Source organism: Flagellimonas marinaquae, assembly GCF_023716465.1.
GTDB lineage: Bacteria > Bacteroidota > Bacteroidia > Flavobacteriales > Flavobacteriaceae > Flagellimonas > Flagellimonas alginolytica.
Genome location: NZ_CP092415.1, coordinates 2,233,945 through 2,464,630, shown reverse-complemented (window position 1 = coordinate 2,464,630; position 230,686 = coordinate 2,233,945). Strand labels below are relative to the sequence as shown.

196 protein-coding genes, 4 tRNA genes and 2 riboswitches (2 of these 202 running past the window's edge) are annotated in these 230,686 nt (G+C 41.5%); of the genes, 67 read left to right on the top strand and 133 right to left on the bottom strand.

The annotated features are described in order from the left end of the window. Both MJO53_RS11020 and MJO53_RS11015 read left to right on the top strand, forming a co-directional pair. A protein-coding gene (locus tag MJO53_RS11020) for a TonB-dependent receptor (RefSeq protein WP_252079110.1) crosses the window boundary here: on the top strand, positions 1 to 1,446 show its 3' portion. Its footprint begins 903 nt before the window's first position; the window shows 1,446 of its 2,349 coding nt (coding positions 904-2,349); its start codon lies beyond the left edge, outside the window; its stop codon occupies positions 1,444 to 1,446. 8 nt (positions 1,447 to 1,454) lie between these two features. Next, the gene (locus tag MJO53_RS11015; RefSeq protein ID WP_252079109.1) at positions 1,455 to 1,937 is read left to right on the top strand and encodes a thioredoxin family protein; all 483 of its coding nucleotides are present in this window, start codon (positions 1,455 to 1,457) and stop codon (positions 1,935 to 1,937) included. A gap of 187 nt (positions 1,938 to 2,124) precedes the next feature. Here MJO53_RS11015 and MJO53_RS11010 read toward each other — a convergent pair whose 3' ends face one another. The 4 genes from MJO53_RS11010 to MJO53_RS10995 all read right to left on the bottom strand — a co-directional run bounded on the left by MJO53_RS11010 (position 2,125) and on the right by MJO53_RS10995 (position 11,273). Continuing rightward, positions 2,125 to 5,202, bottom strand: coding sequence for a WD40/YVTN/BNR-like repeat-containing protein (locus MJO53_RS11010; RefSeq protein WP_252079108.1), 3,078 nt, complete (start codon positions 5,200 to 5,202; stop codon positions 2,125 to 2,127). A 26-nt stretch (positions 5,203 to 5,228) separates the two neighbouring features. Then, entirely contained in the window at positions 5,229 to 6,641 is a 1,413-nt protein-coding gene (locus tag MJO53_RS11005) for a RagB/SusD family nutrient uptake outer membrane protein (protein WP_224835273.1), read from the bottom strand. A gap of 48 nt (positions 6,642 to 6,689) precedes the next feature. Further along, on the bottom strand, positions 6,690 to 9,845 hold the full coding sequence (locus MJO53_RS11000; protein WP_252079107.1) for a TonB-dependent receptor: 3,156 nt from the start codon (positions 9,843 to 9,845) through the stop codon (positions 6,690 to 6,692). A gap of 279 nt (positions 9,846 to 10,124) precedes the next feature. Then, positions 10,125 to 11,273: a FecR family protein gene (locus MJO53_RS10995; RefSeq protein ID WP_252079106.1), complete on the bottom strand. Its 1,149-nt coding sequence runs from the start codon at positions 11,271 to 11,273 to the stop codon at positions 10,125 to 10,127. A gap of 117 nt (positions 11,274 to 11,390) precedes the next feature. Between MJO53_RS10995 and MJO53_RS10990 the strand changes: the two genes are divergently transcribed. Further along, complete coding sequence (locus MJO53_RS10990) at positions 11,391 to 11,963, top strand: sigma-70 family RNA polymerase sigma factor (protein WP_224835276.1); 573 nt, start codon at positions 11,391 to 11,393, stop codon at positions 11,961 to 11,963. A gap of 17 nt (positions 11,964 to 11,980) precedes the next feature. Here the strand turns inward: MJO53_RS10990 and MJO53_RS10985 are convergent, their stop codons facing one another. From MJO53_RS10985 to MJO53_RS10965, 5 genes are read right to left on the bottom strand one after another with little or no spacing between them, the layout of a single operon-like run. Continuing rightward, positions 11,981 to 13,225 carry a hypothetical protein gene (locus tag MJO53_RS10985; protein WP_252079105.1) on the bottom strand — a complete coding sequence of 415 codons (1,245 nt, stop codon included), beginning with the start codon at positions 13,223 to 13,225 and terminating at the stop codon, positions 11,981 to 11,983. Positions 13,226 to 13,230: 5 nt separating this feature from the next. Next, a complete protein-coding gene (locus MJO53_RS10980; RefSeq protein WP_252079104.1) occupies positions 13,231 to 14,409 on the bottom strand; it encodes a hypothetical protein in 1,179 nt (392 codons plus the stop codon). A 3-nt stretch (positions 14,410 to 14,412) separates the two neighbouring features. Beyond that, on the bottom strand, positions 14,413 to 15,447 hold the full coding sequence (locus MJO53_RS10975; RefSeq protein ID WP_252079103.1) for a hypothetical protein: 1,035 nt from the start codon (positions 15,445 to 15,447) through the stop codon (positions 14,413 to 14,415). A 3-nt stretch (positions 15,448 to 15,450) separates the two neighbouring features. Beyond that, a complete protein-coding gene (locus tag MJO53_RS10970) occupies positions 15,451 to 16,473 on the bottom strand; it encodes a hypothetical protein (protein ID WP_252079102.1) in 1,023 nt (340 codons plus the stop codon). Between the two features lie 3 nt (positions 16,474 to 16,476). Beyond that, positions 16,477 to 17,013 carry a hypothetical protein gene (locus MJO53_RS10965; RefSeq protein WP_224835281.1) on the bottom strand — a complete coding sequence of 179 codons (537 nt, stop codon included), beginning with the start codon at positions 17,011 to 17,013 and terminating at the stop codon, positions 16,477 to 16,479. A gap of 187 nt (positions 17,014 to 17,200) precedes the next feature. Here MJO53_RS10965 and MJO53_RS10960 point away from each other — a divergent pair, with 187 nt between their 5' ends. Continuing rightward, complete coding sequence (locus MJO53_RS10960; protein ID WP_252079101.1) at positions 17,201 to 18,997, top strand: tetratricopeptide repeat-containing sensor histidine kinase; 1,797 nt, start codon at positions 17,201 to 17,203, stop codon at positions 18,995 to 18,997. Positions 18,998 to 19,003: 6 nt separating this feature from the next. Continuing rightward, positions 19,004 to 19,747 carry a LytR/AlgR family response regulator transcription factor gene (locus tag MJO53_RS10955; protein ID WP_224835283.1) on the top strand — a complete coding sequence of 248 codons (744 nt, stop codon included), beginning with the start codon at positions 19,004 to 19,006 and terminating at the stop codon, positions 19,745 to 19,747. 122 nt (positions 19,748 to 19,869) lie between these two features. Here MJO53_RS10955 and MJO53_RS10950 read toward each other — a convergent pair whose 3' ends face one another. The 8 genes from MJO53_RS10950 to MJO53_RS10915 all read right to left on the bottom strand — a co-directional run bounded on the left by MJO53_RS10950 (position 19,870) and on the right by MJO53_RS10915 (position 30,611). Next, positions 19,870 to 20,364, bottom strand: a complete 495-nt coding sequence (locus MJO53_RS10950) for a hypothetical protein (RefSeq protein ID WP_224835284.1) — start codon at positions 20,362 to 20,364, stop codon at positions 19,870 to 19,872. A gap of 100 nt (positions 20,365 to 20,464) precedes the next feature. After that, on the bottom strand, positions 20,465 to 20,860 hold the full coding sequence (locus tag MJO53_RS10945) for a hypothetical protein (protein ID WP_252079100.1): 396 nt from the start codon (positions 20,858 to 20,860) through the stop codon (positions 20,465 to 20,467). A 69-nt stretch (positions 20,861 to 20,929) separates the two neighbouring features. Continuing rightward, complete coding sequence (locus MJO53_RS10940) at positions 20,930 to 21,373, bottom strand: hypothetical protein (RefSeq protein ID WP_224835286.1); 444 nt, start codon at positions 21,371 to 21,373, stop codon at positions 20,930 to 20,932. A gap of 326 nt (positions 21,374 to 21,699) precedes the next feature. Beyond that, a complete protein-coding gene (locus MJO53_RS10935; protein ID WP_252079099.1) occupies positions 21,700 to 23,271 on the bottom strand; it encodes an N-acyl-D-amino-acid deacylase family protein in 1,572 nt (523 codons plus the stop codon). Positions 23,272 to 23,362: 91 nt separating this feature from the next. Further along, positions 23,363 to 24,694 carry a fibronectin type III domain-containing protein gene (locus MJO53_RS10930; RefSeq protein WP_252079098.1) on the bottom strand — a complete coding sequence of 444 codons (1,332 nt, stop codon included), beginning with the start codon at positions 24,692 to 24,694 and terminating at the stop codon, positions 23,363 to 23,365. Between the two features lie 32 nt (positions 24,695 to 24,726). After that, on the bottom strand, positions 24,727 to 25,890 hold the full coding sequence (locus MJO53_RS10925) for a hypothetical protein (RefSeq protein WP_224835289.1): 1,164 nt from the start codon (positions 25,888 to 25,890) through the stop codon (positions 24,727 to 24,729). A 17-nt stretch (positions 25,891 to 25,907) separates the two neighbouring features. After that, on the bottom strand, positions 25,908 to 27,512 hold the full coding sequence (locus MJO53_RS10920) for a SusD/RagB family nutrient-binding outer membrane lipoprotein (protein ID WP_252079097.1): 1,605 nt from the start codon (positions 27,510 to 27,512) through the stop codon (positions 25,908 to 25,910). 21 nt (positions 27,513 to 27,533) lie between these two features. Continuing rightward, complete coding sequence (locus MJO53_RS10915) at positions 27,534 to 30,611, bottom strand: SusC/RagA family TonB-linked outer membrane protein (RefSeq protein ID WP_252079096.1); 3,078 nt, start codon at positions 30,609 to 30,611, stop codon at positions 27,534 to 27,536. A gap of 305 nt (positions 30,612 to 30,916) precedes the next feature. Between MJO53_RS10915 and MJO53_RS10910 the strand changes: the two genes are divergently transcribed. Beyond that, entirely contained in the window at positions 30,917 to 32,389 is a 1,473-nt protein-coding gene (locus tag MJO53_RS10910) for a PLP-dependent aminotransferase family protein (protein ID WP_252079095.1), read from the top strand. 17 nt (positions 32,390 to 32,406) lie between these two features. Here the strand turns inward: MJO53_RS10910 and MJO53_RS10905 are convergent, their stop codons facing one another. The 6 genes from MJO53_RS10905 to MJO53_RS10880 all read right to left on the bottom strand — a co-directional run bounded on the left by MJO53_RS10905 (position 32,407) and on the right by MJO53_RS10880 (position 36,734). Continuing rightward, the gene (locus tag MJO53_RS10905; RefSeq protein ID WP_252079094.1) at positions 32,407 to 33,018 is read right to left on the bottom strand and encodes a hypothetical protein; all 612 of its coding nucleotides are present in this window, start codon (positions 33,016 to 33,018) and stop codon (positions 32,407 to 32,409) included. A 169-nt stretch (positions 33,019 to 33,187) separates the two neighbouring features. After that, positions 33,188 to 33,463 carry an ATP-dependent Clp protease adaptor ClpS gene (locus MJO53_RS10900; RefSeq protein WP_224835294.1) on the bottom strand — a complete coding sequence of 92 codons (276 nt, stop codon included), beginning with the start codon at positions 33,461 to 33,463 and terminating at the stop codon, positions 33,188 to 33,190. A 22-nt stretch (positions 33,464 to 33,485) separates the two neighbouring features. Next, positions 33,486 to 34,322 (bottom strand): 50S ribosomal protein L11 methyltransferase, encoded by an 837-nt coding sequence (gene prmA, locus MJO53_RS10895; RefSeq protein ID WP_252081244.1) that lies wholly within the window; start codon positions 34,320 to 34,322, stop codon positions 33,486 to 33,488. A gap of 1 nt (position 34,323) precedes the next feature. Further along, complete coding sequence (gene tpiA / locus MJO53_RS10890; RefSeq protein ID WP_224835295.1) at positions 34,324 to 35,073, bottom strand: triose-phosphate isomerase; 750 nt, start codon at positions 35,071 to 35,073, stop codon at positions 34,324 to 34,326. 27 nt (positions 35,074 to 35,100) lie between these two features. Continuing rightward, positions 35,101 to 36,195 (bottom strand): BT_3928 family protein, encoded by a 1,095-nt coding sequence (locus tag MJO53_RS10885; protein ID WP_252079093.1) that lies wholly within the window; start codon positions 36,193 to 36,195, stop codon positions 35,101 to 35,103. Then, a complete protein-coding gene (locus MJO53_RS10880) occupies positions 36,192 to 36,734 on the bottom strand; it encodes a DUF1599 domain-containing protein (RefSeq protein ID WP_252079092.1) in 543 nt (180 codons plus the stop codon). Before MJO53_RS10880 ends, MJO53_RS10885 begins: the two co-directional genes overlap by 4 nt. A 96-nt stretch (positions 36,735 to 36,830) precedes the next feature. Between MJO53_RS10880 and folP the strand changes: the two genes are divergently transcribed. The 3 genes from folP to MJO53_RS10865 are packed head-to-tail and all read left to right on the top strand — an operon-like array spanning position 36,831 to position 39,279. Then, complete coding sequence (gene folP, locus MJO53_RS10875; RefSeq protein ID WP_252079091.1) at positions 36,831 to 37,664, top strand: dihydropteroate synthase; 834 nt, start codon at positions 36,831 to 36,833, stop codon at positions 37,662 to 37,664. A gap of 44 nt (positions 37,665 to 37,708) precedes the next feature. After that, entirely contained in the window at positions 37,709 to 38,497 is a 789-nt protein-coding gene (cdaA, locus tag MJO53_RS10870; protein WP_252079090.1) for a diadenylate cyclase CdaA, read from the top strand. Next, positions 38,494 to 39,279, top strand: a complete 786-nt coding sequence (locus MJO53_RS10865; RefSeq protein WP_252079089.1) for a DUF3667 domain-containing protein — start codon at positions 38,494 to 38,496, stop codon at positions 39,277 to 39,279. The genes cdaA and MJO53_RS10865 overlap by 4 nt, the downstream gene beginning before the upstream one ends. On the opposite strand, the gene MJO53_RS10860 is transcribed toward MJO53_RS10865, so the two are convergent. Together MJO53_RS10860 and truA are read right to left on the bottom strand one after the other, a co-directional pair. After that, positions 39,280 to 41,052 carry an ABC transporter ATP-binding protein gene (locus MJO53_RS10860; protein ID WP_224835301.1) on the bottom strand — a complete coding sequence of 591 codons (1,773 nt, stop codon included), beginning with the start codon at positions 41,050 to 41,052 and terminating at the stop codon, positions 39,280 to 39,282. Then, complete coding sequence (truA, locus tag MJO53_RS10855; protein ID WP_252079088.1) at positions 41,052 to 41,792, bottom strand: tRNA pseudouridine(38-40) synthase TruA; 741 nt, start codon at positions 41,790 to 41,792, stop codon at positions 41,052 to 41,054. The genes MJO53_RS10860 and truA overlap by 1 nt, the downstream gene beginning before the upstream one ends. Before the next feature lie 88 nt (positions 41,793 to 41,880). Between truA and MJO53_RS10850 the strand changes: the two genes are divergently transcribed. Next, a complete protein-coding gene (locus MJO53_RS10850; protein WP_224835303.1) occupies positions 41,881 to 42,375 on the top strand; it encodes a metallophosphoesterase family protein in 495 nt (164 codons plus the stop codon). Positions 42,376 to 42,440: 65 nt separating this feature from the next. On the opposite strand, the gene MJO53_RS10845 is transcribed toward MJO53_RS10850, so the two are convergent. Next, positions 42,441 to 42,851, bottom strand: coding sequence for a DUF4293 domain-containing protein (locus MJO53_RS10845; RefSeq protein ID WP_224835304.1), 411 nt, complete (start codon positions 42,849 to 42,851; stop codon positions 42,441 to 42,443). 193 nt (positions 42,852 to 43,044) lie between these two features. Here MJO53_RS10845 and rho point away from each other — a divergent pair, with 193 nt between their 5' ends. The 4 genes from rho to MJO53_RS10825 all read left to right on the top strand — a co-directional run bounded on the left by rho (position 43,045) and on the right by MJO53_RS10825 (position 46,940). Beyond that, entirely contained in the window at positions 43,045 to 44,661 is a 1,617-nt protein-coding gene (gene rho / locus MJO53_RS10840) for a transcription termination factor Rho (RefSeq protein WP_252079087.1), read from the top strand. 130 nt (positions 44,662 to 44,791) lie between these two features. Then, positions 44,792 to 45,460, top strand: coding sequence for a hypothetical protein (locus MJO53_RS10835; RefSeq protein WP_252079086.1), 669 nt, complete (start codon positions 44,792 to 44,794; stop codon positions 45,458 to 45,460). 78 nt (positions 45,461 to 45,538) lie between these two features. Further along, a complete protein-coding gene (locus MJO53_RS10830; protein ID WP_252079085.1) occupies positions 45,539 to 46,162 on the top strand; it encodes a hypothetical protein in 624 nt (207 codons plus the stop codon). Between the two features lie 91 nt (positions 46,163 to 46,253). Continuing rightward, positions 46,254 to 46,940, top strand: coding sequence for a hypothetical protein (locus tag MJO53_RS10825; protein WP_252079084.1), 687 nt, complete (start codon positions 46,254 to 46,256; stop codon positions 46,938 to 46,940). Positions 46,941 to 47,002: 62 nt separating this feature from the next. Here MJO53_RS10825 and rpsT read toward each other — a convergent pair whose 3' ends face one another. From rpsT to proS, 4 genes are all read right to left on the bottom strand, one after another. After that, positions 47,003 to 47,254, bottom strand: coding sequence for a 30S ribosomal protein S20 (rpsT, locus tag MJO53_RS10820; RefSeq protein ID WP_207069686.1), 252 nt, complete (start codon positions 47,252 to 47,254; stop codon positions 47,003 to 47,005). Between the two features lie 35 nt (positions 47,255 to 47,289). After that, positions 47,290 to 47,361: transfer RNA gene (locus MJO53_RS10815), tRNA-Glu, on the bottom strand. 55 nt (positions 47,362 to 47,416) lie between these two features. Continuing rightward, positions 47,417 to 47,488, bottom strand: a tRNA-Glu gene (locus MJO53_RS10810). An 81-nt stretch (positions 47,489 to 47,569) separates the two neighbouring features. Continuing rightward, on the bottom strand, positions 47,570 to 49,045 hold the full coding sequence (gene proS, locus MJO53_RS10805) for a proline--tRNA ligase (protein ID WP_252079083.1): 1,476 nt from the start codon (positions 49,043 to 49,045) through the stop codon (positions 47,570 to 47,572). Between the two features lie 95 nt (positions 49,046 to 49,140). Between proS and MJO53_RS10800 the strand changes: the two genes are divergently transcribed. Together MJO53_RS10800 and MJO53_RS10795 are read left to right on the top strand one after the other, a co-directional pair. Further along, positions 49,141 to 50,442, top strand: coding sequence for a hypothetical protein (locus MJO53_RS10800; RefSeq protein ID WP_252079082.1), 1,302 nt, complete (start codon positions 49,141 to 49,143; stop codon positions 50,440 to 50,442). Between the two features lie 36 nt (positions 50,443 to 50,478). After that, positions 50,479 to 51,981, top strand: a complete 1,503-nt coding sequence (locus MJO53_RS10795; RefSeq protein WP_252079081.1) for an OmpP1/FadL family transporter — start codon at positions 50,479 to 50,481, stop codon at positions 51,979 to 51,981. A 50-nt stretch (positions 51,982 to 52,031) separates the two neighbouring features. Here the strand turns inward: MJO53_RS10795 and MJO53_RS10790 are convergent, their stop codons facing one another. Next, entirely contained in the window at positions 52,032 to 53,477 is a 1,446-nt protein-coding gene (locus tag MJO53_RS10790) for a T9SS type B sorting domain-containing protein (protein WP_252079080.1), read from the bottom strand. Positions 53,478 to 53,593: 116 nt separating this feature from the next. Then, positions 53,594 to 55,396, bottom strand: coding sequence for a T9SS type B sorting domain-containing protein (locus tag MJO53_RS10785; protein ID WP_252079079.1), 1,803 nt, complete (start codon positions 55,394 to 55,396; stop codon positions 53,594 to 53,596). Between the two features lie 133 nt (positions 55,397 to 55,529). On the opposite strand from MJO53_RS10785, the gene folE reads away from it, so the two are divergent. Further along, entirely contained in the window at positions 55,530 to 56,213 is a 684-nt protein-coding gene (gene folE / locus MJO53_RS10780; protein ID WP_224835314.1) for a GTP cyclohydrolase I FolE, read from the top strand. A gap of 13 nt (positions 56,214 to 56,226) precedes the next feature. Further along, positions 56,227 to 57,708 (top strand): cysteine--tRNA ligase, encoded by a 1,482-nt coding sequence (gene cysS, locus MJO53_RS10775; protein WP_252079078.1) that lies wholly within the window; start codon positions 56,227 to 56,229, stop codon positions 57,706 to 57,708. Here the strand turns inward: cysS and MJO53_RS10770 are convergent. After that, entirely contained in the window at positions 57,705 to 58,613 is a 909-nt protein-coding gene (locus MJO53_RS10770; RefSeq protein WP_224835316.1) for an AraC family transcriptional regulator, read from the bottom strand. The two genes, cysS and MJO53_RS10770, sit on opposite strands and share 4 nt — an antisense overlap. A 211-nt stretch (positions 58,614 to 58,824) precedes the next feature. Here MJO53_RS10770 and MJO53_RS10765 point away from each other — a divergent pair, with 211 nt between their 5' ends. The 7 genes from MJO53_RS10765 (at position 58,825) to MJO53_RS10735 (ending at position 64,356) form a co-directional block, all read left to right on the top strand. Next, entirely contained in the window at positions 58,825 to 60,348 is a 1,524-nt protein-coding gene (locus MJO53_RS10765) for an aldehyde dehydrogenase family protein (RefSeq protein ID WP_252079077.1), read from the top strand. A 1-nt stretch (position 60,349) separates the two neighbouring features. Next, positions 60,350 to 60,736 carry a DUF779 domain-containing protein gene (locus MJO53_RS10760; protein WP_252079076.1) on the top strand — a complete coding sequence of 129 codons (387 nt, stop codon included), beginning with the start codon at positions 60,350 to 60,352 and terminating at the stop codon, positions 60,734 to 60,736. A gap of 63 nt (positions 60,737 to 60,799) precedes the next feature. Next, positions 60,800 to 61,021 (top strand): membrane protein insertion efficiency factor YidD, encoded by a 222-nt coding sequence (gene yidD, locus MJO53_RS10755; protein WP_224835319.1) that lies wholly within the window; start codon positions 60,800 to 60,802, stop codon positions 61,019 to 61,021. A 67-nt stretch (positions 61,022 to 61,088) separates the two neighbouring features. Beyond that, on the top strand, positions 61,089 to 62,051 hold the full coding sequence (gene lgt / locus MJO53_RS10750) for a prolipoprotein diacylglyceryl transferase (RefSeq protein ID WP_224835320.1): 963 nt from the start codon (positions 61,089 to 61,091) through the stop codon (positions 62,049 to 62,051). 4 nt (positions 62,052 to 62,055) lie between these two features. Further along, a complete protein-coding gene (locus tag MJO53_RS10745) occupies positions 62,056 to 62,541 on the top strand; it encodes a DUF192 domain-containing protein (protein ID WP_252079075.1) in 486 nt (161 codons plus the stop codon). After that, positions 62,542 to 63,066, top strand: a complete 525-nt coding sequence (locus MJO53_RS10740; protein WP_224835322.1) for a GNAT family N-acetyltransferase — start codon at positions 62,542 to 62,544, stop codon at positions 63,064 to 63,066. 30 nt (positions 63,067 to 63,096) lie between these two features. After that, on the top strand, positions 63,097 to 64,356 hold the full coding sequence (locus tag MJO53_RS10735) for an ATP-binding cassette domain-containing protein (protein ID WP_252079074.1): 1,260 nt from the start codon (positions 63,097 to 63,099) through the stop codon (positions 64,354 to 64,356). A gap of 133 nt (positions 64,357 to 64,489) precedes the next feature. Here MJO53_RS10735 and secDF read toward each other — a convergent pair whose 3' ends face one another. Continuing rightward, positions 64,490 to 67,459 (bottom strand): protein translocase subunit SecDF, encoded by a 2,970-nt coding sequence (gene secDF, locus MJO53_RS10730; protein ID WP_252079073.1) that lies wholly within the window; start codon positions 67,457 to 67,459, stop codon positions 64,490 to 64,492. A 221-nt stretch (positions 67,460 to 67,680) separates the two neighbouring features. Beyond that, a complete protein-coding gene (mdh, locus tag MJO53_RS10725) occupies positions 67,681 to 68,607 on the bottom strand; it encodes a malate dehydrogenase (RefSeq protein ID WP_224835325.1) in 927 nt (308 codons plus the stop codon). A 243-nt stretch (positions 68,608 to 68,850) separates the two neighbouring features. Here mdh and MJO53_RS10720 point away from each other — a divergent pair, with 243 nt between their 5' ends. Beyond that, positions 68,851 to 69,222, top strand: coding sequence for a hypothetical protein (locus MJO53_RS10720; protein WP_224835326.1), 372 nt, complete (start codon positions 68,851 to 68,853; stop codon positions 69,220 to 69,222). An 81-nt stretch (positions 69,223 to 69,303) separates the two neighbouring features. On the opposite strand, the gene MJO53_RS10715 is transcribed toward MJO53_RS10720, so the two are convergent. From MJO53_RS10715 to asnB, 3 genes are all read right to left on the bottom strand, one after another. Further along, positions 69,304 to 70,314, bottom strand: a complete 1,011-nt coding sequence (locus tag MJO53_RS10715; protein ID WP_252079072.1) for a DUF6588 family protein — start codon at positions 70,312 to 70,314, stop codon at positions 69,304 to 69,306. 73 nt (positions 70,315 to 70,387) lie between these two features. Then, positions 70,388 to 72,328, bottom strand: a complete 1,941-nt coding sequence (gyrB, locus tag MJO53_RS10710; protein WP_224835328.1) for a DNA topoisomerase (ATP-hydrolyzing) subunit B — start codon at positions 72,326 to 72,328, stop codon at positions 70,388 to 70,390. 254 nt (positions 72,329 to 72,582) lie between these two features. Beyond that, the gene (gene asnB, locus MJO53_RS10705) at positions 72,583 to 74,253 is read right to left on the bottom strand and encodes an asparagine synthase B (protein ID WP_224835329.1); all 1,671 of its coding nucleotides are present in this window, start codon (positions 74,251 to 74,253) and stop codon (positions 72,583 to 72,585) included. A 241-nt stretch (positions 74,254 to 74,494) separates the two neighbouring features. Here asnB and MJO53_RS10700 point away from each other — a divergent pair, with 241 nt between their 5' ends. After that, entirely contained in the window at positions 74,495 to 75,028 is a 534-nt protein-coding gene (locus MJO53_RS10700; protein WP_224835330.1) for a DUF2911 domain-containing protein, read from the top strand. 118 nt (positions 75,029 to 75,146) lie between these two features. Here the strand turns inward: MJO53_RS10700 and MJO53_RS10695 are convergent, their stop codons facing one another. From MJO53_RS10695 to MJO53_RS10680, 4 genes are all read right to left on the bottom strand, one after another. Continuing rightward, positions 75,147 to 76,766, bottom strand: coding sequence for an amidohydrolase (locus MJO53_RS10695; RefSeq protein WP_252079071.1), 1,620 nt, complete (start codon positions 76,764 to 76,766; stop codon positions 75,147 to 75,149). Between the two features lie 42 nt (positions 76,767 to 76,808). After that, the gene (locus MJO53_RS10690; RefSeq protein ID WP_252079070.1) at positions 76,809 to 77,858 is read right to left on the bottom strand and encodes an OmpA family protein; all 1,050 of its coding nucleotides are present in this window, start codon (positions 77,856 to 77,858) and stop codon (positions 76,809 to 76,811) included. A 147-nt stretch (positions 77,859 to 78,005) separates the two neighbouring features. Next, the gene (locus MJO53_RS10685) at positions 78,006 to 79,757 is read right to left on the bottom strand and encodes a TonB-dependent receptor (RefSeq protein ID WP_252079069.1); all 1,752 of its coding nucleotides are present in this window, start codon (positions 79,755 to 79,757) and stop codon (positions 78,006 to 78,008) included. Between the two features lie 12 nt (positions 79,758 to 79,769). After that, complete coding sequence (locus MJO53_RS10680; protein ID WP_252079068.1) at positions 79,770 to 82,793, bottom strand: tetratricopeptide repeat protein; 3,024 nt, start codon at positions 82,791 to 82,793, stop codon at positions 79,770 to 79,772. A gap of 147 nt (positions 82,794 to 82,940) precedes the next feature. Between MJO53_RS10680 and MJO53_RS10675 the strand changes: the two genes are divergently transcribed. Both MJO53_RS10675 and ppgK read left to right on the top strand, forming a co-directional pair. Then, positions 82,941 to 83,624 (top strand): cell division ATP-binding protein FtsE, encoded by a 684-nt coding sequence (locus MJO53_RS10675; RefSeq protein ID WP_224835335.1) that lies wholly within the window; start codon positions 82,941 to 82,943, stop codon positions 83,622 to 83,624. A gap of 95 nt (positions 83,625 to 83,719) precedes the next feature. Beyond that, on the top strand, positions 83,720 to 84,481 hold the full coding sequence (gene ppgK / locus MJO53_RS10670) for a polyphosphate--glucose phosphotransferase (protein ID WP_252079067.1): 762 nt from the start codon (positions 83,720 to 83,722) through the stop codon (positions 84,479 to 84,481). A gap of 7 nt (positions 84,482 to 84,488) precedes the next feature. On the opposite strand, the gene MJO53_RS10665 is transcribed toward ppgK, so the two are convergent. The 6 genes from MJO53_RS10665 to MJO53_RS10640 all read right to left on the bottom strand — a co-directional run bounded on the left by MJO53_RS10665 (position 84,489) and on the right by MJO53_RS10640 (position 90,219). Next, positions 84,489 to 85,385: an outer membrane lipoprotein-sorting protein gene (locus MJO53_RS10665; protein ID WP_252079066.1), complete on the bottom strand. Its 897-nt coding sequence runs from the start codon at positions 85,383 to 85,385 to the stop codon at positions 84,489 to 84,491. Positions 85,386 to 85,485: 100 nt separating this feature from the next. Then, entirely contained in the window at positions 85,486 to 86,160 is a 675-nt protein-coding gene (locus tag MJO53_RS10660) for a head GIN domain-containing protein (RefSeq protein ID WP_224835338.1), read from the bottom strand. A gap of 134 nt (positions 86,161 to 86,294) precedes the next feature. Continuing rightward, positions 86,295 to 87,377, bottom strand: a complete 1,083-nt coding sequence (locus MJO53_RS10655) for a bifunctional 3-deoxy-7-phosphoheptulonate synthase/chorismate mutase type II (protein ID WP_224835339.1) — start codon at positions 87,375 to 87,377, stop codon at positions 86,295 to 86,297. An 8-nt stretch (positions 87,378 to 87,385) separates the two neighbouring features. After that, positions 87,386 to 88,246 (bottom strand): prephenate dehydrogenase, encoded by an 861-nt coding sequence (locus MJO53_RS10650; protein ID WP_252079065.1) that lies wholly within the window; start codon positions 88,244 to 88,246, stop codon positions 87,386 to 87,388. A 3-nt stretch (positions 88,247 to 88,249) separates the two neighbouring features. Beyond that, positions 88,250 to 89,392 carry a pyridoxal phosphate-dependent aminotransferase gene (locus MJO53_RS10645; protein ID WP_224835341.1) on the bottom strand — a complete coding sequence of 381 codons (1,143 nt, stop codon included), beginning with the start codon at positions 89,390 to 89,392 and terminating at the stop codon, positions 88,250 to 88,252. Beyond that, positions 89,389 to 90,219: a prephenate dehydratase gene (locus MJO53_RS10640; RefSeq protein ID WP_224835342.1), complete on the bottom strand. Its 831-nt coding sequence runs from the start codon at positions 90,217 to 90,219 to the stop codon at positions 89,389 to 89,391. Before MJO53_RS10640 ends, MJO53_RS10645 begins: the two co-directional genes overlap by 4 nt. Positions 90,220 to 90,597: 378 nt before the next feature. Between MJO53_RS10640 and gldA the strand changes: the two genes are divergently transcribed. Together gldA and MJO53_RS10630 are read left to right on the top strand one after the other, a co-directional pair. Then, the gene (gene gldA / locus MJO53_RS10635; RefSeq protein WP_252079064.1) at positions 90,598 to 91,491 is read left to right on the top strand and encodes a gliding motility-associated ABC transporter ATP-binding subunit GldA; all 894 of its coding nucleotides are present in this window, start codon (positions 90,598 to 90,600) and stop codon (positions 91,489 to 91,491) included. A 96-nt stretch (positions 91,492 to 91,587) separates the two neighbouring features. After that, complete coding sequence (locus MJO53_RS10630) at positions 91,588 to 93,039, top strand: pyridoxal phosphate-dependent decarboxylase family protein (protein WP_252079063.1); 1,452 nt, start codon at positions 91,588 to 91,590, stop codon at positions 93,037 to 93,039. Here MJO53_RS10630 and MJO53_RS10625 read toward each other — a convergent pair. The 25 genes from MJO53_RS10625 to MJO53_RS10505 all read right to left on the bottom strand — a co-directional run bounded on the left by MJO53_RS10625 (position 93,036) and on the right by MJO53_RS10505 (position 125,266). Continuing rightward, a complete protein-coding gene (locus MJO53_RS10625; protein ID WP_252079062.1) occupies positions 93,036 to 94,118 on the bottom strand; it encodes a serine hydrolase domain-containing protein in 1,083 nt (360 codons plus the stop codon). The two genes, MJO53_RS10630 and MJO53_RS10625, sit on opposite strands and share 4 nt — an antisense overlap. A gap of 61 nt (positions 94,119 to 94,179) precedes the next feature. Then, on the bottom strand, positions 94,180 to 94,839 hold the full coding sequence (locus MJO53_RS10620) for a head GIN domain-containing protein (protein ID WP_252079061.1): 660 nt from the start codon (positions 94,837 to 94,839) through the stop codon (positions 94,180 to 94,182). 158 nt (positions 94,840 to 94,997) lie between these two features. Next, positions 94,998 to 96,098, bottom strand: coding sequence for an acyloxyacyl hydrolase (locus MJO53_RS10615; protein ID WP_252079060.1), 1,101 nt, complete (start codon positions 96,096 to 96,098; stop codon positions 94,998 to 95,000). A 20-nt stretch (positions 96,099 to 96,118) separates the two neighbouring features. Then, positions 96,119 to 97,072 (bottom strand): methylenetetrahydrofolate reductase [NAD(P)H], encoded by a 954-nt coding sequence (metF, locus tag MJO53_RS10610; protein ID WP_252079059.1) that lies wholly within the window; start codon positions 97,070 to 97,072, stop codon positions 96,119 to 96,121. Between the two features lie 83 nt (positions 97,073 to 97,155). Next, positions 97,156 to 97,509: a four helix bundle protein gene (locus MJO53_RS10605; protein WP_252079058.1), complete on the bottom strand. Its 354-nt coding sequence runs from the start codon at positions 97,507 to 97,509 to the stop codon at positions 97,156 to 97,158. A 13-nt stretch (positions 97,510 to 97,522) separates the two neighbouring features. After that, a complete protein-coding gene (gene metH, locus MJO53_RS10600) occupies positions 97,523 to 100,219 on the bottom strand; it encodes a methionine synthase (protein WP_224835349.1) in 2,697 nt (898 codons plus the stop codon). A gap of 19 nt (positions 100,220 to 100,238) precedes the next feature. After that, complete coding sequence (locus MJO53_RS10595) at positions 100,239 to 101,246, bottom strand: homocysteine S-methyltransferase family protein (RefSeq protein WP_252079057.1); 1,008 nt, start codon at positions 101,244 to 101,246, stop codon at positions 100,239 to 100,241. A 102-nt stretch (positions 101,247 to 101,348) separates the two neighbouring features. Next, positions 101,349 to 101,456, bottom strand: a riboswitch (SAM riboswitch). Between the two features lie 145 nt (positions 101,457 to 101,601). Beyond that, entirely contained in the window at positions 101,602 to 102,363 is a 762-nt protein-coding gene (locus tag MJO53_RS10590; RefSeq protein WP_224835351.1) for an SDR family NAD(P)-dependent oxidoreductase, read from the bottom strand. 82 nt (positions 102,364 to 102,445) lie between these two features. Next, positions 102,446 to 103,354 carry a helix-turn-helix domain-containing protein gene (locus MJO53_RS10585; protein WP_252079056.1) on the bottom strand — a complete coding sequence of 303 codons (909 nt, stop codon included), beginning with the start codon at positions 103,352 to 103,354 and terminating at the stop codon, positions 102,446 to 102,448. Positions 103,355 to 103,455: 101 nt separating this feature from the next. Further along, positions 103,456 to 104,517 (bottom strand): NAD(P)/FAD-dependent oxidoreductase, encoded by a 1,062-nt coding sequence (locus MJO53_RS10580; protein ID WP_252081243.1) that lies wholly within the window; start codon positions 104,515 to 104,517, stop codon positions 103,456 to 103,458. Between the two features lie 71 nt (positions 104,518 to 104,588). After that, complete coding sequence (gene cobA / locus MJO53_RS10575) at positions 104,589 to 105,365, bottom strand: uroporphyrinogen-III C-methyltransferase (RefSeq protein ID WP_252079055.1); 777 nt, start codon at positions 105,363 to 105,365, stop codon at positions 104,589 to 104,591. Next, on the bottom strand, positions 105,358 to 107,448 hold the full coding sequence (locus tag MJO53_RS10570) for a HEPN domain-containing protein (protein WP_252079054.1): 2,091 nt from the start codon (positions 107,446 to 107,448) through the stop codon (positions 105,358 to 105,360). The genes cobA and MJO53_RS10570 overlap by 8 nt, the downstream gene beginning before the upstream one ends. Before the next feature lie 74 nt (positions 107,449 to 107,522). Further along, entirely contained in the window at positions 107,523 to 108,770 is a 1,248-nt protein-coding gene (locus MJO53_RS10565; RefSeq protein ID WP_252079053.1) for a sulfate adenylyltransferase subunit 1, read from the bottom strand. A gap of 10 nt (positions 108,771 to 108,780) precedes the next feature. Next, positions 108,781 to 109,722, bottom strand: coding sequence for a sulfate adenylyltransferase subunit CysD (cysD, locus tag MJO53_RS10560; RefSeq protein ID WP_420485542.1), 942 nt, complete (start codon positions 109,720 to 109,722; stop codon positions 108,781 to 108,783). Between the two features lie 64 nt (positions 109,723 to 109,786). Further along, complete coding sequence (locus MJO53_RS10555) at positions 109,787 to 110,410, bottom strand: phosphoadenosine phosphosulfate reductase family protein (protein ID WP_252079052.1); 624 nt, start codon at positions 110,408 to 110,410, stop codon at positions 109,787 to 109,789. Between the two features lie 8 nt (positions 110,411 to 110,418). Beyond that, positions 110,419 to 110,682, bottom strand: a complete 264-nt coding sequence (locus tag MJO53_RS10550) for a DUF2061 domain-containing protein (protein ID WP_224835358.1) — start codon at positions 110,680 to 110,682, stop codon at positions 110,419 to 110,421. Positions 110,683 to 110,858: 176 nt separating this feature from the next. Beyond that, entirely contained in the window at positions 110,859 to 111,266 is a 408-nt protein-coding gene (locus tag MJO53_RS10545) for an RrF2 family transcriptional regulator (RefSeq protein WP_224835359.1), read from the bottom strand. 60 nt (positions 111,267 to 111,326) lie between these two features. Then, the gene (locus tag MJO53_RS10540) at positions 111,327 to 112,487 is read right to left on the bottom strand and encodes a trans-sulfuration enzyme family protein (protein WP_252079051.1); all 1,161 of its coding nucleotides are present in this window, start codon (positions 112,485 to 112,487) and stop codon (positions 111,327 to 111,329) included. Positions 112,488 to 112,618: 131 nt separating this feature from the next. After that, positions 112,619 to 112,933, bottom strand: a complete 315-nt coding sequence (locus MJO53_RS10535) for a GIY-YIG nuclease family protein (protein ID WP_224835361.1) — start codon at positions 112,931 to 112,933, stop codon at positions 112,619 to 112,621. 214 nt (positions 112,934 to 113,147) lie between these two features. After that, positions 113,148 to 116,528: a bifunctional aspartate kinase/homoserine dehydrogenase I gene (gene thrA / locus MJO53_RS10530; protein ID WP_252079050.1), complete on the bottom strand. Its 3,381-nt coding sequence runs from the start codon at positions 116,526 to 116,528 to the stop codon at positions 113,148 to 113,150. 24 nt (positions 116,529 to 116,552) lie between these two features. After that, complete coding sequence (locus MJO53_RS10525; RefSeq protein ID WP_252079049.1) at positions 116,553 to 117,830, bottom strand: O-acetylhomoserine aminocarboxypropyltransferase/cysteine synthase family protein; 1,278 nt, start codon at positions 117,828 to 117,830, stop codon at positions 116,553 to 116,555. A gap of 114 nt (positions 117,831 to 117,944) precedes the next feature. Beyond that, a riboswitch (SAM riboswitch) is annotated at positions 117,945 to 118,052 on the bottom strand. 113 nt (positions 118,053 to 118,165) lie between these two features. Continuing rightward, positions 118,166 to 120,100 (bottom strand): CocE/NonD family hydrolase, encoded by a 1,935-nt coding sequence (locus tag MJO53_RS10520; RefSeq protein ID WP_252079048.1) that lies wholly within the window; start codon positions 120,098 to 120,100, stop codon positions 118,166 to 118,168. A 103-nt stretch (positions 120,101 to 120,203) separates the two neighbouring features. Beyond that, positions 120,204 to 121,457, bottom strand: a complete 1,254-nt coding sequence (gene metK / locus MJO53_RS10515; protein ID WP_252079047.1) for a methionine adenosyltransferase — start codon at positions 121,455 to 121,457, stop codon at positions 120,204 to 120,206. A 211-nt stretch (positions 121,458 to 121,668) separates the two neighbouring features. Next, positions 121,669 to 124,347, bottom strand: coding sequence for a carboxypeptidase-like regulatory domain-containing protein (locus MJO53_RS10510; protein WP_252079046.1), 2,679 nt, complete (start codon positions 124,345 to 124,347; stop codon positions 121,669 to 121,671). Positions 124,348 to 124,363: 16 nt separating this feature from the next. Beyond that, a complete protein-coding gene (locus MJO53_RS10505; RefSeq protein ID WP_252079045.1) occupies positions 124,364 to 125,266 on the bottom strand; it encodes a GLPGLI family protein in 903 nt (300 codons plus the stop codon). A 189-nt stretch (positions 125,267 to 125,455) separates the two neighbouring features. Here MJO53_RS10505 and MJO53_RS10500 point away from each other — a divergent pair, with 189 nt between their 5' ends. Beyond that, positions 125,456 to 126,073 (top strand): deoxynucleoside kinase, encoded by a 618-nt coding sequence (locus MJO53_RS10500; RefSeq protein WP_224835368.1) that lies wholly within the window; start codon positions 125,456 to 125,458, stop codon positions 126,071 to 126,073. A gap of 232 nt (positions 126,074 to 126,305) precedes the next feature. Beyond that, on the top strand, positions 126,306 to 127,025 hold the full coding sequence (locus MJO53_RS10495) for an energy transducer TonB (protein ID WP_252079044.1): 720 nt from the start codon (positions 126,306 to 126,308) through the stop codon (positions 127,023 to 127,025). Between the two features lie 181 nt (positions 127,026 to 127,206). Here the strand turns inward: MJO53_RS10495 and MJO53_RS10490 are convergent, their stop codons facing one another. The 4 genes from MJO53_RS10490 to MJO53_RS10475 all read right to left on the bottom strand — a co-directional run bounded on the left by MJO53_RS10490 (position 127,207) and on the right by MJO53_RS10475 (position 133,963). Next, complete coding sequence (locus tag MJO53_RS10490; RefSeq protein WP_252079043.1) at positions 127,207 to 129,609, bottom strand: sodium-translocating pyrophosphatase; 2,403 nt, start codon at positions 129,607 to 129,609, stop codon at positions 127,207 to 127,209. Positions 129,610 to 129,725: 116 nt separating this feature from the next. Beyond that, complete coding sequence (locus MJO53_RS10485; RefSeq protein ID WP_224835371.1) at positions 129,726 to 130,253, bottom strand: inorganic diphosphatase; 528 nt, start codon at positions 130,251 to 130,253, stop codon at positions 129,726 to 129,728. Between the two features lie 76 nt (positions 130,254 to 130,329). After that, positions 130,330 to 132,825 (bottom strand): DUF5686 family protein, encoded by a 2,496-nt coding sequence (locus MJO53_RS10480; RefSeq protein ID WP_252079042.1) that lies wholly within the window; start codon positions 132,823 to 132,825, stop codon positions 130,330 to 130,332. Positions 132,826 to 132,982: 157 nt separating this feature from the next. After that, on the bottom strand, positions 132,983 to 133,963 hold the full coding sequence (locus MJO53_RS10475) for a pyruvate dehydrogenase complex E1 component subunit beta (RefSeq protein ID WP_224835373.1): 981 nt from the start codon (positions 133,961 to 133,963) through the stop codon (positions 132,983 to 132,985). Positions 133,964 to 134,130: 167 nt separating this feature from the next. Here MJO53_RS10475 and MJO53_RS10470 point away from each other — a divergent pair, with 167 nt between their 5' ends. The 8 genes from MJO53_RS10470 (at position 134,131) to MJO53_RS10435 (ending at position 140,621) form a co-directional block, all read left to right on the top strand. Next, positions 134,131 to 134,877, top strand: a complete 747-nt coding sequence (locus MJO53_RS10470; protein WP_252079041.1) for an electron transfer flavoprotein subunit beta/FixA family protein — start codon at positions 134,131 to 134,133, stop codon at positions 134,875 to 134,877. Between the two features lie 13 nt (positions 134,878 to 134,890). Beyond that, positions 134,891 to 135,859 carry an electron transfer flavoprotein subunit alpha/FixB family protein gene (locus MJO53_RS10465; protein WP_252079040.1) on the top strand — a complete coding sequence of 323 codons (969 nt, stop codon included), beginning with the start codon at positions 134,891 to 134,893 and terminating at the stop codon, positions 135,857 to 135,859. Between the two features lie 89 nt (positions 135,860 to 135,948). Beyond that, positions 135,949 to 136,578 (top strand): bifunctional nuclease family protein, encoded by a 630-nt coding sequence (locus MJO53_RS10460; RefSeq protein ID WP_224835376.1) that lies wholly within the window; start codon positions 135,949 to 135,951, stop codon positions 136,576 to 136,578. A 7-nt stretch (positions 136,579 to 136,585) separates the two neighbouring features. Continuing rightward, on the top strand, positions 136,586 to 138,046 hold the full coding sequence (locus MJO53_RS10455; protein ID WP_252079039.1) for a NupC/NupG family nucleoside CNT transporter: 1,461 nt from the start codon (positions 136,586 to 136,588) through the stop codon (positions 138,044 to 138,046). Then, positions 138,047 to 138,259, top strand: a complete 213-nt coding sequence (locus MJO53_RS10450; RefSeq protein WP_252081241.1) for a four helix bundle protein — start codon at positions 138,047 to 138,049, stop codon at positions 138,257 to 138,259. A gap of 201 nt (positions 138,260 to 138,460) precedes the next feature. Further along, positions 138,461 to 139,285 (top strand): thymidylate synthase, encoded by an 825-nt coding sequence (locus MJO53_RS10445; protein WP_224835378.1) that lies wholly within the window; start codon positions 138,461 to 138,463, stop codon positions 139,283 to 139,285. Between the two features lie 11 nt (positions 139,286 to 139,296). Beyond that, on the top strand, positions 139,297 to 139,932 hold the full coding sequence (locus MJO53_RS10440) for a chloramphenicol acetyltransferase (protein ID WP_224835379.1): 636 nt from the start codon (positions 139,297 to 139,299) through the stop codon (positions 139,930 to 139,932). A 266-nt stretch (positions 139,933 to 140,198) separates the two neighbouring features. Then, complete coding sequence (locus MJO53_RS10435; protein ID WP_252079038.1) at positions 140,199 to 140,621, top strand: Dabb family protein; 423 nt, start codon at positions 140,199 to 140,201, stop codon at positions 140,619 to 140,621. Positions 140,622 to 140,776: 155 nt separating this feature from the next. Here MJO53_RS10435 and MJO53_RS10430 read toward each other — a convergent pair whose 3' ends face one another. Both MJO53_RS10430 and MJO53_RS10425 read right to left on the bottom strand, forming a co-directional pair. Further along, a complete protein-coding gene (locus tag MJO53_RS10430) occupies positions 140,777 to 141,073 on the bottom strand; it encodes an isoamylase early set domain-containing protein (RefSeq protein ID WP_224835381.1) in 297 nt (98 codons plus the stop codon). A gap of 149 nt (positions 141,074 to 141,222) precedes the next feature. Beyond that, the gene (locus MJO53_RS10425; protein WP_252079037.1) at positions 141,223 to 142,308 is read right to left on the bottom strand and encodes an aminotransferase class V-fold PLP-dependent enzyme; all 1,086 of its coding nucleotides are present in this window, start codon (positions 142,306 to 142,308) and stop codon (positions 141,223 to 141,225) included. A 54-nt stretch (positions 142,309 to 142,362) separates the two neighbouring features. Here MJO53_RS10425 and MJO53_RS10420 point away from each other — a divergent pair, with 54 nt between their 5' ends. Beyond that, positions 142,363 to 142,755, top strand: a complete 393-nt coding sequence (locus tag MJO53_RS10420; protein WP_224835383.1) for a 2TM domain-containing protein — start codon at positions 142,363 to 142,365, stop codon at positions 142,753 to 142,755. Further along, a complete protein-coding gene (locus tag MJO53_RS10415) occupies positions 142,752 to 143,243 on the top strand; it encodes a dihydrofolate reductase (RefSeq protein WP_252079036.1) in 492 nt (163 codons plus the stop codon). Before MJO53_RS10420 ends, MJO53_RS10415 begins: the two co-directional genes overlap by 4 nt. Positions 143,244 to 143,246: 3 nt before the next feature. Here MJO53_RS10415 and murI read toward each other — a convergent pair whose 3' ends face one another. The 8 genes from murI to MJO53_RS10375 all read right to left on the bottom strand — a co-directional run bounded on the left by murI (position 143,247) and on the right by MJO53_RS10375 (position 151,303). After that, entirely contained in the window at positions 143,247 to 144,026 is a 780-nt protein-coding gene (gene murI / locus MJO53_RS10410) for a glutamate racemase (protein WP_252079035.1), read from the bottom strand. An 84-nt stretch (positions 144,027 to 144,110) separates the two neighbouring features. Further along, complete coding sequence (locus MJO53_RS10405; protein WP_224835386.1) at positions 144,111 to 144,620, bottom strand: OmpH family outer membrane protein; 510 nt, start codon at positions 144,618 to 144,620, stop codon at positions 144,111 to 144,113. Positions 144,621 to 144,670: 50 nt separating this feature from the next. Next, positions 144,671 to 145,492 (bottom strand): OmpH family outer membrane protein, encoded by an 822-nt coding sequence (locus MJO53_RS10400; protein ID WP_224835387.1) that lies wholly within the window; start codon positions 145,490 to 145,492, stop codon positions 144,671 to 144,673. A gap of 98 nt (positions 145,493 to 145,590) precedes the next feature. Beyond that, complete coding sequence (locus MJO53_RS10395) at positions 145,591 to 148,254, bottom strand: BamA/OMP85 family outer membrane protein (protein ID WP_252079034.1); 2,664 nt, start codon at positions 148,252 to 148,254, stop codon at positions 145,591 to 145,593. Continuing rightward, positions 148,226 to 148,966, bottom strand: a complete 741-nt coding sequence (locus tag MJO53_RS10390) for an isoprenyl transferase (RefSeq protein WP_224835389.1) — start codon at positions 148,964 to 148,966, stop codon at positions 148,226 to 148,228. Before MJO53_RS10390 ends, MJO53_RS10395 begins: the two co-directional genes overlap by 29 nt. A gap of 1 nt (position 148,967) precedes the next feature. Then, on the bottom strand, positions 148,968 to 149,651 hold the full coding sequence (locus MJO53_RS10385; protein ID WP_224835390.1) for a DUF6089 family protein: 684 nt from the start codon (positions 149,649 to 149,651) through the stop codon (positions 148,968 to 148,970). 112 nt (positions 149,652 to 149,763) lie between these two features. Further along, positions 149,764 to 150,645, bottom strand: coding sequence for an NAD kinase (locus MJO53_RS10380; protein ID WP_224835391.1), 882 nt, complete (start codon positions 150,643 to 150,645; stop codon positions 149,764 to 149,766). Between the two features lies 1 nt (position 150,646). Beyond that, a complete protein-coding gene (locus MJO53_RS10375; protein ID WP_252079033.1) occupies positions 150,647 to 151,303 on the bottom strand; it encodes a CBS domain-containing protein in 657 nt (218 codons plus the stop codon). 86 nt (positions 151,304 to 151,389) lie between these two features. On the opposite strand from MJO53_RS10375, the gene MJO53_RS10370 reads away from it, so the two are divergent. From MJO53_RS10370 to clpX, 7 genes are all read left to right on the top strand, one after another. Next, a complete protein-coding gene (locus MJO53_RS10370) occupies positions 151,390 to 152,106 on the top strand; it encodes a pyridoxine 5'-phosphate synthase (protein ID WP_252079032.1) in 717 nt (238 codons plus the stop codon). Then, positions 152,106 to 152,876 carry an alpha/beta fold hydrolase gene (locus MJO53_RS10365; RefSeq protein WP_252079031.1) on the top strand — a complete coding sequence of 257 codons (771 nt, stop codon included), beginning with the start codon at positions 152,106 to 152,108 and terminating at the stop codon, positions 152,874 to 152,876. Before MJO53_RS10370 ends, MJO53_RS10365 begins: the two co-directional genes overlap by 1 nt. Positions 152,877 to 153,013: 137 nt before the next feature. Next, positions 153,014 to 154,513: a G-D-S-L family lipolytic protein gene (locus MJO53_RS10360; protein ID WP_252079030.1), complete on the top strand. Its 1,500-nt coding sequence runs from the start codon at positions 153,014 to 153,016 to the stop codon at positions 154,511 to 154,513. A 72-nt stretch (positions 154,514 to 154,585) separates the two neighbouring features. Next, positions 154,586 to 154,930 carry a phage holin family protein gene (locus MJO53_RS10355; RefSeq protein WP_252079029.1) on the top strand — a complete coding sequence of 115 codons (345 nt, stop codon included), beginning with the start codon at positions 154,586 to 154,588 and terminating at the stop codon, positions 154,928 to 154,930. Positions 154,931 to 155,029: 99 nt separating this feature from the next. Next, on the top strand, positions 155,030 to 156,352 hold the full coding sequence (tig, locus tag MJO53_RS10350; protein WP_224835397.1) for a trigger factor: 1,323 nt from the start codon (positions 155,030 to 155,032) through the stop codon (positions 156,350 to 156,352). A 90-nt stretch (positions 156,353 to 156,442) separates the two neighbouring features. Next, entirely contained in the window at positions 156,443 to 157,120 is a 678-nt protein-coding gene (gene clpP / locus MJO53_RS10345) for an ATP-dependent Clp endopeptidase proteolytic subunit ClpP (RefSeq protein WP_224835398.1), read from the top strand. A gap of 86 nt (positions 157,121 to 157,206) precedes the next feature. After that, a complete protein-coding gene (gene clpX, locus MJO53_RS10340; RefSeq protein ID WP_252079028.1) occupies positions 157,207 to 158,442 on the top strand; it encodes an ATP-dependent Clp protease ATP-binding subunit ClpX in 1,236 nt (411 codons plus the stop codon). On the opposite strand, the gene MJO53_RS10335 is transcribed toward clpX, so the two are convergent. Together MJO53_RS10335 and MJO53_RS10330 are read right to left on the bottom strand one after the other, a co-directional pair. Next, a complete protein-coding gene (locus tag MJO53_RS10335) occupies positions 158,439 to 158,978 on the bottom strand; it encodes a hypothetical protein (RefSeq protein WP_224835400.1) in 540 nt (179 codons plus the stop codon). The genes clpX and MJO53_RS10335 overlap by 4 nt on opposite strands. Positions 158,979 to 159,150: 172 nt before the next feature. Continuing rightward, a complete protein-coding gene (locus MJO53_RS10330) occupies positions 159,151 to 160,665 on the bottom strand; it encodes a GH3 auxin-responsive promoter family protein (RefSeq protein WP_252079027.1) in 1,515 nt (504 codons plus the stop codon). Positions 160,666 to 160,763: 98 nt separating this feature from the next. Between MJO53_RS10330 and MJO53_RS10325 the strand changes: the two genes are divergently transcribed. After that, positions 160,764 to 161,558, top strand: a complete 795-nt coding sequence (locus tag MJO53_RS10325; RefSeq protein ID WP_224835402.1) for a DUF2797 domain-containing protein — start codon at positions 160,764 to 160,766, stop codon at positions 161,556 to 161,558. Positions 161,559 to 161,573: 15 nt separating this feature from the next. Next, a complete protein-coding gene (locus MJO53_RS10320) occupies positions 161,574 to 162,341 on the top strand; it encodes a DUF6090 family protein (protein ID WP_252079026.1) in 768 nt (255 codons plus the stop codon). A gap of 31 nt (positions 162,342 to 162,372) precedes the next feature. Here MJO53_RS10320 and MJO53_RS10315 read toward each other — a convergent pair whose 3' ends face one another. From MJO53_RS10315 to sppA, 3 genes are read right to left on the bottom strand one after another with little or no spacing between them, the layout of a single operon-like run. After that, on the bottom strand, positions 162,373 to 165,066 hold the full coding sequence (locus MJO53_RS10315; RefSeq protein WP_252079025.1) for an AsmA-like C-terminal region-containing protein: 2,694 nt from the start codon (positions 165,064 to 165,066) through the stop codon (positions 162,373 to 162,375). A 35-nt stretch (positions 165,067 to 165,101) separates the two neighbouring features. Next, a complete protein-coding gene (locus tag MJO53_RS10310) occupies positions 165,102 to 165,809 on the bottom strand; it encodes a queuosine precursor transporter (RefSeq protein ID WP_224835405.1) in 708 nt (235 codons plus the stop codon). A gap of 35 nt (positions 165,810 to 165,844) precedes the next feature. Next, positions 165,845 to 167,605, bottom strand: a complete 1,761-nt coding sequence (gene sppA, locus MJO53_RS10305; RefSeq protein WP_252079024.1) for a signal peptide peptidase SppA — start codon at positions 167,603 to 167,605, stop codon at positions 165,845 to 165,847. A 69-nt stretch (positions 167,606 to 167,674) separates the two neighbouring features. On the opposite strand from sppA, the gene folK reads away from it, so the two are divergent. Continuing rightward, positions 167,675 to 168,817, top strand: a complete 1,143-nt coding sequence (folK, locus tag MJO53_RS10300) for a 2-amino-4-hydroxy-6-hydroxymethyldihydropteridine diphosphokinase (RefSeq protein ID WP_252079023.1) — start codon at positions 167,675 to 167,677, stop codon at positions 168,815 to 168,817. Positions 168,818 to 168,930: 113 nt separating this feature from the next. On the opposite strand, the gene MJO53_RS10295 is transcribed toward folK, so the two are convergent. Then, positions 168,931 to 169,470 carry an RNA methyltransferase gene (locus MJO53_RS10295; RefSeq protein WP_224835408.1) on the bottom strand — a complete coding sequence of 180 codons (540 nt, stop codon included), beginning with the start codon at positions 169,468 to 169,470 and terminating at the stop codon, positions 168,931 to 168,933. 147 nt (positions 169,471 to 169,617) lie between these two features. On the opposite strand from MJO53_RS10295, the gene mutS reads away from it, so the two are divergent. The 6 genes from mutS (at position 169,618) to MJO53_RS10270 (ending at position 174,813) form a co-directional block, all read left to right on the top strand. Continuing rightward, positions 169,618 to 172,200: a DNA mismatch repair protein MutS gene (mutS, locus tag MJO53_RS10290; RefSeq protein WP_252081240.1), complete on the top strand. Its 2,583-nt coding sequence runs from the start codon at positions 169,618 to 169,620 to the stop codon at positions 172,198 to 172,200. Between the two features lie 74 nt (positions 172,201 to 172,274). Beyond that, a tRNA-Gly gene (locus tag MJO53_RS10285) sits at positions 172,275 to 172,347 on the top strand. A 56-nt stretch (positions 172,348 to 172,403) separates the two neighbouring features. Then, positions 172,404 to 172,488: transfer RNA gene (locus MJO53_RS10280), tRNA-Leu, on the top strand. Between the two features lie 319 nt (positions 172,489 to 172,807). Then, entirely contained in the window at positions 172,808 to 173,008 is a 201-nt protein-coding gene (locus MJO53_RS16990) for a helix-turn-helix domain-containing protein (RefSeq protein WP_108244864.1), read from the top strand. 3 nt (positions 173,009 to 173,011) lie between these two features. Continuing rightward, positions 173,012 to 173,416, top strand: coding sequence for a hypothetical protein (locus MJO53_RS10275; protein WP_252079022.1), 405 nt, complete (start codon positions 173,012 to 173,014; stop codon positions 173,414 to 173,416). A gap of 167 nt (positions 173,417 to 173,583) precedes the next feature. Continuing rightward, positions 173,584 to 174,813 carry a hypothetical protein gene (locus MJO53_RS10270; protein ID WP_252079021.1) on the top strand — a complete coding sequence of 410 codons (1,230 nt, stop codon included), beginning with the start codon at positions 173,584 to 173,586 and terminating at the stop codon, positions 174,811 to 174,813. 289 nt (positions 174,814 to 175,102) lie between these two features. Here the strand turns inward: MJO53_RS10270 and MJO53_RS10265 are convergent, their stop codons facing one another. The 3 genes from MJO53_RS10265 to MJO53_RS10255 form a co-directional block, all read right to left on the bottom strand. Next, the gene (locus MJO53_RS10265) at positions 175,103 to 175,420 is read right to left on the bottom strand and encodes a hypothetical protein (protein ID WP_252079020.1); all 318 of its coding nucleotides are present in this window, start codon (positions 175,418 to 175,420) and stop codon (positions 175,103 to 175,105) included. Between the two features lie 290 nt (positions 175,421 to 175,710). After that, complete coding sequence (locus tag MJO53_RS10260; RefSeq protein ID WP_252079019.1) at positions 175,711 to 175,956, bottom strand: helix-turn-helix domain-containing protein; 246 nt, start codon at positions 175,954 to 175,956, stop codon at positions 175,711 to 175,713. A gap of 21 nt (positions 175,957 to 175,977) precedes the next feature. Then, complete coding sequence (locus MJO53_RS10255) at positions 175,978 to 177,477, bottom strand: P-loop NTPase fold protein (RefSeq protein WP_252079018.1); 1,500 nt, start codon at positions 177,475 to 177,477, stop codon at positions 175,978 to 175,980. 173 nt (positions 177,478 to 177,650) lie between these two features. Here MJO53_RS10255 and MJO53_RS10250 point away from each other — a divergent pair, with 173 nt between their 5' ends. Further along, positions 177,651 to 179,096, top strand: a complete 1,446-nt coding sequence (locus tag MJO53_RS10250; RefSeq protein ID WP_252079017.1) for a DUF4041 domain-containing protein — start codon at positions 177,651 to 177,653, stop codon at positions 179,094 to 179,096. 13 nt (positions 179,097 to 179,109) lie between these two features. Here the strand turns inward: MJO53_RS10250 and MJO53_RS10245 are convergent, their stop codons facing one another. The 6 genes from MJO53_RS10245 to MJO53_RS10225 form a co-directional block, all read right to left on the bottom strand. Beyond that, complete coding sequence (locus MJO53_RS10245; RefSeq protein ID WP_252079016.1) at positions 179,110 to 179,631, bottom strand: hypothetical protein; 522 nt, start codon at positions 179,629 to 179,631, stop codon at positions 179,110 to 179,112. Continuing rightward, positions 179,628 to 179,837, bottom strand: a complete 210-nt coding sequence (locus MJO53_RS10240; protein ID WP_252079015.1) for a hypothetical protein — start codon at positions 179,835 to 179,837, stop codon at positions 179,628 to 179,630. The genes MJO53_RS10245 and MJO53_RS10240 overlap by 4 nt, the downstream gene beginning before the upstream one ends. Positions 179,838 to 179,862: 25 nt before the next feature. Beyond that, positions 179,863 to 180,348, bottom strand: coding sequence for a hypothetical protein (locus MJO53_RS10235; protein WP_252079014.1), 486 nt, complete (start codon positions 180,346 to 180,348; stop codon positions 179,863 to 179,865). Between the two features lie 12 nt (positions 180,349 to 180,360). Further along, the gene (locus MJO53_RS10230; protein ID WP_252079013.1) at positions 180,361 to 180,783 is read right to left on the bottom strand and encodes a hypothetical protein; all 423 of its coding nucleotides are present in this window, start codon (positions 180,781 to 180,783) and stop codon (positions 180,361 to 180,363) included. A gap of 196 nt (positions 180,784 to 180,979) precedes the next feature. Further along, positions 180,980 to 181,114: a hypothetical protein gene (locus MJO53_RS16955; protein ID WP_286037764.1), complete on the bottom strand. Its 135-nt coding sequence runs from the start codon at positions 181,112 to 181,114 to the stop codon at positions 180,980 to 180,982. Positions 181,115 to 181,132: 18 nt separating this feature from the next. After that, the gene (locus MJO53_RS10225; RefSeq protein ID WP_252079012.1) at positions 181,133 to 182,248 is read right to left on the bottom strand and encodes a tyrosine-type recombinase/integrase; all 1,116 of its coding nucleotides are present in this window, start codon (positions 182,246 to 182,248) and stop codon (positions 181,133 to 181,135) included. A gap of 531 nt (positions 182,249 to 182,779) precedes the next feature. Here MJO53_RS10225 and MJO53_RS10220 point away from each other — a divergent pair. Then, positions 182,780 to 183,547, top strand: a complete 768-nt coding sequence (locus MJO53_RS10220; protein WP_252079011.1) for a collagen-like protein — start codon at positions 182,780 to 182,782, stop codon at positions 183,545 to 183,547. 66 nt (positions 183,548 to 183,613) lie between these two features. On the opposite strand, the gene MJO53_RS10215 is transcribed toward MJO53_RS10220, so the two are convergent. Both MJO53_RS10215 and MJO53_RS10210 read right to left on the bottom strand, forming a co-directional pair. Beyond that, positions 183,614 to 184,324 (bottom strand): gluconate 2-dehydrogenase subunit 3 family protein, encoded by a 711-nt coding sequence (locus tag MJO53_RS10215; protein ID WP_224835410.1) that lies wholly within the window; start codon positions 184,322 to 184,324, stop codon positions 183,614 to 183,616. A gap of 4 nt (positions 184,325 to 184,328) precedes the next feature. Next, on the bottom strand, positions 184,329 to 186,053 hold the full coding sequence (locus MJO53_RS10210) for a GMC oxidoreductase (RefSeq protein ID WP_252079010.1): 1,725 nt from the start codon (positions 186,051 to 186,053) through the stop codon (positions 184,329 to 184,331). Between the two features lie 230 nt (positions 186,054 to 186,283). On the opposite strand from MJO53_RS10210, the gene MJO53_RS10205 reads away from it, so the two are divergent. Then, positions 186,284 to 187,528 (top strand): NRAMP family divalent metal transporter, encoded by a 1,245-nt coding sequence (locus MJO53_RS10205; protein WP_252079009.1) that lies wholly within the window; start codon positions 186,284 to 186,286, stop codon positions 187,526 to 187,528. A 1-nt stretch (position 187,529) separates the two neighbouring features. On the opposite strand, the gene MJO53_RS10200 is transcribed toward MJO53_RS10205, so the two are convergent. The 7 genes from MJO53_RS10200 to MJO53_RS10170 all read right to left on the bottom strand — a co-directional run bounded on the left by MJO53_RS10200 (position 187,530) and on the right by MJO53_RS10170 (position 199,583). Further along, positions 187,530 to 189,473 (bottom strand): OmpA family protein, encoded by a 1,944-nt coding sequence (locus MJO53_RS10200; protein WP_252079008.1) that lies wholly within the window; start codon positions 189,471 to 189,473, stop codon positions 187,530 to 187,532. A gap of 1 nt (position 189,474) precedes the next feature. Next, positions 189,475 to 190,467 (bottom strand): type IX secretion system membrane protein PorP/SprF, encoded by a 993-nt coding sequence (locus tag MJO53_RS10195; RefSeq protein WP_252079007.1) that lies wholly within the window; start codon positions 190,465 to 190,467, stop codon positions 189,475 to 189,477. An 8-nt stretch (positions 190,468 to 190,475) separates the two neighbouring features. After that, positions 190,476 to 194,921 (bottom strand): gliding motility-associated C-terminal domain-containing protein, encoded by a 4,446-nt coding sequence (locus MJO53_RS10190; RefSeq protein WP_252079006.1) that lies wholly within the window; start codon positions 194,919 to 194,921, stop codon positions 190,476 to 190,478. Between the two features lie 130 nt (positions 194,922 to 195,051). Next, positions 195,052 to 195,936 (bottom strand): ACP S-malonyltransferase, encoded by an 885-nt coding sequence (gene fabD / locus MJO53_RS10185; protein ID WP_224835416.1) that lies wholly within the window; start codon positions 195,934 to 195,936, stop codon positions 195,052 to 195,054. A gap of 127 nt (positions 195,937 to 196,063) precedes the next feature. Then, complete coding sequence (locus MJO53_RS10180) at positions 196,064 to 196,579, bottom strand: gamma carbonic anhydrase family protein (protein ID WP_252079005.1); 516 nt, start codon at positions 196,577 to 196,579, stop codon at positions 196,064 to 196,066. Between the two features lie 59 nt (positions 196,580 to 196,638). Beyond that, the gene (locus MJO53_RS10175) at positions 196,639 to 197,370 is read right to left on the bottom strand and encodes a LytR/AlgR family response regulator transcription factor (RefSeq protein ID WP_252079004.1); all 732 of its coding nucleotides are present in this window, start codon (positions 197,368 to 197,370) and stop codon (positions 196,639 to 196,641) included. Next, positions 197,370 to 199,583 carry a tetratricopeptide repeat-containing sensor histidine kinase gene (locus MJO53_RS10170; protein WP_252079003.1) on the bottom strand — a complete coding sequence of 738 codons (2,214 nt, stop codon included), beginning with the start codon at positions 199,581 to 199,583 and terminating at the stop codon, positions 197,370 to 197,372. Before MJO53_RS10170 ends, MJO53_RS10175 begins: the two co-directional genes overlap by 1 nt. Positions 199,584 to 199,781: 198 nt before the next feature. Between MJO53_RS10170 and MJO53_RS10165 the strand changes: the two genes are divergently transcribed. Beyond that, the gene (locus tag MJO53_RS10165) at positions 199,782 to 200,954 is read left to right on the top strand and encodes a vWA domain-containing protein (RefSeq protein WP_252079002.1); all 1,173 of its coding nucleotides are present in this window, start codon (positions 199,782 to 199,784) and stop codon (positions 200,952 to 200,954) included. An 86-nt stretch (positions 200,955 to 201,040) separates the two neighbouring features. Here the strand turns inward: MJO53_RS10165 and MJO53_RS10160 are convergent, their stop codons facing one another. Beyond that, on the bottom strand, positions 201,041 to 202,036 hold the full coding sequence (locus MJO53_RS10160) for a type IX secretion system membrane protein PorP/SprF (protein ID WP_224835421.1): 996 nt from the start codon (positions 202,034 to 202,036) through the stop codon (positions 201,041 to 201,043). Positions 202,037 to 202,161: 125 nt separating this feature from the next. Between MJO53_RS10160 and MJO53_RS10155 the strand changes: the two genes are divergently transcribed. From MJO53_RS10155 to MJO53_RS10140, 4 genes are all read left to right on the top strand, one after another. Beyond that, positions 202,162 to 203,058, top strand: coding sequence for a NifU family protein (locus tag MJO53_RS10155; RefSeq protein WP_224835657.1), 897 nt, complete (start codon positions 202,162 to 202,164; stop codon positions 203,056 to 203,058). Between the two features lie 71 nt (positions 203,059 to 203,129). Then, a complete protein-coding gene (locus MJO53_RS10150; RefSeq protein ID WP_224835422.1) occupies positions 203,130 to 203,330 on the top strand; it encodes a dodecin family protein in 201 nt (66 codons plus the stop codon). A 136-nt stretch (positions 203,331 to 203,466) separates the two neighbouring features. Then, positions 203,467 to 205,512, top strand: coding sequence for a thioredoxin domain-containing protein (locus tag MJO53_RS10145; protein WP_313791013.1), 2,046 nt, complete (start codon positions 203,467 to 203,469; stop codon positions 205,510 to 205,512). Positions 205,513 to 205,583: 71 nt separating this feature from the next. After that, positions 205,584 to 206,411, top strand: coding sequence for a mechanosensitive ion channel family protein (locus MJO53_RS10140; RefSeq protein WP_224835424.1), 828 nt, complete (start codon positions 205,584 to 205,586; stop codon positions 206,409 to 206,411). On the opposite strand, the gene tsaB is transcribed toward MJO53_RS10140, so the two are convergent. The 21 genes from tsaB to sprA all read right to left on the bottom strand — a co-directional run. Next, positions 206,412 to 207,095 carry a tRNA (adenosine(37)-N6)-threonylcarbamoyltransferase complex dimerization subunit type 1 TsaB gene (gene tsaB / locus MJO53_RS10135; protein WP_252079000.1) on the bottom strand — a complete coding sequence of 228 codons (684 nt, stop codon included), beginning with the start codon at positions 207,093 to 207,095 and terminating at the stop codon, positions 206,412 to 206,414. Positions 207,096 to 207,111: 16 nt separating this feature from the next. Next, entirely contained in the window at positions 207,112 to 208,461 is a 1,350-nt protein-coding gene (locus MJO53_RS10130; RefSeq protein ID WP_224835426.1) for a TolC family protein, read from the bottom strand. A gap of 43 nt (positions 208,462 to 208,504) precedes the next feature. Further along, complete coding sequence (locus MJO53_RS10125) at positions 208,505 to 209,623, bottom strand: efflux RND transporter periplasmic adaptor subunit (protein ID WP_224835427.1); 1,119 nt, start codon at positions 209,621 to 209,623, stop codon at positions 208,505 to 208,507. A 37-nt stretch (positions 209,624 to 209,660) separates the two neighbouring features. After that, positions 209,661 to 210,860, bottom strand: coding sequence for an ABC transporter permease (locus MJO53_RS10120; protein WP_262902805.1), 1,200 nt, complete (start codon positions 210,858 to 210,860; stop codon positions 209,661 to 209,663). A 59-nt stretch (positions 210,861 to 210,919) separates the two neighbouring features. Beyond that, positions 210,920 to 212,149 carry an ABC transporter permease gene (locus MJO53_RS10115; RefSeq protein ID WP_252078999.1) on the bottom strand — a complete coding sequence of 410 codons (1,230 nt, stop codon included), beginning with the start codon at positions 212,147 to 212,149 and terminating at the stop codon, positions 210,920 to 210,922. Beyond that, positions 212,142 to 212,843: an ABC transporter ATP-binding protein gene (locus tag MJO53_RS10110; protein WP_224835430.1), complete on the bottom strand. Its 702-nt coding sequence runs from the start codon at positions 212,841 to 212,843 to the stop codon at positions 212,142 to 212,144. Before MJO53_RS10110 ends, MJO53_RS10115 begins: the two co-directional genes overlap by 8 nt. 108 nt (positions 212,844 to 212,951) lie before the next feature. Then, positions 212,952 to 214,052 (bottom strand): efflux RND transporter periplasmic adaptor subunit, encoded by a 1,101-nt coding sequence (locus tag MJO53_RS10105; RefSeq protein WP_252078998.1) that lies wholly within the window; start codon positions 214,050 to 214,052, stop codon positions 212,952 to 212,954. A 35-nt stretch (positions 214,053 to 214,087) separates the two neighbouring features. Next, entirely contained in the window at positions 214,088 to 215,344 is a 1,257-nt protein-coding gene (locus tag MJO53_RS10100; RefSeq protein WP_224835432.1) for an ABC transporter permease, read from the bottom strand. A 14-nt stretch (positions 215,345 to 215,358) separates the two neighbouring features. Then, positions 215,359 to 216,603 carry an ABC transporter permease gene (locus MJO53_RS10095; protein ID WP_252078997.1) on the bottom strand — a complete coding sequence of 415 codons (1,245 nt, stop codon included), beginning with the start codon at positions 216,601 to 216,603 and terminating at the stop codon, positions 215,359 to 215,361. Positions 216,604 to 216,707: 104 nt separating this feature from the next. After that, on the bottom strand, positions 216,708 to 216,920 hold the full coding sequence (locus MJO53_RS10090; protein WP_224835434.1) for a hypothetical protein: 213 nt from the start codon (positions 216,918 to 216,920) through the stop codon (positions 216,708 to 216,710). Positions 216,921 to 216,927: 7 nt separating this feature from the next. Further along, positions 216,928 to 217,464, bottom strand: coding sequence for a DUF420 domain-containing protein (locus MJO53_RS10085; RefSeq protein WP_224835435.1), 537 nt, complete (start codon positions 217,462 to 217,464; stop codon positions 216,928 to 216,930). Beyond that, positions 217,461 to 218,204, bottom strand: a complete 744-nt coding sequence (locus MJO53_RS10080) for an SCO family protein (RefSeq protein WP_252078996.1) — start codon at positions 218,202 to 218,204, stop codon at positions 217,461 to 217,463. The genes MJO53_RS10085 and MJO53_RS10080 overlap by 4 nt, the downstream gene beginning before the upstream one ends. Continuing rightward, complete coding sequence (locus tag MJO53_RS10075; protein ID WP_252078995.1) at positions 218,185 to 218,817, bottom strand: hypothetical protein; 633 nt, start codon at positions 218,815 to 218,817, stop codon at positions 218,185 to 218,187. Before MJO53_RS10075 ends, MJO53_RS10080 begins: the two co-directional genes overlap by 20 nt. A gap of 78 nt (positions 218,818 to 218,895) precedes the next feature. Continuing rightward, positions 218,896 to 219,279, bottom strand: a complete 384-nt coding sequence (locus tag MJO53_RS10070; protein ID WP_224835438.1) for a cytochrome C oxidase subunit IV family protein — start codon at positions 219,277 to 219,279, stop codon at positions 218,896 to 218,898. A 15-nt stretch (positions 219,280 to 219,294) separates the two neighbouring features. After that, positions 219,295 to 220,269: a cytochrome c oxidase subunit 3 gene (locus MJO53_RS10065; protein WP_252078994.1), complete on the bottom strand. Its 975-nt coding sequence runs from the start codon at positions 220,267 to 220,269 to the stop codon at positions 219,295 to 219,297. A gap of 92 nt (positions 220,270 to 220,361) precedes the next feature. Next, the gene (locus MJO53_RS10060) at positions 220,362 to 220,943 is read right to left on the bottom strand and encodes a cytochrome c oxidase subunit 3 (protein ID WP_224835440.1); all 582 of its coding nucleotides are present in this window, start codon (positions 220,941 to 220,943) and stop codon (positions 220,362 to 220,364) included. 1 nt (position 220,944) lies between these two features. Beyond that, positions 220,945 to 221,847, bottom strand: coding sequence for a heme o synthase (cyoE, locus tag MJO53_RS10055; protein ID WP_252078993.1), 903 nt, complete (start codon positions 221,845 to 221,847; stop codon positions 220,945 to 220,947). Between the two features lie 159 nt (positions 221,848 to 222,006). Further along, complete coding sequence (locus tag MJO53_RS10050) at positions 222,007 to 222,711, bottom strand: energy transducer TonB (RefSeq protein WP_224835442.1); 705 nt, start codon at positions 222,709 to 222,711, stop codon at positions 222,007 to 222,009. A gap of 63 nt (positions 222,712 to 222,774) precedes the next feature. Next, complete coding sequence (locus tag MJO53_RS10045; RefSeq protein WP_252078992.1) at positions 222,775 to 223,125, bottom strand: VanZ family protein; 351 nt, start codon at positions 223,123 to 223,125, stop codon at positions 222,775 to 222,777. Positions 223,126 to 223,174: 49 nt separating this feature from the next. Then, positions 223,175 to 223,555, bottom strand: coding sequence for a glycine cleavage system protein GcvH (gcvH, locus tag MJO53_RS10040; RefSeq protein WP_224835444.1), 381 nt, complete (start codon positions 223,553 to 223,555; stop codon positions 223,175 to 223,177). Between the two features lie 91 nt (positions 223,556 to 223,646). Beyond that, a protein-coding gene (gene sprA, locus MJO53_RS10035) for a cell surface protein SprA (protein ID WP_252078991.1) crosses the window boundary here: on the bottom strand, positions 223,647 to 230,686 show its 3' portion. 64 nt of this gene lie beyond the right edge of the window; 7,040 of the gene's 7,104 nt are visible here — the last part of the coding sequence; its start codon lies beyond the right edge, outside the window; it ends in the stop codon at positions 223,647 to 223,649.

Genomic DNA, 230,686 nt, shown 5'->3' with positions numbered 1-230,686 from the left:
TTTTACAGACCAAGTGACCTAAGCAGGATTTCCATCAACTTAAATGCCATAAAAGAATTTAGACGAGGAGGTAACCGGCTGGATTTGGCCCCACAGTTTACCGATATCACAGAACAGTTAGACCACGATACTTTTATAGGCGGTACAGAATATGAAATAAACAGTAAGAATCGCTCCAATAAGTTCCAAGTTTACACTTCGGCATCGTACACCAACCGAAAGAGCTACTACGGAGGTCTAGGGGGTGGACGAACACGTCAAGATAGTACCTTGGCGAACAATGCCTACGGTACCACCAAGGACCTTGCTTGGGTTAATGGCATACAATACACCAAAATCTTTAAAAACGGTGATGTGCTAACGACCGGATCGGAATACATCCATAGCAACACAGAAGATGGCATACCTGGATACAATAGACGTGTAGATCAAAGTGTAAATTCATTGGGGGCCTATGCACAATACGAATGGAAACCTACCGAAAAGTTCACTGCCTTGTTGGGAGCTCGATTGGATAACATAAAGGTTGATGGTCTTTATACCATTGGTAATATTTCCAGAGATGTGGATATTAGTCAAACCGTTCTTTCCCCAAGGTTGACCATATCCTATCTTTTAACGGATGAATTGCGTTTTCGCGGAGGGTACGCCCGAGGCTTTAGGGCACCTCAGGCATTTAACGAGGACCTTCATATTTCCAGTGTGGGCGGCGAGCCATTGTTTGTTATTCTGTCGGATGACCTGGAAACCGAATATTCCAATGCCTATACAGCTTCATTAAATTATTCCAAAACCAAGGGTCTACTGCAATTCGATGCCCTACTCGAAGGATTTTACACCACCATACAAGATCCGTTTACAACAGTGAGTACAGGCGCCACGCTTGCCAATGGTTCTATTTTGGAAGAAGTTCGAAATGGTTCTGGGGCAAAAGTATATGGCTCCAATTTTGAATTGGGGCTTTCGCCGGACCCTAAGTGGCGGTTTCAGTTGGGCGGCACATTGCAACAATCTAAATATAATAATACTCAAATTCTTTTTGAAAGTGATGGCACCCTTGGAGAAACCGACATCATCATAGATGAGTTTGTCCGAAACCCTAATCTATATGGCTACGCGAATACCTCTTGGATTCCGAATACAGCTTTTAATATAGACCTTACCGGGACCTATACAGGTAGAATGACCGTTCCCTTGGTCATCAGTGATACTGGATTTTTACAGTTAAATGAAGTGGATGCCTTTTTTGACCTCAATATTAAATTGGAAAGTCACTGGGATTTTAACGATGATTTTATGATCACCCTCTTTGGAGGTGTCAAAAATATTTTTGACAGTTATCAGAACGATTTTGATTCGGGACCGACCCGTGACTCGGACTATGTCTATGGACCCGCTGCCCCAAGATCCGTATTTGCAGGAATCAAAATTGGAAAGTTACATTAACATATAGTATGATAGTTAAAACATGGCTCGGAATATGTTCTTTACTGTTACTGTCTCAAAACATAACAGCACAAAAAAGCGATCAAATCAACTGGATAACATTTGGCCAGTTAGAAGATTCGTTGGCCGTAAACCCTAAAAAAGTCTTCGTCGATTTCTATGCCGAATGGTGTGCCTATTGTAAAAAGATGGATAAAGTTGCTTTTCGGGACAAGGAGATAATCACCAAATTGAACAGTGAGTATTATGCCGTAAAAATGAATGCAGAGAGTACCGACACCATTACTTTTGCGGGAGAGACATTTATGAACAAGCAAGTTGGTTTGGAAAGAGCACCTATACATGAAATCCCAATTCTTCTTGCTTCAAGAACAAATTACCCTTTTTCGCTTCCCGCCATAATTATTTTTAATACTAAATTCGAAGTTACCCATCGTTATTTTGAGTATTTGTCGCCGCAAAAAATGAAGTATATCCTGCGCATTCACTGAATCACGTTTATAAACTATACTACAATAACCAGTCTATAGAACCCCCATTACCAACCTTGAAAAAAAAATGATCCCCCTAAAATTAGGGGGATCGTTACGATTGAAGTTTTGGGTCAATCGATAAACAAGAGGTCAAAACTTAACACCTTACGTATAAGGTTTTGGATTGTTGTTTAGCTAATTCATTTTAACCCTTGATTTTCTTCGCCATTTTTTTCTCCAAATTCAACGCATTCAGTTCGTCCAATAATTTTGCCAGTTCTTGACTCAGTTCTTCGTAAACTTGGTAGGCACCATTGGTAGGCTTTGATTCTGCGCTATCCACTATTAAACTAAGGCTGGCCAACTTGTTGTTCAATTTTATAGGATAGTTTAAAGGGTCCTGATTACTTTCATTTTTGACCTGATACAATTCACTTTCTATGGCATCCAATTTTTTTAATGTGGATTTTCTGATATCGTCCCCCATTTCCTTTTTGTATTTTCGGATGGCGATAACAGCTTCGTTGGCCTCGCTTAATTTGTTCCTTAAATTCATTAAAAGGTCAAATTGCTTTTTAAGATCGGCCGAACTCACGTTCTTCACCCTTGGATCCATTTTCACTTCAAATTCTTTGGTCTCACTTTTGCCATCTGCGGTTATCCTTACCTGATATTTTCCAGGAAGGGCCATTGGACCTCTTTTAGGGCGTGCAGACCACAGGATCATTTTATCGAAAACAGTGGCGCCTGGATAACGAAGGTCCCAGTTAAAGGTGTTCAGCCCCATGTGAGTAGTGGGCACATCCTTATCTTTTTTCTTCTTGCCTTCTTCTTCCTCGTTCTTATCCTTCTCTTCGGTTGCCATTTCCTCGGTAGGATCTTTGGGGGCAAACTTTCTGATTACATTTCCAGATCCATCCAAAATCTCGATGGTTACCTCATTGGCCTCTTTATCCAAATAGTACTGAAAAACAGCATCTTGCACTCGTCTTACTGAATAATACGGGGTGTACACATGCAGATCTTTCTGTAAAATATCTTCTTTGTACTCACGTATCGGGGATATATCATCCAAAATCCACATAGATCTACCATGGGTTGCAATAGCAATGTCCTTTTCGGTAACGACTAGATCGCGCACAGCTACATCGGGTAGGTTCAACTGGAACGATTTCCAATTTTCCCCCGCATCAAAAGACACATACATTCCGTGTTCGGTACCTGCATAAAGCAATCCGGGCACTTGTATATCTTCTCGAACGGCATGTACATAATGACCTTCTGCAATACCATTGATGATCTTGGTCCAAGTGGCACCGTAATCGGTAGTTTTGTAGATATATGGGGCACGGTCGTTCATTTGATACCTTTTTATGGCCACATAAGCTGTACCCGCATGATGCCTTGAAGCATCGATAATACTGATTCTTGAGTGTTTCGGCACATCGGGAGGTGTTATATTTTCCCAAGATTTACCATGGTTTCGGGTAATGTGCAACATTCCATCATCTGAGCCTGCCCAAATAGTATTCACATCATGGTACGAAGGTGCCAATGCATAAACAGTGGCATATAATTCGGGACCACTCATATCCAGGGTAACGACCCCTCCGCTTTCCCCCATGGTCTCCGGGTCGGCATAAGTTAAGTCTGGACTGATTTTTTCCCAGGATTGCCCACGATCGTTGGAGACCCATACGTGTTGGGAAGTTACGTAAAGTCTATCCGAATCCAGTGGGGAAAATACTATAGGATAGGTCCAATGTACACGCTCGGGCAAAGTTTCTGCCGGTTCACCCATAAAATAACGTGGATATGGCTCAATTCTCCTACTTTCTCCTGTTCTCCTATTATAGCGGGTAAGTACTCCGGAATAACTGCCGGCATAGAAAACATCCAGGTCTTCCGGGTCTTGGGTTATATATCCGCTCTCACCTCCACCAACGGCATAATGGGGCGTGGATTTTTTTAAAGTGTTTGTTCTTGCCGTTAAAAAGTTCCACCCTTCGCTCGGGACAGCAATGGTACTATTGTCTTGTTGGGCACCTGCCACAAAATATGGAAAATCGTTCGTCGCAGTAATATGGTAAAGTTGAGCGGTCGGAAAATTTTCATCTGTCCAGGTTTTACCGCCATTTACCGAAATAGTTCCTCCTCCATCGTTGGCCTGTGCCATACGCATTGGATTGTTAGGGTCTATCCATAGATCATGGTTGTCGCCATGTGGCACTTTAATCTCTGTATCGAACTTTTCTCCACCGTCGGTGGATTTCCAGAAATTTACGTTGAGAACATAAACAACATCCTTGTCCTTTGGATCTGCATAAATACGTGTATAGTAAAATGCCCGCTGACGCAATTTTCGTTCGTTGTTGGTCTGTTTCCAAGTTTTCCCCCCATCATCGGAACGAAAAACACCGCCGTTATTGGCTTCGATTATGGCCCAAACACGGTTGGAATCTACCGGGGATACAGTTACCCCTATTTTACCGATCGGAGCTTCTGGCATTCCTGGTAAATTGCTCAGCTCTTCCCAGCTTTCACCTCCATCGGTGGATTTAAACAGGGCAGATGCTCCACCACCTCCCCACATTTTCCACGGGGTTCTGTATACTTCCCAGATAGAAGCGTAAATCGTATTTGGATCGGAAGGATCCAAGATCAAATCGGCCGCACCTGCTTTTGGGCCCTTGTACAGGATTTTTTTCCAGGTGTCCCCTCCATCTGTGGTTTTAAACACACCTCTTTCTTCGTTTGGACCAAAAGGATGCCCCAAAACTGCTGCATATACAATATCGGGGTTGGTCGGGTGGATCCGTATCCTCGAAATGGTCTGCGAATCTTTTAAACCGGCATGTACCCAGGTTTTTCCCGCATCGGTGGATTTGTAAACACCATCACCCTGCATAATGTTGCCTCTAAACTCTGACTCTCCCGTACCAATGTATACGATATCCGGGTCACTATCGGCCACATCCACCGCGCCTACAGAGGACGAATTGATCTGTCCGTCGGTAACTGGGTCCCATGTGTTACCTCCATCGGTGGTTTTCCAAAGTCCTCCGCCGGTAGCACCAAAATAGTATTCGTTCTGTCGGTCCGCGTGACCTGCAATACCAATGGAACGTCCGCCACGGTATGGCCCTGCTACGCGATATTCCATGGATTTAAAAAGTGTAGTGTCCAAAGGTTTGTTCTGCGCCTGTACATCTGTACTCAAAAGTGAGATACAGAAGCCCAAACCACTTAGTGCAATATGTTTTATCTTTTTAAAGTGTTTCATAATTGTTGTTTTATTGGTTGGATAAATTAGCGATACGCTTCGTTTTGCTCGAGATTTGGATTTGCATCGAGTTCAAATCTTGGGATTGGAAAAACTGCCCTTCCGATTTCTGGAATGCTTACTGCCGGCCCATTGTTTCTGTTGATATTTTGAAGTACATCCATAATCTGTCCTGTTCGGGTCAAATCAAAGAAACGGTGTCCCTCGAAGGCAAACTCCAGTTTTCTTTCTTGCCAGATTAGCTCTAAAACTTCCTGTTTAGTTGCTGGGGTAACTGCAATGGCATCAATACCTGCTCTAGTTCTAACCTCGTTCAAATCGTCGATTGCCCCATCAAGGTCATCGGTCTGGGCCAAGGCCTCTGCCCTATTTAGATACATTTCGGAAATACGGATGATATGGATGTTATCCAGTCCGCCTGCTTTTTGATATTTGATTTGAAAATTGCCGTTGGACTCGGAAAATCCAAATAACTGTCCGCGAACATCCATTGGATCGGATGAAGCCTCCAAATAAAATTCCTGGTGCGAAGTTAAATCCCCACGGCCGCCATTGGGATTGTACCAGTTTCGGATGCCACTTTGATCGGTCGTGTTAAAATCGAGTTCAAAAACCGATTCCTGGTTGGATTTGGTGACAAATATGTCCAAAAAATTTGGGTTCAGTGTGTACTTAGGGTCAGCAATTACATCTGTTGAATAATCGATTACGTCTTCGTAGTATCCTAAATACAGATACAATCTAGAAATTAATGCCCGTGCCGCTCCTTTGGATGCCACTGTTTTGTCGTTGGTATCCGGCAACAGCTCTATAGCGTTCAACAAATCTTCTTCTACTGCCAAATAGGAATCCAGCAGTGCGGGCCTTTCTGGATAGGTGATCTCCTCGATAGATCCCGTTGCCTCTCTTATTACTGGCATACCCATGGTCCCTACCACCCCGGGAACACCTCCGTACACCCGGTTCAAGTCGAACAAGGCCAACGCTCTAATAAAGTATGCTGCGCCCAATTTTGCATCCTTGCTTTCGTCGGTGATATTATCCAATTCTGCAACTTTTTTGAGCACATTGTTGGCAATATTAATGGCAGAATTGGCTCTTTTATAAAAATTATCGTTCTCGGTATTCCCCGCGGCCGATACTTCGTAAGTGTCCATTTCACGATAAAAATCCCAAGTTCCAATACTTTGGGCTATATCGGACGATACATCTCCCATGATCAGGAAATTGTCACCGTAGTAGTCCGAGCTTTGCAATTCGTTGTACATACCGTTTACCGCAGCACGGGCACTGGTCTCATCAGTAACCACTGAAGCTTCCTCCACTTGATTTTCAGGTGTCCTCTCCAGTATATCATCGCATGCGGTGGTTATCAACAATCCGAGCACGGTGGTATATCTCAGGAAAGTCTTCACGTTTATATTTATGGTCTTATACATTGGTTTATTTTTTTTTAAGTTTTTCACTCCTATTTCTTTGTTCTTCAATTAAAAACTTAGGTTGATACCTGCCATGATCGTCATTGGGGAAGGAGTGGTAAAAAACTCAACTCCTTGGGTCAATGATGTATCTGCAGTTGCAGTCACTTCCGGATCTAATCCCGAATAATTTGTAATGGTCACAATATTCTGACCTGAAACATATACTCTTGCCGTTGACATTTTTAAAGATTCCGTGATCGAAGATGGCAAAGTATAACCCAATGATATGTTTTTTAATCTTAAATAGGAACCGTCTTCCACAAATCGAGATGGTCTAAGATCCGATGCATAATTGGCCGCAGACATTCTTGGTACATCCGTAATATCGCCCGGCTGTTGCCATCTGGCCAATTGCGAAGTCGTGTAGTTGGTACCCCTACTACCGCCATGTTCCATAAAAAAGCGTGTAAAGTTCAATTGCTCGTTTCCGTAGGAGAATTGCCAGAAAAAGCTAAGATCTATTCCCTTGTACTTCAAAGTATTGGTAAGTCCGCCAAAAAAGTCCGGGTTGGCATCCCCAACAATATATCGGTCGGAGCTGGTAGAAAACTCCCCATCCCCATCATAATCTTCAAAAATGGCATCACCTGTCTGTGGATCTACGCCCAATTGTTTGTGCATGTAGTAGGAATACATCGGTGCACCTTCTTCATATCGGAACAAATCCCTGTTGTACACATTGAAAGGAGCTGCCAGATCTAAAATCTTATTTCTATTCCCGGAAATATTTCCATTGATGTACCAAGTCAAATCATTATCCGTTGGGAATACTTCCACACCCAGACCTATTTCCACACCTTGGTTTTGGATCGCTCCCGAATTTTGGATCACCGACTCAAATCCGGATGTAGTTGGCACAGGTACTTCCAACAATAGATCTTCGGTCTTTTTATAATAATAGCCGGCCGTAAAGTTGACTCTGTTATCGAACATGGTCATATCCATACTGATATCCGTCTGCTTTGTAGTTTCCCACTTGAGCGAAGGATTTTCCAATTGTAGAGGACGTACGCCTGGCTCAGAGGTGTATGCAGCTCCTTCCCAAAGACCGACCGAATTAAAATCGGTAATTCCACTTTGGTTACCCGTGATACCGTAGCCCACCATAAACTTTAGGTTGTTCAAAAACTTTACGTCCTGTAAAAATTTTTCTTTGGATATGACCCATCCCAAACCTACCGCCGGGAAAATTCCCCAACGATTGTCCTTTCCAAATCGAGATGAGGCATCGCCCCTTAAGTTTAATGTGACCAAATATTTTTGATCAAAATTATAATTGACCCTCGAAAATATGGAGGCCAATCCATAGCTCGTGCTTCCTGAACTGGCATCTAAAATAGCTGCTGAGCTTATTTGTCTAAAATCGTTGGTAGGAAAACCGGTCCCACTCGAAAAACCATATCTTCTGATCGACTTTTGAACGGAATTACCCACCAAAATATTAAATGCATTTTTTTCCAAATTAAACTGATAACTCAAAACATTTTCCTGAATCCAGTTATAATCATCTAGGGTATATAAATCTGCACTTCCCTGTACGGCACTACCCGCATTTGTATTGGTATTAAGGTATTCCGTTTCCCTATTATTGGTATAATCCGCACTAAATGAAGATTTTAACCTCAACCCGGGCAAAAAGGTATATTCGGCAAAAACGGTACCTAGAAATCTTCCTGTTTCCATTTGGATATCCACATCGTTGATCGTTGCCAAAGGGTGGTCAATGGTAGGGATCCGATTATAGTTGCCATCTGCATCCAACACCTCCATATTTGAAGGGTAAAAGTGCGAACCGGCAAAGGCTCCGGCAATATTGTCGCTATTGGGCACTATATCCCGATTGGAACGGGAGTATAGCATACTTGTTCCCATATTTAGTTTGGAATTTACCCTAAAATCCATGTTCACCCTTCCTGAGAAACGCTCAAAACCAGAGTTTTTGATCAATCCCTCTTGCGAATAGTTGTTGGCCGAAACAAAGTATCTTGCTTTTTCTCCTCCTCCTTTCACGGAAAGATCTATGTTTCGAATGGGAGCTCCATCGTTCACCACCAAATCGTTCCAATTGGTATTAACGGCGTTGGCCGGATCGGCATAGGGCTCTGGACGGCCATTGTTACGGGCACTCTCATTCATAAGAGTTTCGAACTGTTGGCCTGTTACCAATGATGGTTTCTTTACATAACTCTGTACACCTCCATAAACTCCAATACTGACCACGGCCTTGTCCCGCGTACCTTTTTTAGTAGTAATGAGTACCACTCCGTTTGCCGCCCTGGAACCATAAATTGCAGTAGCAGAAGCATCTTTTAAGATATCTATGGATTCAATATCGGCAGGGTTTATATCTGCAATTGGGCTAACCGTTGCTCCACCGACATCGTTTTGGGAAAGGTTTCCACTTTGGATTGGAATTCCGTCCACTACATAGAGTGGATCACTGGACCCACTTATGGAAGAGGAACCACGGACCCTAACAAAAACACCTCCTCCTGGATCGCCCGAGTTGGTGGAAACAAATACTCCGGGAGCACGCCCTTGCAAAAGTTGATCTGAGCTAGCTACCGGTAGGTTTTCAATTTCCTCTGCCTTAACCGACGAAACATTACTGGTCAAAGTTTCACGGTTCTGCTCACCATAGGCAACTACCACTACTTCGCTCAACTGCTCCGAATCTTCCACCATGGTTATAGTAAGGTTGCTTTGGTCGTTTACCGGCACTTCCAACGGTTTAAATCCTAAATAGGTTACTGCCAAAACTGCCCCCGGAGCAACGGTCAATGAAAACTTACCATCAAAATCGGTTTGTGTTCCGTTTGAGGTACCTTTTTCCACCACATTTGCTCCCGGCAACGGCATTCCATTATTATCGGAAACAACCCCACTGATTTGGTTTTGTTCGCTCTCAATGTCCTCTTTGGGCATCGCTTTTTTAGCCGTAGGCGGATCCGCAGCTATATTTACAATTATCTGACGACCTTGAATGGCATAGGACAATTTTGTGTTTTTAAATACGGTGTTCAATACATCCGTAATGTCACCATTCTCTATCTTTAAGGTTACTTTTTGATCTAAAGAAATAATACCACTTTCATACAAAAAACGGTAGGTAGTCAACGATTCTATCTTTTTGAATACTTGTTCCACCGTCACATTTTTCATGTGCAGATTTAGTGGGACTTCGGATGACCGATCGTTTGCCTGAAGCTGAAAAAGACTCAGCGCCAAGAAAAAGGTTAACAGATTAAGCTTGGACCTTTTGACCGTTGATTGGTCTGGCCTAATAATCCTAGTTGGGGTTTTTTCCATGTTATTTGAGTTTGAAGTTAGTTATTAGTAAAGCCAATTGGTTTTTTGGCCCAACACTGGTTGGACTAATTGGCCTGGTTTCTTATGGTTGTATAGGAATTCGTATTTGCTTCGGGAACTATCAGGTGTTTTTTATTCTATTTGTATGGTTTTGCCATCTATTTGGTAATTGTAGCCCAGTATATTCTTCATTGATCGAAGCACATCATCTATGGTTTCAATCTCCACACTGAATCTGGCGTTCAACACTTTATTATTTAAATCGGTGTTTTTGTTTTCGATACTTACATTGTACCTGCGCTCGAGCATGGTGAGTATTTCATTAAAAGGAGTGTCCCTAAAAACCAGTTCACCTCCTATCCAACTTGTATAAAGGTCTACATCCACTTCGGACATGCGAGAAGAAAGTGTTGTTTTGTTCCAAGACCCCTTGGTGCCGGGGGTCAGTATCATATCCCCTTCATCGGTTTCCGAGTTTCTCATGGCCACCTGCCCTTCAACAAGTACTGTTTGTATTTCTGGGTTCTCTGGATACGAACTCACATTAAACTGTGTACCCAATACTTCCACGGTTACTTTATCGGAATGCACCAAAAACGGATGGGCCTTATCCGAGGTTACATCAAAATAGGCCTCTCCTTTTATAAATACCTCTCTATTTTTTCCTTTGATAAAATTTATTGGATATGTAATGGTCGTTCCTGAATTAAGATGAACCAAGGTACCGTCGGACAACTCAAGTTCGAACACTTGTCCATATGGAATCTTTAATTCGTTGTATTCCAATTTTTTGATACTGGACTGTGATACGTACTTGATCCTGTTCCCTTTTTGTTCGGCGATGAGCTCCCCGGTTGAAGAGCGGATCTGGCCATTGCCGTCCTCATCAATAATCCGAACATCGTGATCGGCTCCTTTTAAGGTCACCACTTCCCCATTGACCGGCTGCTCGGGCAGTTCTGGAGATTTAACTATTTTAAAGATAATTGTTGCCCCTAACAGCACAATGGCCACTGCGGCATACTTTAGAACATTTTTCCACAAGGGCACTACCCGTGTTTGTACTCCATTTTTCTTTTGCAGTCTTTTTTGGAATCGTGTCCATTCTTCATCGATGTTGAGCGAATGTGTTTCCTCCAAATAACTTTCCACCAATCCCTCCGCATGTAATTTCTGTACCAACTCCTTTTCTTCGGGAGTCAAGTCTTTCAGCAATTCCTGATCAATAACATCCGAGGATTTAATCCGGTGCAATAATTGTCTTAGTCTTGATTTTTCCACAACTGTGTTTTTCTAATTATAAGTAGGGACAGTGTTACAATAGGGTGACAGTTGCTTGTTAAATTTTAACTTTTTTCTAAAAAAACATGGTTGTAAGACAATTTTTTTACACATTTAATGAGCAATTACTATTTTTATGAAGGTTTTTCTAATCTCAAAATACCTGTAACCCCAATAGTGAAAGAAAAATTGAATAGTGACAACGTGGATATAGAACTTCAATTCAAAGAAAATTATGAGTTGTTGCTGATAACATCCTACACTATTCTTAAGGATAAAAATATTGCCTGCGACATTGTTCAAGATTTTTTTGAATACTACATCAACAAAAATGAATCCATTGCGCTAAAAGTATCTTTCCAAGCGTATGCAGTGCGTGCTGTAAAAAACATGAGCTATACTTTTTTACGAAAAACCAGTCAAGAAAGAGCTCTACTTCAAAATCTTCCAAAAGAAACAGAAGTAATCGACCATCCGGCCATGGAAGTTGACCCACGGGAACTTAATCTTTCTAGGCTAATGGAATCTTTGCCTCCAAAAAGAAAAAAGATCTTTGAAGCTTCGGTGATCAATGGCCATAGCTATGCTGAGATCGCAGAGGCCAATGGCATATCTGTAAACACGGTAAAAACCCAGATAAAGCGAGCCTATGCCTTTATGCGAGCCACCGTAAAGACTTTCCTTTTTTGAACAAAATTGGCCTACTGTTAGTTAGGCCCTTTATAAATTAGGTCTTGCAAATCAATTTCCCCAATTTTCTGGGTAAGCTCTGCATTAGAGTACAGCTCCATTGCCGGCTCTAAGAAATGATAGCTGTAACGAGCTCCATAAACGAAAGGGTTGTCCGTTTGAAAATCTTTAAAAACCGACCTTACTTTCATGGTAAGCTGTAGGAGTACGCTTTTATCATTGATCAGGGCCTCGGCCTTTTCCGGGGCTATCTTAAAGAGGACATACCCATTTATATACTCCACTTGGCTCGTTTTATTGGCAATCTCTTGCCCATACGGTGTCTGGGGCAAAAATTCAGAAAAATAATCCAAAGAAGACACCTTGATCGATTTGCTTCTTAAAGGTAATTGAATCCAGAATCCACCTTTGTCAAAATCATATTGCCCGTGAAACTTTATATCATGCACCAACTGAAAATCTTCGGTCCCGTTCGAAAAAAAGGCTTCGCTCCATTTTAAAATGGTGTCCAAATACTTGTCCACAAACGAAACATACCTTTCGTTCTCGGTAAAATCATCGGCCTGGTGACCGCCCCATTTACGAACAAACGGACTTTTTCCGTCGCCGCTCCAATCGTTCATAAAATATTCCCTTTTTAAGGCATCGGTACCCATATCAAAAGCAAACTCTTTTAATACTTTTTGCGCCAGACTGGATTTCGCCTCTTGTTCTATGATCTTTCCTTTGGTCTGTTGGGTAAGGGCCGTTTTATCCATCGCCTTAAAATGCTCTTTTAACATATGGATACGTACCAAATGGGCAAAACCCGTATAGCCCAAGCCCGTGAGGTTTCTTTTGTCCGCCGCCTCCTTTGAAAGATCTACCTGTTTGGGGTTGTCCCGCTTCATGTAAAAATCCACCGCCCCAAATCGGGGAAGTCCCTTGTGTTTTTGAATCACTATATCCTTAAAGGCAGGATCCGGAGATTTGTACACCAAATAATCCGATTCGTTATACGTGGTTTTTGATTGCTCTACGGCCTTGGGGGATGCCGATTTATCTTGATCGTTTTTGACCGTTACAGGACCTTTAGCGTCTCCAGCTGTCTTTGTGCCACTCTTATTTTCGGTAAAAACAACATCTATCCCATTGTTTGCCTTTTTGAGCAATTTTTCTTCTGCTTGTTGTTTCAGCTTTTTAAAAAATTGGGCATTGGTCTTGGGCGATATGGTAAACACTAGCCCCGCCATGATCAACATATATACCCGATTGTTGCCCATTTTGATTATTGTTTAAGGTTTGCACTATTTATATCCACCTCGCCCATTTTATCGGTAAGTGCCACATCTTTGTAAAATTCAATGATCGGACTCTCCAGTTCGTATTCCCAATTTACAGAGGTCATATTATAGGGTTTGGGGTTTACCCGAACCTTGAACACCACAAAAACCGGTGACCTTGGAATTAATTTGTAGTTCTTGGCCTTTTGGGCATCTATGGGCAAGAATATTTTTTTGCGTTGGTGCCTTATTGCTTTCTCGTTCTCGGTGTAGGGTATAAAATTGGAATGATGTAGTATGAAATCCCCTCCTATGGAAAATAGATTCCCTATCCAATAGCCTTTTTCTTTAAAATCATATTTTTCGGCCACCAGACCCTTTGCCACATAATACGCAACGTCGCTGCCATCGGCATAGAAGGTCTTACTCCAATCTTTTAGAGTGTCGAAATAATTCTTCACAAAACCGGTATAACTGCGGTTCTGGGCAAACTCGTTGTTACCCATGCCCCCCCAATAGGAAACGTTGATCCGCTCTCCTGACGGATTATAGAAATTACAGGGCGATGCTGCTGCGGAATCACAAAAATAGTCTTTCAATTTATCGTCGGATAGCGTTTCCCCTGCCAGGATCCTTACCTGATTCTGGGCAAATTCCGAATTCCTTTTACTCAGGTCTCCTGTTGAGTTTTGATTTTTTGTAAGCTTTACACGGTCCATATCTTTGAACGTTTCCTCTAAAAACCGCATCTCCAAAATAGCCTTATAGGCCTTATTGGTAATCAGTTTGTGTGTATTTCTCTTGAAATGTAGCGCTCCATATCTTGGCAAACCCTTGTGGGATTGAATAACTATATCTCGAAAATCTTTGGATGGGGCCGAGAACCGCAATACTTCCTGATCTTGATTCTGGCCAGTATTTTTTACATTGACCGGCTTTGCCTGGTCAGCAGGATTGTTGGACCCAACCTTGGGTGGAGATTTTACAACAGGGCCGGTTGAAGCAGTATTGTTTTCCCCGTTTAAAAATTTATCCGTTTTGGAGTTTGCCGTTTCTACAACCTTATCCTCTATGCTTTTTTTTAATTTCTTAAAAAATTGGGCATTCGCAGAAATAGGCTTCAAAAAGACCATTGCCCCGAACAAGATCAATAGAATCGTTTGTGTGTTTTTGGTTCTCATCATTTGTTATCTGATTTTGGTCACCATCGTATTAATATCAATTTCGTCAACCTTATTGGTCAAGCTGTCATCCGAATAGATTTCAATTATCGGGGAGTTCAATGTAAATGTGGTTTTTAGCTGGTCTGCCCTATAACTTTCTAGTCCGTTCAACTTTCCGGTCACATTGAACACCAAATGTATCTGCTGTACTTTTTCCGAAAAGGTTTCGGCTTTCTCAGGCGACATTTTTAATAATATGGAGGCACCGTTGGGGTGCATTAATTTTCTTTCTGCTGAATTGCCAGGCTGCAATCCATACCACTTTAACAAAAATCCTTGATTGTAAAATTGATGTGTTATCAACCAAAACCCTCCGGCTTTAAAATCATATTTCCCCAGATGGGTCCTGGTCACATAGTAACCATTAAGTGTATTGTCTGGGAGCAACGTACTTCCCCATTTTACGATCACGGGTAAATCGTTCTTGGCAAAAGAGGTGTAGGCCCTTAGTTGCTGAAACTCGGTGGCTCCCCTCCCACCCCATGGCCTTATGTTCCTTGGCTCGTTGTAATATCCTTCTTGCGGAAATCTCGATGTACAATCCGAATCTTCTTTTTGATTACAGAAATAGCTCATTGCGTGTTCATTGGTGCTGAGCGCATTAGCAAGAAGCAAAGTATGTTGCTGGGCGGTATGGGACATTTTATCTTTTTCGAACATCGTATTGGTTCGCTCTGTAAAATAATCCGTGTCCATAGCCGCAAACATCTCTTCTTTAAACCTAATCTTTAAAAGTTCCGCAAAAGCATGTCTACTGGCATTGTTGTGACTGAATCGCTTGTCGATATCCACATACGTTGCATCACTCGGCTTTACGTAACTGCCATCCGATTTTAAATAATACTCATCTTGCACCCCAAAACGCAATTTGTCGTTATGCGTCTGTAGCGACAGATCTATAAAATTGGGTGAAGGGGCTTTGTAGACCTTCTCTTTTCCTTGCCCACAAACTGAAAACAGCCCTGAAAATGCGATGAATATAAATAGTATTTGTTTCATAAATCAATGAGTTAGATCGGCAAGGGACAATGTTTTTAAGTGTTGTGTCAGTGCCTCGTCGGTATAAATTTCCAAATCGGCGTTTTCGTGCGAATATGTAAATTCTAAGGGTTCAGAAGCAGCCACCATAGGTTTGTTCGCCCATTTTACCTTTATTTTTTTCACGGCATACAAACGTCTTGTCCCTTCTTTCTGAAATTGCTCTGCCATTTGTTCATCTATCTGAAGTAAAAATTTGATGGCCATCCTCTTATCAACCGCGTTTCGGAGCGCTAACTCGAAAGGTTTCACGGGTTCGAACTCCACCTTGTTCAAGAGGCCCTGCTTCATCGGAAAAATGTTATTTAGCTTTAGAAGGTGATATACGGTATATCCTTTTTTATCAAAATCATAAGTACCGCCAATATTCAGTATAGATACATGGTAAACAACCAACTCATCGTTCTTCATAACAGTTTTGCTCCAATCCAAAAGTGGGTCTAAACAGTTATCGACAAAAGACGTATAGTTGCGAAGAATTTCAAATTCATTTTTGCCCTGTCCGGCATTCTTACACTCTTCTGCCAAGCATAGATCTGGAGCCACCCGACGCCGTAAAAACCGTTGTAGAAAGGCCGAATTCGCATCTTTTTCGGACATATTAGAGGTCATTGTGGTCAACCGCTCCCGATCCAGGTCTTTCATAAACGGTTGTAGATACTTTAGACCGACCAATAAGGCAAAATTGCTCTTGCCCGAAGAAACGGTCTTACTTTTCTGCATGCCATTAGGGTCGCCGGCACCACGAACCGGTCTGCCTCCCCGTATTCCCTGTCTTTGTCCGGTAGCCTGTCCCCGATACATGTTCAAAGCCCCGAAACGCAGCAAGCCCTTATGTGTTTGCAATGTTATGGAAACAAATTTGTCAGAAGGCGCTTGGAGCACGACCAGTTCTTTATCACTTGTAAATTGTGCTCTGCCGACCAGAATTCCCAAAAAACAGAAAACGATGTATAAAATTGATCTTGCCATAATTTTATCCTTCATATTTTAATCCCAAGTAATGGTTCCGTCCAAGGTCAAAATCACATTGGTATCGGTATTGATTACCGTTGTTTCCTCTAAAGTAATGGTTTTCGCCTCAAAATCAACCTCATACCCGTCACCACAAGCAATAAAAAAGTTTTGATAGGGAGAAGTGCAGGCATGCCTATATTCTTCACCATCTTTTACTATGGTCATGGATATACTTTTGTCTATATTTGGTGAACCTCCAGTGGAGAAATCTGCAGCTACGATTACAAACCCGTTTTGGTCATTTTCATAGACGAGCTCGTTATCAACAACCGCTATGTTTTCCGACATCAGGATTACCGATTTATTGGTACCCGACAACGCAACATTGCCAACTTCCAAATTACCGACCGTCAAGCTTGTTCCCAGTACCTGCGTTTCATTTCCTGACAAACGTATGGTCCCTTGTGCTGTGGTCAGTGTGTCCTCATTATCGTCTTCGTTGTTGTTATCGCAACTAAAAAGCAAAAAAAACATGGCAGATAACAAGCAGTACATAGTTTTAAATTTCATATAGTTGATGGTTTATGTATATAGCAATCTCTAAACTATATTTTTAAAACGAAGTACACCACCTTGATTTATTCTACGTGCCCATTTAATACCGTACCGTACCCGATGGGTAGATATCCGCAATACCCACTTTATGGTTATTTTTTTGGACAAAAGGATTAAATTTGGAAGCAACCAACCTCTCAACATGCGCCCAACCATACCAAATAGTCTTTGTTTTTGTTTGCTTTTTCTTCTTGTTTTTAATGTCCGGTCACAAGAAAAAACCCTAGACTCCTTAAAGGTCGAGTTGCGGAACCACACCCTACAAGACACCGTTAGAGCAAGCCTATTGATCCGTACCGTTTCTGAAATGACGTATTCTGACCCGAATGAGGCCTTTCCTTTAATTGATGAATCGATTTCGATTTCTAGAAATGAAAAATGGACGAAGGGCGAAGCCTTGGGATTACGGCAAAAAGGCAACCTCTATTACGTATTGGGAGACAACCTAAATGCTTTGGACGCTTATCAAAAAGCAGTGCTTCTGAGCAAGAAAATATCGGACAAACCCCTTGAGTCCAGCTTATTGAGCAACATAGGCAATATACATGCAGATCTAAAAGAGTATGATCGCGCTCTGGAAAATTATCGTGCTTACCTTAATACTGCCCGGGAATTGGGCAGTCGACCTGATGAAATTAAGGCACTTTCCAACATAGCCATTGTGTACAACGACTCCGAAAACTTTGAAGAAGGAATTTCGTATTTGGAAAAAGCATTGGAACTGGCCAAACTAGAGAACAATGATCTATTTGTGGCCGCCATTACCAACAACCTGGCGTTGGCCCAAAAAAAAGCAGGTGCCCACGAAAAGGCCTTGGTAAACTACCAAAAGGCCGCAGACTTGGCCCAACAAATCGGCAACAAATACATCGAAGCCTCTGCACTGAACAGTATTGGAGAAATCAACGCGCTACTGCAAAATTTTTCAGTTGCCGAGACCAATGCCGATCGCGCCCTTTCCATTTCCAAGGAAATCGGGGCCGTGGAGTGGCAAGCAGATTCGTGGAAAGTCCTTAGCAGTGCTTTTGAAAACAAAGGCAAATTGGCCGAGGCACTTTATGCTTACAAGGAATATATTACACTAAGGGACAGCGTGTTGAGCGAAGAAAAAAAATCGGAACTGACCCGAAAGGAAATGCAGTTCAAAATGGAGCGTCAACAGGCCATAGCCCAAGAAGAAATAAAAAGAGAACGTTTGGTGAAGAATGGTTATTTGATCGGCACATTGGTGCTCTTGATCATAAGCGCCTTGGGATATGTTTTTTACAAACGTAGGCGAGATGCCTTGGAAAAAAAGAAAATAGCCGAGTTTAATGCCAAAGTGGCCGAGACGGAGCTAAAGGCCCTGCGCTCTCAGATGAATCCCCATTTTATATTCAACTCGCTAAATTCGATAAGCGATTTTATTGCACGAAAAGACATCAAACAAGCGGATGATTATCTGGTAAAATTTTCCAAGCTGACCAGATCTATCCTTGAAAACTCGGAAAAAAAATGGATTCCTTTGGAGGAAGATCTAGAACTGATGGAACTTTACATACAGTTGGAAGCTTTGCGTTTGGAAGAGAAACTCACCTATACCATCACCATTGACGAGTCCATTGAAACCGACAATACTTTGATACCACCTTTTATTTTACAACCATTTATAGAGAATAGTATTTGGCATGGCATCGCTCCAAAAAACGGGCTTGGGCAAATAGACCTTTCCATTAAAAAAGCTGAAGACATGCTTGTTTGTTCCGTGGACGATAATGGTGTAGGACGATTAAAAAATCATGGCCAAACGCACAAGAACAACTCATTTGGGTTAAAAATTACAAAGAATAGAATAGATATTATCAACCATTTAAAAAATACCAAAGGATCACTTAAATTGTTTGATAAAAACGAAGGGGTCCGTGTAGAGATCAGACTTCCGTATGAAGCCCAATTTTAATTCCTTATGCTAAAAGCAATAATAGTAGACGATGAACAACATTGCATAAACCGACTGGACGGTTTACTCCAAGAGTATGGAAACGATGTAAATGTTTTGGCACGATGCCATTCCATTAAGGAGGCAAAATCAGAAATAGAACGTGAATCCCCCGATATTTTATTTTTGGATGTTCAATTGGGGAACAACACCGGATTCGACCTACTTTCACAATTGTCCCAAATCGATTTTGAAGTAATCTTCACCACATCTTATGACAACTATGCATTAAAGGCTTTTAAATTTTCGGCATTGGATTATCTCTTAAAACCTATCGACAAAACAGATTTTATCCAATCGCTTCAAAAACTACGACAACAAAACAACTTAAAGGAAACATCAAAAAAGATTGATGTCCTTTTCCATAACTTTAAAGATACCAACGATTCCTCAAAACGGATAGCAATCCCAACCATTGAGGGTTTTACTATGGTGGACACCGGTAACATTGTACGATTGCAGTCCGATGCCAACTACACGCATATTTACACCGCTACCCAAAAAAAGATTACGGCATCCAAGACCATTAAATTTTTTGAGGAGCTTTTGGAAGGACAAAATTTTTTCCGGGTACACAAATCCCATTTGGTACATCTTAAATTCATAGAATCCTACAATAAAGGGAAGGGCGGATACTTAACCCTGTCCGACGGCAATAAAATTGAGGTCGCCGTACGAAGAAAAGAAGCTTTGCTCAAACGGTTAATGTAATTTCAAATCCGATGGTTCTCCCGATTAAGTATCAAATAACGAATCACAAGATCAGTTAAGGCCCATCAACAAAAAAGCCCCCAGAAAATTCCAGAGGCCTTAAAAATAAGATCACAGTTTGATCAATGGGCATAAAACTCCATCGCTTCTTTGGTAATACCATGCCATTTTTTGGCAAGTTGAAGTTCCCCGTTCAGTTGTAAATATTCGTCTGCATTATAAAGCTCAAAACTGATCGGTGCAGCACTTTTGTCCTTGGAGTAAAAAACAAGTTCTATTCTTTCCAAAATTTCCTCGGTTTTCTTGTTCACCCTAACACGTTGCTTTGCCTCATTCACCTCGCATTTAAGTAGTGTATTTACAGGCACTGTCTTTTCCACAATCTTATCTTTGGTTTCCTTATAAAACAAAATATAGTTTTTGGCGCTGGATATGCCTAACGCCATTTTACGTCCATAATCCACGTTGGCAACGTCGGACCCGAGTGATGCAGCTATATTCTTTAATTTATCCAGAAGTTCTTTTTGTTTTCTCTTTTTTCCTTTTGCCATGAGTACAAATGGCATAGCGGAAAGGGCTATAACTACAACCCCAATACTAATTGTTCCTAATTCCATTTTTTGATTTTTTAAATAAAATAATGTAACCCAGCACGTATGTGAGGGCTTAAATAGATGTGTATGACACAATCCATGTCACGGAAAAATCAAAAAGATTTCAAAAAAAGAAATGGAAAGGATAAAGTAAATTGGCCTTGTTCTTATTAATGAGGCCATTTGGTGATTTTATTGGAAGCGCATCTAGATGAGAAACCATCGGATGCAATAGACCATGTAAACCTGCGACAATGTGACTATCTGTACCTAAATGTTGATTGTTCTCCGAAGCACTGTTAATATAATCGGAATAAACAGCGGGCAATGTGTGCTGGAAGCCATCGGACGTATCCTCCAATTGGTACCATTGTTGACTTAGTGCCTTTGGAGATCCATGGACCGAATGGAGTGATGAATACCCCAATGCCATCGCCCAAGCATACACTGCCAACAATGCAACAAAAACATATGATTTTCGCCCTTTTACCAATTTTAAATACATTGATTCAATCAGCAAAAGTATAATAATTTGTTATGCCAACATTATTTTACAATGAAAGAAAAACAAATACTTCTAAATCAGAATTCAATAGGTAAGCGTGTTGTACCCTTTGGCCTGCAACTGCAAGATTCGGACGGACCATGTGGGGACCGGAACAAGACCTTCGATAATCTGCTCTTTGGTAACATTTTGTTTTTTCATGGCAACACTGCAAAGGCTTACGCGCACCTTTGACCTATATTTTTGAAAAAAGACCTCCAATTCCGATCCCTTTACCAATTTTGCCACAATTTTACCTTTTACCACAATTTCGTAGTCGGTTATTTCCACCCCATTTTCCACCAAAAAATCGTACATGCTCAAAGCTCCTTTAAAATGTCGCTCGTCACTTACGCCGATAGCGAACTGGGTCGTATTTTTTAAATCGTTTACCGTTTCGGCATCCAATTGGGACTGCCCGATCGCTTTTTGATTGGATAAACTAAAAAAAGCAATAAAGAGAATCAGTGTAAGGAATATTTTTTTCATGATCTTTTTGGTTTTAGTTGGATGGCTACGAGGGCAAATCAGTTCGCCCATCAATACAATTGCTCTTAGATCTCTTTGGATAAGACAAGACCAATTTAACAAAAAACAATGGCTTGCTTAAATTAATATACCCGAATTCACATTTTTAGCGATTTGATTCGGAAATTAAAGGCAATTATCCGTAAAGTTCAATAAGTCCTAAATTGAAATATTGATAAAGATCAAAAAAAACTAAGTTAGAACCAACCGCATCTGCCTTATGGGAATTTTTAAACCAAATTTTTCAAACAGGCATTAAGCCTTAGAAAGAATTAGACACCTTTTTCTTATTTTTTCCTAAGAACCGTACCATTTTTTTGTCCTATATATTTTCCTTCATCAATGGCAATCTTCCCGTTGATGATACTATATTTTAACCCTTCGGCCAATTTAAAAGCATCTTCATAAGTAGCTTTATCCATAAAAGTAGCGGGGTCGAAAATAATGATATCTGCAAAATACCCCTCCAACAACTTACCCCGATTAGGGATCCGAAGAATATCTGCGGTTACTGCACTGCTTCGGTTAATGAAGGCTGCTGTAGTTAATACACTATCCTGCTTAACATAGGTATTATATTTTCTTGGAAACGAACCATACTTTCTCGGGTGTCCCGAACCGCCATCCGAACCAGTTACCACCCATGGCTCATCCATAAAATTTGCAATGTCATACCTGGTCATATTAAAGGAGGCGATCTTTGCATAACCGTCCTCCAAGATTTTAAAGACGGTTTCTTCTGGAGGCATATTATGAATCTCGGATATTTCCTCAAGATTTTTACCTTCATACAGTTTGTTGGGCGACTGAACGATCAATAAGGTTTTTGGCCCTCCCCTTCTTGCGATATTAATTTTGGTTTCTTCCAATATCTTAGTTCTTTGCCCAGTGGTATTAATACGAACAACCAACGAATCCCTACCCCCACTTTCTGCCCAGCGTGGTACTACTGCAGCTTGAAGTCCAGTAGCCGATGCGTTATATGGATATTGATTTGCGGTTACCTGAATTCCCTTTTTTTGTGCAGCTTCAATAATGGTAATAATGGAATCACTTTGTTTCCATACATCTACTCCCAAACATTTAATGTGCGAAATATGTACGGGCAAACCCGCTTTTTCTCCGATTTCTATGGTTTCTTTTATTGCGGGGATCAATCCTATGGAGTATGTGCTTTCGTCTCTCAAATGTGTATCATAAACACCTTTTGTTTCGGCAACGACTTCTGCCAATGCTATTATTTCATCGGTATCGGAATAACTTCCCGGGGCATAGAACAATCCGGTGGACATACCAAAGGCCCCTGCATCCATTTCTGCTCGGATTACCTTTTGCATTTTTGTTATTTCTTGCTGTGTTGCCTTACGGTCGCTGGATCCTACTACCATTTTCCTTACCGTGCCATGCCCTACAAACACTGCTACATTGGTACCGACCCCATGCTCTTCGCATTTGGCAGCATATTTTACGAATGGATATGGGCTACTACCATCGTTGCCCACTACTACCGTTGTTACGCCTTGAAAAAGAAACGGTTTATTGTCCGACAAATTTTCGTTTACCAAATCGTTGGTTGCATGTGTATGAGGATCAATAAAGCCCGGTGATACTGTCAATCCTGCGGCATTAATTATTTTTGAAGCGTTTATTTGAACTTTGCCCGCACTGCCAACATAAACGATTTTATCTTCTTTAACGGCTATATCCACTATACTCGGAACGGTATCCATCCCATTGTACACGGTTCCGTTTTTAATTAGTATATCGGCTTTAATTGCAGGGTGGGTACAGGCTGCAACAAATAGCAATGTGAGCACTGCACCGACACAAAACACCTTATATTTAATCTTTACACCCAATTGATCAGAGTTTCATTAGTTGCCTCATCATCCATAAATATAGGTGAAACCTAACAAAGTCATAGTTTCAATTGTCATTGAACCTATCATTTTAAAACACTTTGCCCAATGCATTACTGATTTTAATCCACCCAGACTCATCTTGCCGAAGTTTTGAGCGCTCTTGCTCTATATGCACAAATCTACCTGTTGTTCCTGTTGCCGGCACACTGCAAGGAGATGCCGAACCGTTTATATATCTGCCTTGGGTATTATCGAACGCTGCATATCGTGTCCAATTTAGATCGATGTGCGGAATTTTAAAGGTCAAGGTATTATCTTCTTCAAGAAGGGCATCCCTAAGCATAACCACATAATCTTTTGCTGGTGTTTTATTGGTTCCATTACTTAAAATAACGTAAGGGTCGGTCGGCTCCTTACCAAATCCATGAAGTTGAACAAAAACACTGGAAGGAAGTGCATTAAACAGATTTTCGGTTGTGACCTGAAATGTAGTATTGGTATTGTGTGGAACATCCGATATCCTATATGCCCCAAAATATGAGCTACAAGATTTGGTTGTGCCATCGCATGTAGAGGAACCTTCTTGATCACATCGGTGGGCCCCGCTTAAAAACAATGCCCTAGCTACGTTCCTTCTAAAGGCGAATGCTGCCTGGTATCCAGTTTTTTGATCGTGCAATACGTGAGGAGCAGCCAAAACCAAGTCTTTTCGTTTTGGGGTCTTGCTAAAAACATAAGTCCCCCAGTAGTTCTGTCTTTCTTGATATTCCTTTATAATATAGTAAACTTGATTCGGAGAGGAATAAATATCCGTAAACTCCACTATCTGATAATTTAGATACACGGCTTCATCAACAGCTTTGGTGATGTCTTCATCCAAAATAGCATCTATAATGGAGTCCCATTGATCCAATTCGTTGTCCGTGGGGACTTTGTATTTCTTGGCCGATATACCCGGCACAATATCCAGCAAATCCCTTAAGTAATCCTCCAAGTTACCGGAGGCAAACTGCAGTTCCGCCACAAGGGGGTCGGATGTATGCACATTGATAGGGTCGCTGAGTTTAGATGAGTTTCCTGCTTCATCGGTAGCCAGTACTTGAAAAGTATAATCGGTTCCTGGTACCAGATCATCCAAATAATAAGATGGCTTGCCCGACCCCACTAAAAATTCACCGTTTTGATACAAGGAGTAATTCTTTACGTTTACATTATCTTCTGCGGGGTTCCAATACAAAAATAATGTCCGTTGTGTAATATTTTCGGCCTTTAAACCTACTGGTATGGTAGGGGGGTCCAGATCTACAGCTGTTTCAGTATTTTCTTTATCCTCGGATGAGCAAGAGATAGCTCCCAACAATAGCCATAAAAAACTGATGATTGTTTGCGAACAACTTCTTCTTTTTATTATTAAATCCATAACTTTTAATTTAAGTCTCCAATTAATGAGGTTTAGTCTTCAGCTTCATAAACAATGATATTATCCAAATCGAACGATTCTGCCGTGGCTCCTGATTGTATTTGAACAACCAATTGATACGAGCGAATTCCTTTTTGAAACCCGCTGTTTACCTCCATCCATTGGCCAGCTACGGCCTCTACATCATCGTTATAGATATTTATTAGTTCCAAAACCTCATCGCCATTGTCTGTGGTGATATTTGCATAGGCGTGGATACCGTCCAAGTCCTCCCAACTAGTGTCCCCAAAGAAAACTTCAAAAGAGATTCCCGAGTTGTTTTGCCCTTCGGGAACATGTACCGTATCAAAAGTTATTCTCAGAGCGCCATCAGCGTCTTCCGAATGGAATCCCTGCACTCCATCCGGATATTCTTCGTAATCCTCGAATAAAGACATTACTCCTATGCGTTCTTCTGAAAAGCCAAGGCTACTGGTACTGATATTGGGAATGGCCAAATACTCGGTATCGAAGCCTAACTCATTATCTGGTCCGGACCCTTGCGCTACATAATCCACGTAGGGCGGACTTGGTCCATTGATCAGGTCGAGTGTTTCATCGTTTGTACCATTTCTATTGTAAACATCTTCATCTCCTGCTACGGCAGGTTCTTCGAAAGAAGTTCCTCTGATCTTTACACCAGGCGGCTGATAGAACCCAATGGTAAATTCCATTGCATTGTTATGTTCAGATTGCTTTAACCGGTCTGTGGTTTGTCCACCTTGGTTGATATAATTAAAATCAAAATCCGGCGACCTTCCATTAAAGGTTCCTGTTGGGGTCACAACAGTTGCTACAAACGTTATTCTATCCGTTAGCTCTACTTCGGTTTCTTCTACTTGTAAAGCTTCAAGTACATCGGAGAGATCAAATGTTAGGGTATATGGAAAACTACTTATCTCGATATAATCTTCTATGACCGCTTCGCCATCTTTGTACAATACATCCAAGGTATAGCTTGATGCATTCTGATTCGGGTCTTGCAACGTCGCCGTAAACACTTCCGAGTCAACCTTTAAAATATTAAAACTAAGGTTCGGTGCTTCTACAAATGTGATATAACCACCCTTGAATGCAATATCCTCGAGAGTATTGTTCTCATTATCGCAGGATAGAGCCAACACCAATGCAACAATCCAAAGTACTTTTCTATACATATTGACAAGTTTTCTAGTTATTTTATGAACCCTTCTGGGTTGGTATCCCAAAAAACCCTATCTGTATTCAGCTTTTGGGTTAATGAGGAGTTTATCTCTACCGCCCGTGCCGAATAAGGAAAGCTTCGTGGGAATGTTGGGTTATCGTTATCTATGGGGACTTGAATATTAGAAGGGTATCCTGTTCTTCTATATGCGTTGTAGGATTCCATCGAATTTCCGAAGGCTGCCAAATAATACTCCGTTATAATTATATCGAGTTTTTGTTCGTTGGTGGCCACATTGTTAAAATTGAAAAGAACCTCATCAATATATGCTTCTACTTCTTCATCCGTGGACTCAAAGTCCGAATCTACTTCTCCGAAAGAGAGAACTTTGTCCATAGAATCCTGTATTGCTTCCCTTAATAGTTTCTCCGGGTCTTCGCCCGTACTCAGCATTAATGCTGCCTCTGCCCTTAAAAACTTTACAAAGGAAGATGTTAAAAGGGGTAAAATACCCGCTCCATCCAAATGTGTAGAGGTTTTTGGGGCGGATACAAACTGGTCCTCATCAAATGTTCCACCTCCGGGATACAAACCATATACTGTTCTTTCCTCATTATCTCCAAAGCCAGTACGACTTTCTCCATGGTCCAGTCCTCGGTAAAAATCCCCGATATAACAATAATCCACATTGGACTCTTGCAAACACGTTGAATAGGGCACTATACTGAACGGACTGGAATCGGACTGCCTATACAAATAGTAACGTAGCCGTGGGTCCGCAACGCTTTTGGAATCTTTGAGCATAAACATAAAATAGTTGCCCATGTATTGTCCAAAATTGCTCACATACCCTCTACGGAAATAACGATGGCGACTTTCTGGCTCCTCCACAGTGGAAAAGGTGTATTGGAAATCTTCAGTTTCTGAATCTATCAAATCTTTTTCCAACAGTTCATTAATTGCCAATGCAATATCTGATACCCCAATTTCAGAACTCGCCAATCGGGTCTGCACCAAAATCTTGAGCTTAAAAGAATTGGCAAAAGCTATCCATTTATCCTTATCGCTATCATAGAACAAATCTGTAGAAAAGTTGAAGGTGGAGTTCTCAATATCCAATATGGCCCGATCAATATCATTCAGGACTTTTTTATAAATATCTATACCGCTTTCCAATCCTGGGTTCGGGTATTCGGATGGGACAACCGCCTCAGTGTAAGGTATTGCCCCCATATAGTCCACCATAGTTATGGTAAGGTATCCCAAAAGCAATTTATTGATGGCGTTATGGAATAATAAGGTTTCATCCTTTTCTGCCAAAGCTTCTATGGTCTTGGAATTGTTCAGGGCCTCAAAATAGCTTTCCCATTCAGTATCCAATACTGTTACGGAGACCAAATCACCATAGGTATCGGTCATTGCTTCATAACGCATAAGATCGTCCGTATTTAATATCATAAGTCCCATTAGGGATTGAAATTGATATTGGATTTCGTTCAAGAGATATTCAGGGTCCGCACTTTTCGGGGTAAGGAAATTAGGGTTGTCCTGTAAGTCAAAATCAGAAACTTCACACCCTAGCAACGCTATGGATATCAATGCTATTCTACCAAAATATTCTATTGTTCTTCGCATGTGGTTTAAATTATTTTTGAATTAGAAGGACACTGATACATTAAAGGCAAACCTTTTTGTTGATGGGACGGTGCTATCCCCATCCAGACCATCACTTTCCGGGTCGTAATTGATATATTTTGGAAAATTGGGGGCCACATACCATAAGTTTCGTGCCGAAAGGGTAAGGTCCATTCTTTTGAACGGCAATCTGTCAGCTTTTTTTGGTTTCAACGTGTAGCCTACCGCCACTTCCCTAAGTCTAAAGATCGACGTGTCCCACATGGCAAGATCGTTAGCATTGTAATAGTTGGAATAACCCAATCTTCCGCTATTTAATTGAATATTATTGGGAATTTGATTTCCATTGGCATCCAATAATGGTTCGCCTGTAACATCGTCCGCCAAAAAACCAGGCAACACAAATGCCCCTTCTCTATCCTCGGTTTCCTTTGCCACGCCACGTTCAAGCATATTTTTTACCGCTGTGGAGTAAATTTCGCCCCCATGGCGGTATTCGATTTGAGCACTGATCGAAAAACTCCCGATACCAAAGCTATTTATATTGGTAAGTCTCCAATCTGGATTGGGATCTCCAATAACTTTGTTGGGCAGGCCAATATCGTTACTGGTAATTACTTCACCTACTCTGGTCGCCGAGCCATTGCCATTGATCAGTAGGTTTCCATCCTCATCCCTTAAGGCATAGTCCCCTTTTATAACACCAAAAGGCTCGCCTTCCACGGCAAATCTATCTTCACGGAGATTTATATCCGCTCCGGTTGGCGTGGTTTCACGAACCATGGATTCGTCCGCAGTGACTATGTTCCTGAAATTCCAACGAAATTTATCCCCTCGAAAAATATCGACACCTAGATCAACCTCGATTCCTTCACTATCTATCCTTCCTAAGTTTATAAACTGATCATCGTATCCAGTGGCGGGGGCCACCGGCGACTCTACAATCTGGTCTTCCGATACGCGTTGATAAACGGACACCTCTAAAGATGCTCTATTGTGAAACAGTTTGGATTCTATACCAAACTCAATTTCTTTATGCAGTTCTGGTTTTAAATTTAGATTGGCGTAGCGGGTACTATATCTATTGGTTACCGGATAGGTTCCGTCGGGAGCGGCAAACCTCAAGGGATCAATAATCAATGTACTTCGCGTTCTATATGGCGCGGGATACCCTGATGATGTTGCATACGCTCCCCTAAGCTTAAGGTAATTAAGTGTGTTTCCTCCAAAATTAAACGCACTGGTCGGAATAAACGATAAGGATGCCCCTGGGTAGAAAAGTGATCGGTTATCTTTTTCTACCGTACTGCCCCAATCGTTTCTACCAGATATTGTGGCATACAAATAACTCTTGTACGCAAATTGAAATTGACCAAAGGTGCCAGCCAAATTCTCGTTGGTACGGCTGTAGCTGGATTCCGTTACGGTAAAATTACTCGGTCTTAAAAATCCATATACAATTTGACCATCCGAGTTTGATGAATTTCCTACGAATCGCGTTATTTGGCTGTTGAGCCCTATCTGTGCTTCCAGACTCAAGTTTTTGATCAATTCCTTATTAAACCCGAGTATAGCAGTTTGATTTACAATTACCTCCTTACTATCCCCTATATTGAGATATCCTTGCTGATACACATCATCATACCCGCCTTTATTGGAAAAATCGAAGCCCGTATAGCTATCTGAATCAAAACCTGCGCGGTATGTAACATTCAGCGAGTTGGAGAGCTGATAATTTGCGGTTACATTTCCAAAAACACGGACTTTATCATCATAATTCCCGGAATTGTTTAGAATCCAAAGTGGATTGGTATCGTTACGGTAATAGACAGACTCCCCTGTCAAAGGGTTCTGATAGGGCAACTCTGTTAAATCTATCCATCGGGGCAAATAGAACACCAGATTAAAAATATCCTCATCATTGATCAAATTTACCTTTCTGGTCGAATACCCAATATTTGCGGAAACATCCAGTTTTTCACCAAGCTGGGCCTTTCCTCCCAAGCTCAAATTAAAACGCTTTAAATCGTTGTGGTCAATTATTCCAGACTCATCGGTATATCCGGCCGATAAGTTAAAGCCCACTTTTTCTTTGGAAGTTGAAAAGGTCAAGGAATGATTTGTTCCTATTCCCATTCTAAAAATATTCTTCACGTTATCCGGTTTTGGGCCTATTTTGATCATTTTGTCCGCATACTCAGGAAAAATATCGCCCATATTGGCATAAGGGTGCGGTACTGGGTCCATTTCCGAAAAAGCCGGTCCAAAGTTTGAAAATATCGTTGCGCCAAATTGTACCCCTTCCAGTCCGTTGGAATATGTGTTTTGGTATTTTGGCAATTGGGACACCATATTGGTGTACACCGAGGTGGCATAAGTTACCGTTGTGCTAGCTTCGCCTATTTTTGCCGAACCACTCTTGGTCTGAATCAAGATGACCCCGTTTCTTCCTTCGCTACCATATAGCACAGCAGCATTGAACCCTTTTAAGATGCTTATATTTTCGATATCGTTTGGATCTAGATCCCTTAAAAGTCCATTGAACGGAACATCGTTTACCACTATCAAAGGTGCGTTAGAACCAGTCAACGAAATATTTCCCCGAATTCGAATTGTGGAAGATGAGCCTGTTTGACCATCGGCCGGGGTTATCGCTACACCAGCGACCTTACCTTGTAGAGTACGCGCCAAATCCGCTTCGGGCCTTTTTTCTACTTCTTCTGATTTTACATTGGCAATGGCATAACCAAGTGCTTTTTTGGACTTTTTAATTCCCTGGGCGGTCACTACTACTTCGTCCAAAAGCTCTGTACTTTCCACCAATAGCACATTGATCTCATTTTGATTGCCCACAACGACTTCCTGTGCTGTGAACCCTATGTAGCTAAATTCCAAAACATCTGCTCCGTTTTGAACAGTAATTGTGTATTCCCCATCAAAATTGGTGGTAGTTCCTACACTGGTACCTTTTACAACAACACTGGCACCGGGCAATGGCCCAGAGGCATCACTTACCTTTCCATTGATCTGTCGTTGTGCGTTTATAGTGAAAGAAAATAGTAAAAGCAGACACAGGCATATATTTTGGTTTATGGGCATTGGTAAGTAGGTTTAAACGTGATTAGATTGGTCTTGATGTTTGTAAAAAACAGGTTCGGGATACTGAGGCCGAAGTCTGATATTGATCCAGCAAGTATGAAAGCTTAAACTATCAAATTCAAAAAAGAAGCTTGTCCAACCGTTCAAGCCAGGTGTAAAAACCACTTCGCTATAGCACTTGAACAACAAAGCTCTACTTGTAGGATTTGGGAACTGCATTGTAAACCTTTTGTTAAAAAACTGAAAATTAAAGGATAAACCACTACCTTCCGCATACCAATCATATTTGATTTAGCATACCAATTATGCACTTTAACATTAAAGGCCTTTTAGAAAGAAATGGCTTTTTTTTGGATGCAAATCAACCTCAAATTTATGTCAACCTCTACACGGCGTTCAGAAAAGCTATATTGAACCGCTCCCTCGAGAACGGTACCAAACTGCCCCCTTCCAGGGTTCTGGCAATGGACCTTGGCATATCCCGAAGCACCGTCTTAAAAGCCATTGACCTATTGTTGGTGGAGAATTATATTACATCCAAAAGAGGTTCTGGATATTATGTTCGAGCAACTGAAGACAAAAAAATAAGGCTCAATATTTCCGCTCTCGACCATAAAGGTGGCCACCCAAAGCTATCCAAACAAGGAATAGCTTTTTCGGAAAACAATCTTTGGGCCGGACAAGATTCCATAAAAGAGGTCGCTTTTAGGCCGGGATTACCTCCTTTGGATATTTTCCCCGTCCAAATTTGGAAAAAGCTCATCGACGACTATTGGAAACGTATTACTCCTTCTGAGTTATCCTACAGTGATACGAAGGGCCTACATTGTCTAAGAGAGAATATTTCCCAATACTTAAAAGTATATAGGAACATTAATTGTTCGCCCGATCGAATAATCGTTACCACTGGATCATTACATTCCCTTTTTTTGGTCTCGAGCATTCTCCTTGAAAAAAATGACAATATTGTGGTTGAAAACCCAATGTACCCAATGGCCCATAGTCTTTTCAAAAACTTGGGCGCCGTGATACAACCCGCTCCGGTAGATGATGAAGGAATCAATCTAAAAGGCATTAATTGCACAAACCCGAAATTTGTTTACACCACACCATCCTGCCAGTACCCAACTGGTGTAAAAATGAGCATGTCCAGAAGATTCCAATTGTTAAATTGGGCAACAGTGAATGAAACCTATATCATTGAAGATGATTATAACCACGAATTCAGTAATTGGAAAAAGCCATTGGGGTCGTTGTTTGGAATGGATTTACAGGAGAGAGTGGTCTATTTGGGCACGTTCAATAAATTGATACACCCATCCCTGCGGTTGGGCTACATAATTCTACCTGAACAACTGATCGGTCCTGTAAGCGGCCTGTACCAGCAGTCCAGCAGGTTCGTACCAAGACAAGACCAGAAAGCCATGAGCGCTTTTATCCAAAAAGATTATTTAAACAAACACCTAAGAAAGGTAATCGACACGGCCCAACAGAGAAAAGAATATTTTGTAGAACAATTCAATACCATTTTAGGAGATTGGTTCCAGCTAGAAACGTCCTGTTTGGGGCTCCACTTGATCGCTCATATCAAAAAAAAACAGAGCGACCTATATATAGAACAGAAGTTAATGGACCAAAACATTCGTGTACATGCATTGAGCAGATATTATATTTTACCAAATGATGCCAATGGGCTGGTTATGGGGTTTTGCTCGGTAAACCAAAAACAAATCAAGGAAACCATACGTAAGATTGGCGAGATTATGGGCCAATTGTAATATGCTCTCGGATTTTTTTAATCTTTTAGATTTTTAAGTGAATCCAGTTGCTGCTTTGTCAGTTCCAGTTGATTCTTGAGCTTTTGATTTTCCAAAATACTCTGTTCCTTCAATTGATTGATCTTACGTTCAAATTCATCGGCAGGCACGTATTCCGGACGCAAAAAAACCTCGGAAAAAATACTGATTATCGTAAACAAAAAACTGATTGCCAACGCAGAGACCAAACCGATAAGCAACGCTTTTTCCCTTTTGGAGGTTGATGTTTTCTTCTTGAGCAGTTTTCTCTCATCTTTGGTGAGCTTTGGAGTGTTCGATAAATGTCCCAAAAATGTGTCCCATTTTTCCTCCTCTTTTACATAAAGATTCATAAACCCTCCTTCGTCCAAAAAATCTTGGGTGTTAGGCGTTGAAGCCAACATAAACATATCCATTCCATTGCCTCCCATAACATCCAGTAAAGTGGAATCGTAATTCAGGATTTCCTGTACCAACCTCTGTACATATTCCAAACTATAATGTGGTCGTAAAAATTCGTCGTAAAGCGTGTGGATTTGAAAATAGTCGTTTCGGTCCAAAGCATATTCCAAAAAACGATCCTTTAGTTCTGCCTTAAAAAATTCACTCATTTTTAAAAATGGGCGTTATTGGGTTGGTTATGGTTGTTTAGGCTAAAAATTAAAGAAGTGGGACGGCAAAAAGTTCTAGGTCAAGGTAAAGAATTCATGAAATTATTGCTTAATCAGATTCTTTTAAAACAATTAAAATAGTAATACTAAAAAGGGTAAAACAGGTCTATCACAAAATCTCTGCGCTCAAACCTGCCTGCAAAAGTTTGCTGCATCTGGGCTCTAAATAGGAATATTCACCCGTTTTAACCGTACATTTTCCTTTATAATGAACAATTATGGAGCATTGCTCCGCTTGCTCGGGTGTATGCTCGCACACATTGATAAGGGTTTCGATAACATGGTCGAAAGTATTCACGTCATCATTAAAAAGTACGATCTCGTGCTCCTTCACCGTTTCTTCTTCTAGAAGGACATCTTCCAATTCCTTTTCCCTAGTGCCCATAATACTTGAGGTTTATGCTATTCTAATTTACATATTTTGCTGCAATCCAATTGTTCTTCTCCAGATTTTTTTCAAATTCCAAACCATGTGCCGCACATTTTGAAGATATTGCATCTAAATCTTCTAAATAAAAACCACTTAAAAAAAGCGTACCTTCTTTTGCTAAACAATCTGCGTATATCGGAATGTCCTCCAATAAAATATTTCTATTGATGTTGGCCAAAATAACATCATATTTTTTATCCTTGAGCAAATTGCTATCTCCTTGATAGGTTTTGATTTCGGGACAATTGTTTCGTTCCACATTTTCTTGGGTATTCAGATAGCACCATTCATCTATATCTATGGCATCCACATCCGTAGCACCGCGTTTTTTTGCCAAAATAGCCAACACACCGGTACCGCACCCCATATCCAAAACCGATTTACCCTCAAAATCGTTTACGAGGATATGCTCGAGCATCATATGGGTAGTTTCATGATGTCCCGTACCAAAACTCATTTTTGGCTCGATCACTATATCGTATTCTACCTTAGCTGGGTCGTGAAAAGGTGCCCGAACCATACATTGGTCACCGACCTTAATGGGGTGAAAATTCTTTTCCCATTCGGCATTCCAGTTTTGCTGCTCAATTTCCTTGCTGGTCCAACTTATCTTAAAATTTGGGTTTTGGGAAACGAACAGTTCACTTAGCATGCCCCCCTTCCATTCCGACTTTAAAATATAGGCCAACAGCCCTGTTTCGTTTTCCACAAAGCTTTCAAAACCCAATTCTCCCAACTCCGCAATCAAAATATCTGTTGCGGGCTGGGGCGGGTCGATCTTAAAATCGTATTCGAGGTATACCAAGTGCCAAATTTTAAATAGCCTTAATTATTTCGGAAAAATCTGTAGCTTTTAAAGATGCGCCACCGATCAAACCTCCATCCACATCGGGCTTGGAGAAAATTTCCGATGCATTTGCCGGTTTTACGCTTCCACCATATAGTATGGAAACATCTTCCGCAATGGAGGAATTAAACCCATCTGCTATAGTTTTTCTAATAAAAGCGTGCATTTCCTGTGCTTGTTCCGGACTCGCGGTCTCGCCAGTACCAATGGCCCAAACAGGCTCGTAGGCAAGCACAATTTTGCTCCATGCGCTGGCATCTAAATCAAAAAGGGCATTTTTTAACTGGTTTTCCACTACGGTAAAATGCTTGTCGGATTTTCTATCCTCCAATTCTTCTCCAAAACAGAAGATTACCTTAAGTCCTTTTTCTACGGCCGTTCTTACCTTTTTGGACAAAAGCGCATCATCTTCCCCAAAATAGGCTCGCCTTTCGGAATGACCGATGATTACCGTGTCCACACCGAGGGCAAGTAGCATATCGGCAGAAATCTCGCCGGTGTATGCACCATTTTCGGCAAAGTGCATATTCTGTGCTGCGACCTGTATTTTTGAATCTTGCAATGCTTCCTTTGCTGCTTGAAGGTTTACAAAAGTGGGCGCTACTATGATATCTGCATCGGTATCGGGTAATTTAGCGGAAAGCTCGGCCAACAATTCTTCTGTTTCCTGAAGATTCTTGTTCATTTTCCAGTTTCCTGCCACTATTTTTGTTCTCATTTTCTCTGGTTTTTCTCAGTTTTATATTTAGAAAGTAAGTTCTTCAAAATCATTGTAATGTGCCTTTTGCCGAATAGTCCCCTTGTTCAACACCAAGATGCCCGGATTGGAACGTACTATGGTCTTTAAGGTAGTTTCATCCGTAAAGTAGAACTCAAAGTCCAAGCCGTAGGATTTTATCAATTTTTCGGCCGTATCACTACTGGACGCTGACATTCCTATTACTTTGTAGCCTTTACGCTTTGCTTCGGCAGTAACTTTGGCCACCTGCTCAAAGGCCTCGTAATCGCTTTTTGCCATATCATAGGCTATAACCATTACCAATTTCTCCTCTTCAAGTAATTCTGCCGCATAATCCTGTCCTTCTTGCTCAATGGTAAAATCGTGTATTGGCGGCTCGTATCCAGCTTGGATCTCGGTGGTCTCCACATCGATAAATTCACCATCAACGGATGGATAATCTCCTTCGGTCACAATTACTTTTTCTTCCCCGTTGACCTTAAATCGCCATGCATATTCGTAAACTGGCTTAGGTGCATTTTCTGGAACGGACATTCCTTCTTGTATGTTCGCACCGATTTTGTAGGGTCTAAAATCCACCGAGGGCAAATGGGCCAACACATGGTTGGCGAACAACATACATGCCAAAAGGGCAACTCCCCCAATAATCCAATTTACTTTGGAACTGAACATGGGTGTAATATATTTTTTACCAAAGAAAAGTACTAGAACAAACACCAACAGAATCACATCTTTGGTAAAGGATTCCCATGGTGTAAGTTTAACTGCATCTCCAAAGCATCCGCAATCCGTTACTTTATTAAAATACGCGGAGTAAAATGTAAGGAATGTGAAGAAAACAATCATTAGCAAAAGACTCCAAACAGTGAATTTTGGTTTAAACCCGATCAATAACAAGATCCCTAGAATTACCTCTGCAATCACCACAAAAATGGAAATTTCCAAGGCCAGAGGTGTAAAAAAGGTAAGATCTAGCACACTCGGGCTAAAATATTCCTCCAATTTAAAAGAGAAACCCATGGGGTCGTTGAGCTTGATGAGTCCACTTATAATGAACAATATGCCCACAAAAATTCTTGATATCCAAACCAAATATTTCATTCTTCTTCTTTTAAATGAATCAATGCAAAAACCGCATAATTAACCATATCCTGATAGTTGGCATCCACGCCTTCGCTTACCAAGGTCGTACCTTGGTTGTCTTCAATTTGTTTTACGCGCAACAATTTTTGTAAAATCAGATCCGTCAACGAACTTACCCTCATATCCCTCCAAGCTTCGCCATAATCGTGGTTCTTGTTTTCCATCAATTTTTTGGTGATGGCAACTTCCGCATCGTAGAGCTCAATGGCTTCATCTGCGGTAATATCGGGTTGTTCCACCACTCCTTTCTTAAGTTGGATCAAGGCCATAATGGAATAATTGATAATTCCAATGAACTCTGAATATTCGCCCTCGTCCACTTTCCGTACGTCATTTTGCTGTAGACTTCGGATACGTTGTGCCTTAATAAAAATCTGATCTGTTAAGGATGGTAACCTCAGGATTCTCCAAGCTGTGCCATAATCCTTAGCCTTTTTTAAAAACAATTCCCGGCAGGTTTGTATCACCGCATCGTATTGTTGGGAAGTATGCTGCATGTATTGTTGCTAATTTGCGTAAATTTCGTCCAACTTGTTTGTGCCAAAAAAGCACATTGCCAAAGATAATGAAACCCAACTAAGCAGATATTTTTTATGACGATAAACTGCAAAGGTGAATTAATAGACCTATCATCTCCCAAAGTAATGGGAATTCTTAATCTTACACCAGACTCGTTTTTTGATGGTGGAAAGTACAAAGATGAAACGTCCATACTATCGCAGGTCGATTATATGTTGAGCCATGGAGCCGCCTTTATAGATATGGGCGCCTATAGTTCAAGACCAGGTGCCGAGCACGTACCCGAAGATGAAGAATTAAAAAGATTGATTCCCATTATGGATCTTATCCTGAAAAAGTTTCCAGATACTTTAATATCAGTGGACACATTTCGGAGCAAGGTGGCATCGACAAGTATTGAGCACGGAGCAGCCTTGATCAACGATATTTCTGCGGGAAATTTGGATAAGAAGATGTTTGATACGGTTGCCAAGCATCAGGTCCCTTATATTATGATGCACATGAAAGGAACTCCACAATCCATGCAGAAAGAAGCTGCTTACGAGGACTTGATCAATGACCTTAGATTTTATTTCTCTGAAAAAGTAAAAGAAAGCTCCGGCAAAAAAATCAACGATATTATTCTAGATCCAGGATTTGGTTTTGCAAAGACCACGGCCCAGAACTATACTCTTTTAAACCATTTAGACATGTTCCAAACTTTTGGTTTGCCCATTTTGATCGGTTTGAGCAGAAAATCAATGATTTATAAAATTTTGGAATCATCCCCGAAAGAAGCATTGAACGGAACAACGGCCTTGCACACCATTGCCCTTTTAAAAGGCGCAAACATTATTCGTGCCCATGATGTAAAAGAAGCATCGGAATGTATTAAACTTGTGAAAGCTCTAAAAGAGAATGCCCTCTGATTTGATGTTCTCCTAATTTTGCTAATTTTACAAAAACGCTGCGGTTGGATTTTTTAAACTTTCTCGAATTTAAGATTACCGATGTCATCGACATAGTCCTGGTCGCCGCATTGCTCTATTATATTTACAAGCTGGTCAAGGGAACCGTGGCCATCAATATTTTTATTGGAATTGTTATTGTCTGGGCACTTTGGAAACTTACCGAACTACTCCAAATGAAGATGATCAGCAGCATGGTGGGCGGGTTTATGAACATTGGCCTGATTGCATTGATCATAGTTTTTCAGCAAGAGATCAGGAAATTTCTGTTAATGATCGGCTCTACTAACTTTGCTTCCAAAAGAAACATTTTTAAACATTTTAAGTTCCTAAAACAGGAAGCTATTTCCACCAATACAGATGTAGATGCCATAATAAGTGCCTGCGAACGTATGGGAACTTCCAAAACGGGAGCTTTGATCGTTATTGAGCGCAACAATTCTTTGGATTTTATAAAATCCACTGGCGACGCCATGAACATTAAGGTTACCCAACCCATTTTAGAAAGCATCTTCTTTAAAAATAGTCCGTTGCATGATGGCGCCATCGTGGTCCAGGACAATTTTATTACGGCAACCCGGGTAATTCTACCTGTCTCCAACGACCGTAATATTCCATTAAGATTTGGCTTACGGCACAGGGCCGCTGTGGGCATTACCGAAAAAACAGATGCACTCTCCCTTGTCGTGAGCGAAGAAACCGGTTCAATTTCATATATAAAAAATGGTGAGTTTATACCATTTAAAGGTAGGGAAGAATTGGTTAAGCGAATTAATAAGGACTTGGAACAATGACCTGCAAAAATTGTGAAGCAAGACTTCGAACCGATTTTTTGTATTGTCCGGCATGTGGCGCAAAAGTGGTTCGCAACAGAATTACCATTAAAAATCTTTGGGTTGATTTTTTAGAAAGATATTTTAATCTCGACAACACTTTTATAAAAACCTTTATCCATTTGTTCAGTAAACCCGAAGTGGTCATCGAGGGTTATTTGCAGGGGATTCGCAGAAAATATCTAAATCCCATCAGCTATGTTGGTATTGCATTGACACTTTCTGGATTGCTCATGTTTATTATGTCCAAATCTTTGGATAGTATAGATTTTGGTTTTTTGGAATCGGAGGCCCAATCGGTTTACCAAGAAAAGTTAATGGGTTTTATTTCGGATTATCAAGCTTTGATATTCATCCTTTACATTCCATTAACGGCGATATCAGGTTGGTTATGTTTTGATGAGAAGAAGTACAATTTTGCAGAGCGCATCATTATTTTTACTTATGCACTTGCCCATTATAGTCTTCTCTTTTTTATACCTTCTCTACCCATTCTCCTTTTTGCTCCGGAAATCTATATGTCATTTTCATTGGTAAGTGTTTTGGTAATGATGGTTTATGCTGGATATGTAATAGTAAGAATCAGCAACTCCGAAGGAGTTTCCCTTATCGCAAGACTACTCTTGTTCTATATGATTTTTGGAATTCTCTATTTCCTGAGTTCACTGCTTATACCGATCATCATGCTTTTGATCGGAGAAATAAGTTTACAAGATTTAGTACCACCTCCTCCCCAAAACTGATTACGCCACTTCCTCGGCCAAGAATTGGGCATTGTACAGGTCGTTGTAGTAACCGCCTTTCTCCAGAAGTTCTTTGTGAGTACCGGTTTCTATGATTTTACCAGCATCCATCACTATGATCTTATCCGCCTTTTTAATAGTTGCCAAACGGTGGGCAATTATAATTGATGTTCTGCCTTCGGTAATCTTGTCGGTGGCCTGTTGGATCAACTGCTCGGAATACGTATCCACGGAAGAAGTAGCTTCATCTAAAATAAGAATACTGGGATTGCTCACGTAAGCGCGTAAAAATGCGATCAATTGACGTTGCCCACTGGAGAGCATGGTTCCTCGCTCTTTCACGTTGTATTGGTAACCGCCCGGTAAACTGGAAATAAACTCGTGTACCCCGATCTGCTTGGCGGCAGCTTCTATTTCTTCCGTAGAGATATTTTCATCACGAAGCGAAATATTGTGTGCTATGGTATCGGCAAACAGGAAAACGTCTTGTAACACAATTGCGATATGGGAACGGAGCGACTTCAAAGTATAGTCGTCCAAGCATACGCCATCCACCATAATTTTACCTGAATTTATCTCATAGAATCGGTTGAGCAAATTTATGATTGTAGATTTTCCTGCTCCTGTGGCCCCCACAATGGCCACAGTTTCACCTGCTTTTACGTTGAACGATATACCATGAAGGACTTCTTCATCCGGCACATAACCAAAATGTACATCTTTAAACTCGATATCTCCCTTTACGCTTTGCTTTTCTACCGTACCGTTGTCGTCGATATGGCTATCGGTATCCAAAATTTTAAACACCCTATTCGCAGCCACCATTCCCATTTGCAGGGTATTGAATTTATCCGCAATCTGACGCAGTGGACGGAACAAAAGATCCATCAAGAAAAAGAAAGCTACGATGGCCCCTTTATTGTCGAGCCCTACATTTTCGATATTCTGTATTACACCAAAATATACCACCAAACCAATACCAATTGAATTGGATATTTCGGCCACAGGAAAAAATATGGAGTTGTACCATACTGTTTTCAACCATGCATTCTGGTGTTTTTCGTTGATGACCCTGAACTTTTCCTTTTCTATTTCCTCTCGGTTAAAGAGCTGTACGATCTTCATTCCGGCTATCCGCTCCTGAACAAAGGAGTTTAGGTTGGATACTTGGGCGCGCACTTCGATAAAGGCCACCTTCATTGCCTGCTGAAAAAGACGCGTAGCCACTAAAATTACGGGAAGAATGGCAAACACGATCAAGGCAAGTTTCCAATTGATCACCACCATGATCACGGCCGCGGACAACATTTTTAAGGCATCGGCGACGATCATAAAAAATCCTTGGCTAAAAATTTCCCCTATTCGCTGCATATCGGCTACGGCCCGAGTGACCAAAACGCCGATCGATGAATTATCAAAATAGGTCATTTTAAAGCTGGTCATCTTTTCAAAAAGATTGATCCGTATGTCTTTTATAACGGATTCGCCCAACAAATTTGCATAATAGTTGAACAACAATTGGGTGGTTACCTGACCCAGTAAAAACACCAGCATTAACAGCACATGGTTAAGCAATTGGGCCGCATCTTTGCTCTCCAATGATTGATTGATGATATTTTTGACCAACAACGGGATTCCGATAGCAAACGCTGCCGAGAGTATGGCTACTACCGCAACCAACCAAAAAATACCCCGATAAGGTCTTGTTCTTGAAAAAACACGCTTGAACAATCTAAAATCGAACGCTTTTCCTATTTCCTCTTTTTTGCTCATCAAAAAATATCTTTTGGATAGATAACCTTGGTCAAATATAACCCTTTTGCAGGGACGGACACGCCAGCCTCGCTCCTATCTTTACTTGCTATGATTCGGTGCATGTCTTCACTTTTGATTTTCTTCAACCCAACATCCAGCAAGGTACCAACCACGGCCCGAACCATATTTCTCAAAAAACGGTCTGCAGTAATGGTAAACACCCATTTGTCCGCGCGAACTTCCCAGTAAGCCTGGCGCACATCACAATTAAACGTTTTTACATCGGTATTGGATTTGGAAAAGCATTCAAAATCAGTGTACTCCAAGAGCATTTTTGCCGCCTCGTTCATGGCGGGTAAATCCAATGGATGCTTCACCCAATGGGCGTAATCAAAAAGAAAAGGGTCTTTTTCCCGTACCAGCCAATACTCGTAAGTGCGTTCAATGGCATCGAACCGGGCATGGGCGCCATCAACAACGGTTCTAATTTCTTGTACTGCAATATCATCTGGCAAAAAGGCATTTAGCCTGTATGCCAAATCCTTTTTATCTTCAATCGAATCAAAATCAAAATGACAGAACATTTGTTTGGCATGGACACCTGCATCGGTTCTGCCAGCACCAACCACATCAATTTTGTCACGAAGCAAGGTGCTTAACGCTTTCTCCAACACTTTTTGTACGGTTATGGCGTTCGGTTGGTTTTGCCAACCGTGATATGCTTTTCCGAAATATGAAAATTGGATGAAGTATCTCAATGGAATCCCTTACTTTTAGGTCGGTAAAGATAATTCAATCCTACCCAACACGAATCCGACCCTATTTTTTTAGCATATTTTTAGCGTTATGACCAAGATTTTATTGCTTTCCGATACCCACGGACACATGGATAGATCCATTTTAAAGTATGCTGCGCAGGCCGATGAAATCTGGCATGCCGGAGATATTGGAAGTCTATCCGTAACCGACCAATTGGAAGCTTTGAAACCTGTTCGAGGGGTACATGGCAATATTGACGACCATGTAATACAGAAGGAATTTCCGGAAAATAATAGATTTATGTGCGAAGGCGTGGATGTTTGGATCACACACATTGGGGGCTACCCCAACAAATATAATGTGCGGGTTCGTGAAGAGATCAAGGCCAATCCCCCAAAACTTTTTATCTGCGGACATTCCCATATCTTAAAAGTGATGCATGATAAAAAACTAGGCCTATTGCACATGAACCCCGGAGCCTGTGGCAAACATGGGTTCCATCAAGTACGTACCATGTTGCGATTTGTGATCGATGGCGACAAAATATCGGACCTGGAGGTTGTAGAGTTGGGAAAGCGCTGACCAAAACATAAAAACCCCGGCCTAAGCCAGGGTTTTTTCGCACTAATACTACTAAGATGTTAGGTTCAACGTAAGCGATCAACAGATTTTACAAGATCTTCATCCTTTTTGATAGCCCTGTTGGCCAGGACAAGAAAAACGATAGAAAATACAGGAATCAGCATCCCAATACCCTTCTCAGAAACCACAGTTTCTCCGGATAAACTTAGCGATCGATAAACGAAAAATCCTAGTAAAAAAAGATTCAATATCATATTCAATCTGTTTACCACAAATTGATTTTGTCGCTTTTTGTACAATAAAATCGAAACCACGGAAAGTACGGCGGCCACATAAAAAACAAGGCTAACAAGCACTTGGTCCTGGGCATATACCTCTTTTCCGTCTACTTCGACCCATAGATTCAGAAAAAACGGAAGTATTCCCGAAATAAGGCCTACAATCAGTAAATATAACGTTTGTATCCGCTGAATCATTGTTGAATTTGCTTTCCAAATGCAAAAATAGAAGTCTTTTTTGATAAATAAGGCCTAATTCTTCAAAATTTATTTGTAATATTGTTGCGTTATTAGCAAGCACCTACCTCGGAATTCTTTCTCCAGTAGCATTCAAAAATAACTTTACTTCTAATATTTAGCATCACACAAGTTTAACATATTCCATTACTTAATGTTCGAGATTTCAGATCTAAAAGCTAAAAAGCTTCCTGAGTTGCAAGAAATTGCAAAGGATCTTAATGTTCCCAAATTCAAATCGTTAAAAAAATTGGACCTGGTCTACCAAATTCTGGACGTACAGGCCTCCAACCCAAAAGCGGTTGCAGAAACCGTTGCTGCGAACAAAGACGAGAAACCAGCGCCAGAGCCCAAACCAAAAAGAACAAGAACTCCCCGACCTAAAACTACCGACACCAAAAGCAAAGAGGGAGAAACCACGGAAAAAGCCCCACAGAAAAGAGAGCCCAAGAGTTCCAACGACAACGCCAAAGGAAAAAATCAAGGGCAAGGGCAACCTCAAAAAAAGGACAACACCCCTCAACAAAACGAGGGCGGCCAGCAAAAAAATCAAAATAACAGAAGGACCAAACAACATAACAAAGGCCATCACGATAAAAAGAACAGCAATTTCGATAAGGATTTAAAAAACAGGTACAAAGAACCTGAATATGAGTTCGATAGCATTATCGAGAGTGAAGGGGTCCTGGACATTATGCAGGATGGCTACGGGTTCCTAAGGTCTTCGGATTACAACTACCTGTCATCACCGGATGATATTTATGTTTCCCAATCACAAATTCGATTGTTCGGACTTAAGTCCGGGGATACTGTTCTCGGGAACATAAGACCGCCAAAGGAAGGTGAAAAATATTTCCCCTTGATCAAAGTGAACAAAATAAATGGACTCGACCCCCAAGTGGTTCGTGACAGGGTAGCTTTTGAGCACCTTACCCCATTGTTCCCTCAGGAAAAGTTCAATTTAGCCGAAAAACAAAGTACACTTTCCACAAGAATCATGGATTTGTTCTCTCCTATTGGAAAAGGACAAAGGGGAATGATCGTTTCCCAACCCAAAACAGGTAAGACCATGTTGTTGAAAGATATTGCCAACGCAATCGCAGCCAACCACCCAGAGGTTTACCAAATCATTCTTTTGATCGATGAACGCCCAGAAGAGGTTACAGATATGCAACGCAATGTGCGAGGTGAAGTAGTTGCTTCTACTTTTGACAAAGAAGCCACAGAGCACGTAAGGGTTGCAAACATTGTTCTGGACAAAGCAAAAAGATTGGTGGAATGCGGCCACGATGTGGTAATCCTGTTGGATTCCATTACCCGTTTGGCCCGTGCCTACAACACCGTACAGCCAGCTTCCGGTAAAGTATTGAGTGGTGGTGTGGATGCCAATGCACTGCACAAGCCGAAACGTTTCTTCGGTGCGGCACGTAATATTGAAAATGGCGGGTCCCTTTCCATTATCGCCACAGCCCTAACGGAGACCGGCTCTAAAATGGACGAGGTGATTTTTGAAGAGTTCAAGGGTACTGGCAACATGGAACTTCAGTTGGATAGAAGAATATCCAACAGAAGAATTTTCCCTGCTATCGACCTAATTTCTTCATCTACTCGAAGAGATGACCTATTATTGGATGAAAATACCATTCAACGCATGTGGATAATGCGAAAATATCTTGCGGACATGAACCCGGTTGAAGCTATGGAGTTTATGGAGCAGCGCATTAAACAAACAAAAAACAATGAAGAATTTTTACTTACCATGAGTGAGTAAAAACATACAGTACTTTACAAAATAAGATTATAAGCCCTTCAATATTTTGAAGGGCTTTTTTTGACCCGTTTTGTAGAAAAGGCATATCTTTATTTCGGTTTCCTCAAAACTGAACATTAAATACTTAACTATGAAAAACAACAAAAGAGCCCTCCTTGCTATTTTTGGGGCCAGCTTACTATTTTTGGCCTCCTGCCAACAGGGCAACAAAAAAGAAGAATCGACCGAACCTGCCAATCCTACCGCAGAACAAACCGAACCTGTTCCAACGCCAAAAGGCATAATCTCCTTAAAGGAATCCAAATCACTTTACGACAATTACACGAAAAACAGAGTGGACATGATCGAAGAGTTCGAAGCGGAGAGAGAGCCCGAAAAAGAATTCGATGCCGCACGCTTCACCTCCTTTACATACGCCGATATGAAAAATTATATGGCTTACGTAGAGCAAGAAGCCAAAGAGGCAGGGGTAGAAGTTGCTTCTTTAAGACTATACTTTGCCAATTACCCCAATAAACCCGATTTTCCCGACGGACAAAAGGTGGTCCACCCAAGACAAAACTCTATTTTTATTGTTCCCACCACTATTATTGATGGGGAAGAGCTCGGGTTTTACATTGATGCTGAAGGAAAAGCAAAACCTATTAAAAACGTGGTGGGCAGTTCCGAAGACCAAGGAAACGACGAAGGGAACACTGCCAAGGCCAGTATGATTCCCACTCTTTTTCAGGATGACGGAACGAGCTTAAACTTAAACCATGGCAACTCTGGTCCTCCGCCATATACCGATTTTCAATAGTGCATGATGTTTGAAAGCTTTTTTAGCCTGGATTTTCTTTTAAAACAGTTTTATATTCCGCTTTATCTTATAACGTGGATGATATCACTATGGCGCTACAAAAGTTTTTTTGACACTGCCCTAAAACATTTACCGATACTCATCATTTATACTTTTTTCACCGAAGTATTGGGATATTTTATCAAGTATAATGATGAGTATCAATTTTTTTCCGATGGGAGATACAATTGGCACAACGTAATAATTTATAATATCTACCAAGTAGTGTTCTTCGTTTTTTTCCTTCAGGTATACAAAAAAGTAATCAAGAGCAAGAAGGTTAAAAAGCAGATTCGCTACTTGAACATTGTTTGCGTTCTTTCCTATACAATCAATGCAATCGCCTATAATCCCCTGCACAACCAAACCACCTATGCCCACATTATTGGGTCTCTGATTTTACTTTATGTATTAGTTATCTATTTTAGGGAAAAGTACTTGGAGGAATCACCTTACCCTCTTAAATTCAATTTGATGTTTTGGCTAAGTTCCGGCTTGACCATATTTTACACTTTCTTCCCAATAATATCGATGATCTATCTACTAAAACTCAATATTGGTGTACAAATATATTTTAGACCTATACTTCTCACTGCGATAGCCTTGATGTACGGTTTGATCATTATTGGATTGATCGCCGGTAAAAGAAAAGCGTTCCGATAAACTACATCGTCATCAATCAATAAAGCACAAAGATTTATATTCCTTATTTTAGCTCTTTTAAAAACCTTGACACTTAGCCTGTTGCCCACACATGGAGGAGCTATTCACTTTTTTGCGCGAACATTACATCCTCCCATTTTATCTTATAGTTTGGCTAGTGGCCATGGCAAGATACCGTACTTATTTTGATACTCAATTAAAATATTACCCCATATACCTGATGTACACATTTATGACAGAAATATTGGGATATTTTATCAAGTTCCACGAAGAGTTTCAAATAGTGAGCAATAACGATTACGATTGGTACAACGTAATAATCTACAACATATATCTCACCCTATCCTATTTGTTCTTTTATTATATCTATTGGAAAACGGTAAAAGAAGAAAAACACAAAAAATGGATACGTTATGGAGCAGGCATCAGCTTAACCGGATATGCCATCAGTCTTTTTTTTCAGAACCCTTTTTATTCCGACCTTTACTATGCCGACCTATTGGCTTCGTGGGTACTTTTGTTTAGTATTTGGCTATACCTTAAAGAAAAGAAGGCAGAAATAAGTCCTTATCCATTAAGATATAACCTATTGTTTTGGACAAGTGCAGGGTTGGCCGTTTTTCAACTTTTCTTTCCCTACCTTATAATTATTGGTTACGAGGCTCCCAATATTTGGATAACATATAATTTTAGGGAAGTCCTCAAAATTCTTATTTTGATAATGTACGGTTCGTTTTTAATCGGGGTCCTGATTCACCGTAGAAGGGCATTTAGATAAAAATAAGCCCAAACAAAAACGCCTCCCGATGGGAGGCGCTGATATTATAATACAATCAAGATTTACATAGCTGCAACCTTGGTCATCAATTTGCTTTTAAGGTTTGCCGCCTTATTATTATGAATGATGTTTTTCTTTGCCAATTTATCTATCATTCCAACAACAGTGGGCAACAAAGCTTCAGCAGCTTTTTTATCTTCTTCGTTACGTAATTTTTTGATGGCGTTACGCACAGTTTTGTGCTGATACCTATTACGCAAACGCACTGCTTCGTTTCTTCTGATTCTCTTTAATGCTGACTTATGGTTTGCCATTGCTAAAAATTAATTCTTTCTTAATCCTTTTTTTGTAGCCCGTAGGGGAATCGAACCCCTGTTACCAGGATGAAAACCTGGCGTCCTAACCCCTAGACGAACGGGCCATTGATTTCAATACTATCCGGGACAACCCAAATATACAGGTTTCAACAACCTTTGTAGCCCGTAGGGGAATCGAACCCCTGTTACCAGGATGAAAACCTGGCGTCCTAACCCCTAGACGAACGGGCCATTATGTTTGCATAATTGCGGATGCAAAAATACAACTATTTTTAAGTCTTGCAACAGTAATTTTGTTTTTTTGACATCTGTTTAATAGGCCTTTGCAAACAACACCCTCCGAACAGAAGGTTTTCCTGTTACCATACAGCTACCTTCCTCCTTTTCCGCATTCAATGGGATACAGCGAATGGTGGCCTTGGTCTCCTCTTTTATCTTATCCTCCGTCTCTGTGGTACCATCCCAATGGGCCGAAACAAATCCGCCCTTTTCCTCGATTATTTTTTTAAACTCATCGTAAGAATCTACTTGGGTTATATGTTCTTTGCGGTAATCCAAAGCTTTCTTGAAAATGTTTTCCTGAATATCGCCCATTAAAGAGACTACCTTATCCACAACCTCTTCGGCTTTTACGATTTCCTTGGTCAAGGTATCCCGTCTCGCAACCTCAAAAGTACCATTGGCAAGGTCCCGTTGGCCCACGGCTAAACGAACAGGCACACCCTTAAGCTCATATTCATTGAATTTAAAGCCTGGTTTATGGGTATCGCGAGTGTCATACTTAACGGTAATCCCCCTATCCCTTAACTCTTTCACCAATGGCTCAACTTTTTCTGAAATGGCATCCAACTGATCTAACCCTTTATAGATCGGAACAATTACTACCTGGATCGGTGCCAATTTAGGGGGCAACACCAAACCATTGTCATCGCTATGCGTCATTACCAAGGCTCCCATCAATCTGGTGGAAACACCCCATGAGGTTGCCCAGACATATTCTTGTTTTCCTTCTTTGTTTGCGAACTTCACATCAAAAGCTTTTGCGAAATTCTGTCCTAAAAAGTGAGAAGTGCCGGCCTGTAGAGCTTTACCATCCTGCATTAGAGCCTCTATACAAAAAGTCTCTTCTGCTCCCGCAAAACGTTCGCTTTCCGTTTTTGTGCCCTTGATCACAGGAACACCCATGTATTTTTCGGCAAACTCGGCATACACGTCCATCATAAGCTCAGCCTCCTCCATAGCCTCTTCTCTTGTTGCATGAGCCGTATGTCCCTCTTGCCATAAAAATTCGGCAGTCCGTAAAAAAAGGCGCGTTCTCATTTCCCAACGAACCACATTTGCCCATTGGTTCACCTTTAACGGAAGATCTCTATACGATTGAATCCATCTGCGGTACGTATCCCAGATAATGGTTTCCGAAGTTGGCCTTACGATCAGCTCTTCTTCCAGTTTTGCATCCTCGTCCACCACAATGCCACTGCCATCCTCGGCATTCTTTAGCCGATAATGGGTCACCACGGCACACTCCTTGGCAAAACCTTCCACATGGCTCGCTTCCTTACTTAAGTAAGACTTGGGTATAAACAACGGAAAGTAAGCATTCTCGTGCCCTGTCTCCTTGAACATTTTGTCCAGTTGGCCCTGCATTTTTTCCCATATGGCATAACCATAGGGCTTAATTACCATACATCCCCGAACTCCTGAGTTTTCGGCCAAATCTGACTTCACAACCAGTTCGTTGTACCATTTGGAATAATCCTCTTCTCTTCTTGTTAAATTTTTACCCATCTGTTGTAGTTTGGCACAAAACTTGTGCCTTTAAGTCTTGAAATGATTGGGTAAAACTAATTATTTTTAGTATGTTCAACAATAAAAATTGCGCCATGTTAAAGTCTTTACTCCACAATAAATTGAGAACGCCCTCCATATTGATGGTAACTGCCATCCTTATGGCATCGTGCGGCTCCTACCAACAAGCATCTTATTATGATGATGGAATCTATTCCACCAACGATCGTGTAGTTGGGGTAGAAAAGAAAAATGCCGAAGCTATGCGGATTGAAGAGCAGGAAAATAATATGTATGGGGATTATTTTGGCCAAAAGGCAAACGAATATGGCGAAATATTGGATGACGAAGTTTTCACCGATATCGATAGTTACTCAAGTCAAGTTCGAAATGACTCGATTCCTTATGGTGAACAAACCGATTATTTCGCGTACAACAATAACTATAACGGCAACCCTGGGTGGGGAGACAATCCAACAAGCATCTCTATAAACGTTTACGATAACAGCTGGGGCTGGGGAGGCTATTACGGCTGGAACGATCCTTGGTTATGGAATGCCGGATGGGCATGGAGCACTGGCTGGGGCTGGGGCTGGAACAACCCTTGGAGATGGAACCGCTGGGGCTGGGCAGGCTACGGTTGGGGCTGGAATGCTGGTTGGGGCTGGGGCTACCCATATAATGGCTGGGGCTGGGCAGGTTACGGCTGGGGCGGCTACTATGGCCGCTACTGGAACAACCCGTATAACAGAGGGTACTACGGCAGAAATTATGCCTATATGTCCGTAAGAAGAGGATATAGTTCACGCATTCCCGGCACTACCCTATCATCTAGAACTAATGCCTATGCCAGTAGATACAGAAGCAATAGTGGCCGTTCCAATGCAACGGTTTCCCGAAACAGCAATTTGGCCAATAGAAGCTCTCGTGGATATAGCAATCGTTCCAATGTAAGACGCTCTGTAAGTGCGGATGCCGTGGCCAGAAACCAAAACTATAGAACAAGCAGAAGTACACGGACCTCTCCCAATTACAATAGAAGCTCAAGAAATTATCCTTCTTATGGAACATCGCCTTCCACACGCAGTAGTAGGAGTTACAACAGAAGCAGCTCATCTTCTTCGAGAAGCTACAGGAACCCTAGTGGAACATCAAGAAGCTACCAATCAAGAAGTTCTGCTCCCAGCAGAAATTACAGTCGCTCCTCCAGTAGGTCCAGCTCCAGGAGTTACCGCAGCAGCGGTTCCTCCAGCAGCAGATCTAGTGGAAGTTACAGAAGTTCACGCGGCAGCTCAAGAAGTTCTGGCGTAAGTAGATCTTCCGGTTCGTCAAGGTCTTCGGGAGCATCTCGTTCTTCAGGTGGAAGTAGAGGTGGCAGAGGTGGCGGAAGACCATAATTCCACAAACGGCATAAAAAAACTAAAACATAAAAAATGAAAAGAATCTCAACTTTCATAATGGTATTGGCTTGCACTTTCGCAAGTGCTCAGACCATCGACGATGTATTGCGCTACAGTTCCGAAAACCTTCAGGGAACTGCAAGGTTCCAAGCCATGGGCGGCGCATTTGGTGCTTTGGGAGGCGACTTGTCCGCCCTAAATATCAATCCTGCCGGTTCGGCCGTGTTCAATTTTAGTGAAATTGCCATCACAGGGTCCAACTATCATACCAATAACGATGCACTTTACGGAAACAGCGTAACCAATACAACATCCAACTCTTTGGATTTTAATCAGGTCGGTGGCGTATTTGTTTTTAATTCATCCAACGATGGTCCTTGGAAGAAAATTGCGCTGGCATTCAACTATGATTTGGTGAATAACTTTGACAATGAATTCGTTGCGGCCGGAAACACTTCCGTCGGAATTGACAATTATTTCCTCAATTTTGCACAAGGAGAGCCATTGGGGCCATTGCGAACCCAACAAGGGGAATTTATCGAAGAGGCTTATTTGGATATTGGCTCTAGTTTGGGCTATTCCGCGCAACAAGCGTTTCTTGGTTTTCAGGCCGGATTAATAGAACCCGTTGATGATGATGACCAAAACACAGCTTATTTTTCCAATGCCCAATACGGAAGCGTAAACCAGAGATTTATCCAAAACACATCGGGCTACAATAGCAAGTTCACCTTGAATTTTGCCAGTCAATACGAGGAGAGCCTTTACATAGGGGCCACGCTGAATTTTCACAATGTATTGTACGACAGGGTCACCTATTTGGATGAAAGTGGGTACGATGCCGAATCCCCGATTCAGTTTGCCTCTTTTGACAATTTATTGCACACCGAGGGACACGGCTTCTCCTTTAGCGTGGGCGCCATAGCCAAATTGAACCAATCCATTAGGGTGGGCGGTAGTTACCAATCACCAACATGGTATAGACTAACGGATGATACATCCCAACGCATCAACACTAATTTGGCGGTTTCCGATATCGACTTCATCAATTTTGGCATTGTTAACCTATATGATGAATACAGAATCAAAACACCCGAAAAGTATACCGGTAGTATTGCCCTTGTATTTGGACAAGAAGGACTGATCAGCTTGGATTATTCGTACCAAGATATGTCCAAGGCCGAACTTAGACCCACATCCGACCCTAGTTTTGGCGCTGAGAACGATTTTATAGCCAGCACGCTGGGTGCTGTAAATTCGTATCGACTTGGTGGCGAATACAGGATACAGGAAGTAAGCCTTAGAGCTGGATACCGGTTTGAAGAAAGCCCTTATGAGGATGGTGATTTTATTGGTGACCTAAATGGGTTCTCCGCAGGAATTGGTTACAGTTTTGGTCCCAACCGACTGGATTTGGCCTTTAGTAGAACCGAACAAGATGTAAATTCATATTTATTTGATGGCGGCATCGATAGCGCAACCTTTATAGAAAGGGTCAACACCAATATATCCCTGGGCTACACCTTAAAATTTTAGAATACAATACGAAGATGATATTCAATGGCCGGAAGAAATTCCGGCTTTTTTTATCGCACCAATGAAAAGTGTCGGCGAACCGAGGTAGCCACCAATACACCCTCGTCGTCGCGTTCATAATCCAAACGGAACCAATAATCGGAAGAGGGCATAACACGACCATTAAATGTTCCGTCCCAACCGATATTTACATCTATTTGTTTTAATAGTTTACCATAACGGTCAAAAATATAAACCACCGGATTCACCAACTCCTCAACACCGTAAACATTCCAGTTATCGTGAACCCCATCGCTATTGGGCGTAAAAAATTTAGGATAACCGACCACTAAAAACTCAATAGGATCGGTTATACCACATCCGTTTTTATCGTTGATCACCACGGTATTTATCCCGGGAGGCACATCGTAGAACAAGGGGTCGTCCTGAAACTCTCCACCGTTAATGGCATATTCGTAATTACCATCGCCCACGGGCACAATCTCGATATTGTAGGGGTCAGTTTGATCACTGTTTACCAAATCGTCGATTACCCGGACCTCATCCAATTCGGGCGTTCCGTAAAAGGTAATCAAGATGTCGTCGGTCAAAGGGTTACCAAAAGGCCATTCGATCTCAACATAATATCTTCCTGAATTAGGACTTGAAACCACCAACTCGGCACCAAAAGAACCTGTCCCTGGCAAAGTAGCATCAATAATTCCATCATCCTCATAGTCCACACTCCATTCTACTGAAGTGATATTGGAACCCGCCGGCGAGTTTAAAGCAGACAAGGTGATATCCGGGTCACCCTCGCAAGCAACAATATCGAACCCTAAAAACTGGTCACGAAGTGTACAATCCAAAGCGCTGTTCTGATCAGCATCTACCGAAGACCCTGTAAACGTAAGGATAAAATCTTCTGGCTCGTCATCAAAATTGGTGTTGTAGTTGTTAATGTACAAATAGTAAATTTCCCCAGCAGTCACATTTAACCATTCGTCGTAGGTGTTTTGACTGGACTTTACAAAGGGAGCTCCCTCCCGGCCATCCACAGGGTTAACTCCAATTCCGGTAAAACCTGTGTCGTTGTATTCGTAATTGCAGCGAATCGGCTGGGCGCTGCCATCCCCTATTATGGTACAAAAATTATCATTGGATGTTTCATCAAATGGCCCATATAGTGCAAAATCCCATTCCGCCGTTATAGGGCCTCCGGGATTAACGGGCAATGCCTCAATATCAAACCCTATTTGACCGTCCGTTCCAGCCCTAAATACGAACCAGCCCGTATTGTTTTCTATATTGGCAGAACTTACGCTACCTTTTTCCAAACATCCTGTTTGGGTAATCACTTCCGGGTCAAAATCGTCGATATCCCCACCTCCATCGGTGGTCCCCAAGATAGGCGCGTCGGCGCAAACAGGAATTGCAGTTCTACAATCTGGCGAGTTTTGCGCACTTGTCGCTTGAAATAGAAAAAAACAGCAGACAGCGCTGAAAAGGGCTTTCATAGAATTTTGGGGCTAAAGGTTATTCTATTTATAACCTGTATAACTCCTTAACTCATCGTTTTAGTATGTTTTTATCCGAAAAATTTGCAGTTAATCGATGAAAGGGACGTTTACCGTTATCTTCTCAAAGAAAAGTGACTTTGTAAATACTTGGCATAGGTTCTGTTCCCACCCTCGTCTATATAAGATAATTTAAACCAATAATCGGTAGAGGGAAGTGGTTTCCCATTTAAGCTGCCATCCCATCCAGGGTCGAACTCCGTCATCTGTTTTATAAGTTTTCCATAACGATCAAATATGGTGACTATTGGAGAATTTAAAGTAGAAAGCCCCTCTATTTGCCATGTTTCGTTCAAAACATCCCCATTGGGAGAAAAAATGGGCATAAACCCAACAACGACAATATCTTCTTGAACCTCGCCGCAACCATGGGGATCTCGCATGGTAACTCTGTGAACACCTGGAGCTACGGCTGTAAAAAGGTTGCTTTCCTGAAACTCTCCACCATCCATACTAAACTCGTAGGCCCCAGAAGTTTCTGTATTGATGGTTACCGTGTTGTTTACGCTCATATCCTCGATGTCGATACTGGAAATTGCCGGCAAATTGGATATGGTTACAGACACGGTACGGACAGTTTCGCATACAACTCCATTGGATTCATTGCTCACCGTGAGCGTATATTCCCCTTCTTCCGAAACCAGAATGGACGGTGTTTGTTCGCCGGATTCCCACTCGTAGCTATAGTTGGGGTCCGGTGTTGTTTCCCCTATTTCTAAAACGCCTACCGATTCACAAATCACCACTTGCTGGTCAAAGGTTAAAACCGGGGTCTCAATGGAATTCAAAATAAAACTTTGACTGGCATCGTAACAATCCGGGTTGGACAAAGATGTGGTCCTAACAAAGATCGTTTCTGTACCACCTATGGGCATGTAATCCTTATCCAACGCATCGACCCCTGCGACGGCGTCTTGTTGGGAGGCATGATAGCTCACCATGACACTTTGGGGGTCCATGTCACCCAGCGCTTCGGAATTCTTTGCGTTCAGATCAAAGATCATATCAAAATCATAACAAACAGACTCATCTTCGAGCGTGCTCGTCACCGGAACTTGGTTGAAGCCAACCTGAACATCACTTATTTCACTTCCGCTAGGCGTTGAAACCACTACGCGATACTGACCCGAAACTTGTGGACTGTAAACTGAGCTCACCTGACCTGTAATCAATTGAAATCCACTGCCCGTATCCATGTACCACTCATATCCCAGGGCTCCGGAGGTAGTAGCATCCAAGATAATATTCTCGCCCTCACATGCGGTTATGGGTGGACCCAGAAGGTTACTAACAATGGAACAGTCCAATGCAGTATTCGGATGATTCTCCCAAATATCACCAGTAAACTGTATGGAAAAGCCAGAATTTACATTGCTAAAATTATTAATGAACAAATAATAATCTTCACCAGCCTGCACCTGAACCCAATCTTCAAAATGTACCGAATCCAAATCACCAGTTGGATCTTCCCCTACTCCAATAAAACTGGCTCCCTCACTATTGTCAAAAAAGTTGCACCGAATGGGTTCGCCCAAATCATTGCAGTCGGTAGCTCGATAAAGTGCAAAATCCCAATCTTCGTTGCTATTATGGCCAATATTAAACCCCAACTGACCTGCCTCTGCGGTCCTGAACCGGTACCAGGATGAGTTGGATTCAATGGCACCAGTAGTTGTTTGCTCCAAACACCCACTAGAGGTCGCACCGTAAAAATCGTCGGAACCAAAACCATTGGTACCTCCATTGATAGGAGTATTGTTACAAATGGGAATGGCATCCGTACAATCTTGGGCCACCTGTGCCAGAGCACCTTGGCAAAATAAGAACAGAAGTAAAGTCTTTGAAATCGATTTCAACATAAAACACTGTGGGTTTGCGCATTATAAAAGTACCATGGCATAGGTCTTAACAATAATTTATGTTGTCAAACCCTTGATACCAGATGTTAAATCGTTCATTAATGTATATCTTTGCTCTCTTTAAGCAACAGCTATGAAACTTGAGCAAACTTTGGAAGAACAACACGACGAAAGAGGTGAGGACCATGTAGGGTCTGCATCTACCGACACACCCATGAGAGAAGATGCTTTTGTATTGAGCGATGAAGAAAAAATCGAGAGAATACAGAACAATGTAAGGGAAATTATGCTTACGCTCGGACTTGATCTGGATGACGATAGTTTGAAAGGAACACCAAAACGCGTGGCAAAAATGTACGTACAGGAAATCTTCGGAGGATTGCACCCTGATAGAAAACCAAAATCGTCCACGTTTGACAATAAATACAAGTACGGTGAAATGTTGGTGGAAAAAAACATTGTGGTCTATTCCACTTGCGAACACCATCTGCTACCCATTGTAGGAAGGGCACATATTGCCTATATTTCCAATGGTACCGTTGTTGGTCTCTCCAAAATGAACCGTATTGTGGATTATTTTGCCAAACGGCCCCAGGTTCAAGAACGTATGAACATCCAAATTGTAAAGGAACTTCAGAAAGTATTGGGCACCGAAGATGTTGCTTGTGTTATCGACGCAAAACACCTTTGTGTCAACTCCCGTGGAATCCGCGATATAGAAAGCAGCACGGTAACCGCGGAATATGGCGGAAAGTTTAAAGAAGAAGCCACACGAAGAGAGTTCCTGGATTACATTAAACTAGAAACCGAATTTTAATCCTAAAAGATTAATGCAACTTTATAAACACCAACCAGTACGAATCCATAATTCACTTACCGGAAAAAAAGACCTGTTCGAACCCATAAACGAAGGCCACGTAGGCATGTATGTTTGCGGTCCTACCGTATACAGTAACGTGCACTTGGGCAACTGCCGCACGTTTATGTCGTTCGATATGATCTTTAGGTACTTCAAACATTTGGGATATAAAGTGCGTTACGTTCGAAACATCACCGATGCCGGACACTTGGAAAACGATGCTGACGAAGGTGAGGATAAAATTGCAAAAAAGGCCAAACTGGAGCAGATTGAACCCATGGAAGTGGTGCAGCGCTACACCGTGGATTTCCATAACACCCTGCAGCAATTCAACCTTTTACCACCCAGTATTGAGCCAACGGCCACAGGTCATATTATTGAACAAATAGAGATCATTAAAGAGATCCTTGAAAAAGGATTTGCCTACGAAGCAAATGGCTCTGTATATTTTGATGTGGTCAAGTTCAACCAAGATCACGATTACGGAAAATTAAGTGGTAGAAAGTTGGAGGATATGATTACCAACACTCGAGAGCTTACCGCCCAGGACGAAAAAAGAAACCCTCAGGATTTTGCCCTCTGGAAAAAAGCGGAACCCCAGCACATCATGCGCTGGCCATCCCCTTGGGGAGATGGTTTTCCAGGATGGCACTTGGAGTGTACTGCCATGAGCACCAAATATCTGGGCGAAACCTTCGATATTCACGGCGGAGGAATGGACCTTAAATTCCCCCACCACGAGTGCGAGATCGCACAAGCAGAGGCCAGTACGGGTAAATCCCCTGTAAACTACTGGATGCACGCCAATATGTTGACCCTGAACGGCAGAAAAATGTCCAAATCCACGGACAACAACATCTACCCTGCCGAAATTTTTAGCGGCGACAATAATATTTTAAGCAAGCCCTACACCCCTGCAGTGGTTCGCTTCTTTATGATGCAAGCCCATTATACCAGCATTTTAGATCTTAGTGACGAAGCATTACAGGCATCTGAAAAAGGGTACAACCGTTTGATGGATGCTTTGGACGGAATCGATAAACTCAAAACCGCAGACAAAACAGAGTTTGATGTGGCTACTTGGAAGCAGAAATGCTACGATGCCATGAACGACGACTTCAACACGCCAATTTTAATTGCACAGTTGTTCGAGGCCGTAAAGCATATCAACTTGATCAAAGAGGACAAGGAAACCATTTCTGCTGAAGACAAAGAGTTGCTTTCCAGTTCACTTAAAGCCTTTGTTTACGATGTGCTCGGTATCGAAAATCAATCCATGACCAAAGATGATTCCAATACACTAAATGGTGTTATGGAATTATTGATTGATATTAGAAATGAAGCACGGGCCAAAAAGGACTTTGCTACTTCCGACAAAATCAGGGACCAATTGGTTGAGTTGGGCATCCAAATCAAAGATGGTAAGGACGGGACCACTTTCAGCGTAAATTAATGCTTGATAAATTTTGATTGGTACTCCCCTGGCGAAACGTGTATTTTTCGCTTGAACAAACGGTTGAAATACGAGCGGTTTTCAAACCCACATTCCAAATAAATCTCCTTTATTTTCCTATCGGGATCTTTTAAGAGATTGATGGCCATTTTTATGCGCTCGCTGTTAATGTAATCAATCGGGGTTACTCCTAATTCTTCTTTAAAAGTCTTATGGAAATGCGATTCGCTCATACAGGCTTTTTTGCTCAGATCACTTACGGACAAAGGTTCGTGCAAGTGCTGGGAGATAAATTCGATTACATAGGCCAACCGATTGTTAGAACTTATTTTAGAGGCATTTTGCATGTATTTTTCCCGCGTATTGCCCTGTAAAATTCGAATAATCAATTCCTGAAGCATGTTGTCCACAAAATAGTCTTTGGACGGATGGTTCTCGGTGAACAAGTACAATAATCGCTGAATAATACCATAAATACTGGCATCGTTGGTAAAGTGGTAGTTGTAATCCATCAAAACCCATTCAGTTCCATCGTGTTTCGGCATTACTTCGTTCATTAAATTGATGACTTTGTTTATTTTTTCATCGGAAATGGCCATGGCCAAGCAACGTGTCGGATTCTCTTCGTTTGCTTCTGGAAAATCAATGCACATAACTTCATTGGAGGGAAGAATCAAGGACTCACCCGGCAGGAAATTAAATGACTTCTTATCCCTGAGATGCATTACCTTTTTCCCTATCAGCATAGAGGCGAGCACAGGTTGATCAAACTGAAGGAATACTTTTTCTGCTTGCAGATGCGTCTCAAAAACATGCATTGAAGCATTATTCAAAGTATAGGAGGTTTGGTTCTCGACCAAATATTCCAGCTTTCTTTCTTTAAAGAATTTATCCGGTAAATGCATATAAAATACTCACTTCTTAAGAAATTATATAAATACTTAATAAATATAAAAATTATGATACTGTTTTTTGTTAAAAGTATAAAAACAAAGAGAATTGGTCATGTCATTAATAGTATACGTCAGATATACGGGGTTCAAAATCAATACTTTTAGAATCAGCCACTTGAGCAAAGTGCGCAACACATAAAAATTAATTTTAACAACAAGTATTATGAGCAATGTACAAACTACGGAACGTAGTGTTTTGGAAAAACCTAAGTTCAAAGATCAGTATGAAAATTACATCGGCGGAAAATGGACCCCACCGACAAAAGGGGAATATTTTGACAATATTTCTCCTGTCGATGGGAATGCATTCACCAAAATTGCGCGGTCTACGGCAGAGGATGTAGACAAAGCTATCGATGCAGCGTGGGCGGCAGCACCAGAATGGAATAACTCTTCCGCAACCTACCGCAGCAACTTATTGTTAAAGATTGCCGACGTTATGGAAAACAATCTCGAGGCTTTGGCCCGTGCCGAAACCTGGGACAATGGCAAAGCCTTGCGCGAGACACGTGCCGCGGACATGCCATTAGCGGTTGACCACTTCAGGTATTTTGCGGGAGTAATTCGCGCAGAAGAAGGTTCCGTAAGTGAGTTGGATTCCAACACCGTGTCCATGAACGTTTTGGAGCCTCTAGGTGTGGTCGGGCAAATCATCCCATGGAACTTCCCTATCCTGATGGCCGCATGGAAATTGGCCCCCGCATTGGCCGCTGGGAACTGTGTAGTACTTAAGCCTGCAGAGCAAACACCCGTTGGAATCCTTATTTTGATGGAACTTATAGAGGATATTCTACCCGCAGGCGTACTTAACATTGTAAATGGATTTGGCTTGGAAGCAGGAAAACCATTAGCTTCCAGTCCACGCATAAAAAAAATCGCGTTTACGGGAGAAACCACTACTGGGCAATTGATCATGCAATATGCGTCCAAGAACATTATTCCCGTGACCTTGGAGTTGGGCGGTAAATCCCCGAACGTTTTCTTCGAAAGCATTATGGATGCGGATGATGAGTTCTTCGATAAATGTTTGGAAGGCGCTGTAATGTTTGCCTTGAACCAAGGGGAGGTCTGTACCTGCCCATCCAGAATATTGGTTCAGGAAAGCATTTATGACAAATTCATTGAGCGAGTTATAGAGCGTACCAAAGCCATCAAACTTGGCCATCCGTTGGATCCAACCACCATGATGGGCGCACAAGCATCGAATGATCAGTTCGAGAAAATCATGAACTACATCCAAATAGGTAAAGAAGAAGGATGCGAAGTTCTGGCAGGAGGTGACGCTGCTTATAACGAAGGCCTGGAAGGTGGGTATTACATTCAACCCACTATTTTGAAAGGAAACAACAAAATGCGCGTATTCCAAGAAGAAATTTTTGGTCCCGTGGTCTGTGTCACCACTTTTAAAGATGAAGCAGAAGCACTGGAAATCGCCAACGACACCCTTTATGGATTGGGAGCGGGAGTTTGGACACGCGATATGCACCAAGCCTATAAAATCTCCAGACAGATACAAGCTGGCAGGGTTTGGGTAAACTGCTATCACAACTACCCTGCACATGCACCGTTTGGAGGATACAAAAAGTCAGGAATCGGAAGAGAAAATCATAAAATGATGCTCAGCCACTATACTCAGACCAAAAATATGCTGATTTCCTACGATAAGAACAAATTAGGCTTTTTCTAGGATGGAAAACTTGATTAAACGTGTGTTGGTTTCGGACCATGCCATAAAAATAATTGATCAATTAAGGGAACGCCACGATGAACTGATGTTCCATCAAAGTGGAGGTTGTTGTGATGGTTCCTCTCCCATGTGCTTTCCAAAAGGTGAGTTGATGCTGAATGAGAACGATGTGAAGTTGGGCACCATCCACGGCTGTGATTTTTTTATGAGTAAGGACCAGTTCGAATACTGGAAACACACACAGCTCACGGTCGATGTGACCACGGGACGTGGTGCCAGTTTTAGCCTGGAAATTCCGTTGGGACTCCGTTTTGTCATCAAATCACGATTGTACACGGATGGGGAACGAGAACATTTGGCGCCCGTACAACCCGCAGAAGAAGTGTAGCATAAGCCCCGACAAATTCGGGGCTTTTTCATACCTTGTCCTTGGATTCACCCGGAAGATAATATGAAGAAAATTTTGATAGCGCCATTTGTTTTGTTGGTAAGGTTTTACCAACTTTTTATATCCCCCATGTTTCCTTCCACATGCCGCTATTCCCCCACTTGTTCACAATACACCTTGGAAGCCTTAAAAAAGCACGGACTCTTTAAAGGCGGATGGCTTTCTATTAAACGTATAGCCAGTTGCCACCCCTGGGGAGGAAGCGGATATGATCCTGTCCCTTAAAAAATTGCGCTTTAATTAACACCCTGCAACCGTTCAAAGTAGTTATATTAGTCCAAAATTTATTTCAATGTACTTTCTAGGATTTGACTGGAACCCTGAAGGAACTCTTTTTAAACTGGGTTTTCTACAGATAAAATATTACAATTTGCTATGGATTGCCGCCTTCATACTAGGCTGGTTCATCATGAAGAAAATCTTCTTGAACGAAAAGAAGTCCATGGAAAAACTGGATTCCCTTTTTATTTATACCGTGGTATCCATAATGCTCGGAGCACGATTGGGGCACGTATTTTTTTACGATTGGGACTACTATAAAGATCATTTGGCAGAAATCCTTTTACCTATCCACGAAAACGCGAACAGTTCGCTCTTCGGTATCATCAATGGGTACGAGTTTACCGGCTTTACAGGCTTGGCCAGTCATGGAGCTACTATCGCTGCCATTATCGGTATTTGGTTGTATACTCGTAAATGGAAAGACATTAAAATGCTTTGGCTATTGGATAGGTTGGTAGTTCCCTCTGCAATCGGTGCCGCATTTGTAAGGTTCGGTAATTTTTTCAATTCCGAGATCAATGGAAAAAAAGTGGATGAAGCCTATTTCCTAGCAACTCGTTTTATCCGTGATTCGGACGATATGCCTGCATATCAAGCGATGGCACTCACCAAAGAAAAAACACCGAACGCAGCCTACAAAGCCATTCAGCACAACCCGGAGTTCTCTGAAGTTTTACAGTCCATACCATTTCGCCATCCCGCCCAATTGTACGAGGCCATTTGTTACATTTTCGTATTCGTGGTTCTATACCTGCTCTACTGGAAAACAGATTGGAAAAACAAACCAGGCTTCCTTTTTGGTTTGTTTATGGTTCTTTTGTTCGTGGTAAGGTTCTTTGTGGAATTCTACAAAAAAAGCCAAGGCGGTTTCGAAGATACCCTCGGCATGCTTTCCACTGGGCAATGGCTCAGTATCCCCATGATTTTGATCGGTGTATTTTTTATGGTAAAACCAGCACCTGTAGAACCTTAGCGACATGGCAAATTTTGGAAAAATAATAGTATTCACGGTTGTTTTGATTCTGGTATCGTGCAAGAGCGAATCCAAACAAGCCATTAAAACACAAACGGTTTCCTTTACAAAAGAAGGAGAGCTAACCATTCTTTCTGAGGAATCAGAAGCCATAAAGGCTAGTTTTGAAATCGAGATTGCCGAATCGGAATACGAGACCCAAACTGGGTTAATGTACCGAAAATCCATGAAAGAGAATCGAGGAATGCTATTTATTCAGCCCACAGAATCCTTGCAGTACTTTTACATGAAGAACACAGAAATTCCCTTGGATATAATTTACATTGATTCAGGAATGAAGATCGTGAGCTTTCAGAAAAACGCCCAACCGTTCAATGAAGATACCTTACCATCCAATATCCCTGCAAGATATGTATTTGAAATTAACGCAGGGCTTTCGGATAAATTGGGACTACAAGTTGGTGATAGTATTTCATTTACACGTGATTAAATGTCTAAATACCTACTGGACAACCAAACATCCGACCGACTGCTTTATCGTAAGTTGACCGATTCGGATTTCGAAGATTGGCTCCCTTTCTACAACGACCCAAGATCCACACAATACTGGGACGGTCTGCCCAAAGATCCCGTAGAAGCTTGCAAAGCACAGTTCGAACGGGTATTTGAACGCTATCAAAACGATTTAGGTGGCATGAACGCCCTAATTTTAAAAGAATCCGGAAAACTGATCGGTATTTGCGGACTCCTAGTTCAAACTGTGGACAATGTAAAGGAACTGGAAATTGGCTATTCCGTTCTACCCAATTATTGGCTTAAGGGTCTTGCATCTGAAGCTGCCCGAAAATGTAAGGCCTTTGCGTTTGAAAACAATTTTTCGGATTCCCTGATCTCCATTATCCATGTGGACAACATACCCTCCCAAAAAGTCGCAATAAACAATGGTATGTACTTGGACAAAACAACAGTCTACAAGAACAATCCCGTACATATTTTTAGAGTTAAGCGAGGATAATCGTAATTTTAAGGCAATACCAATTGCCTCATGAAGCTACACAAAAGCTACACTATCCTTACGCAGAACAATTCCAATACCAAACAATTGGTTCAAAATCTATTGAAGAACGATCCAATTGATGGGCTGCTCGAACTACAGAACTTAAAAGGTTTGCTTTTCTCAAAGTCAGAAATTGACCGTTATATGGACGAAGAGGAACGCCACGATATTAAAATTTTGACCAAGGACAGCGAACAGCCGTTAAAAACCATGAGCAGTGGAGAGCAAAAAAAAGCGCTACTTACCTATCTGCTTCAAAAAGACCTGGATTTTTTAATCTTGATAAATCCATTCGATAATTTGGACACTGACACACAAGCCAAATTAAAAGAAGAACTTGTAAATATTTCATCAAACAAAATTTTGGTACAATTGGTCAGTAGATTGGATGATATTTTGCCCAACACTTCCGATTTTTTTAAACTTGATGGAAATACGCTACACCACTATTGTTCATCCGATGAGTTTTGGACGCAAAACAAAATGGAACCCATACCTTTTAATGGCACCATTCCTCCATCTTTGTCACAAGTCAAAATTGACCATAAGGAACTGGTAAGTTTTAAGAAGGTTTCGGTCAGCTTTAATGGCCGCCAAGTACTGAACAATATAGATTGGACCATAAACAAAGGAGAGTTTTGGCAATTGAAAGGTCCGAATGGAAGCGGAAAGTCCACACTATTGTCCATGATCACAGGGGACAGCCATAAAGGTTACGGCCAAGATTTGACCATTTTTGGCCTACAAAAGGGCAAGGGTGAAAGTGTTTGGGACCTCAAACAAAACATCGGCTATTACACTCCGGTAATCACCAATACATTTAAAGGATACCACAGTCTGGAAAATATGATCATTTCTGGCCTGCACGATTCCATAGGACTGTATGTACAACCAACCGACCGTGAAAAAAATTTGGCCGAACAATGGCTACAACTACTCAATTTGGAAACTCGAAAAAATGAGTATTTCAAAGATCTAACAATTGGTGAAAGCCGATTACTTATGATGGCACGGGCCATGATAAAACACCCTCCTTTGTTAATTTTGGACGAACCTACTGCTGGACTTGACGATAAGAGCGCCAATCTTTTTGTTGCCCTGGTGAACAAGGTGGCCAAAGAAAGCGACACTGCCATAGTTTTTGTCTCACATAGAGAAGAACCTCAGTTACATCCAGAACACATCTTTGAACTACAACCATCCGAAATGGGATCGACGGGTAAACCATCACAAAAAATTCATAAATAGATTGGCGCACGGTGCATTTTTTTACAAAAACCACTGATTTGATCACTGATTGTATTTATTCAGGATAGTTCACAAAAAAAGACCCTCTAAAAAGAGGGTCTTTAATATAAAGTGTAATATAAAAAACGAAAAACTACGATTCGGTTGCTTCAGCAACTTTGTTCTTTAATGAATCGAACATCACCGGTGTTGCGATAAATACAGATGAATATGTACCTACGATTACACCAATGATCATCGCGAACATAAATCCTCTTAGGCTCTCGCCTCCAAAAATAAAGATAGCCAACAACACGATCAATGTGGTAAGCGAGGTGTTCAAGGTTCGGCTCAATGTACTGTTCAATGCCAAGTTAATGTGCTCTCCGCCCTTCCAGCCTTTTAGACCAGTTACTTCACGAATACGGTCGAATACTACCACCGTATCGTTCAGGGAATAACCAATTACGGTTAGGATGGCCGCAATAAAGGCTTGGTCAATTTCCATGTTGAACGGCATTATACTACCTGTAAGGGAGAATATACCCAAAACGATCATAACATCGTGGAATACCGCTACCACAGCCCCTAAAGAGAACTGCCATTTTCTAAACCTGAAAAGAATATAAAGGAATACTACCGCCAAGGAACCGATAATGGCCAAGAAAGCGTTTTTCTTGATATCATCCGCGATGGTAGGCCCAACCTTAACAGATTGAAGGATACCGATAGATTTTTCGGAAGCACCAACGGTAAAATCTTCAAAAGAAGTTCCGTCTGGCAAATATTTTTGTAGCGATGTGTACAGCTTATCCTGGATCTCCGTATCTATCTCCACTCCTTCTTGATCCACTTTGTATGGTGTGGTCACTTTTATCTGATTGGCATCACCAAAAGTTTTCACATTGGTACCACTACCGAATACCGTATTAAGTTCGGATGCAATCTCTGAAGGGTTCACAGCTTTCTCAAAACGGATTTGATAAGAACGTCCTCCTATAAAATCAACCCCTTGGTTAAGTCCATTGGTAAACAACGAGAAAACACTCACCGCTACCAAAATGGCGGATACCACATAGGCGATCTTTCGTTTGGACAAGAAGTTGATATCCAAATTGGTAAACAGGTTCTTTGTGATACCTGTACTGAAATCGAGGCGCCTTCCTTTTTTGCTCGTGTAGGCCTCGATCATTAATCGAGTAACAAAAATGGCCGTGAACAAGGAAGTAACAATACCGATCATCAAGGTCGTGGCAAAACCTTTAATTGGTCCTGAACCAAAAACAAAAAGAATGATCGCGGTAAGACCTGTAGTAATATTGGCATCCAAAATAGAGGACAAAGCGTTTCCAAAACCATCGGCTATGGCTTGTGCCTTTCCTTTTCCTCGCGCCAACTCTTCTTTAACCCTTTCAAAAATAAGTACGTTGGCATCTACCGACATACCTATAGTCAGTACAATACCCGCAATACCTGGCAATGTCAATACAGCGCCAAGGCTGGTCAGCACACCAAAAATCAACAAAATATTGAATACCAAAGCGATATCCGCAAACACTCCTGCCCTACCGTAGTAGAATATCATCCAAAGCAATACGAACGCCATGGCGATCATAAAGGACATAAATCCACTATCGATAGCTTCTTGACCCAAAGATGGGCCTACCACTTCTGACTGGATAATATCCGCAGAAGCAGGAAGTTTACCCGCACGCAAAACGTTGGCAATATCTTTGGTCTCGTTTACAGTAAATGTTCCCGTAATCTCCGAACGCCCACCAGAAATTGGCCCCGAAGAAACCCCAGGTGCAGTGTACACTTTGTTATCCAATACAATGGCAATACCTGTTTGGTTGTTGTAGGCATCCCCCGTTAATTCTTCCCATTCTTTGGCACCACGAGTATTCATCGTCATGCTAACGGCCGGTTTATTGAACTGATCAAAGGTATCCTGAGCATCGGAAACAACATCTCCGCTAATCCTTGGTGTACCTTCTCGGTTGGATTTCAAAGCATACAAGTCAACTATTTCCGCATCTTGCGAAGGTCTTTCCCAAAGGAATTTGGTAAACTGAACATCATTCGGCAATAGCCTTTTAATTGCAGGCATTCTTAAATACCCGCCAATTTCTGCGGTATCGGCCACCAAGGCTCTTGCTATGGCGTGACTCCCTGGATCGGCTGGAATCAATTTACCCAAAATCGGATTGGCATCCTGTGACATATCCAACGAGTCTTGAGCTACATCGGATAGCAGGGAATCAATTTCCGATTCCGGTTTTGAGATTTCGTCCTCGGTAGATGTTTTCGGCTCCAAAATCTCTTTTAAACGTTCGTTGGCATTAACCAAAAACGTTGCAATACTTTGGTTGCTCTGTGGATAGGTTTCCCAAAATTCCAACTGTGCCGTACTGGACAACAATTCCTGGGCACGGGCAATATCCTTGGCCCCTGGAAGTTCCACTAAAATTCTTCCCGAGTTACCTTCTCTTTGAATATTGGGCTGTGTTACCCCAAAACCATCGATACGCTCTCGCAAAACTTCGAACGCAGAAACTATGGATTCATCAATCTTTCTTCTGATGATGGGTTTTACCTCATCATCGGACATTTGAAAATTAATATCATCGCTCAGTCCTTTATTGGCAAAAATGTCCGGTGAGGCCAGTTTGGTATCTCCTTTGATATTGTCAAAAGCTTCGAAAAACAGTTCCAAATAGGTGTTGTCACTATTTTTTGATGCTTCGTCGGCATCTGCCAAGGCTTTGTTGAACACAGGGTTCTTGGTGTTGTTGGCCAAGCCTTTCAAAATATCCTTAACGGAAATCTGAAGGGTAACGTTGATACCTCCTTTAAGGTCCAATCCTTTGTTCAACTCTTTTGTTTTGGCATCCGCGTAGCTCGTATACCCCAAAACAGTATTATCACTGATGGAATCCAAGTACGATGCCTCTAAAGCTTCGCGCTTTGCAACATAATCTTCCTCAGCCTCCGAAATTTGGCCAATTGCGTAAGCCTCAGCATCTTTCTCCAACTTATTAGTGATGAAAGTATAAGATAACTGATAGATGCTCACCAAGCCAAAAAGGATCGCGAAAAGCCTTATAAGTCCTTTATTCTGCATTGATTGTTAATTTTTTAGAAGTTTTCTTAAACAGCGTGCAAATATATCATTTCCGATAAGATTTGACAATAGAATTTGATGTAATTGCAATTACTGTTAATAGTTACGGTATAAAATTAAAAATGTCATCCCGGACAAACCTAGAAATTTCCATTTAATTTGATGGTAATTTTCTTTTGGTCGATGCCCAAAATGACACTTTAACCGATAGATTTTTAAATCTAAACCTCTAGCAGTCCGTTGGTCTTTTTTACACCTTCGGCACTTTCCTGCATTTTGGCCTTTTCGGCATCGGACAATTCTATCTCTACAATTTTCTCGATACCATTTTTACCTAGGATTACCGGCACCCCTATACAAATATCGTTTAGTCCGTACTCACCTTCCAACAGTGATGAGCAAGGGAACATTTTCTTTTGATCACATGCAATGGCCTGGACCAAGCTGGAAACGGCAGCACCTGGGGCATACCAAGCACTTGTACCCAACAATCCGGTCAAAGTAGCACCTCCAACTTTGGTTTCTTCCACAACCCAGTTCATTTTTTCTTCGGATAGGAACTCGGAAACTTTTACACTGTTTCTTGTAGCATGGCCGATCAAGGGCACCATTCCTTTATCGCTGTGCCCGCCGATCACCATACCATCCACATCTGAAATAGGTGCTTCCAAGGCTTGGGCCAATCTATATTTGAAACGGGCACTGTCCAAAGCTCCACCCATTCCTATAATTCTATTTTTAGGAAGTCCTGTTGCTTTGTGCACCAAATAGGTCATCGTATCCATTGGGTTGCTCACTACAATAATAGTTACGTTAGGGGAGTGCTCCAAAAGGCTTGTGGCCACTGTTTTCACAATGCCGGCATTAATACCTATCAACTCTTCACGCGTCATACCAGGTTTACGAGGAATTCCCGAAGTGATCACTGCAATGTCGCTATTGGCAGTCTTACCATAATCGCTGGTAGACCCGGTAATTTTGGTATCAAATCCGTTCAATGATGCCGTTTGCATCAAATCCATGGCCTTACCTTCGGCATACCCTTCTTTGATGTCCAATAAAACTACTTCCGATGCAAAATTTTTCATTGCTATGTACTCAGCGCAACTTGCTCCAACTGCGCCTGCTCCTACTACGGTAACTTTCATTTGTATAGATTTAAATTTTAGTCCTCAAAAATAAGGCATTTAGGGCAGATAAAAACTGACATTTACCAGTTTTAGACCATCAATTCCGGTAAAAACAACAAAGTTGACATGGATTTAACGATGCCTAGATCACTCTTGAGCAGCATAAGAGTTGTGCAATAAAATATTTTATCCGTTTTATACAATAGATTCTTACAAACCTACGTTCTTATAGTCCCAAATTTAACGTAACCTACTTGACCTATGAAAAAGCTCTTTTCATTGTTGTCCATTCTTGGCATTATAGCCATAAGCAACTGTACCAGTGTTCCGGACAACCACGATCCCATTCTGGGTATCTGGGCAAAAACTGCATCTTCAACTATTGAAGGAAAAAATTCGAACACGATCCGTGAAGAGTGGATTTTTAACGATGTCTATCTAGGAAGATACCAGAGATACACCAACTCCCAATTAGATTTTTACACCGATTTTAAATGGTCGCAAGAAAATGGCGCCTATTCCATTATTTATGGCGACCCACAGGTTACCGATATAACCGTTAGTTTGGAAAAAGCAAAAACCCCCGAAGTATTAACCTTGGATAATGGCTCGGTCTTCGCCACCAGGGAATGACGTGAAGACTACATATATGAAAATAGTAGGCCCCGGAAACGGGGCCTTCTTTATTTTTGATCGGTAATTTTTGATTCTCTCTTACCTAAATCCAAAATTCACTCCAAAGGTAAATGTGCTGAACTCGGAGAAATTATATTCTGCATTCAACCTAAAAAATCCCAGTTTAAGTTTGGTACCCAAATTAGCAGATACTCCGCTTGCATCTTGCGATACCGTAAAAGGGTCTACCACTGTTTCTGAAAAGAAAGGCCCGTTGGCCTCGTAAGTACCAAGCACATCGATATCCGAGTTCCCTGTGATATATCCAATCCCTCCATAAAAATTAATTACCGGGATATTTTTAGTGGAGACCACGGCGCTAAAATTCCATGTTCTGAAAGAAGCATCGATTCGTTGATCACTTCCGCTGATAAAATCAGAATCGGAAAAATCGTATTCCCCATTTAAATTGGTATAGCCAATTACCGCAGAAATAGCAACGGGCAATACTTTATCGGCAGGCAATATTTTGGTAAAATCATATTGCAATCCGGCCCCGAACAATCCAATCTTGGCATCGTCGTCAAATTTGATCTTTGGCAAAAAACGAGCTTTTACTTCCAACCCCTTGATCAAACCTACACTGGCCTGTAGATACCCCGATGGTATAAAATTGAGGTTTTCAGCAGAAAGACCTGTGGGCAGCTCAAAACTCTCTCTGAAGATACCACTTTCATCTTCCACAAAAACTTCTACTCCCTCAATATCCCCTAACGCAGTAGACACCATTCTGGCCTGACCCGGGTTTTGTACAAAATCCAAGTTATCGTAATCGGCAGGATCCAATAAAAATGCTTTTTTATCGTCCTTGTTTTTAAATCCGGTCATGTTTCCTATAATGGAAATCTCAAATCCACCCAAGGGCTTGGCATCTGCCGTATTGTACCATCCATTGGAGATGCTGTAAATAGCTCCTTCCGAGACCGGGGACAAATAAGCGTTGGCAAATCGCTCGGCATCCGCAACTCCCGAAACAAATATATCGTTGAGATCCTGGGACTTGCCCATGGTCACAGTAACTAGTGCAAGCGCTAAAATTAGTCTTTTCATAATATTGAAGTTTTACCCAAAACTAAAAAACTCGCCCTGCTGGGGCGAGTTTTTGTTGTGAAATGCCTGAATTCTATACATCTATATTCGCATAGACGGCATTTTTCTCAATAAATTCACGTCTCGGTGGCACTTCGTCACCCATTAGCATTGAGAATATACGATCGGACTCTGTTGCATTGTCAATACTAACTTGACGTAAGGTTCTGAATTCCGGGTTCATTGTGGTGTCCCAAAGTTGCTCGGCGTTCATCTCACCAAGACCTTTATATCGCTGGATACCTGCTCCCCCTCCCATTTCTGCATTGATCTGATCACGCTCCTTATCATTCCATGCGTAACGTTTTTTAGATCCTTTTTTTACCAAATATAGAGGTGGTGTTGCGATGTAGACATGGCCACCCTCGATCAACTCCCTCATATATCGGAAGAAGAAAGTTAAAATCAGGGTTTCAATATGGCTACCATCGACATCCGCATCACACATGATCACCACTTTATGATATCGCAGTTTATCCAAATTGAGGGCCTTACTATCTTCTTCGGTTCCGATGGTAACTCCCAAAGCAGTGTAAATATTCTTTATTTCCTCGTTTTCAAAAACCTTGTGCTGCATGGCTTTTTCCACATTCAGGATTTTACCTCTCAATGGGAGAATGGCCTGGAAGTTTCTATCCCTACCTTGTTTGGCTGTTCCACCTGCAGAATCCCCCTCTACCAAAAACACTTCGCACTTGGTAGGATCTTGCTCCGAACAGTCGGATAGTTTCCCTGGCAACCCTCCTACACTCATAGGGTTCTTGCGCTGTACCATTTCTCTGGCCTTTGCCGCGGCATGTCTGGCCTGTGCAGCAAGTTTTACTTTTTCAACGATTTGTTTGGCATCATCCGGGTTTTCCTCCAAATAATCGGTCAGCATTTCGGATACGGCCTGACTCACTGCACTGGTAACCTCTCGGTTACCCAATTTAGTCTTTGTCTGCCCTTCGAATTGCGGTTCTGCCACTTTCACCGAAACGATTGCCGTCAGTCCTTCGCGGAAATCATCACCAGAGATTTCAAATTTCAACTTATCCAGCATGCCGGAATTATCGGCATACTTTTTAAGGGTCGATGTTAAACCTCTTCTAAAACCTGAAAGATGTGTTCCTCCTTCATGGGTATTGATATTGTTTACATAGGAATGAAGGTTTTCGGTGTATCCCGTATTATAGATCATAGCTACTTCCACCGGAATTCCGTTCTTCTCTCCTTCCATGGAGATTACCTTTTGGATCAAGGGCTCTCGAGTACCGTCCAAAAACTTGATAAATTCCTTGAGGCCTTCCTCGGAATGGAAAGTTTCGGAAACGAATTCTCCTTTTTCGTCCTTATTGCGCTTGTCGGTTAGCGTTATGGTCACTCCTTTATTCAGGTATGCGAGTTCCCTCATTCTATTGGCAAGGGTCTCATAACTGTATTCTGTGGTTTGGGTGAATATGGTATTGTCCGGAACAAAGGTTACTATGGTACCAGTCTCATTGCTTTCGCCTACACTTTTTACAGGGTACAACGTTTTTCCTCTTTCATATTCCTGCTCCCAAATTTTTCCATCTCGGTAAACAGTGGCCTTTAAATGGGACGATAGAGCGTTCACACAAGACACACCCACTCCGTGCAATCCACCGGAAACTTTATAGGAGTCCTTATCGAATTTACCCCCTGCCCCGATCTTCGTCATTACTACCTCCAAAGCGGAAACACCTTCTTTTTTGTGCAGGTCCACGGGGATACCCCTTCCGTTATCCTGGGTAGTGATAGAGTTGTCTTCGTTAATAATTACATCTATCGTATCGCAATGGCCCGCCATGGCTTCATCAATGGAGTTGTCCACCACCTCATAAACCAAATGGTGCAATCCTCTGACCCCAACATCTCCAATATACATGGAAGGTCTCATACGTACGTGCTCCATCCCCTCCAGGGCCTGGATACTATCCGCGGAGTATTGTTTCTTGTTAGCTTCTTCGCTCATATATATTCAGTATTTGCCTCAAAAATTCAAATCTTACAAATATAAACAATACCCTGTGGAAATGGCCAAAAACACCCCTCTCAAGCCCCTAAGTTATCAACAAAGTGTGTGGAAAACAGCCTCTTTTTATTGCTTGTACCCTAACATGGTCCGAACAACTAAAAAGCCCCTCGGGAAAGGGGCTTTCTGACTAATTAAAAAATGAAACATGTTAGATTAACTGCTTCATATCGTTTGGTTGGTTTAAACAGGGGTTATTTTACATATGCATCGGTATGAACCTTAGCCACAGCTCTTCCCGATGGGTCGTTCATGTTCTTGAATGCCTCGTCCCACTCCAGGGCAATTTTGGTACTACATGCCACTGATGGTTCTTGCGGCACGCTCATAGCCGCCGCATCGGAAGGGAAATGACTTTCAAAAATTGAACGGTAATAATACTCTTCTTTAGATGTAGGGGTCTGAATTGGAAACTTAAAATGGGCATTTTTTAGTTGCTCATCCGAAATCTCCTCTTCCACTAAAGCTTTTAAGGTATCTATCCAGCTGTACCCGACTCCATCGGAAAATTGTTCTTTTTGCCTCCAGGCCACGCTTTCGGGCAAATAATCCTCAAATGCTTTGCGAACTACCCATTTCTCCATGCGTTCGCCGTTGATCATTTTATCTTTTGGATTTATGCTCATGGCCACATCCATAAACTCTTTGTCCAAAAAGGGCACACGCCCCTCAATACCCCAGGCCGCCAAGGATTTATTGGCCCTAAGGCAGTCGTACATGTGAAGCTTGTCCAGTTTTCTTACTGTTTCTTCATGAAAATCCTTTGGACTAGGGGCCTTATGGAAGTATAAATATCCGCCGAACAATTCGTCCGCTCCTTCACCCGAAAGGACCATTTTAATTCCCATGGATTTGATCACCCTGGCCATTAAATACATTGGAGTCGAAGCTCTTATGGTTGTAATATCGTATGTTTCGAGGTTATAAACAACGTCCTTTATGGCATCCAGCCCTTCTTGGATGGTAAATTTGATCTCGTGATGGACCGTTCCAATATGGTCGGCCACCTTTTGGGCCGCCGCCAAATCAGGAGAACCCTCCAAGCCTACCGAAAAAGAGTGCAATTGTGGCCACCAAGCATCGGCCGTGTCCCCGGACTCGATTCTTTTTTGGGAATATTTTTTTGCAATGGCCGATGTTACCGATGAATCCAATCCACCGGACAATAGTACGCCATAAGGCACATCGGACATTAATTGACGGTGTACCGCAGCTTCCAATGCATCTTTGATTTTTGCAATGCTGGTCTCGTTTTCCTTAACTGCATCATATTCCATCCAATCCCGTTTGTACCAGCGTACAAATTCACCGTTAGAACTGTGCATATAGTGACCAGGGGGAAAAAGTTGGATTTTGGAACAAGTGCCTTCCAAAGCTTTCAACTCGGAAGCCACGTAGAACGTTCCGTTTTTGTCCCAACCTATGTACAACGGAATAATTCCCATATGGTCGCGGGCGATGAAATACTCGTCTTTTTCCGAGTCGTATATGGCAAAACCAAATATACCGTTCATTTCATCAACAAAATCCACTCCCTTTTCCTGATATAGGGCCAAAATAACCTCACAATCGGATTGTGTACGGAACTCATATTTCCCCTCGAACCGTTTTCTTAATTCCTGATGATTATAAATTTCACCATTGGCTGCCAATACCAATTTACCATCGGCACTGATCAACGGCTGCTTTCCCGAAGCCGGATCAACAATAGCCAATCGCTCATGGGCCAAAATTGCCTTATCATCGGCATAAATACCACTCCAATCCGGCCCTCTATGTCTCACTTTTTTAGACATTTCCAATAGTTGGGGCCTTAGTACTTCCGTACTTTCCTTCACATCAAATGCGCAAACAATACCACACATAATTTATTATATTTAATAACAATTTTAAAACAAATATGAACTTTAATATTATTTAATAAAACTATTATTAGATATTTAATTATATTTTATAATTTTAAATCATCTTACTGTTTCATATTGAAACAATATGCGCTTTTAAATCATTTTTATCCAATGCTTTGTAAGGTCGCTTAATTTTCCCGTCTGTATATTTGAAAAAACTATTAATCAACTCCTGAAAAACGGAAATTAAATCGCAATCATGAAGAATTTAACAGTATTAGTATTGATGTTTTGTGCCAGTTTAGTGTTTTCTACGGATGCCGTGGCCCAAAAGTTTAGTGGACTCGACAAAAGTCCTGCGGATATTGCCTATTATCCAGCAAGCTCTAGAGAAAATGATAAATCTGCGCGCATTATTTACAGTCGTCCACAATTGAAGGGACGTAGCATGGCCGAATTGGCCCCTGCCGGAAAAGTTTGGAGAACCGGAGCCAACGAAGCTACGGAAATAACTTTTTACAAAGATGCCACTATTGGCGGCAAAACGATCAAGGCAGGTTCTTATGCATTGTTCACTATTCCGGGTGATAGCGAATGGACCGTTATCTTGAACAGCAACCTACACCAATGGGGCGCTTATTCTTATGATAGTGACGGTGATGTGGTACGTGCCACTGCTGCAGTTTCTTCGGATAGCGAAGAATTGGAAGCCTTCTCCGTTGCTTTTGACGACGATGGAAATATGGTTATGGGATGGGGAACTACCAGAGTCTCTTTACCGATCAGCTATTAATACATGGTCGTTCTAAAAATACGAAAGCCCCTTAATAAGGGGCTTTTTTATTGTTCTTTTGCAACAAAACCTATTATAGATTGGTTTCCTCGCTTAGTTTAAATCAACAAAGGGGGCATTATTTCTTCTGAACACCACCCAAGAACACATGTTCTGCAGTTATATTGGGAATATCTTCGGATGGGATTATCATAACATCATCGCTCAGAACCACAAAGTCTGCAAATTTTCCCGCTTCAATACTCCCTTTTTCTTCTTCCTCAAAATTGGAATAGGCCGCCCAAATGGTCATCCCCTTTAAAGTTTCCTCTCTGCTCAAGGCATTTTCCATCTGAAAACCACCTTCAGGGTATTGTGCTACATCTTGGCGGGCGACCGCCGCATAAAAGGTTAAGAACGGATTTACCTGCTCCACTGGGAAATCGGTTCCCAAGGCAACCAGTCCTGCTTTGTTCAACAGGTCTTTATATGCGTAAGCTCCTTTTATCCGTTCTTTGCCTAAACGATCTTCTGCCCAATACATATCACTTGTGGCATGTGTTGGCTGTACGGATGGAATGATTCCCTTTTCAAAATAGTTAAAATCGGATGGCGAAATTACCTGCGCGTGTTCCACTTTCCATCTGCGGTCCGTTCTACCTTTTAGTGCTTTTTCGTAGGCCCTTAGCACCACAATATTGGCAGAATCGCCAATTGCATGGGTGTTCATCTGATAATCGGTTTCCGCAATGCGATGAGCCAGTGCTTCTATTTGGTCCACGGGTGTTACCATAGCACCAAAATGGCCAGGCTTATCGGAATAATGATCTCTTAGGGCCGCACCTCGCGAACCAAGGGCCCCATCGCCATATACCTTTACGGAACGTACATTTAATTGATTGGTTTTGATGATTCCCTTTTCCAAAAAGTAATCCAAATTTTCTGGATAATTGGAGATCATTGCATATACCCTAATGGATAATTCACCTGCTTGCTGTAGGCTATCGATCAACTCAACTATCTCCCTCGGAAGACCTGCATCGTTCACGGTAGTGAGGCCATAATCCAAAGAAATAGCTTCTGCATCCTTAAGCGCCTGTATATTTTGTGCCAAACTTGCTTTGGGAATCACTTGATCTATCAATCCCATGGGGTTGTCCACCAATACACCGGTGATTTTACCATTTTCCTTTACAATTTCCCCACCTTCGGTTTTTGTTTCAGCAGTAATTCCGGCCATATCCAAGGCTTTTTGATTGACCAAATAGGCATGACCATCCACGCGCTCCAAAGCCACTGGCGTGTCCGGAAACAATTCATCCAGTTTATCCTTGGTAGGAAACTCTTTGACCTCCCAATCGTTTTGATCCCAACCTCTACCACGAATAAAATTGGATGGGCGTTCCTTTTGGAAGGCCACCACCCTTTCCATCACCTCTTCATAACTTTCCGTGCCGACCAAATCGACCACTTGTTGATTTTGCCCCAATCCGTAAAAATGGCAGTGTGCATCTATAAGTCCCGGAACTATGGTTTTACCTTGGGCATCAAAACTGTTTTGGGCAGTATATTTTTTGTTGATTTCGTCCGTATCCCCGACTTCTACAAACTTTCCGTCTTTTATCGCAATGCCCGTCGCTTTGGAAAAATCCTCATCTACCGTATAAATATTGGCATTGGATACAATTAGGTCCACTTGTTCCTTGGTATGGCAAGAAATAATGAACAATGTGGAGAGCAGTAAAACGTACTTTTTCATTTTGGATGGTTTCTTCCAAAAATAGAAAAAGTGATTGAAATTTTAGGGATTGTCATCCTCGAACTCTGTCATAACAAACTCTACTCTTCTATTTTTCCTCCGTGCTTCTTCGGTCAGAGTAGTATCCAATGGTTTACTGTCACCATATCCTTGATAGGAAATCCGGTTTTTGTGCAACCCTAAAGTTATAAGGTAATTGGCGACCGAACTTGCCCTCTCGCGACTGAGCACATTGTTATATTCTGAGGAACCCAGATCATCCGTATGGCCACTGATAGCTACTTTTAAATCCGGGTTTTGCTGCAAGTAATTATAAACATCCCGGAGACTTTGTTTTGCCTTGGGTTGCAAGTCGAACCTATCAAAATTAAAATTTACATGATTTAAAACGTACACTTCGTTGGTCTTGTATTCCGGTCCTAAATAGACCAAAGAAATATCGTCCAAATAGTAATAGGCATAACCTTCCTTATTATTTGAAGGGTCTTTGCTATCGATATATGCGGTACCTGCGTTACTTTTAAAATTTCCCAGGATCAAATGATTCTCAAATCCTTTGGCTACCAAATCAAAACTTAACTCCATCCACTGTTGTTTATCCTGATAATAATTTGATACTGGAAATTGTTTGATATGGGTAGTTTGTGCGGAAGTGGCGATCAATTGACTTTGAGACAGTTCTTTTTTGGTATAAATAGATAAGGGTCTATCGGATAAAACGGCGCCCATATCCATAACAGCACCATCCGATTTTTCGGATAGGCTCAAAAATAAGGTCAACCTGTACCGACTACCTTTTTGCAGGGTTTCGGTCAACGGCACTTGTATATATTCACGATAATCCTTTGGAGCAAACAAGTAGAGGCCGGCATATGCTGCACCCTCATAAGGCTCTTGTTTACCTTTAAAGTTCATGGGAACACCCAACTTGGTTCTACTACATTGATTAAAATAATCGGTTGTTCCCAAAGTCGGAGCGCTCCAGTAAGCAGCATCCCTATTTAGATTACTCATTTTAACAGGACAGGAAGAATATTCTTCGAAACCTCCATTATGAACCAAATTTTGACCAATTCCAAAGAAGGAATTCATCAAAAAAAGGCATAGAAGTCTTTTAAATATTGGTCTTGGCTCCATTATTTTCCTCAAAATAAGAAAGGTCAACTATGGGTACATCAACAAGTTGACCAAAAATAATGAACGGTATTTTCAATAATTTATTGCGTAAAATCCTACAAACTAGAAATCAAACTTATAGGAGACCCCTGCCAACGCTTGGAATCCCTGCACTCTAAAATTGGCCCATCGTTGGTAATTGTTATTTGCTATATTCGAAGCTTTTAAAAAGATGGAGAGCTGATCATTGAAACGATAGCCAAGGTGCGCATTGGCATCAAAAAACGAATCCAAGGTAATTGGCGAATAGGAAATGGTCGGTGGCACATTATCGGTTAGTGCAATTGAGGTCAAAGCATCTCTCTCGCCCACAAAGAACAGATTGGCGCCCATATACCATTGGTCGGTGATCTGGTAGTCCAAAAACAGGGATCCTTTTATCGATGGCAAGTTCCAGGCCGGATTATCCGTTTCCGTATCGTAATCGTAGAATTCTGCGTTTACCCCTAAAGAAAAATTTCGATTTACATCTACATTTATTTCACCAAAAACACCCAATGTTTTTACATCATCATAAAAAACCTGAAAAGAATTACCGTAGTAATAGCTCTTTTCATCCATTCTGGAAGTATTGACTGTATTTTGATAAAAAAGCGGCTTTCTATTTTCCGCCATGTAGGATCCTTTAAGATTATAACCGATATTGGAGGTTAGCTGGCCCTTAAGTCCCAAATACCCTTCGTATTGCTGGTCGGTGGGCATAATGTCCAACGTTGGCGACACATACGGATTTTCATTCACAAAATCGTAATAGGAGTTTTGCCTTAGCTCTCCTTCTATTCCGCCATACGCAATTACATTTTCTTCCAATAATCTGTACGAAGCGGTTACGGCAGGATAGATGTAAAAATTGTTCTCGCTGTTTTCCAAATCCAGACCATAAACTATGTTGGCCCCCAGGTTCAAAGTAAGGTCATCCCTCAAAATCAAAAGACTTGGGGTCACACCAGCCTGTAAATGGCTATATTTTTTTTCTCCTGTATTCTCGAGTTCCGTTATGGTGCCATTTTTAAAATTGCCCCCAACATAATCCACTTTGGCAGCGACGGTAATCAATTCCTCGGTTATGGGAAGTTCAAAAGTTGGGTTGATCACCGCACGGTTCTCCGCTGATTCGGTTGCATCCCAAAAACGCCTCAACAATACATTTCCACTTTTAAAAGGAGAATCCTCCATATTAAAATGGGCCTTGGCCTGGGCATTAAAATAATTTTGCGTCTCGTCGATTGCATTGATTTCATCTTCACTGAACAATTCACTCTGGATGCCGTACCAGTTATATAATTGATGTTGCAAGCCAATACTTGCGCCCCAATCCAAATAGCGATCTTTTTTGGCATAGGAAGCGTTGAGCTTGGTGTTGTAAAAATCGGTATCCAAAGGTGTGGAATCCAAGTCACCTCTTGATGAATTGTGGGTTAAACCAAAATCCAAAAGGTCTTCGCCCCGATTAAATTCACGGCTGGTATAAAAATCGACCAGGGCATTGTTATAATTGCCCAATCCCACCGAGGCATATGAATTGTACAAGGTGGGCGGTGGTGTTTTTTCAACTCCCGAAGCCTTGCCCTTTGCTGGGGTAAATGTCGATGCCACAGGGACTGAAAATATGCTGTAATTGATTTTCTTCTTTTGCAGCACAATGGAATCGTTCAAACTCGGAGACGATTTGATCTTGAAGGCATCCGAAACGGTAGGGGAATACGGTTTCACCACCGTTACCGTTTCTGTACCAATGTTATCCTCTTCTTGGGCGATAACTGATCCGCAAAGGCTCAAAAATAGTAATGAAAATATATAGGTTCTCTTCTGCATGTTGTGTCTCGTTTAATTTTGGTTGGGATCCACGGATGAATTGCTCTCTGCCTCTTTGGCCTTAATGGTGGCCAACTCAATTTCTGCATCGGCAACGATTTCCTCAAATTCGGCAAAATTGGAAATAACGCTTTCCAAAATATAGGTGGCCTGGAAGGCATCTCCCAAATTGTAGAAGTTCTTCGCCATGATTACCAAACCTTTTCCCGCCCATTCTTTATACGCCGCATAATCTTTGGCCAATTTTTGAACGGAAGTGTTGGAAGCCTCAAAATTTCCCTCTTTATTTTTAAAATACGCATCATAGTACCAAGCTTCGGCAGCGAGCTCTCCAGATGCAATTTGCTTTACCTCTTGGTAGGCAGATTTGGCTAAACTTTCGTTATCCGTTGCAATAGCCGAACGGGCGATCATGATCTGCGCATCACTTTTTATACGATCATCTATTTTGGAGGCGCTAAGTACCTTCTCGGCGTAGGCGATGGTCTGTGCATAATCCTTTTGACCGTAAAAACCTTTCATCAAATTGGACTGGGCAAAGGTTTTGTTCTCTGAAATATCGGCCGTGTTTTCCAATCTTTTTAAATAAGGGATAGCACTGTTGTAATCCTGCTTATCCACATAAATCTCACAAACACGTGTCAAGGCCTGCTCGGTATACTCCCCATTGCCTCCATCAGCAACAGCCTTGTATTTTGACAGGGCCTTATCTTTTTCTCCATCAGCAAAATATAGTTGCGCCAAGGCAAAATTGGCGTTTTGCGCATGGAGTCCGTTAGGGAATTCGTTCAAATAATCTTCATAGCCACGGATTGCTGCTGCGGTTTTACCTTCAATTTGTTTTCGCTCTGCGGATTCAAAACTGGCATTGTCTAACTCGGTATCGGTTACTTCAACAAAATCCAAACTTCTGGCCCAGGCTGCGTATTCGCTTACTCGACCTTCGTCCACATACACCAATTTAGCTGTGGCCACCGCTTGTTTGGCTTCTGGGGTTTTCGGGTACTTTTGAACTACTTCTTTTAACTTGCTCAATGCTTGGTCGTTTCTATTGGAATTGTAGTACACCAGCCCAGATCGGAGCAGTCCTCGAGGGGCAAACTTACTCCCGGAATATTCGGCCACAATCCTATCGTAAGTCTGAAGTCCTAAACTTTCTTGGTTATTGTTGATGTAAGAATTACCCAATTCAAACAAGGCATCATCACGCAATGATGATGTTGGGAACATCCTCAAAAATGCGTTCAAGCCTTCAATTTTTGCAGCATTGTTACCTAAAAATCCATCGCAAAGTGTTTTTTGAAATGCAGCATAGTCACGCTCTGGCCCGTTCATTTTGGATGATGTGTCGTAAGCTTTTTTGGCCAATTGGTATTTGCTGTTTACAAAGTAACTGTCGCCCAATCTTAGATAACCATCATTCTTTCTTTGATCATCAATGGCATTGGAGCTCACTACGTTTTGAAAATAGGATATAGCGTTGTTGTAATCTTTTAGTTTGAAGTACGAGTAGCCTAAATTATAATCCAACTGCTCGTATTCTGAAAGTGATTTGGCTGCTGGCGAGTTCTGGAACCGCACAAAATCCACCAAAGCTTCCTCAAAACGGTTCATTCGGTAGGCCGATTCCGCTTTCCAATATAAAGCACGGGCTTCAAAGTTTGCGTTGTCTGCACTTTTCAGGGATTTATCGAATCTTTCCCAAGCCCCTTCATAATCACCATCAATAAAAACTTCCACTCCTCGGTAGTAGGCGACTTTCTGATAGGTTTCCTTACTAGCATAGTTCTGGTTCTCCTCCAAAAGTTGCATGGCACCTTCAAAATTTCGGGAGGTGATATAGGAATCCACCAAAAGCTCCTGAATTTCCATTTGATGCTCATCCTTTGGGTATTTTTCCAAGTACGTGGTCAACACTTGGGGAACAGGTTCGTAAGCATTACCGATTTCGTAGCTCAAGCGAGCATAGTTCAACCAAGCATCTTTTTGAATTTCTGGACTAAACTCCATCTGCGAAGCATTTCTAAATGCATTCAAGGCTTCGGATTTTTTATCCAATTTTAAATAGCACTCTGCCAAATGGTAGTATGCATTTTGGGAAACAGCATTGCTGCCCCCTATAATTTTATTGAATTGCTGAATTGCTTTTTGATAATCACCGAGCTTGTAATGACTATATCCAAGCAAATAGAAATCGGTATTGTTCCATTTGCCACGTTTGCCCTTGTATTCCTCCAAATAAGGAACTGCCTCGGCGTATTGTTCTAAATTAAAATAGCTTTCACCAATGATCTTATTCAATTCCGAAACTTCTTGACGATTGGATTTGGGCAGTTGTTTTTTGGCCAACGCAATGGCTTCTTCAAACTTGCCCAATTTAAAATTCAAATCGGCCTGATAATAGGTCAACTTTTCATCGAGTAGTTCCGGGTCTTGGATTTGGTCGAAACGAGCGCTGGCCGAATTGTAATCATCTTGCTCGTAAGCGATATACCCCAAATAATATTTGGCTTGTGAACCATATTTTTGGGAGGTGGTAACCTTGTTCAAATAACGTTCGGCCTCCTGCGGACGCTTGGATGCGTACAATGCGTAGCCATTGTTGAAGTTAAAGCGGTCGCGCTCCGAATAGGGCATGGAGTTTTCATCCACTTTTTTGTACCATTTTAACGCATAGGGGTATTTTCCCGTTTCAAAATAGTAGTCGGCCACATCCAAAAAAGCAGAATTCCTTTTGGTGGACGTGGGATAACGTTCCACAAAATCCTCCATCATTTTATCCGCTCCTCGCTGATTCAGTCGAATGGCGGCATTAGCGGCATAATAGGCGCTATTGGCTTCGGTTTCCCCATCCTTAGTGTTGGCTTTGACAGACTCAAAAATATTTTGCGCTGCTTGGTACTGCTCATTGTTGTAGAGCGCCAAGGCATCTTGATACGCTTTATTCTCGTGAGTGTGGATCTTGGTTTCCTGCGCGGAAAGCACAAAAAAAGTTCCCATAAAAATGGGAATTAATAGGAGATTTTTTCGATTCATAGTGTTCTACGCTCTTCTCGATTGACTTTACTCATAACGTCAAAATTAAGGCCAAAGTATGTCAACACCTAAAAGTTCTAACATTTGGTTATACAATAATGATGAATAATTATAGAACTTAGTACCTTTATTCCATAAAGTGATGTTATGTCCGAGACCATAGTAAAATTAAAAGACGCCGCTGTTTTCCAAAATGAGAACCTAGTGCTCAACCACATAGACCTGGAGGTAAAAAAAGGTGAATTCGTTTACGTGATCGGTAAAACAGGCAGTGGAAAAAGTAGTTTTATGAAAACGCTCTATGCCGATCTCCCCTTAAGGCAAGGGAGCGGTAATGTTGTAGATTTCGACCTAAAAACTATGCGGGAAAGGGAAATCCCTTTTTTACGAAGAAAATTGGGCATTGTTTTTCAGGATTTTAAATTGCTACCAGATAGAAATGTAAACAACAACCTTAAATTTGTTCTTAAGGCCACCGGTTGGACCGACCCAAAAAAAATGGATGACAAAATAGGTGAAGTCTTGGACAAGGTCGGTATGAAAACCAAAGGTTTTAAATTCCCCCACGAACTATCGGGTGGAGAGCAACAGCGGATTGCCATTGCCCGTGCCCTTTTGAACGATCCTGAACTTATTTTGGCAGACGAGCCCACGGGCAACCTTGACCCTCAGACCAGCGTAGAGGTGATGAAGGTATTGCAGGATATTAACCAAAATGGACGTACCATTATAATGGCTACCCACGATTACGCCCTTATCTTAAAATATCCGCACAAAACATTGAAGTGCGATGGCAGCAAGGTTTTTGAAGTAATCCAAAAGGCGATTTAGCAAGACGTATTACACTGTAAGCCATTCATTTACAAAACATTTGCCTGATCACCGAAAGTTTTTGTTACTTTGCCTAAACAAATTTCGCTTCCTATATGGAAATTCTTGGTATTGATATAGGCGGATCGGGCATTAAAGGTGCCTTGGTGAACGCCGAAACTGGGGAAATGTTAACAGAACGCTTCCGAATCCCAACTCCAAAATCAAAAAAACCAGAGGACATGGCCAAAGTAGTGGCCAAAATTGTGAAGCACTTCAATTACGAAGGACCCGTTGGCTGCGGCTTCCCTTCCATTGTTAAAAATGGGGTCTGCATGTCTCCCGGAAATCTCCATAAAAGTTGGGTAGGCGTTAATATTGATGAACTTTTCACCGAATACACCAATCATGAATTTACCGTACTTAACGATGCCGACGCCGCAGGTTACGCATCCATGAACTATGGCGTGGGAAAAGGAAAAAATGGGTTGGTGATCATGATCACCATTGGCACCGGACTGGGAAGCGGCGCCTTTTACAATGGGGTCTTGATCCCAAATTTTGAATTGGGCCAAATTCCATATAAGAAATACAAAAAAATAGAATCTTGGGCAGCCGCTTCCGCCAAAGAACGAGAGGATCTTAGCTATGAGAAATGGAGCAAACGGTTCAATAAATTTTTAAAATATGTAGAACTGATCGTTTCACCGGATCTTATTATTGTGGGTGGTGGAACTTCCAAAAAATGGGGAGAATTCAGTCACAATATCAAGATTGAAACAAAAGTGGTAAAAGCAGAACTTATGAACCATGCCGGTATTATTGGGGCGGCCGTGGCATGTTTAAGGGAACAACACCACGGACACTTGCACCAATAAATACGTACTACAATTTTTCTGCCCCATCCGGTGCATCAAAAAAGTTGGACGGCAGTCCTGATTTGAACTCCATCTCGGAAATTTCTATTTTGGTAATATATTCACCAGGTTTTCCATTTACTGTCCAATGTGTTTTCAGTTCACTTGGAAGCAATACACCATTGACATTTACCAATTCCCCGACTTCCATAAATTTTTCTGGATTATGTCCGCCATCCTTAAAATATTCCGGGTACGAAACAATGTAACGTGTTGCAGTGAGAAGGTAGGTCTCTGCATCAAAATGTAGGATATAATAATCGTCCGGTGCATCTCCGGTGCCAGGATCATAGGTTACTTTTACCACCTTGTTCTTTTTACCCTTATAAGTGGTATCCGGGAGCAATTCCAAATTAACCCCTTCTCCATCCTCCACGAACGGATGTCCCATTAAATAAAGTGGTGTAAGTGCCCAAAATTTAACATCATAATTAAATGCTGTGGAATCCTCGGCCTTTATCCAGGCTTCTTTTCCTGTGAACCCGAATTTGGCATCAGGATTTTCGATACTATTGTGCACAACCCTATTGTTCCAAACATCCACCACTTCGTAACTATCACGCGGGGTTTTACCATCCAACGGCTGATATTTAAAGCGCATTCCCAATGGTCCGTTTGTATACCAAGTATCCAATCCTCCATGAGCTTTCATAGCAGCCCAAACTACTTTACCTGCTTCTGAAGTAGCTAAGCGTTCTTCAGCTTTTCTCACTCTATTGTTGATCCAACTTTCTGGAACGGCAACTGTATTTTCAACTTTTTCTTTTGTAGTGATCTCAATCTCGGAATCGGGATTCTGCTTTACCTGTTCCTTGCAAGAAACGACAAATAAAATTGACGCTGCTGCCAAAATGGTCTTGTTCATGATATTTTCTTTAGGTTTTAATCATAATCAGTCGGAAGTCGACAAGAACCTTTCAAAAATTCACGTATTTTTTTGAGTTTGATGCGGCACCAAACAGTCTTTATTCTTTAATATGGACCCTGCCCCCTACAAATGTTCTCTTATTCACCGTTGTCGGATTTCCATACACGTAGACATCTCCTCCGGCCTTTACATTGATTTCCACCAATTCCGAAGCAAAAACATCGGCTTCGCCACCAGCTGAAATTTTTACATCCGTTGTTGCGGTGCGCAGTTCCCTACCTTCAAAAATACCTCCGGTATTGAGCACAACGGTTTGGTTTTTGGCAAGTCCAGAGGCTTTAACAATACCGCCTGTCACCGCTCGGATCTCTGCATAATCTACATCCATCCCAATATGGATCATGGCGCCTTCCTGGGCCCTTAGCTCTATTTTACTTTTGTTCACCAACTCGTTACAGGTAATTCTGGCACCCTCGTTCCCATCTATAACATCCAAGTTGGTGTAGTAGACTTCGATCATTGTATCCTCTCCCTGGAATTTTTTATCCAATTGCATACGCAGTTTAAGAACCCCATTTTTGTTGGTCCATTTAATATCGTCCACGTTCCAGCCTTTGATCATAATTTTGTTCTCGTCGGATTGGATCAAATTGACCTCGATCAAATCAAAAACTTTGATTTTGTTGAATTCCCCAACCTCCGTGTCTATAATTCTTTGCGATAACATGATCAATGGAAGCAATAAAAATCCTAATGTGTATATTTTTTTCATGATAGAGTGTTTTTACTTTGGAAAGATGATCACTTAGGAGGTTTGTTACAGTTTGAAACAAAAAAACTATTTACGGCACTGGATATTATGGCCGTAAATAGTTCTTAAATGAATCTGACTGTTAAAAAATCAGCTTATGACTTGATTATTTTTTCTTGGTGGTTAATGGATTCTTGATGGATTGCCTTGAACATTCTTAATACGAATTCCTCGCTCAATCCCCTTTGTTCGCCCTCCAAGATCATATTGCCCAGGATTGCGTTCCAACGATTGCTTTGGAGTACGGCAACGTTCTTCTGCTTTTTGAGCTCACCGATTCCGTCCGACACTTTCATCCTTTTGCCCAAAAGATCGATCAACTGATTGTCCAGGACATCTATTTGCGCTCTTAGGTTGGTCAAATTGCTCATGTACTCTGCTTCTTCATCGGTTTCTTTTCTAATTCGCAGATCCTTCATGATCTGGACCAAGGTTTTTGGGGTTACCTGTTGTGCGGCATCACTCCATGCGTTGTCCGGGTCATAATGTGTTTCTATCATCAACCCATCAAAATTCAAATCCAATGCAGTCTGCGACACATCAAAAACCATATCCCTTTTTCCTGTAATGTGGCTTGGATCGTTTACGATGGGTAAATCCGGGAACCTTGTTTGTAGTTCAATGGCCAGCTGCCACTCCGGTATGTTACGGTATTTGGTTTTTTCGTAAGTGGAAAAACCTCTATGGATCACACCTAATTTTTTAATGTTGGCAGAATATAAACGCTCCACGGCACCTAACCAAAGTGAAAGATCTGGATTTACCGGGTTTTTTACCAACACAACTTTATCGGTACCTTCGAGCGCATCTGCAATCTCTTGGACAATAAATGGACTTACGGTAGAACGTGCCCCTATCCACAACATATCGATATCGTGCTCCAAGGCTAGATCAACATGTGCTCTGTTGGCAACTTCGGTGGCGGTTTTAAGTCCGGTCTCTTCTTTTACCTTTTGCAACCATTTTAGTCCTATGGCTCCTACTCCTTCAAAATTACCAGGACGAGTTCGTGGTTTCCAGATTCCGGCACGGTAATAGCTCACATCGGTATCTTTTAGATCATGGGCAATTTTTAGCACCTGTTCTTCGGTTTCGGCACTGCAGGGACCTGCAACTACCAATGGATGACCTAAATTCATATCATCCAACCATTTTCTCATTTCCTTTTTGTTTTCCATAATACGTTCTATTTTTTTGTAAGTGGTATTCCTTTTAGTATTTGTTTTATTTTATTGGTATTACTCATTTCTTGGTGGACATTCTTAAAATCGTTGTCCAATATCAATTGCTTAAAGGTGATTAGGTTTTGAATATACTCTTCAAGGGTTTCGACCACATTATCTTTGTTCTGTTCAAAAATAGGCGTCCACATATCCGGGGAACTTTTTGCCAAACGGACCGTGCTTTCAAAACCACTGCCTGCCATGTCAAAAATATCGCGTTCGTTCCTTTCTTTATCGATAACCGTTTTCCCTAACATAAAAGAACTAATGTGTGATAAATGGGATACATAGGCGATATGTTTGTCGTGCGCTCTGGGATTCATGTACCGAATGCGCATGCCTATTTCCTGAAAAATGGCCAAAGCCCTTTCCTGAAGTTTAAACGCTGTTTTTTCTACTTCACATATGATCATTGTTTTGCCGGTATACAGACCTTCGAATGCAGCAGTCGGACCGGAGAACTCCGTTCCCGCAATGGGGTGACAGGCCATAAAATTTCTTCTCTTGGGGTGATCGGCAACCTGTTCGCAAATCGATTGTTTGGTGGAACCTGCGTCCATTACCACGGTTTCTTCTCCCGAGGCATCCAAAATTTTTGGAAGCTCGGCCATTAAAACATCGACAGGAATGCCCACGAATACCATATCGGCGGTCTGTAGGTCCGTGTACCCTCCTTTTTTGTCGATAATACGCAGTTGCAGGGCCTCATCTAAATGGGCCTCGCTTTTATCCACTCCGATTATTTCGGCTTCCGGGTGCAGCCTTTTTACATCCTTCGCAAAGGACCCCCCTATTAAACCAACACCTATAATGACTATTTTCATAATCTAAAATCTTTGGATCGCTTCTTTGATCTTTTCTTCTTTTACACAAAGTGAAAAACGAATATAGCCCTCGCCATTACTTCCAAAAATGGTTCCCGGGGCTATAAAAATATCTCTGCTGTACAATATTTCATCTATAAATTGTTCTGATGGGGGTGACCCAGCTGGAAGCTTGCTCCACACAAACATACCGACCGCGTTCTCGTCGTAGGAGCATCCTAATTTGTCCACCAATCTAAACATAAGCTCCCGTCTTTTGGTATAGACTGTGTCCAAAGCCTCGAACCACTCCGGCCCGCTTTGCAAGGCTGCGATGGCTCCTTTTTGAATGCCATAGAACATCCCGGAATCCATATTGCTCTTTACCTTTAGCACTGCATTTATGTGCTCCGCATTGCCCAATACCATGCCCACTCGCCATCCTGCCATATTAAAGGTCTTGCTGAGACTGTTCAGTTCCAAAGTGCATTCTTTTGCCCCATCAATGGACAAAATACTGGTCGGGTTACTGGAAAGCACAAAACTGTACGGGTTATCGTTCACCAATAGAATTTGGTTCTTTTTCGCAAAATCCACTAACATTTTAAGCTGTTCTACGGTGGCCGTTGCACCAGTTGGCATATGAGGATAGCTTACCCACATTAACTTTACCTTGGACAGGTCTTTTGTAGCTAGCTCGTCCAAATCCGGAAACCAACCGTTTTTTTCGGATAAATTGTACTGTATAGGAACAGCGCCTACTAAACTGGTCACAGCCGCATATGTCGGGTATCCCGGATTGGGGATCAAAGCCTCGTCGCCATTGTTTAAAAAAGCCATGCTAATGTGCATAATGCCTTCCTTGGAACCCATCAATGGTAAAATATCCGTGTTCGGATCTACGTTTACATCGAATTTTTGATGGTAGAAGTCTGCAATCGCTTCCCTTAGTTTTGGCAGTCCCTGATAGCTCTGGTACTGGTGTGCCCCTGCTTCTATTATGGAATCCCTTAGTGTTTCCAACACTTGTGGCGAGGGTGCCAAATCGGGGCTGCCGATCCCCATATTTATAATGGGTCTTCCTTGTGCGATTAGCCCACGGACTTCTCTTAATTTTGTAGAGAAATAGTATTCCTTTACGCTATTTAACCTATCTGCAGTTATCATAGGATCAATGCATTTTTGTATTCGCCCAAAACCCGAAAATCCTCTGCCATAATCTCCAGCAAAGATTTAGTTTTGGAAAATTGTTCATAACTCTCAAAAGTGACATCAACAAAGAAGGCATACTTCCAAGGGGTCTTTATTACCGGCAAGGATTGAATTTTGGTAAGGTTCATGTTACAATCGCTCATCACGTTCAATACAGTGGCCAAACTCCCCCGTTTATGATCGGTAATGAATCTTAAAGAAGCCTTGTTTATTTCTTCCTCTGGCAACACCTTGTTCTGCTTTTTAAGGATTATAAAACGTGTTGAGTTATTTACAATAGTTTGGATGTTATCAGCAATAATATCCAATCCGTACAATTCTGCCGCCATTTTGGGAGCAATTGCAGCTATATTAGCCAACTTACCTTCTTTTATTCTTTTTGCGGTTTCCGCAGTATCCACACTTTCAACAAGTTTTATCTGCGGATGGGCCTTAAAAAACTCTTTGCACTGCAACAATGCCATTGGATGCGAATGCACCTCGCGGATATCATCAAATGTTTTTCCTTTTAAAACCATTAGGTTATGATGAATGTTAAGGTAATGCTCTCCAATAATATGGATGTTATTGTGGTACACCAGATTATAGTTGGGGATTATAGATCCTGCAATAGAATTTTCTATCGCCATAATACCTTTGTCCGCAATGCCCAACAATAAACTATCCACTACGGCATCAAAGGAATTGCATTCCAATAACTCAATATTACTTCCAAAAAAATCTTTGGCTACTTGATGGTGGTTGGACCCCTTTATTCCCTGTATGGCTATTTTTAAACCCATGGCAAAAAAAAAGCCCCGATGCTATCGGGACTTTATGAATTAGTTATACTTTAAACGTATCTAGAATAGTCCCGTTCCTCTTTGAAAAAAGAAGTAAAAATAAAAACGGTTCCAGAAATACGTGTTTGTCATCTCTTTGTTAATTGTCGGCTAATTTAGGCATTCAATCCTAAACACTACTCCAATCCCATATTTTTTTTGATATTTTTTAAAAAGTTGATTCTCATTGAACATTATCTTACAGAAAATCGATTTTTTTTTCAAATTCACATTTTGATAGTTTTTTAAAGGATCGTAACAGGCCAATTATCCTTGCCCTTACTTGTAGTGAACAAAACCTATAAAAGTGTATTTTTGAAAGCAATTAAACTAGTACAAATGTCCATTACCGTTAAGAACATCACCAAAACCTTTGGAACCCAAAAAGCATTGAACAATGTTTCGTTCACCATCAACAAGGGTGAAGTTGTTGGGTTTTTAGGCCCAAATGGTGCCGGCAAGTCCACCATGATGAGGATCTTGACCACCTATTACAAAGCGGACAATGGAGAAGCATCGGTAAACGGTTTTGATGTACTCGCCGCAGAAAAAAAAGTTCAAAAAAGTATAGGCTACCTACCAGAACACAATCCCTTATATCTGGAGATGTACGTAAGAGAATATTTATCGTTCAATGCCGATGTGTACAAAGTGGACAGGTCCAAAATAAACCAGGTAATCGAGCAAACGGGTTTGACCCCCGAGGCCCACAAAAAAATTGGACAGTTATCCAAAGGATACCGTCAACGTGTAGGACTTGCAGCCGCCTTGTTGCACGACCCAGAAGTTTTGATACTAGATGAACCCACGACCGGCCTTGATCCAAATCAATTGATCGAAATCCGAAAATTGATACGTGAAATCAGTAAAGAAAAGACCATTTTACTTTCCACTCATATTATGAAAGAAGTGGAAGCCGTATGTGATCGTGTGATCATCATCAACAAAGGAGAATTGGTGGCCGATAAAAAATTGGAGGAACTTCGCGAAGCCGAGGAGCAAATTATCGAAGTTGAATTTGACTACCGGGTAGAAGAGCAGTTGCTACAACAAATGCCAAACGTGTCCAACGTAAAAAACACCGGTGGCTTTGTCTACGAAATCACTTTTACAACATCTAAGGATATGCGGCCCGCTGTTTTCGATTTTGCACACGACAATTCACTAAAAACGTTACAACTTAGCAGAAAAAACAAAAACTTGGAAAGTCTCTTTACAGAACTTACATCTTAATTCCTTTTGCCCTGATTCGTGTTGACTCTCTCCTGAAAGGAAGCTGAAAACCGTTCCAAATATGGTACTTTTGCAGTTCAGAAGAAATAGAGCCCAATGAAAAAGAATACTGCCAAATTGGAACTATCCAAAGAAGAGATGAAAAGCTATGGTTATCAAATTGTTGATGCCATTGTTGAGCATCATTCCACACAACACCAGAAGCTACCGGTCGCACTTGGTTCAAGGAAAGAAATGGATTCCTTGTTTTTGGAGGAAGCTCCCGAACAAGGTTCGGAACCGACCCAAGTGTTGGACTTTGTTCTGGAAAAGGTTATGACCAATAGTGCGAATATGGCACACCCCAAATCCTTTTCTTTTGTTCCAGGACCAAGTAACTATATTAGTGTAATGGCAGATGCCCTAGCAACGGGCTATAATATTTTTTCTGGCGGGTGGGCCGCTAGCCCAGCTGCTGCGGAATTGGAAATAGTTACCATTCAATGGTTGTTGAAGATTTTTGGTTTCCCCAAGAAAAAAGGGGGCGGTATTTTTACCAGTGGTGGCTCTATGGCCAACTTGACTGCGGTGGTTACTGCCCGTCGCATTAAATGTGGCGATGATTTTTCAAAGGCTGTCATCTATCTATCTGACCAAGCCCATTCTTCCAACATTAAGGCCATTCGGGTATTAGGATTTAAAAAGGAACAGATTCGAATTATCCCTACAGATAGTGAACTAAAGTTCTCGGTAAACAAACTCAAAAATTGTATTGCAAAGGATAGATTGGAGGGATTGCATCCTTTTTGTTTAATAGCAACTGCAGGAACTACAAACACAGGTACGGTAGATCCTTTGGTAGAGCTGGGCAAAATCTGCAAAAAAGAAAACATTTGGTACCACATTGATGGGGCGTATGGAGGAGCAGCTATTCTATCCAAAAAAGGTAAATTGGCCATGAAAGGCATTGAAAAAGCGAATTCTTTGACCGTGGACCCCCACAAATGGTTTTTTCAACCTTATGAAATGGGATGTCTTTTGGTACGAAACCACAAAAACCTAAGCAACACCTTTACGGAAAAACCAGAATATTTAAGGGATATCGAGGGGAACACCTCCGAAATCAATTTTTATGACCATGGTATTCAACTGACCCGAAGGTTCCGTGCCCTAAAGTTTTACATGTCTTTAAAAACCTTTGGTTTAAAAGAGTTCCGGGATGCTATTTCCTATAATATTGATTTGGCGGAAGAAGTAGAGACCATGCTCAGGGGCAGCAAAAGTTGGGAAGTGGTTTTCCCGGCAACCTTAGCGGTCATCAATTTTAGGTACAACCCCATCAATAAAAATTATTCGGAGAAAGAATTGGACAAAATCAACCAATACATTTCCGAAAAAGTGGTTGGATCTAGAAAGGCGCTTTTGGTCACCACTATTTTAAACGGTCAAATTGTGCTCCGTATGTGCTTGATCAACCCAAGAACTTCTATGGAAGATGTAACGGAAACTTTTGATCTTTGTAAAAAATACGCCTTGGAAATTGAAGAGGAACTGGAAAGCAAAATCTAAACGTTATCTTTTAAAAAACAATCAATTGCCTCATCTAATACAGGCTGCACCTTTGGGTCTGTACAATTGATGAGGATGGAAATCACTTTTTCCTGCTCTGGATAGATGTAAAGGTTGGTATAAGCTCCAACACTACTGCCTATATGTCCCACAAAATACCTATCCTTTGCATCTTGACTTACCTGAAATCCCAGACCGTAGTAAGTAGGTTTGCCATTGATCAATTCCGAAGTCAACAATTGGTCATACGTTGCATCACTCAGTAATTCGCGTTTTAAAATGGCTCTACCTAACCGTGCTACATCTTTAGAGGTCGACAAATATCCACCTCCTGCCAATTTATATTGATTGTTTACCTCAACAGATTGTTTAAAACACATAGATCGTTTGGTATAGAAATGCGCATGGTTTTCCATTTTTTTTAAACCGGCCCCATAATTCGGGGAAAATGTGCCATGCAATCCCAAAGGCTTCAAAATATGTTCCTCAACATATCTTTCAAACGGCACTCCACTTGCCTCTTGCATGGCAAGGGAGAGAAGAACAAAATCAAAACTATTATATAAATAGCCAGTTCCAGGTTTAAACACCAACGGATCGTTTTTGAACATGTTGATCCCGTCTTTAATGGAAAAATCTTGGTTTAATGCATATTCTTTACCGCGATAACCGCGTATTCCGGCGGTGTGCGAAGCCAATTGCCTTAGTGTAAAACCAAAACGTTTTTTGGGGTAATATGGCACGCAGGTATAAATGGATTCATCCAAATTGATTATCCTATCTTCTACCATTTTTCCTAAGGCCAAACCCGTAATGCATTTGGAAATACTTGCAATACGAAAAACTGTTTGCTTTGGGTCGACAAAGATTTTCTTGTCAAGATTAGAAAATCCATACCCTTTTTGAAGCACAGTTTCATCTTTATCCAAAAAAGTCACGGCCAATCCCGGAACTTTTTTCTCTGCGACCAGATTATGAAAAAGCGCATCGACCTTTTCCAGTCCTTGCAACCCATCTAAAGATTTAACCTTTGGAAATGGTGAGAAATAACTTTTAATATGTGCGAACAGATTCCCCAAGAATTCGGTTTGAGTCCCGAAATTAACCAGAAATATTAAAGTTAATGGAGATTATTGATTCTTAATCTTGGAAAATCAATCTACCATTGAAGATTTCCTCTACGTCAACCTCAGGCGGAGTGTTCACACTGATTACATCCCCTGTTCCACTAATTACTCCGCTTATACTTTGCTGCGGATTCACAAAAACATCGTTGGAACCTCTATGGTTTAAGTTAACATTTTCGGACACCAGTAGTTGGGCCTCTATCCTTGAATCCCCTGCTGCGATATTTACATTTAGGTTTTCGGTTTCGCCACGAAGCTTAAAATAAGCAATGCCGTTTACTGTAATTCTAACCGTAGATGACTTTAATTCTATATCAAAAGAACCATCTGTAGTCTCGGTTTCCGGGTTATTAAAACTTTCGGCAATTAAACTTAAACTAGGATATTCCAAAACCCCATCACTCGAAATCAACAGTCCTGTGCTACTCCTTATTTCGGTCAAATTCGGAGAAGTAATGTACACGGTTGTCAAACCATAATCGCGGACATAGTTACAGCTATTTTCATTTCTAAGAACTAAACGGTCCTCTTCCACAATGGCGGTAACTTCATTTCGCAAATATTCCCCAGTTTCTATTTCCACCGATTGTACATTGCCTTGTTTTAGCACCACATTAAGGTTTTCAAAAACAGTGATCTTGGCAAATTCGGGAAGATCGATCTGTTCACGCACCAGGTCACCAGCATTTTGAAAACAATCGGGAACATTTTCGCCATTGCAAGAAATCAGAATTAGAAAAAATACCAAATAAAAACGCCTCTCGATTGCTCTCGAGGTGACATTAATTATTCTTTCACATCTTCTAAATTCTAACATCTCTAATCTCAATACTATAGTCTAATTCCTATTCCAAATTCTACGGCTTCCGCTTTTGCCCCATGCGATTTTAGGGTAACCGCTCCAAAAATCCTCTTCCCAAAATAGCGTTTCATACCAATCCTATTGTAGATTTTCCCCTCAAAATCGAACGGGTAGTACACATAATATCCCAATTGGGCAACAACACTCATCTTATTCACAAAAAGTTCATGACCTATAAATACCCCTACCCGCTTATAATCGGCATCAGGGTCAACATCCAATTCTGGGAACGATATGGATTGATAACGAATCAACTCCTTTAAAAAATTGGAAAAGAAAATATCGGTTCCCAGTTGTATAGCGCTTCGTTTTCCCAAACGTTTATCGGCATAGGCCGAAACAATGGCAAAGCCATAACGACCCATGTTTATTACGTCACTTTCATTAGCTCCAGCCCGAAACACTAAGTTATATCGAACAGGCTCCGATATTTCCCCAGTTGATTCTGGTTTTAGATACTTATAAGTAGTTTCATGATCTAAATTATACGTCAAGCCAATATTAAAGGCAAACGTATTGGTAGAAGTATTGGGCGCCTTAAAATTGGCATTGGAATAATGGATAAAAGACAACCCAGCATTCACTCCCAAACCGGCGAAGAGGTTTTCTTTATGATAGTTGAGCATCAACAAGGTACTGCTCAAAATATGGCTTCCGTAGGCATTGTTCCTGAAATTTTCATCTTTATCGTACGGGTTGGCATTGTAAGCCAATCCCTGAGCAACTCTCAATTGAACATTTCTTTTCAGAAAGTAAAAATTGTAATGTCCGTAAAGTCCAAAATGATCACCAAGGGTTGGATTGTTCGTATTTTGATAAACAAAGGTGTAGCCTGTATCTGGATAACCAAAATCCGCTTCCCATTCTTTTTGTCCGTAGGTTTTTCTACTTATTCCAAGAATTACACCTGCCGGATGATTGGTGATCAAGTGCGAAATATCCGGGTTATGGAGCAATATGGAGCCGTAAAACTGATTCGCATCCAACACGAATTTTTTTGGATCTTCATCGGATTGGGAAATCCCTAAAAATGAAGTCAACAATAGAATTAGGCCAAGTAGGTACCTCATGGATAGCTAAAGTAGGAAAATTAAAAAAGTTCCTTGGCAATTGCCTTTATATTATCTGATTTTCCCATGGAATAGTAGTGTAACACGGGTACTCCGGACTCCTTTAATTCTTTTGATTGCTGAATTGCCCACTCCACACCAACTTGTCGTACTTCTTGGTTGGTTTTACAGGCCTCTACGGCATCTATAAGATCTTGTGGTATGTCCACTCTAAAAACTTGGGGCAACAATTGTAAATGTCTTTTAACCGCTATGGGTTTGATTCCAGGAATAATCGGCACTTCAATACCCATTTCGCGGGCAGCCTTAACAAAGGCAAAGAATTTTTGATTGTCAAAAAACATCTGGGTCACCACATAATCCGCTCCCAAATCCACTTTTTCCTTCAAACGTTTTAAATCGGATTGCAAAGAGGGTGCTTCCATATGCTTTTCGGGGTAACCTGCCACACCTATGCAGAAGTCTCCACAATCATTGGATTCAATGGAATCGTGCAAATAGTTTCCTTGGTTCACATCATAAATCTGTTTTACCAATTCGGAAGCATATTGGTGCCCGCCCTTGGTAGGTATAAAATATTTTTCCTCTTTACGGGCATCACCACGAAGCGCCATCACGTTCTCTATCTCTAAATATTGACAGTCCACCAACAAATATTCGGTTTCCTCCTTGGTAAACCCACCACACAGCACATGTGGAACCGTATCCACATCGTATTTATGTTTTAATGAAGCACATATACCTAAGGTACCGGGACGCGTTCGTGTCAACTTTTTGTCCAGCAAGCCATTTTTCTCTTTGTACACATACTCTTCTCTGGAGGTGGTCACATCTATAAAGGGTGGCTTGAACTCCATTAAAGGGTCAATATTTTTATAGAGTTCTTGAATACTCTTCCCTTTTACGGGTGGAACGATTTCAAAACTGAAAAGCGTTTCTCCGTTTGCTTTATTTATGTGGTCGGTAATTTTCATTTTACGGTTATCCGTTAATCGTTATTAGTTGATGGTTGATGGTTGATGGTTGATGGTTGATGGTTGATGGTTGATGGTAAAAATTAGAGAGATCCATAATAACTTATAAAACCATTTAACAACTTTTTGCAAAGTACTATTTGACTCAAAATTAAATCCAATTCCTTTTGACTTAAATATTCTTGATCAAATGACAAAAACAATTGTGTCTCCAACTCATATAATGAACCTCTTGCAATGTATAAAAATCGAATGGTATCATTTGGAGTTTTTCTACCACATCCTTCTGCAATATTTGAAGGTATCGAACAACTACATCTTCTTATTTGATTGGTCAGGCCATATATTTCTTCCTTTGGAAATACTTTGGTCAAGTCATAAACCAACTTAACCAATTCACGCGATTCTTTCCAAACATCCAATTCGATATATTCCATTAACCAAAAACTGTTAACTATCAACAATATTAGGTGCCAGCCACTTTTGGGCCTCTTCCAGTTTTATATTTTTTCGTTCAGCAAAATCCTGAACCTGATCTTGTTTAATTTTTCCCAATCCAAAATATTTGGCCTCTGGGTGTCCAAAATAATAGCCACTTACACTGGCAGCCGGCCACATGGCCAAACTATCGGTCAATTTCACGCCTATTTTCTCTTCCACCTTCATCATATCCCAAATTGTCAGTTTTTCCAAATGGTCGGGACAGGCTGGATAGCCCGGTGCAGGTCGAATACCTCGGTATTTTTCTTTAATCAGAGCGTCGTTATCCAGATTCTCATCCACTGCATAGCCCCAATGTTTGGTCCGAACCTCCTTGTGCAAATATTCAGCAAAAGCTTCAGCCAACCTATCTGCCAGAGCTTTGATCATAATGGAATTGTAATCATCGTGATTCTTTTCAAACTCAGTGGCCAATTCTTGGGTTCCAAATCCTGTGCTCACACAAAAACAACCTATATAATCCTGAATTCCCGAATCTTTTGGGGCGATAAAATCTGCTAATCCGATATTTGGAACAGTTTCGCGCTTTTTTAATTGTTGACGCAGCGTTCTAAAGACAAAGGTTTCACCATCCTTGTCTACTTCAATATCATCTTCATCAATTTGATTGGCTGGAAATAACCCAAAGATAGCTTTGCCTTTCAACAGTTTCTCGTCCAAAACTTGTTTTAAAAGTTCTTTGGCATCCTTAAAAAGCTCCTTGGCCTGTTCCCCTACCACCTCATCGTTCAAAATATCAGGATATTTTCCATGGAGATCCCAACTTCGGAAGAATGGAGACCAATCGATGAATTCCTCCAATTTAGTCAAATCGAAATCTTCCAACACTTGAACACCCAATTGGTTCGGTTTTTTAATATCTGATGGATTCCATTCGATTTGCAATTTGTTTTTTCGAGCATCTTCCAACGTCAAATATTCCTTGTGCTTGGAACGATTCAAAAACTTATCGCGAAAACTCTCGTAATCCAGTTTGATGGATTTTTTATACTTCACCGAAGTCTCCTCCTGAAGCAAATCACCCACCACGGTTACGGCTCTGGAAGCATCGTTCACATGCACCACAGAATGACTGTATTGCGGGTCGATTTTTACAGCAGTGTGAGCTTTGCTGGTTGTGGCGCCACCAATCAAAAGGGGCACTTCAAAGTTTTGGCGTTCCATTTCCTTGGCCAAAAACACCATTTCATCCAAAGATGGGGTTATCAAACCGCTCAAACCGATAATATCCACTTGTTCTTCCTTGGCCTTATTGATGATTTTTTCAGGAGGTACCATCACCCCCATATCTACAATCTCGTAATTATTACAGGCCAGCACCACACTCACAATATTCTTCCCGATATCGTGCACATCGCCTTTAACCGTAGCCATCAAAATTTTACCTGCTGCTTTGGCATCTTTATCTTTGGAAGCTTCAATATAAGGGGTTAGATAGGCCACAGCCTTTTTCATTACCCTAGCAGACTTAACCACCTGTGGCAAGAACATTTTTCCACTACCGAACAAATCACCAACCACATTCATACCTGTCATCAAGTTGCCCTCGATGACTTCCAAAGGTTTGGTTGCTTGCTGACGAGCTTCTTCTACATCTTCTACGATATATTGATCTATTCCCTTGACCAATGCACGGGTAATCCTATCTTGCAGCGGTTCTTCCCGCCAAGACAGATCCACCTTGCTTTCTTTGGCTTTACCTACAACGGTTTCGGCAAACTCCAAGAGTCTTTCGGTAGCATCATCACGCCTATCCAAAAGCACATCCTCCACATATTCCAAAAGATCTTTAGGGATATCATCGTAAACCTCCAACATGGTAGGGTTCACGATGCCTATATTCATTCCGGCTTTTATGGCATGGAACAAAAAGGCAGAATTAATAGCCTCACGGACCGGGTTATTGCCCCGAAATGAAAAAGACACATTGCTTACCCCTCCACTAACACTGCAATAGGGCAAGTTTTCCCTAACCCAACGAGTGGCTTCAATAAAGTCAACTGCATTTTTCCTGTGTTCTTCCATTCCTGTGGCCACGGGAAAAATATTGAGATCGAAAATGATGTCTTCCGGTGGGAAATTGACCTTGTTGACCAACACATCATAGGATCGTTTGGCAATTTCAATTCGTCGTTCAAAATTATCTGCCTGTCCAACTTCGTCAAAAGCCATCACGATTACAGCTGCTCCATAACGTTTTATCAACTTGGCGTGGCGGATAAATTCTTCTTCTCCTTCTTTTAGACTAATGGAGTTTACTACACATTTTCCTTGTACCACTTGCAGACCCGCTTCGATGATTTCCCATTTGGAACTATCAATCATAATGGGAACGCGGGCAATATCCGGTTCGGAAACTATCAGATTCAGGAATCTGACCATGGCTTCCTTTCCATCAATCAGACCATCATCCATGTTAATGTCTATAATCTGGGCACCACCTTCCACTTGATCACGCGCAACATCTAAGGCTTCGTCGTATTTTTCTTCCTTTATCAACCGTAAAAAACGCTTGGAACCTGCCACATTGGTCCGTTCTCCCACATTGATAAAATTACTGTCGGGGGTTACCACCAATGGTTCAAGGCCACTCAGGCGTAAAAAGCGTTGTTCGTTGTTCGTTGTTCGTTGTTCGTTTATTTCCATCGCTATATTTCCAACAACATTAACAAATTACGGTTAACGATAGTGACCTTGGCTCATAATCCTTTACTACAGCGGCAATGGCCTTGATATGTTCCGGAGTGGTTCCACAACATCCACCTACGATATTTACCAACCCTTTTTCTACGTATTCTTTTATTTGTGCGGCCATTTGCTCTGGTGTTTCATCGTATTCACCAAAGGCATTGGGCAACCCCGCATTGGGGTGTGCAGAAACCGCAAATTCGGATTTGGCGGAAACCACCTCTAAATGAGGTACCAATTGTTTGGCTCCCAGCGCGCAGTTGAACCCTACCGATAAAATCGGGATATGTGAAATGGAAATCAAGAAGGCTTCGGCAGTCTGACCGGACAATGTTCTGCCCGAAGCATCGGTAATGGTACCACTGACCATCACGGGAACTTCTATATTCCGCTCATCTTTTACTTCCTCAATGGCAAAAAGAGCTGCCTTGGCATTCAGTGTATCAAAAATGGTTTCCACCAGTAAAATATCCACACCGCCATCGAGCAGCGCCTCAACTTGTTGTTTGTATGCAATTCGAAGTTCATCAAAGGATATGGCACGAAATCCTGGGTCATTCACATCGGGCGACATACTGGCTGTCTTATTGGTCGGGCCAATACTTCCCGCTACTAACCTTGGTTTGTTTGGGTTTTTATCAGTGAATTCATCGGCCACTTCCTTTGCAAGCTTGGCCGATTCATAATTGAGTTCGTATACCAATTCTTCCATACCATAATCTGCCATAGCTATGGTTGTTCCCGAGAAGGTATTGGTTTCCAAAATATCAGCGCCAGCTTGTAAAAAGCTGCGATGTACTTCTTTTACCGCTTCAGGTTGGGTTAGAGATAGTAGATCATTGTTGCCTTGTAGGTCACTTGTCCAATCTTTGAAACGTTCGCCCCTAAAATCCTCCTCCTTGAATTTATAGCGTTGTAGCATGGTACCCATGGCTCCATCCAACACTAAAATCCGTTTCTTCAATATATCTTCAATTTTTTCCATAATACAATTTCCTTTTAAAAAGGATATAGTGAGATCAAGAGAAGTGTGTGGAACCGATGTTGTATTTGTCCGTTATCCTTCCCCTTACCGTTTAGATTTCCTAAAATATCTTGATTTTTTTCAAGATGAGGGTAGAATGTAGCACCTTCTCGAGGTCGAGGGTTGCTAAGGCTTCACAGGGTCCAATCCCTCCACCTTTCTTGATAACACTTTCAATTTATAAATGAACTGAACTACAAAGAAACGGCTCTCCTCATTGAAAAGCAAAAAAAGCCCCTGAATATTTAGAAAACATACCATTAAAAAAACGGGCTGATCGAACAACCCGTTCCTTTTTTAATCACGTTATGTTAATTTACAGCAGCATTCCCCCGGATACTTCGATACGCTGCCCATTGATCCATTTGGCTTCTTCAGTGCATAAAAATGCAACCACGCCTCCAACATCGTCCGGGACTCCTACTCGACCCAATGCCGTAATATTGGTTATGGCCGTTCTTTTTCCTTCATCATTTTTATTGGATCCACCACCAAAATCGGTCTCAATGGCCCCAGGTGCTACCACATTTGCCCTTATTCTTCGGCCTGCCAATTCTTTCGCCTGGTATCTTGTCAAGGTCTCAACTGCTGCTTTCAAGGAACCGTACACCGAAAATCCGGGAAATGAAAAACGGGTCAATCCACTCGAAATGTTCACAATAGCACCTCCATCTGATAGTATGGGCAACAATTTTTGGGTTAGAAAAAAGACTCCTTTAAAGTGGACATTCACCAAAACATCGAACTGATCTTCGGTAGTCTCGAGTATAGGAGTATTGATTCCTATTCCTGCATTATTTATTAAAAAATTAATCGTTGATGCTTCAAAATAGCTGTTCAACACTCTTTTTGTTTCACCCACAAAGGCATCAAAACTTTGATTGTCCGCCACATCCAGCTGGAGTGCATATGCTTTTTGACCATTTTTTTCAATTTGGTTTACCGTTTTATCAGCTTCTTTTTTATTGCTATGGTATGTCAACAGAACATGGAATCCTTTTTTAGACAATTTGATGGCCATATCCTCGCCAAGTCCGCGGCTTCCTCCTGTTACCAATGCTATTTTTGCTTTGTTCATTTTACTTGATTTTTGATTATGAACAAAAGTAACCCCAACAGCCGAAGTTTGCTTGCGAGTATCAAACTGTTATTTGCAAAAATCAAACTTTGAGGGCCGACCTAAATTTTAAAGGGGAAAGTTGTGCGTGTTTTTTAAAAAAGTTGGAAAAATGTGCTACTTCTTCAAACCCAAGACTAAATGCGATTTCAGAAATGGTCCAATCGGTGTTATTGAGCAAGATCTTGGCTTCCTCAAAAATTCTGGAATGAATAATAGTGGTAGTGGTGAGGCCTGTGGTCTCCTTTAAAACCTTGTTTAAATGATTGGCGTGCACGGCCAATTGTGCGGCATAATCGTTGGCCGTTTTGAGCATCAATCGTTGAACCCTCGAATTTATAGGAAACTGTCGCTCGAGCAATTCAACAAACATATCCGTAATACGGGTAGAGGCATTATGACTGTTTTCTGTTGGGAGTTTTGGTTGGAGTTTTTGCCCTATGTGCAGCAATTCAATAATATAGGCACGAATCAAATCGAATTTAAAGGGATAATCGGAAGACAATTCGCTATCCATTTTTTGAAAAAGCAGTTCCAAGTCGGCGTATTCTTGATTGGAAATTGTTAGGATAGGATAACTTCCCGGTTGAAATAACGGGAACTTTTCTAAAATAACCCCACTCTTATCTTTAGATAAAAAATTTTCGGTGAAGACACAAAAATACCCCGCCTGTTCCCCTTCCTTTGGCAGATAGTGATATGGGATTTTGGGCGATGCGAACAACAGCGCCTTATCATTTATTTGAATTACCTTATCGGCATATTCCGCCCTGTTCTTACCACTGATCAAGCTTATTTTAAAATAAGAACGGCGATCATATCGCATTTCTCCCTTGTTCAACTTTGTGCGGTACTCGTTAATATTGAACACATTAAAATGTCCAATGTCCTTGCCGATACCCTCGGGAATGGGCAATTGGAGTTTTCCATAAAAGTCCTCAAGCGTGAACATTTCGGCCTTTTTTTTTGTAAAATTCAAATATAACCTAAAAACAAAAACACCCTCCAAAATTGCTTCTGAAAGGGTGCCCCTGCTTCTAAAAACTAAATTATCTAGTTGATACTCTGTACCACTTCTTTTTTGGCTTCTTTTTTGGTACCATCAAATCCTTGAACACCACCCACCGTGGTATACTTCATTACAAATCGCTTATCTGGATTAATGATTTGATAGGCAAATTGGCACATCACGGCAGCTTCGTGGAAGCCCGACAAAATCAATTTAAGTTTCCCAGGATAGGTATTTACATCGCCAATGGCAAATACGCCGGGAATATTGGTCTGGTAATCTTTTGCATTGTTTACTTTGATGGCATTCTTTTCGATTTCCAATCCCCAGTTACCGATAGGCCCCAGTTTTGGCGACAATCCAAAAAGCGGGATAAAATAATCGGTTTCTACGTAAGCATCTTCCTTTGCTTGATCATTATATTTTATTACGACGGCATGCAATTCGTCCTTCCCATGAATTTCTTTTACCTCAGCTTCGGTATATAGTCGAATCTTGCCCAATTTGGCCAACTCCCGCGCTTTTTCCACCGAATCCAGAGCCCCACGGAATTCGTTTCTACGGTGTACCAAAGATACCTCGGAGGCTACATCGGCCAGAAATATGGCCCAGTCCAAAGCTGAATCACCACCACCAGAAATCACTACTTTTTTATCACGGAATTGCTCTGGGTCCTTAATCATGTACTCCACACCCCTACTTTCGAACAATCCGATATTGGCGATCAAAGGTTTTCTAGGTTCAAAAGAACCTAACCCCCCTGCAATAACCACCACTGGAGCTTGATGTTGTGTTCCTTTACTTGTAGTCACGATAAAGGATCCATCCTCTTGCTTTTCCAAAGTTTCAGCTCGCTCACCCAACGTAAAACCAGGCTCGAACGGCTTTATTTGCTCCATAAGATTATCCACCAAGGTACCCGCCAAAATTTCTGGATAGGCTGGAATATCGTAAATCGGTTTTTTAGGATAGATCTCGGAACATTGGCCTCCCGGTTGTGCCAATGCATCAATTAAATAACATTTTAGCTTTAACAATCCTGCTTCAAAAACAGTGAACAAACCCGTTGGTCCCGCCCCGATTATAATGATATCTGTTTTGATCATACTACTACTTTTTAATTCGTCCTTAAAGCCCCTTCGACTCCGCTCTGGGTCATAAAGTGCTGACATTTGATTTAATTTTTCTCTAGCAATTTTTCTCCCTTAATTTGATACTCTTCTTGAATATCCAATATTTTTTGACGGTGATTCACCACTTCTCCGATTACAATGATCGCTGGATTGGATAACTGCTGCCCCCTTGCCTTGTTCTCAATAGAGGCAACAGTTGCTATTCCAACCCTTTCGTGATTTGTTGTGCCATTTTGGATAATGGCCACTGGTGTATTTTCTTTTCCTTCTTTTTTGAAGAGTTCCATAATCTCCCCCAGTTTGGACATCCCCATAAGTATGATGACCGTGGCGTTGGATTTTGCGGCCAAAGCCACATCGTTGGACAGTTTATGTTCTTTGGTGGTTCCTGTAATGACCCAAAAGCTTTCGGCGGCGCCTCTCTTGGTCACAGGAATATGTTGTGATGCCGGTACGGATACCGAAGATGATATTCCCGGCACAACTGCAACCTCGATTCCATACTGAGCGGCATGTTCCATTTCTTCTGCCCCACGGCCAAAAACAAATGGGTCCCCTCCTTTTAACCGCACTACATGCAGCCCTAGGTTTGCTCGTTGCACGATCAAATCATTGATTTGCTCTTGTTGATAAGCATAACATCCTTTGCGCTTTCCCACAAATATTTGCTCGGCCTGATCGGTATACTCCAATAACTCCGTGGACACCAATGCATCATACAACACAACGTCTGCACTTTGTAAGGCCTTGATGCCTTTTAGGGTAATCAACTCCACATCTCCCGGGCCTGCGCCAACTACGGTCAACTTTCCTTTACGCATGTTCCAATTCCAATTTTCTGAACGTTTCCAAACGTTTCAGCACTGTTTTGGCATCTTCCAAATAGCTTTTTGCAAATGCTTCGGATGGTTCGTTCTTGTTTAATTGAAGGGCCACTTTATCAAAACCTCCCTCAAAGGCTATTTTTCCTGTTTCCACATACAGTCTATCAAAATCCTTGATGATGCTCGCATGGGTATTGGTCTTTACTTTTTCGGCCGTCAACAATGCCTTCGCAGAATTCACAATGGATTGGTAGGAGTAATAAATACTTGCCGCCCATTTTCTTTCTTTGATGGCCTCTTCGGCATTTTCAATCTTCTCTTGGCTTTCAAAGAACAATGTGGCCACAAGGTCAACAATGACTCCCGCACATTCCCCGATTCCAATCTCCTTTTTATATTTTTCCTCGTTGCCCCAATCGATAAAATCGTCTTGGGTCAAATTATCCACATCCGTCAACGGTTTAAGGAAATCATAGAAATAATGTTGTCCTTTAGCTTCATAATAATCGGTAAAAGAAGTTCCATTTCCGTTGGCTTCGAAGTCATCCAAAATAAGACGCAAAGCCTGCGGCCCTCTTTTACTTGGAATCTTAGCGACTTTGTCGGCAAATCTTGCTTTTCCATCACCATAATTTCCTCCGCCCAATAAAACTTGAAGTGCGGGTGCCACCAATTTATCCTTGGTTCTAACGGACATTCCTTGGAACCCAATATGTGCCATGTTATGCTGACCACAAGCGTTCATACATCCACTGATCTTGATAACCACATCTGGATTTTTGATGTATTGAGGATATTCAGCTTTGATTACTCTTTCCAACTCATCGGCAATTCCCGTGCTACTGGCAATACCCAAATTACAGGTATCGGTTCCCGGACATGCCGTGATATCCAATGCTTTGTTATAGCCAGCTTCGGCAAAGCCAAGTTTATTCAATTCTTGGTAAAAGAATGGCACCAATTCCTCTTTTACATATGGAACCAATATGTTTTGTCTTAGGGACAAACGAATCTCCCCTGCTGCATAATTCTGCACCAATCTGGCCAGTTTACGCGCCTTGTCCGTGTAGAAATCTCCCAATAGCACTTTAATCCCGATAGCCACATAACCTTCTTGTTTTTGAGGCACCAAGTTGGTGGATTTCCACTCTTCAAACGCATTTTGGTCTTCAATTATAACTTCTGGAGTTTCAACCTCAGCGATATTTACTTTTGGATACTCCTCAAAATTGATGGGATAGGTTTGATGTGGAATTGCGGTCTGTTCTTCTTCCAGCAATTGTTTAAAACCATCCAGACCGATATCCTTCAGCAAAAATTTCATCCGGGCTTTTGCTCTACTTTTTCGCTCTCCGTATCTATCGAACACACGGATTACACCTTCCATCAACGGAATAATTTGATCCGTAGGCAAAAAGCTGTAGAGTTCATCGGCATGGCGTGGTTGAGAACCTAATCCGCCTGCCAACATTACTTTAAATCCTCTTTCACCATCTTTTTCTTTGGCGATAAAACCAAGATCGTGCATATAGGACAGTCCTGTATCTGCATCACTGGCAGAGAAAGAAACTTTGAATTTTCTTCCCATTTCCTGCCCGATCGGATTTCTTAAGAAATATTCGAAAACTGCTTGGGCATAGGGGGAAACATCAAAAGGTTCATCTACATCGATTCCTGCAGTTTCACTAGCAGTTACGTTGCGAACGGTATTTCCACAAGCTTCCCGAATGGTTACTTCATCCTTCTCCAGTTGCGCCCAAAGCTCTGGAGTGCGTTCCAAGTCCACATAATGAATCTGGATATCTTGACGAGTAGTGATATGCAATCGTCCTCTGGAGTACTCATCGGAAACATCTGCAATCCGCAACAACTGATTTGAGGTCACCTTTCCGTAAGGCAACTTAATCCGGATCATTTGTACCCCAGGCTGGCGTTGACCATAAATACCTCGAGCCAACCGAAGGCTTCGGAATTTTTCCTCGTCAATATTGCCTCCATTGAACTGGTTGATTTTTTTTTCCAGATCAATGATGTCCTTTTCCACTACCGGGTTTTCTATTTCTGTTCTAAAGCTTTGCATTTCCTATTTATCCTATCTTTTTTGTAGATTTATATTAAAAAAATATACTTCTTCTTTCCTTGGGCAAGAAGATGCTATTCAATAAACCCTACACCTGCTGTATTATTTGTTCGGCTATCGATTAAAATAAATGAGCCATTTGTGCGGTGATTTTTGAACTTATCATAAAAAATGGGTTTGTTGAGCCTGAAGCGTACTTTGGCAATGTCGTTCATTTGCAAAGCAGAAACATTTTCCTCTATCCCTGAATAGTCCGGATTGATTTTATGCTCTATGGCATCCACTTTGGCCAGCACTTTATTTACCCCATGTTGTAGTACATATTTTCCTCCGGGAATAAAACTGGCACCATCCATCCACGATATGGTTGCCGTTAATTGCTTGTCCACGGTAGGCAAGTCACCTACCTTGACCAACATATCGCCCCTGCTAACATTTACCTCATCTTCCAAAGTAATGGTTACTGAAGAGCGTCGTGGCGCAGTTTGGTACTTTTTATCATAAAAATAAATATCCTTTATTGTAGAACGAGTCATGGATGGCAACACTATTACTTCGTCCCCAACACTGAGTTCTCCACCATACACTTTCCCAGCAAATCCACGGAAATCGTGGAAATCGTCTGTTTTTGGACGGATTACATATTGTACAGGAAAACGAGGTGTACCTGTATTATAAATATCTTTTTGGTCCAGTTCTTCCAAGTGTTCCAACAGAGTTTGGCCTTTGTACCAAGACATATGCTCTGAACGATTTACCACATTATCCCCTTTTAATGCGCTGACTGGGATAAAGGTGATGGTCTGGTCTTGATATTCCCGTTTTTTCATCAACTCCTCAAAGTCAGCTTTGATGTTGTTGTACCTCTCCTCTGAGAAATCTACCAGGTCCATTTTGTTTATGGCCACGATCACGTCTTTTATCCTTAATAGGTTATTGATAAAAAAGTGGCGATGTGTTTGCTCGATCACCCCTTTACGTGCATCAATTAAAATAATGGATGCTTGGGATGTTGATGCTCCTGTAACCATATTGCGTGTGTATTCGACATGCCCAGGTGTATCGGCAATAATATAACTCTTGGATGGTGTTGAAAAGTAAATATGGGCCACATCGATAGTGATTCCCTGCTCCCTCTCGGCTACCAATCCATCGGTTGCCAGTGAAAAATCGAGATAATCGTACCCTTTTTGTTTGCTAGTACGTTCTATGGCCTCTAATTTATCGTCGGTCATGGATTTTGTGTCGTACAACAATCTTCCGATCAAGGTACTTTTACCATCGTCCACACTACCTGCTGTTGCTAATTTTAAAACTTCCATTTGTTGCTTCTTAAAAGTATCCTTGTTGTTTTCGTTTTTCCATGGCTGCTTCGGAACGTTTGTCATCAATCCGAGCGCCCCGTTCAGAAATTCTGGAGTCCCTGATTTCGGCTACTACCTTATCAATGGTATCGGCATATGATTCCACTGCGGCCGTACAGCTCATATCGCCAACGGTTCTAAAACGCACCATTCTTTCCTCTACTTGTTCGTCTTCAGCGCGAAAAACGACTTCGTCTTCTGCGGACCAAATCAATCCATCACGCAAGAAGGTATTTCGCTTATGGGCAAAATAGATCGATGGTATCTCGATGTTCTCCTTTTGGATGTAGCTCCAAACGTCCAACTCTGTCCAGTTGCTTATTGGAAATACCCGTACATTCTGACCTATTTCGATTTCTCCATTAAGCATATCGAACAGTTCTGGACGTTGATTCTTTTCGTCCCACTGACCAAAATCGTCTCGAACCGAAAAAATACGCTCCTTGGCCCGTGCCTTTTCTTCATCTCTTCTTGCTCCACCAATACAGGCATCGAACTTAAACTCCTCGATTGCATCCAACAAAGTTGTGGTCTGGAGCATATTCCTACTGGCGTACTTACCAGTTTCCTCCACTACTTTTCCTTCATCAATGGAATCTTGGACATTGCGAACTATAAGTTCCACTCCAAGTTCTTCTACTAACTTATCCCTGAACTCAATGGTTTCGGGAAAGTTGTGCCCTGTATCTATATGCATTAATGGGAAGGGAATTTTGGCAGGCCAAAACGCTTTTTGTGCCAAACGCACCAACGTTATCGAGTCTTTTCCTCCGGAGAACAGTAGTACAGGTTTTTCAAACTGTGCCGCTACCTCCCTAATAATGTAAATTGCTTCATGTTCCAAAGCGTTTGCGCTTGGTCTTTCGTCACCTATCAAAGTGTCTGATTTTTTAATTGGTTCTGTTAGTATGCTCAAGGCTATGTGTTTTTATCAAATTACCTTCTACCATAGGTAAGGCAATAGTTTATATTATTTAGGTATGCAAACCACATTCTCGGTTTTCCAATACTTTTGTCGGGTCAAAATATTTATGCTCGTTGGGCAATCCATGTTTTTGTAAATAAGCATCTAACTGGGTATCGCTCCAATGATAAAAAGGACTCACCTTTAAAACTCCATCTTTGCTCAAACTCAACACATCCAAAGAATCTCTATGTGCAGTTTGACCTTTACGAAGATTGGTGAACCAAACATCGGGTCTATGTTCTTCCATAGCTCTTCTGAACGGCTCCAACTTTACCTGCTCCGTAAATATGGCATGCTTTGGATCGTCTATATGTGGAATCCCCATTACAGCATCTCGATGGGATGATGTTTGTTTTGGAACATATAATTTAATGTTCAATTCCAATCTTGAAATTAACTCTTCTGCATGTTTATAGGTTTGAGGGGTATTGTAGCCCGTGTCGCACCATATTACAGGTATGGAGTTATCTACTTTTGTTGTTGCATGCAGGATGGCAACCTCGTAAGGTCTAAAGTTCGTAGTTACAACGGGAGTTTTACCGTGCTGTATTGCCCAAGAAATGATTTCTTCTGGAGAAATACCCTTAAACTGTTTATTTAAATTCTGGATTTCTTGTTGGTTCAATGCCATAACATTTTTTATTTACCCCATTTGATGGAGTTCCAAATTCTTTCATGAAAAAAGTACAGTATCATTTTGGTAACGAGCTCCACCAAACCTATTGAAAAGGCCAAACTCAAGGTACCGGTAACCAACCACGATATAATAATGGTGTCCAAAGTCCCTACAACTCTCCAGCTAATGGATTTTGCAATACTTCTTTTTGGACTCTCTGAAGTTATATCCTTTGAGTAGGTATTTTGTTCCTTACCGCTTTTAACTATCAATTGGTCAGTAATCATGCTAATTATTTTTTACCCTATCGATTTAATAGGGTTTTCAAAAGTAAAATTATTTTTCGTAACGAAACACAAAATTTATACTAAATTTAGTTTTACCCTATAGTTTTAGTAGATTATTGAAGATGTGATGATAAAAATGAACAGAATTGAACCTATTCAACTATATTTTTTGAATTTTAAAGTAAATCTGCCAAGGTATTGTTTCGGTAAACGTCCAAAGCACTATCCCTTACCTGAAGCATTAACTTGTGCACAGAACATTCGTCTTCATTTGGACAGTCTTCACATTTTTCGTAGAAATTGAGGCTAACGCATGGAACCATGGCTATAGGACCTTCCAGCACCCTCATTACAGTGGTCATTGGAATATCCTTGGGTTCTTTTATAAGGTAGTACCCTCCTCCCTTTCCTTTTTTGGAACCCAAAAATCCGTTCCTTCGAAGGGTCAACAAAATACTTTCCAGAAATTTTTGGGAAATATTTTCATGCTTGGCAATTTCAGCAATCTGTACCGGCTGTCTATCATCTACCTTTGCAAGATAGGTAAGTGCTTTTAGTCCGTATTTTGTCTTCTTGGAGAGCATCGTACGAATATAACGAAATTAAACAATCCGTTCCCTAGAAGAATACTATCAAAAAAAACCTTACCCCAAGGCCTGTTCAATATCCGAAATAATATCATCAATATGCTCAAGGCCTACGGATACCCGGACCATGCCATCCGATATACCAACGGCATTACGTTCTTCGGTGGTAAGCTTGCTGTGCGTTGTTGAAGCAGGGTGGGTTACTATACTTCGCGAATCGCCCAAGTTGGCCGAAAGGGACAACAATCGAATTCCATTAAAGAATTCCCTGCCTGCTTCCAGACCGCCCTTGACCCCGAAAGCAACAACACACCCGCCTGCTTTCATCTGCTTTTTGGCAATTTCGTGGTTGGGGTGTGATTTTAAAAAAGGGTATTTGACCCATTCAATTTTTTTATGACCTTCGAGATAGGTGGCCAATTTCAGAGCATTCTCACAATGTCTATCAACCCGAACAGCCAAGGTTTCCAAGCTTCGTGACAATACCCAAGCATTGAAGGGAGACAATGCTGGCCCTGTAATCCTTGAAAACCGATATACTTTGTCCATTAAATCACCATTGCCAACGGTGATTCCGGCCAGTACCCTGCCCTGCCCGTCCATTAACTTGGTCCCGGAGTGGATGACCAAGTCGGCCCCGAACTTTATGGGTTGCTGTAAATATGGGGTCGCAAAACAATTGTCCACAATAAATATAAGTCCATGTGCTTTGGCGATCTTTCCCAAAACGGCCAGATCTAAAACATCCACCCCAGGATTGGTCGGGGTTTCCGCATATAGGATTTTTGTATTAGGTTTGATCAACCCTTCGATTTGAGATACATCGTTGGCATCAAAATAACTGGTTTCGATATTCCATTTTGGGAAAAATTGGGTAAACAAACTATGCGTAGATCCAAAAATACTCTTGGAAGATATAATATGATCTCCGGCATTTAACAAGGCTGCCAAGGTGGAAAAAACGGCCGACATACCCGAAGCATAGGCGAAGCCGCTTTCCGCCCCCTCCATTTGGCAAACTTTTTCAATCAATTCCGATGAATTGGGATTGGAATATCTGGAGTAAATATTCCGTTCCTTTTCTTCGGCAAAAGAGGCCCGCATATCCTCTGCATCTTCAAAAACAAAGCTGGAGGTCATATAAATGGGACTGGAATGCTCCAAATTTTGACTACGCTCTATTTGGGTGCGAATCGCTTCTGTTTCAAATTTTTTCATCTTTATCCCTTTTTATTTTGTGGCTTCGACTACTTTGTTCAAACCCTTCCATGACAATCAAATGTGACTTCGACTACGCTCAGTCACCAAAAACATTCTAACTTGGGTAGCTGAGCGGAGTCGAAGCTACTTCATTTTTCTTCTTTATAATATTTAAAGTTCGTTTCGTTTTTACATTCAGATAAATAAGGCAAAACCTCAAACTCGCCATTAATAAGAGCTTCTTTCTTTGGTCGTGACCACCCTTGAATTTGCTTTTCACGTTCAAAAGCCATTGCAATACTCAAATACTCTTCAGCATACAATAATTTAACAGGCAATCTTTTCTTGGTGTGATTGGCTCCTTTTCCATCTTGATGCTCTCGCAAACGCTTGTCCAAATCAACAGTGCTTCCGGTGTAATAGCTACCATCCGAACATTGTAATATATATACGTAACCTTTCACGAGCAAACTATTGTGTCTTCGACTAGGTTCAGACACCTAATTATAAATTCTATTTTAAGTAAACACCTCACTCAGTTACCCAATTAAATTAAAAACTGGTAGTTGATCTTAGTCAAAACTACACCATCAAAACCCTAAACGAACAAACTATTGTGACTTCGACTACGCTCAGCCAACAGAGATTTTAAAGTACAGTAGTTGAGCGTATTCGAAGTTATATCTTTTCCGCTATTCTTAAAATATCACCAAATACACCTCTTGCCGTAACAGCAGCTCCTGCTCCCGCTCCTTGAATCACAAGTGGGTGCTCTCCGTAAGACTCCGTATAAATTTCAATGATCGAATCGGAGCCCTTTACCTGGCCCAATGCACTCTCTTTGGGCACAGAGACGAGTTTTACATCCAGGACTCCTTTGTCCTGTTGTAAATCTCCATGCAAATCCCCAACATATCGCAATACATGGCCTTGTTTCTGGTCCTTCTTTATCTTTTCAAAAACAGTGTCCATCTTTTCAATTTGTTCCATAAAATTCTTAAAAACCAAGACTTCAAGCTCTTTTGGAATTAAATTTTGCACTTCAATATCCGCGAACTCGTTCTGAAGGTCCAACTCTCTGGCCAAAATCAAAAGTTTTCTTCCTACATCGTTCCCGGACAGGTCTTCCCTAGGATCAGGTTCTGTAAACCCATTTTCCATAGCTTCCTTTACAATTTCGGAAAAAGTGACATCTTTCTCGGAAAATGTATTAAAAATATAACTCAACGACCCTGAAAACACCCCCTTAATCCGAGTAATATTCTCACCGGAAAGATGCAGTAGTTTAATTGTATCGATAAGTGGAAGCCCTGCACCCACATTGGTTTCGTACAGGTATTGTTTTTGATTTTGATCTAAACACTTTCGTATGGATTTATATTGATCAAAGCTCAAGGTATTTGCAATCTTGTTGGATGACACCAGATCAAAACCATGCTCGATCAAGGTTTCATATTTTTCCACAAATGTTTTGCTTGCGGTATTATCAACTGCAATCAAATTCTCTAAATGATGTTTTTTGGCAAAAGTGATTATATCTTCGGCAGAATAAGGCTGTCCCTCAGTTTCCAAACGCTCTTTCCAATCGGCACCAATACCCGAAGCATCCAATAGTACTTTTGTTGAATTGGACACTGCAAATATTTTTAAATCGATACTTTTTCTGTCCTCGATCGTATTTTTTGAATCCAAAATCTGATGGATCAATGTTCCCCCCACATTGCCATGACCGAACAAGGCCAAATTGATTTTCTTCGCAATACCGAAAATTTGCCCATGGATCACGTTTATGGCTTTGTGCAGATCGGTTTTCTTCATCACCATGCTCACATTTTTTCCTGTCACCGTGTTGTTGAACAGTAAGGGTGTGATTTGGTTTTTGACCAAGGCATTGAAGGGTTTATGAAAACTGCTCAAGTCCATACCCACAATAGAAATAACGGAAACATCCTTCACCACGGATATTTTATTGATATCCTGCGATGAATAGTCCGTCTCAAATTCCTGATCGAGTACTTTTTTTGCCTTATCCGCCTTGGAGACATCCACTACCAAACCAATACCTCTTTCCGATGATCCTTGGGAAACAATTCCAACGGAGATATCGTTTTGGCCAAGGGCCCTGAAAATACGCATATCCACACCTACTTTACCGAGCAACCCCCTACCCTCAAGATTGATAAGGGCCATATTATCCAACACGGAAAGGGACTTTATGCCACCACGACCAGTTTTTGGACCGATCAAGGTACCCTCGTTATCATCATTGAAAGTATTGCAGATACGCAATGGGATGTTTTTTTCGATCAAGGGGATAATCGTCTTTGCATGCAAAATGGTGGCACCAAAATTGGCGAGTTCATTGGCCTCACTGTAAGAAATCATATCGATTAACCTAGCATCTTTCACCAAATCGGGATTGGCGGTAAAAATACCATCAACATGGGTGTAATTGATCAACTCGCTTGCATCCAAAAAATTGGCCAACAGAGCTGCTGAATAATTTGTTCCATTTCTTCCCAAAGTAGTGGTTGCACCATTCTTATTGGAGGCTATAAACCCGGTTACCACGGGTACGGTGCCCGAATCCAGCTCATGGAAGTACCGTAGCACATTTTCTTTGGACAGCCCTTCATCTACCTCGGCATTGCTAAAACTATCGTCGGTTTTTATGAGTTGTCTGGAGTCGAGCAATGTAGCCTTTACCCCGTTTGCCTGCAAGGCAGCAGTAACATATTTTCCAGATATCAATTCACCGAAGGACAGTATTTCATCCTTGGTTTTTAGACTGTAATCACCTGTTAATGACACCCCGCTCAATATTTTTTCGATTGCGGACAGTTCTTCGGTTATGTCCACACCATCAAAATTATTTTTTTGGTATTCGGCAAACTTCTTCAAATCTTTTTGGAAGTCTTCCCCATTGACCGCTTTTTCCAATAGGTTCTCCAATTGGTCCGTTGCCTTACCGCGCGCAGAAACTACTACTGCAAAATGTTCTTGCTCATCATATCTTTTACCGATAATATTCAAAACACGTTCAATTCCTTCGCCGTTTGCCAAAGATTTTCCACCAAATTTTAAAATTTTGATGCGTTCTGTACTCTTCTGAAATACGGTGGACAACAATTTCTCCAATTGTTCAAACTCCATCAAAAAGGCATCGTGCCCATGTACGGATTGTACTTCGCCATAAGTAACATTGGTATTGGCCTGTGCCAATCGCTTAAATGTTTCCTTATTTTCTTCGGCAGTAAAGAACAAATCGGAGTTTACCCCGATTATATGAATCTTGGTATCGCTTTCCTGCAAGGCGTTAAATGCTTCCTCTCCATCTCTGGTTATATCGATGGATTTGAGCAATTGGTTCATTAATTTATAGGCAGAAAGCTGAAAACGCTCTTGTAACTTTTTGCCGTGATGCATCAACCAAGATTCTACATTAAATATTTGAAGCTCTTCGTTGGTACTTCTTTTAAACCTTTCTTTAAATGATTCCGGGGTACGGTAGCACAACATCGCATGCATACGTGCATCGTGCACCGGTTGTTTGGAGTTGACCAAAAATTGCTCCTGAATCTGACAATTGGCAATCAACCAATCCGTGGATTTCCAATCGGAGGCCACAGGGATCAAATGCTCGGTTATCTTTGGGTCAATAGCAGTCATTTCCCATGCAATTCCTCCTCCCAACGAGCCTCCGATTATGGCAAACAATTTTTCGATTTCCAAGGCCCGAAGTCCCCATAAAAATATTCTAGCAATATCCCCGGCAACAAAGTCCTTATAGTTTTCAATAATAAAACCATCAAAACCATTTCCCGGTATGTTAAATGACAGAATGGTGTACTTTTTTGTATCGATACATTTTCCATCCCCGATCAAATCGGACCACCAGCCATCTTCTCCGGCAACGTTCGAATTACCTGTCAAGGCATGGTTCACAAGAATGATCGGTGCCGAATGCAATGGCTTTCCGAACAACTGATACGACAGTTCAATTTCTTGTGTATGACCGGATAAGGTCGTGTATTCCTTTATCTCTATTTTATGCAACATGCGTGCTTGCCAATTTCAAAATGTTTAACCAATAGCTGCAAAACCAGCTTCCAAATCGTTTTTTAAATCTTCAATGTCTTCCAGACCTACAGAAAGTCTGATCAAATCTTGAGTAACGCCCGCGCTTACCTGCTGTTCTTCATCCAATTGTTGGTGCGTTGTACTTGCCGGGTGAATTATAAGCGACTTTGTATCACCAATATTAGCAAGCAAAGAGAATACTTTGGTCGCATCGGTTAGTTTTTTTGCCGCTTCGAACCCTCCTTTTACTCCAAATGTTACAATTCCGCTTTGTCCTTTTGGCAAATATTCCTGTGCCAAATCGTAATACTTGTTTCCCTTAAGTCCTGGATAGTTTACCCATGCTACTTCTTCCCTGCTTTGTAGCCACTCCGCCAACTCCAGTGCATTTGCACTGTGCTGCTTAATGCGAACCGGCAAAGTTTCCAATCCTTGTAAAATTTGAAAAGCATTGAAAGGGCTCAAAGCTCCACCAAAATCTCGTAATCCTTCTAAAATTAACTTAAAAGTGAAAGCCGCCGCGCCCAAAGTTTCGTGATATACCAAGCCGTGATACCCTGCAGATGGCTCTGTAAATTCCGGAAATTTACCATTGCTCCAATCAAAAGTGCCGGCATCAATGATAGCTCCTCCAAGCGATGTTCCTTGGCCTCCAATATATTTAGTCAAGGAATGTATCACCAAATTGGCGCCGTGCTCAATAGGATTTAAAAGTCCGGGCGTAGCTACCGTGTTATCCACAATAAATGGTACTCCTGCCGCTTTGGCCTCCTTAGAAATTCCTTTTAAATCCAACACATCCAATTTAGGATTGCCCAAAGATTCCACAAAGATTGCCCGTGTATTCTCTTGAACCGCATCCGCAAAATTTGAAGGGTCCGAAGCATCTACAAAAGTGGTAGTGATACCCAATCTTGGCAGGGTAACATTCAATAAATTATAGGTGCCCCCGTACAAACTGCTGGATGCCACAATATGGTCGCCCGCTTTTAGCAGGGTCAACAGTCCCGTAGAAATCGCTGCAGTACCGGATGCAAAGACAACAGCACCTACCCCTCCCTCCGCAGCGGCCAATCTATCTTGCAGTACCTGGTTGGTTGGATTATTCAGTCTTGTATAAATAAAACCCAATTCCGACAATGAAAATAGATTCGCGGCATGGTCCGTGTCGTTAAAGACATAGGATGTTGACTGATAAATAGGCACTGCCCTTGTTCCTGCGGTCTGTGTGGTATCGTGACCTGCGTGTAATACGTTTGTTGCAAATTTTTGATCACTCATGACTTTTGTTTTTTTTAAATTTTTAAAACGAAAAATTAAAAAGTCAAACGCTTAGCCCTTGGGCGTAAGAAAATCAAAAAGTTATAAGAAAATGAAATCGAAAATGGTCGATTGTCGTTATCTATACCCAATAGGGATAGAATGTAGCACCTTCTCGACACTGGGGGCCAAGGGTTGCTAAGGCTTCAAAGGGTCTATTCCCTCCACCTTTCTTGATAACTAATCAATACTTGTTTGAACTTCGAACGACAAATATACTCATGGAAAATTTGATTTTCCTAATCTTTTGGAAAAAATTAATCCTTCACATGTGTTGTCCGAAGCTCCAAGTCATTTTACTTCAATACCGTAAACTCGATATTGGAGTCGGTAAATACAGTATGGGTCTGCGTTTTAAAATCGGATTCGTCTGCCTTAAAAATATTGTCCACATAGGTCTGCGGGTTCAAATCGATAAGCGGGAACCACGTGCTCTGTACCTGAATTTGCAATTTGTGCCCTTTTTTAATCGTGTGGAACACATCTTGAAGCTTGATATCCACATCTGTTTTTTGATTTGGGGTAAATGGTTCGGGGTCTGAAAAGCTATTTCTAAATCGACCACGAAGCACCTCGCTCCTTACCATTAAATGGTAATTGCTCATTTTAAGATGGTCTTGCATTTCTTCATTTGTCTCGGTATCCGCTGGGTGTACATCGATAACCTTTACGATCCAATCTGCTGCTGTACCGGTGGTGGCCACCTTTAATTTTGCCAAAATATCCCCGGCCAAGGTAAGGTCTTCTTCCATCACTTCGGTCTCGAACACCAGAACATCGGAACGACGGGCAGCAAAACGTTGGTCATCGGTCATGTATTTTCTTGGCGTGAAGACTGTTTTTACGTCCTCGGAATAAGGCACGGGTTTCTTTACATTGCTCACGAAGTCTATGCCGGTTACATTTTTAGCTTCGGATGTAAGCTCTTCGTCTTCGGATAGGTACATGGTCTGTTTTTCCACATTTTGTGGTGGCCAAGTATCGTACGTTTTCCATTCTTTTCTTCCGGTATCGAACACATAAGCCTCTGGCAGACCAGAATTTTTATCTCCTTCACCTTTTAGAAAATGATTAAAGAATTTTGTTTCGATGTTTTTTTGGAAGAACAAGGATATGGAATCACCAAAGTAGTAATTGCCCACGGTATTCCGCTCTTTTGTTCTTGCCCAAGCACCGTGGTCCCATGGTCCGAACACCATAGTATTGTAATTGTCCGTATTGTATTTTTCTATGTTCTTATACGTTTCCAATGGTCCGTAGAGGTCTTCCGCATCAAACCAACCACCAACGATCATCGTGGCCACACTGCTCTTAACATTTTTCAAATGTTGGATGAGCCCCTTGCTCTGCCACATTTCATCATAATTGGGGTGTTCCTTTAACTCGTTCCAAAAGAAATCATCGGTAACACCTTCGGGGCGCATGGTCGGGGTATCTGCAGTCTCGTATTCAAAAAAGTAATCCAAGTTTTTAAGTGGCCCTGCATCCAAAAAGAATTGGTACTGGTCTTCTGTCGGCAATTTGGGAAGTGTGTACCAAGCTGTGTCGATTGGTGCGTCACCATTGGGCCTTGGCGTTCCAAACAAAGAGGTCGCCCTAAAATAGCTCAACAAATACGCTCCGTTGTGGTGGAAATCATCGAAAAAGAAATCCCCGATACAGGCTTGTGGAGAAGCCGCTTTTAGGGCTGGATGGGCATCCACAGTTGCATATGTAGCATAATACCCAGGATAAGATATACCCCAAATTCCCACGTTGCCATTGTTATTTTCCACATTGTTAACCAACCACTCAATGGTATCGTAGGTATCGGAACTTTCGTCCACTTGATCGTTGGATGTTTTGTTGGGAATGTAGGCCCTCATATTTTCGTAATGGCCTTCACTGAGCCATCTTCCGCGCACATCTTGATAAACAATGATGTTTCCTTCACGCATTAAATGTTCGTTAGGACCGATTTTGGTCTTAAAGTTACCTTCTCCATAAGGTCTTGAGCTGTAAGGAGTCCGTTGCATAATAATCGGGTACTCCTTAGAGGTATCCTTGGGAGCATATATGGTAGTATGCAATTTTACCCCATCCCGCATTTCTATATCTACCTCTTTTTTGGTGTAGTTATCGGCGACGTAGGTATCTACTGTCTTGACCTCCGTTTTAGTGGTTTTTTTGCAACCAACAGCAGACAATAGCATAAAAACACTTAGGAACACAATTCTAAACGAACTTCTCATACATTCTAATTTTGATATGCTAAATCTACTAAAGTTCGCAAGAGTATGCCAATAAAAAAAAGGAGCTCCATTAAAGCTCCTTTTTTTATTTGATTCCCATGGCTTACAAACCAAAGGTTTTTTTCACCTTGTCCACCATATCCAATTTTTCCCAAGTAAAGAGTTCTACCTCTTTTTCTATTCTTCCATTATATGGAGACTCAAAAACCTTGGTCATGGTCGTGGGCTCTTTACCCATGTGACCGTAGGCCGCTGTTTCCAAATAAATTGGATTACGGAGTTTTAGACGTTCTTCTATGGCAAAGGGGCGCATATCGAAAAGTTGGGATGCTTTTTGGGCAATCTCACCATCATTTAAAGCAACGTTCGATGTTCCGTAGGTTTCCACAAAAATAGACGTTGGTTCCACTACTCCTATGGCATAACTTACCTGTACCAAAATTTCGTTCGCCACCCCAGCGGCAACAAGGTTTTTTGCCATGTGCCGTGCAGCATAGGCTGCACTGCGATCCACCTTGCTAGGGTCTTTTCCACTAAAGGCACCTCCGCCATGGGCACCTTTTCCGCCATAAGTATCCACAATAATTTTCCTTCCAGTTAGCCCTGCATCCCCGTGAGGACCCCCGATCACGAATTTTCCGGTCGGATTTATATGGTATTTGATACTGTCCGTAAAAAGTTTTTGTATGTTTTCCGGCAACAGTTTTTTAACTGCGGGAATCAATATTTTGATTACATCTTCTTTGATTTTGGCCAACATGGCTTCGTCCGTGTCAAACTCATCATGTTGGGTGGAAACCACAATAGTATCTATACGCTGGGGCACATTATCATCAGAATATTCAATGGTCACCTGGGCCTTGGCATCGGGCCTTAGGTAAGAGATCTGTGTTCCCTCCCTTCTTAAATCGGCCAACACTTCCAAAATCTTATGGGATATATCCAAAGCCAATGGCATGTAATTGTCGGTCTCGGTCGTGGCGTACCCAAACATCATTCCTTGATCACCGGCGCCTTGTTCTTCTTTAGTGCCCCGGTCCACTCCTTGATTTATATCTTGGGATTGTTCGTGGATCAATGAGATTACCCCACAGGAATCCCCACTGAACTTGTACTCGCCTTTCGTATAACCAATGTTATTGATAACCTCCCTGGCTATACTTTGCAGATCCACATAAGTATGGCTTTTTACCTCGCCGGCCAAAACCACTTGACCTGTAGTGACCATAGTTTCGCAAGCCACTTTGCTCTCGGGATCAAAGGCAAGAAAATTATCCAATAGGGCATCACTTATTTGATCGGCTATCTTATCCGGGTGTCCTTCGCTTACCGATTCGGACGTAAATAAATATGACATTGTTTTCCTTTAACGGAAAGATTCAATTGAATAACCAAAGGAGTTTTTTCTCGGTAGAGACCACTGAACACACGTCCAGTAAACTGCTTTAGCATTTTTCATCCCTGATAGTTCGGGACAAGAGGTTGCAATCAGTCAAATCTTTCCTCGTTTTGAAGGGCAAAAGTACGGTGAAACCCAAAACCATCAAAATTTTGAACACAAAAACAAATCATAATTCATACTTCACCTTTAGAACAACATAACGTGGCTGGACCATATAGTTTGATGTTCTAAAATACAGGTCATCATAGGAGTTTTGGTCCAAAGAAGCATTGTTGGTAAGATTGGTGGCCTCAATACTATATTCCCATTTACTATCGGATTTTTGATAGGATAGACTTGCATCGAGAAAGCCATATCTATTGTCTATGGTACCTTCTTTGTCCGTATATATGTAATGGTCGTAATCCACCAAAAAGAGAAAGTTCTTCAAGAAGGTCGCATCGAACTTAACGAACGGTCTGTTGGTATAATAGGTAGTACTCGTATTTCCGTTATCGTAATCGTTTATGGTATATCCGATACCAAGCTCTAAATTGGGTGCATTGGTAAAGCTGCTGCCAACAGAGGCTGAATAGCTCTGAGTTAGGGATTTTGAATTTTGAGGGGCATTATTAACTATATTGAATGTATTTGAAAGTGAAAGGGAAGCGTTGGTCTTTACCTTAATTCGGCCAAATGTCCTCTGAAAACTACCTGAACCACTGAAGGTTTCATCGTCTAAATTGGAATTGATGGTGGTACGCACCTGATTGATTCCCTCGATACTTGTATTGACCTTAAAGGCATCGATACGCTTACTATAGTTGAACCTGGCAAATATATTTTGAAGGTTGAACATACTAAAACTGAAAAAATTGAGCGATAGATTATGGTACAGCGCACTTTCCAGATCACGGTTACCTTGATACACCGAGTTGTAATTATTAAATATGTAGCCAGCGGCCAAATTGTTGATATCCGTAAAATTCCGGGTAATATTGTAGTTGAACCTAATGCTCTCGGATTGTTTAATCTGAAAATTAATGAACAGGTCGGGCACTATATTGGTAAGTTCGTTCTTCACTTTTGAACCCAACTGGGTATTGGCCGCCACATAATTGTGTACATGGAAACCTGGATTGAACGTAAACTTGCCCATGATCCATTTATAATGAAACCCTAGATACATATCGGAAAAGTTGAATTGCACATTGTTATTGAGTTCATCATCATTAAAAGTAATCTCACTGCCTTCATCCAACACCTGAAAAATAGAAGAGTTGAACCTCTGACTGGATTGTGTGGTCCCCAAGGTTAAATTGATGTTGCTCTTTGCCCCTGTTACCCAAAAATAATCGAGTTTTGCATCCAACCTATTGGTTTGGGTATACTGTTTTTGGTTAATGTTATAATTGGATTGATCGGAATCCAAGGGAATCAATCCTCCAAAAGGCTGTTCCGATCGTATAGCGTTATAAAACGGGTCTTCATCGGAATACTCATATTGCCCCTCAAAAGCGAATATATGTTTTGGGTTTAAGGTGTAATATAGATTGGTGTTCTGTGTAACCGTGGTCGGTTTTTGTGCATTGTTCTGCCCAATTTCGTCCGTTACATCGGAAACGGACAAGGTATTGGTGTATTGTTCCTCTTCCGATAACCTTGTTTGGACCTGGTAGTCCCATTGCAGCCTTTCGTTCGGACTGTAAGACGATTTAAATTGCAGGAGTCCCAATTTTGATGCTTGATCGGTATTGGTATCCGTAAGCTCCGTTTCACCACTGGAGATGTACGTATTGGTCGCGGTGGTCTGCATCAGGGTGTTGTTGTAGGAGTATATTCCATAACCGCTCAACCTCCATGATTCGGATGGTTTATAGCTAAAATTTATAGCTCCGAACTTGGTTTCCAACGATTTTGCCCTATTGTTCTGGGCCGTACTGATTCCTTGGCTACTGGAGCTTGTACTAAATGATGTTCCTACGGTTCCTCGGGTGGCACTGCGAAACCCTCCCGTAAAATTCCAATAATCGCGAGAAGAGAAGGCCACTTCGCCAATATTATTAAGGTCGGTAAGGATATTGACACTAAAGTCCGATGAGTAATAAAATAGCTTTGGATGGGCAATATATCTTTCATCCAAGCCAAAACCTCCAGTAACTTCACCAAACCAAAATTTCTTTTTGCCTTCCTTTAATTTTATATTAAGTGCAACGTTATCTTGATTATTGGTAACTCCACCCAGTTGGGAAACTTCTGAATAATTGCGCAGCACTTCAATTTTACTCAGCGCATTGGCAGGAATATTCTTCGATGCCAATTTAGAGTCACCATCGAAAAATTCTTCGCCTTCGACCATAACTTTGGTCACGGTCTTGCCCTCTACCTGTATCTCTCCCTCGTCACTGACCTCTATCCCAGGTAACTTTTCCAGTACATCGGCCAGTTTTCGTTCCGTTCCGGATACAAAGGAATCCGTATTATAGACAATGGTATCGCCCTGGATGGAGATAGGGATCTCATAAACAACCTCCACCTCATCCAAACTTTCCGCCTGTTCGTACAACACCACATCCAGGACCATATCCGATTCCTTTGTTTGCAATGGAATTTCGGCAGGTTTAAAACCAAGGTAGCTTACTTTTAAAATATAGCTGGCATTTGTTTTTAGGTTTAGTTTGTACTCCCCTTTATCATTGGTTATGCCAAAAGCATCCAATGCCTGGTTTTCTTGATTTATCGCAACTACATTTGCAACATCCAAAGGATTTTTAAGAGAATCTGACACGATTCCCGTTACCGTTACCTTTTGCGCCATGGCAGATGTTACAAAAAGTAACACAAGTGCCTGAAAAATTCTATTCATCGACTATCCAATAAAATTATGGTCTGCCTCCGGGACCTCCGCCCCTTCGTCCGTTATTCCGAAACCTTTCCGACATTTCCTTCATCTTCTCTACCAAAATTTTGTTGTATTCGGCCTGGGTCACCTCTTTGCCCCTTTTAGGTTGGACTATTTCAATTTCCTTGTCGGGGCTGAGGACTATCTTGGAACACAGTATGGCCGTACGTCCATCATTCACCTCCAAGATCAATCCCGGTAGTCCCCAGTAGGGGCCTGGGCCTTGACCCACGGGTATTTCCGGTGTAAACCATGCGGTAATAATTTGTTCCTTGGGAGATTCAATACGGGCCAACAATGAATTCCCTTGAACCGAATCCTTTTGCTCTTGTTCTCCTGCTTTATCCCCATTATCCCTTCGTGGCGGCCGCATCATGTTCCTAAGATTTTCCATGGATGTTGTATCTATCGTTTTTACCGCTGTGGCTTTGTAACATGTATAATTGCCTATTTTTTTGGTTTCCGAAGTGAGCTGCCAATTTAGTTGAGGCAAACTGTCCTTTATCAAAAACTTTTTACCAAATGTCTCTACCGAGTTAGTATAGACCTGCCCTTGAATATTCTTATAGTATGTGCCGCCGGTCGTCGAGAACATACCAAATCGCGGGCCACCTCTACCTTGATCAACGGATGGGGTTTCCAGTTTTTCTTCTTCTATATAAAGGGAGGTAGAACGATCAAAAGTCAACTCGTAAGATTTCTCCATGGCTTTCTTCATCCGTTCCAAAATTTCTTGCTTGCGGTCCTCTGGCATGTCCGGTGGACCAAAATCACCTTGAATGGAGGTTTTACTTTGATAAATTGCTGTGCCGATAAAATTCTGGGAATGTCCATGATATATGGCCAGGGTCAGAATAAAAGAAAATAAAAACGATTTTTTCATGCGATTAGGTTCAAAATTGTGAATTTGACTCCAATTTCGAAGAAAGGTTTAACCAACGCTAACCAAAAACCATAGTTTAGTATTTATTTAAGAAAAAGTGCGTACATCCAAAAATTTTCAAAGACGCCTATTAACTTTGTATATTGCGCTCCAAGTGGCACAAAGTACATCATCAATAAACACTGACATATGCATATTGCTGTAGCTGGGAATATAGGCGCAGGGAAAACCACCCTGACCAATCTTTTATCCAAACATTATAAATGGGAAGCTCATTTTGAAGATGTGGTGGACAATCCCTACCTCGATGATTTTTACAATCAGATGGAGCGTTGGAGCTTTAATTTGCAGATATATTTCCTTAACAGTCGATATCGCCAAATCCTTAAAATTAGGGAGAGCGGCAAAAATGTAATACAGGATAGGACCATTTATGAAGATGCCCATATTTTTGCCCCTAACTTGCACGCCATGGGCCTTATGACCAATCGTGATTTTGAAAACTATAAAGGTTTATTCGAACTCATGGAAACATTGGTACAGCCACCGGACCTAATGATCTATTTGCGAAGCTCCATCCCCAATTTGGTGAACCAAATCCATAAACGTGGGCGCGATTACGAAAACTCAATTTCGATTGATTACCTAAGTCGATTGAATGAGCGCTATGAGGCCTGGGTGAACACTTACAAAAAGGGCAAATTGCTCATTTTTGATGTGGACCATTTGGATTTTGTGGACAATCCCGAAGACTTGGGCGAAGTTATCAATCGTATAGATGGCGAAATCCACGGGTTGTTCGAGTAGCATTCATTTTATTTGGTTTTTGGGGATTCTTAACGACCTAGCATTTAGATAAGTTTCCCCCATGCCACATATTCAATTAATTAATTCTCACCTTATAAGGTCATTTCCCTCAACCAAATGCCCTTCTTGCTCATTGTTGGTTTATATCGACCCAAGTTTAAAGTAGTTTAAGCTCGGGATTGTCCCATAGCTATTAACTACACCTTTTTAAAAGGTTTAAAACTTGAAAATTATGGAACCGAAAAAGAACCCTCAAATGGAGGTAAAGCGAAACAGCATGCTCTACTTTTTTGTAGGAATGACCTTGATACTCTTTATGACCTATTTGGCCTTGGAATGGAAAACGTACCACAAAAACAATGTTTGGGAAATTGGTCAACTCACAGTTCAGGAAAGTCTGGACGAGGATGCGACCATCCTTAAAATAAAACTACCGGACCCACCTCAACCAAAAATACAGACTCCTCCAAAAATTGTGGTTGCCGAGGATAATGATAAGGTAGAGGAAACCTTTATAGAATCGAACGATATAGATCAGGATACCAAAATAGCAGAAGTTGAAAGCATTGAAGTTGCCGAAGACGACATCCCGGACGAAATTCCTTTTATCCTTATTGAGAATGCCCCGATATTCCCCGGTTGTGAAAACGAAAAGGATGAAGCGGAAAAAAGGCTATGCTTTCAAGAACAGATGTTAAAGCATATCCGAAAAAACTTCCGGTACCCTGAAATTGCACAAGAATTAGGTCTCGAAGGTCGGGTTAGCGTTGTATTCACCGTTCAAAAGGATGGAAGCATAGGAGACATTAGGCTCAGGGGGCCACATGAGAGTTTGGAGAAAGAGGCTGCCAGAATTATATCTAAATTACCCGCCTTGACACCTGGAAAACAAAGAGGGACACCGGTAAAAGTTCCTTATTCCATTCCGATTACCTTTAAGTTGAACAAATAGAAACATTTATTTATATCCATGAGATCTCCAAGGCTCCCTATCAACGGATCTAAAATGACAAATGGTTGGAAGTATCATTTTTAAAATGAGGACTTAAAAACTGATCGAGATTTCTTTATCCCATAAAAAATAAAAAACCACGCCATGGGGCGTGGTTTTTCAGCTTTACTTAAAGCAAGAGCTAATCCTTTGCCTCGGCACTCTTATAGGCTTGTATCTTTCTTTCCAATTCTTCTTTGGTCGCTGCCATAAATTCTTTGGTTTCTACAGTTTCTTCACCATTTACAGAAGATGTGGAGGTGACAACGGCCTTAAAAGTACCGTCTTCTGTGTTGCTCACCTCTATACGAATTTGTTTTTCCTCCTCTTTGGTTTCTTTCATTCCCTCTTCGGTAATGGTAATTGTTGTGCCATCTTCTTTCAACATACTCACCTCATCTGCAGGGGCAAGACTTACCAGACTTGGCGCAATTACCAATGCCACTACCGACATTAACTTTAACAATATGTTCAATGACGGTCCAGAGGTATCCTTGAACGGGTCCCCTACCGTATCTCCGACCACCGCTGCCTTATGGGCATCACTACCTTTACGACCTTCGCTCTCGATGGTCTTCTTGGCGTTGTCCCATGCACCTCCGGCATTGGATTGGAAAATTGCCATAAGTACACCGGCCGTGGTTACACCGGCCAATAAACCTCCCAACATTTCCGCGCCACCAATAAATCCGATGGCAACGGGTACGGCTATCGCCAACAATCCTGGGAACACCATTTCTTTAATGGAAGCTTGTGTGGATATGGCCACACATTTTTCATATTCGGCTTTCCCGTCCGCTGCTTCAAAAATTTCCATATCTTCCTTGCTTGCTTTTGATAAATCCGCATCGTGCTTGCGCATAATCTCCAATGCTGCTTTCAATTCCGGAATATCCTTAAACTGTCGGCGCACTTCTTCTATCATGGACATTGCCGCTCTACCTACGGCATTCATGGAGAGTGCGGAGAATACAAACGGAAGCATGCCTCCGATCAACAAACCTGCCATAATATCGGGTTGAGAAACGTCTATTGATTCTACGCCTGCAGTTTTCATAAAGGCGGCAAAAAGTGCCAAGGCGGTCAAAGCCGCAGAGGCAATGGCAAAACCTTTACCAATGGCTGCTGTGGTGTTACCTACGGCATCTAATTTATCTGTTCTTTCTCGCACCTCGCTCGGCAGTTCTGCCATTTCCGCAATACCTCCGGCATTATCGGAGATTGGTCCATAAGCATCTACAGCTAGTTGAATACCCGTATTGGCCAACATACCGACCGCTGCAATGGCAATTCCGTACAGTCCTGCAAAATAATGGGAAACCAAAATCGCTGCCGCGATCAAGATAATCGGTATTGCGGTGGACATCATTCCCACTCCAAGCCCGGCTATAATATTTGTGGCCGAACCTGTATCGGACTGACGCACGATAGAGTTTACAGGCTTTGTACCCGTTCCTGTGTAATATTCGGTTACTTTTCCAACCAACAATCCCGCTACAAGTCCAGCAATTGTGGCCCAGAAAACACCCATGGCCGAGTATTCTTTCCCTCCTTCTACCCAAGATTCCGGCAGCATGGCATTAATAATGAAATAGGACGCTATCAGCATCAAACCTGCTGAACCAAACTCGCCAACGTTTAATGCTGTTTGTGGGTTTCCACCATCTTTGACCCTTACAAAAAAGGTTCCGATTATAGACATGATAATACCCACGGCTGCTAACGCCAATGGTAAATACACTGCTCCAAGTCCATCAAAAGCATTTTGAAACTCAGGGATACCGGCAAAAACCGCACCTAATACCATTGTACCTATTATGGAACCCACATAAGATTCAAACAAATCGGCTCCCATACCGGCAACATCGCCTACATTATCACCTACATTATCTGCAATGGTGGCAGGGTTCAATGGGTGGTCCTCGGGAATACCCGCTTCTACTTTACCTACCAAATCAGCTCCTACGTCGGCAGCTTTTGTGTAAATACCTCCACCAACACGGGCAAAAAGTGCAATGGAAGATGCTCCCAAGGAGAAACCGGAAAGTACATTGAGCACTTCTCCTATTTCCCAGCCTTGACCGCTGTACATCATAAATAATCCACTTAAACCGAGAACACCGAGGCCTACAACACCCAACCCCATTACGGCCCCTCCTGCAAATGCCACTTCCAGGGCCTTGCCCAGCGAGGTTCTTGCCGCATTGGTAGTTCTAACATTTGCCTTTGTAGCCACCTTCATACCGATAAAACCAGCAAGGGCAGAACAAATGGCCCCTACTATAAAGGATACTGCGACCATTCCATTTGAGCCTGTCTCATTACTTCCTTTAAAGAACAGCAAAACAGCTACTGCGATAACGAAGATGCTCAATATTTTATATTCCGCTTTTAAGAAGGACATTGCTCCATCGGCAATATTTTTGGCTATTCTTGCCATTTTGGCATCCCCCACCTCTTGTTTGGAGATCCATACGTTTTTAATAAAGACGTACAAAAGGCCCAGAATACCGAATACGGGCAAAAATTTCACGATTAAATCCATAGATTGAGTTATTTAGTGATTTTTAATGGAAGCTAATGTAATGAAATACGAAGTAATAAAAAAAATGCGCCTTTAATTATTAAAAGCGCATTTTTTAAAAGTTTTTGTTATGTATTCTATATAGTATAGGCCCGTCTCTTTTTATGATCACTTTCTTCATAGCGCTGCACGCACTCATGATAGATTTTGACCGCTTCGTTGACATCTCCCCAACCCCCGGTATCTACTTTTTTCTCTTCCAAATCTTTATATACCTGGAAAAAGTGCTCGATTTCTTTTAATCTGTGAGGGTTCAATTCACTGATATCGTCTCTTTTGCTCCAAATTGGGTCGGATACTGGAACACAAATTATTTTTTCATCGGGACCTTTTTCATCGGTCATGTGGAATACACCTACCGGCTTAACTTCTACCACTACCATGGGGTAGGTGGGTTCGGTACAAAGTACCAATACATCCAAAGGGTCTCCATCCAGGGCCAAGGTTTCGGGAATAAATCCGTAATCACCGGGATACATCATCGAAGAAAATAAGGTTCGGTCAAACCGAATCTTGTTCAAGGTAAAGTCGTATTCGTACTTGTTTCTGCTACCTTTGGGAATTTCTACCAGTACATCAAAGGTAATACGTGGTTTTTTAGACATGTCAGCAATAAATTTATTGTGCAAAAATAACCAGTATAACTGGAATAGTGGGCATAAATTGGCGGTTTCGTATTAATTAAAAATTAAATCCGAAGGTTCCTGTTATCCCAAACGCTCTGGCATCTGGATTTTCGAGATAGTTTCCACGAAAATTAAAGTCGATCCGCAATATTTTGAAAATGTTGCCCACACCGAGTGAGTATTCCCAATAGATTTGATCTTCGGGGGCCATAAGCGGAATATTTGTAGGGGCGCTCAGAGCTATATTTTCATCGGACAACTGACCCCACGCTCCTCGAACGCCAATAATTTCCCTTAGATTCAGTTTTCGCAACAACGGAATCCGCGAAAAAATCCGACCATTAAAATTATGTTCCAAATGTACGGTGGCATAGGTATCCGTAACAAACTCATAAAAATCCAGATTGGGAAAAACATTGTATAAAGAAAACAATGTTTGGTTGCCCGGAACCACACTCAGCAAACCTAATGGCACCATTCCAAATGTTTTTCCAAGTTCCACACTACTCGTCAACCTACCAAATCCTCCCAATTGCCATGGTTGTCTATAGGAGAATTGAATTTTTTCATAATCAAAATCACTTTCCAAAAAGCCATCCACACCTTTGGTGTACTGCAATATAAATGTGCTGTAGTCATCATTAATATTGGAGCGTTCAACGCCGTAACCAATGGTGCGCTTGCCCGGAGTATAGATCAGTGTGGTGTTCAGATCGAACTGTTTTATTTCCGACGCAATACCTGAAGGGGAACCTGCATCCACGTAGTCCAAACTAAAGGCATCGGGCAATGCGGAGCTTAAGGTACGGAACGACCCTCCCACATTTATCCTAAAATTTTTGACCGGTTCCATTTCCACGTTCAGCGTTGAAAGGTTAATATTGGTCAAACGATCGTTGGAGCCAACAGTCACCAAAGAAGAAGATGCAATGCTCCTTCCCATCACATCGTTGGTACTGGTAAGGCTCAATCCCAATTGTTCTATATCGCGTCGATTTCCTCCCGATATGATCAATCTATTTTTACGATCGAGCAAAAATTTACCCGAGAATCCATGTTTTACCTTTTTATCATTAAAACCATAGGCCATATAGCCCTCCAATCGCCATAGATCGTTCTGACCAAAATATGTCCTGGCTCCTGCGCGCAAACGGATTCCTTCCGCATCGTTATAACCAAATGTGGAATATATATCTCCGATGTCGAGGTTCCACTTATCTATTTCGACATATCCAGAACCTAAAATACTTACAATGTCGTAATAGGTACGGAACTTTGGAACGGTCTTTAAAGTATCCAGTAACTTAAAAATGCCCGATTCATCCTCGTTCAAACTTTCCAAACGGGCGTTTTTCCAAAAGATACTGTCCTGAGAGAAAACCCTTGGATCGTAAGGGTCGGCAACTGCTTTGTAAAATTCCTCAGGTCTAGGATTATTAAACGTGTAATTATCAAAAACGGTGGTACGCTTTCCGTACACACCTCTGGATTCCTCTTTTTTGGAGAAACTAAAATCACTTAGCATATAGTCACGCTTCAACAAAAAGACAGAATCATTGACCACATCGAACTCCTGCTCAATATAAATTTCCTTTACCCAGTTAATATTGGCACTTTTGGTGACCTGCATATTAATCTTTTTTATGGCGAAGGTGGTGTCGTTTACCCAAAAGTCCCCTTTAAATGTAAGCTCGTTCTTTCTTCTTGGATAATAAATTATGTTGTAGCACCATTTGTTGTCGATATAGGTACTGTCCGAAAGCACGTAATTATACACATCTATCCCAGTTTTGGATAAAGGACTTGTAAAGCTTTTATCGAAAAATTTAAGGTAATTATCGTAGATGTCGTAGTCGGAATAAAGATCTTCCACAAATGCTGTAATAGCCTGGTTCCCACTAAATCCTGAATTTTTGTTTCCAAGTACATCTTCCTTTTCCCTTTCCATCGCATTATCTCCATAAACCTTGGAAAAACTTTCGTTCAGGAACATGGGCAAATAGGTTTTGCCCGTAATTCGAGAAGTATCCAAATCCTCGAACATAAATTCCAATCCTTTAAAAAGTTTGCTTTTGATCAAAGCACTATCGATGGTATTAAGATCAAACTCGATTTTTTCGTATTTATCGTATTGATATTGTTCAAATTTACGGACGCCATTTTCGCGCTTTTTGGACCAAATTTTTCGCAAAATATCGATGGCAGGATTATTTTTTTTGGATTGCTTCCCTGTATAAATAACCACTTCCTGAAGTTGCTCCGCCGATTCCCTTAAAACGATTTCCATACCATAACTCACCTTTTGCCCCAAGGGAATCTCTACGGTCTCGTAACCGATAAACGATACTTTTATAGCCTCGTGCGTTTCATCGGATTCCAAATAAAAACGACCATTATCGTTGGTAATGGTTCCTTCTGATGAATCCACAAAAATTATGTTTGCAAAGGCAATGGGCATCCCTTCTTCATCGGTTACCACACCTTCAATTTTGGACTGTGCGGATGCACCAAAACAAAAAAGAAGTAAAAAATAGGAAAAGTATCTTTTCATAGGTAGATATAAGGGCCATATGGAAACCAATTACGAGCGATTCCCATAATTAATAAGGTCAAATTTGGTTTAAAGTAATTTCTAATCAAAAAATGTTCCCTAAAAAATAACCCCATCAACAATGTTGACGGGGCTAATATACTTTACAATTTTAACTCTAAAGCTTGTATAACACTTTCTTAACAGCCTTTATCACATCTTCGTGATTTGGCAACCATTCTGCCAAAAGCACTGGTGAGTATGGCGCAGGGGTGTCAGCTGTGTTCAATTTTACGATCGGGGCATCTAAATAATCGAATGCCTTGTCCTGAACGTGATAGATAATCTCGGTTGCTACGTTCCCGAATGGCCATGCCTCTTCCAAAATTACCATTCTATTGGTTTTCTTAACAGAGGTCAAGATGGTCTCGTGGTCCATGGGACGCACGGTTCTCAAATCGATTATCTCACAAGAAATACCTTCTTTTTCCAACTCATCGGCAGCCTTGTATGCTTCTTTAATGATTTTTCCAAAGGAAACAATGGTTACATCGGTACCTTCCCTTTTAATGTCGGCAACCCCCAAAGGTATGGTATACTCACCTTCTGGGACTTCGCCTTTATCCCCATACATTTGTTCCGATTCCATAAAAATCACAGGGTCGTCATCTCGAATGGCAGATTTCAACAGTCCCTTGGCGTCCGCCGGATTCGAAGGAACAACAACTTTTAGCCCAGGAGTGTTGGCGTACCAGCTTTCGAAAGCCTGGGAGTGTGTCGCGGCCAACTGTCCTGCAGAGGCGGTAGGCCCTCTAAATACGATAGGGCAATTAAACTGACCACCTGACATCTGACGAATCTTGGCAGCGTTGTTTATAATTTGATCAATTCCTACCAATGAGAAATTGAACGTCATAAATTCAATGATAGGTCTGTTTCCGTTCATAGCAGAACCCACGCCGATACCGGCAAATCCCAACTCGGAAATCGGTGTATCGATCACACGCTCCGGCCCAAACTCGTCCAACATGCCCTTGGAAGCCTTGTAAGCCCCATTATATTCGGCTACCTCCTCGCCCATTAGGTAAATGGTATCATCTCTTCGCATTTCTTCGGACATAGCCTCGGCTACTGCCTCCCTAAACTGTAATGTTTTCATTAAATCGTACTAAATATTTATAGTCTGCTTAAAAACGCAAGCAAAAATAGGAAAAACTACCCGAAATTTGCTTGACCAAAATCCAAAAAAAGAACAAAATTTATTATGCATGCATAATAAACTTCCAATTTTATAATTATATTTGAACACATAAACCTAAAGTATATATGAAGATTTTAGTTTGCATAAGCAACGTGCCGGATACCACTTCCAAAATCAATTTTACGGAAGGCGATACCAAGTTTGATACAAACGGGGTTCAATTTGTTATTAATCCTAATGATGAGTTTGGATTGACCCGAGCCATGTGGTTCAAGGAAAAACAAGGTGCCACCGTACATGTGGTGAATGTAGGTGAAGCTCAAACCGAGCCTACCATTCGTAAGGCCTTGGCCATTGGCGCCGATGAGGCGATTAGAATAAATGCAGAACCAACAGACGGCTTTTTTGTGGCCCAACAGTTGGCCGAAGTGGTTAAAAATGGTTCGTACGACCTTGTTATTGCCGGTAGAGAATCTATCGACTACAACGGTGGTATGGTACCTGGTATCCTCGCCACACTATTGGACATGAACTTCGTTAACACGTGTATAGGCCTAGAAATTGACGGAAACAATGCCACAGCAGTTCGCGAAATCGATGGTGGTAAAGAAAAAATAAGCACCAGTCTTCCGTTGGTCATCGCAGGGCAAAAAGGTTTGGTAGAGGAAAGTGACCTTCGCATTCCCAATATGAGAGGTATTATGATGGCCCGTAAAAAAACTTTGAACGTAGTAGAACCTATTGATGCCGCACAGCACACACAAGATCAAAAGTTTGAAAAACCAGCAGCCAAGGGACCTGTAAAATTGGTAGATGCCGAAAATATCGGCGAATTGGTCGAGCTACTGCACAACGAAGCAAAAGTTATCTAAACAAGAAAAAATTATGTCAGTACTAGTATATACAGAATCCCTAAAGGGAAAATTCAAAAAAAATGCCTTTGAAGTGGCCTCTTACGCACATAAAGTGGCCCAAGATCTAGGCACAACAGTTACTGCTGTATCCTTTAATGCCGAAGAAGATGCATCTTTGGGCAATTATGGAGTTTCCAAAGTTTTAAAAATTTCCGATGAAAGCCTGTCCACATTTAATGCCAAGGCATACGCAGAAGTTTTGGCACAAGCGGCCAAAGCAGAAGATGCCAAGGTAATTATATTGAGCTCCAGTGCAGATACTAAATTTTTAGCACCGATCCTTACCGCTAAACTAAGTGCAGGGTACGTTCCCAATGTCGTAGCCGCTCCTGAGAGCACATCACCTTTTGTAGTAAAACGAACGGCATTCAGTAATAAAGGATTTGCCATGACCGAGATTTCGGCAGAAACCAAGATTATTGGCGTATCCAGCAATGCCTTCGGAATTGTGGAAAACAACGTTCCGGTCTCGGTGGAAGAATTCTCCGCCAATTTGGGAGATGGGAGCTTTAATGTAAAATCTGTGGAAGTGGACAGAGTGGTCGGCAAAGCAACAATTGCCGATGCCGATATCGTAGTTTCCGGTGGACGTGGCCTAAAAGGACCAGAAAACTGGGGCATGGTAGAAGAACTAGCGGATGTTTTGGGCGCGGCAACAGCATGCTCCAAGCCGGTTTCGGATATGGGATGGCGCCCGCACAGTGAGCACGTAGGCCAAACAGGAAAGCCAGTTGCAAGCAACCTCTACATCGCGATCGGTATTTCCGGGGCCATACAACATTTGGCAGGAATCAACGCTTCCAAAGTAAAAGTGGTAATCAATAATGACCCTGAAGCGCCTTTCTTTAAGGCTGCGGATTACGGAGTCGTGGGCGATGCCTTCGAGGTAGTGCCCCAGCTGATAGAAAAATTAAAAGAATTTAAAGCCCAAAACGCTTAAATTTTGTTAATTTGCCCATTGCAAGGGGCTGTTCAGATAACTGGCATTGCCACTTATTTGAACGGCCCTTTTGCTTTAGGAGGAGATATATGAGTTTAGTACGATTAAAAATAAAGGGGATTTCCTATAGCCAAACACAAAATGGCGCATACGCCCTTATTTTGAATGAAGAGGATGGAGACAGAAAACTTCCCATCGTTATAGGTGCTTTTGAAGCGCAGTCCATTGCCATTGCATTGGAAAAAGAAATAAAACCACCACGCCCCTTGACACACGATCTGTTCAAGAATTTTGCCGACAGATTTAAGATCGTGGTAAAACAAGTGATCATACATAAATTGGTAGATGGTGTTTTTTATTCCAGCCTAATTTGCGAAAGGGATGAAGAAGAGGAAATTATAGATGCTCGAACCAGTGATGCCATTGCATTGGCACTTAGGTTCAATGCTCCGATATTTACCTACAAAACCATATTGGACAAGGCAGGCATTTTCCTAAAATTTTCATCCAAGGAAAAGGACGAAGATGAGAATGATAGTATTATGGTAGATGAAATACTCCAAGAAGGTGAAGCTGTCGAAATAGAATCAGGCTCCGACACCCACGGATACCGAGAAATGTCCCTCCAGGAACTTCATCAAGAATTGGAAAAAGCAGTGGCCAGTGAAGACTACGAGAAAGCGGCCAAATTAAGGGATGAAATTTCCAAGCGCAAATAAAACTTACATGGCGAAAAGGACCCAAAGTTTACTCATACTTTTACTCGTTTGTTCGGTCGCTTTCGGCCAAAGTTCCATCCCCGCAGATTCACTAAATATTGCGATTGGATCAACCATTACGGAAAATATCGCTCAAGAACAAGCTTCTGATATAATCCCTAACCAGGGTTTTTCACTTTCCACCCTACTACGTGGAGCCTTGGGCATGGCAGTACTGATCTTAATATCTTTTTTGTTCAGTTCGAACAGAAAAGCTATCAATTGGAAAACCGTGGGCATTGGACTTTCACTACAAGTACTGATCGCCATCGGTGTGCTTAAAGTACCATTTGTACAATATATTTTTGAAAAAGTGGGCGGTGTTTTTGTGAGCATTTTAGAATTTACAAGGGCAGGTAGCCAATTTTTATTTGAAGGTCTTGTTGTGGATATGGATACTTTCGGGTACATCTTTGCATTCCAAGTATTGCCGACCATTATTTTCTTTTCGGCACTCACATCGGTGCTATACTATTTAGGGGTTATCCAGGTTGTTGTTAAGTGGATGGCATGGTTGCTTTCCAAATCTCTTGGCATATCCGGAGCGGAGAGCCTTTCTGTGGCCGGCAACATTTTTTTGGGCCAAACAGAAGCTCCTTTGTTGATCAAAGCCTATTTGGAAAAAATGAACAAGTCCGAAATCCTGTTGGTTATGATCGGTGGTATGGCGACGGTAGCTGGTGCTGTATTGGCGGCATACATCGGCTTTTTGGGAGGCGATGATCCCGAACTACGTTTGGTTTTTGCAAAACACCTATTGGCGGCATCGGTAATGGCCGCCCCGGGAGCAATTGTTATTTCAAAAATATTGTACCCACAAACAGAGGAAGTCAACACCGATGTTAAGGTATCGGCAAAAAAAATAGGGGCCAATTTTTTGGATGCCATTGCCAACGGAACCACAGAAGGATTAAAATTGGCCTTGAACGTTGGTGCCATGTTATTGGTTTTTGTTGCCTTTATTGCCATGATCAATGGTATTTTGGGATGGATCGGTGACTTGACCACCCTGAACCATTGGATATCTACGAACTCTCCCTACGAAAATTTCTCCCTCGAAGCTATCCTTGGAACCATTTTTGCCCCGCTCATGTGGTTAATTGGTGTCGCCAATGAGGACATAATGCTCATGGGACAATTGCTAGGGATAAAATTGGCCGCAAGCGAGTTTGTCGGCTATATTCAATTGGCAGACCTTAAAAATGTAGCCAGCGGCGTTCACTTTACCTATAACAAATCGGTGATCATGGCTACCTACATGCTCTGTGGTTTCGCCAATTTTGCCTCCATCGGTATTCAAATTGGAGGTATCGGGTCTTTGGCACCGGGCCAACGCAAGGTACTCTCCTCATTTGGCATGAAGGCTGTTTTGGGAGGTTCACTAGCTTCCTTGTTATCTGCCACCATTGCTGGGATGATTTTAGGGTAAATTGCTGAAGGATGTGCAAAATATTCACAGAAAGATTTTGTTCGCTTTCTACAAGTCAGTTTAGGCTCTGTATACGAACTGGAATCACATATTATTCTATGCGAAGATTTAAATTTTATTTCTTCAAATTCAGCAAAGCTCATCATTAAAAACATTCAAAAACTACAACAGGGAATTGCATCCTTGATAAAATACAACCGGGCAAACCATTAACCCTTCAACCAAACATCCTTTATCTTACACCCCTTATAGTTAATAAAGTTTTCATAAGTCTTGCTAATTTTAGTTCCCAAAACACACTTATTGAATTAATTTCGATAGATTGATTTTTTGTCGTATCGAGCGTAGTCGAAATGTTTTGGATTTACCCTCATTCCCCCTGCTCGAAGCGACATTTGTTAACGAAACAACAGCATGAAACAATACCACGACCTTCTTAAACATGTATTGGAAAACGGAAACCAAAAAGGAGACCGGACAGGAACAGGTACCTTGAGCGTTTTTGGATATCAAATGCGATTTGACCTCGCTGAAGGATTCCCTATGGTAACGACCAAAAAGTTACACTTAAAATCCATAGTCCACGAATTACTGTGGTTTTTAAACGGCGACACCAATATCCAATATCTGCAAGACAACGGTGTGCGTATATGGAACGAGTGGGCTGACGAAAATGGAGATCTGGGCCCTGTTTATGGACACCAATGGCGCAATTGGAACAACGAGGAAATCGATCAGATCAAAGAAGTAGTGGAATCCTTAAAAAATAACCCCAACAGCCGTAGAATGTTGGTTTCCGCATGGAATCCCAGCGTTTTACCAGACACATCGGTCTCTTTTTCGGAAAATGTAGCCAACGGAAAGGCAGCTCTTCCACCCTGCCATGCCTTCTTCCAATTTTATGTGGCAGATGGCAAACTATCTTGCCAATTGTACCAAAGAAGCGCGGATATATTTTTGGGAGTACCGTTCAATATCGCTTCCTATGCCCTTTTCACTTTAATGATGGCACAAGTTTGTGGCTACCAACCGGGTGAATTTATCCACACTTTTGGCGATGCCCATATTTATAACAACCACATGGAGCAAGTGGAATTGCAATTGACACGAGATCCACGCCCCTTGCCGACCATGAAGCTAAACCCTGAAGTAAAAGATATTTTCTCTTTTAGTTTCGAGGATTTTGAGTTATCCAATTACGATCCACACCCACATATTAAGGGAGTGGTCGCGGTATAAAATAGGTTGCAATGCGGCAAAATGAGGACAAAATACAGGTTGATATTGAAAATTGGGACAGAAGGGAACATTTTCGGTTTTTTTCAAAATTTGAGGAGCCCTTTTACGGTATAACGGCCAAAGTAGATTGCACCCATGCGTACACAACGGCCAAATCAAAAAATTCCTCTTTTTTTCTTTACTATCTGTATCGTGCGCTAAAAGCAGCAAACCAGATAGAAAACTTGCGGTACAGGATCATAGACCATAATGTCTATTTGTACGAAAAGATATTTGCCTCCCCCACCATTAACCGCCCCAATGGCACTTTTGGATTCTCCTATATGGAGTATTTTGAAGATGAACATATGTTCCAAAAAGAGGCTTTGGCGGTAATAGAAAAAGTAAAGAATTCCACCACTCTAATACCCGCCCTGCATGAGAATGTTATCCACTTTTCAGCTATTCCATGGGTAGATTTTACCAGCCTATCCCACGCTCGGAGTTATTCCCATCCGGATAGTTGCCCCAAAATATCATTTGGAAAGGTAACAGAGGTAAATGACGTTAAAACTATGCCTGTTTCCATTCATGTACACCATGCTTTGGTGGACGGCTACCATATTGGCCAATTCCTAGAAAAATTCCAAGAGCTTTTGAACGAGTAATCAAGATCTGTTTTTCCCAATATTTCTGTATCACAACACAATGGCCAATGCCAAAATATGGTTCGTTTAATCCACAAAGTATTCCCAAGACTTAAATCCATCCAGGTTTTTGCTAACCTGCCCCACTCCCATCAAAATGGGCAATTGAACTCATGAGTACATGTATCGAGTTTAGGGATGACAAAAAAAATGTAGTGGAAGCAGAAACAATATTAATCTTTGTAAAATCGTACATTTGAGTCAATTCATCAAAAAAACGATATTTCATGAAACCCATCATCACTCTTTTTACCGCACTGCTATTTGCCAGCTGCGGTGAAGAACCCAGAAAGGAAGAAACGGAAAAGCAGAACAAGACCGTGGAAGAAAATACCGAGACCGAAGCTCCTAAGTTACGCCATGTAGTTTTGTTCAAATTTAAGGAGTCTTCGAGCGCAGAGGACATCAACTTAGTGGAGGAGGCCTTTAATGCCCTGCCATCCAAAATAGATGTAATAAAAGGTTATGAATGGGGAATGAATAACAGCCCGGAGAGCTTGAACAAAGACCTAACCCACTGTTTTTTACTGACATTTGACAATGAAGACGATCGTGACACTTACCTTACCCACCCCGACCACGTGGCCTTTGGAGACATTGCCGGCCCGCATATTGCAGATGTTTTGGTAGTGGACTATTGGGCCAAGTAATTTTTGGGCTCGTTCGGCTGAACCCCTTTCCGCACCCCATCAAATTATACCAAAAGTTTATGGAGCCCTATTGCAGGTTCATGAAAAAGATAGGTAGCAATTTAGAAAATCGCCATCAGTAATTTCAACACTACTGATGGCAAACAGTTTTTTGATTAAATCTCCAATACCGCATTCTCGGCACCTGCATAATCGTTCCATTGAAAACGATCAGCTTCGGCATCGTTGGTGTAATTTCCGTCTATTAAATATCTAAACTCGTAGCTGTTTTCGACAGGTAGATCGAACGTTCCTTTAAAAGTGCCGTTCTTCAATTTTTTTAAAGTACTTTTTTTAGGGTTCCATTTGTTAAAGTCCCCAACTACAGCAACTGTTTTTGCCTCGTCCGCAGGAACTGTAAAAGTAACTTTGCAAACTGGCTTGCTCTTAAGGTATTGTTTTTTAATTGCCATGGTAATGTTGTTTAATTTAAAGCACAAAACAATACATAAAACTGCTTATTTACAATAAGTTAGAACCGATTTATCAAATTGATAAAATCTACCTAACAATAGGATTACTTTTGATAAATATGTCTGTAGATTTTTATCATTAAACATTCTTACGTCCATTGTTTTAATAGTGCGGCAATCCTATCCACCTCTTCCACGGTATTGTAAAAATGGAAGCTCAGTCGAATACCACCTCCCCTGGGCGATGCCACAATATTTTCCTTGGTAAGTTTATGGAAGAGTTCGTCTCCGCCCCTAATATTGAAAATGGTACTGTGTTGCTCCCGATTTACGATCTTATCTTCCAACAAATTCAATTCGTTAAAAACTGCAAGGGCCCGGCGGGACAACTTTTTTAACTGAGACTGAATATTGTCCAAACCTATTTCATCCAGAAACTTGATCGCAAATTCCAAGCTTCCAAAGTTGAGGGAATCCAGATGACCCGGTTCCAAATGCTTACAAAACCCGATATTATTTCGTTTGGATGCATCGTTATCCACCGACCCGTTTCCGATACCGTTTAGTTCGAAATGATCTTTTACCGCATCCTTGACCAAAAAGAAGCCATTGCCATACCCGGCCAAAAGCCATTTGTAGGCACTTGCCCCCAAAATATCGATACCCGAAGCTTCAAAATCGAAGGGTTGTGTTCCACAGTACTGCGTACCATCTGCAATAATAACAAGGTCGGGAAATTCTTTTTTTAGGTCTTTTAAAAATTCCATATTTATTTGGAGTCCATTGAGCCATTGCACCAAACTCATTGCCAATACATCAAATCCCCCTTTTCTAAGCTGCCCACGGATATTTTCTTCCAAATTTTCATCGGCATCCACATACGTTCTCTTAAAATTTCGTGTCTCGAAAGGCCAATTAAGACTAGGGTAATCATTGTTAACAAGCAATATGTTTTTGTTCTTGGGGAGCCCTTCCAACAAAAGATTGATCCCTAAACTAAAATTGGGTACCAAGGCCACGTTTTCTGGTCGGCAACTAAAAAATTTGCCCACAGTTCTCTTTATTTCCGGCATATGCATAAACCCGTTCATTTTCATCTCACTGCCCCCGATCAAGTAATCAAGGTCGTGCCCTTGTCGCCACTCCATTAAATCCTCATTCAATAAACCGGTCGCTGCGGTATTTGCATATATGCACTGGTTGAGTACTGGAAATTTTTTTCTTAGCTTTTGCATGTCGGGATTTTTGGAAACAATTCAATTATCTTTGTCCATAAAGATAGCCATTCCATGTTGTCATTTGGTAAAAAGAAAAAGCCTGAAATAGATTTGGAACAGCACCAACTTCTGGAAAATGCCCAAAAACGTATAAAACAGAAGAAGAGGTTGTACTCCCATGTGGTCATATTTCTGATCGGCAGTATTTTCTTGATCATTGCCAACAAAGTTTTAAAATATGGTGTTGCCTACGATTGGTCCATTTGGCTGATCTGTATATGGACCTTTTTGGTCGCTATGCACACTTTTAAGGTGTTTGTAACACATAAATTTATGGGGCAGGATTGGGAGCGATCCCAACGTGAACGACTGGTGGAGCTTCAGAAAAAACGAATAAGCGAACTTCAAAAGGAAATAGAAACCGATTTTCCCCTTTCCAAAATCAATAAAAAAAAAGATCAGTGAAAAAATTGATCATCATTGCTGCGGCCGCAGAAAACAATGCTTTGGGCAAGGACAACGATCTAGTTTGGCATTTGCCCGATGATTTTAAGCGATTTAAAGCCTTGACTTCCGGACACAAGATCATTATGGGGCGAAAAACCTTGGAGAGCTTCCCCAAGCCTTTGCCCAACCGAACGCACATTGCCATTACCCGGGACGAGGACTACGTTCCAAAATTCCAATGTACCGTGGTACATTCCATTAGCGAAGCGATCGATTTAGTAGATGATAACGAGACCGCTTTTATAATTGGTGGTGGAAAAATTTACAAGCAGTGCATGACCATTGCCACGGATATTGAATTGACACGGGTGCACGGCAAGTTTGAAGCTGATGCTTTTTTTCCTGAAATAAATGAGGACCAATGGGAGCTCGTAAAGGAAGAATACCACCCAAAGGACGACAGGCACCAATATGATTTCACTTATTTGACCTACCGTAGAAAATAGGGATTAAAAATCAAGATAGGAGACTTTAGCGTTGGGGCTATCTATTAGGTCTTTTAAAACCGTTACATCGCCATTGGTATAAAAAATATGTTCAGGATTATCATTTACCTTGGTCTGCAAGTTTTTCTGCTCCAAGATTGTTTTGGTTTGACGAGCCACGGCTTCGCCTGAATCTATGATATTTACATTGTTTGGCAATATTTCCTTTAAAACAGGAACAAGATAAGGATAGTGTGTACACCCTAGCACCAAACAATCCATATTCTCCTCTAGCATAGGTTCAAGAAGCATTGACAAGAGGTTCCTCATTTCTTCTGTATCAATTTTACCGGCCTCTATTAGCTCTACCAATCCTTTTCCCTCTTGCTCGAAAACGGTTATGCCCTCGGCGAAAAGTTTGGAAGTATTGTGGAACAAGCGACTGGAGAGCGTTCCTTTAGTGGCCAATACACCCACTTTTTTTGTTTTCGTCTGTAGTGCCGCAGGTTTGATTGCCGGTTCTATGCCTATAAAAGGTACTGAGTAATGGGAACGTAGATGATCAATTGCGTTCGTTGTAGCGGTATTACAGGCTACTATGATGATTTTACAACCACTCTGGACCAAATATTCGGTATTTTTAATACTGAGCCGTAAAATCTCTTCTTTTGACTTTTCTCCATACGGGGCATTGGCGCTGTCGGCCAGATAGATGGTATGCTCGTGCGGCAACATTTTTGCAACTTCCTTCCAAATGGAGGTCCCCCCTACTCCCGAATCGAATATTCCTATTGGTTTTGGCATGATTAAAAATAGTATCTAAAAATTTTATGGCATAAAAAAACCGCTTTAATAAAAGCGGTTTTTTTACGTAATCTTAGATATGGTTTAGAAACCAAGTTCTTTCTTAACTTCTGGCAACAGGTCTTTTCCTTTGGCCACGATAAGGCTCAATCCTGGGCTTGCATCGATTACATAGTCGTAACCTTGTGCTGCTGCCACTTTTTCGATAGCTGCTTTTGCCTTTTCGGAGATTGGTGAGAACAACTCTTGTTGCTTTTTTTGCATTTCTTGCATAGCTGCTTGTTCCGCTTCCTGAATATTTTTTTCAAAACCTTGAAGCTCTACTGCTCTTTGCTCGTTTTCTTCTCTTGTTTTGGACGTTGCTTCGTTTTGGTATTGGGTATACTTGTTTTGAAGCTCTGTCATTGAGCTTTGGATATCCGCTCTATAGGTTTCCTGTAATTTCTTCAACTCAGCTTGTGCAGCTTTCATCTCTGGCATGTCAGACAATAGTTGCTGAACATTGATATGTGCAACTTTGCTCTGTGCGTTTACAAAACCCGTAGCCGCAACAAACAATACTAGGGCCACAGCGATTCTTTTTACATTTTTCATGATTCTCTACGTTACTATTTTGACTTAAAATTTAGTGTTTCAATATAAAACTATCCTATTGAATCCTTTTGTTGTTCTTGCGCTTTTTTTCGCTCTTCCAATTTAGCTTTGCGTTTGGCCTCGCGCTCTTCCAATAATTTTTTTCTTCGTTCTTCGTATGCCTTTTTGCGCTCTTCGCGTTCCTTTAGCTTTTCCTCTCTTCGTTCTTCTGCTGCCTTTTCTTTTTCTTCCAAAGCTTGCGCAGCATTTTCCTGTCTTTCTTTTAGGGCATCGCTGATCTTGTCCTCTTCTTCCTTGAACTGCTCCAAACGGCTTTGTTCTTGTTGCTTTTTATTGGAAGCGCTTATTTTTCTTGTGCGCCCTATTTCCCTTAAAACCAAATCACTGATATCGTGCCGTTTTTCGGAATACAACATTACAACATCTGCTGATTTATCAAAAATAAAATCGTATCTTTTATTAGCACCTATTTTTTGTACTTCATTAAAAACTTGGTCTTGTATAGGTTGGATCAGCAATTGTTTTTGCAACACCAAATCTCCTTGTGGCCCAAATCGGTCTTGTTGGTAATCCAACATTTCTTTTTCCAAAATTTGGATTTCTTCTTCACGCTCAAGGACCAACTCATCGGTAAGAAGCACTTTTTCCGCCATTAGATCTTTCTTCATTTGGTCGACAACACTTTGCTTCAGTTCAATTTCTTGCTTCCACTTTTGAGCTTTGGCATTTAATTGTTGTGTTGCGTCCCTATACTCTTCCACATTTTCTAGGATATACTCCATATCCACATACCCAATGCGAACACCCCTTTGGGAAAATCCATACAAGGAGGACATTAAAACAACTAGTGATAAAAGAACTTTGGTATTCATCTTTGATTCCGCATTTTACATAGAAAATATCGTGCCAAAATTACTAATTAATTAAATATGAGTTATTTACAAATTAGCAATACACAATTTTCCACTGATTAAAACTGCTGCCCGATGATGAAGTGCGTTTGCCAGCCACTTGGCCCTACAGATCCTGGACGAGCATCGCTATCGAAACCGTAACCAAAATCTATTCCCAAGAGACCGAATGCCGGCATAAAAATACGTAGCCCCACTCCGGCAGATCTTTTTAACTCAAACGGATTATAGTCATTAAAATTGTTGAAAGCGTTACCAGCTTCTAAAAATGATAGTGCATAAATGGATGCAGAAGGCTTTAAAGTTAGCGGATATCTCATCTCCAGGGAGAATTTATTATAAATGGTACCCCCGTCCTGCTCAAGATTTCCGGTTATGGCATTTGGAATATATGGTGTGAGCGATTGGTTTTCATAACCTCGCAACTGCACCACGTCCCTACCGTCCAAAGTAAAGTTTCCTAGACCATCACCACCTACGTAGAAACGCTCAAATGGCACATCTCCTATATCGTGATTGTAAGCTCCTAAAAAGCCAAACTCGGCATTGGTACGCAAAACCAATTTATCTACAAGGGTGGTGTACCAATCGCCTTTGAACTTGATTTTGTAATATTCCAACAATTTAAAGCGCTCTTCTTCAAATCGTTCCAAATCCTCTGCCAATTGCTCACGCTCCAATATTTCTTCCGCATCTGTGGAATTTTGTAATTCATCCAACCGCTCAAGGGTATTGTCGATATCATCTTTTAATTGACCGTAGTCCTTATTACTGAACAAAGAGTATGGCGGAGTAAACTTGGCCGTTAGTTCGAAGTTTGAACCTGTCATCGGGAAAATTCTACTTGGCCCCTGGGAACTCCTTGAAATACCAAAGGTATAACTCAGCGAATTGGAGTTACCATTACCAAAATTGAACAGTCCACTATTATAATCGTTAAAGTCGTACAACTGATAACTCAAGGAATGTGAAATAGTAAAAAAGTCATCTGGCCATTGCACTCTTTTTGCCAAACCAGCAGATACCCCTGTAATGGCAAATCCACGGGATTTATCCACATCCAATCTTCCATTTTGATCGAACCCGGTCGCAAATTGTTGGGTCCTGGATAGCGATAAATTAAATCGGACCGGTTTTTTGCCCCCCAACCATGGCTCCGAGAAGTTTAAACTATATACCCGGAAAGTTCTACTCGCCTGTAAACGCAGAGCAAATGTTTGACCATCTCCCATGGGAACTGGCTGATAGGCCTCTTTGTTAAAAATATTCTTTAAGGAAAAATTACTGAAGGAAAGCCCAAGGGTCCCTATAAAACCTCCACCCCCAAAACCACCTTGGAGTTCAATTTGGCTGGATCCGGATTCCACCAAGCTATAGTTTACATCCACAGTTCCTTCGTTAGGGTTGGGATTGATAATGTCCGGCACGATCTGCTCTGCATCGAAAAAACCGAGTTGGCCCAATTCGCGAATGGTTCTAACAATATTGGCCTTGCTGTATTTTTGACCAGGCCTGGTTCGGATTTCCCTAAAAATAACGTGGTCATTGGTCTTGTCGTTTCCAGAAACCGTAACGTGGTCCAAGAATGTTTCCTTTCCTTCTATTATTCGAATCTCAAAATCGATGGTATCGTTTACTGCAGAAACTTCAACAGGGTTAATACTCGAAAATAGGTAACCGTTGTTCTGGTACAGATTGGTCAAGTCCTCTGCATCTGGCTTTGTATCGTCTGCGATACGTTCCTTTAACAGAACCCCATTGTAAGTATCACCTTTTTTGATACCTAAATATTGGGTCAGCATTCTATCGGTATAAACTGTGTTGCCCACAAAGTTGATATCCCCAAAATAATACTTGTCCCCTTCTTCGACAGAAATCACAAGGTCTATATTCTTTTCGTCGACCTTTACAAAGCTGTCGGACAGCACCCTGGCATCCCTATACCCTCTTTCCGCATAGGTGTCGACCAAATTGGACAGGTCTTCTTCAAAGTCGGCTTCGATGTATTTGGACTTTTTCCAGAAACGGTAAAACTTTTTCTTTTTAGTGTTTTTTAAAGATTTTTTGAGTCGCTTGTTGGAAAGTTTCTCATTGCCATCGAAAGTGATCTTGCGAATTTTAACCTTATCGCCTTTGTTTACATTGATGACCATGTTCTGCGTATTGGCCCCGGTAGTATCCGTAGCGGTGGCAATACTTACCTTTGCATTGAGGAAACCTTGTTTTTTGTACTTGTTCTGAAGGTAGTTCTTCGTGTTTGCGATCAAGCTTTCGGTAATTTTTTTACCTTTTTTAAGGTCGGTGTCGTCAATGATATCGTCGACCTTCCTTTTTTTGACACCATATACGGTGACATTGTTCAATGTTGGACGCTCCATAATATTGAGTTCCAGAAATATTTTGTCATCCTCTACTTTGGTGTAGAACATTTCCACATTGCTGAACAAATCCAAGTTCCACAACTTTTTGATCACTGCACTGATTTCGTCACCAGGAACTTTTATGGGTTGACCTACCCGTAACCCTGTGTAACTTTTAACGGTTTGCTCGTTGTAACTCTGCAATCCAGTTACCGATAGTCCGCCCAAAATATATTGCTTGCCTTCCTCGAAAGTGGTTTCTTGGGCAAATGCCTGGGTGGATAGTAGTAATAAGGGGATAAAAAGGGTAGAAAGTATAGCGTTTGTGATACCCTTAGTTAAGTTGTTCGCTCGTTTTTCCAAATCGTCGTTCTCTATTTTGATAACTTATTATGGCCTCTACCAAATGACTTTCTCTAAAGTCGGGCCAAAATACATCAATAAAATATAATTCGGCGTATGCTATTTGCCAAAGTAAAAAATTACTTATCCTACATTCGCCGCTTGTGCGTATAAGTAGGTCTACATCAGGCAAAAAGTGCGTGTAAAGATGTGTATTTATAACTGTTTCATCAATATTTTCAGGGGAAATTATGTTATTTTTAACTTTGACCGCTATTTCTTGCACAGCTGTTTTTATCTCTTCCCTAGAGCCATAGCTCAATGCCAACGTAAGGGTCATCCCCGTATTGTTTTCAGTTTTGGACATTACCTCCGTAAGTTCTTTATAGACTTTTTTGGGCAGTGTGTCGATCTTACCTATGGCCTTTAACCTTATATTGTGCTTGGTCAAGGTCTTTAGTTCTTTTTTAAGGGCATTGACCAAAAGTCGCATCAAGGTATCGACCTCTGTTTTAGGGCGGTTCCAATTTTCGGTGGAAAAAGCATATAGGGTAAGGTAAGGTATCTTGAGTTTGGCACAATTCTCAACGGCCTGGTTTACAGCATCAACACCATTCTCGTGCCCGAACATACGGAGCTTTCCCCGTTGTTTTGCCCATCTGCCGTTACCATCCATTATAATGGCAACATGTTGCGGCAGTTTATCTTTGTCTACTTCTTCTAGTGTGTACATTTTATTGAAAACAATCCTGGCAAGGTTTACGTCCAAAGGTATACGTTAAGGTTATACCTGTAAAAACGTACCAGTCATCGCTCAATATATTCCCAAAACGGAACTGTTCAAAATTGGAGCCCTCCGGGTTACTAGCGTCCAAATTATCCGTAAAGGTGTATCTGGCCCCGATCTCTGCTCCAAGAATCAAAAACTGATTTAAACGATACTTGGCCCCAACCGTCATTGGAATTGCAAAACTACCGTCTTTTTGGTTAATATCCTGCATTTGAAGGGCATCAATATAATTAAAATCGTACCTGAAGTAAGTAAAACCTGTGTAAAGGTATGGTGTAAAGGCCGGTCCGAGCTTGTGCAGGTTGTATTCCACAAAGTTTATTTCCAGTCCGGCAGAGAACTCCAAAATGGAATTATCCACTTTATACCCTCTTTGTTGTCTGGATTCCATACTGGATTTAGTGTCATCAGCCGTAACACTACCATAAAGTATACTGCCACGCCATGCATAGCGCTTGCCCTTGTTCCATTTAAATATTCCGCCAAATGCAGGTCCCGATGGTAAGATATAATTGGTCCTTCCCACATCCCCTATCATATTGGCCCCGCCGGCAAACACCCCTATCTCGTAGGTTTGCGCGCTCACTTTGATCACACAGCACAGAAAAACTGCCAAAACTATTCGCATACGATCCAAAAAGTTTCAAGTATTAAGAGTAAAGGAAGGTCTATAGTTGTACGTTTAAAATTGTCCTCCCTTGTTAAACAGTTTTTCGTTCTATTTATTGTTTTTATCCGTATCAATTGCGTTTATCTTCCCCCCAAAGTAATTTATTCCTCAAAGTTTTCAGGAAACTTTCCGATTTGTACTCAATCATTTTAACGGTAAAATCCGCTTTTTTGATTCGAATTTCCTTTCCGTTCGGAATATCTGCAATCCGCGAATCCAAGGATACCAAGTGCGTGTGTTCCCTACCGGAAACTTTTAACCTGATTTGTGTATTGTCTGAAATTACCAATGGCCTCGCATTGAGGTTGTGCGGCGCAATCGGTGTTAGCACCAACGATTTTGCAGAGGGCACCATTACAGGGCCACCACAACTCAAAGAGTAACCTGTTGACCCTGTTGGTGTGGAAACGATCAGGCCATCGGACCAATACGAGGTCAAATATTCATCGTCCAACCATGTTTCCACAGTGATCATAGAAGTGGTATCTTTTCTGCTCACCGTAATCTCGTTCAAGGCAAAATTGAGTCCGTTGAATTCGTCCAGCTCCGAATCGAGTTCCAGTTCCACCAAAGAACGCTCCTCTATAGTAAAATGCCCCGCTTGAAACTCGGTTACAAGTTTTCGGACATTTTCTTTTTTAAACGTGGACAAAAATCCCAGTCTCCCGGTATTTACACCAACAATAGGAATCCCATAGTCCTTAATATAGGTAACGGCCCGCAACATAGTTCCATCTCCACCAAAACTCACGAACATATCAAAAGATGGATCTAATCCCTTGGATTGGGTAAACGTACCTTTTATTTGTTCCTTGGTGATCGTTGCTACAAGCGCATAAAAAGATTCCTCTACATATATGGAAGCATTCAGTTTTTTCAACTCGTCCATTAGCTCCTCTACACAAAGTTGATCTTCCTTTTGAAAAGATTGACCGTATATGGCTACCTTCATACTAAACGTTAAGATATTTTTCCAGATAGTCGGAACGCTGCTTCAAATCTTCCAAGAACTGATCATCGCTGTTTCCGAACACAATAGTATAGTTGTACCGCCTAAAGGTCTGGGCGACCTCGTTTAGGCTTTGCGTACCTACCTTAAGGGTTATTTCCACAATATCATTATGCGAATCGGTAATAAAGGCTCCCAACAAACGGGCATTATTGCCTTCTACGATTTGGGCTATCTCACTAAAAGAATAATCTTTTATCCCGATGGAAACCACCAATATAGCTCCAGGCTCCCTAAAAAAAGGCGTATCGATAAATACATCTACTATATCCTCCAGGTCGTAATACCCGATAATCAAACGGTCTTCGTCCAATACAGGCAGCACATTGGCCTCGTTACGGGAGAACATTTCCAAAACATCCAGCCAAGCAGTTTCCTTTGTCACAAAGAAATCCTCCATTTCAAACCTAAAATCCTCAATTTTCCTTTCCGCATCAAAACAGGGCAGATCGTTTTCTGACAGTAGCCCCAAATACGTTCCGTTCTCGGTAATTCCAACATGGGAAAATGTGGTTTCTTCAAAAAACGCAATAACATCTTTTAAAGTTTCCGACACATTGAAAACAGGAACCGTATTGATTATTTTATCTTGAATCTGCATATCTCTACTATTAAGTGCAAAATACTAATTTAAAATGGCAAAAGGCATGCCGAATTCTTATTTTTGACATTCTAAAAATGAACTCCATGACAAAGTTAAGTGTCAACATAAATAAACTGGCAACTTTAAGAAATTCGAGAGGCGGCAACGTACCCAACTTGATAACTTCCACCAAGGATATCGAATCTTTTGGAGCACAAGGCATCACCATACATCCGCGTCCGGATGAACGCCACATCCGTTACCAAGATGCCAGGGACCTAAAAAAAGTGGTATCCACGGAATACAACATTGAGGGCAACCCCATTCCAAAATTCATTGATTTGGTACTTGAAACAAAACCCACGCAGGTCACCTTGGTGCCCGATGCTGAGGATGCCATAACCTCCAATGCCGGTTGGGACACTATAAAACACAAAGATTTTTTAGTGGATGTAATCAAAACCTTTAAAGAAAGTGGTATCCGCACTTCTATTTTTGTGGATCCCGACGTAGAAATGGTAAAAGCAGCGGCAGAAACCGGCACCGACCGCATTGAACTCTATACGGAAAGCTTTGCCGAAACGTTTGCCAAGGGCAACAAGAAAGGTAGCATTGCTCCATTTGTTGCAGCGGCCAAAATGGCACAGGAAGTTGGCCTTGGCCTAAATGCAGGTCACGACCTTAGCTTGGACAACATCAAGTTTTTTAAGGAACATATCCCAAACCTTTTAGAGGTATCCATCGGTCACGCATTAATATGTGAGTCCATTTATTTAGGCCTCGAAAATGTAGTGAACATGTATTTAGATAGATTGAAATAATGCAAATATTACATTCAAAAATATTGGGCAAAGGCCAGCCACTTGTTATTCTTCATGGATTTCTGGGAATGTCCGACAACTGGAAAACCCTGGGCTCCAAATATGCCGAAAATGGATTCGAAGTACATTTGATAGATCAACGGAACCACGGCAAAAGTTTCCACTCCGAAGAGTTCAATTATGATGTATTGAGCAATGATGTGATCACATACATGGAGCACCATAATGTGGAATCGGCATTGGTTATGGGGCACTCCATGGGCGGCAAAACAGCCATGCAAATGGCAACATCCCACCCCAAAAAAGTGACCAAATTAATAGTGGCCGACATTGCCCCAAAATACTACCCCCCGCATCACGACTTTATTTTTAACGGGCTTTCACATTTGGACTTCAACACCATTTCGGATCGACGCGAAGCCGATGATGAACTGGCCAAACACATAAAAGATAGGGGAATTAGACAGTTTCTGCTCAAAAACCTCTATTGGGTGGAAAAAGAAAGGCTAGGGTTCCGTTTTAACTTTGATGTGCTCAAAAACCGCATGGAAGAAATTGGGGAAAATATATTTCCTTCCGCAGTTTATAATGGCCCAACGTTATTTTTAAGAGGCGATCGCTCAGAATACATCCAACCTAACGACTACGACGAGATCAAAAGGCACTTCCCCATCGCCATTATCGAAACTATAGATAAAGCTGGACACTGGCTCCATGCAGAAAACCCCAAACAGTTTTTCGAAAAAAGCGATGCGTTTTTAAATTCATAAAATTGACCTACATTTATTATGCATGCATAATTTTTTTGCTCAATTTATTGCCTGTATGACAAATTTGATATAGATTTGGTTAGTTCTGGTTGTTACCATAACAATTAACATAAACTAACTGAAACAGATTTTTTGATATGAAAAAGTTGTATGCCTTACTCCCATTCTTAGGCTTATTCTTGATTGCATGTGAAGATGACACCCCGATCGACACACCAGACCCAACTCCAGTAGAATATACTTCAGGAACAGCAGATTTTTCCAACTACGTAGCCATAGGCAACTCCTTGACCGCGGGCTTCTCGGACAATGCTTTATTTATTGACGGACAAACAGCATCTTTCCCCAATATGCTCGCCACCAATTTTGCCCTTGCAGGAGGCGGAAGTTTTGAGATACCGTTTATGGCCGATAATTTAGGCGGCATGACACTGGGCGGAAACGTAGTTGCCGGCAACAGACTTATACTATCCTTCTTGGGCGCAAGCCCAAGTCCTGTACCTGTTGAAGGACAAGGCTCTACCGATGTAGCCGTTAAATTATCCGGAACATACAACAACATGGGTGTTCCTGGCGCCAAAAGCTATGAATTGTTAGCTCCGGGTTACGGAAGCGTCGCAGGGGTTGCCATGGGCACAGCCAATCCTTACTTCGCACGATTTTCATCCTCGGAGACCGCCACCGTCTTAGGTGATGCAGCAGCACAAGGCGCTACATTTTTCACCTTATGGGCCGGAGCGAACGATATTTTAATTTACGCAACGGGCGGCGGAACAGGAGTTGACCAAACAGGCAACTTGGACCCTAGCACCTATTCCAGAAGCGACATCACCGACCCCAACGTTTTCGCAGCCACCTTGGATGGTATTATTCAAACCATGACGGCCAATGGAGCAGGTGGTGCCATTGCCAACCTTCCCAACGTTACAGATATTCCTTATTTTACCACCGTGCCGCACAATCCAGTGCCTTTGGATGCTCCGACTGCTGCTTTTTTGAACAGCGCCGAAGGCTACGGAGCCTATAATGCAGGACTTGCACAATTACAAGGATTGGGTATAATCACAGAGGACGAACTGGCAAAGCGAACCATATCTTTCTCGGCTGGTGAAGGCAACGCTGTTGTAATTATCGATGAAGATTTGACCGATTTAACAGGCTACAACCCAGCTTTGATCAATATGAGACAAGCCACCGAAGACGATTTAATGGTGCTTACCTCCAGAACATTCATCGGCACTCTTGCCGACCCGAACAACCCAACATCCATTAATGGAGTTGCCGTTCCCCTTGGAGACGAATGGGTTTTGACTCCAGAAGAACAAGCCACCGTGGAAACCGCATTAACAGCATACAACCAGACCATTTCAGGTTTGGCCACAGCCTACGACCTAGCTTTTGTAGATGCCAACGCCTTGCTGAACGAACTGAACACCAATGGTTTTCAGCAAGCAGATGGTAGCAATGTTGACGCAACTTTCGCCACAGGCGGAGGATTCTCTTTAGATGGTGTTCACCCGTCGCCAAGAGGCTATGCCATTGTTGCCAACGCTTTTATAGCGGCAATAAATTCAAAATACGGATCAAATTTACCCAACGTAAACCCTTTGGATTACACCGGGTTATATATTGACTAAACAAACATTATTTTCTTATCTTAAGGGCACCGAATTTCGGTGCCTTTTTTATTACTGACAAAACTAAACACTATGAAACTTATACTGAGACTTCTTTTAAATGCAATAGCCGTAGTAATTCTGAGCTATGTACTACCCGGGGTCGGGGTCGACTCCATGATGACCGCCATTCTAGTGGCTGTTGTACTGAGCATCCTCAACTTCTTGGTAAAACCAATATTGGTAATTTTCACCTTGCCCATTACCATTCTTACTCTAGGGCTTTTTCTATTGGTCATCAATGCCATAATTATTCTATTGGCCGCAAAACTCATCGATGGATTTTATGTAAGTGGTTTTTGGTCGGCGGTAATCTTCAGTTTGTTGCTAGCAATTTTACAGGCCATTTTACACTCCATTTTAAAAGAAGATCAATAGAATTCATTTTGTTTGAGAACCAACGGTTTAAAAACTTGCCGACAATTCAAAAAAGACTTACTTTTGCATCCCATTTTTAGAAAGCAAATTAGGTAGGAAATGAATATAACCAAAGAGCAGATTGACGATCTTAATGCAGTAGTAAAGGTTGCCATAAGCAAAGAAGACTATCAAGACAAAGTAGAGAAAATCCTTAAGGATTACAGAAAACAGGCAAACATTCCTGGTTTTAGAAAAGGTCAAGTTCCTATGGGGCTTATCAAAAAGCAGTACGGCAAAGCTGTTTTGGTGGACGAAGTGAACAAACTGCTCCAAGACAATCTGAACAAATATCTTACCGAAGAAAAGTTGGATGTTCTTGGAAATCCGCTTCCAAAACAACAGGACGATTTTGATTGGGACAAAGACAATCTCGATTTTGAATTTGAACTGGGATTGGCACCGAGCTTCGACGTAAACTTGAAGACAAAAAAAGCAGTGACCCAATATAAAATTGTTGCCGATAAAAAAATGGTCGAGGAACAAGTAGAACGTATCCAAAAGCAATACGGAAAACTGATCTCCAAGTCCGAAGTTGGCAAAAAGGACGAAATTACCGGTACGTTCACCAATCAAGAAGAGGAAATAGAGAACAAGACCACTATCGAAATGGACAAGATCAAAGGCAAAAAAGCCATTGATGCCCTGGTAGGTAAAAAAGTGGGCGACACTGTGACCCTAGCAAGCAAAGGTCTTTTTAAAGAAGACTATTTGTTGTCGAGTGCCTTGGGAATTTCCGCAGACAAAGCCGATGGCCTTAAGATCGATGTTACCTTTACAATAGAAGAGATCAACGAAAGAGAACCAGCTGCCCTGGACCAAGAACTTTTCGACAAATTGTTTGGCGAAGGAAAAGTAAGTTCCGAAAAAGAACTGAAGGACAAGATCAAAGAAGACTCTGAAAAGCAGTTTGAACAACAAGCCGATCAGAAGCTATTGAACGATATCACCGAAAAATTAATTGACGAAACCAAATTCGAGCTTCCGTCCGAGTTCCTTAAAAAGTGGATTCAGATAAGTGGAGAAAACCCCTTGACCGAGGATGAAGCCAAAGAAGAGTTCGAAAAATCCGAAAAAGGACTTCGTTACCAATTGATCGAAGGGAAAATCATTCAAGAGAACGATCTTCAGGTTCAGTTCGATGAACTTAAGGAGTTCGCCAAAGGCTTCATTAAGTCCCAAATGGCTCAATATGGCCACATGGACCCAAAAGAAGAAGAACTGGAAAGTGTTGCCGCAAGGGTAATGAGCAACCAGGACGAAGTAAAAAGATTGTCCGAACAATTGATGAGCCAAAAACTTTTGGACCTTTATAAGGAAAAAGCAAACCTTAAGATCAAGGAGGTGTCCTATGAAGATTTCATCAAGGAAGCGTACAGCTAAGATTCCACTAAAAGAAAATTAAGTATCTTTACGGTGCCGAAAAGCCAATTTTTCGGCACCTTTTTTTTAAGATAAATCGAGTCATATCCTATGGATTACGGAAAAGAATTCAAAAACTACGCTACCAAGCACCATGGTATAAACAGCATGTACTATGATCAGATCATGAGTACAATGTATCCCATGAACATGACCCCGAACATTATTGAAGAAAGGCAATTGAACGCGGTTGCCATGGACGTTTTCTCCAGATTGATGATGGATAGGATTATTTTTATGGGAACCGGGATCAATGATCAGGTGGCCAATATTATACAAGCACAACTACTGTTCTTGGAAAGTGCTGATGCTTCCAAGGACATCCAAATCTATATCAACTCTCCGGGAGGAAGCGTATATGCCGGTCTTGGCATTTACGACACCATGCAGTTTATTAAACCCGATGTTGCTACCATTTGCACAGGTATCGCCGCATCTATGGCAGCCGTTTTGCTATGTGCCGGACAAGAGGGCAAGCGCAGCGGATTGCCTCACTCAAGGGTAATGATCCATCAGCCACTGTCCGGAGCACAAGGACAAGCAAGCGATATTGAAATTGCAGCCCAAGAAGTCTTAAAAATCAAGGACGAGTTATATGAAATCATTTCCAAGCACTCAGGTCAAAGTTTCGACAAGGTTTACGAAGACAGTGATCGTGATTTTTGGATGAAGGCCCCAGAAGCCAAAGCGTACGGAATGATTGATGAAATATTAGTAAGGGAAAAGTAAAACCTCCCAATAGATTACAAAACAACCAGTTAACACAGAACAAATCCATTATTTTTGCGTTATTGATGGTTGAAGAATAAAATTTTATGGCAAAGGAAAATTTGGAATGTTCTTTTTGTGGAAGAAAAAAACCGGAAACCAATTTATTGATCGCCGGTCTGGATGCGCATATTTGCGATAGATGTATAGAACAGGCCCACAGTATTGTGGCCGAAGAGTCCAAACAAACTAAAAATCAAGATCTATCATCCGAGTTGGTATTAAAAAAACCAATGGAGATCCACGATTTCTTGGACACTTTTGTAATCGGACAGGAACGCACCAAAAAGGTTATGTCCGTAGCCGTCTACAACCACTATAAAAGATTATTGCAGCCCAAAGGCAAGGACGAGGATATCGAAATCCAAAAGAGCAACATCATAATGGTAGGGCAAACAGGTACGGGCAAGACCCTTATCGCCAAGACCATTGCCAAAATGCTCAACGTACCCCTTGCCATTGTAGATGCTACAGTTTTAACGGAAGCCGGTTATGTAGGAGAGGACGTTGAAAGCATTTTGACCCGTTTGCTGCAGGCTGCCGATTATAACTTGGAAAAAGCAGAGCGCGGGATTGTATTTATTGACGAAATAGACAAAATTGCCCGTAAAAGCGATAATCCATCGATTACCCGAGATGTATCGGGCGAAGGAGTACAACAGGGACTCCTGAAACTATTGGAAGGCACAACGGTCAACGTGCCGCCCAAAGGTGGACGCAAACACCCGGACCAAAAATTTATCGAGGTAAATACCGAGAATATCCTATTTGTTGCCGGTGGTGCTTTTGATGGTATCGAACGTATCATCACCAAACGATTGAACATGCAGGCAGTTGGGTACAGTGCTTCCAAGGCCGAAGAAAATCTGGATCAAGAAAACATACTCCAATATATTATACCAAAAGATTTAAAGGAATTCGGACTTATTCCAGAGATTATAGGAAGACTTCCTGTACTGACACACATGAATCCTTTGGATGCAAAAACCTTGCGCGCCATTTTAACGGAGCCTAAAAATGCCATCATAAAACAGTACGAAAAACTGTTCGCCATGGACGATATTAAATTCTCCATTACCGATCAGGCATTGGATTACATTGTAGAAAAAGCTGTGGAATATAAACTTGGTGCACGTGGATTGCGCTCTTTGTGCGAAGCCATTTTTACAGACGCCATGTTTACCCTACCAAGCAGCGATGAAACAGAATTCAAGGTTACGAAAGGATATGCAGAGAAAAAACTGTCCTACGAAACAGTTAAAAAACTAAAAGCGGTCTCCTAGACCGCTTTTTTTGTAATATTTTCCAATAACAACAAACTTACATCAGAGATAATCTTTTCATCCGAGTAAAGGGTGTGCCCAAAATTTGGCACAATCTTTAGATTGGCCCCAACACTTTTGGCCCATTTCATTCCTGGTTTTAATTGATCACATTCCCCATAAATCAGTTGCACACCGGGTGGAGCTATTTGGTTTTCCCCCTCTATTCCAGTGGCCGAAATAGCGGTTATCGTCTTGGTGGGCAAACCTTGTAGAGCAGCTTTGTAAACAACGGCGGCACCAGTGCCGAAGGCTAAATAATGGGCCTTCTCCGATTCTTTTCTCAATAAGTTGGCTACCGCTCTCTCCAGACCTTCTTCTTTAAAGGCCTTATCTATATTCTCCTCCGAATAGATGGAAACCTCCACATTTCCCAATTGCTGGCAATCGTGAAATTCAATATCATAATACTGCTGCAAGTAGCCAAAGTAAGAGGCGATCCAAAGACCTTTTTTGGCTCCCCATTTATCCGAGATAACAACAAGCTTTTCCGACATGACTTTTAATGGTTTAGTGTTTTTAAAGTATTGATAGGGGAAAGTTCTTTAATAAACGGCCCAAATCCACTTTTATTTGTTCAAGAGAAAAGTTTTTACGACGAAAGGGATTATTTTACGAAAACGTTTTCGTTACTTCTGTACTGGTTCCTGATGATACCGTAAATCTGGCTTACCCCTTGTTCATTTGAAGAAGTTCCTCGAGGCAATCGCGATCATTGGACAATCTTGGAATTTTATGTTGACCACCCAATTTATTCTTGGATTTCAGCCATTGATGAAACAAATTCTCTTTGGCCAAATGCACCTTTGGCATGTTCAAGGTTATGTTGTTGTACCTTTTGGCCTCGTAGTCAGAGTTGAGTGATTTTAATGCATTGTCCAACATTTCAATGAAATAGCCGACATCTTTCGGTGGTTTTCTAAACTCGATCATCCATTCGTGCGCCCCTTTTTCCTTTCCTGCCATAAAAATGGGAGCTGCGGTATAATCCATAATTTCAGCCTCGGTTTTTAAACAGACTTGCTTTAAGGCTTCCTCGGCATTTTCAATGATCAATTCTTCACCAAACACATTAATATGGTGTTTAGTTCTCCCGGTAATCTTTATCCGATAGGGATTTTTGCTCGTAAACCTCACCGTATCCCCAATTTTATATCGCCATAGGCCGGCATTGGTGGTGATGACCATAGCATAGTTCACTCCGGTTTCCACTTCCCAAAGCGGAATGGCCTTATCCCCTTCTCCATAAGCGTGCATAGGAATAAATTCATAAAATATTCCATAGTCCAACATCAACAGCAATTCGTCGGAACTGTTTTGATCTTGAATCCCAAAAAAGCCTTCCGATGCATTATAAGTTTCATAGTAGTTGAACTTTTTGCGGGGCAACAATTTTTTATATTGATTCTTATATGGGGTAAAACTCACACCTCCATGAAAGTACACCTCTAAATTCTCCCAAAGTTCGAACAAGTGGTTCTTTCCCGTTTTTTCCAAAACTTGGTTGAGCAATACCAACATCCAAGAGGGTACGCCTGCCAAACTGGTCACATTTTCCCTAATACTTTCTTCGATAATGGCCTCCAGCTTGGATTCCCATTCGGTCATTAGGGAGACTTTGTTACTGGGCGTACTGCTATATTCTGCCCAAAGAGGCATATTATCGATCAAAATGGCCGAAAGGTCACCAAAAAAAGTCCCATTGTCCTCGTACAGCTCCTTACTCCCTCCCAGACGGAGACTTTTACCCGTGAACAATTGTGAATTTTCGTTATTATTTAAATAAAGGCACAACAGGTCTTTACTGGATTTGTAGTGACAGTCTTCCAGGGCCTCTCCACTTACCGGGATAAACTTGCTTTTTGCATTGGTGGTCCCGCTGCTCTTGGCAAACCATTTTATAGAAGTAGGCCAGAAAAGGTTCTGTTCCCCACGACGGGTACGCTCGATCATCGGGGCAATATCTTCATAGGTCACTATGGGAACCCTATTGCGGAATTCATCATACTTTGGCAGGTCCTGAAAACCATATTGCCTACCGATCATGGTTTCCTTGGAAAAATCCAAAAGCTTGCGCAACACCTCATCCTGAACATCCAGTGGATATTTTAAAAAAAGTTCAATTTGGTGATAACGTTTGCGTAACAACCAAGAAGCGATGGAGTTGAATAATGGTATCGGCATTTTAGGTATCTTTAACCTGGAAAATTAGATTGGTGCAACAGCTAAAATAACTTTTCTAACACTCATTTTCAAATAAGTCAAATACATTCAATCCAAAAATGCTGTACGAAGGAGTCCTAAGAAAAATGAAAACCGAAATCGGAAACCCCATCCAGTATTTTTTGGTTTTCGAGAACGATTTTATCAATATGAACCAAGCCTTGGACAAAGAGGTTCAAATAGATTTTATCAAATTTCAGTGTTTGAACTGTGGCAGAGACCTGCCTATTTTCCGACAAGGCTTTTGCAAGACGTGCTTTTTTGAAACTCCACTTGCCGGAGATTGGATCATGAAACCGGAATTGAGCACGGCACATTTGGACAAAGCGGACCGTGATCTTGAATTCGAGAAAAAAATGCAGTTACAGCCACACATTGTTTACTTGGCGAACTCCAGCAATGTAAAAGTAGGCGTTACCCGAAAATCCCAAGTGCCGACACGATGGATAGACCAAGGCGCCCACGAAGCCATTGAAATTATGGAAGTGCCCAATCGATATTTGGCGGGCATTACCGAGGTTGCCCTAAAAGCGCACGTGAGCGACAAGACCAGCTGGCAAAAAATGCTTAAAAATGATATCGAGGACGTGGATCTAGTGGAATGGAGGGAGAAGCTGAAATCCAGTATTCCCGAAGAAACCATTGCCTACTTTATAAACGACAAACAAGAAACCTTATTGGAGTTTCCCGTACTTCAATATCCAGAAAAGGTAAAAAGCCTCAATTTGGACAAAACCCCAAGTTACAAAGGAACCTTAAAGGGCATAAAAGGGCAATACCTTATTTTTGATGACAATACAGTCTTCAATGTTAGGAGTAGCGAAGGCTACTTTGTAGGTATAAACATCAGCTGACCAATCCATTCCAAAATGCTCAAGTTTTTCAGAAAAATCAGGAAGGAATTGATAGCCGAGAAAAAAGTCAGCAATTACATTCTTTACGCCATAGGGGAAATTGTTCTGGTGGTCATCGGGATTTTGATCGCACTGGCCATAGATAACGCCAATGAGCAAGGTATCAAACGGGAAAAAGAGCAGATTTACCTTATGGGACTACGGGATGAGTTCGAGACCAGCCAAACCAAATTAAAAGAACTTATATCCTTCAACAGGCAAAGCTATGAGGACTCTAAAACAATTTTGGTCTATATGGTCGACCCCAAAAACCTGCCCGATGAGCAAGAGCTCGCCAATTTGCTGTATAACGCCTTGGCTTTCGATATTTCGTTCAACCCCAACAATTCCCTTTTGATGGAAATGATCAATTCGGGTAGTTTAAAAGACATCTCCAATCCACGCCTTCGCATCCTTTTGACCAATTGGATTTCCAACATCGAGGACATATCGAAGCAAGAAATGATGCTGGCCAATGAGCGGGACAAGATACTGGATATGTTCCGCAGCGAAGAAAACAGCATCAAAACGCTGTATGACCTCACAGGGGTCTCCGATGAATTGGGGATTCCCGCTAGTTCGGACCGAACGAGCAACCGTAATCTTTTAAAGTCGAAAGAGTTTGAGAACAATATGCTTATGTTCATACTAACCAGTATCAAAACGGAAACGTTACATTACAATCCATTGATGCAAAGTATAGATGAGATTCTGAAAACCATTGACAACGAAATCAAGGAATAAAAAAGGGCGATTTTAAAATCGCCCTTCTCATTTAATTCACTGTATCCTTTTTCTTTTTTCCGAGCAGCCCGCCCAATATGGATTTGGCCGCATTTTTAACCTCATCCTTTTCTGTTTTGCTCGTATCCGTTGCCGTAGTATCCTTTTTTCCTCCAAGAATGTTGCCAATGGCCTCTTTTACGCCGCCAGATGTGGTCTTGGTAGTATCGGCTTCATCTTTTTTAAAGACATCGGACAATAGGTCTTTGGCCTTATCCTTTCCTTGACTCACCAATTTCTGCTTTTGCATTTCCACCAACTTACCGGTCAGTGTTTTTACACTCGAAGTCATATCGGTGTTGACGGACGGGTTTGTAAAACTACCTCCAATATTGGCGGTAACGGGAATGGTTACTTCTCCCAAGCTTTGATCGTTCATTTGCGCGATAAGTTTGTTCACTTCTGCACCCAAGTATTTAGCAGGTACGTCCAGAGTGGCTTTGTATTGCATCTGCCTATCAAAAGTATGGCTACCGTCGACATTTATATTGATATCTTTATACTTTATGGTAAAGGGTTTTACTTTAACTGCCCCATTTTCAAAGCTCAAAGCGGTTTTAAGTCCATCCAAATTGATTTGCTTTGTATCCAAAAAATTGAGCTTATTATCCAAAGAAGACACCAAAGGAGCTTTCTGTGCATCCAACTTGGGAGAAAGCAATTCCGCCAGCAAGTTTCCGGAAATGGTTGCCAAATTAGGGGTAAAATCCTCTTTTAGGTTACCCGATATCTTAATATCCGAATTGAGTTTACCTGTCAATGCACTCGCCAAAGGGGTTAACACTTTAAACAGTTCCAGACCAGCAAAAGATTCGCCAATATTAAAATTGTTCATACCGAGGCTTACATCGAATGTAGAAGTCTCTTGTTTGGTGGATACCGCCCCAGAAAGTCCCATAGTACCCCCGAATAAATCCGAAGTAAGATTGTTCACAGTAGCGGTTTCGTCTTTGATCACCAATGTCCCTTTTACATTTTTTAGATCAAGGTTATCGTAGATCACGGTATTTGCAGTAGCATCTATGGTACAATCCAAAAAAGATGGTATTTTGATACGTTCCTCTCCAGCAATTGTAGTTTCCTCGGTCGTTGACAGGTTTTCATCTGCCGTTTCCTCGACCATAAAATCGTTCAGTGCAAATTGGTTCGAGTTCAAGGAAAACCTACCTTCAATATTTTCATTGTTGAACATAAAACCCAGTAAATTTGTTAAAGTTCCCTTGGCGGCAAAATCCGTACTTCCCGTTTTACCTTCAAAAGAATCCAATGTAACGGTGTTGGGATTAAAGGTAAGGGCCGCTTTGTTTATGGCTACAGGGTTTTTAAGCTCCTGCGAAGCATACTCAAAACCGGTCAAAGATGCTTTTCCACTGGTTTTGGTGTTCTGATATTGTTTCTTTTCCAAAGAAGCCATATCGAAAGATGTGGATACGTCGGCATTCAATATGCCTTTAAGGTTATAATCGTCCGGCACAGGATATGCTTGGGAGATGTTCGCCAAGTTTATCCTACCGTCCATGTCGGCGTCTACCTTGGTATTGCCCATTACATCCCTGATCTTGGCCTTAAGATTGAATTTATCCTCATCTATGGCAAAAGAGAGTCTGTTAATATCGACATAGGTATCTTCCGTAATACCAGTTTCGTTGTTTATCTCGGTGTCTATATGCACATTACGGACAGATTTGGGCAAATCGGGAAACTTGAAGGATGCATTATCCGAATTGATCGCAATTTTAAAGGTCGGTATATGTTCTTCATCCACTACTCCTTTAAACACTCCATTCACCTCAAAATTTCCGATGGTCTGTACATTTTCTATGTTACCGGCATAGGTTTCCGGGATTACAGCCAAAAAGTTTTTAAAGTCGGAAGAAGGTGTTTTAAATGCAATGTCCACCTCTTGGTTTTCCTCGTTCACCTTAACAAAGCCATCAAAAACCAGTGGCAATTGGTTCACCAAGGCCTTATTTTCCAAAAAGGTATATTTGTTTTCGCTCAGATCTATTCCGATTAGCGCATCTAGATTGATTTTGTTTTTGTTCAGATATTTTGTGCCATCCATCTCAAAGGATACCAGAGCATCGGTAAGGGTCTTTAGCTCCGATTTTTCCAAAGACAGGTCTCCCGTCCCGCTATGATTCATTTCGATAATAGTCAATAGCATACCACTTGCCATATCCTCATAAACAATTTCGGTATTGTTTATCGCATAGGAGTCCATATTCAATGTAAAACTACTATCAGGATCGCCTGTGGGGTCGGACGTTGGTTCGTTGCTCTCTTTGGCTATATCGTAATTCGCATTGCCTTCCACGTCGGTTTTGATGTGCAACTTGGCTTCATCCACATCCAAAGTTTTGATCACTATCGGCTCATCTGCGGATTTGAACAGTTCTTTAATCGACATGGACAATGCGATCTTAGAAGTAGCAAAAAGGGTATCGCCTTCGAAAGGAGCCTTATTGATCAAGGACAATTGGGTAAGCTCCACATGGGCATTGGGAAAGTTCTTGAGAAGACTTAGGTCGGCATCCTCAAAATCCAATGTGGCATTAATGCTGTTATTGACCTTTGTCTTGATAATTTCTTCAATCTTACCTTGAAGAAATAAAGGGACGGCAATACTAATTGCGAGTAGGATAAGTAGGGTTATTCCAGTAATTTTTAGGACTTTTTTCTTCATACTTGGGTGTTTTACAACAAATTAAAGGAGAAGCATCAATCCAAAGAAATTTCCTCTCCTATTTTTAAGTTAAATCTTTTTCTCATCAGATATACGAAAAAATAGAGCAAAGGGGTGTCGAGAAGGGCTATCATCATTTTAAAAATTACCCCACTAATGAGTAATCCATAAAACTTGTCCCACGGCAGTACACCAAAAAGGCACAATAGCCCTACTACAGTGAATGTGTCTATAAATTGAGAAGAAAATGTTGAGAAATTATTACGGAGCCACAACATTTTCCCTTTGGTCAGGCGTTTCCAAAAGTGATAAATGGTAATATCGATATACTGTGCGCCCAAGTAAGCCAGCATGGATGCCAAAACCCCTAATGGGGACAGGCCAAAAACGGTGGTAAAAGTGGCATTGTCCACCGGTGAGCTGGGAATGGCACTGGAGTAGTTGGCCACTAAAATTATCGCCATGGAAAAAAACGAAGCGAAAATTCCTGCGGTGACCACTTGATTGGCCTTTTTTTGACCATAGATCTCGGAAATGAGGTCTGTGATCAAAAAGGTTATCGGGTATGGCAAAATACCTACCGAAAGTTCAAAAAGTGGTGCACCGAATACGGAGACATCCCCAAAAGGGCTCCAAGAGAAAAATTTTTGAAAGATTAAATTGGATACCACCAAAGAAGTTATGAACATTGCTCCTAAATACAGATAAATGGAAAATGCCTTCTTCTTGTCTTTTTGCGTCATATATGGTTAAAGTTCCGTGTGGTACTGTTTAAATTCTATTTAATGTTTAGGCTGAAAGGCATCTTAGCCTGAATTCCCTCTTGTTTGGTAAACTCTTTGAATTCTTTTATTACCTGATAGGCTTCGGTACCGATTTCTTCCTGTATAATGGACTCCCCGATCTTAGATTTAACCGCACCATAATCTTCCATAAACTGCTCGAATCCAGATTTATACTTGGGGTACTTTCGTACACCGTAATCGCTTAATCCGGCCATTTCTGCCGCTGCAGCAATGGCGTCCTCCAAGTTACCAAGTTCATCCACCAATCCTAGAGCTTTCGCATCAACACCGCTCCAGACCCTGCCTTGCGCCACCTCGTTCACCTTTTCTACGGGCATGTTCCTACCTTGCGATACACGACTTAAAAAGGTTTGGTAGGTTTCCTCGATACTTTCCTGCATTACATTTCGGAACGAGTCCGACATGGGCTCAAAAAAGGAATAATCCACAGAATTTGCGTTGGTACCCACCTGCTCTGCGTTCACCCCTATGTTTTTGGCCAATTCGTGCATATTGGGTATAGTTCCAAATACTCCAATGGAACCCGTAATCGTGGTAGCCTCTGCAAAAATTTTATCCCCTGCCACACCTATGTAATATCCTCCTGATGCGGCAACGTTTCCAAAGGAAACCACCAAAGGCTTTTCCTTTTTGGCCAATTGCATTTCGCGCCAAATGATATCGGATACCAATGCGCTTCCCCCTGGAGAATTTACACGCACCACTATGGCTTTTATATTCTCATTGTCCAGCGCTTTGTGCAAGGCGTCCACGATCAGTCCCTGACCAATATAATCCCTGCCGCCCTCGCCACCAAGAATTTCGCCTTGAGCGTAAATCACGGCTATTTTATCGGAACCTGTCTTCAGTTTCTTTTTGCTGGAGTTTTGAATATAATCTCTTAATCCCACATACTCCACCTCATCGTCTTCCTCAACACCTATTTTCTGCTTGATCAAGTTTTCGTATTCATCGTAGTGCAATGCTCCATCCAACAATCCGGAAGCAATTGCATACTGAGGTGTTCTACCCCCGAGTGTGTCGGCAATTCTATTTAAGTTTTCTGGGGCAATATTTCTGGATTCCGAGATATCCTCCACCATAATATTCCAGATGGAAGTTATCAGTTCCTTGATCTGTGTACGGTTTTCATCGCTCATGGTATCGGAAAGAAACGGTTCTACCGCACTCTTATATTTTCCATGGCGAATTACTTCCATTTTTATTCCTGATTTTTCCTGTAGCTCTTTGTAAAAAAGCACCTCGGTGGACAATCCCTTAAAATCGACCACACCTACGGGGTTTAAGTACACTTCGTCCGCAGCGGTCGCCAGATAGTAATCGCGTTGGGCGTACACATCGGCATGTGCCATAACAAATTTTCCATTCGATTTAAAATCGATAAGTGCATTTCTTATTTCCCTTGTCTGCGCCATCCCGGCCTGTAAAAAACCAGTAGTTAAGCTAATTCCTTCGATATTAGCGTCATTTTTGGCAACTTCTATGGCATGAAGGATCTCATCCAGTCCAAACTCCTCTGTCCATATAGATGCGAAAGGATCGGTTTCATCCTTTCCCGTATAATCCATAATGGGTGCCACAAAACTAATTTCCAATACGGAGTTCTTTTTTACCAAAACACCGTCTTCCGCACTGCCTACGAGCACCATAAAAATAAAGAACATGCCCACCACGATCATAAATGCCACTAAGCTTCCCAAAATAGAAGCAAGCAGGTTTCTCAAAAACTTCATGCAATAAAATTTAATACACTTCAAATATAACCATTGTAGTAATGTTTTGTTTACTTTGTTTCTTCGATTATGAACAGAAAACAAAAGGTATATCTTTCTTTGGGCAGTAATATGGGCAATCGCCTTGCTACGCTACAAAAAGCCATTTTCCAGATTCAGGGAAAAACGGGCAAGATATTGGATATTTCCTCGGTCTACGAAAATCCTGCCGTGGGGTTCGATGGCGGTGATTTTTTCAATATTGTTGTATCCTTACTTACCCCGCTGGAACCCAAAGAACTACTGGATGCACTTTTACAGATCGAAGAGGATTTTGGCAGAAAACGAATGGACAGTGGATATAGTTCAAGGACTTTGGATATCGATATAATATACTATGGTGCGGAAACCATAACCAATGAAAGTCTGGTGATTCCCCACCCGCAAATGCAGCACAGAAAGTTTGTTTTAAAGCCACTGAGCGATATTGCCCCCCAATTCTATCATCCGGTCCTAGAAAAGGATACCCGAAATCTTTTGCAGGAGTGCAGGGACAAGAGTGAACTTACAAAGACCAAACACAAACTTTTTAAAGATAGGAGCGGGCTTTTTTCCCAGCTACAATTAATTGCCATAGAAGGCAACATTGGAGCGGGCAAAACCACTTTGTCCAAGATGATATCCAACGATTTTAATGCCAAGCTGGTTTTGGAGCGTTTTGCGGACAACCCATTTCTGCCCAAGTTTTATGAAGACCAGTCCCGTTATGCTTTTCCATTGGAAATGTCGTTTTTGGCGGATAGGTACCAGCAATTTATGGACGATACTTCCCAATTTGACCTGTTCAAGAATTTTATGGTGAGTGATTACGATATATTCAAATCCCTGATTTTTGCGAAAGTGACCCTGCAAAAAGAGGAATATAATCTATACCGAAAGGTTTTTAGCTTTATGTACAAAGAGGTTAAAAAACCAGAGATCTATCTCTACCTCTATCAAAATACCGAACGGTTATTGGCCAACATTAAAAAAAGAGGTCGCGATTATGAGCAGAAGATAGACCCTGCCTATCTGGAAAAAATCAACAGAGGATACTTGGACTTTATTAAAAGCCACCCGAGCCAAAACAGTGTGATCGTAGACATGGGCGAACTGGATTTTGTCCACAATCCAAAGGATTATGAATTTATTTTGGAAAGATTGGAAGACAATATACTTTCAACAAAGATTTAAGAGAATTTTTAGAAAAAGTTTGGATATAACGAATGGTTTTATTTTATTAGCAACCTCAATTCGAGAAACTAACTAACTCAGACTTATATATGGCCCTGTTTTTCAGGGCCTTTTTATTTGGACCGATTTTGTTTGGACCAAATATCCCATACCGTAATTCCCGCACTCACCGATATATTTAACGAATGTTTGGTGCCAAATTGTGGTATTTCCAACACCACATCGCTCATGCTCACTACCTCTTGCGACACCCCTTTTACCTCGTTTCCAAAAATCAGGGCAATGGTTTTACCTGTTTCAACAGTAAAATCATTAAGCATTGTTGCATTTTCTGCTTGCTCCACAGCTACCAGTTGCACACCGTCCCGCTGTAATTCCGCTGCCAGTTCCCCAGTATCCTTTCTGTATTCCCAATCTACACTTTCGGTTGCTCCCAATGCCGTTTTCCGAATATCCTTGTGCGGCGGAGTGGCGGTAATTCCACAGAGGTAAATTTTTTTCACCAAAAAAGCATCTGACGTACGGAATACGGAACCAATGTTGTTCAAACTGCGAATATTATCCAAAATAATAATGATGGGCGACTTTTCCACTGCTTTAAAACCATCGATATCCAATCGGTCCAGTTCGCTATTTTCCAGTTTTCGATTCATTTTTTAAACATTGGGGTAAAAATATCAACAAAAATTTTTGATGGGCAGCGAAAACAATATATTCGTTTTTAACCCAATTTTGGGCAAAAGTAACAGAATTAAATCGCTTTGGCAGCCAAGAAAAAGATAAAGAAGGTTACTCCGCTGATGCAGCAGTACAACGCCATCAAGACAAAACATCCTGATGCCCTGTTGTTGTTCCGTGTCGGGGATTTTTACGAAACGTTTGGGGAAGATGCGGTAAAAGCCGCCAAAATATTGGGGATTATTTTAACCCACCGGAACAATGGAGGGGACAAAACGGAACTGGCCGGATTTCCCCACCACTCCTTGAACACCTATTTGCCGAAATTGGTAAAGGCCGGGCAACGTGTGGCCATTTGCGACCAATTGGAAGACCCCAAACAGACCAAAAGCATTGTAAAACGTGGCGTAACCGAACTTGTCACTCCCGGTGTTGCCCTGAACGACGATATTCTCTCCGCAAAAAGCAATAACTTTTTGTGCGCCGTGCATTTTGGGCGAACAAAATTAGGGGTTTCTTTTTTGGACATTTCCACAGGAGAATACCTAACTTCCGAGGGTTCGGTGGAGCAAGTGGACAAGTTGCTTCAGAATTTTTCGCCAAACGAAGTTCTGGTATCCAAAAAGCACAGAAAGGAATTTGCGGATTGCTTTGGCAACCATTGGCACAGTTTCTTTTTGGAAGACTGGATTTTTCAGGAGGATTACGCCCAAGAGAGCCTCAACAATCATTTTGGTACAAAAAACCTAAAAGGTTTCGGCATAGATCACCTTACCCACGGCATAATCGCCTCCGGAGCGGTTTTGCATTATTTGTCCGAGACCCAGCACAGCCGACTTCAACATATCAACAAAATACAGCGCATTGCAGAAGAGGAATATGTATGGATGGATCGATTTACCATTCGGAACCTGGAACTTTACCACTCTTCCCACCAAAATGCCGTAACCTTATTGGATATTATCGACAGGACCATTTCCCCCATGGGGGGACGACTCCTAAAGAGATGGTTGGCCCTACCCTTAAAAAACGTTGACAAGATCCAACAAAGGCATCAGGTAGTCGCCTATTTAAAGGAAGAAGACGAACAACTTAACCGGATTCAGGGATACATCAAACAAATGGGAGATTTGGAACGATTGATTTCCAAATTGGCCACGGGCAAAATCAACCCAAAAGAAGTGGTCCAACTCAAAAATTCGCTGGAGGCCATAGTTCCCATCAAACAACTATCCGAAAAGAGCACCAACGAATCCTTAAAACGGATCGGGGAACAATTGAACCATTGTGAAGGACTCCGCTCAAAAATAAAAACAGTGCTCAACGAAGAGGCTCCGGTAAACATTGCCAAAGGCAACACCATTGCCCAAGGTTACTCAGAAGAACTGGACGAACTGCGAGGTCTTGCCTTTTCCAGTAAGGATTATTTGGATAAAATGTTGGAGCGAGAAACCAAGGAAACCGGGATCACCTCCTTAAAAATAGCATCGAACAACGTGTTTGGTTACTATATAGAAGTAAGGAACACCCATAAGGACAAAGTACCCGAGGGCTGGATTCGCAAACAGACCTTGGTCAATGCCGAACGCTATATTACCGAGGAGCTCAAAGAATATGAATCCAAAATATTGGGAGCCGAGGAACGGATCTACCAATTGGAGCAACAACTTTTTGATCGCCTTTTGGTTTATATGCAGGAATATATTGCACCGGTACAGTACAATGCCCAACTTATCGCGGAACTGGATTGTTTGTCCGGGTTTACACAATTGGCAAAGGAAAACAACTATGTAGCCCCTTCGGTGAACGATTCCACTACATTGGATATTAAGGAAGGGCGCCACCCTGTTATTGAAAAGCAATTACCAATCGGCGATGCTTATGTAACCAACGATGTGTTCCTTGATAGGGAAGAACAGCAGATCATTATGATAACGGGACCCAACATGAGCGGTAAATCTGCTTTGTTACGACAGACTGCCCTTATTGTTCTTTTGGCACAAATGGGAAGTTTTGTTCCCGCAACAGAGGCTACCCTGGGTGTTGTGGACAAAATATTTACCCGAGTAGGTGCCAGTGACAATATTTCCATGGGCGAGTCCACTTTTATGGTGGAAATGAACGAAACAGCCTCCATTCTGAACAATCTATCGGAGCGCAGTTTGGTCCTTTTGGACGAAATTGGTCGAGGAACCAGTACCTACGATGGAATTTCCATTGCCTGGGCGATATCGGAATATTTGCACGAGCATCCCGCCAAAGCAAAGACCTTATTTGCCACACATTACCACGAACTCAACGAAATGACCAATATTTTTACCCGAATAAAAAACTACAATGTATCGGTTAAAGAACTGGAAGATAATGTGCTTTTCCTTAGAAAGTTGGTGCCCGGCGGGAGCGAACACAGTTTTGGAATCCATGTGGCCAAAATGGCCGGCATGCCGCAACAAGTAATACAAAAGGCCAATAAAATCCTGAAAAAGCTGGAAAAAACACATTCCAGTGAAGAAATAAGCGACAAGCTACAGGTCACCCAAGATGAAATGCAACTCAGCTTCTTCAATCTGGACGACCCTTTGTTGGAAGAGATCAAGGAGGAAATCCTGCACTTGGACATTGATACTCTGACACCTGTGGAAGCTTTGATGAAATTAAACGAAATCAAACGCTTGTTGAGCAAAAAGAAAAAAGTTTCTTCCTGAAAAAATTCTTTTATTTTAATAGAATTGTTTTAAATTTGCATCCGCGCTTGGGAAAAGTGCAAGTTCTTTTAAACGCGAAAATAGCTCAGTTGGTAGAGCATCACCTTGCCAAGGTGGAGGTCGCGGGTTCGAATCCCGTTTTTCGCTCGATTTCGACTCCGCTCAGTCACCACGGGTGGAGTTTTTTTTTACATACAAGTCCTGCTCGAGTGGTGGAATTGGTAGACACGCCGGACTTAAAATCCTGTGGGCATTTTGCCCGTGCGGGTTCAAGTCCCGCCTCGAGTACACAAAAACCCTGTAGACCTAGTGTTTATAGGGTTTTTTGTTTTTGCTTCCTTGCAATTTCCTTGCATTTCTAAAAAAACTCCTTAGACCTATCAATTTGACCAAGACTTTTGATGCGTCCCTGTTTCAATTCAAAATGAATTATTTCTCCTTTTTTAGTACTGTTAAAATCCCAGAGTTGTTACAATTCATAATATGTATGAAACATATTTTTATACTGACATTCCTAAATGATATAAGTATGTAACACATTTTGCACTAACGTGTTGCTACTTGCCAGATGCTTGTTCGAGCATAAGTTTACCTCAGATTTTAAAAAATGTTCGACATGAATTTCAACAAAACTTCAAATCAAAAAAAGGTCTTTGTAACTAAAAAAGAGGCTGCAGAACTATTAAGATGTGATCAAACTTCGATTGATCGCTGGGCCCGGGCCGGAAAATTTCCCAAATATGGAATCGGAGGGAAAATTTTATTTCGGCTGTCCGATATAATGGATTCATTGGTTAAAATAGATTAGGCTATGAACACTTATAACGGAAAAACATTCGTACAAATCACTTATCATAGAATCGCCTTGTCTGGTGGCACCGCAATTTATAGTTACGATGATGGTTTAACAATATTTGAGCCCTATTTAAAAACCACACGCGATACAGGGAAATCAAAAGCCAAATGGGTGAGGCATTGGTTATCCGAATCCAAGGATCCTTATGATTATGACCAACCAACCACGGGAATGTTCAATAGTGGGGAGCCCCGATTTATGTACGGTGATTTGAACCAAAAAAAGGATTTGGTCATTTTTGAACTATGGGAGATGGGGAACGTTTTAAAAATCTATTTCTTTCCAAAGTTCTACCCCAAGAACGCTAGGGGTTTCACCAAGAAATTTGCTATCAATCAATACGAAAGAAAAGGGGACTAAGTTTATTAGCCCCCTTATCAATTTTGTTCAAAAATGTTATCAGCATAGACAACGGAATAAAGATAATGATTGATTACGTTAAAATGATAATTACCAACATGGAGTCCATAAAAAAAATTTGGACCAACCCGTTGCTTCATTTTAAAAGCGAACTTTTAAAAGTCGAATTGAATACTGGTGAAATACTAAAAACCGAAACAAAGAATTATGAGGGTATTGAATTCATTTTAGTGCCTCATTCACCGCAAAAATCAGAAGAGGGAACTGAACGCTTAGAAATACGTTTTAAGCCTCACTATTGGTTCAATAATGACCAACACAACGCAAACGACTTCACGCCTTACCAAGCAATTGATACAATTCAAAGGTTCATAAACCTTTTTAACATACATCATCTTGATCATTTCAAAGTTGTGAATCTTGAATATGGCCTAAACTTTATCCTAGAAGGATATAGCAAAGAATTGATTTCCTTTCCAATCTATCATATCAAAAATGAGTTTAATCGCGACAAAGAAAATTATTACAGCAAAAAGGCTTACTCAGTAAATAAAAAGGGTAAAGCAAACGACAAGTATCTACTTTTAAAATTCTATTCAAAGGGTTTTCAGTATCCAGAATATTGCCATGAGGACACTCTTCGTTTTGAAGTTAAAACTAAACGCTCAAAAAGAATAAACCCATTGGGCATATTTCATCTAGGGGATTTATTGAACATCGAACCATACTATAAAATGAAGGCTGATATAATTGCGAATGCGAGAATGGTGTTGATCATTGACCCAGAGCCCAGTCTAAAAAATTTAAACAACAGAGAGGCAAACAAGTTAAAGGAGTACTCAAACTCTTCCTTCTGGTTCAACACCCTCAATCAAAAACGACCCAGCGCATTCTACGAAAAAAAGAAAACCTATTTAAGTTACTTGGACAAATCAGGCAACAACCTCAACAAAAAACTCATAGAATCGATTGAAGATAAATTAAACACACTCTTTGACGAAAACCGTATGATTTCCGCACCCCTAACCAAAAATGAAAACCGTATAGTTTCCCCTATGTTAAAGGGAGAAATCATACCGGTTTCACATTCTAGAATCTGCCCTATAACTGGCTTATCCTTAGAACACGAAAAAGAAGGTGCAAAATACGCCCTAACGACTACCTTTAAACAACTCCGCAAAAACAATCCTGAAAGGTTTGCTGAGGTTTGTTCTTTACTACTTTCTAGAACAAATGGAAATAGACCCAAACACAACCCAACGATAATTTCTCACTTAACCAAACAAGTCAGGAATGGAATAACCAATTCAAATCAATCCAGACAAATAGGCTACAACAAAAAGAAACCGCCAAACAACCAATTAGGGATTTTCCCTTCAGAAGAATCTTCCGATTAAAATAAATGGTTGTGAGTATTGGATGCAAACCATAGTTGCTTCACCAAAGAGACTGATAGGAACGGATGCAAAAAACCCAAAAAAACCTAACCCTTAAAACCTAATCAACCCCCGTGGGGTCGAGAAATCCGATTTTCCTAAGATGGAAAAAACCATATTATCTGTATTACCTCCCAAGGGTACTATTGCGTGAAAACTACTTTACATTAAATGCTACATTCAAATAAGGGCCTTGTAGTTGTGATACGAACAGAATCGTATTAATAACCTCTCTTTTTGAAAAGCAATATTAATTATCGATTACCTCTATTTGGTATCTTTGCTGCTTAAATTCACCGCCATCAACTTTGTAAAGTTTCCCATCCGAATCAAAGTAAAAAAACTTTGTATCTGTTTTAAATCCGGACCACGCATCATAATCATTCATTCGATATACAGTATATCCAGATTCCATAGCCTCTAACTTAGACTTTCTTTTTGTCAAAGCCTTAAAGTCTTTTATCGGCATTCCAATATAAACTTTGCTTGAGGTGTGTGATGCCTGGTTATAAGTGCCAGCGCATGAAAGTAGTACAACTGCAATAAAAAGTAGAGTAATTTTTTTCATAAACAAAAAACCCCACATTAGAGCGGGGAATTACAATGTACAAAAAATAATGTTTTTCCGACTTTTGAATCAAATTAGATTCAGGCCTTTGATATGAAATACAGGACATATCTATTGCATTTATAATAAATCGGGAAAGGCCATTATAATTGACCTCAAACTACTTATTAACAAGCAATTAACCGTGATTGATCAAGCCTGATCAGTATAGTTTGTTTAATGCTGGGAACAATACATATATATCAAACGTATTGCACGAAGTTGCTTTTTTGGGACTGTTGAGGTTGTACTCATCCGACTGGCTGCGCGTGTGTGTCCACGATCACCAATTTGCAGCCCATTTCTTCAAGCAATTTCAAAAGGGAATTGAGGGTAATGTTTTCGGCTTGGCCCCTCTCGATTTTACTGTACCATGTCCGTTGCACCTTTGCAAACTTTGAGAATTCCTCTTGACTAATGTTATTGTCCTTTCTCCATGCTTTTAAATAGGTGGCCACATCCTGAAAGTTTGATACAGTTATCTCGGTATTTCTCATTATTAACTTATAAATTAATCTTTAATCTAATAATTTCTTTTCAAGAATAGATTTATATGTGTAGCCAAGAAAATTATTTAAATTAGGATAATAATTTACGTCTACTGAGCCATTAGAACTTATGGTTAAATCCTTTGCACTCCAATATTGGTTGATTGCTAAGGTATAATTAATATGTACATTCAAATCCTTTAATGAAAAACCTCTCGTATGTTGTTCCCCTCTTAAATTCTTTCCTTCTTCAACAATGCGGTTTAAATCTATTAACGGAATAAGCATTTTAAGCATGTCAGATTGTTTTTGATCTGGAAATTCATCATTCTCAATAAACCTAATGTATTCCATAAAATCCATAACCCTTTGCCTACCTTCGAAAATATTCTCCAATAAATAATAGACTTGTAATGGTGGAAACTGGTTTGTGTGCCATGTACTAAAATCCCTAAGCGTCAATTGTTTGTCTAACGGTTTAATGGAGTTGATATCAAACTGCAGCAATCTTCTAAGACTTAAATGTTTTGAATTAATCCCTATACGTATCAACTGATGCATTAGTTGTTTAAATTTTGGCCATAAATACCGCCTATCAAACTGCTCAATAAATGCTTGAGTTATTTGATTTATATTTTCTCGATTATCATAATTGTATATTCTATTTGAGTAAAACTTATTGATGTAACCATTAAAATCGGTCTGTTCTCCATATTTATGTCTGTAAATACTTTCAAGGTTTTCTACATCACACACTAAAACCACTCTATCAAATCCAAATTTATTTTCTTGTGGACTTTCAATATCAAAATGAGCAGAAAAAATATTTAGTATACGGAAAATATCATTTGGATCTAGTCTATCTAAATCATCAATTACTAAAACCGTTTCTTTATTCGATTTGTCTTCTTCTCTTTCTTGGGTCTCATTTTTACTAATTACCTGTACTAATTCTTGAATCAATTGTGTAGTTGCATTTCTTTCATAAAGCCCCCCAATTACATCAGTATGGCCAGCGAAATTTTCTTTAATCAAAGTTAAATCCGGATTCTCCTTAAGTTTACTTTTATATTCTGTACCGGGTTTGAGTTTATTAACCACCTTTAGTAGGTTGGTTATCCCTTTAACTAAAAAGTTTTCATCCTCCAATCCTTCATGTGCTGCAGTCACATCACTAAGACCTTCAATGAGTGTAGGAAATATAATCCCTAGCCTATCCAAAATTAAATATTCAGCGAGTAATTTGTTGTCCAGTTCGATTTCATCAAAAGTTATCTCGTTCCTATTAAGTATTTCAAATAGGATATCAACCTTTATTAACTCAAATATGTCCTTGTTAGAACCGATTGCATAATTCACTGGCTTGATGTGTATCGATGCATATTTATCATTCTTGACCTCAAAGAATTTGTCCAAAAACCAAGTTTTCCCTGTCCCATAAATACCTGAAAACAAAATCCTATGATTTCCTTCTATATTAATGTGTTTCTCAAAATCATCAAAGGGGACTTTTAAAGGATCAATTTTCATCTCTTACGAATTATAGAATCTCTTTAAAATTAAAAAAGTTACTACTACTTTCTTCTCATAATTAAATTAATGACAAATGGGGAATTCGACTATCTGTAAAATCAAGTTTATAGACCAAACTTAAATTCAACTTAACGATATAAATCTTTCGGAAAAAACCCTAACATAAACTTTTGCAAGTCTTTAAGTCTTTACCTACTTTTAAAAAACTCTCCCGCCTTTTTTATAAACCTCAACTTCAACCAATCATTTATATGGATTTATTCAATAAGAAAAAAGTAAAATTGCTTTCAGATGAATTACAGAAATGCATCAATGAAAAAGATTCGATTTTATCTCAAAAGGAAGAATTACTCTCAAAGTATTCTAAAATCATTGATCTTGAAAAGGAGGTTGAGACCATCATTTCTCATATAAATGATTTAAAAAATAAAAGGAACGAATTATCAATCAAATATGATCAAGGCAAAAGATTATATGATGAGTTAATTGAGGAAACTAAAATTTATGAAAGTAAACTGGACTTAATCTCTTATGGACATTATGACCCAATTTTTGATTTTCAAGATTCAGAAACGTACAAAAAACATATTGAGGAAATTAAAAGAGCCCAAAAACATTACATTCAGAATGGATTGGCAATAGAATGCTTTACAACTTGGCATGTGGATGGTAATCTAAAAAAGGGCCAAGCAATGATTAATAAACAAATGAAACTGATGTTGCGAGCTTTCAACAATGAATGTGACGTACTAATAAGCAAGGTAAAATGGAACAATATTGAAACAATTGAAAAAAGAATTCAAAAGTCATATAATGCGATTAATCGCCTAGGCAAATCTAATAATATCGAAATAGTGGACACCTTCCTAACTATGAAAATTGAAGAGTTAAAGTTAACTCATGAATACAACCTTAAAAAACATGAAGAAAAAGAAGCACAAAGAGAAGAGAGGGCAAGAATAAGGGAAGAAGAAAAAGCCCAAAGAGATTTTGAGATAGCAAAAAGAAAGGCCGAAAGAGAAGAGGCGTTGTATCAAAAAGCACTAGAAAAGACAAAGCAGGATTTAGGCCTTGTCAGTGGAGAAGAATTAATAAAACTTCAAAACAAGATTTTAGATTTAGAGAATAACCTTAAGGCTGCTCATGACCAGAAAGAGAGGGCTTTATCCATGGCACAACAAACTAAATCAGGTTATGTCTATGTAATTTCAAACATTGGTTCTTTTGGGGAAAATGTTTATAAAATTGGATTAACTAGAAGGTTGGAGCCATTGGATAGAGTTAGAGAACTAGGAGATTCATCAGTCCCATTTACTTTTGATGTTCATGCGCTTATATTTTCAACTGATGCTCCGGCATTAGAGAATCAACTTCATCAAGTTTTCAAAGAAAAAAGTGTTAACCTCATAAATTTTAGAAAAGAGTTTTTTAGGGTCACTTTAGAAGAAATTGAAAATGAAGTGAATAAAATCGTAGACAAGAAAGTTGAATTTATTAAACTAAGTGAAGCGCAAGAGTTTAAAGAATCAATTAGCATTAGAGAATCTTGGGTAGAACAAAATCAAATTGAAGAGGTAGAACATAAATTTCCTAAGCATCTATTTGATGAGGAATGAAACCTTAAAAACCTTATAATGTGCGACACATAGCATCAACAACATGAAAGTTTCCTTCCGGGTCTTTTAGTACGTTTCTAGGGTGTAGGTCAGAAACAAGGTATTTACCATTGTAATAGGATTCCGGTGTCCGTTGTTCAAAACCAAGAGATTCCATATAGGCTTTGATTTCGGATGGCTCCGCCTTGGCTGCTTCGGCAACATACTTTTGTTTAAATACTGGCTCCACATAAGGTGTTCTAGTCGGGCCGTTGTCCAATCCAGTAAACCCCACAAACTCATAATTGTTGGCTGGGAAAAGTAGATTGTGAATAGCAATCCCCTCAAATAGATTTGAAATAAAATATTTGGAGTTTGCCAAATTGTTTGATTTAAAAATCATTCCTGTTTCCTCATTTAGCACCAGCGTATTTTCATATCCACCGCGCATCGGGATTTTGCCCAAAGAATAAAAATCATCAATCCATAGTTTGTTATGCCTTGCAAAATCAAGGGCTGCCCATTTTTCCAAATCCTTTTCTCCCAAATTATTCAATCGTTCCGCGCGTTTATTATTTGCCTCTCTTTTTCCTTCTCCCAATCTATTTCGGAGGGATTTAAGGAATTCAGATATTCCCCTTTGGCTTGTTCGCTTTTCCTGTGGTTATCGTTTAGGTATTGAGAATTGATCACATGATTTTTCTTAAAATTATTCAAGTGTACCTTTATTTTGGCTCTATGTGTTTCAGTTAAGTTGGACATTCGACCTTTTTTACTCATTATCTTTCTATGGCTTACTGTAATACTTTCTTCTTATTGTTTCCAAAGTGTGATTATCTCCAATCTGAAAATTTTCATGTATCAACTTAATGAATTTACCCACTGGATAATCCTTAAAATAATCCTTTCTCAATTTTTTTAAATCACGTAAAAACTCGTACTCGTCATCTCTTGCAATTTGCACTTTCCTCGGTTCATCAGAATACTTTTCTACCTCGTTTACAAATTTCTTAAAACCGTTCTCCCCACCAACTAAGTGCCCAAAATCATTTGAAAGAACTTGTAAAACCTTGTGGCAATTCCTGAATGAAAGATTATTCTTTCTAACAAAGTTCTGGTATGGCTTTAATCTCCATTCGTAGCCCGAGTTATCATAACATTCATTTTTGAAAATATTGATTATTGAAATGATTAAATCCAGATCAGATTCAGACAGTTGAATATCTCCCTCTTTTCTTAAAATTTTGAAACACTCTTTATTGCTGTTGACCATTGCTGTGATTGATTAATTGAGGGTTCTAAGTCTGCCTTGCTCGATTATCCATTTTCTATCTGCTTCAACTTCTTCCGGTGTCATATTGGCCCAGCGCTTTTTGAAGTATGTACTGATAATATCATGCTTTTTCATTCTTTGTTCTTCCTGTCTAATCCGTGTTGCTAGACTGGCCGCGGCTCTATAATGAAATTGTTCATGGTTGATTTTCCACCTAAAAAGCACGTAAAGGCGATATTCGTAGTTTTCTAACGCTTTATCTATGATTTGGTGATAAAGAGTGTCGAGTTCCTTTTTGGTCAATGTGATCCAGTCAAATGAATTATAATCACTATTCGGATTTTTCTGATTGTGTATTTTGAAACTCTGACCTATTTGCTCGTCTATTTTTTTCCAAGAAACTGGCTGCTCTTGCCATTTGGCAATCTGTTTCATTGCCGCTTCGGAGTTTTTCCTGTGGGCCTCAGTCAAATACTTGGGCTCAGTTACTTTTTTACTCGCGAATGATTTAGTTTGTAAAGAATCTTTTGCAATATTAGATTTATCATTTTGCCCCTTGTATGTTCGGATTACCCATAAAATTGACCTTATGCAATAACGGGCTAGATTAATCAGAAACCTTTTGATTGATTTAATCATAATCACTATCGCGCGTTGCCATTTTAATTTCAATCTTGGTTAGTTCGATTTGAAGTTTTAGGGACAGGTTTTCTTCTTTGAGCTCTCTTAACCACTTTACTTGATTTTCAATTAATGTTTTCCTCATTCTTAAGATTATTTGAGATTATTCATTCACTGCTAATGGGGCTTGACGTTCTTTATATTTCTGCTCCAATATTTCACCAACAATCTTGGCATCCTTTAAATGTTCGTTTATCTGATAATTTTCCAGCATACGATCTGACTTATGCCCGGTTATTGTTCTAATCATTTGATTGTTGATAATATTCTTAGAATTGGTTATAAATGAATACCTTCCACAATGAAAGGTTATAAGTTGCCACTTGGGATAAATCCCCTCTACATTCAAACCGTTCTTAACTAATCTCTTTTCCCCTTTTGTTGGCTCATCAATTTCAGCAATCTCACAAACTTTCTTTACATAGTCGTTCAATTTTTGGTGTGAGATTGGCCGGGGAAAACCATCTGATAATAATTCCTTCACCTTGCCCACTATTGGAATAGTAACCATAATATTATCCCTATCCTGTCTCTGTTTAGTTGGCATAAACTGTAAAAACCGCATACCCTCGTATTCAACAATATTATCCTCATTGATTTTGTCCGTATCCGATATTCTAATTCCAATCTCACACGATAATAAAAGCCACTTACGGGCGTTTAGTAAATAATCTGAAACAATGTGTGCCTTCTCAATTTTTAGTAACTCCTTGGGCTCTAAATGAATCTTATGAGTTTTAACGGCCCTCTTGGTTTCAATACCATTTAATGTCTTGGATGCTTCAATACCATATTTATCCCGGGCATTCTTACAAACGGTTACAACATTCCTAAGTATTTTGTTTGCCGTGCTTTTTCCAAGGTTCAATTCATTTAGGAATCTATCAGCAAAAAAACCATCGATATCCTTGACCCTATATTTATCTTGACCTTGAAATATCTGAAACTTTTTTCTTGCATACTGATACTTTTTAATCGTATTTACTGCCTTCCCATCTTGTTTAAGTTTTTCAATATATCTATCGAAGGCACCTAATACACTATCATCTTTACCCGTTTCAGATGCAAGTCCAAAATAAACATCGATTGAATGCCCTAACCAATTCGAAGTAATTAATTCACCATTTAAAATACTTTGGTTCGCCTTGTTTTGAACATAAACCTTTAACCCTTCCAACTTGCTTTTGATTCCCTTTATTTCTGCATCTGCTTTCTGCAAAGGCAGTTTAGTTTTGTTCGACCAATTATTTCTACTAATGGTCAACCCAGTTTTTTTTTCAAACTGTGTTTTTCGGTCAATAGTTAACCGGCAATAAATAGATGCATTATTTGATTTGGAGCGAAGAAAGTAACTCAATGTGGCCATTTAAATAACATTTTTGAACAATGCCAATATACTACTTTCCTTGCACTTTCCTTGCGTTTCTGCATAGAAATACATAGATATGCATATTTCTACACCTTTGAAATTACATGAATATATTCTGTTTTTCAGTTATTTACACATATTATCCTTTAGAATCAAATGATTAAAAATTACAGGGTTATACTCCCGCCTCGAGTACAGAAATCCCTTTTAACTTATTGGTTATTAGGGATTTTTTTATTTTTAAATAATAAGTTACGTTTCTGCCATCCATCAACCCAAACTAGGTATACATCAATTCAAACACAGCAACCATCAATTCTACGTCCGTTGTTGGCTTTACATGCTTACATTTAAACATAACTAACTGTATACCTACTTCTTATGAAAAACTCTATTCTTATTAAATGTACATTGTTGATTTTATGCATTTCCTTTAATTCCTGCTTAGTCCAAGATGGGGAGGATGGTGTAGATGGGATTGATGGTAAAAATGGAATTGACGGAATCGATGGAATCGATGGCATAAATGGACAAGATGGTCAGGACGGCGCACCGGGAGCAACAGGACCACAAGGAGATCCTGGTAATGATGGGCAAGATGGTGCAGGGCTCGACCAAATGGCACAATATGGATCTATTACTATGAATTTGAATGGTACAAGACCAGATGATATGGCCTTTACTGACAATACTGAATTTAGATTCTTAGGCCTTGATGGTGAAGATTTCGTTGACTATAACATAGTAGTTCCAACAGTTATGGGTGTCGATACCCAATATTTCTTCAATTTCCGTAGGTTCTTAACAGCTCCCGATGGCACATACAACCCTACCTATTTTGACTGGGAAGTAACCATTACCAACCCTGGAGAAGCTACAGAAACAGTTGATTTAGTCGAAACTACCTTGAACAACTATGGTGTAATTGGTGAAGACAATAAATATTTTTTACTTGATGAGGGTTACGATTCTGATGGTGTTGGGATATCGAATATGCAACTGATCAATATTACATATGAATCCGAAAATGGCAATCATCTTTCTTTTTCCTATTCCTTTACCGTTGATGCCGCAAACAACGGGTCCGGCAACGAACTAAACGTATCGGGTGAAGTAGATGTCTATTTATTTGAACTAATAGAACCTTAATCGATAGCAATAGCCTAAAAAGCCCCGCACTTTTAGTACGGGGCTTTTTATTTTATTATCCTTTAATTACGTTAACAAATTACCATCCTCATCCCACTCGGCAATAATGCCGCGTTTGCTTTGGTCCACACACTTGGCCAACCATTCCTCTTCATAGGAAACACCATGCTGTTCCAACACATCATCAGGGACACCATCCCAAACATTGGGCATATTGCCCTTATACCCTATTTCTTCTATCCCGATTTTTGTGGTATAAAATCCCGTCATGGTAAGGTTACGGACCAAGGAGAAGAAATTCACTTCAAATGGTCGTTCATTGCCCGGCACTTCGGGATCATAATAGGCAATTTCATCCAAAATAGCTTTTTGTTGTGCTACGGTCGCCGTTTTAAACTCCACCCCATATTCGGTGTTACATTTATGATCCAACCACATAATTCCACCACGGATATCGGGCTGGAACGCCTCATTGTCCTTGCACATGAACTCTATAAAACTGACCACATCGGCATCCGAGGCTGCTTTGAATGCCTCCGAAGGGGGCAAAATCAAATCACAAAGTATCGTAAGTGTTTCCACCTCGTGCGGATTCAAAAACTGTTCGTCCTGTAGTTCATTGATCAACTCCGTTTCCAAAGGCACCCTGCCCGGATACGTTATTTTTGGGGCCTCCACCAATTCCTTCGCCTCCGTAGATGGCTTGCATCCGTGAATGGCCAGTCCACCGGCCACAGAGCCCAATACTATAGATTTTAAACTCTTTCTTCTGTCCATTGCCTTAAATGTTTTGTTGTTTCAATTGCTCCACAATATATTCCGATGCCCTCATGGAAAGTGCTAAAATGGTCCATGTACAATTCTTGTCCGCTTGGGAAGTAAATGGTCCTGCATCCACAATAAACACGTTGTCCACATCGTGCAGCTGCTGGTATTTGTTCGTCACCGATGTCTTTGGATCGTCGCCCATTCGCGTAGTGCCCACTTCGTGGATAATATTGCCCGGATTGTGCAGGCCATAATTGGTATCCTTGCCCGGTTTGTCGCCCAAAGGCTCACCGCCCATATTGATCAAGAGCTCTTCAAAAGTATCTTGCATGTGTTTGGCCTGATTGATCTCGAACTCGCTCCATTTGTAATGAAAACGCAATACGGGAATACCAAACTCATCTACCGTGGTTGGGTCTATCTCACAATAATTATCTTTCCGGGCAATAGACTCACCACGACCGGCCATGCCCACAACGGCACCATAATATTTTTTGGCATCGCTGCGGAGTACATCGCCATAACCTCCCACTTTGGTTCCAAAGAACTTATTGAACTCATTGGCATTAAATCCAAAGCCATAGCTGGGCATTCCCATGCCGCCCCATACTTCTATATGATATCCTCGTGGAAAATCGAGCTTGGAATTATCGCCCCACCAAGGTGAGTACACATGCATACCCCCCACGCCATCTTCGTTATAGGAAACTTTTCGGTTCATTAGATCTGGAACAAAGGCCGCTCTTCCGGCACCGGTAGAATCGTGCAGATACTTTCCGACAACATCGCTACTATTGCCCAATCCGTTCGGGTGTTGCTTACTTTTGGAATTCAATAAAATCCTAGCTGAGCTGCAGGCAGATGCTCCAAGTACTACCACTTTTCCCTTGAGCTTATATTCTTTCCTATCTTCTTTATTGATGTAAGACACCCCTGTTGCTCTTCCCTCTTCGTTTGTGGTTACTTCGCGCACCATGCAATTGACAAACAAATCGATCTGTCCTCCATTTTTTTGCGCCGGGAAAATGAGACAGGTACCTGCTGAGAAATCGGCATATACTTGACACGCTCTATTACACTGCCCGCAGTAGAAGCAGACCCCTCGCTCATTATTGATCTTTTTGGTGAGCATGGACATCCTTGATGGGTATACCGGAATATTACTCTTTCTGGCCCCTCTGATGTAGAACAGTTCGTGCAATCTGGGTTTAGGCGGGGGTAGAAAAAAACCATCGGGATCATTGGGCAGCCCCTCATTGGTACCAAATACACCGATCATCTTATCTACCTTATCATAGTACGGTTTTACATCATCATAACTTATGGGCCAGTTCTCGCCATGGCCATCCACATCTTTGTGCTTAAAATCCTTTGGGCCAAAACGTAACGAGATTCTTCCCCAGTGATTGGTTCTTCCTCCCAACATTCTGGAACGGAACCATTCGAATTTTGTCCCATCCTTTTGGGTATACGGCTCACCTTCAATATCCCAGCCGCCGTAAGCAGCATCAAAATCACCGAAAGGGCGAAATCGCGTACTGGCCCCGCGCCTAGGACTCTCATAAGGCCATTTTAATTGGGTTTGATGTTCTGGTTTGGCCGGGTCAAAATATGGACCTGCCTCTACTACGGCGACTTTTAGCCCAGCTTCCGAGAGTACTTTGGCAGACATGCCACCACCAGCCCCGGAACCAACAATTATGGCATCGTATACCGTGGAATTTTCAATAATTTGCATTGGTTTATGTTTGATTTAGTTTTAAATACATCAAAATCAATATGTTGAAATTTTGAGAAAATCTCCGTGATTGATATAAGATGCCTCTGTGCGTACTAAAGATACTTTTTCCAAATATAAATTCAGTGTCTTTTTCCTATTTATCCGAAGAAGGATCCAATCAAATGGAATCTGTAAACTTTAAGTAAAAAAAACATATCTTCCACAAAGAAAACCAACCATTACACTATATGAAAGCATTGTTAAAAGCGCTTGGACCGGGCCTATTGTTTGCCAGCATGGCCATTGGAACTTCGCATTTGGTACTATCCACCAAGGCCGGAGCCCAATATGGATGGGTTATGATCATCCCCATACTTTTAGCGAACTTGCTCAAATATCCTTTTTTTGAATTCGGTATTCGATATACGACCATCACCGAAAAAAGCTTGATCGAGGGATACCACAATCTTGGAAAAACCTACTTGTGGATCTATGCGTTTGTTACATTGATCTCCACCTTTACCATTTTAGCTGCCTTGTACGTGGTGACTGCCGGTTTGTTTATGAATTTGTTCAATGTTGCATCCGTTGGTGCAGGTGTAATTTCGTTGGGGCTATTTGTATTTATCAGTTTAATCTTGATCATAGGAAAATATAGGTTCCTAGAAAATTCCCTGAAAGCCGTGATCACCATTTTATTTGTGGCCTTGTTGATCACAACGGTGATGGTGCTCCAAAAAGGGCCGGTACCCCACAGTGGGTCGTACCAACGACCGGAAATTTTTAACGAAATAGGCATTTTGTTTTTGATCGGTCTTGTTGGCTGGATGCCCACGGCCGTTGAAGCATCGGGGTGGGTAAGCCTTTGGGGCATGGAAAACCTGAAAACCATGAGAAACAAGCCAACACTAAAAATTGCCCTTCAGGAGTTTAACGTAGGTTATGTACTCACTGCGGTACTGGCCATCTTTTTTATGATCATTGGCTGGATGACTCTTTACGGAACTGGCACGGAACTCAGTGGCAATGCAGTGGTCTTCGCCGATCAATTGGTCAATTTATTTACAACCCATATAGGAAGTTGGGCTTACTTTTTTATTGCAGTGGCCGCTTTTGCCACTATGTTCAGCACATGCATGACCGCCCATGATGCCATATCGAGGGTAAGTTTGGATGTTTTACAAAAGCTGCTCCCACAAAAAAACATCTACAATGGCAAGCACTCTTTTGCACTTATGGTACTTGTTATGGCTTGGATCAATTGGATCGTAATAAGTCTTTTTAGCGCCAACATGGGCGATTTGGTAGGATTGGCCACTTTTGTATCCTTTGTTTTCGCTCCCCTACTCGGTTGGATGAACTTAAAAACCGTTACCGGTAAGGATGTTCCAAAGGAACATAGGCCCAAGATAGGCCTAAAGGTACTTAGCTATTCGGGAATTGTTTTTCTTTCGTTGTTCGCCCTCTACTATTGCTGGGTTCTGACCAAGTAAACTAATCGAACATTACATTGTCGTTTAGCACAACGATCAGCGAACGCTGGTTCTGCTTGTGCAAGGTCTCCAAACAAAAAACACCATTGGTACAGTTGTTCAGTATTTTATCCTCCCCATATCCGATGGAATATAACACACTGGTCGCAGGCACCCCGCTTGCCACTAAATATCTTTTTATGGCATCCGATCGTGCTTGGGTAAGCTTAAAATTGGTACTGCTCCCTCCTCGGCTATCGGTATAGGTTTCCACTCGTAGTTGGGCTTCCGGAAAAGCATTCATAAAATCCACCACTTTTGTCAGCTCATTTTTTATGTTGTCGGTAAGGTCCGTGGATCCATTGTCAAAATAAAAATCATCTAGCTTTACCACTTTTTGACCCTCCCTTTCCTCCACCAGGTCATCATATAAAGAGACCCCGATGGTATAGGATTGTTTCTGGAGCGCATCCAATTGTTCCTGTCCAAATTGTTCTATAAATCGGGAGTAGCGTTCTTTGGTCGCTTCTATGACCACTTCGGTTTCGTAGGGCACTTCCAATCGATAGGCCCCATTTTCATCGGATGTTGTGGTCGCTATCTTTTCGCCATCCATGTTCCATAGGCTCACCACAGCATTGGCAACAGCATTTTGGTTTTGACTATTTACTACCTCGCCCTTAAAGGTTAGCGTTTTAAGCCCCGGTTTTTCATCGACCTTAAATCCATAAATGTCATCCTTTCCTTTTCCTCCGGGCCGGTTAGAAGCGAAATACCCCAATAATCCATCCCCCTCGTTCCTTATGATCAATCCAAAATCATCGAACTCGGTATTGATTTGGTTGCCTAGATTGATGGGAATACCGAAATCTTCACCTTCAAGATTGGATTTGTAAATATCCATTCCTCCGAGGCCGAAGAATACATCCGAAGCAAAATAAAAACTGTTCTCGAATATAAACGGAGCTATTTCGTTGCCCGAAGAATTGATACGCGGCCCCAAATTGATGGGCGCCGACATTACCTGTCCATTGTTGGTGTACACAAAATAGATATCCGTACCGCCATAGCCGTCCTCAAAATCCGCAGCAAAATAAAGTTTACCGTTGCGGTCGTCGTAGAACGGATAATAAAATGAGGTGCTCAAATCCTTTAATAAAAGCTGATGGTCACCTCCAATGGTCTGTTTGGCAATGGACAAGGCGTTTTTTCCTTTGGAATCGAAGGCCAGCTCCCCATTTTGAGTATTGGATGCCACATAGAACACACTGTTCAGGGCCGAGGAGAAAGATGGTGTTGCTTTATGATAATTCGTTTCCTCCAACCCCTTTAAGGTCTTAAGGGACCTGATCTGACCGGAAGGCTGGATCTCTGATTCGTAAATATTGAAATAGCCCTCGTTGCCCGGTTCGTATCGCAATTTTTTATTGGCAAGACGTCCACTGGAAAACAGTAGCTTATTAAGATAAAAACTTGGTGCAAAATCGGTTTGAGGACTGTTGCCCTCCAAGTTGAAAATTTCGTACTCCAATTGATTTTCGTCTGTTCCGCTTTGCAGTAATTGTTTGTTAAACTCCATATTTTCCAGCAGTTCTTTTGGAAAATTAGAGGACACCCTTTCCACAAAGGCATCTACCCCCTCGCTATTCGGGGCCTTGGATAAGCTCTGCAACATTTTGTTGTAATGATGCGGGTTCATGATCGTATCCTGATCATAAATCTCCATGTATGCAGCGGAAGCTTTTTCAAAATTATCGGTTTCAAAATAAGCATCGGCCAAGTTCAAGAACTGTTGTTTGGTCAGCGTACCCTCGGACAGTTGTTTTTCGTAGGCCCTTGCGGCTTTTTGATACTCGTACTGGAAAAAGAAAACATCCCCTTCGGACTGTTTTTTTTGGGCAAAGCAGAAGGCAACTCCCAAAAGGGCGGCCCATAATGTAAATTGTATTTTTTTTGTTGGGTTCATGTTAGAAAAATCTTGGGGAATCTATCTGCTTACCTTTGTTTTTTGATTTTTTGTTCTTGGTTTTATTCTTACCGGAACCAAATCCACCTCTTCCAATATAAAATTTTAAAATGGCCTCGTGGGAACCCCCACCATACTCGCCCAATCCATTGGTGTTGTAATCGTAGGCATACCCAATAAACATGGCGTTGGAAATTTGAAATCCCGCCAGTCCGCTCACGGCATTATCAAATCGGTATGCAGCTCCAATGGTTAGGGCATCGATAAACTGAAAATTTGCCGATAAATTTATATTTACGGGCGAACCTTGAAGGTAATTTACCAAAAAAGCGGGTTTAAACTTGGTCCGGTCGCTCAATTGGAACACATAACCGCCTATTACGTTCAACTGCATATTGTCCTCTACAATGGTAGCTACCTCATCATTATACAAGGTATTGGTCAAAAAATTGGGAACAGAAGCCCCCAAATACCAATCCTCCTCGTGGTACATAAACAAGCCTGCGCCCACCGTAGGGTAAAAATTGCTATAGGTATCACCATAAATAGATGCATCTGTTGAATCGTATATTGTACCTTTGGAATAATCTATATTGAGGGAAGACCCGCCCGCGTTCAGTCCAAAGGAAAGTTTGGTCTCGTCGGATAATTGGATCTCGTAGGAATAGGCCACATCAAAATAGGTTTGTGTGGAAGGTCCCAACACATCGTTCACAATATTGACCCCCAATCCCATTTTCTCGTTGCCGAAAGGAATATTGGCCCCACCTCTAATTGTGGTCGGAGCCCCTTCGATGTCCAGCCACTGTGCACGGTACAATCCAATAATCTCTGGACTTTCCACCGTGCCCACGTAGGCAGGGTTAAAACTTCCGATGTTGTACATGTACTGGGTGTATTGTGGCTCTTTTTGTGCCTGCACAAAACTTACCGCCATAACTACCACAAGCAGCAATACTTTTCTATAAATTGATAAGATTGTTATATCCGACATTTTCGTTTTTACCTTACAATTTGAATCCATCCTTTAACCACATCTTCATCACTGCCATCCGTTGTATCTAAATCTAGAATATAGAAATACGTTCCATTGGGCAAATCCCCATTTTTGCCTGTTCCGTTCCACGAGCTATCGTAACCGTCCATCTGGAAGACACTGTTGCCGTAGCGGTCGAACACCTGCAAGCTATTATCCTTGAAATCATCGTGACCTACCAATATCAAAAACTCATTTTTTTTATCCCCATTGGGTGAAAAGATATTACAGAGGGTTCCTGGGTCTTCACATTGGCTACGGTTGACCTTAACTTCTACTGAAGCTGTGTCATTTTCTGGATTATCATCAATGGGCAATGAGGACAATAGAGTGGCGGTATTGGTCAAGCTCCCTGCTTCGGTCACCCTTGTCCTTATGATCAAAGTGGCGTTTTCTTCCCCTACCAACTCATCAATGGTCCATTCTCCAGTAGTGTCATCATAACTTCCTTTGGAAGGATCACTGGACAAAAATTCAAATCCATCACTCAATAAGTCGCTCACAACAATATTCTGTGCCGTGCCGGTTGTCAAGTTTTCTACAGTTATGGTAAAGGAAACTTCATCATCCAAAAGCACTTCATTATCATCCACTTCCTTGGTGATCGCCAAGTCTATAGTTTCATTAGATACACAATCCAGCACAGTAATGGTCAGTTGCACCGATGATGTCTCAGCGCATTCGCCAACGGTTTCGGTAGTGTATTCGAACACATATGCCCCTAGGGAAAGGCCTGTAAAATCGACTATATTATCGGTTCCTATGGTTACATTGCCAGATGGATCTGTGACTACCGACCAAGTTCCAGCATCTTGCCCCATTAAACCATCGTCCAGGTCGAATGTGGTAGGTCCATCGTCACTTGGAATGCTGCAGACCGTAAGATCTTCAATCGGAATGCCCGGAGAGAGTGCATTTATTATTGTGGCCTCTACTTCTACCCGGTCGGATTCGCAGCCATTGGCGGAGGCCGAAACGTAATAGGATGTGGTCTCGGACAAGGTATTGGTGGTAAATGTAGCGCTGGTACCCACAATGCTTCCGCCGGTAGGTGCATCGTACCACGTATAGGTTATGGTACCGTTGCCCACTACGGATGCGGATGCGGTTAGATCCAATATGCTCGGACCGCAGGAAACATCGCCCGTGGTACTATCTATTACGGGCGTATTGTTCAACTCCAGAGTTATGGCCAACACTGGGCTTCCACAATCGTTCACATCGTCGTAGTAGAAGGCATAATAGGTTCCTGGTTCAACCACGTTCGGAGCTTGCAAATGAGCCCCGGTCTCTTCGGGGTCGTTACTTGTACTCCAAACAAGCGTTGTACCTGCCGGGGGCGTACTGGTCACGTAATCGTTTAGGTTGGCAGTGATAGCATCGCAAAACGCTATGGTTGAACTCCCACCATTAAGTGCAGGAGCGGTATTCCCGGCATCGCAAGGCCCGGAGCAGTCGTTTACGGTTACTGTTATATCCACACTTTGATCAGTACATTCCCCTTGTGCTGTATTGGTAGTATATCTAAAGGTATATACTCCTTCGGGCTGCCCATCAAAATTTATTATGTTCTCGGTATTAATGGTAATGGTTGCACCAGGTTGGGCGGACAACAATACCCAATCACCATCATCTGCCCCACTGAGACTGGAATCGAGATCTACCAAGGTATCACCATCACCTGCATCGCTGCATGTTCCTAAATTGGTCGCTGTTCCCGTTGTAGGTGTGGTGCTTTGGGTCAAAACCACTTGAGTGGCGTTAGTAAAACAATCGTTGATCGGATCGTAAAAGAACCCATAATAGGTGTCTGGTGTGCTCACTACACTACTGACCAAATAACCTCCTGCTGCAATATTTGCATTTGTGCTCCATCGCAGTTCTGCTCCGGCCGGTGCTGCATTCGAAATATAAAGATCAAGGTCCTGGTTAAAAGCATCGCAAAACGCTGTGCCCGCTCCATTGAATATTGGTGCCGTTGTGCCGGCAAAGCAAGTTTCTTTTGTTGATGTGGCTGTGGCCGGTGCACCAGCGCCATTAGTATTGGACAAGACTACGGAAAGCGATATGGTACCATTACCAAGCCCACTAAGGTCGATACCCGATATTTGTTGGTCCAAAGATGTTATTGGACCATTCCCAACAACATTCGTCCCACCCCCACTACTACTAATAGTGTAATTGTATGAGGCATTTACTTCCGCATTTGAAAATGTAAAGCTTATATTATTTTCGTTGGTTTGATCTATGGGGTCTTGATCAAAACTCACCGTATACCCAGAAGGTATTGTTGTTAATTTCACAGCAGTATCGGATGTTTCAGGACCTTCCGTTCCCAAAACATTACTAACGGTAACCGTTAAGGTAATGAGGCCATCTTGCAAACTACTTAAATCTATATTGTTCACAGTTCTGTTTGGCACAAGAACGTTTCCACTACCAGTAACGGTTGCTACATTTCCATCCCCATCACTAGTGAAGGTATAATCAAAAGAAGTTAGGAATGTTGGTGCCCCAGAAAACGAGAAACTTACTGAATTCTCATTACCCGAATTAATGGGATCATCATTAATTGTAACAGTATAACCAGAGGGTTGTACATCATCTTCACTAATAATATTTACCGTTGCAGAATTTGACCCACCAACTATATAACCTGTACCCGTATCCAATGTCACTATAACTGTTTCGGTAAGTTCTGTAAGGTTATCATCATTGGGATCCACAATAATTGTCGCATTAGTTTGACCGGTTTGGATTGCAACAGTTCCAGAAAGAGCGTCGTAATCATCCACAGGGGTAGCTGAACCAGAAACTGAATATGCTATGATAATGTCGCTTCCGGTATTATTAATATCACTTAAGCTTACCGTAAAAGCCCCAGGAGTATCACCTTGTTCGGTTGCAGTATCATCTGAAGCGATTATGGTGGCTGTAGGGATGTCATCGTCCGTGAAGGAACTGCTGCCCAAAGCCGTGCTGATGACAGCGTTCGCGCTCGCATTGCTCAACGTTACGCTAACCGCTTCGTCCGCCTCGACAACGGTGTCGCCGTTGGTCGTCACGCTAACCGTCTGGACCAGCGTCGCAGTGCCCGCCAAAAAGGTAAGGGTATTTCCAGTACCATCCTCGTTGCCCCCGCTTATCAAATAATCAACCGTGATGTCGTTCGATGGGTCCGATTGGTCTATGCTCACCGTAAAATCTATCGTACTTGTTCCCGCATCGCCCTCCGCAACAGGGGCGGGACTATCTATGCTGATGTCGGCCGTGAAGACATCGTCGTCCGTGAAGGAACTGCTGCCCAAAGCCGTGCTGATGACAGCGTTCGCGCTCGCATTGCTCAACGTTACGCTAACCGCTTCGTCCGCCTCGACAACGGTGTCGCCGTTGGTCGTCACGCTAACCGTCTGGACCAGCGTCGCAGTGCCCGCCAAAAAGGTAAGGGTATTTCCAGTACCATCCTCGTTGCCCCCGCTTATCAAATAATCAACCGTGATGTCGTTCGATGGGTCCGATTGGTCTATGCTCACCGTAAAATCTATCGTACTTGTTCCCGCATCGCCCTCCGCAACAGGGGCGGGACTATCTATGCTGATGTCGGCCGTGAAGACATCGTCGTCCGTGAAGGAACTGCTGCCCAAAGCCGTGCTGATGACAGCGTTCGCGCTCGCATTGCTCAACGTTACGCTAACCGCTTCGTCCGCCTCGACAACGGTGTCGCCGTTGGTCGTCACGCTAACCGTCTGGACCAGCGTCGCAGTGCCCGCCAAAAAGGTAAGGGTATTTCCAGTACCATCCTCGTTGCCCCCGCTTATCAAATAATCAACCGTGATGTCGTTCGATGGGTCCGATTGGTCTATGCTCACCGTAAAATCTATCGTACTTGTTCCCGCATCGCCCTCCGCAACAGGGGCGGGACTATCTATGCCGATGTCGGCAAAATCATCATTAGTAATAGTAACCGTTGCAGTGTCAGTAATATCTATAACTTCAACAGTCCCCATAATATTATCCATAAAGATGGTCAAAGCTTCATTAACTTCAATTGTACCATCTGTTGTTGGAATTACGTCAAAAGTTTGAGTTTCTCCAACAGTACCTGAAAAAGTAAGGGTTTGACTCATAATTTGCGTATAATCGCTATCAACAATGGTTGCAGTACCATCGTTTGTATTGACGTCCACTGTAAAACCACCCACAATAGGTACAAGCGTATTCAATGTTGCCGTTAATGTTATGGCTCCATCATCTTCCAGCCCATTAACATCTTCAATGGTAATTGTAGCTTGCCCAAACCCCGTACCCATTCCCAAAACGAGAAAAAGGAACAGTAATAGGCCGCTACGAACAAGAGCCGTGTGTTGTTGTTTTAAGGTTTTTGTAAGTATGGTCGACATCGCCATTGCCATCAGTTTCAGTTGGTTTAATCGCCATGCTCAAGTAGGTGGTTTGGGAGCTACCAATATTACAAAAAAGGCAAGGATTCTCCTTGCCTATTAGTTTAAAATTGCATTTAATCGGATAAACTGTTTCTGCCTTTTAAGAAACCTCAGCAGAGCTGGTTACGGCCTCTCGATGTATTTTTTTCACCAATCCCTGCAATACCTTGCCAGGCCCTACCTCCACAAAGGATGTTGCTCCATCCTTGACCATTTGCTGAACGCTTTGCGTCCACTTAACGGGTGCGGTAAGCTGCAGAATGAGGTTCTTTTTAATTGCTTCGGGATCGGATACCGCCGTAGTGGTCACATTTTGATAAATGGGGCAACTTGGTGCATTGAATTGCGTAGATTCTATGGCTGCTGCCAATTCTTCTCTTGCGGGCTCCATTAATGGCGAATGGAACGCACCGCCCACCGGCAACAACAATGCTCTCCTTGCTCCGGCTTCCTTCATTTTTTCGCAGGCGACATTTACGGCATCCACCTCTCCGGAAATTACCAATTGGCCGGGACAGTTATAATTGGCCGGCACCACGATACCTTCCACTTCGGAACATATTTTTTCCACAACATCGTCTTCCAAGCCTAAAACCGCGGCCATGGTACTGGGTTGAATCTCGCAAGCTTTTTGCATGGCCAAGGCCCGTTGCGACACTAATTTTAGTCCATCCTCAAAATTTAACGTGCCATTGGCGACCAATGCTGAAAATTCTCCCAAAGAATGGCCTGCCACCATATCGGGGGAAAAGCTTTCGCCCAATACTTTGCTCAGGATCACGGAGTGCAGAAATATGGCCGGCTGGGTCACCTTGGTCTGTTTTAGGTCTTCGGCCGTACCCTCGAACATAATGTCGGTTATGGAAAACCCAAGTATGGCATTGGCCCTTTCAAAAAGTTCCTGTGCTTGGGAATGATTTTCGTACAGGTCCAGCCCCATACCTACAAATTGTGCTCCTTGTCCTGGAAAAATATATGCGTTCATGGTTGTCGAGTTTTTTTTGAGTGGAACAAAAATAGGGAATATAATCCGATAGGTTCCTTGAATCTTAGATTGTGGGATCTTGAAATTGTTGGATGGATGCCATTTTTAAAAGCATGTCCATCTACATTTAATCCTCTTTGAACCAACTGGAATACTTTACATAATTATTAGCGATTCGGTCTATCTCTCCTTTGGACAGCTCGGGGCTGATATCCTTTATTTTTTTTGCGGGCATCCCGGCATAAATGCTTCCCGCCTCCACATGTGTACCCGTGGTCACCACAGCTCCTGCAGCAATAATCGAGTTACTCTCCACTACGCAATCGTCCATAATAATGCTGCCCATGCCCACCAGCACGTTATCCTTTATGGTACAACCGTGCACAATAGCATTATGGCCAATGGAAACATTGTTGCCAATTGTGGTCGGCGATTTTTGATAGGTACAATGGATCACAGCCCCATCTTGCACATTCACCTTGTTGCCCATTTTTATAAAATGGACATCGCCACGGATCACCGCATTGAACCAAACACTACATTGGTCTCCCATGGTTACTTCGCCCACAATGGTCGCATTTTCGGCGATAAAACAATCTTCTCCTATTTCTGGGGATTTGCCCCTAACGGGTTGTACAATCATTGGTTTAAGGTTTAGTTGACAACAAAGAAACGCTACTCGGCCGTGTTCTTTGCTCCTATTTATTTAAAATGTGATAAAAGTTCGGCTTTTTTGGAAGCGGACACAGAAAGTTCCTTGCCATTGGACAGTATCACACTGCCCCCCTTCCCTTTTTTGTAGCGCACCACTTCGGATACATTGACCAAATATGATTTGTGGATACGTGCAAAGGAATAGGGCCGTAGCGCTTCTTCAAAATATTTTAAGGTTTTACTGATGACGATCTTTTTCTTTTCGAGATAAATTTCGGTGTAATTGTCGTCCGCCTTACAAAAATAAATGTCCGATACATCCAATACTTGGAACCCGTCTTGTTGCGGCAAGGTGATCTTTCCTGAAACATGATCGGATTTTGCTTGGAGCACTTCTCCTTCCAAGGCATTTTCCTTCTCCTTGACCCCTCGGACATAGTCCACCGCCTTGATCAACTCATCTATATTTATGGGCTTCATTAAATAATAGGCGGCATGATGGTTCAGGGCATCCATGGCATATTGGTTATAAGCGGTAACAAAAATGGTTTCGAAAGTGCGGTCCGGGATTTTATCCAACAGATCAAAGGCATTACCAAAGGGCATTTCCACATCCAAAAAGACCAGATCTGGGACATGTTTTTTGATTTGTTCCAACCCCTCTTCAATGGTTGCCGCTTCTTCCAAGACCTGAACTCCCTCACAATACTTGGACAAGTAGTTCCGAAGGATTTCCCTACTATTGGCTTCGTCCTCAACAATTACCGCACGTAGATCCATTATTGTTTTTTAAGTTTAAGGGATACTTTGGTTCCCGTTCTATCTTGGTTCAGATCGGAAATGGAAACCTCTACCCGGTTTTTGTACATATCGTTCAAGATTTGGATTCGCTTTTGAATGTTGCCCATCCCCTTGGATTTTTGCTTTTTTTGATTGGTGGTCTTTAGCTCCGCAGATTTTTTTCGTCCGATCCCGTTGTCCTCTATTCGTATTTCGACCATATCCTTTGTTAGCTGTCGTAATACAATTTTCAACATTCCTTTTTCCTCCTTGTATCGCAATCCGTGCCAAATTGCGTTTTCTATATAGGGCTGTAATAGCATCGGGGGTATTTGAAAAGCATCTACATCGATGTGCTGATCCACATTGATCTCGTAGTCGAACTTGTCCGAAAAACGGGAGTGTTCCAGCTTTACATATAATTGCAGCAACTGTAACTCCTTGGCCAAAGGGATAAAGTCTTCTTCGGAATTTTCCAGTACACTGCGCATAAGGACGGAAAACTCGCTTAGAAAACAATTGGCACTCCGTTCATCGCTCTTGGCAATATAATTGTTCACGGAATTGAGCGCATTAAAAATAAAATGGGGGTTCATTTGGGTGCGCAACGATTTTAAGGCCAGCAGATTATTGGCCAATTTTTGTTGCTTGTTGCTCCGGTAATATAAATATGCGGTGAGCGCCATAAGGGCAATACCGAAAATCAAAGAGTAAATGATCCATTTTTGGCGCTTGCTGGTCTCCTCGTACAATTGCTGTTCGGTTACGGCCAAGCTATATTTACTCTGGTTGAGTTCCCGCTCCTGTTCCAAACTGGAAATACGGTTTTGGGTATTGGCTATTTCCCTGTTAAACTGTGCCGCACTCGCTATTTCTTGTTCCTTTCGAACATACAGGCTATCCACCACGGCCACATAATCTTGATACGATTCCAGAGCTTTGTTGTACTCGCCCTTGTTGCGATACACTTCGGACAAGGTTCGCGTGGCATCTTTTTGCACCACCAAATCATCGTCCCTGTTGGCTTCCACTATACTTTTCTCCAAATACGGAATGGCTTCGTCCAGTTTGTCCTGGGCAATGTAGGCGTTTGCAATTTTGTAGTTGATGCGTTGGGAGGTGATCGTGTCCTTTACCGCACCTTTTTTATCCGTGGCACGACTAGATCGGGGCATCTGCTCCAGCTCGCTCAGATTTTGTTTTCGCAACTGTATCTCGTCCTCGAAGCGGTTCTTTTGATTGTAAAAATCCGCCACTTTTTCACTCTCCTGGATCAATCTTTCCGGCGCCACTTGCCTGGAAAGGTCCAAGGAGTTTTGATAAAACCCTTCGGCTTCGATCAGCTTATCTTCACTGGCAAATACATCCGCAATTTTAGAATTTAAATCGATCTCCTTTGGAGAAATCTGGTTCTTCTTTGCGATCAACAGTCCTTCCTTGTAGTAATCTTGGGCTCTTTTTAGATTGTTGCTGGCCTTGTTGGCGTCCCCCAAAGCCTCTAAAAGCTCAATGCGTTGATAGGGAACCATGTTCTTAACCTCTACCAATGGTTCCAACACCTCCATGGCACCGGCATTGTTGCCGTTCTGTACATAGGTTTTGCCCAATAGTATTTTGGTCTTGTTGGATTCCTGGGCCGCTAAAGCATCTTTAAAATTGGTAATCGCCAGGTCGTATTGACCGTGGTAGGTGTATATTTCTCCCAGCATGCGCAAGGACATGGAAAGCTCACGCTTATTGCCGGCACTGCCCAAAAGCTCCATGGAACTAGCTACAAAATCGATACTTTTCTCAAGGTCGGTTTTTTTGTAAAAATTGGCAGAATCCAAAAAACGTTGATGTTCCATTAAACTTTTTCTTGCACCGGAAACTTCCCGTTTCTTGCTTTTGGTATCAATCGCACTCCCATATCCCTCTACCAATACATCGATATCCTCTTCCGACTTTATTATGTGGCGTACCGTTTGCAATTCCGGCCCTTGTATGATCAACATATCGCCAACGGACGCTCTTATTTTGAACTCGCCCAAAGCATTGGTCCGCGTAAACGCTCCCTTGTCCGTGGATACCTGTACCCCGGAAATAGGTTCGTAATTCTCCTTGCCCTTCACGGACCCCTGTAACTGGAACTCAACGCTATTGTTGCCAACTTGGGACATACCAACAAAGGTGGTCATTACAAGAACCAATAATATGTATGCTTTTCGAACCATAACCAAGGTAAACTTACTGCTTCCCAATCATTTTAAAAAATGGACAAGTACCGAAATTGGCCCAAACACCTCCTATTTATCCAAGGTTACTAAGCCAACGGCCTTAATTACTCATTGGCACCTTTGTTTTACTCAATCCTGATTTTTTCTGATAACAGAGGCACATACATTTACATCAACTTTAAAAATTATTGCCTTATGAAACATATTAAACACCTTTTTGCAACAGCGATATTGATAGGGGCAACTGGAACCAGCTACGGTTGCAACCTTAAAGCGCACAGCAACGAAAAAATCACTTTATATACCGAGTTTACCGAGGGAAAGCCTTCCGAACAATTTGTAAAAATTGCCCTGCTTTTGGACACCAGCAATAGTATGGATGGATTGATCAATCAGGCTAAAGCCCAACTGTGGGATATTGTAAACGAATTTACCCATGCCAAATGTGGTACAGATCTTAGGCCATCGCTACAAATAGCCCTATATGAGTATGGGAACGACAACCTATCGTCCCACGAAGGATACATACGACAGGTACTAGGGTTTAGCAAGGATCTTGATGAGATTTCGGAAAAACTGTTTTCCCTGACCACTAATGGAGGTGAGGAATATTGTGGAGAGGTTATCCACACATCCTTAAAACAATTGGATTGGGGCAAAAATGCCGATGATCTAAAAATGATATTCATTGCTGGAAACGAACCTTTTACCCAAGGAAAGTTGGATTATAAGGATGCGGCTTTAAATGCCAAGGAGAAGGACATTATAGTGAACACCATATTTTGTGGGAATTATGAGCAAGGGATTTCCTCCATGTGGAAGAATGGCGCCACATTGACCGGTGGTGAATATATGGCCATTGACCACAACAGGCAGGTCGTTCATATCGAGACCCCTTATGATGACATCATAATTAAACTGAACTCCAAGTTGAACAGCACTTATGTTTCTTATGGGACCATGGGCAGACAAAAGAAAGAGCTTCAGTCCGTGCAAGATGCCAATGCCGCAGAACTTGAAGAAGTCGTGGTTGTAAAACGAGCGGTAAGCAAAAGCTCCAGACTGTACCAAAATTCAAGTTGGGACCTGGTCGATGCAGCCGAGGAAGACGCCACCGTACTCACTCAAATCAAGGAAAAGGACTTACCCAAGGAACTTCAGGGAAAATCGGAAAGCGAGATAAAAAATTTCGTAAAGGAAAAGAAACAAGAAAGGGAAAAAATCCAAAAACAGATACAAGAACTCAACGCGAAACGCGAGGCCTATATCGCCAAAAACCAAAAGAACGAAAAAGGTGAACTGGAAAATGCCATGCTATCGGCCATAAAAGCACAAGCTTCGAAGAAAAACTTTACTTGGAACAATTAGATACACATGTATAGATCAAAATTCGGGTGCGGTGGGTTTTTAACTTGGCCGTGCTCGAGTTCCCTTTTAAATAATTGTATAGAATATTAATTGTTGGCGGCCGGACAATAACAATCGTAGCGTTTGCCCTGATCACTTTGCCCAAAATCGTACCCCAATGTAATCTGATGAAATCCACCATTATCAAAACGGATATCTCCCGATTGGTACGAATAATTATAGGAGAACATAAACCTGTTCACATTTACTCCCACGATCGGGGTAAACAACTGTAACCGTTGTTCGCCGAACTGACCATTGGTCTGGAATTGGGCCCCATCAAAACTACGACGATAGGACAATCCCGCCCATACGGTTCCAAAGCTAACATCCCTATATACTTTGGCGTTGAAATCCACGGTCTTCTCTTTAGTAAAATCTGTCATCTGAAACAAAACAGAGGGCTCTACCCTTGTGTTTCTTCCAAAAACATACCCTACAGAAAACAAATAACGGCGTAAATTATCGAACTCCGCGGCCGTGTACAGGTCTCGCCCGCTTCCCAAAAGGTTAAGGACGGCTGCATGGGCATAAAACTCCAATAAATTATAGGAAACGCCCAAATCCACGTTAAAATAGCTAGTGGTATTCTTAACCCCGGTTACAATGGGGTCTGGAATTACGGACCTAAACTCACTTTCGTCCAAACTACTCAAAATAACACCGGCACTCAATCCAAAGGACAATTGGTTTAAAGTTCTAAAATCACCTCCCAATTGTAAGTGGTGGGCATAGGTACCCTTAAATCCTGTTTGTGAATGGTAACCGTTGGAATCGTTGAAGAGTATACCCCCGATTCCGCTGCGTTCGCCTATTCTGGAGTTGATGTTCAAGGTTTGTAAGCTAGGAGCTTCGTCCACATTGAACCACTGTTTTCTTGCTGTCAACCGAATTTTAGTGCCCTCTGCAATCCCTGCCATGGACGGGTATACCAAATAATAATTATCCGCCAAGTAATCAAAATACACCGGAATTCCTTCCTGTGCCTTGGCTGCGGACCCAAATAACAGGGCAACGATGATCGAGGTTAAGATACGTCTCATGTGACGGTCGGGGCTAAATGGTTGTTCAATGCAATAAAACAATAAGATAACGGTATGCTTCACACATTATTATAATATTTTGTCACACATCCCAACTATTGGTATTTTTGCAGGAAAGATTCAACATGAAAGAATATAACATTACTGTTGTTCCCACCAACAATCCCAAGATAATTAAAATGGAAGCGAACCATTTTTTGGTGAAGGGCAATTACGAATATAAAAACATTGATGAAGCCAAAAGTTCTCCTTTGGCACAACAACTTTTCTACCTTCCATTTGTTAAAACCGTTTACATAGCCAGCAATTTTGTTGCCATGGAACGTTTTGATATTGTGGAATGGGACGACGTAAAGGATGAGGTGGCCCAACAATTGGTGGAATACCTCAACGCCGGAGAACCCATAGTGAACGAGGACGAAGTAAAAAAGAAACAGCCCATTACCGTTTATGCCGAGGTTACCCCCAACCCTGCGGTGATGAAATTTGTTTCCAATAAACGAATCGTACCCAGCACATACGAGTTCAAGAATATTGATGAAGCCAAAGATTCCCCATTGGCCATGGAACTTTTCCACCTACCATTTGTAAAAGAAGTGTTCATGGACGAGAACTATGTTTCCGTTACCAAATACGACGTTGCCGATTGGGAGGAGATCAATATGCAGCTACGCGAGTTTATCAGGGATTATTTGGCAGATGGGAAAGACGTAGTAACAGCGGAAGCAATTCAAAAAACCAAAGAAACGGTCGAAAATACCGCAACACAGAACCATTACGATGATACCTCACAGCAGATCATAGATATTTTAGAAGAATATGTGAAACCTGCCGTTGCGAGCGACGGCGGTAATATTCTCTTTCAATCGTACGAGGAAGAGACCGGTACCGTAAGCGTTATTCTGCAAGGAGCTTGCAGCGGATGTCCATCATCCACATTTACCCTAAAAAACGGTATCGAGACCATGCTAAAAAATATGATGGGCGAAAAAATAAGCGAAGTAGTGGCCCTTAACGGATAATAAAGCGTTGATCCTGCCATATTCCCGTCAAAATTTATTACATTGAAGGGAACATTAAAAATACATTGACCATGGCAGTATTAAAAGTAATCGAAGTATTGGCCAATTCCAGCAAAAGTTGGGAAGACGCCGCTCACAACGCATTGGAGCAAGCCTCCAAATCCGTGAAAAATATCCGGTCCATCTACATCAACGAACAAAGCGCGACGGTAAAAGATGGAAAGATAGATGACTATCGGGTAAATGTAAAAATTACCTTCGAAGTAAAGTAACACCGTTCAATTCCAGAAAATGCGTCCACCATTGGACGCATTTTTTTTACCCCAACTGTATGTTATGATCAAGAAAGTGTGCTTATACACAATACTCAGTATCCTAACGATCGGTTGTAAACAAAACTTAGAAAAAGTGACGCACAAACATACCAATGCCCTGATAAACGAAACAAGTCCCTACCTTTTGCAACATGCGCACAACCCGGTAAATTGGGAGGCTTGGCACCCCGATGTACTGGAAAAGGCAAAAGAAGAAGACAAACTACTTATTATCAGCATTGGTTACGCCGCTTGCCATTGGTGCCATGTAATGGAAAAAGAATGTTTTGAGGACGAGTCAGTGGCAAAGGTTATGAACAAGGACTTCATCAACATAAAAATAGACCGTGAAGAACGCCCGGACGTGGATCAAATATACATGGATGCCATTCAAATGATTTCCGGTCAAGGCGGTTGGCCTTTAAATATTGTAGCCCTACCAGATGGGCGACCATTTTGGGGCGCCACCTATGTCCCCAAGGACAATTGGATAAAATCTTTGGAGCAACTTGCCGAACTATACAAAAAAGACAAACCACGGATCGAACAATATGCCACGGACCTTACCAATGGCCTGCAAGCCATAAATCTCGTGGAATACAGCACGGACAATGAACACTATACCTTAGAGCAATTGGATGTGGCCGTGCAAAACTGGTCCCAATATTTTGATACTTTTTTGGGCGGACATAAACGGGCCCCAAAGTTTATGATGCCCAACAATTGGGATTTTCTGCTTCATTATGCCACATCGACCAACAAATCGGATATCATGGATTTTGTGGACACCACATTGACCCGAATGGCCTACGGTGGAATTTATGATCATGTGGGCGGTGGTTTTTCCAGATATGCCGTGGACACTAAATGGCATGTACCCCATTTTGAAAAAATGTTGTACGATAATGGGCAATTGACAAGTCTTTATGCAAAAGCCTACGCCGTTACCAAAAATGAATTGTATAAAAATGTGGTTGCGGAGACCATCACTTTTGCCAAAGAAGAACTCCTGGACAGCAATGGCGGCTTCTATTCCTCCTTGGACGCCGACAGCTTGGGCAAAAACAACACCTTGAAAGAAGGTGCTTATTATGTTTGGACAGCGGACGAGCTTTCGAATTTATTGGGCGACCATTTTGAGGTGTTCCAAACCTATTTCAATATTAATTCTTATGGATATTGGGAAGAAGATAATTATGTGCTCATTAGGGATAAAAATGATGAGGAAATAGCGCAGAAGTTCAACATTCCGGTAGATAGCCTGAGAAAACAGATCAAAAACAACCTACGATTGCTAAAAACCGAAAGGGAGAAACGCCCAAAACCCAGGTTGGACGACAAGATACTGACCTCGTGGAACGGGCTTATGCTAAAAGGATTGGTAGACGCCCATCGCTATTTGGACGAAAACGAGTACCTGCAATTAGCAATAAAAAATGCCCTATTTATTGAACGGGAAATGATTAAGGCAGATGGTTCCATGTACAGAAACCATAAACAGGGAAAAAGTACCATTAATGCCTTTTTGGATGATTATGCCACGGTGATCGATGCATTCTTATCGCTCTACGAGGTAACTTTTGATGAAAAGTGGCTCAACTTGTCCAAAAATCTGCTCGATTACAGCATTGCACATTTTATGGAGAAAGAATCGAATATGTTCTTTTACACTTCGGACAAGGACCTATCCCTGATCAGAAGAACCATTGAAATCGATGATAATGTAATATCCTCTTCCAATTCGATGATGGCGATCAACCTGTTCAAATTCCATAAACTGTACCCGGAGGAGGATTATGGCACAATTGCCAAACAGATGCTTAAAAATGTACAAAAGGACTTCGACCGGAGGGCTCAAGGCTTTTCGCATTGGCTTCATTTGGTCCTGTTTCTTAACCAAAGTTTTTATGAGGTCGCCATTTTGGGGAACGACCACAAAACCATGGCACAAGAAATTGCCAAAGTCTACATTCCCAACAGCATATTGGTCGGGTCGCAACAAGATGGAACCATTTCCCTATTAAAAAACCGGGCAGTACCCGGAAAAACACTCGCCTATGTCTGCATTGAAGGCGCATGTAAGTTACCGGTTTCCAGCTCGGATGATGTTCTGGAACAGTTCGAGACCATGCAACATTAACATTTGTTTAAAAACCATTTCTTTTATTTCTTTTGGATATTGATTAGGTTGACCACAACTAAAAAAACAATATGAAACAATTAGAAAATTACGAGCATTACGTAGATCAGGCCGTTGAATGGTCTTTAAGCATTTTACCCAACTTGATCACGGCGATCGTTATCTTTTTTATCGGACTTTGGTTTATACGACTGGTGAACAATATGGTACGCCGCTTTTTTGCCAAAAAGGATTACGATGAAACCTTGGAATCTTTTCTACAGAGTTTTATCAGTCTTATCCTAAAAGCATTGGTTTTTGTTTTAGTGGTGACACAGTTGGGGGTAAAAACCTCATCCTTGGTCGCATTGGTAGGTGCGGCAGGTCTTGCCATCGGCTTGGCCCTACAAGGATCACTGGCCAATTTTGCCGGGGGGGTGCTTATATTGATCTTTAAACCTTTTAAGGTCGGTGATTTTATTTCGGCCCAAGGGGTGGACGGTACTGTAAAGGAAATATCCATCTTCAACACCAAGCTTAGTACTTTTGGCAACCAAATTGCGATCATCCCGAACGGGCAGTTATCCAATGGAAACGTGGTGAACTACAATATGGAAGATACACGCAGGGACAAATTTGATGTCGGCATCGGTTATGGCTCCAATATTAAACAGGCCAAGGAAATTCTGCTGCAAATATGTGCCGACAATCCAAATATCAATACTGAACCTGCTCCAGAGGTCTATGTTGGCAACCTGGGCGATAGTTCTGTAGATCTAAGCCTACGCTTCTGGGCCAACAATGATGTATTTTGGGCAGCACATTTTTATGTGATCGAGCAAACCAAACTCCGTTTTGATGAGGCAGGCATCGAAATCCCGTTCCCACAACGCGTGATGCACAAAGCACTGGAAGATTAATCAAGTAGTTTTCTTCTTTTTTTGCTGGAGAACAAAATCCTTGAGATAATACGGCTCAAAATAGGCGACATCCTCAAACTGTTCGGCTTCAAATTTTTTGAATGCCATTTCGACCATATCCTTGGATGAAGGTATTACTGTAGTATCAAAAGTAAAATTGGGGTGTTGCAAAACACCCTTTATTTTTTCGGCACCACTGCCCACAACATATACTTTTTGCGCAGTAACGAACTCCGAAAAAGAATCCTCGTCGATAATCTCTGCCCTAGTTTCCCTGATTTCTTGGTCGTTGTTGTCAAAAACGCAAGAGTAAACTTCCATTCGTCTTGCATCGAGAACGGGGATTACCAACTCGCCCGGCTTTACATCAACCTGATTGGCCATACTTTGTAAGGTGGGAATAGAAATAAGTGGAATATCCACCGAAAAACAGATACCCTTTGCGGCAGATACGCCTATTCGGAGTCCGGTATAGGAGCCGGGGCCCTTGCTAACCGCAACGGCATCCAGGTCGGAAAAAGACAAAGAAGCCTCTTCCAAGGCTTCTTTTATAAATATATGCAGTTGCTCCGAGTGCGAATAGTTCGCGGCATTGTTCTCTTTTAAGACCAAGATTTCATCATTCTTGGATATGCTAACGGAACAATTGGTAGTTGCTGTTTCTAAATGTAATAGTGTGGCCATATTGGCCACAAAGATACTAGTTTAATGAAATCGGGATACCAAAGTAAAACTCCAAAATTTTCAATCGAAAAATATAATCGTACTTGGTCCGAATTACATTGGCCTCGGCATTTTCCACTCTGGATTGTGCTTGGCTAAAGTCGAAAGCATTCATTAAACCAACATCGTAGCGCTCTTTCGCATACTCATAGGACAAACGTCTGGCCTCCAGTGTTTTTTCGGCAGCGATGTAAGCTTTCTCAAAGGTGTTCACGTCTACATATGCCTGTTGGATGGTATTCTCCAGATCTAATTTATCCTGCTCGAATTGCAACCTGGCTTTGTCCAAGCTGATCTTAGATCTTTTCACATTATTACGGGCGCTCCACCCATTAAAGATGGGAACATTCAATTGGGCGCCATAACTAATACCATCAAAAATCCATAATTGATCGGTAAAATTAGGAGTATAAGGCACCCCGTTACCATCTGGAATTTGGGTTACATCGGAATACCGGGTTCCATATTGGAAAAATCCGGACAAAGTTGGCAAATAAGCACCTTTGGCAATTTTTAGGTCCTGTTCTGCCAATTCCACGTTCGACTCCGAGAACTTGATATCGTTTCTAAAGCTCATGGCCTTGTCAAAAATTACCTTTGGTGAATTTTTTAAAATATCCGAAGGGGGAATATCGAATTGTTCTTCTGCGATATCAAAGTTTTCATAATCGGTTATCTGTAGCAACTGCGCCAAATTCACCCTTGAGATCAGCACCAAGCTTTCCCCGTTGATTATCTGCTGTTCCTGATTGGCCGCAGTTGCCTCGATTTCCAAAAGGTCCCCACGTGGCAAAACACCGGATTCCACCAATTCCTTGGTCCTCTTCATATCTTGTTCGGTGACCGCATACTGTGCTTTAAAAGTTTTGAGCTGTTCTTTATTGGAAACCACCTGCAAGTAGGCATTGGCAACGTTCAAACGTATGTCATCCTTTAAATTATCCAAGCGGTATTGGTTGGCAATGGCATTCATCTTGGCCCTGTTCAACCTATTAATGTTCCTTAACCCATCAAAAAGTGTAACGTTGGAACTAAATCCTGCATTTACATTGAACGCCGTACTGTTCGTTGGCAAGTTGTTGGTTGGGTTAATGGAAAATCCGGTATTGCTCGAAGCGGACATTGAGCCGTTCAAGTTCGGAAGCATATCTCCCAAAGCGTCGGATCTATCAATTTGGGCATTCTCCAAATCCAATTCAAATTGTTCTATGGTCAAATTATTCTCTACGGCATATTCAACACATTCCTGTAGTGTCCATTTGCGAACTTGGGCACTGGAAAAGGTTACGGTGAACAACAGTAGAACTATTGCTATGCTATTTTTCATTCGTTTTTTGATTTTGGTTGTTAAAATGATGGCTCAGCATGACTTAGTCTTCGTCAGATTTTCGTTCAAGCTTGTTCCAGACTTTAATTTTATCATTCTCTCCAATACCTGAAACTATTTCGACATCTATTCCATCGCTTACCCCTAACTCGAGATCCCTTCTCTCGAATTCATTTTCGCCCACTTCTACTTCCACGTAGGGTTTTTCGGTTTCTTTATCGAATTGCAACAAAGCTTCTTTTAAGGACAATACATCTTTCTTTTCTTCCAGCACTATTGATGCATTGGCACTATATCCTGCTCTTACATAAGAAGTGCTGTCGCTTTCCTTTACGTCGAGATCACCTTCTATCTTAAATTGCACGGCTCCTTCTTCCTCAACGCCTTTGGGCGCTATAAACTTGAGCTTGGCATCGAATTTTTGTTCTTCCAAGGCACCTAGGCTAATTTCCAAAGGCATTCCAACATGTAGTTTTCCTACCTCGGCCTCGTCCACTTCCCCTTCAAAGATCATTTTGTTCATATCGGCAATGGTGGCAACCGTGGTACCATCGTTAAAATTGTTGCTCTGGATTACCTGATCACCTTCTTTTACGGGAATTTCAAGAATGGTACCCGAAACGGTGGCCCTAATATTGGTATTTGCACTGGCAGAACCTCCGGCGGAACCTTTTCTTATGATCTGATAATCGGCCTGCGCATTTTTTAATTCCTGCATGGCCTGCTCGTAGGTCAACTTTAGATTGTTGTAATCTTGGTTGGAGATCACGCCTCTATCGAACAAGGTCTTGTTACGGTCGTACTCCAACTTGGCATTGTTCAATGCCAATTCCGCATTACGGACCCTCCCTGCTGCTTGATTTAAGGATTGTTCGTTGGGAACCACTTTGATTACCGCGATCAGATCACCGGATTTTACCCGCATACCTTCTTCCAAAAGGATCTTATCTATAATTCCCGAAATTTGAGGTTTGATATTGATCTCGTCCTCAGGAATTACTTTTCCGGTTACGATGACTTTATTTACAATGTCCTTCTTTTCTGCTGTTTCGGTTTTATACAGCTCTACAGGAGTACTGTTCTGCTTTAAAAAGTAGACTACAGCGGCCAAAATACCTATGACCACTACCCCTATCAATGCGTATTTTACATACTTGTTCATTCTTGTTTATTTGATTTCGTTATTTAATTGTATTGATTTATTCTTCTCTTAATGCTTCGATCGGCCTGATTTTTACGGCTCTATTGGCCGGCAACAATCCAATGAGCACGCTAAGCCCCACCATTAAAACAAATGATATGACAAATTGTGGCACACTGATCATTGGTTTTACGAACGGAAAGTCGTCACCACTGCCGAACATCGCATCCAACAGTGATAATATCCCGACAGAAATGGCAAATCCGACCAGACCTGCAAAGGCGGTCAATACTATGGCCTCCACAACAATCTGACGTTTTACGATTACTGGGGTAGCTCCCAAAGCTCGCCTTACCCCTATTTCTTGTGTACGTTCCTTAACAGTGATCAAAAGAATATTACTAATGGCGATCACCCCAGCCAATAGGGTAAATATGCCCACGAAAAATGAAAAACCTTTCAATACTGTGGTAAAAGCTGTTATGTTATTGAATATTTCGGACATATCGAAACTGCCTATGGCCCGTTCATCGTCCGGGTGTATGTCATATTTTGCCTTAAGGATGTCCTTTATCTGCTTTTCTACAAATGCCACCGGAGTATTGTCTTCAACAGCTATGGCCATCCACCCCATCCTATCTCCAGAATTAAATGCTTTTTGAAAGGTGGTGAAAGGAATAAATACAGCGTTCTCACCATCAATATTGATGTTATTGTTCGGTTTGTAGATTCCTACTACGGAAAAATATATGCCATTGATCCGAATATCCTGCCCTATGGCATTTTCACCCTTGTCGAACAAAAGTTTGTACGTCTCCTCACCGATTACACATACTTTTTTTGAGCCATCTATATCGGTTTGGTTAAGAAAACGCCCTTCCACCAATTTCTTTTTGGTAATGTTGTCTATTTCCGGATAATCACCGTACACAGCGGAACCACTGGTCTGGCCGTTCCTATATACGGTAACTATGCCCCTATGGCTTCCCAGCTCAATACGTGGTGCAAGCACCTCTATTTCCGGTATCTGTTTTTTAAGGATATCGGCATCTTCGATCTTATATCGGATTCTACGGCCACGCTCAAAACCCTTATAGGGTTCGGAGGTCGATTGGCCCCAAACGAACAAGCTGTTCGATGCTGTTCCGGCAAACAATTTATTGAAACCATTGCTCATACCATTGGCCGACCCCAACAATAGCACCAAGATGATCATCGCGAAAATTACGCCGAGCATGGTGAGGAAGGTCCTGAACATATTTTTGCTCAGTGTATGAAAAATTTCTATCCACAAGTCCCTATCAAATAACCACATAACTATTTATCACTTAGTGCAACAATGGGTTTAACATTTGCAGCTTTCATGGCGGGTAGCAAACCTGCCAATACTCCTGCGATTATCAAAATAATGGTGGCGGTAACCACGGTAGAAAGCTCTACGGATGGATTACTAAAGGCCGGTATTTCTATCATGGGGCCCAAGGCTGCCAAAATCATCCAAGCGAACAACAGCCCTACAAAGCCGGAAATTGCGGTGATAAAAACGGACTCCAACAACACCAAGTTCACAATTTGACGTGGCCTTGCCCCAAGGGCTTTGCGCACACCTATCTCTTTGGTTCGTTCTTTGATGGTAAACACCATAATATTACCGATACCTACGATACCTGCGATCAAAATTAAAAATCCGACCCCAATACCGATCCCTTTTAAAACTGCGGTAAAACTGCTGATATCATCAAAAGCTTGGGCATAGTTCCAAACATATAGACCTGCTTGGTCCTCTGGATCTATTTTATGCCGTCGCTTCATTAAATCCTCTAGCCTACCTGAAAACTCGAGTGCTTTGGACAAATCGTATGTTGGATTATAGGTAAGGGCGATCATGTTAATATGGTTTGTATTTCCATAGATCCGTTGGTATGTACTCACCGGGGCATAGATCCTTCTTTCGGCATTATCGTCACCATCATCTGTAAAAATTCCGATTACCCTAAACGGCAAACCATTGAATTCCACAAACTTCCCCAATGGATCTTCTTTATCAAAAAGGTCTTCGGCGACTTTTCGTCCGATTACGGCAACCTTGGCCTTATTGACCACGTCTGCCTCATTAATATATCTACCGGCAACAATTACAGTTTTTTCTATGGCTTGGTGATCCGGGTGGGTAGCCTGTACCGAATATGAACCAGTTTCGCTTTTATATCTTGCCGTGGTATTGGAAAAATATCTTGCACTGATGTATTCTATGTCCTTTGGAAAGCTTTGCTTTATGTATTCCAGGTCGTCATTTTTTAACTGGATACGTCTTCCGGCCTCGAACCCGCCGTATGCTTTGGATGTTGTTCCGGGGCGCACAAATATTGAGTTGGTGGCATCATCATTGAACTGGCCCACAAACCCATTCTGCATACCGTTTACCGAAGCCAGGAGCATAACCAAGATAAATATGGCCCACCCTACCGAAAAACCGGTTAAAAAGGTTCTAAGCTTATTGGTTTTTAGCGTATTGAATATTTCCTGCCAAATATCGCGATCAAACATATTGCTCCGCTCTTACTTGTTCTATTTTCTTGTCCTCTACAATAACACCATCTTTAAGGTGCACAATACGTTTGCACATATGTGCAATATCCTCTTCGTGGGTAACGACCAGAATGGTATTTCCATCATCGTTGATCTTTTGGATAAGATCCATTACCTCATAAGAAGTTTTACTGTCCAAGGCTCCGGTCGGCTCATCTGCCAATAGTACCTTTGGCTCGGCAGCCATGGCACGTGCAATGGCCACTCTTTGTTTTTGTCCACCGGAAAGTTCGCTGGGCAAGTGTCCCGCCCATGGCTTTAGACCTACTCGTTCCAAATATTTCATGGCCTTTTCCTGACGTTCTTTTCTCGGAACTTTTTGGTAGTATAGTGGAAGAGCTACATTCTCTACGGCACTTTTATAATTGATCAAGTTGAAAGACTGGAAGATAAATCCTAAAAATTTGTTCCGGTATTGCGCCGCTTTGGTCTCGCTCAGGTTTTTGATCGGCACACCATCCAAGGTATACTCACCGGAATCAGCACCGTCCAACATTCCTAAAATGTTCAACAAAGTTGATTTTCCAGATCCTGAAGACCCCATAATGGCGACTAGCTCCCCTTCTTCTACTTTAAAGTTTATCCCTTTTAAAACATGAAGGGAGTTGCTCCCCATTTTATAGGATTTATGAAGATCTTTGATTTCTATCATGATTGGTGATGTTAGCTATCTTACTTTTACCTCTGTATGTAAGACAGAAATGTTGTTAAATTGTTACAGGATTTTTTACTTTTTTTTGATTTAGCCCGTCCATGCCCTTTATTCTTCTACCAATGCGTTCCAAACTTTTACCTTATCGGCAGCTGTTACCCCTGACTTAACCTCTACAAAAATGCCATCGCTCACACCAAGTTCCACATCCTTCCTTTCAAATTGTTGGTCGGCGGTTTCTACCTCCACAAATGGTTTTTTAGTGTCTCCATCAAACTGTACCAAGGCTTCTTTTAGCGCCAATACACTATCGGCCTTGGCCAAAATAATGGAAGCGTTGGCACTTAGGCCGGCCCTTATAAATACTGTGTCGCTTTTTTTAAGGGTTCCTTTGATCTCAAACTGAATTGCACCATTTTCCTCCTTGCCCTTAGGGGCAATATAATCCAAAACAGCATCAAAAACCTTGTTCTCTATTGCTCCCACAGTGATTTCCAATGGTAGGTTCTCTTTAATTTTCCCGACTTCGGATTCGTCCACTTTTCCTTCAAATATCATTTTATCCACATCGGCGATTGCTGCGATTGTGGTCCCCTCGTTAAAGGTATTGCTTTCGATCACTTGATTACCGACCTCTACGGGAACCTCCAGGACCATTCCGCTCACCGTGGCCCGGATCATGGTATTTGCCGAACTACTTAGACCGCTCGTGGTTCCTGTTTTAACTATATCGAACCTTTTATTGGCAGCCGCATAGGCTTGTTTGGCCTGATCATAGGAAACCTGTGCTCTTTCGAGATCTGTTTTAGAAATTACGCCTTTGCCAAATAAGGTGGACTGACGCTCGTAATTTCGTTTTTGATCATCCAGATTGATCTTGGCTTCATCTATTCCGTTTCGGGCATCGTTCAAGGCAGAGAGATTGGGTACTACCTTAATTTTGGCCAAAAGATCTCCGGATTTTACATAATCGCCACCCTCAACATATATTTCCTCTATTACTCCGGAAATATTCGGTTTGATCAACACTTCTTCCAAAGGAAGAATGCTGCCAGTGGCCACTGCTTTTTTTACAATGGTCTGTGTGGAAGGGGTTTCTGTCTGATATACTACCGGGTCCTCGGCATTTTTCTGGTATAGGTAATACATGGAGCCACCGAATACGATTACGATGAGCAACAAGATGACAATGGTTACCGATTTTTTCATTTTAATTTATGTTATTGATTGATTCTTTTAACTTTTTATTCCGTTCGCAAGGCTTCTATGGGCCTTACCCGTATGGCACTCTGAGCTGGAATGAAACCTGCCAAAAGCCCTGAGACCATTAATATGGTCAACGCTCCGCTTACCACGCCCACACTTACGCTGGGACTCATAAACATATCCACAGGACCTACATTGTCCAACAGGGAATTGATTCCAAAAATGACCAGTGAACCAAAAATAATCCCTACCATTCCCGAAATAAGGGTCAGAAATATGGATTCCATCAAAATTTGCTTTTTTATGGACCATGGCTGTTCGCCCAAAGCCCTGCGTATCCCGATTTCCTTGGTGCGTTCTTTGACCACGATCAGCATAATATTGCTCACCCCGATTATTCCGGACAACAACACCATAATTCCGACGATGTAGGCAACAGCCTTTAATGCTCCGAACAAGCTCTCCACACGATTATATTGCTCGTACAAATCAAAATAGCCCACAGCACGGGTATCTTCGGGGTGTACTTTATGGCGTTTCTTCATCTCAGCTACAATTTTGTCCTTAAGTTGAGAAATGGAACTACCATCGTTTGCCGTAATGGCCATCCAACCCACATCCTCTCCACGATTAAATGCTTGGGAAAAGGAGGTAAAGGGCACAAATATTTCTTTTTGGCCTTCTTCGCCCCCTCCACTATTATTTTTTTTATAAGTGCCTATCACCATAAAATTGACCCCTTGTATTTTAATATAGGTGCCAATCGCATCTTCATCTTTATCATACAGATCGTTTTTTACACCCTGCCCTATAATGGCCACCTTTCTTTTTTCGTTGATGTCGTTGTAATTTAAAAAGCGTCCGGAGGTTACGGCCATTGGGTCTTGATTGATGATTTCTGGATAATCGCCATAAACATTATAGGCTCCTGTTCGGATTCCTCGGACCACATTATTGTTGCCCCCAAAACCGCCCAATTGGTTTCTGGGAGAAATAAACCTGAGGTCGGGAACATTGTCCCGAATGGCCTGAACATCATCAATTTTAAATTCAAATCTTCGACCTTTCGGGAGTCCTTCATAACCTTTGGTCGTGGCACGTGTCCACATAAACATGGTGTTCGTGGCAATGTTCCCAAAATCCTGTTTTATGCCATTTTCCAGGCCTTTGCCCGCAGCCAACAGCACTATAAGGATAAATATGCCCCAACATACACCAAATGCCGTGAATATGGTGCGCCACACATTGGAGGTGAGCACCTCGATAATTTCCCGCCATCTATCTTTATTGAACATTTAGGCAATGTGTATTATTCATCTCTAAGAGATTCGATTACTTTAACTTTTGCTGCTCTGTAGGCCGGAATAAACCCAGCCAAAGCACCGGCGACTATCAGTACGATCACTGTGGAAAAGGCCACGTTGAAGTTTACGGATGGATTCAAAATGTAATCCACTTCTATATTTGGCCCAACTATTTCCAATAGTGCCATACTAAAAATAAGCCCTCCAAATCCTGAAATTGCGGTTACAAATATGGCTTCGTGCAAGATCATAGCGATTATGGACCATGGTTTGGCCCCCAATGCTTTTCTAATTCCAATTTCCCGGGTTCGCTCTTTTACAACAATCATCATGATATTGCTTACACCGACTACTCCTGCGATTATGGTACATACGCCCACAAACCAAAAGAACAGTTTAATATTATTGGTAAGCCCATAATATCGTTTGGCCTCTTCCATAGCACTCCATACCTCTAAGGCGCCAGTATCGTCCGGAGCAATGGTATGGGATTGTTGCAGATAGGCACTAAGTCCGTTTTTAAAATCAATCGCTTGGGCCACTGCCTCATCAAAATTCTCGACAGCGGGCAAGGTAAATGCCATGTTGTTTACCCGATTGCCTCCATTAAAAGTTCTTTGAGCTGTTGTTATGGGGATATAGATACGTTCTTCTTCTCGATCTTCCATTTCCCTGTACACCCCGATCACTTTAAAAGGTATACCGGAGATATCGATAAACTCACCTATTGGGGTATCTACCGCTCCAAAAACATCTGTTTTGATTTTTTTGCCGATGATGGCTACTTTGCCGTTGGAAACTTCGTCTTGGTAATTAATGAACCGCCCTTCTACCATATCCGCATTTTCTATAAACTGAAAATCCGACACCACTCCCTGGACACCATAGATCAATGCTTCCTTACCGTAGTTGACACTTACCCCGCGCACAAAAATTCGTGAGGACCCATACTCCAGCTCATCCTTGAACATGGCGCTCGCCCGTGTATAGTTTTCATTAACCAGTTGAATTCGTCTTCCGGGATTTAGGCCTTTGTACTCTTTGGAGGTAACACCGGGCCACACCCAAACACTGGTAGAGGCATCCTCTTTGAACTCGTGTTCGATACCGTTCCTCATACCTTGGCCAAAACCCAATAATATTACCAAAATAAAAATACCGGAGGCTACGGAAAGTCCGGTTAAAAATGTGCGAAGTTTGTTCTTTCGTATGGTGTCAAATATCTCTTGCCACCTTTCCAAGTCGAACATGGGTCAGCTATTTTTGATTGATGAGTTACCTATGGTACATCAATAAGACAATCAAAAAGGCCAATTGTTACAGTTTCAAGTAAAAAAAGCGTGCGCACGAGGAATCAACTCCTCATTTTTCTATAGATAAAATAAAAGAGACTTGCCACCAAAATATAGGGAACCGCCATAAGGTAAACAATACCATTATTGATCGCTTCGGCCGTTTTCCCATCCGATTCGCTTTCCACTACGGCCCTGCACATAGCACATTGCGCCTCTGTAACGGTTGGAAAAACGATCATAACCAGGAGTAAGACAAGTAGTTTGGTTTTCATGGAAATATTAATAAGGATAGTAGGGTGAAATCATAACATAGACCAAAACACCGGTTATAGCCACGTACAGCCAAATGGGAAATGTATATTTTGCCCATTGTCTGTGGCTTTCAAAATCATCCAGGTACACTTTTGAATAGGTGATCAATACCAATGGGATAACCGATATAGAAAGAACTATATGGGTCATCAGAATAAAATAGTACACAAACTTGATTGGGCCCTCGCCTCCAAATATGGTAGTCTCCGATGTCATATGATATGCCACATACATCACCAAAAATAAGGCAGACAGTACAATATTTATCATCATTAATCTACGGTGAATTAATTGGCGTCCATTCTTGATGGCAATTATGGCAGCTATCAACAAAATCGCCGTTAGGCCATTTATACTTGCATAAATCGGGGGTAAAAAAGATAAGGGTTTTGCATTGGGTATCTTATATCCGAACAACAAAGCTACCACCAAGGGTATTGCAATTGATACTATGGTAATTAATCTATTGTAACGTTTTTCTTTTAATGAAAAGTCCTCGGTCATTCTTTCAATAGTGTTTTTATGTCCTCTTTTAGTATGGTGATCTGTTGGGTTTCCCCGTCTGAATTTTCCCCTTGTTCCTCGGTAATGGTACCGCGATAGTAAATCAACGGATTGCCAAATTGGTCCTTACGCGATCTAATATACCCATTTTTGTCCACCAAGGCGAACATGCCGGAATGCTCGAACCCTCCAGGCGCTGCTTCGTCTTCATTGGCGAAGATATAAAAGCCCTCTTGCGCCAATTGATAGATTTTTTCCTGATCGCCCGTCATTAAATGCCAATCTTCATCGGTAACTCCATATTTTTCAGCATATTCCGTTAACACGGAAGGTGTATCGTATCTTGGGTTAATGGTAAAAGATGCTATACCAAAGTCCCCACTTTCGGAAAAAGTATTCTGGATCGCCACCAAATTCTTGGTCATTACAGGGCAAATTGTGGGACAAGTGGTAAAGAAGAAGTCGACTACATAGACTTTTCCCAAAAAGTCCTTATTGGTTACCAACACGCTATCCTGATTATAAAAAGAAAATGCGGGCACTTTCCGTTTTTCGCCCTGGTTCTCTATAAACCCTACTTCGGCCTTTCCGAGCCTGGCACTCATGCGATCGTTCTCCACAATAGTGTCACCTTTTACCCGCTTGGTAATTTCGTAAACGGCGAATATTCCAAAGACCAGAATAATTGCAGATACCCAAATATAGGTATGCTTCTTTTTTTTATTTGTTCCTGTCGGCATTGTTCTTTTTTAAGGCCAAACGGTATTCTGCCAAAATAATCTTGACATCGTCCACCATTTTATTGTTCAATTCTGCTACGGACGAGGTATCGAAACCGTATTTTATTCCTTCATCCTCATCGTCGGTCCTTCCCCGAAGCATTAAATCCTTATCTATTATAAACACGTTGGGGGTAAATAGGTCGGCATCCAATGTAACATTGCTCTGCAAGGTTTGGAAAAGTGTTTTAATCTCGTCATCCGTCCCATAGGCAAAATGCCATTTATCGATGTCGGAAAGTTTACCCAATTCATCTTTTAAGGCTTCAACTTGATCTTGGCTTCCTTCGGGAACCACCATTACCATCTGAAAATCGTTAAACTCCCCAAATCTTTTGTAGATTTTTTGATTGAGGTTAAATGCATTTCCTTGCTTAGCGCTGATATTATGGCCCAAAAATCCCAATATGGTGATTTTGCCCTTTAATTTTACAGAGGAATCGAATGCTGTGACATCGGACACATTTTCGCTGAGTGTAGGCAAACGCCCAAAGTTATTTACTCCCGATGCAAAAAATAAATAGACCACGACCGGGAGTATAAAAAGAACGGCTAAAACAATTTTCTTCTTCATAGTGTTACATCATTGCAAAAATAAAAAAAGACGGTTGGAAAACCGTCTTTTTAAATTGTTAAAAACAATGGTGTTGTATTAGAAGTTCCAAGTAATGAACCCGTCTTTATAAACACTGTATATATAATCCGCTTCGAAAAGCAGAATAAAAATCAAATAACAGATCAAGAATACGGGGGTCCATACAATAACCCTTCTTAACGATGTTTTTTCGTCCCTTAGGTGCATAAAGTCCCATGCAATGTAATAGGCCTTTACCAAGGTTAGGATTATAAATATCCAGTTGATCAACTTCATGCCCAAAAAGAAGCTATGGGTCAATGATCTTGGTTTGATGATACCCAATACAACCTCGATGGTCGTAACTATTGTTAGGAAGATAAGCACTCCCCAAATTTTTTGGGTATTCGACTTAAATTTTAAAAGTCCTCTAAATATCTCAAGTTTATGTTCGTGTGCCATGTATGCTGAATGTTTTTATACCAAATAAAAGAAAGTAAATACGAATACCCATACCAAATCCACAAAGTGCCAGTAAAGACCAACTTTTTCTACCATTTCGTAATGCCCTCTTCGCTGATAGGTGCCCAAGATTACATTAAAGAAAATGATTATGTTGATCACGACCCCAGAGAATACGTGGAATCCGTGAAATCCTGTAATAAAGAAAAAGAAATCGGCAAACAACCTGTGACCATATTCGTTATGTACAAGATTGGCCCCTTCCACCACTTGGTTGGCCTCCAGTATTTTGGCAAGGGATTGCTTTCTATCCAAAAGTGTTTTTTCGCCTTCCTCGGTCAATTGTTCGGTTCTGATCAGGATATTCGGTGTGGCCTTAAATCCTTCCACTACCTCGTTCAAGGAGTAAGAAGTCTTATAGCCTTCACCTTGGAACCAGATACCTTCACTTGGTTCGTGTTTTACTCTTTCTTCCGGCAAGGTCTTGGCAAAATCTGCCAAAGCGGCCCTTTCCCCCGTCTCGGCATCAACAAACTGAAGGATCCTGCCCGAATTGGTTTCCAAAGCACCAAAATCCCCTTTTATAAAGGTTGCCCATTCCCAAGCTTGTGACCCAACAAATATTGCACCACCTATAATGGTAAGGAACATGTAAAGGATCACGCTTTTTTGTTTCATTTTATGACCTGCGTCCACGGCCAAAACCATGGTCACGGAAGACATGATCAAAATAAAAGTCATAAAGGCCACATAATACATGGGGTAATTTCCATGAAAAAATGGCACGTGGGTAAACACCTCATCTGCAATAGGCCATAACTCTATGAACTTAAACCTTGAAAATCCGTAGGCTACCAAAAACCCGGAAAAGGTCAAGGCATCCGACATGATAAAGAACCACATCATCATTTTTCCATAGCTAGCGCCGAGTGGTTTGTTGCCACCTCCCCAAACGCTGTCTTCTGTACCGGTACTTACCGTTGCATCCATATAAAAGGTCGTTTTATTAAAACTTTCACAAATTTACATTTTTTGATGTATTGAAAAAGATAAACTTGAATGAAAACTGCTCCAATCAAAATTTATTTTACGAAATACATAAATAGAATTAGATATACCCAGATAAAATCCAAAAAATGCCAAAATGAGGCGCCCAATTCCATTCCCAACATATTGTCCGGGGCATATTTTTTTCTTAACTGCTGAACCAATACCACTAAAAGGGTTATCAGTCCGGCCACAACATGTGCAATGTGCACAGCGGCCAACAAAAATACATAGGACATTTTTATATTGCTAGTGGGCCCTGTAAAATAATAGCCACTCTCCAGCATTTGGGAAAATCCATAAAACTGAAGGGATATAAAAGTTATTCCAAGGGCCAAAGTCAACACCAAGAAAATGGTTCCATTTTTTTGGTTGTTCTTGGCTACAGCCTTTTTTGCCAAGACATAGGTAACACTGCTCAAGACAATAATAGCCGTACTTATAAAAAAGGCGCTGGGCAAATCCAGGTCGCTCACCCAATCTTCTCGTTTGCTGCTCACGATGTAGGCACTGGTCCAACCGGCAAATCCCATGATCAAACTCACTATACCAAACCAGAGCATCATCTTCTTTGCTCTCCTGTTCTTTTCCTTTGCTGTTCCTTGGGTTAAATCCATCTTAGCTAATAAACTTATCTATTACGTATACAATTTGAATCAATGAAATATAGGTTACACTGGCCAACATCAATCTACGTGCTGAGGGGTTATCCCTATTTTCGTAGAGTTTGAATGCAAAAAATAGCATGACCAACCCTGACAACAGTACAATGGCTGCTGCCGGAATTGAAAGTTGCAACCTTCCTGTAAAACCGAATACAGGTATGATCGATATCACTATCATCCAAATGGTGTACAGTATTATCTGCAATGCAGTACCTTTATCTTTATGGCCGGTGGGCAACATTTTAAATCCTGCTTGTTTGTAATCCTCGTCCAACATCCAGCCCAATGCCCAAAAGTGGGGAAATTGCCAAAAAAACTGGATCATGAACAAAGTCCCGGGTTCAATACCAAATTCGTCCGTTGCCGCGACCCAACCCAACATAAAGGGAATGGCTCCGGGAAAGGCGCCAACAAAGACCGATAGTGGTGACTTGGTTTTCAACGGCGTGTAGACACTGGTGTACAAAAAAATGGAAATTGCCCCGAACATAGCTGTTTTTGGACTTAGTGCAAACAGGGACAATACACCCAAAACCGTTAATACAATGGCAATGATCAATGCTGTTTTTACCGACATTCGCCCGGACGGGATGGGTCTGTTCCTGGTCCGTTTCATCAAAGCATCCAAATCCTTTTCTATGATTTGATTGTATGCATTAGACGCACCTACCATGCAATAACCGCCAAACATGAGCAGCAAAACGGAGACTAAATTGATTTGATAGGCTCCCAAAAAGTATCCAGCAATGGAGGAGAAAACCACACTGACAGCCAATTTGGCCTTGGTAATCTCCTTAAAATCTGTAAATAGTAAGGAAAGGGAATTATTTTTTACGGAACCTACGGCAGATTTCATCCACATCTATATTGGCTCGCAAAGATAACGCCAGTGCATATCTTTTGCAACCAAAGCTAAAGTTTTATGATTCTTTGGGTCAATTGCATCAAAAAAGCCCGAATGAAAAAATTCACTCGGGCTTTTCCATTCCTGCCTCGACAGGAATTTTATGTGCTTTTACTGAAGCTTAAACGTAATTGGAATACTAAAAGGAACCTTTACGGGTCTTCCTCTCTGCTTTCCAGGAGTCATTTTAGGTAGTTTTTGAATGATTCGCAATGCTTCTGCCTCCAAATTCTTATCTGGCCCACGCATTCTAATATTTCCGATGCTTCCATCTTTTTGGATAACGAAAATTACACTTACCCTACCTTGAACACCCATTTCTTGGGCAATTTCAGGGTAACGGAAGTTTTTACGAATATGCTTCTGCATCATTTCTTGAAAACATGCTTTTTTATCGCTTGCTCCTTCACAACCTGGGAATACAGGTACATCCTCGATCACCGCAAAGGGAACCGATATATCTTCTTCTACTTCCTCTACTTCAACCTCTTCGATTTCCACTACCTCTTCTTCTTGACTGGTTTCGGTAGATTCGATTACGGTCTCTTCCACTTCTTCTTCATCCTCTACAACCTCGATTACCTCGGGGGCAGCTGGTGGCGGTGGCGGTGGTGGAGTTTTAATCTGCTCGGTCATCGGTACTTCTTCGTCCAACTGATCTTCAACATTCATAGAAATGTCGTAATTGTTGGCCTTGTCATATTTTTTCCACTCCATGGCTCCGTAGACTAAAGCCAAAACAGCTGCCAATCCTATAACAAAGTATAGTGTGCTGTTTCTTGCCACGTCCGCTTTCGGGTTCTTTTTTGGTTCCATCCTTTTTCTCCTTTTCTTAATTTAGTGTTTGCTAATTTAATTATTAATTGGTTAAATAAACAATTAAAATTTCCATTTTAACGGGTTTTTCTTAGAAAAAACCCACCGAATTAGTCCTATCCCTGCAAATGCGCCCAGTGTATTTGCCAAAACGTCGCCAAATTCGGCCATACGATCGGTAGTAACGGCATGTTGCAAGGCTTCCATTAAAATTCCATAAGCTATGGCAGTTACAAGAACAATATTGACGGTCCTGTTTATACCAAGGCTTCCTTTGGTTCTTTCCCGCAAACTTAAACAACCCACAAAACCAAAGACCATATAAAATATAAAATGGGTGATTTTATCGGCATATGGAACATTTAGGCGCCCGGCATCCAACTCCATATTCGAGAAAGAAAATAAGCTGAGCATTGTAATAAACATTGCCCAGCTTATAAATAATAAGGTATATATGTTTTTTTTAAGCACCTATAAGGGACTTGTAATCATCCGCGCTCATGAGACCTTCCACTTCGGAGGCATCGCTCATTTTTATTTTTATCATCCAACCATCACCATAAGGATCTGTGTTCACCTTTTCCGGCTCGTCCTCCAAGGCTTCATTAAACTCAACAATCTCTCCGCTGAGCGGCAAAAAAAGGTCGCTAACGGTCTTTACCGCCTCAACGGTTCCAAAAACTTCCTCTTTATCCAAAGTTTCGTCCAAAGTTTCCACTTCAACGTAAACAATATCCCCCAATTCGCTCTGTGCGAAATCCGTAATACCCACGGTGGCGATATCTCCATCTATCTTGACCCACTCATGATCCTTTGTGTACTTTAATTCTGACGGTATGTTCATTACTTTAAGTTTGAATTTGTAGATGGACAAATGTAACGGATTGCTGAAAGCTTTTCAAACAAACTTGAAGACAAAATGCAATTAAAAACGATTAGTTCCCAAAGTTATACCTCAAGGTAAAACCAGCATTAATGGTTGTTTGTGGAAATGCCGTGGATACCGCAAACTCGGAGAACGAATGATCATAGAAGAACAAAGCGTTCAAACTTTTGCTCAAGGCATAGTCCGCGGTAAACTTTAAGGACATTAATTTTTGTCCGGATGTGATCTGATTGTTATCGATATCCAAATTTCGGATAATGGTAATATTATCTCGCAACGACAAGTCGGCTTTTAGGTTCAAATCCCCTTTTAACCTTGTTTTTTCCCCTCCAATGTTGGTCACAAATTTTACATCTTTAAACCGGTATCCCAAACCTAGGGTATATTCGCTCCCGTTTATTTCCGTTAACAAGTTGTTGTCAAAACTCAAGGACAATGTTCTACTGGTCCTTACTTCTGCCAATACACTAAAGGAGCTCTGCATCTCAAAGTCCACACGCATCAACGGGCTAAATTCGTCGGTAAGCACTACATTATTGATCAGGGTCTTTGGCAAGAAATCCCCGTTTTCCGGATCTATCGTGGTATTCTGGCGCTCCAAATTCGTTTGAAAAGAGTTAACACTGTACGCTGCTCGATACCCGTGAGTTAATGAGAAGCGTTTAAATTTCTTTTTAAACCAACGATTCTTCATGAGGCCGGTATACTTTATGTTCCAGTTGGGAATCGGAATATCCCTAAAAGCATCCAGGTTTACACGCTCCACATCCTGTCCGGTGTAAGCCGCAAAGAATGCGGGAAGCAGCACCTCTTGTTGAGTTTTACCATACCGCTCCGGAAACCCTTCTTCATCCAATTCACCTGGATCACCACCTCTATCGGACACCAATCGGTTGGCGATAGTAATCCTATTTTGTTTAAACTGCTCAAAAGTTTCAGAATCGAACTCATCGCTTTTATTAAAAATGGTACCGATCATTACCGTGGAAATACTAAAGTTCCCCATTTCGTTGATAAGACCGTCCAAGCCATTGCTCCACTCTTCTGGACTATAGCTTTCTTGTGTAGAGCTCGTAAAACTCCTGTCGGCACTCAAATCTATGGTAAGATCTTGGGTAGGCTGGGCCGTGGCAGTTATATTGAGCTGTTTGTTCATGTTCTGCATAAACTGTGTACTGTACTCCGGATAGTCTGTTAACCATCCTTTTCTGGCCGCTTCAAAACGCACATCTGCCTGGCTACCAAAAACAAAGCCCAATGTTGGACGGGCCGTTCCGATGAACCCTATGGATTGTGTGTAACCTGGTAATACTGTTCCCCTGTTTTCGCTATAATTTACGTTCACTCTTTTTACCATGGTAAGCACATCCACCAATGTATTGAACCCTTTACTTGTTTTTCGCGGGCCATTACCATTAGCTTCATTTACAGGATTACCGGCCTTGTCCCTGCGCACCGGGGCCTGGTTTGCCGTTACTTTGCCGTCTCGTTTTTTAAGCCCCAAAAAGTCATAGAAACGTTGCATGCCCATGTTGGCGGTCAATGTATGCGTACTGGCATTTTGCACCACGTTGATATCCTCATTGGCCACCTCTCGTAGTGCATCCCCACCACGTTGCCAATCAAAATTACTGGTGTAGGTGTATTGTGCATTTATAAAATTGAGGAACGGGATCTTACTAAATGGCAGCTCGTAGTTCAATTGCATTTGTTGCGCATGACGATTGGGCTCTCCAACATCAAAAAAGCCATCCCAAAGATCTAATGCTTCGTTGATTCCAGAATCGGGGTTGTCGTCCACATTAAAATAGTTCCGAACTATGTTGTTGTTGGATGCAGTTAAATTTACCCGTAAAGATTTGGACAGACTATAATTAAGGGCATACTGCCAATTGAACAGGTAATTCCGCTGCTGCAACAATGGCAATTCCAAAGCCTCCACCCCTGGCTCCAATACATCGCGATACCTTTGTTGATTAAAGGATCGGTTGTAATTGGCATTTACCGATATGCTGGTCGGCAACGCATTAAAGTTCAAATCCTTGAGCCATTGCCAATATTTGCCGGTAAGCATAGAGTCTTTCTTGGCAAAAGGCGCTACAAGTGCCGGTTTAAAATTATGATTGTACACAAATCCTGTCGATACATTTTGATCTCTTAGTTCGGCTACCTCAAAATCCCTATGGTTTGTTTCGTTATAGGAATAGTTAAAGGTGAAGTTTTCTATATCGAAGAAATTCTCTTCCGCTTCCTCCCCTCTATTTTTACGGACACCTATTAAATTAATACTGGTCCGTTTGGTGTAATCCTCTGCTTGTTGTTTTATGGTTTCGGCCTCTTCTGCAGTAGATGCCGCAGCAATCCTATCATCCAATCTAAGGTCATCGTAGACTGGATCAAATTCGGGGGTGATCAAGGTTTCGGAAATACCATAATTGAACGGTAGTTGTAGGTTCCATTTTTTTGGAAACAATTGCCCTACATTTACATTGGTGACCACATCGTAGGAAATCGCATCTTCCAAGGCACGTTCTGTAGGGGTTTGATCTATAGATCCGAACCCGGAAGTACTTTTGCTTCCGGTTGCTGTCACATTCGCAAAATCAGCCATGTTTGCATCCAAGGCTGCCGTAGCGGCCCAGCCTCCATTGTTTTCCAATCCTGCCAAACGAAGTTCATTGAACCAAACTTCGCCTCTTGCAGGAATATCATCGATATTTTTGATACCTACCATCATTCCACGAATACTTCCCAAGGACGGGTTTCCTCGAATCCCGATTCGGACTCTACCAAGTGTTCTTGGTGCAAACTCATCTACCGGCATAGCTTCACCATCCACAATTTCATAATAGTTGATTTCATCCAAAGTTTGATCGGATATTCCTTTGGATTTCACCTTGCTCAAATCGCTCAGTGCAACATCCAGTTCATTGACGTCTGGCCAAATCTCTTCGGATGATGTTGAACCAAAGGGTGTAAATTGAAGAGGCAATTCCAGTTGATAAAAGTTTTGTGAGAAATCCGTTCCAATTCTCAAAAAACCTACTAAAGGTGTATCGTTATCGGAATAATCGGTATTGAATATTTTTTCGGCGTGCATGAACATTTTTAAACGCTCGTACTGGCGCACGTCGATATTTACATTTTTGAATACTCCCCTGGAATCTTCGGACTCCAAATTTTCCACCACAAATGATAGTGATTGCTCATTTTGGCGGATAATGGTGTTATTATTGTTCAATTGCTCCCGAACTACTCCTGGAGGCAGTACATATGGTATGGGCTGCCTTCCATAATTCTCTTCAATATTTACTGTATTTACATCGGTAACCGTTGCGTCGTCGGTAGGATCATTGTCCACATTGGGCTGTAACGAATTTGTATAGGTCCTCCAGTCACCACGAACCAAATCCAGTGTAGCAAATCGCAATACTACATCATCGGAAAAGCCAGTAAGGTACATTCGCATAAAACTGATGGATCTAAAATCGGAGATTCCCCCAACAGCATCGGTAAAATCGCTCAACGGAATTTTATATTGAATCCATCTACGATTCAACTGCGTACCATTGGGCAATGTCGGGGTCTGTCCTTCGCGAATATCGGTTACATATTGATCATCTATTGTGGTGTTAGGTTTAATCTGAATCCGGTATTCATAATAACTGTTCACCGTGTTCATGGTCAAATCCCTGTCAATATCTTCTACGTCGGGCAATGTTGTGGAACCTCTATTGGTATCGGTTACTGCCACCGGGGAGTTCCCCTGAGTATTGTTAAAATCCAAATAACGTTCTAAAATTCCACCATCCCGGTTCAAGTAATATTGATAGTTATCCAATGCAGGGTCTTCTGCCGGTCCATTGTATATAGCGGCCTCCTCGGCATCACCATACCCATCCAAACCTAAATCTTGGGCTGTTCTGTTGGCTTCGTCGGCATCAAAAGCATACACCAAGGATTGAGTCGATGGTACCTGTCCCCAGATAGTTTCCCTGGGCACCTCATTGTTCGTGCTTGCAGGAAGTCCATTTTCGTATTGTTTACGACCGTCCTTTAAAATATCCTCGGAGATGTTCCCCAAGTTCAAAACCAATTCGCCCGCATTGTTACCTGCGGTTTCGCCGTCAATATAAGGGTCCAATACCCAAAACTGTACAAATTCCACATTGGATTGCTCAAAATTGGTACTGCTCAATGGTCGCATTATACCTGCCCATTTGGCTTCGGGTGTTTCGCTCTCAAAACTTGGATTGGCGTTGTAAGGTCCTTTTTGGTTAGGGTAATACACAATATCCAATGTGCTCTGCACCTGGGTCTGCCCTTGGGCTATATCGGTCTCAGTAAATACTTCATCTATAAATACCCTACGGGTCGAGTTCAAGGAAATATCGTTGTCCGACATTCCAGAAGGTCTTTGGTTGGTATAAAAAATAGGGTCGATGGTGTACCACGCCATCTTTGCGCGTTCATAGCCCACATCGATACCGGTTCTATCGTTTAAAAATTCCACTGGCGGACTTGCCAAGGTCCATCCTAGGGACGAGCGAATATCGATCAAAGCCTGGGCCCCTTCAAAATCGTCCAAATAAGTCGTTGTTTCCCCTTGAAAATCCGCATTTTTTGGTGAGTTGGGCCTTAAAAAAGCGACTTCACCGCGCAATGATAGGTTAGAGGGTACATCGGTATCTATATTCGGTAACTTGTTCGCCAAGCGGGTCAGAAACGGCATTTCCGTACTAAAGTTTCCATTTAGACCAAAAATTGTATTGTTCACCGGTTCTATTCCGTAGTTGGATTTTTGGGTGAGCGGCCGTTCATTCAGATTGAGCAAGGTACCGCCCAAAACAAATTTATCGTTGAATTTATGCTCTACGTTTACCCCCGCAAATCTTCGAGTTTGCTGTCCGAACACGGCATTATTTTCCACCGAAATATTGATCGGTGTGTTGGATGCCTCCAAACTTGGATCCAACAATTGAACCGTACCCGCTTGATAATTTACCGTGTAATCGATGCCTTCCTGCAGTTGACGACCACCGGCCGTTACCGTTACGGAACCCTGGGGCACATTGAACGCCCCGATCGGAATACCATTTCCGGATTGCGAAGTATATCGTCCTTTTATTTGGAATCTATTTTTCTCGGCATCTTGCAAGGAAGCTGCTTTGGTCTTTGCATACATGTTTCGGAAAACATATCGTTGCTGATTAGGGTTGTATCCTTGATCATTGTCCACATCATAGACCCCACCGCCCAAAAGCTCAAAGAGATACTCTCCAAATGGCTCTACCTTGGTAAAAATAATTCGCCCCGATTGTGAATCTACTGTAATGCCCTCAACATAATCAAAGAAGCCATCGCCTCCCGGCTGTACATCATTGTAAATATTTAGACGATCCAGATTGAAAACATTCAACAATATTTGATCCTGTAAACCCGTGGGCCATCCGGCATTGGGATCTACGGGCGTAATGTAGTTCCTCGGCGTAGGATCGGAATAGAGTATATTCAGTTTAAAATCTTCTTGATTTAGTTGATAGGCCCCTGTGGAATAGATGTTTTTCATCATCAAATCCCAAATAGGATCTTGTACATTGGTGATATTGCTCTTAAGCAATTTCAACACCAAGGAATTGTTCTCGATAAGATTGGAATTTGGCGGTATTGTTGTCGCGTCCACACCCCCGTTGGCAAACTCTCCCACTTGAAATACTTGTCCGTCAAAGGTATATTGGAAAGCCACACCCAAAACTTCATCGTTGCTCAAGCTCTGGCTCAAGGAAATATATCCTAGCTGGGAATCAAACTCGTAGTCACGACCAGGTTCCAACTTACGTGCATTTTCCAAAATGGCGTAATCGAACCCTTGGTTTACGGTGTAGCCGGGTATATTGAACCCCGATTCTACAGTTGCGATATCCCTAATGGATTGTGTAAGGGCCCCACTGCCAATCTGATTGGGATCGTATGCGTTGGCGGCATTCTGGGGCAAGCCCGATGCTACCGCAGAAGGGTTGAAAAAGCCGGCAGGGTCGCCATTGTTTACACCAATACGGGTATTATCGGAAATAGCCTCTCCCAAATCCTGGATGGCCACCACGTTCCTGACGTTCTGTGTCTGCTGATTCCTGTTGGTCACCCACACCTCCAAACGTGTAATTTGCACCCTACTTTGAACAAAAGGGTAAAATTCCAAGGCTCTGTCGTAATTATCCCTAAAATAGTGAGCAAGGAAAAAGTGACGGTCCTCATCGTAATCCAAGGCGGTCAAGGCGAACTCATTCACAGTTCCTCCGCCTTGCGCAACTACAGTATTGCTTTGTGAACGTTGTTCCGAGAACACTGCTGTTACGGTTGTTTTTCCGAACTGCAATTGGGTTTTTACACCGAATAAGCTCTGCGCCCCAGTAATCAAAGAACTATTGAGGGGCATATTTACATTACCTATTTCTATTTTACGAAGGATATCGTCCTCGGTCGGGGTATAATCCAGTTTTACCAAGTTCTGAAAATCGAAAGTAGCCTCGGTATCATAATTTGCGGTCACTTGAAGACGTTCCCCTACTTTTCCCAGCAAACTTAGACTGATGCGTTGGTCAAAATCAAAAGAAAGATTGGTTCTATTTCTGGGCGATAGTGCCGGGTTATCGTTTTTTTGCCATAAAATACCAAGATCCATGGCCACCGAACCTTGCGGAATCACCTCTATTGTATTACCTCCAAAGACGGACTCAAAAAAGTTGCTGTTGACATAAAAATTGGGCAATAGGTTTTTTCGGGCCTCCTCACTTCCTTCCTTTTTTCCCGCATAGGCATCCGCTTTCTGCTTAAAGTAGGATTTCATCTGTTCCTTTTCGATGAGCTCATAATACTGTTCCGGAGTCAAGATCAACGGGTAATTGACATTAAAATCACCTATGCTCTCGGTGTAAACGTATGTATTTGTTTTGGGATCGTAGCTGTACTTGGCAACAATACTGTCCGGGTTTTCCATAATAAGGCGACCTAGAGCAACTCCGGTCTTTACCGAGTCTTGGACCTGCTCATTGGTGTCCTGTGCCATTGTTACGGAAATGGACAGAAAAC

Coding starts and splice junctions, on each gene's coding strand:
- MJO53_RS11000 (WP_252079107.1), bottom strand. CDS start 9,845: ATGAAAAATGTGACGGTGGAACAAGTATTCAAAAAGATAGAATCGTTG.
- MJO53_RS10355 (WP_252079029.1), top strand. CDS start 154,586: ATGAAACTTATACTGAGACTTCTTTTAAATGCAATAGCCGTAGTAATT.
- MJO53_RS10665 (WP_252079066.1), bottom strand. CDS start 85,385: ATGAACAAGACCATTTTGGCAGCAGCGTCAATTTTATTTGTCGTTTCT.
- MJO53_RS10085 (WP_224835435.1), bottom strand. CDS start 217,464: ATGACCGAGGACTTTTCATTAAAAGAAAAACGTTACAATAGATTAATT.
- MJO53_RS11010 (WP_252079108.1), bottom strand. CDS start 5,202: ATGAAACACTTTAAAAAGATAAAACATATTGCACTAAGTGGTTTGGGC.
- clpP (WP_224835398.1), top strand. CDS start 156,443: ATGGATTACGGAAAAGAATTCAAAAACTACGCTACCAAGCACCATGGT.
- MJO53_RS10510 (WP_252079046.1), bottom strand. CDS start 124,347: ATGAATAGAATTTTTCAGGCACTTGTGTTACTTTTTGTAACATCTGCC.
- MJO53_RS10795 (WP_252079081.1), top strand. CDS start 50,479: ATGAAAAGAATCTCAACTTTCATAATGGTATTGGCTTGCACTTTCGCA.
- MJO53_RS10925 (WP_224835289.1), bottom strand. CDS start 25,890: ATGTATAGAAAAGTACTTTGGATTGTTGCATTGGTGTTGGCTCTATCC.
- MJO53_RS10140 (WP_224835424.1), top strand. CDS start 205,584: ATGAAACAATTAGAAAATTACGAGCATTACGTAGATCAGGCCGTTGAA.
- MJO53_RS10405 (WP_224835386.1), bottom strand. CDS start 144,620: ATGAAAAATGTAAAAAGAATCGCTGTGGCCCTAGTATTGTTTGTTGCG.
- MJO53_RS10315 (WP_252079025.1), bottom strand. CDS start 165,066: ATGAAGAAAAAAGTCCTAAAAATTACTGGAATAACCCTACTTATCCTA.
- cobA (WP_252079055.1), bottom strand. CDS start 105,365: ATGCGTAAAGGAAAGTTGACCGTAGTTGGCGCAGGCCCGGGAGATGTG.
- MJO53_RS10655 (WP_224835339.1), bottom strand. CDS start 87,377: ATGGAAAACAAAAAGGAAATGAGAAAATGGTTGGATGATATGAATTTA.
- MJO53_RS10950 (WP_224835284.1), bottom strand. CDS start 20,364: ATGGAATTAGGAACAATTAGTATTGGGGTTGTAGTTATAGCCCTTTCC.
- MJO53_RS10075 (WP_252078995.1), bottom strand. CDS start 218,817: ATGAAGAAGAAAATTGTTTTAGCCGTTCTTTTTATACTCCCGGTCGTG.
- MJO53_RS10745 (WP_252079075.1), top strand. CDS start 62,056: ATGGCAAATTTTGGAAAAATAATAGTATTCACGGTTGTTTTGATTCTG.
- MJO53_RS10500 (WP_224835368.1), top strand. CDS start 125,456: ATGCATATTGCTGTAGCTGGGAATATAGGCGCAGGGAAAACCACCCTG.
- MJO53_RS10430 (WP_224835381.1), bottom strand. CDS start 141,073: ATGGCAATTAAAAAACAATACCTTAAGAGCAAGCCAGTTTGCAAAGTT.
- MJO53_RS10520 (WP_252079048.1), bottom strand. CDS start 120,100: ATGAGAAGTTCGTTTAGAATTGTGTTCCTAAGTGTTTTTATGCTATTG.
- MJO53_RS10545 (WP_224835359.1), bottom strand. CDS start 111,266: ATGCTCTCCAAGAAGACAAAATACGGACTAAAAGCACTTACCTATCTT.
- MJO53_RS10435 (WP_252079038.1), top strand. CDS start 140,199: ATGAAACCCATCATCACTCTTTTTACCGCACTGCTATTTGCCAGCTGC.
- gyrB (WP_224835328.1), bottom strand. CDS start 72,328: ATGAGCGAAGAAGCTAACAAGAAACAATACTCCGCGGATAGTATCCAG.
- proS (WP_252079083.1), bottom strand. CDS start 49,045: ATGGGTAAAAATTTAACAAGAAGAGAAGAGGATTATTCCAAATGGTAC.
- MJO53_RS10220 (WP_252079011.1), top strand. CDS start 182,780: ATGAAAAACTCTATTCTTATTAAATGTACATTGTTGATTTTATGCATT.
- MJO53_RS10180 (WP_252079005.1), bottom strand. CDS start 196,579: ATGATTGTACAACCCGTTAGGGGCAAATCCCCAGAAATAGGAGAAGAT.
- MJO53_RS10330 (WP_252079027.1), bottom strand. CDS start 160,665: ATGCCGATACCATTATTCAACTCCATCGCTTCTTGGTTGTTACGCAAA.
- MJO53_RS10615 (WP_252079060.1), bottom strand. CDS start 96,098: ATGAGGTACCTACTTGGCCTAATTCTATTGTTGACTTCATTTTTAGGG.
- MJO53_RS10525 (WP_252079049.1), bottom strand. CDS start 117,830: ATGAGTGATCAAAAATTTGCAACAAACGTATTACACGCAGGTCACGAT.
- secDF (WP_252079073.1), bottom strand. CDS start 67,459: ATGCAGAATAAAGGACTTATAAGGCTTTTCGCGATCCTTTTTGGCTTG.
- MJO53_RS10095 (WP_252078997.1), bottom strand. CDS start 216,603: ATGTTCGACTTGGAAAGGTGGCAAGAGATATTTGACACCATACGAAAG.
- MJO53_RS10885 (WP_252079093.1), bottom strand. CDS start 36,195: ATGAAATATTTGGTTTGGATATCAAGAATTTTTGTGGGCATATTGTTC.
- MJO53_RS10785 (WP_252079079.1), bottom strand. CDS start 55,396: ATGTTGAAATCGATTTCAAAGACTTTACTTCTGTTCTTATTTTGCCAA.
- gldA (WP_252079064.1), top strand. CDS start 90,598: ATGTCCATTACCGTTAAGAACATCACCAAAACCTTTGGAACCCAAAAA.
- MJO53_RS10845 (WP_224835304.1), bottom strand. CDS start 42,851: ATGATTCAGCGGATACAAACGTTATATTTACTGATTGTAGGCCTTATT.
- MJO53_RS10370 (WP_252079032.1), top strand. CDS start 151,390: ATGACAAAGTTAAGTGTCAACATAAATAAACTGGCAACTTTAAGAAAT.
- MJO53_RS10980 (WP_252079104.1), bottom strand. CDS start 14,409: ATGATGAGAACCAAAAACACACAAACGATTCTATTGATCTTGTTCGGG.
- MJO53_RS10390 (WP_224835389.1), bottom strand. CDS start 148,966: ATGTACACACTAGAAGAAGTAGACAAAGATAAACTGCCGCAACATGTT.
- MJO53_RS16955 (WP_286037764.1), bottom strand. CDS start 181,114: ATGAGGAAAACATTAATTGAAAATCAAGTAAAGTGGTTAAGAGAGCTC.
- MJO53_RS10685 (WP_252079069.1), bottom strand. CDS start 79,757: ATGCAGAAGAGAACCTATATATTTTCATTACTATTTTTGAGCCTTTGC.
- MJO53_RS10165 (WP_252079002.1), top strand. CDS start 199,782: ATGAAACATATTAAACACCTTTTTGCAACAGCGATATTGATAGGGGCA.
- MJO53_RS10970 (WP_252079102.1), bottom strand. CDS start 16,473: ATGAAGGATAAAATTATGGCAAGATCAATTTTATACATCGTTTTCTGT.
- MJO53_RS10975 (WP_252079103.1), bottom strand. CDS start 15,447: ATGAAACAAATACTATTTATATTCATCGCATTTTCAGGGCTGTTTTCA.
- MJO53_RS10565 (WP_252079053.1), bottom strand. CDS start 108,770: ATGGAAGTTTTAAAATTAGCAACAGCAGGTAGTGTGGACGATGGTAAA.
- MJO53_RS10555 (WP_252079052.1), bottom strand. CDS start 110,410: ATGGCATTGAACCAACAAGAAATCCAGAATTTAAATAAACAGTTTAAG.
- MJO53_RS10955 (WP_224835283.1), top strand. CDS start 19,004: ATGCTAAAAGCAATAATAGTAGACGATGAACAACATTGCATAAACCGA.
- MJO53_RS10900 (WP_224835294.1), bottom strand. CDS start 33,463: ATGGGCACTAGGGAAAAGGAATTGGAAGATGTCCTTCTAGAAGAAGAA.
- MJO53_RS10680 (WP_252079068.1), bottom strand. CDS start 82,793: ATGAATCGAAAAAATCTCCTATTAATTCCCATTTTTATGGGAACTTTT.
- MJO53_RS10400 (WP_224835387.1), bottom strand. CDS start 145,492: ATGAATACCAAAGTTCTTTTATCACTAGTTGTTTTAATGTCCTCCTTG.
- MJO53_RS10215 (WP_224835410.1), bottom strand. CDS start 184,324: ATGGACAGAAGAAAGAGTTTAAAATCTATAGTATTGGGCTCTGTGGCC.
- MJO53_RS10910 (WP_252079095.1), top strand. CDS start 30,917: ATGCACTTTAACATTAAAGGCCTTTTAGAAAGAAATGGCTTTTTTTTG.
- mutS (WP_252081240.1), top strand. CDS start 169,618: ATGCAGCAGTACAACGCCATCAAGACAAAACATCCTGATGCCCTGTTG.
- MJO53_RS10210 (WP_252079010.1), bottom strand. CDS start 186,053: ATGCAAATTATTGAAAATTCCACGGTATACGATGCCATAATTGTTGGT.
- MJO53_RS10240 (WP_252079015.1), bottom strand. CDS start 179,837: ATGTCCAACTTAACTGAAACACATAGAGCCAAAATAAAGGTACACTTG.
- asnB (WP_224835329.1), bottom strand. CDS start 74,253: ATGTGTGGTATTGTTTGCGCATTTGATGTGAAGGAAAGTACGGAAGTA.
- MJO53_RS10490 (WP_252079043.1), bottom strand. CDS start 129,609: ATGGATTTAATCGTGAAATTTTTGCCCGTATTCGGTATTCTGGGCCTT.
- MJO53_RS10640 (WP_224835342.1), bottom strand. CDS start 90,219: ATGGGTTTAAAAATAGCCATACAGGGAATAAAGGGGTCCAACCACCAT.
- MJO53_RS10740 (WP_224835322.1), top strand. CDS start 62,542: ATGTCTAAATACCTACTGGACAACCAAACATCCGACCGACTGCTTTAT.
- MJO53_RS10200 (WP_252079008.1), bottom strand. CDS start 189,473: ATGAACCCAACAAAAAAAATACAATTTACATTATGGGCCGCCCTTTTG.
- MJO53_RS10150 (WP_224835422.1), top strand. CDS start 203,130: ATGGCAGTATTAAAAGTAATCGAAGTATTGGCCAATTCCAGCAAAAGT.
- cyoE (WP_252078993.1), bottom strand. CDS start 221,847: ATGAAATCTGCCGTAGGTTCCGTAAAAAATAATTCCCTTTCCTTACTA.
- tig (WP_224835397.1), top strand. CDS start 155,030: ATGAATATAACCAAAGAGCAGATTGACGATCTTAATGCAGTAGTAAAG.
- fabD (WP_224835416.1), bottom strand. CDS start 195,936: ATGAACGCATATATTTTTCCAGGACAAGGAGCACAATTTGTAGGTATG.
- MJO53_RS10310 (WP_224835405.1), bottom strand. CDS start 165,809: ATGACGCAAAAAGACAAGAAGAAGGCATTTTCCATTTATCTGTATTTA.
- MJO53_RS10115 (WP_252078999.1), bottom strand. CDS start 212,149: ATGTTTGATCGCGATATTTGGCAGGAAATATTCAATACGCTAAAAACC.
- MJO53_RS16990 (WP_108244864.1), top strand. CDS start 172,808: ATGTTCGACATGAATTTCAACAAAACTTCAAATCAAAAAAAGGTCTTT.
- MJO53_RS10260 (WP_252079019.1), bottom strand. CDS start 175,956: ATGAGAAATACCGAGATAACTGTATCAAACTTTCAGGATGTGGCCACC.
- MJO53_RS10385 (WP_224835390.1), bottom strand. CDS start 149,651: ATGCGAATAGTTTTGGCAGTTTTTCTGTGCTGTGTGATCAAAGTGAGC.
- metK (WP_252079047.1), bottom strand. CDS start 121,457: ATGTCATATTTATTTACGTCCGAATCGGTAAGCGAAGGACACCCGGAT.
- MJO53_RS10060 (WP_224835440.1), bottom strand. CDS start 220,943: ATGGATTTAACCCAAGGAACAGCAAAGGAAAAGAACAGGAGAGCAAAG.
- MJO53_RS10505 (WP_252079045.1), bottom strand. CDS start 125,266: ATGAAAAAATCGTTTTTATTTTCTTTTATTCTGACCCTGGCCATATAT.
- MJO53_RS10070 (WP_224835438.1), bottom strand. CDS start 219,279: ATGGCACACGAACATAAACTTGAGATATTTAGAGGACTTTTAAAATTT.
- MJO53_RS10915 (WP_252079096.1), bottom strand. CDS start 30,611: ATGCCCATAAACCAAAATATATGCCTGTGTCTGCTTTTACTATTTTCT.
- MJO53_RS10295 (WP_224835408.1), bottom strand. CDS start 169,470: ATGAATCGAAAACTGGAAAATAGCGAACTGGACCGATTGGATATCGAT.
- MJO53_RS10045 (WP_252078992.1), bottom strand. CDS start 223,125: ATGCTCAGCTTATTTTCTTTCTCGAATATGGAGTTGGATGCCGGGCGC.
- MJO53_RS10080 (WP_252078996.1), bottom strand. CDS start 218,204: ATGCCGACAGGAACAAATAAAAAAAAGAAGCATACCTATATTTGGGTA.
- MJO53_RS10235 (WP_252079014.1), bottom strand. CDS start 180,348: ATGGTCAACAGCAATAAAGAGTGTTTCAAAATTTTAAGAAAAGAGGGA.
- MJO53_RS10550 (WP_224835358.1), bottom strand. CDS start 110,682: ATGATTACTGACCAATTGATAGTTAAAAGCGGTAAGGAACAAAATACC.
- MJO53_RS10830 (WP_252079085.1), top strand. CDS start 45,539: ATGATATCACTATGGCGCTACAAAAGTTTTTTTGACACTGCCCTAAAA.
- MJO53_RS10425 (WP_252079037.1), bottom strand. CDS start 142,308: ATGCAAAAGCTAAGAAAAAAATTTCCAGTACTCAACCAGTGCATATAT.
- MJO53_RS10175 (WP_252079004.1), bottom strand. CDS start 197,370: ATGGATCTACGTGCGGTAATTGTTGAGGACGAAGCCAATAGTAGGGAA.
- MJO53_RS10650 (WP_252079065.1), bottom strand. CDS start 88,246: ATGAAAATAGTCATTATAGGTGTTGGTTTAATAGGGGGGTCCTTTGCG.
- metH (WP_224835349.1), bottom strand. CDS start 100,219: ATGGAAATAAACGAACAACGAACAACGAACAACGAACAACGCTTTTTA.
- MJO53_RS10125 (WP_224835427.1), bottom strand. CDS start 209,623: ATGAACAAGTATGTAAAATACGCATTGATAGGGGTAGTGGTCATAGGT.
- mdh (WP_224835325.1), bottom strand. CDS start 68,607: ATGAAAGTTACCGTAGTAGGAGCAGGCGCAGTTGGAGCAAGTTGCGCT.
- MJO53_RS10660 (WP_224835338.1), bottom strand. CDS start 86,160: ATGAAAAAAATATACACATTAGGATTTTTATTGCTTCCATTGATCATG.
- MJO53_RS10760 (WP_252079076.1), top strand. CDS start 60,350: ATGGAAAACTTGATTAAACGTGTGTTGGTTTCGGACCATGCCATAAAA.
- folP (WP_252079091.1), top strand. CDS start 36,831: ATGACGATAAACTGCAAAGGTGAATTAATAGACCTATCATCTCCCAAA.
- MJO53_RS10590 (WP_224835351.1), bottom strand. CDS start 102,363: ATGAACAAAGCAAAAATAGCATTGGTAACAGGAGGAAGCCGCGGACTT.
- MJO53_RS10835 (WP_252079086.1), top strand. CDS start 44,792: ATGAAAAACAACAAAAGAGCCCTCCTTGCTATTTTTGGGGCCAGCTTA.
- MJO53_RS10130 (WP_224835426.1), bottom strand. CDS start 208,461: ATGAAAAATAGCATAGCAATAGTTCTACTGTTGTTCACCGTAACCTTT.
- MJO53_RS10720 (WP_224835326.1), top strand. CDS start 68,851: ATGAAAAAGCTCTTTTCATTGTTGTCCATTCTTGGCATTATAGCCATA.
- MJO53_RS10205 (WP_252079009.1), top strand. CDS start 186,284: ATGAAAGCATTGTTAAAAGCGCTTGGACCGGGCCTATTGTTTGCCAGC.
- MJO53_RS10455 (WP_252079039.1), top strand. CDS start 136,586: ATGGCGAAAAGGACCCAAAGTTTACTCATACTTTTACTCGTTTGTTCG.
- MJO53_RS10800 (WP_252079082.1), top strand. CDS start 49,141: ATGTTAAAGTCTTTACTCCACAATAAATTGAGAACGCCCTCCATATTG.
- MJO53_RS10790 (WP_252079080.1), bottom strand. CDS start 53,477: ATGAAAGCCCTTTTCAGCGCTGTCTGCTGTTTTTTTCTATTTCAAGCG.
- clpX (WP_252079028.1), top strand. CDS start 157,207: ATGGCAAAGGAAAATTTGGAATGTTCTTTTTGTGGAAGAAAAAAACCG.
- rho (WP_252079087.1), top strand. CDS start 43,045: ATGTTCGAGATTTCAGATCTAAAAGCTAAAAAGCTTCCTGAGTTGCAA.
- sppA (WP_252079024.1), bottom strand. CDS start 167,605: ATGAAGTTTTTGAGAAACCTGCTTGCTTCTATTTTGGGAAGCTTAGTG.
- MJO53_RS10480 (WP_252079042.1), bottom strand. CDS start 132,825: ATGAAAAGATACTTTTCCTATTTTTTACTTCTTTTTTGTTTTGGTGCA.
- MJO53_RS10050 (WP_224835442.1), bottom strand. CDS start 222,711: ATGGAACCAAAAAAGAACCCGAAAGCGGACGTGGCAAGAAACAGCACA.
- yidD (WP_224835319.1), top strand. CDS start 60,800: ATGAAGAAAATTTTGATAGCGCCATTTGTTTTGTTGGTAAGGTTTTAC.
- MJO53_RS10155 (WP_224835657.1), top strand. CDS start 202,162: ATGAAAGAATATAACATTACTGTTGTTCCCACCAACAATCCCAAGATA.
- folE (WP_224835314.1), top strand. CDS start 55,530: ATGAAACTTGAGCAAACTTTGGAAGAACAACACGACGAAAGAGGTGAG.
- MJO53_RS10170 (WP_252079003.1), bottom strand. CDS start 199,583: ATGGTTCGAAAAGCATACATATTATTGGTTCTTGTAATGACCACCTTT.
- MJO53_RS11005 (WP_224835273.1), bottom strand. CDS start 6,641: ATGTATAAGACCATAAATATAAACGTGAAGACTTTCCTGAGATATACC.
- MJO53_RS10110 (WP_224835430.1), bottom strand. CDS start 212,843: ATGATAGAAATCAAAGATCTTCATAAATCCTATAAAATGGGGAGCAAC.
- MJO53_RS10850 (WP_224835303.1), top strand. CDS start 41,881: ATGACCAAGATTTTATTGCTTTCCGATACCCACGGACACATGGATAGA.
- gcvH (WP_224835444.1), bottom strand. CDS start 223,555: ATGAACATACCGTCAGAATTAAAGTACACAAAGGATCATGAGTGGGTC.
- MJO53_RS10090 (WP_224835434.1), bottom strand. CDS start 216,920: ATGAAAACCAAACTACTTGTCTTACTCCTGGTTATGATCGTTTTTCCA.
- murI (WP_252079035.1), bottom strand. CDS start 144,026: ATGCCAAAACCAATAGGAATATTCGATTCGGGAGTAGGGGGGACCTCC.
- MJO53_RS10940 (WP_224835286.1), bottom strand. CDS start 21,373: ATGAAAAAAATATTCCTTACACTGATTCTCTTTATTGCTTTTTTTAGT.
- MJO53_RS10065 (WP_252078994.1), bottom strand. CDS start 220,269: ATGGATGCAACGGTAAGTACCGGTACAGAAGACAGCGTTTGGGGAGGT.
- MJO53_RS10990 (WP_224835276.1), top strand. CDS start 11,391: ATGAGCAATTACTATTTTTATGAAGGTTTTTCTAATCTCAAAATACCT.
- MJO53_RS10960 (WP_252079101.1), top strand. CDS start 17,201: ATGCGCCCAACCATACCAAATAGTCTTTGTTTTTGTTTGCTTTTTCTT.
- MJO53_RS10475 (WP_224835373.1), bottom strand. CDS start 133,963: ATGAAAACATTACAGTTTAGGGAGGCAGTAGCCGAGGCTATGTCCGAA.
- tsaB (WP_252079000.1), bottom strand. CDS start 207,095: ATGGCCACACTATTACATTTAGAAACAGCAACTACCAATTGTTCCGTT.
- MJO53_RS10105 (WP_252078998.1), bottom strand. CDS start 214,052: ATGAAAAAATCGGTAACCATTGTCATCTTGTTGCTCATCGTAATCGTA.
- MJO53_RS10265 (WP_252079020.1), bottom strand. CDS start 175,420: ATGAAAAAAATTACTCTACTTTTTATTGCAGTTGTACTACTTTCATGC.
- rpsT (WP_207069686.1), bottom strand. CDS start 47,254: ATGGCAAACCATAAGTCAGCATTAAAGAGAATCAGAAGAAACGAAGCA.
- MJO53_RS10255 (WP_252079018.1), bottom strand. CDS start 177,477: ATGAAAATTGATCCTTTAAAAGTCCCCTTTGATGATTTTGAGAAACAC.
- MJO53_RS10320 (WP_252079026.1), top strand. CDS start 161,574: ATGCTCAAGTTTTTCAGAAAAATCAGGAAGGAATTGATAGCCGAGAAA.
- MJO53_RS10570 (WP_252079054.1), bottom strand. CDS start 107,448: ATGCAAAGCTTTAGAACAGAAATAGAAAACCCGGTAGTGGAAAAGGAC.
- MJO53_RS10965 (WP_224835281.1), bottom strand. CDS start 17,013: ATGAAATTTAAAACTATGTACTGCTTGTTATCTGCCATGTTTTTTTTG.
- MJO53_RS10735 (WP_252079074.1), top strand. CDS start 63,097: ATGAAGCTACACAAAAGCTACACTATCCTTACGCAGAACAATTCCAAT.
- MJO53_RS10645 (WP_224835341.1), bottom strand. CDS start 89,392: ATGATAACTGCAGATAGGTTAAATAGCGTAAAGGAATACTATTTCTCT.
- cysS (WP_252079078.1), top strand. CDS start 56,227: ATGCAACTTTATAAACACCAACCAGTACGAATCCATAATTCACTTACC.
- MJO53_RS10985 (WP_252079105.1), bottom strand. CDS start 13,225: ATGGGCAACAATCGGGTATATATGTTGATCATGGCGGGGCTAGTGTTT.
- MJO53_RS11015 (WP_252079109.1), top strand. CDS start 1,455: ATGATAGTTAAAACATGGCTCGGAATATGTTCTTTACTGTTACTGTCT.
- MJO53_RS10465 (WP_252079040.1), top strand. CDS start 134,891: ATGTCAGTACTAGTATATACAGAATCCCTAAAGGGAAAATTCAAAAAA.
- MJO53_RS10865 (WP_252079089.1), top strand. CDS start 38,494: ATGACCTGCAAAAATTGTGAAGCAAGACTTCGAACCGATTTTTTGTAT.
- MJO53_RS10595 (WP_252079057.1), bottom strand. CDS start 101,246: ATGGAAAAAATTGAAGATATATTGAAGAAACGGATTTTAGTGTTGGAT.
- MJO53_RS10585 (WP_252079056.1), bottom strand. CDS start 103,354: ATGTTCACGCTTGAGGACTTTTATGGAAAACTCCAATTGCCCATTCCC.
- MJO53_RS10380 (WP_224835391.1), bottom strand. CDS start 150,645: ATGAAGGTAGCCATATACGGTCAATCTTTTCAAAAGGAAGATCAACTT.
- MJO53_RS10540 (WP_252079051.1), bottom strand. CDS start 112,487: ATGAAAAAATTTGAAACAGAAGCGATTCGCACCCAAATAGAGCGTAGT.
- MJO53_RS10420 (WP_224835383.1), top strand. CDS start 142,363: ATGTTGTCATTTGGTAAAAAGAAAAAGCCTGAAATAGATTTGGAACAG.
- MJO53_RS10190 (WP_252079006.1), bottom strand. CDS start 194,921: ATGGCAATGGCGATGTCGACCATACTTACAAAAACCTTAAAACAACAA.
- MJO53_RS10445 (WP_224835378.1), top strand. CDS start 138,461: ATGAAACAATACCACGACCTTCTTAAACATGTATTGGAAAACGGAAAC.
- MJO53_RS10605 (WP_252079058.1), bottom strand. CDS start 97,509: ATGGAATATATCGAATTGGATGTTTGGAAAGAATCGCGTGAATTGGTT.
- MJO53_RS10920 (WP_252079097.1), bottom strand. CDS start 27,512: ATGCGAAGAACAATAGAATATTTTGGTAGAATAGCATTGATATCCATA.
- MJO53_RS10765 (WP_252079077.1), top strand. CDS start 58,825: ATGAGCAATGTACAAACTACGGAACGTAGTGTTTTGGAAAAACCTAAG.
- MJO53_RS10365 (WP_252079031.1), top strand. CDS start 152,106: ATGCAAATATTACATTCAAAAATATTGGGCAAAGGCCAGCCACTTGTT.
- MJO53_RS10375 (WP_252079033.1), bottom strand. CDS start 151,303: ATGCAGATTCAAGATAAAATAATCAATACGGTTCCTGTTTTCAATGTG.
- MJO53_RS10860 (WP_224835301.1), bottom strand. CDS start 41,052: ATGAGCAAAAAAGAGGAAATAGGAAAAGCGTTCGATTTTAGATTGTTC.
- MJO53_RS10195 (WP_252079007.1), bottom strand. CDS start 190,467: ATGTCGGATATAACAATCTTATCAATTTATAGAAAAGTATTGCTGCTT.
- MJO53_RS10335 (WP_224835400.1), bottom strand. CDS start 158,978: ATGTCGGAAAAGCTTGTTGTTATCTCGGATAAATGGGGAGCCAAAAAA.
- MJO53_RS10495 (WP_252079044.1), top strand. CDS start 126,306: ATGGAACCGAAAAAGAACCCTCAAATGGAGGTAAAGCGAAACAGCATG.
- MJO53_RS10460 (WP_224835376.1), top strand. CDS start 135,949: ATGAGTTTAGTACGATTAAAAATAAAGGGGATTTCCTATAGCCAAACA.
- MJO53_RS10360 (WP_252079030.1), top strand. CDS start 153,014: ATGAAAAAGTTGTATGCCTTACTCCCATTCTTAGGCTTATTCTTGATT.
- MJO53_RS10630 (WP_252079063.1), top strand. CDS start 91,588: ATGAAAAAGAATACTGCCAAATTGGAACTATCCAAAGAAGAGATGAAA.
- folK (WP_252079023.1), top strand. CDS start 167,675: ATGAACAGAAAACAAAAGGTATATCTTTCTTTGGGCAGTAATATGGGC.
- MJO53_RS10905 (WP_252079094.1), bottom strand. CDS start 33,018: ATGAGTGAATTTTTTAAGGCAGAACTAAAGGATCGTTTTTTGGAATAT.
- MJO53_RS10100 (WP_224835432.1), bottom strand. CDS start 215,344: ATGTTCAATAAAGATAGATGGCGGGAAATTATCGAGGTGCTCACCTCC.
- MJO53_RS10700 (WP_224835330.1), top strand. CDS start 74,495: ATGAAGAATTTAACAGTATTAGTATTGATGTTTTGTGCCAGTTTAGTG.
- MJO53_RS10715 (WP_252079072.1), bottom strand. CDS start 70,314: ATGAAAAGACTAATTTTAGCGCTTGCACTAGTTACTGTGACCATGGGC.
- MJO53_RS10440 (WP_224835379.1), top strand. CDS start 139,297: ATGCGGCAAAATGAGGACAAAATACAGGTTGATATTGAAAATTGGGAC.
- MJO53_RS10675 (WP_224835335.1), top strand. CDS start 82,941: ATGTCCGAGACCATAGTAAAATTAAAAGACGCCGCTGTTTTCCAAAAT.
- MJO53_RS10120 (WP_262902805.1), bottom strand. CDS start 210,860: ATGTTCAGGACCTTCCTCACCATGCTCGGCGTAATTTTCGCGATGATC.
- MJO53_RS10770 (WP_224835316.1), bottom strand. CDS start 58,613: ATGCATTTACCGGATAAATTCTTTAAAGAAAGAAAGCTGGAATATTTG.
- MJO53_RS10930 (WP_252079098.1), bottom strand. CDS start 24,694: ATGGATTTAATAATAAAAAGAAGAAGTTGTTCGCAAACAATCATCAGT.
- metF (WP_252079059.1), bottom strand. CDS start 97,072: ATGAAAATTACCGACCACATAAATAAAGCAAACGGAGAAACGCTTTTC.
- MJO53_RS10880 (WP_252079092.1), bottom strand. CDS start 36,734: ATGCAGCATACTTCCCAACAATACGATGCGGTGATACAAACCTGCCGG.
- MJO53_RS10580 (WP_252081243.1), bottom strand. CDS start 104,517: ATGATCAAAACAGATATCATTATAATCGGGGCGGGACCAACGGGTTTG.
- MJO53_RS10825 (WP_252079084.1), top strand. CDS start 46,254: ATGGAGGAGCTATTCACTTTTTTGCGCGAACATTACATCCTCCCATTT.
- ppgK (WP_252079067.1), top strand. CDS start 83,720: ATGGAAATTCTTGGTATTGATATAGGCGGATCGGGCATTAAAGGTGCC.
- MJO53_RS10325 (WP_224835402.1), top strand. CDS start 160,764: ATGCTGTACGAAGGAGTCCTAAGAAAAATGAAAACCGAAATCGGAAAC.
- MJO53_RS10695 (WP_252079071.1), bottom strand. CDS start 76,766: ATGAAAAAGTACGTTTTACTGCTCTCCACATTGTTCATTATTTCTTGC.
- MJO53_RS10690 (WP_252079070.1), bottom strand. CDS start 77,858: ATGAATTCCTTCTTTGGAATTGGTCAAAATTTGGTTCATAATGGAGGT.
- MJO53_RS10470 (WP_252079041.1), top strand. CDS start 134,131: ATGAAGATTTTAGTTTGCATAAGCAACGTGCCGGATACCACTTCCAAA.
- tpiA (WP_224835295.1), bottom strand. CDS start 35,073: ATGAGAACAAAAATAGTGGCAGGAAACTGGAAAATGAACAAGAATCTT.
- MJO53_RS10485 (WP_224835371.1), bottom strand. CDS start 130,253: ATGTCTAAAAAACCACGTATTACCTTTGATGTACTGGTAGAAATTCCC.
- lgt (WP_224835320.1), top strand. CDS start 61,089: ATGTACTTTCTAGGATTTGACTGGAACCCTGAAGGAACTCTTTTTAAA.
- MJO53_RS10230 (WP_252079013.1), bottom strand. CDS start 180,783: ATGAAACAGATTGCCAAATGGCAAGAGCAGCCAGTTTCTTGGAAAAAA.
- MJO53_RS10275 (WP_252079022.1), top strand. CDS start 173,012: ATGAACACTTATAACGGAAAAACATTCGTACAAATCACTTATCATAGA.
- thrA (WP_252079050.1), bottom strand. CDS start 116,528: ATGTTGCATAAAATAGAGATAAAGGAATACACGACCTTATCCGGTCAT.
- MJO53_RS10160 (WP_224835421.1), bottom strand. CDS start 202,036: ATGAGACGTATCTTAACCTCGATCATCGTTGCCCTGTTATTTGGGTCC.